The sequence below is a fragment of the Virgibacillus oceani genome, from assembly GCF_014638995.1.
In the GTDB taxonomy this organism is placed as follows: Bacteria; Bacillota; Bacilli; order Bacillales; family Amphibacillaceae; genus Virgibacillus_E; species Virgibacillus_E oceani.
Genome location: NZ_BMFR01000004.1, coordinates 1 through 230,686 on the forward strand (window position 1 = coordinate 1; position 230,686 = coordinate 230,686).

Annotated in this window: 214 protein-coding genes, 1 pseudogene and 4 riboswitches (1 of these 219 cut by a window edge); of the genes and pseudogenes, 82 read left to right on the forward strand and 133 right to left on the reverse strand. The window is 39.1% G+C overall.

What is annotated here, in order from left to right; translation table 11 throughout:
• Positions 1-96: 96 nt before the first annotated feature.
• Both speB and speE read right to left on the reverse strand, forming a co-directional pair.
• The gene (gene speB / locus IEV74_RS06900; RefSeq protein ID WP_188454638.1) at positions 97-969 is read right to left on the reverse strand and encodes an agmatinase; all 873 of its coding nucleotides are present in this window, start codon (positions 967-969) and stop codon (positions 97-99) included.
• Between the two features lie 23 nt (positions 970-992).
• On the reverse strand, positions 993-1,820 hold the full coding sequence (speE, locus tag IEV74_RS06905; RefSeq protein WP_188454639.1) for a polyamine aminopropyltransferase: 828 nt from the start codon (positions 1,818-1,820) through the stop codon (positions 993-995).
• 534 nt (positions 1,821-2,354) lie between these two features.
• Here speE and IEV74_RS06910 point away from each other — a divergent pair.
• The gene (locus tag IEV74_RS06910) at positions 2,355-4,394 is read left to right on the forward strand and encodes a transglycosylase domain-containing protein (RefSeq protein ID WP_229683082.1); all 2,040 of its coding nucleotides are present in this window, start codon (positions 2,355-2,357) and stop codon (positions 4,392-4,394) included.
• 254 nt (positions 4,395-4,648) lie between these two features.
• On the opposite strand, the gene IEV74_RS06915 is transcribed toward IEV74_RS06910, so the two are convergent.
• From IEV74_RS06915 to IEV74_RS06925, 3 genes are all read right to left on the reverse strand, one after another.
• Complete coding sequence (locus IEV74_RS06915) at positions 4,649-5,173, reverse strand: YwhD family protein (RefSeq protein WP_188454641.1); 525 nt, start codon at positions 5,171-5,173, stop codon at positions 4,649-4,651.
• Between the two features lie 182 nt (positions 5,174-5,355).
• Positions 5,356-5,862, reverse strand: a complete 507-nt coding sequence (locus tag IEV74_RS06920) for a YwgA family protein (protein ID WP_188454642.1) — start codon at positions 5,860-5,862, stop codon at positions 5,356-5,358.
• Entirely contained in the window at positions 5,852-7,174 is a 1,323-nt protein-coding gene (locus IEV74_RS06925) for an HD domain-containing protein (protein ID WP_188454643.1), read from the reverse strand. Before IEV74_RS06925 ends, IEV74_RS06920 begins: the two co-directional genes overlap by 11 nt.
• Before the next feature lie 99 nt (positions 7,175-7,273).
• Between IEV74_RS06925 and IEV74_RS06930 the strand changes: the two genes are divergently transcribed.
• Positions 7,274-8,140, forward strand: coding sequence for a lipoate--protein ligase family protein (locus IEV74_RS06930; protein WP_188454644.1), 867 nt, complete (start codon positions 7,274-7,276; stop codon positions 8,138-8,140).
• A gap of 277 nt (positions 8,141-8,417) precedes the next feature.
• On the opposite strand, the gene pta is transcribed toward IEV74_RS06930, so the two are convergent.
• A complete protein-coding gene (gene pta, locus IEV74_RS06935) occupies positions 8,418-9,389 on the reverse strand; it encodes a phosphate acetyltransferase (RefSeq protein ID WP_188454645.1) in 972 nt (323 codons plus the stop codon).
• Between the two features lie 214 nt (positions 9,390-9,603).
• Between pta and hemQ the strand changes: the two genes are divergently transcribed.
• The 4 genes from hemQ to IEV74_RS06955 all read left to right on the forward strand — a co-directional run bounded on the left by hemQ (position 9,604) and on the right by IEV74_RS06955 (position 12,081).
• Positions 9,604-10,353: a hydrogen peroxide-dependent heme synthase gene (hemQ, locus tag IEV74_RS06940; RefSeq protein ID WP_188454646.1), complete on the forward strand. Its 750-nt coding sequence runs from the start codon at positions 9,604-9,606 to the stop codon at positions 10,351-10,353.
• A 142-nt stretch (positions 10,354-10,495) separates the two neighbouring features.
• Positions 10,496-10,918: a cell wall hydrolase gene (locus IEV74_RS06945; RefSeq protein ID WP_229683083.1), complete on the forward strand. Its 423-nt coding sequence runs from the start codon at positions 10,496-10,498 to the stop codon at positions 10,916-10,918.
• A gap of 26 nt (positions 10,919-10,944) precedes the next feature.
• A complete protein-coding gene (gene gerQ / locus IEV74_RS06950) occupies positions 10,945-11,445 on the forward strand; it encodes a spore coat protein GerQ (protein ID WP_188454647.1) in 501 nt (166 codons plus the stop codon).
• A gap of 324 nt (positions 11,446-11,769) precedes the next feature.
• Positions 11,770-12,081 carry a hypothetical protein gene (locus IEV74_RS06955; RefSeq protein WP_229683084.1) on the forward strand — a complete coding sequence of 104 codons (312 nt, stop codon included), beginning with the start codon at positions 11,770-11,772 and terminating at the stop codon, positions 12,079-12,081.
• Here the strand turns inward: IEV74_RS06955 and IEV74_RS06960 are convergent.
• From IEV74_RS06960 to IEV74_RS07005, 10 genes are all read right to left on the reverse strand, one after another.
• Positions 12,076-12,444 carry a DUF423 domain-containing protein gene (locus tag IEV74_RS06960; protein WP_188454648.1) on the reverse strand — a complete coding sequence of 123 codons (369 nt, stop codon included), beginning with the start codon at positions 12,442-12,444 and terminating at the stop codon, positions 12,076-12,078. The genes IEV74_RS06955 and IEV74_RS06960 overlap by 6 nt on opposite strands.
• A gap of 20 nt (positions 12,445-12,464) precedes the next feature.
• The gene (locus tag IEV74_RS06965; protein WP_188454649.1) at positions 12,465-12,755 is read right to left on the reverse strand and encodes a DUF5327 family protein; all 291 of its coding nucleotides are present in this window, start codon (positions 12,753-12,755) and stop codon (positions 12,465-12,467) included.
• Positions 12,756-12,922: 167 nt separating this feature from the next.
• Positions 12,923-13,177: a GlsB/YeaQ/YmgE family stress response membrane protein gene (locus IEV74_RS06970; RefSeq protein WP_188454650.1), complete on the reverse strand. Its 255-nt coding sequence runs from the start codon at positions 13,175-13,177 to the stop codon at positions 12,923-12,925.
• A 27-nt stretch (positions 13,178-13,204) separates the two neighbouring features.
• The gene (locus IEV74_RS06975; RefSeq protein ID WP_188454651.1) at positions 13,205-13,369 is read right to left on the reverse strand and encodes a hypothetical protein; all 165 of its coding nucleotides are present in this window, start codon (positions 13,367-13,369) and stop codon (positions 13,205-13,207) included.
• Between the two features lie 142 nt (positions 13,370-13,511).
• Positions 13,512-15,086 carry an FMN-binding glutamate synthase family protein gene (locus IEV74_RS06980; protein ID WP_188454652.1) on the reverse strand — a complete coding sequence of 525 codons (1,575 nt, stop codon included), beginning with the start codon at positions 15,084-15,086 and terminating at the stop codon, positions 13,512-13,514.
• A 40-nt stretch (positions 15,087-15,126) separates the two neighbouring features.
• A complete protein-coding gene (locus IEV74_RS06985; protein ID WP_188454653.1) occupies positions 15,127-15,699 on the reverse strand; it encodes a cytochrome c oxidase subunit 3 in 573 nt (190 codons plus the stop codon).
• Complete coding sequence (locus IEV74_RS06990) at positions 15,692-17,647, reverse strand: cytochrome c oxidase subunit I (RefSeq protein ID WP_308418982.1); 1,956 nt, start codon at positions 17,645-17,647, stop codon at positions 15,692-15,694. Before IEV74_RS06990 ends, IEV74_RS06985 begins: the two co-directional genes overlap by 8 nt.
• Positions 17,648-17,668: 21 nt before the next feature.
• Positions 17,669-18,367, reverse strand: a complete 699-nt coding sequence (coxB, locus tag IEV74_RS06995; protein ID WP_188454654.1) for a cytochrome c oxidase subunit II — start codon at positions 18,365-18,367, stop codon at positions 17,669-17,671.
• A 283-nt stretch (positions 18,368-18,650) separates the two neighbouring features.
• Positions 18,651-18,956, reverse strand: a complete 306-nt coding sequence (locus tag IEV74_RS07000; RefSeq protein WP_188454655.1) for a phasin family protein — start codon at positions 18,954-18,956, stop codon at positions 18,651-18,653.
• A 12-nt stretch (positions 18,957-18,968) separates the two neighbouring features.
• Complete coding sequence (locus IEV74_RS07005) at positions 18,969-20,612, reverse strand: ABC1 kinase family protein (protein ID WP_188454656.1); 1,644 nt, start codon at positions 20,610-20,612, stop codon at positions 18,969-18,971.
• A gap of 198 nt (positions 20,613-20,810) precedes the next feature.
• Here IEV74_RS07005 and IEV74_RS07010 point away from each other — a divergent pair, with 198 nt between their 5' ends.
• Complete coding sequence (locus tag IEV74_RS07010) at positions 20,811-22,157, forward strand: YjiH family protein (RefSeq protein WP_188454657.1); 1,347 nt, start codon at positions 20,811-20,813, stop codon at positions 22,155-22,157.
• A 101-nt stretch (positions 22,158-22,258) separates the two neighbouring features.
• Here IEV74_RS07010 and IEV74_RS07015 read toward each other — a convergent pair whose 3' ends face one another.
• From IEV74_RS07015 to ku, 3 genes are all read right to left on the reverse strand, one after another.
• Positions 22,259-23,086: a sugar nucleotide-binding protein gene (locus tag IEV74_RS07015; RefSeq protein WP_188454658.1), complete on the reverse strand. Its 828-nt coding sequence runs from the start codon at positions 23,084-23,086 to the stop codon at positions 22,259-22,261.
• 26 nt (positions 23,087-23,112) lie between these two features.
• Positions 23,113-24,141 (reverse strand): acyltransferase family protein, encoded by a 1,029-nt coding sequence (locus IEV74_RS07020; protein WP_188454851.1) that lies wholly within the window; start codon positions 24,139-24,141, stop codon positions 23,113-23,115.
• Positions 24,142-24,508: 367 nt separating this feature from the next.
• Positions 24,509-25,357: a non-homologous end joining protein Ku gene (ku, locus tag IEV74_RS07025; protein WP_188454659.1), complete on the reverse strand. Its 849-nt coding sequence runs from the start codon at positions 25,355-25,357 to the stop codon at positions 24,509-24,511.
• Between the two features lie 122 nt (positions 25,358-25,479).
• On the opposite strand from ku, the gene IEV74_RS07030 reads away from it, so the two are divergent.
• Entirely contained in the window at positions 25,480-27,297 is a 1,818-nt protein-coding gene (locus IEV74_RS07030) for a DNA ligase D (protein ID WP_188454660.1), read from the forward strand.
• 180 nt (positions 27,298-27,477) lie between these two features.
• On the opposite strand, the gene IEV74_RS07035 is transcribed toward IEV74_RS07030, so the two are convergent.
• Both IEV74_RS07035 and IEV74_RS07040 read right to left on the reverse strand, forming a co-directional pair.
• Positions 27,478-28,872 carry an L-cystine transporter gene (locus tag IEV74_RS07035; protein ID WP_188454661.1) on the reverse strand — a complete coding sequence of 465 codons (1,395 nt, stop codon included), beginning with the start codon at positions 28,870-28,872 and terminating at the stop codon, positions 27,478-27,480.
• A 343-nt stretch (positions 28,873-29,215) separates the two neighbouring features.
• Positions 29,216-29,656, reverse strand: coding sequence for an OsmC family protein (locus tag IEV74_RS07040; RefSeq protein ID WP_188454662.1), 441 nt, complete (start codon positions 29,654-29,656; stop codon positions 29,216-29,218).
• A gap of 147 nt (positions 29,657-29,803) precedes the next feature.
• On the opposite strand from IEV74_RS07040, the gene IEV74_RS07045 reads away from it, so the two are divergent.
• Positions 29,804-30,781 carry a DUF4003 family protein gene (locus tag IEV74_RS07045; protein WP_188454663.1) on the forward strand — a complete coding sequence of 326 codons (978 nt, stop codon included), beginning with the start codon at positions 29,804-29,806 and terminating at the stop codon, positions 30,779-30,781.
• A 103-nt stretch (positions 30,782-30,884) separates the two neighbouring features.
• On the opposite strand, the gene IEV74_RS07050 is transcribed toward IEV74_RS07045, so the two are convergent.
• Complete coding sequence (locus IEV74_RS07050; protein ID WP_188454664.1) at positions 30,885-31,244, reverse strand: DUF488 domain-containing protein; 360 nt, start codon at positions 31,242-31,244, stop codon at positions 30,885-30,887.
• A gap of 103 nt (positions 31,245-31,347) precedes the next feature.
• Positions 31,348-33,072 carry a phospho-sugar mutase gene (locus IEV74_RS07055; RefSeq protein WP_188454665.1) on the reverse strand — a complete coding sequence of 575 codons (1,725 nt, stop codon included), beginning with the start codon at positions 33,070-33,072 and terminating at the stop codon, positions 31,348-31,350.
• Positions 33,073-33,251: 179 nt separating this feature from the next.
• Here IEV74_RS07055 and IEV74_RS07060 point away from each other — a divergent pair, with 179 nt between their 5' ends.
• Complete coding sequence (locus IEV74_RS07060; RefSeq protein ID WP_373284314.1) at positions 33,252-34,343, forward strand: AI-2E family transporter; 1,092 nt, start codon at positions 33,252-33,254, stop codon at positions 34,341-34,343.
• Positions 34,344-34,491: 148 nt separating this feature from the next.
• On the opposite strand, the gene IEV74_RS07065 is transcribed toward IEV74_RS07060, so the two are convergent.
• Positions 34,492-35,337 carry a GNAT family N-acetyltransferase gene (locus IEV74_RS07065; RefSeq protein WP_188454666.1) on the reverse strand — a complete coding sequence of 282 codons (846 nt, stop codon included), beginning with the start codon at positions 35,335-35,337 and terminating at the stop codon, positions 34,492-34,494.
• Between the two features lie 90 nt (positions 35,338-35,427).
• On the opposite strand from IEV74_RS07065, the gene IEV74_RS07070 reads away from it, so the two are divergent.
• A complete protein-coding gene (locus IEV74_RS07070; RefSeq protein ID WP_188454667.1) occupies positions 35,428-35,613 on the forward strand; it encodes an SE1832 family protein in 186 nt (61 codons plus the stop codon).
• A gap of 103 nt (positions 35,614-35,716) precedes the next feature.
• On the opposite strand, the gene IEV74_RS07075 is transcribed toward IEV74_RS07070, so the two are convergent.
• Positions 35,717-37,564, reverse strand: coding sequence for a cation:proton antiporter (locus IEV74_RS07075; RefSeq protein ID WP_188454668.1), 1,848 nt, complete (start codon positions 37,562-37,564; stop codon positions 35,717-35,719).
• Between the two features lie 289 nt (positions 37,565-37,853).
• Here IEV74_RS07075 and brnQ point away from each other — a divergent pair, with 289 nt between their 5' ends.
• Positions 37,854-39,149, forward strand: a complete 1,296-nt coding sequence (gene brnQ, locus IEV74_RS07080) for a branched-chain amino acid transport system II carrier protein (RefSeq protein ID WP_188454669.1) — start codon at positions 37,854-37,856, stop codon at positions 39,147-39,149.
• 138 nt (positions 39,150-39,287) lie between these two features.
• Here the strand turns inward: brnQ and IEV74_RS07085 are convergent, their stop codons facing one another.
• Both IEV74_RS07085 and IEV74_RS07090 read right to left on the reverse strand, forming a co-directional pair.
• Entirely contained in the window at positions 39,288-40,046 is a 759-nt protein-coding gene (locus IEV74_RS07085; RefSeq protein WP_188454670.1) for a hypothetical protein, read from the reverse strand.
• Positions 40,030-40,569, reverse strand: coding sequence for an RNA polymerase sigma factor (locus IEV74_RS07090; RefSeq protein WP_229683085.1), 540 nt, complete (start codon positions 40,567-40,569; stop codon positions 40,030-40,032). Before IEV74_RS07090 ends, IEV74_RS07085 begins: the two co-directional genes overlap by 17 nt.
• Positions 40,570-40,799: 230 nt before the next feature.
• On the opposite strand from IEV74_RS07090, the gene recQ reads away from it, so the two are divergent.
• Complete coding sequence (gene recQ, locus IEV74_RS07095) at positions 40,800-42,947, forward strand: DNA helicase RecQ (protein WP_188454671.1); 2,148 nt, start codon at positions 40,800-40,802, stop codon at positions 42,945-42,947.
• Positions 42,948-43,042: 95 nt separating this feature from the next.
• Here recQ and IEV74_RS07100 read toward each other — a convergent pair whose 3' ends face one another.
• Positions 43,043-44,281 (reverse strand): aminopeptidase, encoded by a 1,239-nt coding sequence (locus IEV74_RS07100; RefSeq protein ID WP_188454672.1) that lies wholly within the window; start codon positions 44,279-44,281, stop codon positions 43,043-43,045.
• A gap of 216 nt (positions 44,282-44,497) precedes the next feature.
• Here IEV74_RS07100 and IEV74_RS07105 point away from each other — a divergent pair, with 216 nt between their 5' ends.
• Positions 44,498-44,827 (forward strand): winged helix-turn-helix transcriptional regulator, encoded by a 330-nt coding sequence (locus IEV74_RS07105; RefSeq protein WP_188454673.1) that lies wholly within the window; start codon positions 44,498-44,500, stop codon positions 44,825-44,827.
• Between the two features lie 161 nt (positions 44,828-44,988).
• Here IEV74_RS07105 and hutI read toward each other — a convergent pair whose 3' ends face one another.
• From hutI to hutH, 3 genes are read right to left on the reverse strand one after another with little or no spacing between them, the layout of a single operon-like run.
• Entirely contained in the window at positions 44,989-46,263 is a 1,275-nt protein-coding gene (hutI, locus tag IEV74_RS07110) for an imidazolonepropionase (protein ID WP_188454674.1), read from the reverse strand.
• Positions 46,264-46,275: 12 nt separating this feature from the next.
• Positions 46,276-47,928 (reverse strand): urocanate hydratase, encoded by a 1,653-nt coding sequence (hutU, locus tag IEV74_RS07115; RefSeq protein WP_188454675.1) that lies wholly within the window; start codon positions 47,926-47,928, stop codon positions 46,276-46,278.
• Complete coding sequence (gene hutH / locus IEV74_RS07120; protein WP_188454676.1) at positions 47,921-49,450, reverse strand: histidine ammonia-lyase; 1,530 nt, start codon at positions 49,448-49,450, stop codon at positions 47,921-47,923. Before hutH ends, hutU begins: the two co-directional genes overlap by 8 nt.
• A gap of 279 nt (positions 49,451-49,729) precedes the next feature.
• Here hutH and IEV74_RS07125 point away from each other — a divergent pair, with 279 nt between their 5' ends.
• Positions 49,730-50,563 (forward strand): pentapeptide repeat-containing protein, encoded by an 834-nt coding sequence (locus IEV74_RS07125; RefSeq protein WP_188454677.1) that lies wholly within the window; start codon positions 49,730-49,732, stop codon positions 50,561-50,563.
• 206 nt (positions 50,564-50,769) lie between these two features.
• Here IEV74_RS07125 and IEV74_RS07130 read toward each other — a convergent pair whose 3' ends face one another.
• The 6 genes from IEV74_RS07130 to cls all read right to left on the reverse strand — a co-directional run bounded on the left by IEV74_RS07130 (position 50,770) and on the right by cls (position 59,117).
• A complete protein-coding gene (locus IEV74_RS07130; protein ID WP_188454678.1) occupies positions 50,770-51,228 on the reverse strand; it encodes a flavodoxin domain-containing protein in 459 nt (152 codons plus the stop codon).
• Positions 51,229-51,237: 9 nt separating this feature from the next.
• Positions 51,238-52,284, reverse strand: a complete 1,047-nt coding sequence (locus tag IEV74_RS07135) for a ribonucleotide-diphosphate reductase subunit beta (protein ID WP_188454679.1) — start codon at positions 52,282-52,284, stop codon at positions 51,238-51,240.
• Between the two features lie 63 nt (positions 52,285-52,347).
• Entirely contained in the window at positions 52,348-54,636 is a 2,289-nt protein-coding gene (locus tag IEV74_RS07140; protein ID WP_188454680.1) for a ribonucleoside-diphosphate reductase subunit alpha, read from the reverse strand.
• A gap of 208 nt (positions 54,637-54,844) precedes the next feature.
• Positions 54,845-55,024, reverse strand: a riboswitch (cobalamin riboswitch).
• A gap of 234 nt (positions 55,025-55,258) precedes the next feature.
• Entirely contained in the window at positions 55,259-56,683 is a 1,425-nt protein-coding gene (locus tag IEV74_RS07145) for an alanine/glycine:cation symporter family protein (protein ID WP_188454681.1), read from the reverse strand.
• 429 nt (positions 56,684-57,112) lie between these two features.
• Complete coding sequence (locus IEV74_RS07150) at positions 57,113-57,640, reverse strand: acyl-CoA thioesterase (protein WP_188454682.1); 528 nt, start codon at positions 57,638-57,640, stop codon at positions 57,113-57,115.
• Between the two features lie 34 nt (positions 57,641-57,674).
• A complete protein-coding gene (cls, locus tag IEV74_RS07155) occupies positions 57,675-59,117 on the reverse strand; it encodes a cardiolipin synthase (protein ID WP_188454683.1) in 1,443 nt (480 codons plus the stop codon).
• Between the two features lie 131 nt (positions 59,118-59,248).
• On the opposite strand from cls, the gene IEV74_RS07160 reads away from it, so the two are divergent.
• Entirely contained in the window at positions 59,249-59,806 is a 558-nt protein-coding gene (locus IEV74_RS07160) for a short-chain dehydrogenase (RefSeq protein ID WP_188454684.1), read from the forward strand.
• Between the two features lie 25 nt (positions 59,807-59,831).
• On the opposite strand, the gene megL is transcribed toward IEV74_RS07160, so the two are convergent.
• Positions 59,832-61,037, reverse strand: coding sequence for a methionine gamma-lyase (gene megL / locus IEV74_RS07165; RefSeq protein ID WP_188454685.1), 1,206 nt, complete (start codon positions 61,035-61,037; stop codon positions 59,832-59,834).
• A 180-nt stretch (positions 61,038-61,217) separates the two neighbouring features.
• On the opposite strand from megL, the gene rarD reads away from it, so the two are divergent.
• The 6 genes from rarD to IEV74_RS07195 all read left to right on the forward strand — a co-directional run bounded on the left by rarD (position 61,218) and on the right by IEV74_RS07195 (position 68,308).
• Positions 61,218-62,120, forward strand: a complete 903-nt coding sequence (gene rarD / locus IEV74_RS07170; RefSeq protein ID WP_188454686.1) for an EamA family transporter RarD — start codon at positions 61,218-61,220, stop codon at positions 62,118-62,120.
• A gap of 233 nt (positions 62,121-62,353) precedes the next feature.
• A riboswitch (SAM riboswitch) is annotated at positions 62,354-62,471 on the forward strand.
• A 100-nt stretch (positions 62,472-62,571) separates the two neighbouring features.
• Positions 62,572-64,320 (forward strand): PLP-dependent aspartate aminotransferase family protein, encoded by a 1,749-nt coding sequence (locus IEV74_RS07175; RefSeq protein ID WP_188454687.1) that lies wholly within the window; start codon positions 62,572-62,574, stop codon positions 64,318-64,320.
• Positions 64,321-64,423: 103 nt separating this feature from the next.
• On the forward strand, positions 64,424-65,467 hold the full coding sequence (metX, locus tag IEV74_RS07180) for a homoserine O-acetyltransferase MetX (RefSeq protein WP_188454688.1): 1,044 nt from the start codon (positions 64,424-64,426) through the stop codon (positions 65,465-65,467).
• 23 nt (positions 65,468-65,490) lie between these two features.
• Positions 65,491-66,492: a homoserine dehydrogenase gene (locus tag IEV74_RS07185; protein ID WP_188454689.1), complete on the forward strand. Its 1,002-nt coding sequence runs from the start codon at positions 65,491-65,493 to the stop codon at positions 66,490-66,492.
• A gap of 271 nt (positions 66,493-66,763) precedes the next feature.
• Positions 66,764-67,660: an SGNH/GDSL hydrolase family protein gene (locus IEV74_RS07190; protein ID WP_188454690.1), complete on the forward strand. Its 897-nt coding sequence runs from the start codon at positions 66,764-66,766 to the stop codon at positions 67,658-67,660.
• Positions 67,661-67,675: 15 nt separating this feature from the next.
• Entirely contained in the window at positions 67,676-68,308 is a 633-nt protein-coding gene (locus IEV74_RS07195) for a YpmS family protein (RefSeq protein ID WP_188454691.1), read from the forward strand.
• Positions 68,309-68,332: 24 nt separating this feature from the next.
• Here IEV74_RS07195 and IEV74_RS07200 read toward each other — a convergent pair whose 3' ends face one another.
• Positions 68,333-69,328: a helix-turn-helix transcriptional regulator gene (locus tag IEV74_RS07200; protein ID WP_188454692.1), complete on the reverse strand. Its 996-nt coding sequence runs from the start codon at positions 69,326-69,328 to the stop codon at positions 68,333-68,335.
• Positions 69,329-69,427: 99 nt separating this feature from the next.
• Entirely contained in the window at positions 69,428-70,060 is a 633-nt protein-coding gene (locus IEV74_RS07205; RefSeq protein WP_188454693.1) for a hypothetical protein, read from the reverse strand.
• Positions 70,061-70,356: 296 nt separating this feature from the next.
• Between IEV74_RS07205 and IEV74_RS07210 the strand changes: the two genes are divergently transcribed.
• Positions 70,357-71,991: an ABC-F family ATP-binding cassette domain-containing protein gene (locus tag IEV74_RS07210; RefSeq protein ID WP_188454694.1), complete on the forward strand. Its 1,635-nt coding sequence runs from the start codon at positions 70,357-70,359 to the stop codon at positions 71,989-71,991.
• Between the two features lie 89 nt (positions 71,992-72,080).
• Here the strand turns inward: IEV74_RS07210 and IEV74_RS07215 are convergent, their stop codons facing one another.
• The 3 genes from IEV74_RS07215 to IEV74_RS07225 all read right to left on the reverse strand — a co-directional run bounded on the left by IEV74_RS07215 (position 72,081) and on the right by IEV74_RS07225 (position 74,890).
• Positions 72,081-73,022 carry an L-threonine 3-dehydrogenase gene (locus IEV74_RS07215; protein WP_188454695.1) on the reverse strand — a complete coding sequence of 314 codons (942 nt, stop codon included), beginning with the start codon at positions 73,020-73,022 and terminating at the stop codon, positions 72,081-72,083.
• A 67-nt stretch (positions 73,023-73,089) separates the two neighbouring features.
• The gene (locus IEV74_RS07220; protein ID WP_188454696.1) at positions 73,090-74,280 is read right to left on the reverse strand and encodes a glycine C-acetyltransferase; all 1,191 of its coding nucleotides are present in this window, start codon (positions 74,278-74,280) and stop codon (positions 73,090-73,092) included.
• Between the two features lie 235 nt (positions 74,281-74,515).
• Entirely contained in the window at positions 74,516-74,890 is a 375-nt protein-coding gene (locus IEV74_RS07225; protein ID WP_229683086.1) for a hypothetical protein, read from the reverse strand.
• A gap of 195 nt (positions 74,891-75,085) precedes the next feature.
• On the opposite strand from IEV74_RS07225, the gene IEV74_RS07230 reads away from it, so the two are divergent.
• Complete coding sequence (locus tag IEV74_RS07230; RefSeq protein ID WP_188454698.1) at positions 75,086-75,223, forward strand: hypothetical protein; 138 nt, start codon at positions 75,086-75,088, stop codon at positions 75,221-75,223.
• Positions 75,224-75,310: 87 nt separating this feature from the next.
• Here the strand turns inward: IEV74_RS07230 and IEV74_RS07235 are convergent, their stop codons facing one another.
• From IEV74_RS07235 to IEV74_RS07300, 14 genes are all read right to left on the reverse strand, one after another.
• The gene (locus IEV74_RS07235; RefSeq protein ID WP_188454699.1) at positions 75,311-76,057 is read right to left on the reverse strand and encodes a 3D domain-containing protein; all 747 of its coding nucleotides are present in this window, start codon (positions 76,055-76,057) and stop codon (positions 75,311-75,313) included.
• A 357-nt stretch (positions 76,058-76,414) separates the two neighbouring features.
• The gene (gene opp4A, locus IEV74_RS07240) at positions 76,415-78,262 is read right to left on the reverse strand and encodes an oligopeptide ABC transporter substrate-binding protein (protein WP_188454700.1); all 1,848 of its coding nucleotides are present in this window, start codon (positions 78,260-78,262) and stop codon (positions 76,415-76,417) included.
• A 20-nt stretch (positions 78,263-78,282) separates the two neighbouring features.
• On the reverse strand, positions 78,283-79,191 hold the full coding sequence (locus IEV74_RS07245) for an ABC transporter permease (RefSeq protein ID WP_188454854.1): 909 nt from the start codon (positions 79,189-79,191) through the stop codon (positions 78,283-78,285).
• Between the two features lie 34 nt (positions 79,192-79,225).
• Positions 79,226-80,188: an oligopeptide ABC transporter permease gene (opp4B, locus tag IEV74_RS07250; RefSeq protein WP_188454701.1), complete on the reverse strand. Its 963-nt coding sequence runs from the start codon at positions 80,186-80,188 to the stop codon at positions 79,226-79,228.
• A 1-nt stretch (position 80,189) separates the two neighbouring features.
• Positions 80,190-81,122 carry an ABC transporter ATP-binding protein gene (locus IEV74_RS07255; protein ID WP_188454702.1) on the reverse strand — a complete coding sequence of 311 codons (933 nt, stop codon included), beginning with the start codon at positions 81,120-81,122 and terminating at the stop codon, positions 80,190-80,192.
• Entirely contained in the window at positions 81,109-82,125 is a 1,017-nt protein-coding gene (locus IEV74_RS07260; protein WP_188454703.1) for an ABC transporter ATP-binding protein, read from the reverse strand. Before IEV74_RS07260 ends, IEV74_RS07255 begins: the two co-directional genes overlap by 14 nt.
• A 437-nt stretch (positions 82,126-82,562) precedes the next feature.
• Positions 82,563-83,582, reverse strand: coding sequence for an ABC transporter ATP-binding protein (locus IEV74_RS07265; protein ID WP_188454704.1), 1,020 nt, complete (start codon positions 83,580-83,582; stop codon positions 82,563-82,565).
• Positions 83,575-84,606: an ABC transporter ATP-binding protein gene (locus tag IEV74_RS07270; RefSeq protein ID WP_188454705.1), complete on the reverse strand. Its 1,032-nt coding sequence runs from the start codon at positions 84,604-84,606 to the stop codon at positions 83,575-83,577. The genes IEV74_RS07265 and IEV74_RS07270 overlap by 8 nt, the downstream gene beginning before the upstream one ends.
• Before the next feature lie 15 nt (positions 84,607-84,621).
• Positions 84,622-85,545, reverse strand: coding sequence for an ABC transporter permease (locus IEV74_RS07275; RefSeq protein WP_188454706.1), 924 nt, complete (start codon positions 85,543-85,545; stop codon positions 84,622-84,624).
• Positions 85,546-85,548: 3 nt separating this feature from the next.
• Entirely contained in the window at positions 85,549-86,481 is a 933-nt protein-coding gene (locus IEV74_RS07280) for an ABC transporter permease (protein ID WP_188454707.1), read from the reverse strand.
• Between the two features lie 272 nt (positions 86,482-86,753).
• The gene (locus IEV74_RS07285) at positions 86,754-88,442 is read right to left on the reverse strand and encodes a peptide ABC transporter substrate-binding protein (RefSeq protein WP_188454708.1); all 1,689 of its coding nucleotides are present in this window, start codon (positions 88,440-88,442) and stop codon (positions 86,754-86,756) included.
• Between the two features lie 430 nt (positions 88,443-88,872).
• Positions 88,873-90,525 carry a peptide ABC transporter substrate-binding protein gene (locus tag IEV74_RS07290; protein ID WP_188454709.1) on the reverse strand — a complete coding sequence of 551 codons (1,653 nt, stop codon included), beginning with the start codon at positions 90,523-90,525 and terminating at the stop codon, positions 88,873-88,875.
• A 299-nt stretch (positions 90,526-90,824) separates the two neighbouring features.
• Complete coding sequence (locus tag IEV74_RS07295; protein ID WP_188454710.1) at positions 90,825-92,372, reverse strand: MFS transporter; 1,548 nt, start codon at positions 92,370-92,372, stop codon at positions 90,825-90,827.
• A 75-nt stretch (positions 92,373-92,447) separates the two neighbouring features.
• Complete coding sequence (locus IEV74_RS07300) at positions 92,448-93,371, reverse strand: DUF1002 domain-containing protein (protein WP_188454711.1); 924 nt, start codon at positions 93,369-93,371, stop codon at positions 92,448-92,450.
• A 313-nt stretch (positions 93,372-93,684) separates the two neighbouring features.
• Here IEV74_RS07300 and IEV74_RS07305 point away from each other — a divergent pair, with 313 nt between their 5' ends.
• Complete coding sequence (locus tag IEV74_RS07305; RefSeq protein ID WP_188454712.1) at positions 93,685-94,890, forward strand: MFS transporter; 1,206 nt, start codon at positions 93,685-93,687, stop codon at positions 94,888-94,890.
• A gap of 103 nt (positions 94,891-94,993) precedes the next feature.
• Here the strand turns inward: IEV74_RS07305 and IEV74_RS07310 are convergent, their stop codons facing one another.
• A complete protein-coding gene (locus IEV74_RS07310) occupies positions 94,994-95,518 on the reverse strand; it encodes a nitroreductase family protein (protein WP_188454713.1) in 525 nt (174 codons plus the stop codon).
• A 155-nt stretch (positions 95,519-95,673) separates the two neighbouring features.
• Between IEV74_RS07310 and IEV74_RS07315 the strand changes: the two genes are divergently transcribed.
• Both IEV74_RS07315 and IEV74_RS07320 read left to right on the forward strand, forming a co-directional pair.
• The gene (locus IEV74_RS07315; RefSeq protein ID WP_188454714.1) at positions 95,674-97,029 is read left to right on the forward strand and encodes an MATE family efflux transporter; all 1,356 of its coding nucleotides are present in this window, start codon (positions 95,674-95,676) and stop codon (positions 97,027-97,029) included.
• Positions 97,030-97,108: 79 nt separating this feature from the next.
• The gene (locus tag IEV74_RS07320; RefSeq protein WP_188454715.1) at positions 97,109-97,354 is read left to right on the forward strand and encodes a YuzB family protein; all 246 of its coding nucleotides are present in this window, start codon (positions 97,109-97,111) and stop codon (positions 97,352-97,354) included.
• On the opposite strand, the gene IEV74_RS07325 is transcribed toward IEV74_RS07320, so the two are convergent.
• The 5 genes from IEV74_RS07325 to IEV74_RS07345 form a co-directional block, all read right to left on the reverse strand.
• On the reverse strand, positions 97,326-97,493 hold the full coding sequence (locus IEV74_RS07325; protein ID WP_188454716.1) for a hypothetical protein: 168 nt from the start codon (positions 97,491-97,493) through the stop codon (positions 97,326-97,328). The genes IEV74_RS07320 and IEV74_RS07325 overlap by 29 nt on opposite strands.
• A gap of 37 nt (positions 97,494-97,530) precedes the next feature.
• On the reverse strand, positions 97,531-98,697 hold the full coding sequence (locus tag IEV74_RS07330; protein WP_188454717.1) for an iron-containing alcohol dehydrogenase: 1,167 nt from the start codon (positions 98,695-98,697) through the stop codon (positions 97,531-97,533).
• 33 nt (positions 98,698-98,730) lie between these two features.
• The gene (locus tag IEV74_RS07335) at positions 98,731-99,108 is read right to left on the reverse strand and encodes a RidA family protein (protein ID WP_188454718.1); all 378 of its coding nucleotides are present in this window, start codon (positions 99,106-99,108) and stop codon (positions 98,731-98,733) included.
• 69 nt (positions 99,109-99,177) lie between these two features.
• Complete coding sequence (locus tag IEV74_RS07340; protein WP_188454719.1) at positions 99,178-99,801, reverse strand: lysozyme family protein; 624 nt, start codon at positions 99,799-99,801, stop codon at positions 99,178-99,180.
• A gap of 46 nt (positions 99,802-99,847) precedes the next feature.
• Positions 99,848-101,200, reverse strand: coding sequence for an MATE family efflux transporter (locus IEV74_RS07345; protein WP_188454720.1), 1,353 nt, complete (start codon positions 101,198-101,200; stop codon positions 99,848-99,850).
• 346 nt (positions 101,201-101,546) lie between these two features.
• On the opposite strand from IEV74_RS07345, the gene IEV74_RS07350 reads away from it, so the two are divergent.
• On the forward strand, positions 101,547-103,166 hold the full coding sequence (locus tag IEV74_RS07350; RefSeq protein WP_188454721.1) for a long-chain fatty acid--CoA ligase: 1,620 nt from the start codon (positions 101,547-101,549) through the stop codon (positions 103,164-103,166).
• A gap of 136 nt (positions 103,167-103,302) precedes the next feature.
• Here the strand turns inward: IEV74_RS07350 and IEV74_RS07355 are convergent, their stop codons facing one another.
• Positions 103,303-104,358 (reverse strand): NAD(P)H-dependent flavin oxidoreductase, encoded by a 1,056-nt coding sequence (locus IEV74_RS07355; RefSeq protein WP_188454722.1) that lies wholly within the window; start codon positions 104,356-104,358, stop codon positions 103,303-103,305.
• Between the two features lie 302 nt (positions 104,359-104,660).
• Between IEV74_RS07355 and IEV74_RS07360 the strand changes: the two genes are divergently transcribed.
• Positions 104,661-105,449 (forward strand): serine hydrolase, encoded by a 789-nt coding sequence (locus IEV74_RS07360; RefSeq protein WP_188454723.1) that lies wholly within the window; start codon positions 104,661-104,663, stop codon positions 105,447-105,449.
• Between the two features lie 22 nt (positions 105,450-105,471).
• Complete coding sequence (locus IEV74_RS07365) at positions 105,472-106,767, forward strand: hypothetical protein (RefSeq protein ID WP_229683087.1); 1,296 nt, start codon at positions 105,472-105,474, stop codon at positions 106,765-106,767.
• 105 nt (positions 106,768-106,872) lie between these two features.
• Here the strand turns inward: IEV74_RS07365 and IEV74_RS07370 are convergent, their stop codons facing one another.
• Together IEV74_RS07370 and IEV74_RS07375 are read right to left on the reverse strand one after the other, a co-directional pair.
• The gene (locus IEV74_RS07370; protein WP_188454868.1) at positions 106,873-107,022 is read right to left on the reverse strand and encodes a hypothetical protein; all 150 of its coding nucleotides are present in this window, start codon (positions 107,020-107,022) and stop codon (positions 106,873-106,875) included.
• 96 nt (positions 107,023-107,118) lie between these two features.
• A complete protein-coding gene (locus tag IEV74_RS07375; protein ID WP_188454725.1) occupies positions 107,119-110,286 on the reverse strand; it encodes a DEAD/DEAH box helicase in 3,168 nt (1,055 codons plus the stop codon).
• Positions 110,287-110,532: 246 nt separating this feature from the next.
• Here IEV74_RS07375 and IEV74_RS07380 point away from each other — a divergent pair, with 246 nt between their 5' ends.
• Both IEV74_RS07380 and IEV74_RS07385 read left to right on the forward strand, forming a co-directional pair.
• Entirely contained in the window at positions 110,533-111,285 is a 753-nt protein-coding gene (locus tag IEV74_RS07380; RefSeq protein WP_188454726.1) for an ABC transporter ATP-binding protein, read from the forward strand.
• Between the two features lie 15 nt (positions 111,286-111,300).
• Positions 111,301-113,160 (forward strand): ABC transporter permease, encoded by a 1,860-nt coding sequence (locus IEV74_RS07385; protein WP_188454727.1) that lies wholly within the window; start codon positions 111,301-111,303, stop codon positions 113,158-113,160.
• Between the two features lie 423 nt (positions 113,161-113,583).
• On the opposite strand, the gene IEV74_RS07390 is transcribed toward IEV74_RS07385, so the two are convergent.
• Together IEV74_RS07390 and IEV74_RS07395 are read right to left on the reverse strand one after the other, a co-directional pair.
• The gene (locus IEV74_RS07390; protein WP_188454728.1) at positions 113,584-114,780 is read right to left on the reverse strand and encodes an MFS transporter; all 1,197 of its coding nucleotides are present in this window, start codon (positions 114,778-114,780) and stop codon (positions 113,584-113,586) included.
• Between the two features lie 246 nt (positions 114,781-115,026).
• Positions 115,027-115,881, reverse strand: a complete 855-nt coding sequence (locus IEV74_RS07395) for a MurR/RpiR family transcriptional regulator (protein ID WP_188454729.1) — start codon at positions 115,879-115,881, stop codon at positions 115,027-115,029.
• 138 nt (positions 115,882-116,019) lie between these two features.
• Between IEV74_RS07395 and gnd the strand changes: the two genes are divergently transcribed.
• The 6 genes from gnd (at position 116,020) to gntK (ending at position 122,866) form a co-directional block, all read left to right on the forward strand.
• Positions 116,020-116,916 carry a phosphogluconate dehydrogenase (NAD(+)-dependent, decarboxylating) gene (gene gnd / locus IEV74_RS07400; protein WP_188454730.1) on the forward strand — a complete coding sequence of 299 codons (897 nt, stop codon included), beginning with the start codon at positions 116,020-116,022 and terminating at the stop codon, positions 116,914-116,916.
• An 83-nt stretch (positions 116,917-116,999) separates the two neighbouring features.
• Entirely contained in the window at positions 117,000-117,953 is a 954-nt protein-coding gene (locus IEV74_RS07405; RefSeq protein ID WP_188454731.1) for a sugar kinase, read from the forward strand.
• 13 nt (positions 117,954-117,966) lie between these two features.
• Positions 117,967-118,602 (forward strand): bifunctional 4-hydroxy-2-oxoglutarate aldolase/2-dehydro-3-deoxy-phosphogluconate aldolase, encoded by a 636-nt coding sequence (locus IEV74_RS07410; RefSeq protein WP_188454732.1) that lies wholly within the window; start codon positions 117,967-117,969, stop codon positions 118,600-118,602.
• Positions 118,603-118,604: 2 nt separating this feature from the next.
• Entirely contained in the window at positions 118,605-119,753 is a 1,149-nt protein-coding gene (gene dgoD / locus IEV74_RS07415; protein ID WP_188454733.1) for a galactonate dehydratase, read from the forward strand.
• Between the two features lie 59 nt (positions 119,754-119,812).
• Complete coding sequence (locus tag IEV74_RS07420; protein WP_188454734.1) at positions 119,813-121,171, forward strand: GntP family permease; 1,359 nt, start codon at positions 119,813-119,815, stop codon at positions 121,169-121,171.
• Between the two features lie 147 nt (positions 121,172-121,318).
• Positions 121,319-122,866, forward strand: coding sequence for a gluconokinase (gene gntK / locus IEV74_RS07425; protein ID WP_188454735.1), 1,548 nt, complete (start codon positions 121,319-121,321; stop codon positions 122,864-122,866).
• 180 nt (positions 122,867-123,046) lie between these two features.
• Here the strand turns inward: gntK and IEV74_RS07430 are convergent, their stop codons facing one another.
• Complete coding sequence (locus tag IEV74_RS07430; RefSeq protein ID WP_188454736.1) at positions 123,047-123,136, reverse strand: putative holin-like toxin; 90 nt, start codon at positions 123,134-123,136, stop codon at positions 123,047-123,049.
• A gap of 129 nt (positions 123,137-123,265) precedes the next feature.
• Entirely contained in the window at positions 123,266-123,982 is a 717-nt protein-coding gene (locus IEV74_RS07435) for a sulfite exporter TauE/SafE family protein (protein WP_188454737.1), read from the reverse strand.
• Positions 123,983-124,208: 226 nt separating this feature from the next.
• Between IEV74_RS07435 and IEV74_RS07440 the strand changes: the two genes are divergently transcribed.
• The 3 genes from IEV74_RS07440 to IEV74_RS07450 all read left to right on the forward strand — a co-directional run bounded on the left by IEV74_RS07440 (position 124,209) and on the right by IEV74_RS07450 (position 126,387).
• Entirely contained in the window at positions 124,209-124,583 is a 375-nt protein-coding gene (locus IEV74_RS07440) for a PH domain-containing protein (RefSeq protein ID WP_188454738.1), read from the forward strand.
• Positions 124,584-124,791: 208 nt separating this feature from the next.
• Positions 124,792-126,174, forward strand: coding sequence for an NADP-specific glutamate dehydrogenase (gene gdhA, locus IEV74_RS07445; protein WP_188454739.1), 1,383 nt, complete (start codon positions 124,792-124,794; stop codon positions 126,172-126,174).
• A 36-nt stretch (positions 126,175-126,210) separates the two neighbouring features.
• A complete protein-coding gene (locus IEV74_RS07450; RefSeq protein ID WP_229683088.1) occupies positions 126,211-126,387 on the forward strand; it encodes a hypothetical protein in 177 nt (58 codons plus the stop codon).
• 31 nt (positions 126,388-126,418) lie between these two features.
• Here the strand turns inward: IEV74_RS07450 and IEV74_RS07455 are convergent, their stop codons facing one another.
• The 4 genes from IEV74_RS07455 to IEV74_RS07470 all read right to left on the reverse strand — a co-directional run bounded on the left by IEV74_RS07455 (position 126,419) and on the right by IEV74_RS07470 (position 130,512).
• On the reverse strand, positions 126,419-127,942 hold the full coding sequence (locus tag IEV74_RS07455; protein WP_188454741.1) for an amidase: 1,524 nt from the start codon (positions 127,940-127,942) through the stop codon (positions 126,419-126,421).
• Positions 127,943-128,045: 103 nt separating this feature from the next.
• Positions 128,046-128,732 (reverse strand): thiaminase II, encoded by a 687-nt coding sequence (gene tenA / locus IEV74_RS07460; protein ID WP_188454742.1) that lies wholly within the window; start codon positions 128,730-128,732, stop codon positions 128,046-128,048.
• 16 nt (positions 128,733-128,748) lie between these two features.
• A complete protein-coding gene (gene thiW / locus IEV74_RS07465) occupies positions 128,749-129,240 on the reverse strand; it encodes an energy coupling factor transporter S component ThiW (protein ID WP_188454743.1) in 492 nt (163 codons plus the stop codon).
• Between the two features lie 90 nt (positions 129,241-129,330).
• A riboswitch (TPP riboswitch) is annotated at positions 129,331-129,445 on the reverse strand.
• A gap of 83 nt (positions 129,446-129,528) precedes the next feature.
• Positions 129,529-130,512: a Gfo/Idh/MocA family protein gene (locus tag IEV74_RS07470; protein ID WP_188454744.1), complete on the reverse strand. Its 984-nt coding sequence runs from the start codon at positions 130,510-130,512 to the stop codon at positions 129,529-129,531.
• Between the two features lie 148 nt (positions 130,513-130,660).
• Between IEV74_RS07470 and IEV74_RS07475 the strand changes: the two genes are divergently transcribed.
• Genes IEV74_RS07475 through IEV74_RS07495 form a run of 5 tightly spaced genes read left to right on the forward strand, consistent with a single transcriptional unit; the run spans position 130,661 to position 134,827 of the window.
• Positions 130,661-131,383 carry a hypothetical protein gene (locus IEV74_RS07475; protein ID WP_188454745.1) on the forward strand — a complete coding sequence of 241 codons (723 nt, stop codon included), beginning with the start codon at positions 130,661-130,663 and terminating at the stop codon, positions 131,381-131,383.
• Between the two features lie 12 nt (positions 131,384-131,395).
• The gene (locus tag IEV74_RS07480) at positions 131,396-131,803 is read left to right on the forward strand and encodes a GntR family transcriptional regulator (RefSeq protein WP_188454746.1); all 408 of its coding nucleotides are present in this window, start codon (positions 131,396-131,398) and stop codon (positions 131,801-131,803) included.
• Positions 131,804-131,805: 2 nt separating this feature from the next.
• Positions 131,806-132,672, forward strand: coding sequence for an ATP-binding cassette domain-containing protein (locus IEV74_RS07485; RefSeq protein ID WP_188454747.1), 867 nt, complete (start codon positions 131,806-131,808; stop codon positions 132,670-132,672).
• Between the two features lie 3 nt (positions 132,673-132,675).
• Complete coding sequence (locus IEV74_RS07490) at positions 132,676-133,602, forward strand: ABC transporter ATP-binding protein (protein WP_188454748.1); 927 nt, start codon at positions 132,676-132,678, stop codon at positions 133,600-133,602.
• Positions 133,595-134,827: an ABC transporter permease gene (locus IEV74_RS07495; RefSeq protein ID WP_188454749.1), complete on the forward strand. Its 1,233-nt coding sequence runs from the start codon at positions 133,595-133,597 to the stop codon at positions 134,825-134,827. The genes IEV74_RS07490 and IEV74_RS07495 overlap by 8 nt, the downstream gene beginning before the upstream one ends.
• 79 nt (positions 134,828-134,906) lie before the next feature.
• Here IEV74_RS07495 and IEV74_RS07500 read toward each other — a convergent pair whose 3' ends face one another.
• Positions 134,907-135,494, reverse strand: a complete 588-nt coding sequence (locus IEV74_RS07500) for a hypothetical protein (protein WP_188454750.1) — start codon at positions 135,492-135,494, stop codon at positions 134,907-134,909.
• 151 nt (positions 135,495-135,645) lie between these two features.
• On the opposite strand from IEV74_RS07500, the gene IEV74_RS07505 reads away from it, so the two are divergent.
• The 3 genes from IEV74_RS07505 to IEV74_RS07515 all read left to right on the forward strand — a co-directional run bounded on the left by IEV74_RS07505 (position 135,646) and on the right by IEV74_RS07515 (position 138,858).
• Entirely contained in the window at positions 135,646-137,127 is a 1,482-nt protein-coding gene (locus tag IEV74_RS07505) for a glycine betaine uptake BCCT transporter (RefSeq protein WP_188454751.1), read from the forward strand.
• Between the two features lie 81 nt (positions 137,128-137,208).
• Positions 137,209-137,706, forward strand: coding sequence for a GNAT family N-acetyltransferase (locus IEV74_RS07510; RefSeq protein WP_188454752.1), 498 nt, complete (start codon positions 137,209-137,211; stop codon positions 137,704-137,706).
• 45 nt (positions 137,707-137,751) lie between these two features.
• Entirely contained in the window at positions 137,752-138,858 is a 1,107-nt protein-coding gene (locus tag IEV74_RS07515) for a M24 family metallopeptidase (RefSeq protein WP_188454753.1), read from the forward strand.
• 45 nt (positions 138,859-138,903) lie between these two features.
• Here the strand turns inward: IEV74_RS07515 and eutH are convergent, their stop codons facing one another.
• On the reverse strand, positions 138,904-139,980 hold the full coding sequence (gene eutH, locus IEV74_RS07520) for an ethanolamine utilization protein EutH (RefSeq protein ID WP_188454754.1): 1,077 nt from the start codon (positions 139,978-139,980) through the stop codon (positions 138,904-138,906).
• A gap of 260 nt (positions 139,981-140,240) precedes the next feature.
• On the opposite strand from eutH, the gene IEV74_RS07525 reads away from it, so the two are divergent.
• Complete coding sequence (locus tag IEV74_RS07525) at positions 140,241-141,314, forward strand: N-acetylmuramoyl-L-alanine amidase family protein (protein ID WP_188454755.1); 1,074 nt, start codon at positions 140,241-140,243, stop codon at positions 141,312-141,314.
• A 16-nt stretch (positions 141,315-141,330) separates the two neighbouring features.
• On the opposite strand, the gene IEV74_RS07530 is transcribed toward IEV74_RS07525, so the two are convergent.
• Together IEV74_RS07530 and IEV74_RS07535 are read right to left on the reverse strand one after the other, a co-directional pair.
• Entirely contained in the window at positions 141,331-141,873 is a 543-nt protein-coding gene (locus IEV74_RS07530; protein WP_188454855.1) for a GNAT family N-acetyltransferase, read from the reverse strand.
• A gap of 4 nt (positions 141,874-141,877) precedes the next feature.
• On the reverse strand, positions 141,878-142,990 hold the full coding sequence (locus IEV74_RS07535; RefSeq protein ID WP_188454756.1) for a MerR family transcriptional regulator: 1,113 nt from the start codon (positions 142,988-142,990) through the stop codon (positions 141,878-141,880).
• Between the two features lie 50 nt (positions 142,991-143,040).
• On the opposite strand from IEV74_RS07535, the gene IEV74_RS07540 reads away from it, so the two are divergent.
• Positions 143,041-144,768 (forward strand): BCCT family transporter, encoded by a 1,728-nt coding sequence (locus tag IEV74_RS07540; RefSeq protein ID WP_188454757.1) that lies wholly within the window; start codon positions 143,041-143,043, stop codon positions 144,766-144,768.
• Here the strand turns inward: IEV74_RS07540 and IEV74_RS07545 are convergent.
• The 4 genes from IEV74_RS07545 to IEV74_RS07560 are packed head-to-tail and all read right to left on the reverse strand — an operon-like array spanning position 144,701 to position 147,620.
• On the reverse strand, positions 144,701-145,177 hold the full coding sequence (locus IEV74_RS07545) for a thioesterase family protein (protein ID WP_188454758.1): 477 nt from the start codon (positions 145,175-145,177) through the stop codon (positions 144,701-144,703). The two genes, IEV74_RS07540 and IEV74_RS07545, sit on opposite strands and share 68 nt — an antisense overlap.
• A 17-nt stretch (positions 145,178-145,194) precedes the next feature.
• Entirely contained in the window at positions 145,195-146,160 is a 966-nt protein-coding gene (locus tag IEV74_RS07550) for a 3-hydroxyacyl-CoA dehydrogenase NAD-binding domain-containing protein (protein ID WP_229683089.1), read from the reverse strand.
• 17 nt (positions 146,161-146,177) lie between these two features.
• Entirely contained in the window at positions 146,178-147,056 is an 879-nt protein-coding gene (locus tag IEV74_RS07555; RefSeq protein ID WP_188454856.1) for a beta-keto acid cleavage family enzyme, read from the reverse strand.
• Between the two features lie 24 nt (positions 147,057-147,080).
• Positions 147,081-147,620: a GbsR/MarR family transcriptional regulator gene (locus tag IEV74_RS07560; protein ID WP_188454760.1), complete on the reverse strand. Its 540-nt coding sequence runs from the start codon at positions 147,618-147,620 to the stop codon at positions 147,081-147,083.
• 287 nt (positions 147,621-147,907) lie between these two features.
• Between IEV74_RS07560 and IEV74_RS07565 the strand changes: the two genes are divergently transcribed.
• The 5 genes from IEV74_RS07565 to fdhD all read left to right on the forward strand — a co-directional run bounded on the left by IEV74_RS07565 (position 147,908) and on the right by fdhD (position 156,519).
• A complete protein-coding gene (locus IEV74_RS07565) occupies positions 147,908-149,551 on the forward strand; it encodes a BCCT family transporter (RefSeq protein WP_188454761.1) in 1,644 nt (547 codons plus the stop codon).
• Positions 149,552-149,657: 106 nt separating this feature from the next.
• Entirely contained in the window at positions 149,658-151,079 is a 1,422-nt protein-coding gene (locus tag IEV74_RS07570) for a Na+/H+ antiporter NhaC family protein (RefSeq protein WP_188454762.1), read from the forward strand.
• 822 nt (positions 151,080-151,901) lie between these two features.
• Positions 151,902-153,185 (forward strand): L-lactate MFS transporter, encoded by a 1,284-nt coding sequence (locus tag IEV74_RS07575; RefSeq protein ID WP_188454763.1) that lies wholly within the window; start codon positions 151,902-151,904, stop codon positions 153,183-153,185.
• A gap of 175 nt (positions 153,186-153,360) precedes the next feature.
• Positions 153,361-155,712: an FdhF/YdeP family oxidoreductase gene (locus tag IEV74_RS07580; RefSeq protein ID WP_188454764.1), complete on the forward strand. Its 2,352-nt coding sequence runs from the start codon at positions 153,361-153,363 to the stop codon at positions 155,710-155,712.
• 12 nt (positions 155,713-155,724) lie between these two features.
• Positions 155,725-156,519, forward strand: coding sequence for a formate dehydrogenase accessory sulfurtransferase FdhD (gene fdhD, locus IEV74_RS07585; RefSeq protein WP_188454765.1), 795 nt, complete (start codon positions 155,725-155,727; stop codon positions 156,517-156,519).
• A gap of 112 nt (positions 156,520-156,631) precedes the next feature.
• On the opposite strand, the gene IEV74_RS07590 is transcribed toward fdhD, so the two are convergent.
• A complete protein-coding gene (locus IEV74_RS07590; RefSeq protein ID WP_188454766.1) occupies positions 156,632-157,207 on the reverse strand; it encodes a hypothetical protein in 576 nt (191 codons plus the stop codon).
• Positions 157,208-157,216: 9 nt separating this feature from the next.
• On the reverse strand, positions 157,217-158,389 hold the full coding sequence (locus IEV74_RS07595) for a ParM/StbA family protein (protein ID WP_188454767.1): 1,173 nt from the start codon (positions 158,387-158,389) through the stop codon (positions 157,217-157,219).
• Positions 158,390-158,826: 437 nt separating this feature from the next.
• Between IEV74_RS07595 and IEV74_RS07600 the strand changes: the two genes are divergently transcribed.
• A complete protein-coding gene (locus IEV74_RS07600; protein ID WP_188454768.1) occupies positions 158,827-160,062 on the forward strand; it encodes a diguanylate cyclase in 1,236 nt (411 codons plus the stop codon).
• A 204-nt stretch (positions 160,063-160,266) separates the two neighbouring features.
• Here IEV74_RS07600 and rlmN read toward each other — a convergent pair whose 3' ends face one another.
• A complete protein-coding gene (rlmN, locus tag IEV74_RS07605) occupies positions 160,267-161,337 on the reverse strand; it encodes a dual-specificity RNA methyltransferase RlmN (RefSeq protein ID WP_188454769.1) in 1,071 nt (356 codons plus the stop codon).
• 178 nt (positions 161,338-161,515) lie between these two features.
• Between rlmN and IEV74_RS07610 the strand changes: the two genes are divergently transcribed.
• The 6 genes from IEV74_RS07610 to IEV74_RS07635 all read left to right on the forward strand — a co-directional run bounded on the left by IEV74_RS07610 (position 161,516) and on the right by IEV74_RS07635 (position 166,238).
• Positions 161,516-163,015, forward strand: a complete 1,500-nt coding sequence (locus IEV74_RS07610; protein WP_188454770.1) for a sensor histidine kinase — start codon at positions 161,516-161,518, stop codon at positions 163,013-163,015.
• Complete coding sequence (locus tag IEV74_RS07615) at positions 163,008-163,697, forward strand: response regulator transcription factor (RefSeq protein WP_188454771.1); 690 nt, start codon at positions 163,008-163,010, stop codon at positions 163,695-163,697. Before IEV74_RS07610 ends, IEV74_RS07615 begins: the two co-directional genes overlap by 8 nt.
• A 270-nt stretch (positions 163,698-163,967) precedes the next feature.
• Positions 163,968-164,462, forward strand: coding sequence for a hypothetical protein (locus IEV74_RS07620; protein ID WP_188454772.1), 495 nt, complete (start codon positions 163,968-163,970; stop codon positions 164,460-164,462).
• A 30-nt stretch (positions 164,463-164,492) separates the two neighbouring features.
• Positions 164,493-164,876: a DUF6220 domain-containing protein gene (locus tag IEV74_RS07625; protein WP_188454773.1), complete on the forward strand. Its 384-nt coding sequence runs from the start codon at positions 164,493-164,495 to the stop codon at positions 164,874-164,876.
• A 26-nt stretch (positions 164,877-164,902) separates the two neighbouring features.
• Positions 164,903-165,115, forward strand: a complete 213-nt coding sequence (locus IEV74_RS07630; protein ID WP_188454774.1) for an SHOCT domain-containing protein — start codon at positions 164,903-164,905, stop codon at positions 165,113-165,115.
• Positions 165,116-165,227: 112 nt separating this feature from the next.
• Positions 165,228-166,238 carry an LLM class flavin-dependent oxidoreductase gene (locus IEV74_RS07635; protein WP_373284317.1) on the forward strand — a complete coding sequence of 337 codons (1,011 nt, stop codon included), beginning with the start codon at positions 165,228-165,230 and terminating at the stop codon, positions 166,236-166,238.
• Positions 166,239-166,446: 208 nt separating this feature from the next.
• On the opposite strand, the gene IEV74_RS07640 is transcribed toward IEV74_RS07635, so the two are convergent.
• The 3 genes from IEV74_RS07640 to IEV74_RS07650 form a co-directional block, all read right to left on the reverse strand.
• Positions 166,447-166,761, reverse strand: a complete 315-nt coding sequence (locus IEV74_RS07640; protein ID WP_188454776.1) for a DMT family transporter — start codon at positions 166,759-166,761, stop codon at positions 166,447-166,449.
• Complete coding sequence (locus IEV74_RS07645) at positions 166,761-167,150, reverse strand: DMT family transporter (protein ID WP_188454777.1); 390 nt, start codon at positions 167,148-167,150, stop codon at positions 166,761-166,763. The genes IEV74_RS07640 and IEV74_RS07645 overlap by 1 nt, the downstream gene beginning before the upstream one ends.
• Before the next feature lie 96 nt (positions 167,151-167,246).
• Positions 167,247-167,828: a TetR/AcrR family transcriptional regulator gene (locus tag IEV74_RS07650; protein ID WP_188454778.1), complete on the reverse strand. Its 582-nt coding sequence runs from the start codon at positions 167,826-167,828 to the stop codon at positions 167,247-167,249.
• 147 nt (positions 167,829-167,975) lie between these two features.
• Between IEV74_RS07650 and IEV74_RS07655 the strand changes: the two genes are divergently transcribed.
• Positions 167,976-168,422, forward strand: a complete 447-nt coding sequence (locus IEV74_RS07655; protein WP_188454779.1) for a YndM family protein — start codon at positions 167,976-167,978, stop codon at positions 168,420-168,422.
• 228 nt (positions 168,423-168,650) lie between these two features.
• Here IEV74_RS07655 and wrbA read toward each other — a convergent pair whose 3' ends face one another.
• The 7 genes from wrbA to cypC form a co-directional block, all read right to left on the reverse strand.
• On the reverse strand, positions 168,651-169,259 hold the full coding sequence (gene wrbA, locus IEV74_RS07660; RefSeq protein ID WP_188454780.1) for an NAD(P)H:quinone oxidoreductase: 609 nt from the start codon (positions 169,257-169,259) through the stop codon (positions 168,651-168,653).
• 252 nt (positions 169,260-169,511) lie between these two features.
• On the reverse strand, positions 169,512-170,111 hold the full coding sequence (locus IEV74_RS07665) for a response regulator transcription factor (RefSeq protein ID WP_188454781.1): 600 nt from the start codon (positions 170,109-170,111) through the stop codon (positions 169,512-169,514).
• Positions 170,108-171,244: a sensor histidine kinase gene (locus IEV74_RS07670; protein ID WP_188454857.1), complete on the reverse strand. Its 1,137-nt coding sequence runs from the start codon at positions 171,242-171,244 to the stop codon at positions 170,108-170,110. Before IEV74_RS07670 ends, IEV74_RS07665 begins: the two co-directional genes overlap by 4 nt.
• Before the next feature lie 131 nt (positions 171,245-171,375).
• Positions 171,376-172,428, reverse strand: a complete 1,053-nt coding sequence (desA, locus tag IEV74_RS07675; RefSeq protein ID WP_188454782.1) for a Delta(5) desaturase DesA — start codon at positions 172,426-172,428, stop codon at positions 171,376-171,378.
• A gap of 71 nt (positions 172,429-172,499) precedes the next feature.
• Positions 172,500-172,640, reverse strand: a complete 141-nt coding sequence (locus IEV74_RS07680; protein ID WP_188454783.1) for a hypothetical protein — start codon at positions 172,638-172,640, stop codon at positions 172,500-172,502.
• Positions 172,641-172,730: 90 nt separating this feature from the next.
• A complete protein-coding gene (locus tag IEV74_RS07685) occupies positions 172,731-174,974 on the reverse strand; it encodes a bifunctional 2',3'-cyclic-nucleotide 2'-phosphodiesterase/3'-nucleotidase (RefSeq protein WP_188454784.1) in 2,244 nt (747 codons plus the stop codon).
• Positions 174,975-175,131: 157 nt separating this feature from the next.
• Positions 175,132-176,391: a CYP152 family fatty-acid peroxygenase CypC gene (gene cypC / locus IEV74_RS07690; protein ID WP_188454858.1), complete on the reverse strand. Its 1,260-nt coding sequence runs from the start codon at positions 176,389-176,391 to the stop codon at positions 175,132-175,134.
• Between the two features lie 169 nt (positions 176,392-176,560).
• On the opposite strand from cypC, the gene IEV74_RS07695 reads away from it, so the two are divergent.
• Positions 176,561-177,118 (forward strand): sigma-70 family RNA polymerase sigma factor, encoded by a 558-nt coding sequence (locus IEV74_RS07695; RefSeq protein ID WP_188454785.1) that lies wholly within the window; start codon positions 176,561-176,563, stop codon positions 177,116-177,118.
• Positions 177,119-177,296: 178 nt separating this feature from the next.
• Positions 177,297-178,364 carry an NAD(P)/FAD-dependent oxidoreductase gene (locus IEV74_RS07700; RefSeq protein WP_188454786.1) on the forward strand — a complete coding sequence of 356 codons (1,068 nt, stop codon included), beginning with the start codon at positions 177,297-177,299 and terminating at the stop codon, positions 178,362-178,364.
• Between the two features lie 366 nt (positions 178,365-178,730).
• On the opposite strand, the gene IEV74_RS07705 is transcribed toward IEV74_RS07700, so the two are convergent.
• Positions 178,731-179,033, reverse strand: a complete 303-nt coding sequence (locus IEV74_RS07705; protein WP_188454787.1) for an MGMT family protein — start codon at positions 179,031-179,033, stop codon at positions 178,731-178,733.
• A 138-nt stretch (positions 179,034-179,171) separates the two neighbouring features.
• Here IEV74_RS07705 and IEV74_RS07710 point away from each other — a divergent pair, with 138 nt between their 5' ends.
• A complete protein-coding gene (locus IEV74_RS07710; protein ID WP_188454788.1) occupies positions 179,172-179,594 on the forward strand; it encodes an SRPBCC family protein in 423 nt (140 codons plus the stop codon).
• Between the two features lie 14 nt (positions 179,595-179,608).
• Positions 179,609-179,956: an ArsR/SmtB family transcription factor gene (locus IEV74_RS07715; protein ID WP_229683099.1), complete on the forward strand. Its 348-nt coding sequence runs from the start codon at positions 179,609-179,611 to the stop codon at positions 179,954-179,956.
• Positions 179,957-180,103: 147 nt separating this feature from the next.
• Here the strand turns inward: IEV74_RS07715 and IEV74_RS07720 are convergent, their stop codons facing one another.
• Entirely contained in the window at positions 180,104-181,759 is a 1,656-nt protein-coding gene (locus IEV74_RS07720; protein WP_188454790.1) for an FAD-binding dehydrogenase, read from the reverse strand.
• Between the two features lie 324 nt (positions 181,760-182,083).
• Between IEV74_RS07720 and IEV74_RS07725 the strand changes: the two genes are divergently transcribed.
• Both IEV74_RS07725 and IEV74_RS07730 read left to right on the forward strand, forming a co-directional pair.
• A complete protein-coding gene (locus IEV74_RS07725) occupies positions 182,084-184,261 on the forward strand; it encodes an FUSC family protein (RefSeq protein ID WP_188454791.1) in 2,178 nt (725 codons plus the stop codon).
• A 244-nt stretch (positions 184,262-184,505) separates the two neighbouring features.
• Positions 184,506-184,880: a hypothetical protein gene (locus tag IEV74_RS07730; protein WP_229683100.1), complete on the forward strand. Its 375-nt coding sequence runs from the start codon at positions 184,506-184,508 to the stop codon at positions 184,878-184,880.
• A 52-nt stretch (positions 184,881-184,932) separates the two neighbouring features.
• Here IEV74_RS07730 and IEV74_RS07735 read toward each other — a convergent pair whose 3' ends face one another.
• The 9 genes from IEV74_RS07735 to IEV74_RS07775 form a co-directional block, all read right to left on the reverse strand.
• Complete coding sequence (locus IEV74_RS07735) at positions 184,933-185,454, reverse strand: GNAT family N-acetyltransferase (RefSeq protein ID WP_229683090.1); 522 nt, start codon at positions 185,452-185,454, stop codon at positions 184,933-184,935.
• A gap of 118 nt (positions 185,455-185,572) precedes the next feature.
• On the reverse strand, positions 185,573-186,997 hold the full coding sequence (gene argH / locus IEV74_RS07740) for an argininosuccinate lyase (protein WP_188454793.1): 1,425 nt from the start codon (positions 186,995-186,997) through the stop codon (positions 185,573-185,575).
• Complete coding sequence (locus IEV74_RS07745) at positions 186,994-188,253, reverse strand: argininosuccinate synthase (RefSeq protein ID WP_188454794.1); 1,260 nt, start codon at positions 188,251-188,253, stop codon at positions 186,994-186,996. The genes argH and IEV74_RS07745 overlap by 4 nt, the downstream gene beginning before the upstream one ends.
• A 161-nt stretch (positions 188,254-188,414) precedes the next feature.
• The gene (locus IEV74_RS07750; RefSeq protein WP_188454795.1) at positions 188,415-189,632 is read right to left on the reverse strand and encodes a PLL family lectin; all 1,218 of its coding nucleotides are present in this window, start codon (positions 189,630-189,632) and stop codon (positions 188,415-188,417) included.
• A 172-nt stretch (positions 189,633-189,804) separates the two neighbouring features.
• Entirely contained in the window at positions 189,805-190,008 is a 204-nt protein-coding gene (locus tag IEV74_RS07755) for a CDGSH iron-sulfur domain-containing protein (protein ID WP_188454796.1), read from the reverse strand.
• A 288-nt stretch (positions 190,009-190,296) separates the two neighbouring features.
• Entirely contained in the window at positions 190,297-191,043 is a 747-nt protein-coding gene (locus IEV74_RS07760; protein ID WP_188454797.1) for a hypothetical protein, read from the reverse strand.
• 192 nt (positions 191,044-191,235) lie between these two features.
• Positions 191,236-192,198 (reverse strand): ornithine carbamoyltransferase, encoded by a 963-nt coding sequence (gene argF / locus IEV74_RS07765; RefSeq protein ID WP_188454798.1) that lies wholly within the window; start codon positions 192,196-192,198, stop codon positions 191,236-191,238.
• Positions 192,199-195,432, reverse strand: a complete 3,234-nt coding sequence (carB, locus tag IEV74_RS07770; protein WP_188454799.1) for a carbamoyl-phosphate synthase (glutamine-hydrolyzing) large subunit — start codon at positions 195,430-195,432, stop codon at positions 192,199-192,201.
• Entirely contained in the window at positions 195,425-196,510 is a 1,086-nt protein-coding gene (locus tag IEV74_RS07775) for a carbamoyl phosphate synthase small subunit (protein ID WP_188454800.1), read from the reverse strand. The genes carB and IEV74_RS07775 overlap by 8 nt, the downstream gene beginning before the upstream one ends.
• Positions 196,511-196,904: 394 nt before the next feature.
• Between IEV74_RS07775 and IEV74_RS07780 the strand changes: the two genes are divergently transcribed.
• Together IEV74_RS07780 and IEV74_RS07785 are read left to right on the forward strand one after the other, a co-directional pair.
• Positions 196,905-197,759: an endonuclease/exonuclease/phosphatase family protein gene (locus IEV74_RS07780; RefSeq protein ID WP_229683091.1), complete on the forward strand. Its 855-nt coding sequence runs from the start codon at positions 196,905-196,907 to the stop codon at positions 197,757-197,759.
• Positions 197,760-197,779: 20 nt separating this feature from the next.
• Positions 197,780-199,561 (forward strand): glycoside hydrolase family 3 protein, encoded by a 1,782-nt coding sequence (locus IEV74_RS07785; protein ID WP_229683092.1) that lies wholly within the window; start codon positions 197,780-197,782, stop codon positions 199,559-199,561.
• A 304-nt stretch (positions 199,562-199,865) separates the two neighbouring features.
• Here IEV74_RS07785 and IEV74_RS07790 read toward each other — a convergent pair whose 3' ends face one another.
• The 3 genes from IEV74_RS07790 to IEV74_RS07800 all read right to left on the reverse strand — a co-directional run bounded on the left by IEV74_RS07790 (position 199,866) and on the right by IEV74_RS07800 (position 202,250).
• Positions 199,866-200,681 (reverse strand): alpha/beta fold hydrolase, encoded by an 816-nt coding sequence (locus tag IEV74_RS07790; protein ID WP_188454801.1) that lies wholly within the window; start codon positions 200,679-200,681, stop codon positions 199,866-199,868.
• Between the two features lie 144 nt (positions 200,682-200,825).
• A complete protein-coding gene (locus tag IEV74_RS07795) occupies positions 200,826-200,969 on the reverse strand; it encodes a hypothetical protein (protein WP_188454802.1) in 144 nt (47 codons plus the stop codon).
• Positions 200,970-201,026: 57 nt separating this feature from the next.
• The gene (locus tag IEV74_RS07800) at positions 201,027-202,250 is read right to left on the reverse strand and encodes an MFS transporter (RefSeq protein WP_188454803.1); all 1,224 of its coding nucleotides are present in this window, start codon (positions 202,248-202,250) and stop codon (positions 201,027-201,029) included.
• Positions 202,251-202,404: 154 nt separating this feature from the next.
• Between IEV74_RS07800 and IEV74_RS07805 the strand changes: the two genes are divergently transcribed.
• On the forward strand, positions 202,405-202,857 hold the full coding sequence (locus IEV74_RS07805) for a DUF2512 family protein (RefSeq protein WP_188454804.1): 453 nt from the start codon (positions 202,405-202,407) through the stop codon (positions 202,855-202,857).
• A gap of 54 nt (positions 202,858-202,911) precedes the next feature.
• Here IEV74_RS07805 and IEV74_RS07810 read toward each other — a convergent pair.
• The 4 genes and pseudogenes from IEV74_RS07810 to IEV74_RS07825 all read right to left on the reverse strand — a co-directional run.
• Positions 202,912-203,475 (reverse strand): annotated as a pseudogene (locus tag IEV74_RS07810) (DUF819 family protein); the annotation flags it as partial.
• A gap of 116 nt (positions 203,476-203,591) precedes the next feature.
• Positions 203,592-204,944, reverse strand: coding sequence for a TrkH family potassium uptake protein (locus tag IEV74_RS07815; protein ID WP_188454805.1), 1,353 nt, complete (start codon positions 204,942-204,944; stop codon positions 203,592-203,594).
• Positions 204,945-205,038: 94 nt separating this feature from the next.
• A riboswitch (cyclic di-AMP (ydaO/yuaA leader) is annotated at positions 205,039-205,186 on the reverse strand.
• Positions 205,187-205,321: 135 nt separating this feature from the next.
• A complete protein-coding gene (hpaB, locus tag IEV74_RS07820) occupies positions 205,322-206,770 on the reverse strand; it encodes a 4-hydroxyphenylacetate 3-monooxygenase, oxygenase component (RefSeq protein WP_188454806.1) in 1,449 nt (482 codons plus the stop codon).
• A gap of 128 nt (positions 206,771-206,898) precedes the next feature.
• Entirely contained in the window at positions 206,899-207,453 is a 555-nt protein-coding gene (locus IEV74_RS07825; RefSeq protein ID WP_188454807.1) for a nucleotidyltransferase family protein, read from the reverse strand.
• A gap of 247 nt (positions 207,454-207,700) precedes the next feature.
• Between IEV74_RS07825 and IEV74_RS07830 the strand changes: the two genes are divergently transcribed.
• Positions 207,701-207,955, forward strand: coding sequence for a hypothetical protein (locus tag IEV74_RS07830; protein WP_188454808.1), 255 nt, complete (start codon positions 207,701-207,703; stop codon positions 207,953-207,955).
• Positions 207,956-208,042: 87 nt separating this feature from the next.
• Here the strand turns inward: IEV74_RS07830 and IEV74_RS07835 are convergent, their stop codons facing one another.
• Positions 208,043-208,918, reverse strand: a complete 876-nt coding sequence (locus tag IEV74_RS07835) for a hypothetical protein (protein WP_188454809.1) — start codon at positions 208,916-208,918, stop codon at positions 208,043-208,045.
• A gap of 261 nt (positions 208,919-209,179) precedes the next feature.
• Here IEV74_RS07835 and IEV74_RS07840 point away from each other — a divergent pair, with 261 nt between their 5' ends.
• Genes IEV74_RS07840 through IEV74_RS07850 form a run of 3 tightly spaced genes read left to right on the forward strand, consistent with a single transcriptional unit; the run spans position 209,180 to position 210,435 of the window.
• On the forward strand, positions 209,180-209,542 hold the full coding sequence (locus IEV74_RS07840) for a PadR family transcriptional regulator (protein ID WP_188454863.1): 363 nt from the start codon (positions 209,180-209,182) through the stop codon (positions 209,540-209,542).
• Positions 209,535-210,299, forward strand: a complete 765-nt coding sequence (locus tag IEV74_RS07845; protein ID WP_188454810.1) for an HAAS domain-containing protein — start codon at positions 209,535-209,537, stop codon at positions 210,297-210,299. The genes IEV74_RS07840 and IEV74_RS07845 overlap by 8 nt, the downstream gene beginning before the upstream one ends.
• The gene (locus tag IEV74_RS07850; protein ID WP_188454811.1) at positions 210,286-210,435 is read left to right on the forward strand and encodes a hypothetical protein; all 150 of its coding nucleotides are present in this window, start codon (positions 210,286-210,288) and stop codon (positions 210,433-210,435) included. Before IEV74_RS07845 ends, IEV74_RS07850 begins: the two co-directional genes overlap by 14 nt.
• 168 nt (positions 210,436-210,603) lie before the next feature.
• Here IEV74_RS07850 and IEV74_RS07855 read toward each other — a convergent pair whose 3' ends face one another.
• The 5 genes from IEV74_RS07855 to IEV74_RS07875 form a co-directional block, all read right to left on the reverse strand.
• Complete coding sequence (locus IEV74_RS07855) at positions 210,604-211,095, reverse strand: DinB family protein (protein ID WP_188454812.1); 492 nt, start codon at positions 211,093-211,095, stop codon at positions 210,604-210,606.
• A gap of 107 nt (positions 211,096-211,202) precedes the next feature.
• Entirely contained in the window at positions 211,203-212,480 is a 1,278-nt protein-coding gene (locus IEV74_RS07860; RefSeq protein ID WP_188454813.1) for an MFS transporter, read from the reverse strand.
• Between the two features lie 104 nt (positions 212,481-212,584).
• Positions 212,585-213,730, reverse strand: a complete 1,146-nt coding sequence (locus tag IEV74_RS07865) for a winged helix-turn-helix domain-containing protein (protein WP_188454814.1) — start codon at positions 213,728-213,730, stop codon at positions 212,585-212,587.
• 207 nt (positions 213,731-213,937) lie between these two features.
• Positions 213,938-214,498, reverse strand: a complete 561-nt coding sequence (locus tag IEV74_RS07870; RefSeq protein ID WP_188454815.1) for a sigma-70 family RNA polymerase sigma factor — start codon at positions 214,496-214,498, stop codon at positions 213,938-213,940.
• Positions 214,499-214,801: 303 nt separating this feature from the next.
• Positions 214,802-215,422: an NADPH-dependent FMN reductase gene (locus tag IEV74_RS07875; protein ID WP_229683093.1), complete on the reverse strand. Its 621-nt coding sequence runs from the start codon at positions 215,420-215,422 to the stop codon at positions 214,802-214,804.
• A 329-nt stretch (positions 215,423-215,751) separates the two neighbouring features.
• Between IEV74_RS07875 and IEV74_RS07880 the strand changes: the two genes are divergently transcribed.
• Positions 215,752-217,203, forward strand: a complete 1,452-nt coding sequence (locus IEV74_RS07880; protein WP_188454864.1) for a potassium/proton antiporter — start codon at positions 215,752-215,754, stop codon at positions 217,201-217,203.
• A 103-nt stretch (positions 217,204-217,306) separates the two neighbouring features.
• On the opposite strand, the gene IEV74_RS07885 is transcribed toward IEV74_RS07880, so the two are convergent.
• Positions 217,307-218,266, reverse strand: a complete 960-nt coding sequence (locus tag IEV74_RS07885; protein WP_188454817.1) for a helix-turn-helix transcriptional regulator — start codon at positions 218,264-218,266, stop codon at positions 217,307-217,309.
• Positions 218,267-218,377: 111 nt separating this feature from the next.
• Here IEV74_RS07885 and IEV74_RS07890 point away from each other — a divergent pair, with 111 nt between their 5' ends.
• The gene (locus IEV74_RS07890; RefSeq protein WP_188454818.1) at positions 218,378-219,211 is read left to right on the forward strand and encodes an SDR family NAD(P)-dependent oxidoreductase; all 834 of its coding nucleotides are present in this window, start codon (positions 218,378-218,380) and stop codon (positions 219,209-219,211) included.
• A gap of 86 nt (positions 219,212-219,297) precedes the next feature.
• Here IEV74_RS07890 and IEV74_RS07895 read toward each other — a convergent pair whose 3' ends face one another.
• The 9 genes from IEV74_RS07895 to IEV74_RS07935 form a co-directional block, all read right to left on the reverse strand.
• Positions 219,298-219,762 (reverse strand): helix-hairpin-helix domain-containing protein, encoded by a 465-nt coding sequence (locus IEV74_RS07895; RefSeq protein WP_188454819.1) that lies wholly within the window; start codon positions 219,760-219,762, stop codon positions 219,298-219,300.
• A 6-nt stretch (positions 219,763-219,768) separates the two neighbouring features.
• Complete coding sequence (locus IEV74_RS07900; protein WP_188454820.1) at positions 219,769-220,110, reverse strand: MmcQ/YjbR family DNA-binding protein; 342 nt, start codon at positions 220,108-220,110, stop codon at positions 219,769-219,771.
• Positions 220,111-220,112: 2 nt separating this feature from the next.
• The gene (locus IEV74_RS07905; protein ID WP_188454821.1) at positions 220,113-220,901 is read right to left on the reverse strand and encodes an alpha/beta fold hydrolase; all 789 of its coding nucleotides are present in this window, start codon (positions 220,899-220,901) and stop codon (positions 220,113-220,115) included.
• A 65-nt stretch (positions 220,902-220,966) separates the two neighbouring features.
• Positions 220,967-221,425, reverse strand: a complete 459-nt coding sequence (locus IEV74_RS07910; protein WP_188454822.1) for an SRPBCC family protein — start codon at positions 221,423-221,425, stop codon at positions 220,967-220,969.
• Positions 221,418-221,753: an ArsR/SmtB family transcription factor gene (locus IEV74_RS07915; protein ID WP_229683094.1), complete on the reverse strand. Its 336-nt coding sequence runs from the start codon at positions 221,751-221,753 to the stop codon at positions 221,418-221,420. Before IEV74_RS07915 ends, IEV74_RS07910 begins: the two co-directional genes overlap by 8 nt.
• A gap of 190 nt (positions 221,754-221,943) precedes the next feature.
• Complete coding sequence (locus tag IEV74_RS07920; RefSeq protein ID WP_188454823.1) at positions 221,944-222,876, reverse strand: polysaccharide deacetylase family protein; 933 nt, start codon at positions 222,874-222,876, stop codon at positions 221,944-221,946.
• 10 nt (positions 222,877-222,886) lie between these two features.
• Complete coding sequence (locus tag IEV74_RS07925) at positions 222,887-224,263, reverse strand: glycosyltransferase family 2 protein (RefSeq protein ID WP_188454824.1); 1,377 nt, start codon at positions 224,261-224,263, stop codon at positions 222,887-222,889.
• Positions 224,263-225,156 carry a glycoside hydrolase family 16 protein gene (locus tag IEV74_RS07930; RefSeq protein ID WP_506016882.1) on the reverse strand — a complete coding sequence of 298 codons (894 nt, stop codon included), beginning with the start codon at positions 225,154-225,156 and terminating at the stop codon, positions 224,263-224,265. The genes IEV74_RS07925 and IEV74_RS07930 overlap by 1 nt, the downstream gene beginning before the upstream one ends.
• A gap of 303 nt (positions 225,157-225,459) precedes the next feature.
• A complete protein-coding gene (locus tag IEV74_RS07935) occupies positions 225,460-225,813 on the reverse strand; it encodes a VOC family protein (protein WP_188454826.1) in 354 nt (117 codons plus the stop codon).
• Between the two features lie 156 nt (positions 225,814-225,969).
• On the opposite strand from IEV74_RS07935, the gene IEV74_RS07940 reads away from it, so the two are divergent.
• On the forward strand, positions 225,970-226,362 hold the full coding sequence (locus IEV74_RS07940; protein ID WP_188454827.1) for a hypothetical protein: 393 nt from the start codon (positions 225,970-225,972) through the stop codon (positions 226,360-226,362).
• Positions 226,363-226,408: 46 nt separating this feature from the next.
• Here the strand turns inward: IEV74_RS07940 and IEV74_RS07945 are convergent, their stop codons facing one another.
• Genes IEV74_RS07945 through IEV74_RS07960 form a run of 4 tightly spaced genes read right to left on the reverse strand, consistent with a single transcriptional unit; the run spans position 226,409 to position 229,025 of the window.
• Entirely contained in the window at positions 226,409-227,050 is a 642-nt protein-coding gene (locus tag IEV74_RS07945; RefSeq protein ID WP_188454828.1) for an SDR family oxidoreductase, read from the reverse strand.
• Between the two features lie 38 nt (positions 227,051-227,088).
• Positions 227,089-227,295, reverse strand: coding sequence for a hypothetical protein (locus IEV74_RS07950; RefSeq protein WP_188454829.1), 207 nt, complete (start codon positions 227,293-227,295; stop codon positions 227,089-227,091).
• A 9-nt stretch (positions 227,296-227,304) separates the two neighbouring features.
• The gene (locus IEV74_RS07955) at positions 227,305-228,534 is read right to left on the reverse strand and encodes an MFS transporter (protein ID WP_188454830.1); all 1,230 of its coding nucleotides are present in this window, start codon (positions 228,532-228,534) and stop codon (positions 227,305-227,307) included.
• A gap of 35 nt (positions 228,535-228,569) precedes the next feature.
• Positions 228,570-229,025, reverse strand: a complete 456-nt coding sequence (locus tag IEV74_RS07960; RefSeq protein WP_188454831.1) for a CBS domain-containing protein — start codon at positions 229,023-229,025, stop codon at positions 228,570-228,572.
• 160 nt (positions 229,026-229,185) lie between these two features.
• Here IEV74_RS07960 and IEV74_RS07965 point away from each other — a divergent pair, with 160 nt between their 5' ends.
• Entirely contained in the window at positions 229,186-229,614 is a 429-nt protein-coding gene (locus tag IEV74_RS07965; RefSeq protein WP_188454832.1) for a MarR family winged helix-turn-helix transcriptional regulator, read from the forward strand.
• Positions 229,615-229,991: 377 nt separating this feature from the next.
• Positions 229,992-230,686 carry the start of an immune inhibitor A domain-containing protein gene (locus IEV74_RS07970; protein ID WP_188454833.1) on the forward strand. 1,690 nt of this gene lie beyond the right edge of the window, so 695 of the gene's 2,385 nt are visible here — the first part of the coding sequence; the start codon lies at positions 229,992-229,994; the stop codon falls past the right edge of the window.

Consider the following 230,686-nt stretch of genomic DNA (forward strand, 5'->3'; position numbering starts at 1 on the left):
GGTTGATGTTTCTTCCTTGGGGTTGATGTTTCTTCCTTGGGGTTGATGTTTCTTCCTTGGGGTTGATGAAAACGCCCTTTAAACGGGCGTTTTCATCTATTTTACCCAGCCAAGCAATATTTCTCTTACAAATTTGCTTGCTGCTATTGCTGTTTGTTCGGAATGATCGTATGCCGGTGCAACTTCAACTAGATCCGCTCCAACAATTTCCGCATCAGAACCCGCAATTAATTGAATTGCTTCAAGCAGTTCACCTGATGTAATTCCACCCGCTTCCGCTGTTCCGGTGCCTGGTGCGAATGCTGGATCCAATACATCAATGTCGATCGTAACATATACCTTTCTTCCACTTAACGTTGGCAAAATTTTGCGCAATGGTTCAGCAACGTGAAACTTACTCATATGCATGCCACTATCTTTCGCGTATTGAAATTCCTCGCGCATACCTGAACGAATGCCAAAGGAGTATACATTTTCCGGACCAATTAATTCACAGATTTTCCTTACTGGTGTGGAATGGGAAAGAACCTCTCCTTCATATTCCTTGCGTAAATCAGCATGTGCATCAATATGAATAAGTGCTATATCCGAATATTTTTCATGCATTGCCCGGATGACTGGCCATGTAACGAGATGCTCCCCGCCAAGCCCAAGCGGAAACTTTCCAGCCGAAACCAGTTTCTTAATATATTCCTCAATCATTGCAATACTGCGCTCGGCATTCCCAAATGGCAATGGAATATCACCTGCATCAAAATATGTTACTTCCTCTAAATGCTTATCCATATATGGGCTGTATTCTTCCAAGCCAATCGATGCTTCGCGAATACGCCCGGGACCAAACCGTGATCCTGGGCGAAAGCTGACCGTCCAATCCATTGGCATGCCATAAATAACTGCACTTGCATTTTCAAAATCGTTCCGCGACATGATAAAAACTTTGCCTGAATAGGCTTCGTCAAACCGCATGAATGTACTCCCCCTTTAGCTTTTTACTCTGTTAGTTCTTTAACAAACTTTGGCAATGCAAAAGATGCGTAATGTAGTTCTGGTGTATAATATTTCGTCCCGATTTCCGTAAAGCGCTCATCTTTGACTTTTAACGGGTTATGAATTTTACTTCCCATTGTAAACGTCCACATGCCACTTGGATATGTTGGAATGTTTGCTGTATATAATTTTGTAACTGGGAAAATTTCTTTAACATCTTTAAACACCTGATGGATTAGATCTGCCTTAAACCACGGATTATCTGTCTGTGCGACAAAAATTCCATCATCCTTCAGTGCCTTTGCAATCCCAGCGTAAAAACCTTGTGTAAACAAATTGACTGCTGGTCCAACAGGTTCTGTGGAGTCGACTAAAATCACATCAAATTCCCGTTCACTTTCGGCAATGTACATAAAGCCATCGTCTACTTTTACCTCAACACGTTCGTCATCAAGTGCACCTGCAATTGTAGGTAAGTATTTTTTCGAATATGCAATAACATCCCCATCAATATCAACTAATGTAGCCTTCTGTACGGATTGATGCTTTAGGACTTCGCGAATGACACCACCGTCGCCGCCACCAACAACTAAAACATTTTTAGGATTCGGATGCGTGTACAATGGAACGTGTGCGACCATTTCATGATATACAAATTCGTCTTTTTCAGTTGTCATGACCATATCATCCAAAACAAGCATGTTGCCCCATTCTTCCGTTTCAATCACCTGTAATTCCTGATACTCCGTTTTTACAGCTGCTAATGTTTGTTTAATTTTTGCAGTAATACCGAAATTTGCAGTTTGATGTTCAGTAAACCAAATACCCAAGAAAAGCATCTCCTTCAATGTAAAAAAATAGGCTAATTTAAGATTGTTGTTTTAATACATATGACATATGATCCAAGGTAAATTTTCCACTTTACGTTACTCTTACCCCGCAGCCCGAATAGGGCACGCAATTGTCATCGATTAGACCCTGGAATACATCAGCTCAATGAGTCACATCAGCCGTCCACAGATGGCGTAGTATTTTTGGCTATCAACAATGGACTCTCATAGGTCTTATGAGTTCCTATTCTATTAATTTTCAGCTGCAAATGGACCCTAGTGTATACGGGCTGCGGGACTAAAGAGCATCCAAAATGGGGTGAAATTACCACAAATACTTTACGTCACATTTAACGGAAACTACGTAAAAAAACAACAAAATTTATAAAAATCGCCTTCAATTAAAAACATATTAAACAAGAAAATTATAGTTAAAAACGGCAAAAATGCAAGCACTTTTCGGTAATTTAAGTTTATTTCTATTTATCTTTTCCCATAATGTGAGTAATGCACACGAAAATTGGAGATAAAATTATGAAATGGAAATTTTTCAAACATAAAAAAAGCCGGCTTGCATTAACAGCAGCTATTGGAGCACTGATACTTGCACTTAGCTTTATTGCAGGTGTTTATTTAGTTAGCTTTCTACTCGGACCGCCGGAACTGTCCACCGAACAAAACACTATATATTATAGTAATAGTGGTGATGTTATTGGTGAAGAACGTGGTAATCAAAGCCGTTATTGGATTGACTTAGAAGATATATCACCACACCTTGTTCAAGCAACCTTATTAATTGAGGATCAGCATTTTCGCGATCATAACGGCTTTGATTTACCGAGAATCGCTAGTGCTGTATTGACGAATATCAAAAGTATGTCCTTAAAAGAAGGTGCAAGCACACTTACACAGCAATATGCGCGAAATTTATATTTATCGTTTGAAAAAACCTGGACCAGAAAACTGCGAGAGGCCTTTTATACAGTGCGATTAGAGATGTACTACTCCAAGGATGAGATTTTAGAAGGCTATTTAAATACTATTTATTATGGGCATGGTGCTTATGGGATCGAAGCGGCAAGCAGATATTTTTTTAACAAATCTGCGAGTGAACTGACAATTGCTGAATCGGCCATGCTAGCAGCAATACCAAAAGGTCCGACATATTATTCGCCATATAATGATATGGAAAATGCAAAAAAACGCCAAAATCGAATACTAGGAATCATGCTGGAGAAAAATGCAATTGATGAAGAGGAGTATTTTTTAGCGAAAAGAGAGAATTTAGCTTTTGCCGAGCCAAAGGAACAACGTGTGGAAACTGTTGCACCTTACTTTCAGGATACTGTTTTGAAGGAGGCAGCGGAAATTCTAGACATTGATAAAGAGCTTGTTCGATCCGGGGGCTTTCAAATTTATACAACATTAGATCTTGAACTTCAGCAAAAATTAGAAGCAAAGATAACCAATGTCTTTCAACCAGAAAGCAAGATTGAGGTTGGTGCAATTGCTCTTGAACCGACATCTGGTGCTATTCAAGCATTAGTAGGTGGACGTGATTATGAATCAAGCCAATTTAATCGTGCAATTCAGGCCAAACGAATGCCTGGTTCTGCATTCAAACCTTTTCTTTACTATGCTGCATTGGAAAATGGCTATACCCCGACAACAATGCTGATGAGTAAGCCGACTGCTTTCGAATTAGAGGATGGCAAGGTTTATCAGCCTAGCAATTATAATGGGTATTATGCCTATGAGCCGATTACACTAGCACAAGCATTGGCTCTGTCTGACAATGTTTATGCTGTGAAAACGAACCTTTTTCTAGGCGCGGAGAAATTAGTTGAAACAGCTAAAGACTTTGGAATTGACAGTAAGCTGCCTGCAGTACCATCCCTTGCTTTGGGAACTGCCGCAGTAACAGTTGAAGATATGGTAACCGGATATGGCATGATTGCAAATGGCGGCCATCAAATTGAAGGTCACACAATAAATAAAATTGTTGATCGTAAAGGCAAAGTTGTATTTGAATCAGAAGATGAAGAAGGCAAGCAGCTGTTAGACCCTAAATCGCTATACATTCTCTCGCAATTAATGACAGGAATGTTCGATCATGCATTAGATGGTTATATGTCTGTCACAGGTTCACCGATTACTGATGAGCTGACACGTAAGTATGCAGGTAAATCTGGAACAACCAACTCCGATAGCTGGATGATCGGTTTTAGCCCAGAACTTGTAACAGGTGTTTGGGCCGGCTATGATGACAATCGATCAATCGACAAGGTTGCAGAGGAAACATATTCAAAGAAAGTTTGGGCAGCGTTCATGGAGGCCGCCCATAAAGGATTGCCTAAGACTAATTTCGATGCCCCACCTGATATTGTAAGCATGGAAATAGACCCTGAATCAGGTAAACGGGCAACACCATATTGCGAGACTAGTCGCGTTATGTATTTTGAAAAAGGAACAGAACCAGATGAATACTGTGATGTGCACTTCCCTGGTGAAGAAAAACCTGATTCTAAAGAAAAAGATGGGATAGTCAAGAAATTTTTTGATATCTTTTTCTAGCATTGGTCTGGAGAGGGCAGTTTGTGCGGATTAATCAGCTCTCCTGACGATGTTTCTGCTCTCCTGACGATACCCCTCTTTCACGATGCTGAAAACCTCCAAAAAAAGAAGCTGACTCAGGCTCTGCCTTTAAGTCAGCTTCTTTTTTGTCCTAGTAATACATGAGAAAAGCCCATGTATAAACATTTTACAAATTTCTGTAACAAAGTACAAGAATTTACGTAATTGTTCAAGATTCGTTCACAAATTGTTCACTATTTCGGAAGTGCCTGTTTTAATTCGTCCGTTGAATTATTCCACATTTCTCCACCTTTAAAATCGGCAAGAAAATCTTTCAGCAATTTTTTCGAATGCTCATCCATATGTTCAACGATTATTTTTCCCTTTAATGACTTATCCATATGTGTCACATGCTCTGGCATAGATTTATATGCACGCTTAATTTCACGATCAACCCGGATTTCACTGCCGCAAACCCCGGCAAAATATGGACCGTTTTCACCTTTTTCTACGGTAACCCAAACGATCCAATACAATTTTCCATTTGGAACCGCATCTTTATCTGGCAAAAATTTAACACGACGTTCTACATCACTGCGCGCATGCATCGCACCCATATCAACGTATGCTTTATTTTCATTTGGATCAATAATAACCGGTGACATATTTTCAAGACTGATAGCACCCATTCCATAGCCGCCATGGCCGTCAGTGGAATCATCTTTAATTATCGTAAATGGATTGCTCTTCTTTTGATTAGAAGACTGATCTGAACTCATTCAATAGACCCTCCTGGTTCGCTATTATTTTTCATTGTAGCATATTAATACTGGAATCGGAATGAGCTTGCTCAGCTTCACAAGCTTAGACAATGAACGATCGAATACGATATTTACTGGAAGTTGTCATTTGCTTACTTCTATGGCGATTAGACCACAGTTTTGTGTAAAAAACCCACACCCTAATGTGATGGATTTTTCTGTAATGAATCGATAAATGTCCATGCTTCATTTATTTCATCTGCCGTGTAGTTTTGTTTCGGCTTAACGATATGTATTTTTTCAGCTGCTTCCGTCTTTGATAGGTCATCAAAATACAACATTGTCGAAACCAGTTCAAGGAAACGGGAGCTTTTTGCCTGCAAAAGTTCTACCTGCTTCTCCATGTCAGGCATATCCAGTGCGAATTGATTTAAAAATGCCAGCCCATCACCTGTTATTTTATAATTGTATTGATAATAGTTGCTTTTATCTTCTTTTTCCTCGGCAACAAATCCCAGATTGCACAGTTCTTCCATGCGCAGTGTAAGCTCTTCTGAATATGGTCCATAAAAATGAAATTGATATTTTTCCTCAAACGGAACATGGCATTTTTGTAAAATATAAATCATCTTTTGCAGCTTTTTTCGTCCAGTAACTTCTTTTGCCACCGCAAAAAATTGCATTAGTTTTGCGTGATTAGTCAACATTTTTTATACGCTCCCCCTGCCCATATAAAAGTTCAAAAATTCGTTTCTTCACAGGATTCTCATCGCTCATCCTATGAAGTATATCTGCTGGAAAATACAGCTTGTGATCCGTTCGTTTTTTCCCCGAAATGGACTCCACAATTTCCGAGTGGCGCGACAATTCTTTCAGTTCATTGTTTGGCATTAACAAATGAATCGGCAATCGTTCCTCTTCTTCACCAGGCCGGTAAAAATCATATGGCAAATCCGACGAGGAATCAACAACCAGATAATACTCTGGATCTATCCCTGCATCTTGAAACAGCCGGTACAGTTCCATCCATTCATTCATCTGCTGATTCGGATTAAACTCAATATATTTAAATAGCCGGCGATTCATAAACCGTTCACATAAATCCTGCAGTACTGGATCATCCTCTTCCTGCCATGCTTGAAAATAATACGAAACTATTGCTTCATCAAGCTTTAAATAATCGGCCAAATCTACATCCTCTTTAAAAAAGGAAATGAAATGTGCCGGCTCCAGTTTGAATGTATAGTTATTTTCAAATAAATGTTTAGCACGGTGAAGGATTTTGGATAATATAACTTCCGCACTCCGTGTTACCGGGTGAAAATAAACCTGCCAATACATTTGGTAACGGCTCATAATATAGTCTTCCACCGCGTGCATACCACTTGATTTAATTACAACCTGATCGTCAATTGGGCGCATAACACGCAAAATTCGTTCCATGTCAAAATGCCCGTAACTAACACCGGTAAAATATGCATCACGCTGCAAATAGTCCATCCGATCAGCATCAATTTGGCTTGAGATTAAACTGACAACCAATTTATCTTCATACGTTTTTGCGATTACATCGGAAACTTTTTGAGCGAAACCTGGTGAAACCCGCTCCAGTATCTTGTTGACAAACGTCTCTCCAAGTATGATCTGCTGTGTAAAATGTTCATGATCAAGTTTAAACACTTTCTCGAATGAATGGGAAAATGGCCCATGACCTAAATCATGCAGCAAGGCAGCACATAGACATAACAGACGTTCTTCGTTATTCCAATGCGGACGATCCTGGAAATTGTAAATAATTCTCTGGACAATTTCATAAACCCCTAGCGAATGATTAAACCGGCTGTGCTCTGCCCCGTGAAACGTTAAGTTAGTTGTTCCCAGCTGTTTAATACGGCGCAATCGCTGAAATTCAGGGGTTGCAATTAAATCCCAGATTACGCGATCTTTAACGTGAACATATCTATGTACCGGGTCTTTAAAAACCTTTTCCTCGTTTAGTTGTTCGTCTTTATAAGCCATTTAAGTCCAACCCGTTCCTTTTCGACAATTTTGTTTTATTATATAATAGATAGTCAAAGTTAAAAAGAGTTAATTCGGTTTTACTGAGGGAGATAATGCATGCAAACTTGGAAAGAAATTATTCACCATGCGACATTTCGCTATATTGATCAGTCAAATAAAAAAGTTTTTAACAATGAACCATTAACTGCATTATCATCATTCGCAATTGATGATGCATTAGCGTTGTCTGTAAGTGACGGCGGTTCCCCACCTGCTATTCGACTTTGGGTTCATTCGGATACTGTTGTACTTGGTATTCCGGATGCACGCCTTCCATATATAGACGAAGGTATTCAACTGCTTCAAAGCCACGGGTATCGTGCTGTTGTACGCAATTCTGGAGGACTTGCTGTTGCTTTGGATAAAGGCGTGTTAAATATTTCGCTCATTTTGCCGGGAGTCAAGCATTTATCTATTCATGCTTGCTATGAAGCGATGGTCAGCTTTATCCAATATATGTTACGCGATTTAACGAATGAAATTGAAGCGTATGAAATTGTTGGCTCTTATTGTCCTGGTGATTATGACTTAAGTATCGGCGGTCGCAAATTTGCTGGGATTTCCCAGAGACGTGTTAAGGATGGTGCTGCAATTCAGATATACTTAGACGTAGAAGGCAATGGCAGAGAACGTGCAGAAATGATTCGTCATTTTTATGAAATTAGTCACCGCGGGGAGAAGACAAAATTCGACTATCCGACTGTCGTCCCCAATACGATGGCTTCATTGTCGGAATTGCTGGACACAGCGATTACAATGGAAGACATGAAGCGCCGTGTGCGTTCTGCAATCGAGGATTTGTCCGAGAAGGTAGTGGTGAAGGACTTTTCCAAACGTGAGATGGAATCTTATTGGACACGTTTGGAGCAGATGAAAAAACGGAATCAGCGAATTGCTGAGATTGAACAAGCAGGCAGACAATAGTAAAAAGGCATTGGTGAGACCCCGGAGTGCGTCAGCGCTTCGGAGGCTCATCAGCCGCCCACGGAAAGCGTAGTGTATACGGGCTGCGGTACCAAAGAGCATCCAAAATGATGCGAAATCACCACAAGTATTTACGTCACAGTTTACGGATAATTAGCAACAGGGATTATGAAAATGCATAAAGAAGTATCCGAACTAATTCATATAATTGTAACGCATAGTTCGGATTTCTTTTTGACTAAACTATTTTTGTCCTAGCCACTTTATTATTATACCATCACTCCGCCTGTGCCGCGGTTATTAATGCCAGCTTATATACGTCCTTTGAACTGCAGCCACGTGATAAATCGTTAACTGGCTGGTTTAGCCCTTGCAAAATAGGACCTACCGCTTCAAATCCGCCGAGACGCTGAGCGATTTTATAACCAATATTTCCAGCCTCTAAACTTGGAAAAATAAACACATTTGCGTCACCTGCCAGCACTGAACCTGGTGCTTTTTTCGCCGCAACACTTGGAACAAATGCTGCATCAAACTGGAATTCACCGTCGATTAGCAGTTCGGCATTTTTCTCCTTAGCGAGCGACACCGCTTCGACAACCTTTTCTGTTTCAGCAGATTTTGCCGAACCCATAGTAGAAAAGCTCAACATAGCAATTCGAGGGGCGACTTCAAATAATTTAGCAGTTTCTGCACTTTCGACAGCTATTTCTGCTAGATCCTGACTGTCTGGTGCTATGTTAATTGCACAATCCGCAAACACATATTTTTCTTCACCTCGAACCATGATGAATACTCCAGATGTTTTCTTGATACCAGCTTTCGTTTTAATTATTTGTAATGCTGGGCGAACAGTATCTGCAGTTGAATGGGCAGCACCACTAACTAGACCATCTGCTTGATTCATATAGACAAGCATCGTTCCAAAGTAATTTTCGTCACGTAAAATCTCCCTTGCCTCCCTGGCAGTTACTTTACCTTTTCGGCGTTCCACAAATGTGTCCACCATCAAATCGAATTCCGGAAATTCTGCTGGATTGATTAATTTACAGGATGACACGTCAACACCAACTTCTTCCGCGCGGTGTTTGATAGCTGACTTATCACCGATTAATACTGGTGTTAAAATTCCTGAGGCACCCAATTTACTAGCAGCAGTTACTATTCGTTCATCCATACTTTCGGGAAAAACAATGTGCTTCGTTGACTTCTCTAATTTCTTTTCAAGTGTTTCAAATAATTTACTCATCAGCGCACCCTCTCTTTTTATGGTATCTATTTAAATAATAGTTGATCCAATAACGGAATTAAAGAAATTACGTTTGATCGTATTGGGAAATATGACGAAATGTTGACAATGTACAATTTTCGTTTAGTTAATCGAAACCTCTAACAATGATTATCATTCCCCAATTGTGATATAGTAAAAACATATCAAGCAAATGATGAAGGAGAGATAGATAATGGCAGAAGCAGTTGAAACGATGGATGGCTGGTATTGCCTGCATGATTTAAGAAGTATTGATTGGACTTCCTGGAAAATGGCGTCAAGCGATGAACGCGAAGCAGCTATCCACGAATTTGAACAATTATTGTCAAAATGGGAGGCAATTGAAGAGGCGAAGGATGGCAGTCATGCCGTTTATACTGTTGTAGGACAAAAAGCCGACATTATGATGATGTTCCTGCGACCGACAATGGTTGAATTGAATGAGCTGGAAACGGAATTTAACAAAACAAAATTCGCTGAGTACTTAAAACCTGCCTATTCCTACGTATCTGTTGTCGAGCTTTCAAAATACGCTCCGCAAAAAGAAGGGGTAGATCCGGAATCACTTCCGGAAACCCAAGCACGTTTAAAACCCATTTTGCCAAAATGGGAGCATATGTGTTTCTATCCAATGGACAAGCGTCGTCAAGGAGAAAATAACTGGTACACACTTGAATTTAGTGAACGCGGTAAAATGCTGTACGAACATAGTAAAACTGGCCGTAAATATGCTGGCCGTGTTAAACAAATTATCACTGGATCATTCGGGTTTGACGACTGGGAATGGGGCGTAACACTATTTGCTCATGACGTACTTCAGCTAAAACGAATTGTATATGAAATGCGTTTCGACGAAGTAAGTGCAAAATATGGTGAATTCGGTGAGTTCTTTGTCGGGAATCATCTTCCAAAAGAAAACGTTGCTGCATATCTCCACGTTTAATCATTAGAATACAAAGCTGTCTTATCGAATGGATAAGGCAGCTTTTTTTGTGCTCTAATTTTTTCATCATAATCCATTTACAAGCTTCATATATATCATTCATAAGCCTTGCATCATGATGTGCAGAAATGAGGTGTATTTTGTGGCGGTTATTAAATCAACTACTAAAGGGGTAGACCTATTAGCGCGGTTAATGCGTGCTGAAGCTGAAGGTGATGGTAAGCTAGGAATGCTGATGGTCGGTAATACCGGCGTTAACAGGGTTAGGGTTGAATGTTTGGATTTTACTGATATAAACACTATTCGGGAGATGGTTTTCCAAAGTCCTGGAGGTTTTGAGGCTACTCAAAAGGGATATTTTTATCAACGAGCGAGAGAACAAGATAAAAACCTAGCCCGAAAAGTAATAAATGGAAAACGATATCATCCCGCTACAAATTCATTATGGTTCTTCAGGCCAGAAGGTTCATGTCCAGCACAATGGTTTGACCAAGCCAATGTTGGAAGATATAAGTCGCATTGTTTCTACGCGCCAACACGTGCTGATTGTCCTAGAGCTTATTAATACAAATTTATTAGGAGGTTATTTGTATGAGTGAAAAAAATGAAAGCAGAGATCAGTCATTTGAAAATCCCTATCAGGCCTATCCGTATTACTACTATCCGCCAGTATCACCGGCATACTACCCGGCTTATGACTACAGACAAGATCCGCAAATGCAAATGCAGCAGCAGGGTGGAGGACAAATGCAGCCAAGCGGATTCCCGCAACAGCAAGCTGGCGGCAATGCTCCTCAAGGAATGCTGCCAGAAGAGGAATCGTATATCGAGAATATTTTACGATTAAACAGAGGCAAGAAAGCAACCGTTTATATGACATTTGAAAACAATAGCCAATGGAATGCGAAAGTTTTCAAAGGAATTATTGAAGCTGCTGGCCGGGATCACTTAATTTTAAGCGATCCGCAATCAGGCAAGCGTTATTTATTACTTATGATCTATCTTGATTACGTAACATTCGATGAAGAACTTAACTATGCATACCCGTACGGTGGCACCAGTCAGGAAATGAGCAATTATCCACCTAGGTAAATAACAATCTTTTAGGAACAAAAGCGGAAGCGCCCGTTTAGCGACGTGTGGACTGCGCCTCGCCATGCGAGGTGGTTCGGCGTTGCCGCGCAAAGCGGCGGTTTTAGCCGAACATTCCTTCGCAGGAGATAAAGGAAACTCGGGTGAGCGTAAGCGAATTGATGTTGACCTTATCGTACGGAGGTGAGAGAAGTCCATCACAGCTTTAGCGCTGGAGCTGGACGTGGCCGATGCGATAGTTTGGTTATCCACAGCATTCAAATTTTATAGTTTCCTAGACGTGAACAAAGGATGCCCATTTAGAGATGATCCGCTTCTTTATAGGTGGGTTCAAATCCATTTGGGCATTCTTATTTTAGTAAGCTGCTGGAAAGGGAGATTTTGATGAGGCATCCATATGAAAAATTTATTCGTCTAGAGTTAATCGCCATTTTAGTAGCTGTTGTCATTGGTCTTTTTGCGCTCATCAAAGGGTTCCTGTTAATTGTTATCCTTGCTTTATACATGCTTGCTTTCAGCCTTGCTAGCGGAGCAATTGTTGAATGGAATATGAACCAGACAAATCAGGCGGGAAAGCATTTTTTACAGGCTATTCTTTTATTTATTTTCACTACCTATATGATTTTTCAGCTATAGGTATTTAACAACCGCGTAGCCTAATAAAATCCAGCCCGCTAAAAAGGCAACTCCCCCGAGCGGTGTAATCATTGCAAATGTTTTTATTCCTGTCGTTGAATAAACATAAAGACTCCCTGAAAACAATAAGATTCCAATAAAGAACATCCAGCCTGCCCACATCATGCCACCAGATTGAATCTTGGCAAGTATCAGACCTGTCACCAGCAGTGCCATGGTATGGAACATTTGATAATTTACAGCTTTATCCCATGTATTTAGCATTTTCTCGGATAGTTTACCTTCCAGACCATGTGCCCCAAAAGCACCTAATGCTACTGCTAAAAATCCATTTATTGCACCTAAAATTAAAAACAGCTTCATCACAATTCACCTTTCTTATTTTAAAAGTCAAAAATTGATTTTCCATTTGCATCGTCGTGATCAATGGCTGATGCATTTGTATGTTTTTTACTTACCGATGAAGCATTTTCTGCTCCGATCATCGTTTTTATTTCAGCTTCCGTCATGTCTTGACCACTAACAACTGGAGATGAATCTTCTTCTAGCAACAACTCGCATAGAAGCTTGACGCTCGCTATATGCTTTGTCATTTCATTTTGGTTTGTTTGCTTTCTGATTGCTTCTTCTATTTCCTTCTTCATCTTTAGAAGGACTGTTTTATTTGTCACCACAAAAACCGCTCCTTTATAAAAGCTAAGGTCACGTTTCAGTATAACATGTCATTTGACTATATTGTAAAAGACAGTTTTATGACATTTAAAAAAAGCCTTGTAAGAATATAAAATGTCCTTTACTAAGGTACAATTTACATTATTCCAAGGCTTTTTTTTATTCTTTTTTATGCTATTTTTGCCCTTTTTCCCAAAAGTCCAATTAACACGATGACAATTACTGCACCTAATACAGCAGGGAACACGTTGTAGCCAGCTATTTGGGGACCAAGGTGACCAATCAGGATATCACCGATCCATGCCCCCAATAAACCGGCAACCATGGAGCCGGTCAATCCCCCTGGTATTTTAAAGCCAAATATTGCTGCCACAAGTATACCTGTCACAACAGCAACTATGATATACAGCAATAATTGAATCATGCGGCTTTACCTCCTTTCCCCCTTTATTTAACTGCAGGACATATATTTGTCTTTCTGTTCATATTCACCCTTTTGCTTCTGTTCTTCCTTATGGCGGTCATAAACCCATTGCAAAAATTCAATTTCTTTCTTCTGCAATTGTCTTCCAAGCTTCTCTGTCGTATCTTCTAATACATGTAAAAAGCTCTCCACGATTATGGTCCCCCCTGAATAACAGCCGATTTTTTGTCTACTTTATATTTTACCTTTAATTACGCAGGTAATCAACAAAGAATTGACAATTTGGCAAATTTACTGATAACGTGTTTTTCTATGAACATATAAAGTTAATAAACTAACTGGAATGAGAATAATTCAACACTTTCGTTGCACGATTAAACCGATCTTTATATATAATATGTTCACGGCTCAGTTTTGCTGGGCTATCTACTCCAGCAACCGCAGCCATTTCAAATACGCCCTCCCTTAGTGCAATCAAATAATTGCATACCCGGTATTTTTTCTCTTCAATACTCAGAGCGTTTTGTAATTTAGAGTCCGTTGTAGCAACACCAACAGGGCAGTTATTCGTGTGGCAAACTTGTGCCATAATACATCCAACACTAAGCATAAATCCTCTGGCGATATTAATCATATCAGCACCCAAAGCTAGCGCCATAGCAATTTTGTCTGGTGTCATTAGTTTTCCAGATGCAATAATATGCGTTCTTTCCCGTAAGTTATATTTCTTAAGCATATCGTCAACAAGCGGCAATGCAGCAAATGCCGGCAATCCAACAGATTCTGCTAATTCATAATATGTTGCACCAGTACCGCCATTGCCACCATCTACTGTAATAAAATCAGGAACAATCCCCGTATCCTCCATTGCCTGAACATAACTTTCCACCTGCTGCTCATCCCCAACGACTATTTTGGTTCCAACTGGTTTGCCGCCAATGTCCCGCATTTTATCTAGGAATTCCAGTAAACCTTTTGCATCATTGAATTCTCTGAATCTATTCGGACTGTTAATTGTAACACCGGGTTCTACTTTACGAATTTCTGCAATTTCTTCTGTCACTTTACTGCCCTCAACATGACCGCCACGTGTTTTCGCACCTTGAGCTAATTTTAATTCAAATGCCTTAACCTGATCGATCTCACTCCTTTTCTTAAACTCTTCAAAGGAGAATTCACCATCCTTTGTCCTTACACCGAACAATCCTGGACTAATTTGCATAATAATATCCACATCACCCTTTTGATGATAAGGCGAAATGCTCCCCTCTCCTGTATTCATCCATGTACCGCCAGCCATGCCCAATCCCTTAGAAAGTGCTGTAATTGCATGGTCGCCAAGCGAACCGAAGCTCATTGCCGACTGCCCAATAAAGCCTTTAACCTTAAACGGCTTCTTTACCGTGTCCTTTCCCAAAATTATCGCTTCATCGTCCGTTAAATAGAATGGGTTTATTACTGCCTCCTCGTGATGTTCTTTTCGGCTGAACAGCTTCTCATTGTCAATAGAATATAGCCTCGTTTTAATTTTTGGCTGCTGGTCAATTTTCATTTCCTCGCGCTGTTTGGGAAACATGTTGTTAACAATATATAATCCTTCTTCATCGAAATCCCGTTCTGATCCGTAGCCAATCATCCGGCTATTGTATTTCGCTGCTTTATATACAAATGTAAATTCCCGGCGATTAAATGGCTTTCCTTCGTTATTATTATTAAAAAGGTATTGCCGAAATTCCGGTCCCGCCTTTTCCAAAATATAACGTACTTTCCCCAGTACAGGATAGTTCCGCAATATAGAATGTTCCCGCTGCTTCTGATCATGTACATAGATACGAGAAAATATAATCAATGGTATTACAATGACAACACTTATGATAACGATTAATGTAATTAACAAACCTGCAGTCATATAAAATTCCCCCTTGTATACTTGTTTTCTATATTTCATGCTATAGTAAATATGGTAAATATACGAGTATAATAATAAATACCCAAATCACATCAACAAAATGCCAATAATATTGAAAAATCCGCTGCTTTTCCGTATAAAGCTGATAGGGCAAATTCATCATTTTATATTGAACGCTAAGCAGAATCATCCAGCAGCAGCCAAATGTTACATGTGCTGCATGCAGGCCCACCAATACGTAGAACGCAGACATAAAGACATTTACAGTTAACCCATTGCCTTCCTGTACATATTTATAAAACTCGTGAATCTCTAAGCCTAGGAATACAAGTCCCAATAAGAATGTGGTGCCTAAACCAATAAGAATTTTTAAGCTTTGATGGCTTTTTAATCCCTTTTCAGCCAAAATCAAGGTACCACTGCTCGATAATAAGAATACCGATGATAGAATAACACTCTTCGCTTCAAATATGTCGGTTGGTTTTGGACCTGATGGGGCTGGCGTGAAAATAAGGTATGTGGCAAACAGTGTTGCAAACATAATACTTTCAACAAACAAATAAAGTAAAAACCCTGCCCGTTTATCAGCGAACAACGTCATCTGCTCATTCATTGGAATGCTCCTCCTTCCGGTAATATTCTTTTCGTTCATCGGTTAACGATCGAACGATAAACAATAGGAAAGCTGAAGCACCGCCAAGTACTGCAAGAAGGTACCATGTGTATATCATTCCGATACTCATAATGGATAAAGAAACGGCAATACAGAGAGGTACTATCGTTTTGGTTGATATTGGCGCCGGTCGTGCATTGTTCGTCGTACGCAGTTTTTCACCTGCAATTTTTGCGTACCAGAATGGATCCATTTCCTTTACAATTGGCATAGGTTCAAATGAATGCTCTGGTGACGGAGATGGTACAGTCCATTCGAGTGTGCGTCCATCCCACGGATCATTTCCCGCTTTTTCACCGTATTTATGTGTCTTGTAAAGATTCCAGACAACAAATAACATACTGCTTCCCATTAGAAAGGCGCCGATTGTACTGGTTAAATTGAGTGCAAAAAGTTCATCTCCCCACTCATAGGTGTAAACCCGGCGAGGCATTCCTTGCAAACCGGTTATATGCATTGGCAGAAATGTTAAATGAAATCCTATGATAAATAACCAGAAATGCCATTTTCCTAGTTTCTCATCCAATACCTTTCCAGTAATTTTCGGATACCAGAAGTAAAGTCCTGCAAATATCCCTAAGATCGTTGAACCGATAATGGTGTAATGGAAATGGGCAACTACAAAATGGGTATCATGGTATTGAAAATTTGCCGCAGCGACAGATAGCATAACACCGGTAACGCCCCCCATGACAAACGTTGGTATGAACCCAAGTGCAAATAGCATTGGTGTTGTTATTTTCACAACACCGCCTCTCATGGTAAAGAGCCAGTTAAACACCTTAATTCCTGTAGGCACTGCAATTAACATTGTAGTGACAGCAAAAAATGTATTCGCCATTGGTCCTAGTCCCACTGTAAACATATGATGTGCCCATACCATGAATCCAAGAAATCCAATCAACGCAATAGAAAGTACCATAGCTGGATACCCAAAAATTCGCTTCTTGGAAAATGCTGCAATAACATCTGAGAAAATGCCAAACGCCGGCAGCGCTAAAATGTATACCTCAGGATGACCAAAGATCCAGAATAGATGCTGCCAATATACAGGACTGCCAGTATCATCTGAAAAGAACCCCGTACCAAACATTCGATCAAACATTAGTAAATAAAGACCCATGGATAATACGGAAAAGGCAATTAAAATAAGGAATGACGTAATTAACGTTGCCCAGGGAAACAATGGCATCCTTGTAAGCTTCATCCCTGGTGCACGGTGACGGATAATTGTAACGATCATGTTAATTGCTGTAAAAATGGTTCCAAGGCCGGATAGCTGCAAACTAAAGATGTAATAATCATTTCCAACATCAGGTGTAAACGTATCTGTCGACAATGGGGCATAGCCTGTCCACCCTGCATTTGGAGCACTATTAAAGAAAAACGACATATTAAACAATACCGCTCCACCAAGAAACAGCCAAAAGCTTACAGCGTTTAAGAATGGAAAAGCTAAATCCCGTGCACCAATTTGCAATGGAACCGCTGCATTCATCAGCCCAATCAGCAATGGCATGGCAACAAAGAATATCATCATTGTTCCATGGGTTGTAAATAATTCATTATATTTATCCTGCTGGAATACCCAGAACTCTGCATGTGGCTGTGCCAATTGGAGTCTGATTAACAATGCATCTGTACCCGCACGTATGAAAAAAATGACACCAAACAGGATATACATCGTACCAATTTTACGGTGGTTGGTCGTTCGCATATATTCCCAGATTATTGGCCATTTCCGCTTCTTCATAACATATATAAACAGAATTGCACCTAATAGAATGGAAAGAATCCATGCTGCTATAACATCTGATGGAACAAAAATAGATTCACCGAAAAATGGAATTGTCATGGTAACACCTACTAACTGAATTTCGTTTTGCAATAGATTACTAGATTGCGACTGTCACTTTTTTAGCCATTTATGATAGGCTTCAACACTTACTACCTTCGTCTTAAAACGCATTTTCGTATGATTGACACCGCAGAATTCCGCACATTTGCCATCGTACGTGCCTATTTTCGGGTTATCAATTTCATAAACAAGCTCTTTTCCCGGAAGAACATCCGTTTTACCTCCAAGTGAAGGTATCCAGAATGAATGGATAACATCCTTTGATTTCAAATGAAATATAATCGGTTTACCTTTAGGGAGAACGAGCTCTTTGGACGATTCTTTGCCATTTTCATAAGTGAACGTCCAGAAAAACTGCTGTGCTTTTACATCAATATGGATTTCACCGGCCTGCTTTTCTGTTGCTGCAGGTGACGATGCCGATTGATCATATGTAATAGCAATTGTTGGAATTGCTAGAACAACGAGCAGCAGAACAGGCAGGATTGTCCAGGCTATCTCTAATTTCCTGTTTCCCTTTACATCCTTTGGAATGACATGCTTGTTTTTATCTGTTTCCCGGTATTTCCAGACAAATCGCGCCATTAAGAGAAAGACAATAATGAGCACGATCATCATCAAGGAAAAGCTGAAGTTGATCAGAAAAGTCTGCTCCTTTGCAGTTTCACTCATTGGGTCAAGTACGGCAACATTACAGCCCTGCAGCAGACCCAGTACTAGTAATAATGTGAGTGTGAAATGTTTTTTCATTTAAATAACAGCCCTTATTGTAAAAGTTATTTTATAGACTATTTACCTTTACGTTATGATGTTAAACATATAGGAAAATGCAATGCTTTGTTTATCGCATGTGTAATAAGTTTCCGTATTTTATGATTTCGGCACGTATTTGGACACTTTCTGCTCGTATTTGAATAATTTTGGCACGTATTTTATACAATTCCGCTCGTATTCTATTATTGTTGGATCGTATTTCCATAATTTGGGGCGAAATCCGACAAAAAAAGATCTCAGCATTAAGCTGAGATCTTTTTTATACCCCATTAACTTTGGTCTCCAACTCTTTAATCCGGTTTTCCAATGCTTCTAATTCATTTTTTGTTGCTAATCCTAAATCCTTTGCCATTTTCTGAGTTTGGTCGTACTGTTTAGCACTCCATTCCTCTTTTTTCATTTCGCCTTTTTCAATGAATTTCCGCATGACCTCTCGTGCCTGTTCAGGCGTTAATTCATTTTTCTCAACTTGTTCATTCAGCATTTTACTTAACTTTTCCTTACCACTGACAGCTGCACCCAGTCCTAATAAAAATCCCTTTTTCAATAAAGAATCACCACTCATAATCAACACCTCCTATTTTTTCATTCGAATCATTCGATAATGCTTGAGAAATATAATAATCATGGTTAACGCAAAAATACATGCAGCCGCCTCACCGATAATGGTTAGCATAGCCATTCCCATGGTAGTTGCATAAACAAATAGGCCAATCCCCCCCATAATCAGGATGAAACTTATTGCCTCAAGCACTAGATAGAAATGGTGAAGCAATTGTTTTTGTTGTTTTTCTTTTTCCCATTTCCTATCTTCTTCCCCGCTTTCCAGCCAATTTAACATTGCTTTTGGATAGGAAAGGACTGGCTGCAGTGTTTCTTTCGTAAATTGCTTGTAAATGGACCCAACTATACTGCCCCCGAACCATTCGGTAATTTTGGGTTTTGCCCACTTACTAATATCAATATCAGGGTAAATTGCAATTAATACACCAAAAACAATCGACACAGCTCGCCCGTAATAAGCATAATCGGCTGACAGCTGGATTGGCTGTTCTTGAATAAACGTGCGAATATCCTCTTTCACCTGATCAATTGTGTGGGAATCCATTTGTTTAAATGAGCCATTTTCGTACATTTCAACTGTCTGTTTAATCATTTTCTTTAATTTATCCCGATTGGCATTTGGCAGGACGAAATTCATTTCATCTAGTGTATTTATTATTTTTTCATAATCATCCATAATTAATCCCTGAATTAACCGTTTAAAATATTGCGTATCCTGTTTGCGGACCTCACCCATCATCCCAAAGTCGATGACAGCAATTCTGCCATCCTTTTGAATCAGAATATTTCCTGCGTGCGGATCAGCGTGGAAATAACCGGGATTCAAGAATTGATCCAGATAAAGGTCAAATAACTGTTTAGCTGTTTGTTTAATATTTATGTTATGTCGATTCATATAGTTTATGTTCGTTATTTTCGCACCTTCTATCCATTCCATTACTAGTACTTTCCTTGTGCACAATTCCTCATAATAATGCGGGATATGGATTGATTCGTATTCCTTATACCGCTCCTTAAAATATGTTCCGAATCCAAGTTCCTTCTCAAAATCAAGCTCTCTTTCCATAACATAAATCAGTTCTCGGTATAGTTCATCTAAATTGGCTTTTTTGCCAAAACCTGTGAAAACGGAAATCAGCCAAAAAACGATTTTAAGCGCTTTAAAATCTATATGAAAAATATCATCGATACGATAGCGCTGCACCTTGATCGCAACAACTGTACCATCTTTTAATTTCGCTTGGTAAACCTGGCCAATCGAAGCTGCGGCGATTGGGGCTTCATCAATATCCATTAAATGTTCCTCGATGCTTGTGCCCCATTCTGCTTCAATCGATTGCTTTGCATAGGAATAAGGAATCGCTGGAACACGGTCGACAAGCCCTGCAAGCTCCCTAATAAATACGTCTGGCATAAAATCGGTTCGTGTACTTAAAAATTGTCCGACTTTTATTAGTACACCCCCTAATTTTATTGCATTCTCTCTATACTCCTTTGCTTGTTTCGTCAAAAGAGCATTCCATTTTTGATAGGTTTGTTCATCCCAAATGCGATGCCACATATGGAAAAAGTATTGCTGAATAATAAACTTGACTACCATCCAAACGATGACAGTACAACGATAAAACACATTATATTTTAATGAACTTTGCACCATCAACACCTCAACCTACTTTACCCAATATTTCCACTTACTTAAACGTATGCTGCACGTGTGGTTAGTTTGTTACATTTAGCACATTTATAACCGGATTATTTCGGGAAGATGCAGATATTGCTATAGCTATTGTCATTGCGAACAAACATTATTTTCGATTATAATAGCAGGAAAGCGTTTATACTTTAGGGGGAACTTATGAAGAAGCATAATTACAAATTAAGTGAACATCTTTTGTTTATTATTCCATCGTTAATTGGTATATTCCTATTCATGACACCAGTTCCTACCGACGATGGCATGACAATCCCAATTGCTGTTTTAGCGGAATGGGTTCAGGATAAGCTCGCAGGACAATTGTCGTTTATTATGATGCTCATTATTGTGATCACAGCTATTTTATCTGTATGGGGAAAGCTAATGGGAGATAAATTAAATCGTACTCCTTTTTTTAAGCAATTATTAAATGTTAGTCCGTTTTGGACAATTACGCGTGTTGCGGCGGCAGTTTTTGCTGTAATGGTTTATTACCGTCTAGGACCTGAAGCAATCCATGGTCCAGATACGGGACAGTTGCTGTTAGACGATTTGCTGCATGTTCTGTTTGCTGTATTTTTGTTTGCAGGATTATTTTTACCTTTATTAATGAATTATGGATTACTGGATCTATTTGGTACATTGATGAAAAAAGTAATGAGACCATTATTTAGACTTCCTGGCCGTTCGTCAGTCGACTCGTTAGCATCTTGGGTTGGGGATGGAACGATAGGTGTTCTTTTAACGAGTAAGCAATATGAAGATGGTTACTATACAAAACGGGAGGCAGCAATTATTGGGACAACCTTTTCCGTTGTTTCGATTACGTTTACGCTGGTTGTTATTAATCAGGTGGAGCTTGGATATATGTTTGTCCCGTTTTATTTAACGGTTCTTGCTGCTGGTCTTGTTGCGGCGTTGATTATGCCGCGGATTCCGCCACTTTCTTCAAAGCCGAATACGTACATTAATGAAGCTTGGGGCGATATTGAAGAAGACGTTCCTGAAGGGTATAACAGCTTAACGTACGGTTACAAAAAAGCAATAGATCAGGCTAAAAAGGAATCTGATGTGTTTAAGTTTTTCAAAGAGGGTGGACAAAACATCCTCGATATGTGGATGGGGGTAGCGCCAGTTGTAATGGCGATAGGACTTGTCGCGCTCATCATTGCAACCTATACACCGATATTTACTTGGCTTGGTATTCCATTTATTCCTTTATTGGAGCTGATGCAGGTACCATTTGCTGAGGCAGCGTCAGAGACTATCTTAGTTGGATTCGCTGACATGTTTCTGCCTTCGATCTTAGCAACACCAATTGAAGCGGATATTACAAGGTTTATTATTGCCGCTTTGTCAGTTACACAGCTTATTTATATGTCAGAGGTTGGCGGGCTTTTACTTGGGTCTAAAATTCCCGTATCGATTAAAGATTTATTTATTATCTTTATTCTAAGAACAATTATTACGTTACCGGTTATTGTTCTGATTGCCCATATGCTGTTTTAATAATCCTGGTATTCTGCTTCATGATATTACCAAATGATTGAGATTAATTTCTGTAAAAGTACAAATGGCCACTGCTCTTCACTAGAGCAGTGGCCATTTGTTTACCTGAATTTCACCTTGCTGACTTCGCTGATTTTTTTCGTGATTAACGATGTGTCCTTTGGAATTTCTGTGTCAACCTTCTCTTCCTCAGAACCTTTTATAACCAATTCATCATTATAGCCTAATTGTTTGGCCATTGATTTCATAAACACATAGAAGCTTTGTTTTTCCTCTGGTCCTACATGGTAGATACCTGTTACATCGTTATAAACCATTTCTTCAATGACAGTGGCTAAATCCTCCACATGAACAAATGAACGTGTTAAGTCATCACGAAAATCAACTTTTCTATCCGATCGTAAATGATACGATAAACGGTCCGTTCGTTCGTCCAATTTGCCAATCCTGTTTTCCCCATAAATTGGACCTGCCCGCAATATAACAAAATTCGAAAGCTCATTTTCAATGAAGTGTTCTGCTTTTACCTTTGCATTGGCATAGTTACTGAATGTGTGATCATCCGGTAAAGTTGATGTTGGGTCATCCTCATGATACGGACCCTTTCCATCTGAAAAAACGAAATCAGACGAAATATAAATTAATTTTGTTTCAGGGGTAAGATGTGTAATTAAATGCATCAATCCTTGATCGGTTAGCTTGTGCTCATTCGGCCCACTCATAACAGTCCAAATGACAACATCAGGGTTTTCCTCTTTGTAGAAATTTGAAAAAGATTCAGGCTCATTCACATCTAATTTGTATAGACCTTCAGACATTGCCGGATCATCTAAATACGTTCCGACTATTTCATCTGCAGAACCGCTTCTTAGTCTGACATATACCGAAGAACCTACATAACCACTAGCACCAAATATACATATTTTCATGTTTACACCTTCCCTAATTGCCAGATTTAAGTGTTAAGGTTTTCGTTGTGCTGTTTCTTAATGTTCTTCTTTTGACCAAATACACTTCTTAGTATTGATACTTTCCCTTCAATAAACGGCTGCCAAACCCCAAGGATTGGTTTACTTGATAATACAAGTACAATAATCGCTGCAATAACTGCCAGACCAAAGAGATCAAACGCATTATTTATTTCAAATAAGTTTGTCTTCCTGAAAAATTGAACGAAAAATCCATGCAGCAAATACACATACAATGTTCTAGTGCCTAGTTTCGTAAGCTTTGTGTTTTTCTTTGGAATCCAAGCTAAAATACTTGCTGCCATTAATGCTGATGTTACATATACAAGGAAGCGCGCGATGCCTCCAAATTCTGACATCCCTAAATCACCGTATGATTTAGATGCGAGCAGCCACCCCGTATTAAACTCTGGTGCGACATACACCGCTGATGCAACGGCTATCATCACAATCAGGGATACAATCTTGACACTTTTTCTAGTTAGGAACAGGACATGATCCTTCTTAAGCCAATAACCAATTAGAAAGAACGGGAAAAAGACAAAGGTTCTTGAAAGACTAAACGTATGTCCTATTTCGTTAAAATAACCAACGATCAAGCCAAATAGTACAGCGATTGAAACACTCATTACTGCTGGAACTTTTTTAAACCAATATAACAGCATGTGCCAGCAAAATAAGCTGAACAAGAACCATAATGACCAATGCGGATAAAAAATTCCCGTTTGCCAATCATCTTTTCCAATAAAGAAATAGTATCCTGTATATAATAGTTGAAATATAAGATATGGTAATAAAAGTTTTTTTGCTAGTTTGGCAATATATTTTTTATCGCCAGAACCCTTTGCAAAAAATCCTGCCAGAAATATAAATGCTGGCATATGAAACGTGTAAATCCATGTGTACAACGTATTGATTCCATGCGAACCATCAGTAAATGGCTGAATCATATGACCAAACACGACTAAAAATATTAAAGCTAGCTTCGCGTTATCAAAATATGCATTTCTTTCCATATAACTCATTCCTTTTTTGCTTATAATCATCCTGTCACTATCAAGTTTACCCTCTTTTAAACGGTTATAGTGGCAAGAAACAATGATTTAAGGAGCTTGTAAGCTTTTTGTAAATGGAATGAAAGAAAGATAAATTTGTGTAATCTTTGAAATAGAAATAGCCGCAGAAAGCGTATTGTTTACTGGCTGTCATGGAAGTCCTATTATGAAAACAGAAAAGGGAAATACCACTTATAAAGCTGATGTGTTACCTTTTATCGCCAAAATGCTTGAAAATGGGTTCTCATAATGCCGATGAGTTACTCTTCTTTACTGAAACAGCATAAAAATAGAGACCTCACTTTTTGTGGTGTCTCCATTGAACTTCTTATTTTGCAATCTTTTTCTTTTGCTTGGTTGCTGTTTTTGTTTTACGTTTTGGCTGTTTCGGCTTTGGTTTGTCCGTTTTTGCCTTGTCAAGAGAGGCTTGCAGTGCGTCCATTAAATTTGTAACATTGTCTGGTTTAGGCTTTTCTTCACCTGTAACCACTTGTTCGTTATTTTTCTTCTCCTCAATTAACTCTAATAATGCTGTACGGTAATCATCCTTGTATTTTTCAGGTTCAAATTCAGTTGTTAACTGGTCAATCAGCATTTTAGCAGTATCAAGCTCTTTCTTCGGCGTATCAACCTCTTGGGGCACATTGGGAACATCTTGGACTTGACGGACCTCATCAGGGTAATGAATGGTCTCGACTACTAATGTATTTTGATAAACACGGATAACGGCAAGCTGTTCTTTCGATCGGATAATCATTTTTGCTATCCCGATTTTTTCCGTATCTTTTAGTGCTGCACGAAGCAATCCATATGCCTTGCTTCCGCCTTCATTTGGTGACAAATAATAGCTTCGTTCAAAATATATCGGGTCAATTTCTTCCAATTTAACAAAATCCACTATTTCAACAGATTTATCCTCTTGTTCCTTTTTCAACGCTTCTAATTCCTCGTTATCAAGCACTACAAATTTATTTTTGGCATATTCATATGCTTTTACAATTTCGTCATTTTCAACTTCACGATCACACACCGGACACACACGCTGATACTTTATTGGGGACTGGCATTCTTTATGCAGATTCCTCAGTTTCACATCCTTATTTTCTGTGGCGGCATGCATTTTCACTGGGATGTTTACTAACCCAAAACTGATTGTCCCTTTCCACATCGTATGCATGAACAAAACCTCCCTTTTTTCATTAGTGTACCGACAATAACTATTTTTATCCTTGCCTTAACGATAGACCGATTATTTTATCTAAAATAAGCCACCCTAAATGTGGAAGGGAGTTATTGCCGATGAAAGTAATGAAACCAATTGCGAGTACCCAAATACCAGAGGAAAATGAATGGATGTATGAGGTCAAGTACGATGGCTTTCGTTGTATTTTGCGTTGGGAAAAAGGCAAGGTTCGTTTAACTAGTAAAAATAATAAAGATTTAACTCCTAATTTTCCTGAAATAATTGAATTCTGCCAGAAACATCAATCGGATATCAGCTCATTACTGCCACTCGAGCTTGATGGAGAATTAGTTGTGCTAAACAGTTCCTATCAGGCTAATTTCTCCTGGATTCAAAAACGGGGCCGACTGAAGGATCACATCGCGATTAAGGAAGCTGCACAGGAACGGCCAGCAACATTTATGGCGTTTGATATGCTTATGCATAGTGATAAAGTTATTTATAACAAACCTTTCGATACACGTAAAAAAACGCTTTTCGATTTTTTCCAAACGTTGAATATCGGATTTAACCTATCATCGTTGAAGCGTATTTGTTATGTCCCATATTATGAAGACCCGAATGAATTATGGAAAATTATTTTTATATACAAGGCTGAGGGCATGATTGCGAAACGGAAAAATAGTGTCTACCGGCCAGGCAAGAATCATAATGACTGGTTCAAAATAAAAAATTGGCGCCCAATACATGGCATTCTTACCTTTTATGACACGCAAAATGATTATTTCACGGTAAAGGTTTATGATGAAAATAACATAATGGAAATAGGCAAATGCAAACATGGACTAGATTCTGAAGCATTCCAAACATTAAAGCAGGTATTTTATGATAACGGGACAAAACAAGTGGATGGATATACCCTTCCACCGGCAATTTGCGCTAAAATCCATACACTTGACCTGCATAAACACGAGCTTCGCGAACCTGAATTTGCTGGACTGAAACCAAACCTTGCTGCACCTGAATGCACAAGTAGTAAATTGCGACTTGATATGGCAATGCTTCCTAAAGACATAGAATTAACGAATACGGATAAGGTTTTTTGGCCAAAAACAGGGTTTACCAAAGGGGATTTACTTGTCCATTTACGGGAAATAGCACCTTATATGCTGCCGTTTTTAAAGGATCGCGCCCTTACGTTAATCCGCAGTCCCGACGGTGTAAACGAAGAATCCTTTTTTCAAAAGCATCTTCCGGAGTATGCCCCTGATTATATAGACAGTATACAAGCTGGTGAGGAAAAATTAATCATCTGCAACAAATTGGAAACACTTGTGTGGTTTGGCAATCATGGAGCTGTTGAGTACCATGTTCCATTCCAGAAAATCGAAAGTGAAAACCCCTCAGAAATTGTATTTGACCTAGACCCGCCAGACAGGGAGCGGTTTCCACTATCCATACATGCCGCCAAATTGTTAAAGCAGCTGCTTGATGAACTCGGTCTTGTTTCCTTTGTAAAAACATCTGGAAATAAAGGGCTGCAGGTGTATATTCCCATTCCAGAGAATAGCATGTCCTATGATGAGACAGCCATTTTCACCCAGGCGATTGCTTGGACGATAGAGAAGGAATTTCCAAAACATTTCACAACAGAGCGCCTAAAAAAGAACCGGCATGAAAGGCTCTATATCGATTATGTGCAGCATGGTCGGGACAAGACATTGATTGCCCCATATTCACCACGAAAAACCGCTGAGGCAACTGTAGCAACACCATTGTATTGGGACGAGGTAAAGGAAGGACTCTCTCCAGAACCTTTTACAATTAACAACGTAGCAGAGCGGGTGAAGCTGCTTGGGTGCCCGTTTACAGGATATTTTGAAGAGGGAAAGAAACAGGACCTTGAGAAGGTGCTGGCACTAGTAAAGAAATAGGTTGATGTTGGGGATAAGCGGTTACGTTACCTGCGCCTCTTTGGTGCGAAGTTGCGCTTCCATGCGGCTAAATTGCGCGAGAGCGATGCACAGGATGCACGTCCATGCGGCTGAAATGGCTCCTGCCATATCTAACACATATTAAAATGGCCGTTCACATAAGTGTGAACGGCCATTTGATTATACTGACAATTCTTTTTCAATTGCAGTTTTATCGTTGTACGTTTTCAAATTTAGTTTTCCTAGAATACGTGATGTTAATGTTCCCGATAACATGGCATCGTTAACATTAAGTGCTGTACGTCCCATGTCAATTAGTGCTTCAATTGAGATTAGAAGACCTGCGAGTGCTACAGGCAAGCCCATGGATGACAGCACGATTAATGCTGCAAATGTTGCTCCACCACCGACGCCCGCTACACCAAATGAACTAATTCCAACAATCAATACTAATTTAACAAGAAACTCTGGTGAAAATGGATCAATACCGACTGTTGGAGCAATCATTACTGCCAGCATTGCCGGGTATAATCCTGCACAGCCATTTTGCCCGATTGTAGCTCCAAATGATGCTGACATGTTCGCAATCCCTGAGTCAACACCAAGTGAATTTCGCTGTGCCTGAATATTTAATGGGATAGTACCGGCACTTGACCTTGACGTAAATGCAAAGCTTAATACTGGCAATACTTTTTTCAAATAAGTCATTGGATTTAATCCAAATACTCCAACCAAGACTAAATGGATAATAAACATGACGATGATTGCCACATAGGATGCAATAACGAATTTGCCCAGTTCAATAATACCCGCCACGTCCGTATTTGCTACTGTATTTGCCATTAGTGCCAGGATACCAAATGGTGTTAATCTCAGTACTAATGTAACGATTCTCATTACTACTGCGTAAAGCGAATTTACTATTTTTGTAAACACCTCTGCCTGTTCTGGATTTTTCCTGCGCAATCCTAAAACTGCAATACCGACAATAATGGAAAAGATTACAACCGCAATTACAGATGTTGACCTTTGCTGTGTCATATCTAAAAAGATATTTGAAGGAATAAAGCTTAGAATTTTCTCAGGCGTTGACATATTTTCAACTTCACCTAACGTCGATTCAAGCATCGCCCCTCGATCGTTTTCCGCTTGCCCCGCTTCAATTTGATCAGCATTAAGGTCAAACAATGCAGCACTTCCAATTCCTACAATTGCTGCTATCATTGCCGTTCCTACTAGAAGACCAATAATCCAGGCTGACATTTTTCCTAAATCTGAACCTTTTTTCAGATTAATAATGGATTGGATAATTGAAACCATTACAAGCGGTACAACGATCATCATAAGTAAACTGATGTACCCGCGGCCAACGATATTATACCAATCTGTCGTCTGTGTTAAAATTTCTGAACCTGTGCCATAAACTGCCTGTAATATGGCACCAAGCACGATACCTAGACCTAAACCCGTGAACACACGCTTACTAAATGATAGGTGTTTCTTTTGCATCCAGATAAGAAGACCAATAATTGCTACTAATATTGCGATGTTCACGATGATAGATACTAATTCCATTTGTATTACCCCCTTATTAATGTCTTATTGTTAATTATGCTTACTTTTTGTCAATGGTGATAGTTACCCAAAAAAAATAAGCAAATTCTTTCTCCTATAAACCCGAAACCAAAGTGCATAATTCCGATATATATAGTATGCTTTAAATACTATACTTGGGCAGCGTGTAATATGTCAAGAAATTAATTCGAGGTAAAAATGAAACCAAAAATCTTGATACCTCAATACGTTTGAAAAGGTACTAATCACGAGACTTTGGTGTATAGTTCATTTCAGGCGAGAGCTAACAGAAACTACAATGTAAAAGAGCAAATACACATAAAAAATATGTATTTGCCCATTATTAATTAATTGTTTCCTCCAATTCAATCTCAACATTTCCCTTAATTGCCCGTGAGATCATGCAGCTTGTCTCCGCTTTTTTTACTAGCTTTTCTAACTTGCTGTAATCTTCCTCCGTTGCTTCAGCGGTTAGTACAACTGTTGGCTTATGAATAATTTTCTTATACGTAATAACCCCATTCGTCACATCAACAATACCCTCTGATTCATGTGACATTTCCTGAAGGGGTAAATTCGACCGTTCAATCATTGCAGCTAGTGTTATAACATAACAAGTAGCAGCCGCCCCGAGTAACATTTCATCTGGGTTGGTCCCAACACCTGGTCCGTCCATTTCAGGGGGAATTGAAATCTTAGTTTGTAAATTCCCAGCTTCAATGTATCCCGTACTGTTTCGTCCACCTGGCCATTCCGCTTTCAAATGAAAATGATGTTCAGGCATATGATCACCTCTAAACAAGTAATTTGACACCACTATACCATCGATCATTTTAATTAACCATTTAAGTGCTTATCCGAATGCGTGAATGAAACCTTTTGCGTATTCATTCCGTAATTTACAATAGCCAGTGGAAAAGGACGTGACTACATGCAGTATAAACTATCTGAATATATCCGAATTTATGAGGAACTGAAAAATAAAATGAAATGGAAGGTTTCAGATAAAGGCATATTAATGATGATTGCAAGTCAATATATGATTAATCGTAAAGAACTGCGGATCGAACGACTTTTAGATATTGCCGATAAGCTAAAAGGTAATGCCGGTATGTTTTCCAGTATGCGATCCTATCCAAGATTTACTACCGCCGCAATGCTAGATGTCCATTTTGATAACCCTGAAGAGCAGGTTGAAGCGTTATTTGATTTATATGGTCAAATGAAGCATGCAGGGTTTAAAAGCGGAACCTTTACGTACCTTGCCGCAACCGTAATCATCACAAATGGGGCTAATACAACGAACCAAGCATCAATAATCAGCAGATCAAAGAAAATCTATGATCTGATGAAGAAAGAGCATATGTTTTTAACGTCTCAAGATGATTATCCCTTAGCAACATTGCTTGCATATGAGGATGGAACGGCGGAAGAATTAATTGAACGAATGGAAATGTATTATAACAGTTTACATGAGCATCAATTCAGTAAGGGAAATGAACTCCAGTTTTTAAGTCATATTCTATCTTTGGGTCGTTCAGAAAATAAAAGTTCACTTGTAAACCATTCTGTCCGAGTGTATGATGCATTCGCTGAAGTGTCGATTAAACCTAAAAAAATGTACTATCCTGTAATAGGCATGCTTGCTCTTCTCCCATATGAGGAATTAGACATGGCGATGATCTCACATATTTATCAAGAGCTTAATCGTGAAATAAAGTGGCAAAAGGATATAAACCTTATAATGGCGGTAAACCTTTTTACGAGTGAAATACTAACACATTCCAGTTTGGCTGAAACGAGTATGTATACAACGATGGAAACAATCATGCAAGCACAACAGGCAGCGATGATGGCAGCTGTTACTGCAACAACAGCCGCTGCAGCTGCTTCCAATAGTGGAAATTAATAGTTGGAAAGTGTGTTTTACTGCATAAATTGTACCTTCATTGCATGCTGCTTAGTATAACACGAAGGCTGCCAGTAAATTCGGACTGCCTTCGTATTTACTTTTACTGATGGTCCAATATCTCCTTCAATACCTGTGCTTGATTATGCTCCTTATCCTTTGCCGCATATAGCAATGTAACATCCTTATGATGGTCCTTCGTAATTTCCTTTAATTTTTCAAGTTCGGCCTGTTGATCACCACTTTCAAGCTCTTTTTTGTATTTTTGCTTAAACGCTTCATATTTGTCTGGATCATGACTAAACCATTTTCTGAGCTCCGTTGTTGGTCCAATTTCTTTCATCCAATTATCAAGCTTAGCACTATCTTTGGAAATCCCCCTTGGCCAGACACGATCAACTAGAACACGTACACCATCATCCTCACTGTAATTATCATAAATTCGTTTAAGTTTTATTGGCATTCTATCCATTCCTCCCCAGTCCTAATTACCTTTACCCAAAAACAGAAAAAAATAAGCAGCCGGCAACGTCTGCTTATTTTTTCAATTAATTATGAGAGCATTTTTATTTAATAATTCCGCTCATCGATTCTTTTAATGCAGCTAATTGGATAGCACTTTCTTCCTTTGTTTTCCCGCATACACCATAATAGCATTTTATTTTTGGCTCTGTACCGGACGGACGAAGACAAACCCAGCTATTTTCTTCTAGTTTTAATTTGATTACATTTTCTTTAGGCAGATCAATCGCTTCAATTTTACTATTAAACGCTTGGAAGGTTCGTTGACCTGATAAATAATCTTCCGTCACTTCAACTTTTAAACCCGCTATTTCCGACAGAGGATTTTCACGGAAATTTGCCATGATTTCAGCTATTTTCGCTGATCCTTCTTTCCCTTTTAACGTTAAAGAAGACATTCCCTCTAAATAATACCCGTGTCTTTCATATAAAACATCAAGTGCATCCAGTAGTGTTTTTCCATGCTTTTTCCAGTAATATGCCATCTCACAAGCCATCATTGCAGCTTGAACTGCATCTTTATCACGGGCAAAGCTGCTGATTAAATAGCCATAGCTTTCTTCAAAGCCAAACACAAATGTCTCGCCCGATGCATCGAACTGACGAATCTTTTCCCCAATGTATTTAAAACCTGTTAATGTATCGATTGTTTCTGCACCATAGTGGTCTGCAATTGCGCGACCGAGCTCAGTCGTTACAATAGTTTTCAGCATCCGCGGGTTTGTCAGCAATGCTTTATCACTGTGTGAAAGAATATAATCGAGCAATAATGTCCCTAGCTGATTTCCTGTTAAAACAGTATATCCTCCTGCATTATCCTGAACAGCTACTCCCAGACGATCCGCATCAGGGTCAGTACCGATTAGAATGTCAGCACCAATTTCTCTCCCTTGCTTCATTGCCATTGTAAACGCCTGATGTTCTTCCGGATTTGGTGATTCAACTGTTGAAAACTCCGGATCGGGAATTGCTTGTTCTTTTACAACATTGACCTGTGAAAAATTCAGCTGTTCCAAACCCAATTTCACCAAATCGTGTGACGTACCGTGAAGTGGTGTAAAAACAATTTTTAGATCCTTTTCAGCCATTAATTCCCCTGGTTCCAGCCTTGAAATTTGCTTTAATTGTTCCAAATAGGCATTGTCAATCTCACTGCCCACCCAATTTAAGAGCTCCTTTTCTTCCAATTCAGCTTTTTCCATATGTGGAACGGTTAATTCATTTTCGGTTTGTTGAATGGAAGCAATAATTTCATTTGCCTCGTCAGGTGTAATTTGACCACCGTCTTCGTTATATACTTTAAATCCATTGTATTCTGGCGGATTATGACTTGCGGTAATCATCACACCAGCTACTGTTCCTAAATAACGTACTGCAAATGACAATAATGGCGTCGGATGCAAGGAATCGAATACATATGTTTTAATTCCGTACGCACCAAGTACCTTTGCCGTCTCCAATGCAAATTCCTGTGACATATATCTTGAATCATAGGAAACAACAACACCGCGATCGTAAATATTTACACAATTTCCCTTCAAATAACTCACAAGACCGTTGACAGCCTTTCTAATAGTGTAGATATTCATCCGATTGATTCCTGGTCCCAAGATTCCGCGCATTCCACCGGTTCCAAAGGTTAACTCTTTATAAAATGCATCCTCTAATGCTTCCTGATTATTTTTTATATTTTCTAAGTCCCTCTTTAAGGAAGGATCAAGATTTTCATATGAGGTCCATTTTTCGTATGCTTTCTCCCACGCAACCATAAACCATATCCCCTTCTTACGTAACCAATATGTTCAAATTCTAGCATACTTTGATTATTTATTCTATCTGTTATAGGAAAAATGGTTTACACTGACTTTTTTCAGGTAAAACTAGTAAAGTTACTTCCTATAAATACTTTTTATGGTTAAAATAGAAATAATATATATGAAAAGAAAGTGTGATTCGTTTGTACGGTAAACGCTGGTTTCAAACATTAGTAGTGTTTATTCTGGTATTTCTATTAATCTTGTTACTTTCTGCAACTGATTTTATTTTTGATCCTGTCTTTAAATATTTGGCTGCCGTTGCTTTTCCTGTTGTTGGGGCAGGTGTACTCTTTTATTTAACAAGGCCTATCATGAAGTTTCTTGAAAAATATAAGGTTCACCGTGTGCTGGCCATTTTTATCGTGTTTTTATTGTTAATCTTAGTCGGTTATTTGATTATAAATTACATTGCACCAATCGCACAGAAACAATTTACCAACTTAATTGACAATATACCTAAATGGGTGAAAAGTGCACAGGATCTGATAACATATTGGCAATCAAACCAGGATATGATACCAGCTAATATCGAGAAGACAATAAACGATATTACCTCTAATTTACAGTCCTATGTTGAAGGAGCCATGACATTTATCTTCGGTTTCGTAAGTCAATTAATCGGCTTTGTTTTTTCCCTGGTACTGGTTCCATTCTTCCTATTTTTCATGCTCAAGGATGGAGATAAATTTGTTCCATTTGTAACGCAAATTTTTAGTAAAAAGAAGGCAGCAAACATCCGGAGTCTGCTGCATAAAATTGATGAAGCATTAACATCCTACATTCAAGGTCAGCTGCTAGTCAGTGTTTGTATTGGGATACTATTATTTATTGGATACTTAATAATTGATTTAGAATACGCATTAACATTAGCGCTGTTTGGAATGTTTATGTGTGTCATTCCATTTATCGGGCCATTTATATCGGTAATCCCGGCAATGATCGTTGGTGTATTCCAGGATCCGATGATGGCCGTTTGGGTAGCAATCGTTATGATCGTGGCACAGCAAATTGAAGGTAACCTAATTTCGCCTAATATAATGGGGCGCGCATTATCATTGCATCCGTTGACGATTATTACCTTGATTTTAGCAGCGGGGAGTATTGCTGGATTCCTAGGAATTATTTTCGCTGTTCCATTCTATGCAGTTGTAAAAACAATCATTGTCCATTTTTATACAACTTATCAAGACTCGAAGAAATCTAAAGAGGATGCATTAATATAAAGTGGCTTGAAAAGGTATTTTGGTCAAAAAATCCGAACTATAATTTCTTTAATTAGTTCGGATTTTTTTGGTTTTTGTAATCCTTACAGCTAATTTTAGATATTTTAAGATGCTCTCCTGCCGATGTTCCTGCTCTCCTGCACCCTTTTTAGTTAAACTTATATACAATCGAGTCCCCAACAACATAATAGCCAATTTTTTTATAGATGCTATTCGATGTTGGGTTTGCTTTATCCGTGTATAGGCTGCAAAATTGGAAGCCGTCTTCAAGTATCCTCCTTGATAATGCTGCAACAGCACTGGTTGCATACCCTTTACGTTTAAATTCATCTGGAGTAAATACAGCATTTATCGTAGCTCCATGCTTTGTCTTTCTTGATTGATTTACCATTGAAACAGGTACGCCTTCAACCTCCCAAAGATAAACAGTGCGATTGTTAATGAAATTTATTGCAGTTCGTGCTGCCTTTGACGCGGTGATTGTTTCGTTCGCTTGTAAACCAAACTGTTCCAGCCATTGTGTAAGTAATGCGTGATGTGCGCGATTCGCCTCAACTAGGATTCCATCAGTCATCGGAACATGGTTTACCTTGTCCAATTGGTAAATGAGCTGCTCCATATGTACACTTGCATTCCCGTCCGTCAGTTCAGTCCATTTGTTCACGAATAAATTTGTAGATCTGACAGGCCCAAGTATTCCGGGTACTTCCAGATTATTTTCAAACATAAAATTCGCAACAGATGCAATAACAGAATCTGCTACATGGTCTACATCAGCCATTATCCAATTATTTGGCGCTGTCCGCATAAATGCAAATATTACCTGATTATTAATTTCAACGTACCCTAAGTAATATTCTGCATTTGTTTTACCATTTTCTAATAGTCTATTTAACAAGCCAAGCATTAAGTTATTACATGCTTCTTTTTTTAATAGTAATGATTCGGCCTTTTCTGCAAAAACTTCCGGCGAAGAAACAACTGTTATATTCATTTGGATTCCCCTTTTTAATAGTTAATCATAACCTATTATCCTTTCATGTAAAGGGTAAATCCGATAAAATAATATATAGGAGTGATAACAATGACTAAAAAAGAGATTGAGGCAAAGCTTGCGGAGCTTAAGTCTGATTATGTTCGAATCCAGGCGGACATGGAGAAATTGGTGCTGGTCGGCGGGAGAACGTCAACAGCCGAAGAAAAACTTATCGAACTAGAGGAAGAAATAAAATTAATGAATCGCAGGCTAGATGAGCTTGATGAACAGTAACAGCAAGTGACTGGCTTTTAATGTGCAGATTTACTCGTCCTTATTCTTGCACATGCTATATTTAAAAACAATGGAGACCGCATATGCGGATCTCCATTGTTTTTCATTGATTGCCATTATTGTTTCGTCTATTTTCTAATTTTGCTTGAATTTTCTTATCCTGTGGTGACAAACTCACAACTGTATCACCTGATTCTGGTGTCGATTTCATTTCTTCAGTGTAAAAAACAATTTTACCAGATGGCTTAATAAAGTATAGAAGTACAGCTTCTTCATCTCGTTCGTCAAGATAGCGATTGTAATTATACTGTTCCGTAATTGCCGTTTGCTTGAATCCAAAGCCAGATGTGATTTTCGTTGTTAAATCATCAGCTGATAATTCTTCTCCAAATAAAATTCGGCCGCCAATCTTATTCACGATATCATTTGTATCCTTGCTGTCGATCTGTTTGTACGGACTTATTTTAAATACATTTGTCCTGCCATACTCCGGCATAAATGTTGTACATACAAGTGCATTGTAGGAATGGAAATCTGTTGCCGCGATTAAGTATTCATAAGGTGTTGTATCTAAATGGTATTCGGTTTGTTCAGACAGCATTTCACCGTGATAAAATGGAATTCCCGCTTCACGTGCTTTACGCAATCTTTCCCATGATTCATCAACGATAATAACCGGGACTTTCGATTTTGCAAGCGATTTTGCCAGTTCAACAGTAAATCCATTGCTCCCGACAATAATTGTTCCAGGTCTTCCTTCCATTGACAGGTGAAGCTTCTTTGCCAGCCAGCTAATGGAAAACCCGTGTGCAACAACGGTGAAAAATACAAGGCCAAATGTTAACGTTGTAATAATAGAAGCATCTTCATAACCAGCCTCTCCTAATATGGCCGCAAAATAGCTGGATACGGTTAATGCAACAATACCTCTTGGTGCTATCCAGCCCACTAAGATTTTCTCATTCAGCGATATATCTGTGCCGATAGTTGATAGAAATATCGACAATGGGCGTACAAGAAACATCATCAACAATACATATCCGATAATATTTGGACTGAATATATGCAATAACGTATCTAAATCCAATGAAGCAGCAAGCATAATGAAAATTGCTGAAATTAGCAGAATCGATAGGTTTTCTTTGAAATGGCGCATATCTTCAACAGAGCTTATTCCCATATTCGCAAGCGTCATACCCATTGCAGTAACAGCCAATAGTCCTGTTTCATGCATAACCTCGTCTGCAATCGTGAAGCATGTAATGACGACAACAAATACTGCTGGTGATTTCAGATATTCTGGAATATTGCCCGTTTCAAACATCCAGCCAATTCCTTTACCAGATGCCCATCCAAGAATTGCTGCAAAAATGGATGCAGCAAAAAACATGAGCAATGCTGAACCATCAGGGTTATGTGCAGTTAAATATGCAATGATTTCGAATGCAAATACCGCGAGTAATGCTCCAATAGGATCAACGATAATCCCTTCCCATTTTAAAATCTTCGCTGGTCTTGGTTTCAGTTTTGATTGGCGTAGTAAAGGCAAAATTACTGTCGGACCGGTTACGATAAATAAGCCGCCGATGACAAATGCAACTGCCCAAGAGAGCCCTGCAATATAATGTGCTGTCAACGAGCCCGCAATCCAAGCAATAAACGCTCCAATGGTTGCAATACGCATTAATGGGCGACCAAGGCCTCGCAGTTCTTTAAAATTTAAATTCAAGCTTCCTTCAAATAGAATGATGGCAACTGCCACTGTGATTATTGGTTTATATAATTCCCCAAAGTCTTCCTCGGGGTTCATAATTCCAAATATAGGTCCCACTAACAAGCCCGCCACAGACATGACAACAATAGCTGGCATACGATAACGCCATGACAGCCATTGGGAACCGATTCCCAGAAAGCCTATTAGCATTATTTCAAACAAAAGTGATGGAAACATATCATACCCCCATATCCCTTCATAATATAAAAACATTTTATATTCATATAGAATCAATGTAAACAATTTTACCCATTAAATTGATAAACAAAATCAATTACCCCTGTCATACAAATGTCAAAACTCTTTCATTCGCTGCATTGACAAGCATTTGTTAATCTTGTACGATTAATTTTGCTTCTAAGCATGCATAAAATAATTGCCAGCAAAATTGTCTGATAATATAGAAAATATAGCACGCTGGAATCGCTCTCCAACAAGGATGAATCATAGCAGGAGGACTTTCAACATGAATAAAGACACCTTTATTATAGGATTTATGTTATTTGCATTATTTTTTGGTGCAGGTAATTTAATATACCCGCCCACCTTAGGAATTGACTCAGGTACATCCTATTGGTCTGCAATCATCGGATTTGTTATTACTGGAGTGGGATTACCGATTCTAGCAGTAACTGCAATCTCATTTGTAAAGAATGATGCCCGTGAGTTGGCAGACAAGGTTCATCCATTATTTGGACTTATTTTTACTTCTATAGTATATCTTGCTATTGGCCCATTTTTTGGAATACCGCGCGCTGCAACGGTTGCATTCGAAATGAGTGTTGAACCATTTACATCGAACGGAGCTGCAAGTCTGTTCATTTTTACAACGATATTTTTCATTTTAGTCTTTGTCGTAAGTTTAAATCCCTCCAAAATGGTTGACCGGATTGGGCAATACCTTACACCGATTCTTTTAATCGCAATCGTGGCACTGAGTGTCGGCGGATTTCTGTTATTGGATAGCCCGCTATCTCAACCATCAGATAAATATTCAGATTCCCCGCTTTTCACGGGTTTTGTAGAAGGCTATCTAACAATGGATGCGATTGCAGCACTTGCTTTTGGAATTATAGTAGTTAATGCATTCAAGGAACGCGGTGTTACTACACAACCAGAACTAGTAAGATCAACATTAAAAGCCGGCTTAATTACAGGTATAGGCTTAATTACTGTTTATGGCTCCATCGGCTGGATTGGTGCAAAAATGGCTGCAACCGGCTCCTACAGTAACGGCGGCGATATTTTATCCAATGCAGCAGGTCTAATGTTCGGTAACTTTGGTGCATTATTACTTGGCATAATCGTTACGCTTGCATGTTTCACTACATCTGTAGGTTTAGTCGTTGCATGCGGCCAGTTTTTTATGAAAATTACTAAGATAGCCTATAAGTGGATCATTCTTATTGTTACGATCGCAAGTTATCTTATCGCAAATCAAGGGTTAAATACAATTATCAGCTACTCAGTACCGGTACTTGTATTTATATATCCAATAGCAATTGTACTTATATTGTTAACATTTACGCAAAAGTTATTTAATGGATCTGCAGCCGTTTATCGCGGGGCAATTTTATTAACAGCTATTACAAGCTTGTACGACGGATTAGTCGCATTTGGTTTCGAGCTGAACAGCATAACGCCAATCATGGAAAAGCTGCCATTCTTCTCGCTTGGATTAGGCTGGGTTGTTCCGGCGATTATTGGTGGATTGATTGGGTATTTGTTTCGTGGAATGTTGAATCCTAAGCATTTAATTTAAGAGTTAGATATCAAAATAGGTATAATTATTAAGAGGCCGGGACATAGGTTGAAAACAAATTTAATTGATAGGTTTTGGAATTGATATTATTTGGTTTCCTAAAGTTTTTATGCCAGCCTCTTAATTATTATAGATTTATTACAATCCCGATAAATCAATGGAGTTAGCTATTTGGATTATTTCTTTTCGATCAAGCCCATGAGTGGTTAATGTAAAGAAATACCTATTTGTAACAATATGGATTGAGCTGTAATAAGAAGAAGATTCCCCTTCAAGATGTAGAAATGAAGGATATCCTTTAATTTCAAGCTTCATTAAGTCTTCTTTCTTATACATTTCTTCTTCTACTTTTTGAATAACCTTTTTCTTGCTTTCAATGAGTTCACTTTGATCAAACCTTATAAATAGATCCGGTTGGTCAATATAATGAACTTCTGCTGAAATTAAATCGTCACGAGATTTTCTCATTATATATTTTGGGATCAATTCTTTTGGGATATTTGGTAAACGCAAGTCTATTTCTTTTGCTAATTCTTCTTTAGTCATATTAGTTTCGACTTTTGGAAATTCCTTAATATCATTAGATTTATTTTCGTTTTCATTATTCATAACGAACTGGTTCTCCGATTGATCATCCCTTATAGGTACATTAGCATTATTTGAAGTAATACTATGTGAAAAATAGTTATACCCAATAAATAATAAAACTATAAGAACTCCAATGCTTGAAGCATACTTAAGACCATTAACTATTCTATTTTGATGACCATATGTATCTATATTCGACAGAATTTTGTTTTGAAGCTTATTCTTCCGTTTTTGATTCCAAATTATATCTTCATCTAGTTTTTTAAATAAATCATCAAAATAAGATTCATCTTTAAATTGTTTTTTCATTTAAAAACCCCTCCTTAATGAGTTGTTTTTCCAATGCTTGTATAGCCCTATACAGGGTAGTTTTCACTTTACCTTCAGACCAATTTAGTATTTCGGTTGTCTCTTTTATTGAAAAACCTTTTATTTTCCTTATAATAATCACTTCTCGATAGGATTCTTTGAGATTACTTATTGCATTATATAATTCCTTTGAATTTTCCTTTATTTCTACAATATCTGCAGGTAATGGATTTGAATCTTCCCTTGTTAAAAGAATATCTGCAATAATCCTTAGCGGTTTCTTTTTCCTTAAAAAATCAATAGTAATGTTATGAGCAATACTGAATAACCATGTTCTAGGATTTGATTTGTGTTCAAACGAATTGTAATACTTATAAGCTTTAATAAATGTTTCATGGGTTAAATCTTCAGCTTGTTGATAATCATGAATCATCAAACAGATATATTTAAATATCGAATCACTGAATTGATGATACCACTCTGTAATTTCACTTTTTTTATTGCCCGACAAAATACCGTTCACCCCCCTATCTCATAAATTCTATATTTAGACGTATTCTGGTTATAAAAGTCACAGTAAGAGTTAGAAAAATATGATATAAATTCAATTTAACATAGACTTCAAAATTGGACATTTGAATAAAGATAAAATTAAAAAACCAAGCAACAAAATAACCCAAAATTCGATTTCTCAAAATCCGCTTCTTGACATAAAAAAATATGTTACGATTAGAGAAGTAGAGGAGGATCGTCATGATCACGAAAGAAGAGAAAATACTGCAAACATATTTTGGCTATGAAACATTTCGTCCAGGCCAACAGGAAACAATCGACAACATCTTACAAACAAAAAACACACTTGCTGTAATGCCCACTGGCGGCGGTAAATCATTGTGCTATCAAATCCCTGGTCTGTCACTCGACGGAACAGCAATCATTATTTCTCCATTAATATCATTAATGAAAGATCAGGTCGATGCCTTAAATTCACTAGGCATACCTTCCACATTTATAAATAGCTCCCTTTCCACTGCCGAACAGCATGAGCGCCTCCGCAATCTGGAAAATAGACGTTATAAATTTGTTTATGTTGCACCTGAGCGATTTGACTCGGCATCATTTGTAAACGCGGTAAAACGTATCCCGCTATCCTTGGTTGCGTTTGATGAGGCACATTGTATTTCCCAATGGGGACATGATTTCAGGCCAAGCTACAGGTCAATAGTTCCGAATTTAAAACAGTTATCAAATATTCCTGTATTCATGGCACTAACTGCAACCGCTACAGAGGAAGTTATATCAGATATTCAATCATTGTTACATATTGAAAAAGACTGTGTGATTAATACTGGTTTTGAACGGGAAAACCTATCATTTCATATTGTCAAAGGAAAGGACAAAGCAATTTATATCCGTTCATTTTTACAAGAGCATAAAGAAGAATCGGGGATCATTTACACGGCTACTCGAAAACAGGCTGATGCATTGTACGAACAGCTGACAAGGAGAGAGATTGCTGCTGCAAAATACCATGCTGGACTTACTGAAGATGAACGAAAGCATTCTCAAGCAGCATTTATCCAGGATGAAAAAACCGTTATGATTGCAACAAACGCATTTGGGATGGGAATCGATAAATCGAATGTTAGGTACGTAATCCATTATGCAATGCCAATGACAATTGAATCGTATTACCAGGAAGCCGGACGTGCCGGACGAGATGGGGAACCGAGTGATTGTATTTTGCTATTTTCACCACAGGATGTTCAGCTGCAGAAATTTTTGATTGAGCAATCGCAAATGGATGATGAAGCAAAACGAGCTGAATATCGAAAATTGCAAGCGATGATCAATTATTGTCATACACATAGTTGCTTAACCACATTTATTTTAGATTATTTTAATGATACCGCCCATACGGAAACCTGTAAAAGATGCAGCAATTGTATGAACCGCCAAGAACGATCTGATATCACGGAAGAAGCACAAATGATATTATCTTGTGTTAAACGGATGGGTGAACGATTTGGTGTCGGGATGACTGCAAAGGTATTGAAAGGATCAAACGATAAAAAAATTAACCAGTTTGGTTTGAACAAAATTACCACTTACGGTATTTTGTCCGCTTATACAGAAAAAGAGTTAACAGAATGGATTCATTTTTTAGTTGCCGAGAAATTTCTTGATACGGAAGAAGGCAAATTTCCAACGTTAAAATTAAATCAGGAATCCATTGACATACTTAAAGGAAGAAAAAAGGTATGGATTTACACAGCGCCGATTCCAACAAATGGGGAAACAGATTATCACGCAGAATTGTTCCAAATTCTGCGCGCATTACGAAAAAAAATGGCCGACGAGAAAAAAGTCCCGCCATATGTGTTGTTCTCTGATGCAACGTTAAAGGAACTCAGCCGATATTTCCCCGATTCAAAAGAAGACATGCTTACCATTAAAGGTGTTGGTGAGAAGAAATATGAGCAATATGGCGAGGCATTTTTGCGTACGATTGTTGAATGGCGTGCGGGTAATCCGGACGTTAAGCCTAAGATACGAATTGGTGGTGCTTCAGTAAAACCGAATCCCGCGAAAAAGAAAGATGATGAGGGTCCAAGTCATATTGTCAGCTATCAAATGTTCCAATCCGGAAAATCAATAAAAGATATCGCGGTTATTCGAGGTTTATCACAGGTTACGATAGAGGGTCATATTTTTAAGGCATTCAAGGATGGGTATCCACTTGCATGGAATATCTTTTTTAATGAGGAGGAGGAGAAAATGGTTCTTGCTGCACGCGAGGAGATTGAGGAACCTAAATTAAAACCATTGCGAGAGGCTTTACCTGAAGAGTACAGTTATACGAAAATAAAAGCTGTTTTGGTAAAGAATGGGTTGATGTAGGTTTACTCAATGAAGCCTTTGCTGATGTTCCCATTCCCGTGAAGGTGTAACATAAAAAAAAACGAGCGCTGTCCATGCGCTCGTTTTTTATAAAATTATTTAATATCAAATGCCCAGGTCCCATTTCGGAACACAGCTTCCGTACTGCCATCTTCCTTAACACCATCAATGTCTAATTCTTCAGAGCCAATCATGAAGTCAACATGTGTTAGGCTGTCATTTACCCCATGCTTATCAAGCTCGTCTTCATCCATTTTTGCACCACCCTTTAAATTAGTAGGGTATGCCTTCCCTAGCGCAATGTGACATGATGCATTTTCATCAAATAGTGTGTTGTAAAAAATTAATCCTGATTGTGATACTGGTGATTCGTGTGGGACAAGTGCTACTTCACCCAATCTGCTGGCACCCTCATCTGTTTCCAGCAAATGTTTTAGTGTGTCTTCCCCTTGCTCCGCTTTATAATCAACAACTTTTCCTTCTTTAAATGTAAGGCTGAAATTATCGATTAGGCTACCGCCATAGTTTAGCGGTTTTGTACTTGATACAGTGCCGTTAACACCATACTTGTGCGGCATAGAGAATACTTCTTCTGTCGGCATATTAGGATTAAATGTAATACCTTTTTCAGAAACAGCGGATCCGCCCTTCCAAATATGGCCCTCCGGCAGCTCCATTTCTAAATTTGTTCCAGGTGCTTTGAATAGTAATTTTTTGTAGTTTTTCTTATTTAATAACTCACGAGCGGTTTTTAATGCAGCATTATGTTCTTCCCATGCAGCAATTGGATCGTCTTTATCAACACGAACAATTTTTACAATTGCATCCCAAAGACTAGCAACTGCATCTTCTTTCGATTTTTCAGGGAAAATTTTTTGTGCCCAATCTCCAGTTGGAATGGAAATAATGGACCATGTAATACGATCATTCATGGTATATTGACGAAAATTTTTCATTGCTTCTGCTGCAGCTTTAGTCGATTTTGCAACACGGGATGGATCAATTTCCTTCAGCAAATCCGGGTTTGTTGAACGGATATTCAGCACTGCGGCACCATCCTCGGCAAATGTATCATGCAATTTTACCTTCCATTCCGGATAGTCTGCAATCACTTCGTCTGGGGCATTTTCATATTTTAACAGTGTTAATTCATCATCAACCCAATTAATATGTACATCTTTTGCACCTAATTCATAGGCTTTACGAGCGACAATTTTTGTAAAGTCTGCTCCCTCAATCGGTGCATTTATCATTAGTGCCTGATTTTTTTGCAGGTTGACACCTGTTTTCAATGCTAATTCTGCATATTTCTCCTGTGTACGTTGGTCTGCCATACTTTTACCTCCATTTTTTATTCAAAAATATTTCGTGTACCGTTATTATTTCATAAAATCAACAAATAACCAAATAATTTTTACAATTATGTAACAAAAAAGACCGTAAAAACCTTTACAAATAAAATGGATAACCGATTTACGCAATTGACATGTTGTGTTATGATTATATTAGGTTACTTTTCGTAATTACTATATCTAAGAGAGGTGGTCTTCATGGAAGAATTGTGTCCGCGTTTTGAAAGTGCTATGCAGCTAATGAGCAAACGTTGGGTCGGGCTTATATTATTTGAGCTTCTAAAAGGTACAAAACGTTTCTCGGAAATGGAAGCAGACTTGCCAATCAGCGGAAGATTACTCTCTGATAGACTGAAAATGCTAGAAAAAGAAGGAATTGTTGAGCGAAATATTTACTCCGAATTCCCAGTTCGAATCGAGTATTCGTTATCAGAAAAAGGTAAAGCTCTTGAACCAGTCATTAAAGAAATCCAAAATTGGGCAGAAGACTGGATCTCGTTAGATGATATTGAAGAACAGAATGCATGATAGGAGACTGTTGATTTAACAGCCTCCTTTTTTTGATTTATTTGCCTTGAAGAAATCTTAAACTAACATACTAACGGTTATCCCGGGTTTCCTGCTTGTAATTGCTCCTTTACTATAAATCACATGACTACCTTTATAAATTGCCCTGCCTGGAAGGTTTATTAAAATGACGCAATGCTGTCATATTGGATCTCCTGCCTTTCATGCAGCACTGTTCCATTTTTAATGACCGTGTTTACATGATTGACCCCATAGTGGTATGGAATGTACATATAATTCGGTGCATCCCAGATGACGACATCTGCATTTCGTCCTAAAGCAATCGCCCCCGCTCGATCACCTCTTCCAATTGCATGTGCTGCATTAACTGTTACGGCATGCCATATTTCTGCTGGTGACAGCTTTAATTTCAATGCTGCAATGGACATGATTAATTGCAGGTTTTCGGTCACCGAGCTTCCTGGGTTAAAATCGGTCGAAATTGCAACGGCTGCACCATTATCAATCATCTTCCGGGCTGGAGCATACGTATCCTTTCCTAAATAAAAACTTGTTCCCGGCAAAATTACGCCAATTGTATCTGACGCCGCCAACCGCTTGATTCCTTCGTCAGACGCAACCGCTAAATGATCCCCGCTGATTGCACCCATTTCAACAGCAAGCTCCGTCCCGCCTAATGGATCAATTTCATCTGCGTGAATTTTTACACCAAAGCCGTAATCTTTTGCCTTTTGCAGGTAGTGTCTTGATTGTTCAACGGAAAACACGCCTGTTTCTGTAAAAATATCCACGAACTCTGCTAAGTTATTTTCTTTAATTTCAGCAAACAATTCACTCATGGACTCCAGAAATGCTTCCGGTTTTTCCTTGTATTGTGGCGGTATTGCATGGGCACCTAAAAAGGTAGATACGATATCCAATGGATGCCTGACATTTGCTTCTTTTGCAACGTTCAATTGCTTTAACTCGGTTTCTTTGTCTAGCCCATAACCGCTTTTCGCCTCGACCGTAGTGATTCCGTGTATTGCCATTCGATCTAAATGGAATAACGCCTTCTGCAAAAGTTCATCATAGGATGCTTGTTTTGTCGCATTAACCGTTGATAAAATCCCGCCACCTTGCTTTAAAATTTCTAAATAGGGTACACCTTGCTGCTTCAACGCCATTTCCGCTTCACGTGATCCACCAAAAACTAAATGTGTATGCGGCTCGACAAGTCCTGGTGTGACAAGTTTCCCTTTAGCATCGATTGTTTTCACGGCTTGAATACTGGATGCTTCGTCAGTTAAACCAATCCAATCAATTTTCCCATCCTTTATTGCAACTGCAGCATCTTCCATAACATGCAAATCATTCATATTTTTCCCTTTTACGGGTCCTTCTTTATCCATTGTCAGTAATTGACCAATATTTGTTATAAGTAAATCAGCTTGCATCTATAAAACCTCCTATTTCTTCATCGGTACCGTAATGTCATGTTCGTCCGCAAAATCAATTGCCTTTTCATACCCTGCATCAGCATGACGGATAACGCCCATTCCTGGATCCGTAGTCAGGACTCGTTCTAATCGTTCCTTTGCCAAATCGGTACCGTCTGCAACAGCGACCATCCCCGCGTGAAGTGAGTACCCCAAACCAACACCACCACCATGATGGAACGAAATCCAGGAACCACCCGCTGCGGTATTAATCAATGCATTTAGAATTGCCCAGTCGGCTACAGCATCACTTCCGTCCTTCATTCCTTCTGTTTCCCGATTTGGTGATGCAACAGAACCACAGTCCAGATGATCACGGCCAATTACGATAGGTGCCTTCAATTCACCTTTTTTAACTAGCTCATTGATAGCAAGACCCATTTTTACCCGTTCACCGTAACCTAACCAGCAAATGCGGGAGGGTAACCCCTGGAATGCGACCCGCTCATGGGCCATATCAATCCATCGCAGCAGTGCTTCATTTTCTGGAAAAAGCTCTTTGATTAATTGATCTGTGCGATAAATATCTTCCGGGTCGCCAGAAAGTGCTGCCCAGCGGAAAGGACCTTTACCTTCACAAAATAGTGGACGAATATAGGCTGGAACGAAACCTGGAAAATCAAATGCATTTTCTACCCCCTCATTTTTCGCAGCCTGACGAATGTTATTTCCATAGTCAAACACAATTGACCCTCTATTTTGATAGGAAAGCATTGCTTCCACGTGTTTTGCCATGCTAGCTTTAGAAAGCTTTGTATATTCACTTGGATTTTCTTTACGCAATTTAGCGGCAGCTTCTACACTATACCCAACAGGAACATATCCATTTAAAGGGTCATGGGCAGAGGTTTGGTCTGTGACAATGTCAATTTCAATGTTGCAGCTTAATAGTTCATGATGAATTTCCGCCGCATTTCCTAACAATGCTATCGAAAGTGCTTTCCCCTGTTTCTTCGCATCATTCGCCAGTTCAATGGCTTCATCAATACTTTCTGTCATTACATCGCAATACTTTGTTTTCAGCCTTTTTTCAATACGGCTTTTATCCACTTCAACAGCAATAACGACCCCTTCATTCATCGTAACCGCAAGCGGCTGTGCACCACCCATGCCGCCGAGTCCTGCAGTCAATGTAATTGTATGCCGTAATGTTCCATTGAAATGCTTTTTCGCAAGTGCTGAGAACGTTTCATAGGTTCCTTGTAAAATCCCTTGTGTACCAATATATATCCAGCTCCCCGCTGTCATTTGGCCGTACATCATTAATCCCTTTTGATCGAGTTCATGAAAATGCTCCCAATTTGCCCATTCGGGAACGAGATTTGAATTAGCTAACAGTACTCTTGGTGCGTGCTTGTGCGTTTTAAAAACACCAACAGGCTTTCCTGACTGTACGAGCATGGTTTCGTCATTTTCCAAGTTTCGTAATGTGTTTACAATTGCGTCGAACGCCTCCCAGTTACGGGCTGCCTTTCCAATGCCGCCATACACAACAAGCTCTTCTGGATTTTCAGCTACCTCCGGATCCAAGTTGTTGTACAGCATCCGCAGTGCCGCTTCCTGTTCCCATCCTTTACATTCAAGCTGTAATCCTTTTTTAGCTTGGACCTTAACCTTATTCATGAAAAACTCCCCCTCTTACTAGATTTTGTGTGACGCCGCTTTCCCCTGAATCCTTCAGCCAATCTGCCAATCTTTCAATATCTGTCGAAAATACACGATCCTTTGTAATCGAAGGAACGACATTTCGGACTTTCTCGTAATACTCTTTTGTCTGTTGTGCCATTTTGCCGATTCCGCGAAATTCGACAGCCTCCATTGCACAAATAAGCTCAATTGCAACAACACGGCGCGTATTTTGCAGCATTTGCAGTGCGTGTCTGGCAGCGATTGTTCCCATACTTACATGGTCCTCTTGATTTGCCGATGACGGTATCGAGTCAACACTTGCCGGATGTGCTAATGTCTTATTTTCAGAAACAAGTGATGCCGCACTATATTGCATGATCATCGCACCTGACTCAAGACCTGGATTAGGGCTGAGGAATGCTGGCAGGTCGTTTAGCTGCGGATTAACGAGCCGTTCAATACGACGTTCCGCTATATTGCCAGTTTCAGCGATTCCCAGTTTAATAAAATCCATCGCAAACGCTATTGGCTGTCCGTGAAAATTCCCACCCGAAATGACTTTGTTTTCAGCAGAAAATATTAATGGATTATCTGTCACGGCATTGATTTCCGTGACTAGCTTATCTTTTGCGTAACGAACTGTTTGCCACGATGCTCCAAGTACTTGCGGAATGCATCTTAACGAATAGGCATCCTGAACACGCAATTCTCCCTGTTTCGTTGTAAGTCCGCTATCCGATAAAATTGCTAGAATTCGTTCAGCAACGTCCATTTGCTCCTGGTGGCCGCGAACTTTGTGCAGATCAGCATCAAATGCATCCATGATTCCCTGCAGTCCCTCTAACGTCATAGCTGCAATAAGTTCACTTTGGTATAGTAATTTTTCAACCTCTAAATAGGTAACAATCCCAACGGCAGTCATTGCTTGTGTACCATTAATTAATGCAAGCCCTTCTTTAGCTTTTAGTTTTAATGGGGCAATCCCTTCTTCAGCCAAAGCGACTGATGCATGAATCCGTTCTCCCTTGTAAAAAACCTCCCCTTCCCCTAATAAGGCCAAAGCCAGATGGGAAAGTGGTGCCAAATCCCCGCTTGCACCTAATGACCCTTGTTCAGGAATCACTGGATGTATCGATGCATTAACCAAATCCACAAGCTGCTGAACTAATTCTGTCCTTACCCCTGAAAATCCCTGTGATAATGCATTTGCCCGCAACAATAACATCGTGCGGCTAATTTCCTCTGAAAAGGGATTCCCCACACCGCATGCATGGGAATGAATCAGATTCAGCTGCAAATTCTCCAAATCTTCTTCAGCAATAACCACATCACTAAATTTCCCAAAACCCGTGTTAATGCCGTACATTGTTTTTTTTCCATTGATCATGGTTTCTACCGTCTGTCTGTTGTGCTTAATTTTCTGGATTGCATCATTTTCTATGGCTACCTTTTCATTTTCAAAAACAACACGTTTTATCTCTTCTAATGTCAATGTTTTACCAGTTAACGTAATCATCTTTTTACACCTCCATAGCACCGCTTTATCATAATAAAGCGCACAAAGTAAAAGAGGCTTTGGTTACGTAACCAAAGCCTCTGCCCTAAATCTATTTTTTATTAAATGAGAACTGCATAGCATAAGAACACCTCAAGAGTTTGAATATTCTTAGTTATTATTGTAAGCGTTTTCCATAAATGTTTCAAGAAAAATATAAAAAGAAAAAATCTTGACAAGTTAATTATAATTTTTCATGATAATAGTATCGTTAATTTATCATTAAAGGAAGTGTACATATTGTCTCATCCATCAACAGACAAAGACAATATTCAAACTCAATTAAGTGCTGACTGTGAAAGTTGTTTTGGTTTGTGCTGTGTCGCTTTGCCTTATGTGAAGTCTGCAGATTTCGCGTTTAACAAAAATGGGGGCACTCCTTGTCGAAACTTGCAATCAGACTTTCGTTGCGGCATTCATAAGGAGCTTAGAAAAAAAGGCTTTAAAGGCTGTGCTGTATATGAATGCTTTGGCGCCGGTCAGAAGGTATCCCAAGTTACTTATGGTGGAAACGATTGGCGAAATGACTCTGCATTAGCTGGGGAAATGTTTGATGTTTTTCCAATTATGCAGCAGCTTCATGAGATGCTTTATTACTTGTATGAAGCACTTCATATAGACGATACCAATCCGATTCAAGAAGATTTACAGACTGCCATCGATAAAACGGAGGATCTTACTGGTTTGAAACCGAAAGACATTTTAGACATTGATGTTTCAGAACATAGGGCAGGTGTCAATACCTTGCTTCTGCGGGCAAGTAAACTTGTGCGGGCGAATATACCAAATAAGGAAATTAAAATTAATAGAAAACGTGACTTGATTGGCGCAAAATTACACGGTGCCGATCTTAGGGGTGCTAATTTAAGGGGGGCGATGCTAATTGCGGCCGACCTCAGAAAAACGGATATGAGAGAAACAGATCTTATTGGTGCTGATTTTAGAGATGCTGATTTAAGAGGGGCGAATCTTGAAGGAAGTATTTTTCTAACTCAAGCACAGGTTAATGCAGCCATTGGTGACGTTCACACAAAGTTACCACCTTCGTTAAGTATTCCGGATCATTGGAATTAAGTACTCTACAGGAAAAGTGAACAATCCCAGGTTAACAACAACTACGATAAATTTATAAAAGCCGTTCCATGCTTGTAACATGGAACGGTCACACATAAGCCTAACCTCAGGGAGAGGGGAAGGGACTGATAGAAGTAATCCCTTACTCGGGCACCAAAGGGGATATTTCTATCATATTTATCGTGAATTTACAGGAAATAAAGCCTTTATCTGCTCACAACTTCCAATTCTTTTCTAATCTGATCCAGCAAGCATTCTACAAATCTTGAACACTTGGCCACATCCTTAAACTGCGGTCTCTGTTCCACTTTCATCGTAACTGCTAAATTCGTTCGAACATACAGCATGTCACGAAATGCATCCACCGCCCCGCAAAAATACGGGAAAAAGCTGTCACCGGTACCGAACACAGCAGTCGATAGTCTTTTGGTGCCAAATTCCTCTATTTTTGAAAAGAGATTCTTCATCTCCCTTGGAATACTGCCATTGCCCCATGTATACGTTCCAATAGCAATCCCATCATATTCCGAAATACTATTTAATGGAAACTGTTTAATTGGAAAAATCTCCACATCCACCGAACGCAGTGTAAAACGTTCATGGACCAATGCTGCCAATTCCTTCGTGTTACCTGTCACCGATGTATACACAATCGCTATTCGCATCTGACTCACCTACAATTCTTCAAATCCATTTGACTGGGTTACCTTTGAATAGGTTCTCGCCTTTTGTTCAAAGAAATCGGACTTAGTTTCATTGATCATTTCATCACTGAACACATGAATCCATGGCATTGGGTTGTTTCTCTCCTCGTACAAATTTTTCAATCCTAACTGGCGCAGCCGCTTGTTAGCAAGATATTCTACATACTGCTCAAATTCATCTAAATCAATTCCGTCAATAGCTGCTAAAATATAATGCGCCCATTCTTTTTCCAGTTCTGTCGCCTTACTTATGGTTTGGTATATATAATCAATGTTCTCATCAGTATTGAGCTCCTTATTTTCCGCTAATAAAATACGGATAAATTGCTTCACAAAATACGTATGCTGCATCTCATCCCGTTGTATATAGCTAATCATTGTACTTGTTTTCAGCATCTTTTGCTGGCGGGCTAAGTTATAGAAAAAAGCAAATCCTGCATAAAAGTAAATTCCCTCTAAATTAATGGAGTTAACACCAAGCTTAAAAAGTTTTTGAGGCGTTGGATCATGTCTAAACTCATCATAGGCACTTAAAATTAAATTGTTTCTTTTCAAAACTACGGGGTCGCTTTTCGCTTGGTTAAATCGTTCATTTTGCTCTCGTAATGGTATTAATGAACTTAAAATATACGAATACGATTCATTATGCACTGCCTCCTGCTGAGATATCACTGCAAAAATGGCTTTAAAACTGGAATCCGAAACATAATCCATAACCTGATTCATGGTCGGTGTCTGCAAGCTGTCCAGGAGAGCAAGCTGTGTATTAATTCGTAAAAATACGTCCTTTTCTGTTTGGCTCAATAAGTCCCATTGCTTGATATCGTCTTGCATATTAATTTCCTGTGCCTTCCAAAAATTTGAAAGCAATGCCTGATACAAATCGTACATTTGCGGATATGCGATATCGTTCCAATTCAGCAGTCCAGAAGATTTCCCGTTAATAATACCTGTCGATTTGTTAGGAAATTCCGGATTTAATAAATTTATTCGTTTAATCGGTGCATTAATCGTCACTATTTCATCCTCCTCAATATTGGAAATCGGCTGATCCGACTCCTGACCTCTTTCCCATGAGCCTTAACTATGGCATGCCTCACATTCATCAATTTCCGCCTGTGACGTACTCCTTACATAATAGGTTGTTTTTAAACCATGCTTCCACGCCTCAACATGCAGATTTAACAAGTCTCTTGCTTTAATATCATGGCGTACATATAAATTAAAGCTGATCGATTGATCTACATGCTTCTGTCTGGCAGCATTTTGCTTGATGCTCCATAGTTGATTAAGCTCATGCCGTGATCGGCGGTAGTAGTTGTACGTATTATGATCCAAATCAGGTGCGGTTACCTTAAATTTAAAATTCTTTTTCTCCTCCGCATATTCAACTGCATAGATTGGATCAATTCCGTCTGTTGATCCTCCAATTTTCGCTGTTGAAGAATTAGGTGCAACAGCCATTAACCAGCCATTTCGGATGCCATATTCGGCTACACTTCTTTGCAGCTCCTTCCAGCGTTCTGTCTTATACCCCTTCCGTTCGAAATAAGCACCTGTCTGCCACTCCGAACCTAGAAATTCACTGTACAGTCCTTTTTCTTTCGCAAGCTCCATGGAAGATTCAATCACGTAATAAGCTATATCTTCATATAGATTATCAGCAAATTCTACTGCTTGATCAGATTCCCAATAGATTCCTTCCTGTGCTAAAAGATGATGCCAGCCAAACGTTCCTAACCCAACTGCCCGGTACTTTTTATTCGTTAGTTCAGCCTGTCCAACCTTTATTGTGTTCAAATCAATTACGTTATCAAGCATACGCATTTGAATGGAAACAAGCCGCTGTAATACGCCCGCTTCTACTGTTCTCGGAAGATTAATCGACGATAAATTACATACAACAAAGTCTCCTGGTTTCCGAACGATAACAATATTCCCATGTTCATCTTGAAATTCTTCTGTAATGGATGTTGCGGACATGTTTTGCATTATTTCCGTACACAGGTTACTGCAATAAATTGATGTACGGCCCCTGCCCCTTACATGCTTGTTTGGGTTTTGCCGATTAGCTTCATCCCGGTAAAACATATATGGTGTTCCCGTCTCCAATTGTGCAACCATGATCCTTGCCATGATGTCCATCGCTCGATATGTTTTTCTTGGTAATAGAGGATGGTTCACAGCTTCCTCGTATTTTTCAGTGAAATAGTTAGTATCCGCTTCATCGTAAAAATCCTCTAGTCCAAGTGGTTTACCATTTTCATCCTTCCAGCCCATTATTTGTTTAACCTGATGCGGGCAAAACGTGTGCCATTCACCAATGCTTCGGCCACTTTCATCCATTTCCTCCAGCCTTTTCATAAATAAATCAGGGATGGCAACACCGGTAAAAATATCATGTGCCTTACGCCGTTCATCCCCATTATTTGTTTTCAAATCTAAAAATCCGTTCATAATATCTTTGTGAAAAACATCCAAATAAATAGCAACTGCACCTTGCCGCTGTCCCAGCTGATCAACACTGACTGCAGTATCATTTAATAGGCGAATCCAAGGAACAACCCCAGACGAATTTCCTTTGAATTTTTTTATATCCGAACCGAGTGCACGTACCTTGCCATAGTACACACCAATTCCGCCGCCATCCTTGCTAAGTCTGGCAATATCCCAGTTATTCAAATAAATGCCATCAAGGGAATCATCGACTGTATCAATAAAGCATGACGAAAGCTGTCCAAAGCTTTTTCCAGCATTGGCAAGAGTCGGTGTCGCTACTGTCATGTATAGATTACTCATTGCCCAGTATGCTTCTTTCACTAATTCAATTTGTTTTTCTTTAGGTTCGTTCTTCATTAATGTCATCGCAATAATCATGAATCGTTCCTGCGGCAGCTCATAAATGTTGCGCTCGTGGTCTCTGGTTATGTACCTGTCCGCAAGCAGGAATAGACCGATATAGTTAAAAAGATGATCTCGCTCCGGGTTAATTTCCTTTTCCAGTTCATATATTTCATCCTTTGAATAGTTAAAAAGTAAATCAGACGAATAGATGCCTTTCTCCGTTAACATGTTGATTAATTGATAAAAGCCTCCGTATTTTGCTTCAGAGCTATACCCACGATTCTCACCAGCTTTTTGATACAACTCATTTAAATACATACGCGCTGCAGCAAACGTCCAGTTTGGTTCATCCATCGCGATATTATTAAGTGCATAAAATAGTGCTTGTTGATTTGCCTCCTCTTTTGTTTTGCTTAATTGTTTGATTTGTTCAATGATGTTAGCTGCATTTAGTTGATATTTCTTTGCTGCATCATCGATAGTTTCCAGTACATCGCAGAGCTCTGAATATGTTTGTGTATTCATTTTATTTTCCTCCCTTTATTTTCAGGGGAATTAAAAAATCCACCCAATTAGCTGAGTGGATGAAACGATAGCAAGACAAATGAAAGAGGCGGGTGTCAGGTTTCAGATTATAAAAAGGCGGCAATTTAGTCCAGCTTTCAACCCTATATATCCCTATATTACTATTCCTCAATGCTACCATTCCATCTTCTCAATCCCCGAAGAAGCTGAAATCTTTAAAGAATAGACAGGTCTCCTGACTTATGCCCTACTTTGAGCCCTTCCCATATAACACGTTATATAGTGGCTATTTGCTCATTTCGTTAGCATTTACAGTTGCGGGGGCAGTTCCGGAGTTTCACCAGATTCCCAATTAAGCCCAAATGGCATCTAACTTTAAAAATACTATATGTAGTTTTATCGACAATTTATTACACAATATATTGTATATATTGTGTATACTCAATACTAAATCAATTTTTGTAATTTGGCAAGGGGAGAAATTTAATAATCTAATTTAATTGTGATTCTGCATTCCTCCTGCCGATATTCCTGACTTCCTGCCGATGTTTCCGCAATCCCACATAAAATTTTATCCACATAAATAAAAACTGCCTACTCATCAAGTAGACAGCTTTCCATTTTATTTTTCCGCATGTTTATTCTTTTTCCGGTCCCAGAATTCAACGCCTGTGTCATCCTCAAGCACATCACGATAAAATACAGGATCTTTCCCTTCTTTCCGCTGCCGCTGATAATCCTTCAATACGCGTTCTGCAATTTTGTACAGTCTGGTAATGGCATAAAGGTTGATTAACGCCATGATTGCCATCGTTAAGTCAGCTAATGCCCACACGAGATCAAATGTGGCAATTGCACCGAAAATAACCATTGCCAGCACAGCTATACGATAAATAAACAGACCGAACTTACTATTTTTAATATATTCAATGTTATTTTCACCGTAGTAATAATTTCCTAAAATTGAGCTATAGGCAAATAAAAATATTGCAACGGCGACAAAGATTGATGCCCAGCTTCCTACGTGAAACTCAAATGCTTTTTGCGTCAATTGAATACCATCGAGCTTGCTGCCTTCATAGCCCCCCGCAGTTACAATAATAAATGCTGTTGCACTGCAGATCAGGATCGTATCAAAAAATACACCTAATGCCTGAATTAAACCCTGTTTGGCTGGGTGTGTAACCTCAGCTGTTGCTGCAGCATTTGGCGCACTACCCATACCAGCCTCATTCGAAAACAAACCACGCTTAATACCCATCATAATCGCAGCACCAAATCCACCACCTGCGACCTCGCGAATTCCAAATGCATTTGAAAAAATAAGTGTAAGCAAGTCCGGAATAGATGTAATGTTAGCGATCAACACATAGATTGCAATTAAAATATATAGAATTGCCATTATCGGAACAATTATTTGAGTAACATTTGCAATGCTTTTTAACCCGCCAAAAATAACGATTGCTGTTAAAAGAACTAAAATAATTGCCATGTAGTTTTTATTAAAATCAAATTCCCCTGCAAAAGCCAAACTGATCGTGTTTGACTGTACAGAGTTAAAGACAAGTCCATACGTAAATGTGATCGTAATTGCAAAAACAATACCGAGCCAGCGTTTCCCAAGACCTTTCTCCATATAATATGCGGGTCCACCTCGGTATTGATTTTTTTCGGGCACTTTATAAACCTGTGCAAGTGTACTTTCTATAAATGCTGTTGCAGAGCCTAATAATGCAATAAGCCACATCCAAAAGACTGCACCTGGACCACCAACCGCAACGGCTGATGCAACACCGGCGAGATTTCCCGTACCCACACGTGAAGCTGCGCTTATGGCAAATGCCTGGAATGAAGATGTCCCCTTCTTCCCTTCTGCATTTATCGTACGTTTATCAAATAAAACACGAAACATTTCAGGCAAATATCGAAACTGCACAAATTTTGTTTTGAATGTGAACCACAAACCTAAACCGATTAAGACAATAATGAGAACGTAGGACCACAATGCCTCATTAACTTTGTCAACTATCATTTCAATGAAATCCATGCTTTTTCTCCCTTCATACTATATAAAACTTGCTAAGAAAGTAGCATCATTACTTTTCCCTTAATAAAAAAAAGAAAACTAAAAACAAAAGCGGAAGCGCCCGGTTAGCGACGTGTGGACTGCGCCTCGCCATGCGAGGTGGTTCGGCGTTGCCGCGCAAAGCGGCGGTTTTAGCCGAACATTCCTTCGCAGGAGATAAAGGAAACTCGGGTGAGCTTAAACGTCGATGTTGACCTTATCGTACGGAGGTGAGGGAAGTCCATCACAGCTTTAGCGCTGGAGCTGGACGTGGCCGATGCGATAGTTTAGTTATACACAGCATTCAAATTTTATAGTACGCTAGACGAAAACAAAAGAAGCCCGCAATGTGGCTCCCTATAATCGTTTCATTATTTCATTTTATCCTATCCTGCAATTACGGACAAATAATTAATAATTCTTACTTTTATTCCACGGATAATCTGTGCCGAAGCTTTTAGCGAGTTCCTTGGAATGCTGACGGCGCTCTTTCCGCCTCTGTGCACGTTCTGGTGCAAGCTTATGCAATTGTTTTTCTTGTTCAGTTTCTGGATAAACATCAGGAACAGGGACTGGCTTACCGTATTGGTCAATTGCTACGAATGTGAGAAATGCCGTTGTACAAACCTTCCGTTCACCAGTTAATAAATTTTCTGTTACAGCCTTGACGAAAACTTCCATGGATGTATTATGCGTCCATGTTACAAATGCTTCCACACAGATCGAGTCACCCTCTTTTACCGGTGACAGGAAATCGACCGAATCAGTTGAAGCTGTCACAACAGGCAGTCTTGAATGACGGACCGCTGCAATCGCTGCAACATCATCAATATGCGCCATTAACTTTCCCCCAAAGAGTGTACCGTGATTATTCGTATCTGGTGGTAATACATGTGATGTTTTAACTGCAAGTGAATTTGAACATGGCTTTTTTTCCATAATTTTTTCCTCCTAAATCCGGCATTATGAACTATCACAAAATCGGTGACAGCAATCGTGAGATCGATTCTTTAAAACGTATCCCGACCGAACGTTTTTCATATAATTTTTTCGTCATTTGCGTGGATAAACTTATATCCTTCATAAATGCCTTAACCAGCTTTTCAGCAACTAAACTATCATATAAAAATGCATTCACTTCAAAATTCAAGCGAAAACTTCGAACATCAATATTTGCAGTTCCGACTGAAGCAATCTTGCCATCGACAATGATTGTTTTCGAATGCAGGAAGCCATTTTGATAAATGTATACCTCCGCACCTGCTTGTAACAAGTCACCAATATAGGACAATGTTGCCCAATAAACAAATGGATGATCCGGTTTGTTCGGAATCATAATCTTAATATTCACCCCGGACAATGCCGCAATCCTTAATGCATCCCGGAGACTTTCATCTGGTATGAAATATGGCGTCTGAATATAGACATAGTGCTTCGCAGACATAATCATTTTAATATAGCCATTTTTTATTTGTTCCCAGTCAGAATCAGGACCACTTGAAACAATTTGAATACCAACATCTCCCGTTGGTACCGCAGCATAATACCTGTCCTCGTACAAAATATCGTTGCGGGATGCCTGATTCCAATCTAAAATAAAACGCGTTTGCATATTTTTTACCGCGTCACCATTCACACGAATATGCGTATCACGCCAATAGCCCATTTTCTTGTTTTTCCCTAAGTATTCATCACCAATGTTAAAGCCGCCAATATAACCAATTCGTCCATCAATGATTGCTAATTTACGGTGATTTCGATGGTTTATTTTAAAATTGATTTTCGGAATCTTTGGAGGAAAAAATGCCTCCACCTGTGCCCCAGCGTGACGCAGACGTTTAATGAATTTTCTTTTCAGTGTTCGTGACCCCATGTCATCATAGAGAACACGTACCTCAATACCTTCATTCGCTTTCTTAACCAACACATCACAAATCTGCTGTCCCAGCTGGTCATAACGAATAATGTAATACAGCAAATGGATATGATCTGTTGCCTTTTCCAAATCATGGATGAGTGCTGTAAACTTTTCTTTTCCATCGGTATAGATCTCTACCTTATTATCTTGTGTAAAAATGGCGTCATTATTTCGTAAATGCAAAAAATATAAGTCCTTGTATGCGGCTATTTCACTATGCTTAAATTCAAAGCGATTTTCTTCTAATGCCCGCATCTGTGCTTGAACTGATTTCTTCACCCCAAGCCTGCTTTTAGTGTCCCAGGTAAAAATCCTGCGATTACTCAGTTTTCTCCCAAAAACCAAGTATAGAAAGAAACCTGCTATTGGTACAAAGAGCAGAACCATCAGCCATGCCCATGTAGACGTTGCATCCTTGCGTTCCAGAAAGATAATAGCAAGTGCCAGTGCAATATTAAATATAATGATAAATCCTAGAAAATAGGGCACTAAAATCATCAGAAACACTCCTTCCCAGAAGCATCAAAATTAATCCATTACTCATTAATATAGCATATATTTTTCCAATTCGCGTTGTCCCAAAGTTATATTGTATACTAGTACCACGAAAAAACAAGAGGTGAATAGTGATGGGAAACAAAAAACATGCAATCGTAATCGGTGGAACAGGAATGCTTGCAAAGGTCTCGCACTATCTTGCCGCATCAAACTTCGATGTATCTGTTATCGCAAGAAGCATCCTAAAGCATCAAGGCTTGAAAGAAAACTGTAAAAACCCAGAAAATATTCATGCTATTTTAGCGGATTACCATAATGGTGAAAGTTTAAACATCGGAATAGAAAATGCGCTGCATACGTACGGTTGTCCAAGTATCGTCGTGAGCTGGATTCATTCAACAGCTCCAAATGCCCTACCTTTAATTATAAGGCAAATCAGTGTGCAATATTCTAGCTTTCCATGGAGATTATTTCATATACAGGGCAGTTCCGGCTTTTTCCAAAAAGAATACACGCCTGTATCAGAAAATTGCCTGTACAGACGTGTATATTTAGGATTTATGATAGAAAAAAGCGCTTCACGATGGCTTACCCATGAAGAAATTTCTGAAGGTGTTATTCATGCTATTGAAACTGATAGTGAGAAGACCATTGTTGGCACAGTGGAACCGTGGGAAAGCAGGCCATAGAAAATACTTGGCCTGCCCTGTGAAATTAGTTACCAACAGCATGAACATTAATTTTATTTAACGCTTGCTCCAGGTCATTCCAAATATCTTCCCATGCCTCAAGACCAGCAGATAATCGGATAAGCTGATCGGTAATCCCCATTTCCAAGCGGGATTCTTCTGGAACGACGGAATGTGTCATGGTGGCTGGATGCTGTATCAATGTCTCAGCATCGCCAAGGCTGACTGCAATTTTTACGAATGACAATGCATTTAACATTGCTTGGGCATCTTCCTTTGATCCTTTAATTTCAAAAGACATAAGTCCGCCACCGCGCTTCATTTGCTTTTTGCGAATAAAGTAATCTGGATGGTCCGTATCATTGGGATAATAAACCTTCGCTACATTAGGATGGTTCCGTAATTTTTCAAAAATCTTTTCTGCATTATCACAATGGCGATCGAGACGGACTGGTAATGTTTTCAAGCCCCTGATCAATAACCATGCGTCAAACGGAGATATAATCCCGCCAATATCTTTTTGCGTTGTCATCTGAACGGAGTCTAAGAAGTCTTTCTTTCCAACAACAAGCCCTGCAACGACGTCCCCATGGCCACCGATGTATTTCGTCGCACTATGAATAACCACATCACAGCCTAATTCAAGCGGTCGCTGTAAATATGGTGAGGAAAACGTATTATCAACAACAACCGGAATATTAAATTCTTTCGCAACCTCAGATACCATTTGCAGGTCAATTAGCTTCATTGTTGGATTTATTGGTGTTTCCACGTATATACAAGCGGTTTCCGGTTTTATTAAAGCACGAACCGCTTCCTTTGATTCCATCGATGAAAAATCATGGGTAATATTGTATTTGTCCTGCATCATCGTTAATAGTCCAAACGTACAGCCGTATAAACCCGATGAGCATAAAATATGATCATTTGCCTTTGTCAATGCAACCAGAACAGCTGAAACTGCCGCCATTCCGGAACCAAAAGCAAGACCTCGCTCACCATTTTCCAGTACAGCTATTCGTTCCTCCAAAACGTTTACAGTAGGATTACCCAGACGGGAGTATATATAGCCATCTTCCTCCCCAGCAAACCTTCGTTCCCCTTGTTCAGCAGTGTCAAATGTATATGTTGATGTTTGAAATAAAGGCGTGGCTAAACTACCTAACATATCCTTCGCATCGTAGCCTTCATGAATAACAGCTGTTTCAAAGTGTTTGTGTTTTTTTGACATCCGATTCTCCCCTTTTCAAACCTATTATAAATATCTTAATCTACTTCTATCATAGAGCATATTCGATTATTTTGAAAGCGTTTTCGCCAATTTAGGCATAGGCAGGTTTATTGCTTTTTCCAGTACAAACTTCTAAACTTATTTTACTTTGAATGTTAACTAGATTGAGAGGGAAGCCGAATGAATCGGACAGATGAAAAATCAGGAATTATTTATACTGCTTTAGCCTACTTGCTTTGGGGGTTCTTGCCGATTTACTGGAAATTGGTGCAGCAGGTACCCGCAGGCGAAATACTGGCACACCGTATTGTATGGTCTTTTCTCTTTATGGCAGGCGTCATTTTGTGCGTCAGGAAATGGTCCGGTTTTATCCAGGAATGCAAAGTAATTATTCGTGATAAAAAGAAATTGATTGGCATTACACTAGCTTCAGTTGTGATTAGTATAAATTGGCTGACATATATTTGGGCGGTCAATAGTGATCAAGTCATCCAAGCTAGTCTCGGGTATTACATTAATCCGCTGATCAGTATTCTGCTTGGGATTATTGTGTTAAAAGAACGATTAACGCGCAACCAGCTAGTATCCTTTTTGCTTGCAGCAGTCGGTGTTATTAATCTTGCTGTCAGCTACGGGGTATTTCCTTGGGTATCGTTGCTTCTGGCACTTAGCTTTGGGATATATGGTTTATTAAAAAAGATGGTTGATATTGGTGCCATGTTCGGACTGGCAATTGAAACGATGATTGTGACACCAATTGCTTTTATCTATTTGCTGGCAATACCTGATAATGTGGGATTTGCTTCTTCAAGCTTCTTGACCGGTACAAATTTGTTGTTAATTGGTGCGGGTGTTGCTACTGCTGTTCCGCTTTTACTATTTGCAAGTGGCGCAAAACAAATTCCATTATCAATGGTAGGATTTTTACAATATATTGCACCAACAATCATGCTCATTTTGGGTGTATTTCTTTACCATGAAACATTCTCACGGGCACATTTGGTATCATTTTCATTGATATGGGTTGCCTTGATTATTTACATGGGCTCGGCACAGCGCCGTCCGTTGCGAGCAACCAGATAGATTAGCTGGATGGTAATTTTGGTTGAATCGGCTCGTATTTAACCCATTTTGGATCGTAAATTGTGACTTTGGATCGTATTTCACCTGAACTGGATCGTATTTTGCTAAAATCGGACCGTATTTCCTTAAACTTCCAATCAATTATTAAAATAAATATTTTTCAAAAAAGTGTTGACTAAAATTATCTGTTAGGTATATAATTCTTTTTAAATTAATTTTTCTAAAATTTGTATCTCTTATCAAGAGCGGTGGAGGGAATAGGCCCTTTGAAGCCCGGCAACCATCAACGTGAGACTGCTCACTTGAAAGGTGCTAAATCCTACAGGTCAATCATGATCTGGAAGATAAGAGGAGGAACGTTAAATGATACGCCCTCTTCTTAAGGAAGAGGGCTTTTTATTTTCCCCTCTTTTCCTATCTTTTTGACCCAAATAAAAAGGAGGAATTATTCATGTCAAAATTTAATCTGCAAAATCAGGAAACGGTATTACTGCACGGTGGACAGGAGCCGGATCCTGCAACGGGGTCTCGCGCAGTCCCAATTTATCAGACAACATCCTATGTATTCCGTGACACAGAGCATGCACAAAATTTATTTGGTCTGCAAGAGACTGGTAATATCTACACTAGAATTGGCAATCCAACCGTTGATGTCTTTGAACAGCGAATTGCTGCACTTGAAGATGGAGTTGCAGCAGTTGCCACATCGTCCGGTATGTCTGCGATTACGTTAACCATTTTAAATTTAGCGGGTGCTGGTGATGAAATTATAGCTGATAGCAATTTATATGGCGGAACATACAACCTTTTCGCAACAACATTGCCACGTTACGGTATCGATGTAAAATTCGTTGATGGCACCGATCTTGAAGCTATTCGCGGGGCAATTACGGATAAAACAAAAGCAATTTTTGGTGAGATTATTACGAATCCAAGTCTAAATGTTTTTGACGTTGAAGGGATTGCAGCGATTGCGCACGAAAACAATATCCCATTGATCATTGACAATACATTTGCAACACCATACATTACGAAGCCATTAACGTGGGGAGCGGATATTGTTGTTCATTCCGCAACGAAATGGATTGGCGGACATGGTACAGCAATTGGCGGCGTGGTTGTAGATGGGGGACGTTTCAACTGGGGCAATGGCAATTTCCCGGGATTCACTGAACCTGATGCAAGCTATAACGGGCTCCGTTTTGTAGATGTCGGACCAGCCGCATTTGTGACAAAGCTACGCGTCCAGCTCCTACGTGATATCGGCGCATGCTTAAGCCCGCAAAATGCATTCTTGCTTTTGCAAGGGCTTGAAACACTGCATTTGCGTGTTGAACGCCATAACAAAAATGCCGAGGAAGCAGCAGCATATTTACAAGCTCATCCCGCTGTTGAATGGGTTAATTACCCAGGTTTAAAAGAGCATTCATCACACGAACTTGCCACGAAATACCTTAAAAACGGCTATGGTTCCGTCATTACATTTGGAATCAAAGGCGGACGCGATGCTGGCAGAAAATTAATCGACAATATATCCCTTTGGTCACATGTTGCCAACGTTGGAGATGCTAAATCGTTAATTATTCACCCGGCATCAACTACCCACCAGCAGCTAGGTGCAGAGGATTTACAAAAGAGTGGTGTAACAGAAGAGTTAGTTCGTTTATCAATCGGCATCGAACGTGTCAGTGATATTTTAGTAGATTTGGATCAAGCAATTGCAAAGGCTACAGGCTATGAAGAAACATTTAAATCAACAGCAGAAGATGCTGTCAAATGGTTATTAACTTCCCCATTTGAACGTGAGGGAGGCAACGTACGTCAGAAAGTAATTGCAGTATCCGGTTCAGGTGCCATTTATAATAGTGCCACCCAACTACAACAATTAGGATATAAGATTGTGCCAATTAGTGAAACAGAGCAATCCGCACTTAACGAAACAAACTATCAAAAATTGGCCGATGTTCCATTTAATATTGATGCGGTCTGGTTAGACGAGGGCACTCTACCAGCCAACACAATTGAAGAGCTTATCAACAAGCAAGGAAAAATATTATGGATTGAAAAACCGCAAGCCACTGATCAAACATTGGATAATGCAGAGGCGGCAGGCATATCGGTCGTCACGGAATTGAATCCTTATAAAGCGTACAAACACCTTAGAGGAAACGCTACGGAACGCACGACTGTCGAGGTATAAATTATCACCAACATGATGATTTTAAATCGCGCGTCATTTTTTGAAACAGCGAAATTAAATGCAACTTAAGAAATATAATTTTTTATTAAAGGACGGGTACGATATGAGCAAAACACTAATCAAACGATTTATAACTGGATGTGTATCATTCGGCCCGTTCCATTTAACATCTGGGGAAACGTTAGAAAGGGTAACATTACACTATGAAAGTGTCGGTCCTGCAAGCGCACCTGTCATTCTTGTTTGTCATGCTTTAACAGGCAATCATTATACAGTTGGAACGGAAGATAACCCCGGCTGGTGGGACGGACTGATTGGCACCAATAAATATATTGATACCGATAAATTCCAGGTCATAACATTTAACGTACTGGGTGGTTGTGATGGATCTACAGGACCGACCTCGCTAAACCCTAATACTAGTGAAAATTACCGAGCTGATTTCCCCGCCATAACTATCCGTGATATGGTACATGCGACGCATCAGGCATTACAAGAGCTGCAAATCAGGAAACTTGCTGCAGTAATTGGGGGGTCACTTGGCGGAATGCAAGTACTTGAATGGGGATTGCTTTATCCGGCTGTTACGGATAAACTAATTATTTTAGCCGCGACACCCGTCTTTTCTGATTATGGAATTGCCTTTAACCATATCGCCTCATCCGCCATAAAAGCAGACCGAAATTGGAACGATGGTTTTTATGAAGCTGAATTTGATTTAAAGGGCTTAGAGATTGCACGGATGATTGGAATGGTCACCTATCGCAGTTCTGATTTATTTTCCAGTCGATTTAATCGGGAAAAGGCAAACGACGATTACCGTGTATCCACCTACTTGGACTATCAAGGTGAAAAGCTGATGCGGCGATTCGATCCAAATAGTTACCTAACCCTTTTAAATGCTATGAACAGCCATGATGTTGGATTGAATCGCGGTGGCTGGAGGCAGGCTGTTAAAAACTATCAATGCCCTTTACTCACAATCAGTTTTGACAATGATCTAATTTATGAACCAAAACAAATCAAGGAGCTATCTGAGCACGTTCCAGATAGTTTCTATTATCATGTTCAGACCGATTTTGGCCATGACGGATTTTTAACCCAATTTGAAAGATGGGGGCATGTGGTTAAGGAATTTTTAGAATGAGATGTAAAGGGGGGATTCCCAAAATGAAAAAGCTTTCCGTTGCAATCCTGGGATTTGGTACAGTTGGGCAGGGTGTTCGTGATGTGCTCTGTAATCACCAGGATCGTCTAAAGGAGATAGCGGGTATACCGGTAGAAATTTCTACTATATTAATAAAACATCCCGAAAAGCATCATACTAAAGCCCCTCATGTTCGTTTCACAACAGACTTTCAATCAGTTCTGGATGACCCAGCAATTGATGTTGTCTTCGAGGCTATTGTTGGAAAAGAACCTGCATACAGTTATTTACGCCAATGCATTATAGCTGGAAAACATGTCATAACAGCAAACAAGGAAATGTTCCAGGCACATGGACAGGAGCTGAAACAACTTGCTGCCGAATACGATGTTGGGATAGGATTTGACGCCACAACTGCTGGAGGCATCCCTATCATCCAAACGATTCAGCACCTCCTGCAGGTGAATAAAATTAATCGTGTGCAGGCTATCCTTAATGGAACGTCAAACTATATTCTGACTGATATGAGGGAAAATGGATCAACATTTGATGATGCTTTACTGAAAGCACAATCATTAGGGTATGCGGAGTCGGATCCAACTAATGACATTGAGGGATATGATGCATTATATAAGCTAAAAATTTTATGTGAGCTTATTTTTGACGAACAGCCCGTATGGGAACATGTGAAGTGTGTCGGGATTTCACAAATTTCAGCAAAAGCGATAAAACAAGAAGCTGCATCCGGCAATCGTATTAAACATATAGCGGAAATTGCTTTAACAGAAGGAGCGATAACAGCAAATATAGCGCCAAAATCTGTGTCTGCAGAACACCCGCTTTATGCGATTGAGGGTGTTAACAACGCAATTCACATGAAGACTGATATAATTGGCGATCTGACACTCTCCGGGCCAGGTGCAGGAGCTTTCCCAACTGCCAGTGCAATGGTCGAGGACTTTTGCCACATTGTAAATAAACATATGAAGGCAGAAGGTAAAGTTACTACAATCGCCTATTCCTAATCATAAATCCCCATAAAATGGCCAGACAGTAAAACAGCTGTTGGCCATTTTTAATTGTAAAAGTAACAATATTTTTAATTACCCCTATCTAAACACACCCCCATGTACGAACCCATATTATATAATATAAATTGTAAAACAATCGAAATATTATTCCGTGATACTTGCCCGTAAAAATGGGTAAATATATACTATTGACCTGAATTAAACATGATACACCATTATTGTGCTACTATAGATTAGAAAATTATCTGCTTTAGGTGTGATTTACATGAAGAAAAAAATTGCTCTTATTTTAATCGTTATTTTTTTTGCAGGAATTGGTATTTTTCTTGTTACTGCTCAACCCACTGAGCAGGTAAGTGATATAAAAGAAAATAAACCGCCTCAAACACACGAGAAAGAATCAGAACCCGATGAAAATGATAAGAAGGAACAGGAAGAAACCAACCAGGATGAACTGGAAAAAGATGATATAAAAACGCATTTTAAAGACATCGTTTCAGAGGCAGTTCAGACTACAATCGATTATTTTACAAATAAAGAAACGAATATCACAGCAATTGGCGATTCCTTGACACAAGGGGTTGGAGACATTACCGGTGACGGTGGGTATGTCGGAATATTGGATAAGGCACTAAATAGAGATAATCAAATTGTTGAGTTCGATAATTATGGAAAGCGCGGAAATCGTTCAGATCAGCTTTTAAAACGCTTGAATAACCCTGAAATTGCTGCGTCCATTTCAAATTCTGACATCGTGCTTATTACAATTGGTGCGAATGATATTATGAAAGTAGTAAAAGAGAATTTTACAGATTTAACATTCAAGGATTTTGCACAAGAACGTATCGCTTACGAAGAGCGTTTAAAAACCATTTTTGACAAAATAAACCATTTAAACCCTAATACAAAAATATATTTGCTAGGTTTCTATAATCCATTTGAAAAATACTTTCCCGAGATAAAAGAACTGGGTATTATTGTTGAAAATTGGAATAGTACAGGAAAAAAAGTGGCCGGGATGTATGAAAACATAACATTTATACCGACAATAGATTTATTCGCTGATACAGATGTTGATTTATTCGCTGAGGATAACTTTCATCCAAACACACGCGGATATCAGCGAATAGCTAAACGCGTATTAGAGTACTTAACTGATTAAGAGAGGAGAGCTGTTGTGACAGAATTAAGATCTGCTAAGCCGTCTAAGAAAAAAAATAAATGGAAGCGATTTTTTTATAGCTTACTCCTGTTAAATGTATTTTTCCTGTTAGCACTTATCACTTTTATCTTTTGGCCAGTTTCTGAAACACCATTGCCGAATACGGATAATCAACAAGCACATGAAAGCTCTGAATTCATTGTACGAACAACGAAAAAGAACCTGAATGATTTAGTGAATGCTTATCTTGATAAGCTGTTAAATGATACGAAGCATAATTACAGTGTATCGCTTGAGGATGATGTCCATTTACTTGGGGAACTGCCTGTATTTTCGACTACAGTTCCATTGTCTGTGCACCTGGAACCTCTAGTACAAAAGGATGGGAACGTCATTTTAAAACAAAAATCCATCTCAATTGGGTTACTAGAGCTTCCGAATCAGAAAATAATGGAATACATGAAAAAATATTTGCCGATGCCGGAATGGGTTACCATTAACCCTAAGAAGGAAGAAATTTATGTGGCCGTTTCCGAAATGAAAATTAAAAGTAATTTCGAGGTTAGTGTTGAGCACATTGACTTGGAAGCTAACAATCTAGCATTTAAAATCAGGGTGCCTTATGAAACGTTAGGGATTGAAAGGTAAAGGCGGCAGACCGAATCTCCCGCTTTACCTTTCACTTTCATATACAGCATTCATTTGCTGGATTTTTTCTTTTACTTGATCAACCAAATAATCAGGTGACAGCACTTTTGCCTGATTTCCCCATGTCAGGATCCAGTTGATTAACCCATCCGATAATTTCGCCTTAGTCGTTAACACAAAATGTTCAGCGTCCATTTGTTTAATATCTACTTCTTGTCCAAAACGATCCAATACAACATTGACAAGATCAATATGAAAGCGAATTTTAATCCGAATTTCCTCCCCTGCAAACATATGAAAGCTTTGATTAACATATTCCTGCAGGCGGAAATCGTCCTCTTTTACAAACTCTTTATCACTTACCGCTATATTGCGAATTCGATCCAGCCGGTAATGTCTGATTTCATTTGTTTCCTGAAATCTTCCGATGAGATAATAATAATCATTTTGCCAAATCAATGCATACGGCTCAACATAGTATGTATCACCATTGCGGTTAAATTCAAATTCCTTGTCAACATTAAACTTCCCATAGCGAAAATGAAGAACCTTTTTCTCGGAAATTGCACGATGAACACAATCAATATTTAATTTGACCAATTCATAATCTATATTTGCGGACTGACTGAACAATATTGGTTCCGGGAGTGTCTTTGCAATATGTTTGCTTGTAAGGTGCTTTACCTTTTTTATTAGTTTTTTCTTTTCATTCGTTGTAATAAAACGCGCTGATAGAATGGCATCAATAATTAATCTAAGCTGATATGTTTCAAATAACCGCGATTGGTGACTGTATAATATCTTCCCAAATCTTCCTTTATTTTGAACAATTTCAAAGTCCATATCGTCTAAAGTTTCCAGGTCGCGCTTTAGTGTACGGTTATCAAACACCACCTCTTCCCCAAATAACAGACGAAGCTTCCCACTTATTTCTTCGATGCCAAGCTCATGAAAATCATCCGTTTCATTAAATAAAACATCCTTTATTTTTAGCAGTCGGTAATTGCTTCCACGTTCCATTACTTTGTCACTCCTTAGAAAAATACCACAGAAAACTTCTCTGTGGCAGGATTGGATTTAACCTTTATTATTAGTCACGTTATTTATGGTGCTGTTCACTCATCTGATAACAAATCGCTTTACCTTTTTAGATAATATAAATATAAATGATTGCTTCGTTAAGGCAGTAGTTTCCCCTGTTATTAACCTGCGCTCTGTATTCATTCTGTTATGCTGGTATTCACCAAGCTTTCCCTCATAAATTAACTTTAATCCAGCTTGATTACGAATATCCGCAGGCGTCGTAAAGCAGAGTGGCTTTGAAAGATTGAATGCGTTTGTTTCCTGAAATACGGTTGCGACAAACTGTGAACAGAACAACGCATTTTCCCGATTAATTTCAATTTGCAGCAGCACACCAATCAATCCAATAAAATTATATTTATAATTATCCTGCTGCATTTCAAACTCTTTAATTTTCAGCAGTACTCTTTCGCAATCGGCTTCAGGTATGTGATATTTGTAAACTGCACAATTCGAATCCTTTAAAAAGTCACTGCGTATATCCTCTTTAACAAATCCACCGATAAACGGATTTCTAGGACGCTTTCTCCCAAAACTGTATACTTCCTGCAAATCATCGTCAAAGGCTATGGAAACATGATTTAACGATTGCTTCGTACAATAATTAATCGCACGTGATAAATAAGTTCCCGTATCTGTAAAGAGAAAATAAACCGTTCTCTCCCCCATATAATTCCCCTCCGTTAATAGCTGTTGCTTAACGAATAATAGTGTTGATTTATTGTTGCATATTTCCCATTAAAAATATAGTCTTATTTTATCTATTTTATTAATAATTGGGCACTTATATCAAAACTTTACCGAAAAATCAATAAATATACAAGCCATTTTTTGCAATTTTTTATTTTTTTGTAAGAATTATACTTTCTTTCTATACTATATGTTGTATTTACATTGACGAAACCCCTTATTTACCGTAAGCTAAACGTTGATGATTACTATATTTTTTGGAGGATTATACACAAATGATAACTGTTACTGATGTCAGTTTGCGATATGGAGATAAAAAGTTATTTGAAGATGTAAATTTAAAATTCACTGCCGGCAACTGTTATGGGGTTATTGGTGCCAATGGTGCTGGTAAATCCACTTTCCTGAAGGTTTTATCAGGTGAAATTGAACCCCAATCAGGAAACGTTTCTCTATCACCCGGTGAACGAATGACGGTGCTTAAGCAGGATCACTTTGCATATGAAGAGAATCAGGTCTTAGATACCGTATTAATGGGGCATGAACGTTTATATAAAGTAAAACAGGAAAAGGATGCTATTTATATGAAATCCGATTTTTCCGAAGAGGATGGCATGCGTGCTGCGGAACTCGAAGGTGAATTCGCTGAGATGAATGGCTGGGAAGCTGAATCAGATGCGGCTGTTTTACTGAAAGGATTAGGCATTGGTGAAGAGTTTCACTATTTGAACATGGCAGATCTAACGGGGGATCAAAAGGTAAAAGTTCTTTTAGCACAAGCACTTTTTGGCAATCCTGATATTTTGCTGTTAGATGAGCCGACAAACGGATTGGACATTCAAGCAATTCAATGGCTTGAAGAATTCCTGATTAACTTTGAAAACACGGTAATCGTTGTGTCCCATGACAGACACTTCTTAAATAAGGTATGTACGCACATTGCCGATGTTGATTATGGTAAAATCCAGATTTATATTGGCAACTATGATTTCTGGTATGAATCCAGCCAGCTTGCTACTAAAATGGCTCAGGAAGCAAACAAAAAGAAAGAAGAGAAAATCAAAGAATTACAGGCATTTATCGCGAGATTTAGTGCTAATGCGTCTAAATCAAAGCAAGCAACTTCACGTAAAAAGCTTTTAGACAATATTACACTGGACGATATAAAACCTTCATCACGTAAATATCCTTATATTGCTTTTACACCGGAAAGGGAAATTGGCAATGACCTATTGCGCGTAGAAGGGTTAAGCAAAACAATTGGCGATAAAAAGGTTTTAGATAATGTAAGCTTCACAATCAACAAGGATGACAAAGTCGCTTTTGTTGGTAAAGATGAAATTGCAAAAACAACGTTGTTTAAAATTTTAATGGGTGAATTGGAGCCAGATGCCGGAACATACAAATGGGGTGTCACTACGTCTCAATCCTATTTCCCAAAAGACAATGCAGCTTATTTTGAAAATAACGAACTGCCGTTAGTCGACTGGTTACGTCAATTCTCACCTGAGGATGAAACAGAAACATTTTTGCGAGGGTTCTTAGGAAGAATGCTGTTCTCAGGAGAAGAAGCATTGAAGAAAGCTAGTGTATTGTCCGGTGGGGAAAAGGTTCGCTGTATGCTTTCCAAAATGATGCTTAGCAATGCTAATGTGCTGCTATTGGATGAGCCAACGAATCACTTAGACTTGGAATCCATTACTGCATTAAATAACGGACTGATCAAATTTAAAGGATCGATTCTTTTCACGTCACATGACCATCAGTTCGTCAACAGTATTGCAAATCGCCTGATCGAGATTACGCCTAAAGGAATGATCGATAAAGAGATGAGCTATGACGAATATGTGCAGGATAAGAAATTGCAAAAACAAATAGCCGAAATGTATGATACAGAAATTAAAGGTTAACGAAATATGGGACAAGGGGTTGCTGAACCCTTGTCCCTTTTTAGTAATTGGGACGAGGAGCTTGTGAACTGTACCCTCTGTCCCGTTATTTATTTAACTGGTGCTGCTGCGATTTTTTCAAGCATATCTTTTGTCATTGCATCAATATCATACTTAGCTTTAAAACCCCATTCTTCCGTTGCTGCTGATGAATCAATGCTATTCGGCCAGCTTTCTGCGATTTTTTGTCGTGCTGGGTCAACATCATAATTCAATTTGAAATCGGGTATTTGCTTTTGAATAGCTTTTGCGAAATCCTCAGGTGCTGCAGATATAGCCGAAATGTTAAATGCATTACGATGTTTTAATTTCGATGGATCCGCCTCCATTAATTGCACAATAGCATTCAAAGCATCTGGCATATACATCATATCCATATACGTATTTTCGCCGATATAGGACGTATAGGCTTTATTCTTTACTGCTTCATAATAAATTTCCACAGCATAGTCGGTCGTCCCACCACCTGGGGGCGTCACATATGAGATCAACCCCGGATAACGTACACCACGGGTATCCACGCCAAAACGGTGGTAATAATAGTCACAAAGAAGCTCTCCGGCTACTTTGTTAACGCCATACATTGTTGTTGGACGCTGAATCGTGTCCTGTGGTGTGTTGTTCTTAGGCGTATTAGGCCCAAACGCACCAATTGAACTCGGTGTGAAAAATTGTAAATTAAGTTCACGGGCCACCTCTAATGCATTTACAAGACCACCCATATTTAAATCCCATGCCTTTTTAGGAATTTCTTCTGCCTTTGCCGATAAAAGTGCTGCCAAATGCATTATTGTGTCAACTTTGTGCTCTTTAGCAACAGTAAATAGACGATCTGCATCCGTTACATCAATAATTTCAAATGGACCGTCACTTTCCTCTTTCTGCTTAATATCCGTTCCAATTACATTTGCTGTACCATAAGCTTCTCGTAGTTTTGTCACGAGCTCTGAACCAATCTGTCCGAGCGCACCGGTGACTAGAATTTTTTTCATTCGTTATACCCCTATCTTTTCAAAGTGAAACAGTGGGACAAGGGGTCTGACCCCCTGTCCCGCTTCCTTATATTAATCCCATTTCTTTTCCGACTTTTTCATATATGGCGATTGCATCGTCAAGCATTTCTTTTGTATGTGCGGCTGATGGCATATTGCGCACACGTCCCGTTCCTCTTGGTACTGTCGGGAATACAATTGATTTCGCATAAACTCCTGCTTCATTTAGCTTCTTGCTGAATTTTTGTGTATCTTTTTCATCACCAATAACACACGGCGTAATCGGTGTTTCACTATCACCTATATCAAAGCCTAAATTCTTTAAGCCTTCTTTTAAATAATCCGCGTTTTCCCATAGCTTTTCATTTAATTCTGTACTTTCCATTAATAGCTCCACTGCCTTTGTCGCCGCTGCAGCATCTGCCGGTGTAACTGCTGTTGAGAATAAAAATGGACGTGAGCGTACCTTTAGCCAATCAATTAGATCTCCTTTTCCAGCAACATATCCGCCAACAACACCGATCGCTTTTGAAAGTGTCCCCATTTGGAAATCAATCTTATCCTGCAACCCAAAATGTTTAACAGTACCCGCGCCTTTTCCTAGGACACCTGAACCATGCGCATCATCGACATATGTGATCAAATCGAATTCTTCAGCAATCTCAACAATTTCCGGAAGTTTCGCAACATCACCATCCATAGAGAAAACTCCATCCGTAATGACCATAATTTTGTTATAATCCCCTGAATCAACTGCTTCCTTCGCTTTTTTACGAAGGTCATCCATATCAGAGTGATTGAATGGAATAATTTTTGCTTTTGATAAGCGGCATCCATCGATTATTGATGCATGGTTTAATTGGTCTGAAAGGATTGCATCGTTTTTGTCCATGACAGCGGAAATAGCTGCCATGTTACAGTTAAATCCAGACTGGAAGGAAATAACTGCTTCTGTACCTTTAAATTCAGCTAATTTTTTCTCCAGCGCTAAATGAAGATCCAATGTACCGTTGATTGTTCTTACTGCTCCTGCACCAACACCATGTGAATCTACAGCTTCTTTTGCAACCTTTTTCAAGCGTTCATCTGTTGCAAGCCCCAAATAATTATTAGAGGAAAGATTAATTAGCTTTTTCCCATTGATTGTAATAATTGGTCCATTTGGTCCTTGAACAGGATCAATTTCGTTGTAAAGCCCTCGTTCCTTCAAATCAGCAATGTTTTCATCTAAAAAAGATTGTAGTGATTTACTTGTCATGGTACAAATTCCTCCTTTAATGTAAGCGTTTAACATACAATTGTCCATATAGAGTGGACAATTATTATTGTTGAATGTATATTTTATCTATAGTTTATCACATAATATAATAAATGTTTACTTAGAGAAAACAATTTGTGTATTATCATAGTCACCTTGTATTATTTAACCGATTAATCATAATCATACACTTTAGCATACAAAAACCCTCTGTATCCATACAGAAGGTTTTTAGCTACCTCGATTCTTTAATTTTTATAACTGTACCAGCCAGAAGTACAATGGCCGATATTATAGCAACGTATAAGCCAAAACCAGCAGTACTGACTGACGTTCCTAAATAGTCCTCAGACATTCTGATCATATAATAAACCAAAAAGATAACAGCGATGACGGAACATCCTATGCCAAAAAATCTGTACATCGGCTTTCCCGACAAAACTGTATAAAGCGGGTATGCGAAAACAACTAATACGATATAGCCATCATGCTGAAACCCATTCATGCTCATAAATGATAAAACATGTGACCATGGAAATAATAAACTAATGATAAAAAGTGCAGTTGCAATAACAATTAACAGTCCCCCAACACCCCATTTTTGCAGCAAATCTTTCACCATCCTTCTGCTATGTATTTATATATTACACTTATCTTAATGTTTTAAAGCATGTTCGTCTACTAAATTCTACCTGGAATCTTTCAAATTTGTAAGAATTACCTTTTATTTGTCATCAAAATCAATGGTTTAGACGTGATTTTTTTTATATACTATGAAATAGAAAGAATAAAGTGAGGGGTAATCATGAAAAAGCTGTTAATCGTACTATTTTTAGTGATGATCATTGGGTTTGGAATTGTTGGTTATTCGCAGACTGTATCCAAATCTGATGACACAATTGAGCAGAGCACAGATAATACTGCATCTATACAAATACAATAAATGTTTAATTCATATATAGAAAAGGAAAGCATCTATATAAAGACGCTTTCCCTATATTGCTGACACTAAATCTAGCAAACTAGTAAGTTATTTATTTATAATGGTGACATCTACTGTTCGAACGCCCCAATTATAGGCATCGTCCTTCGTTGGAACGTGGATGTCAATTTCATTACCGTTAATGCCGCCGCCGATATCTGCAGCTGTTGCATATCCATATCCTTCCACATATACTTCTGAACCTAGTGGAATGACATTTGGATCCACAGCAATTACTTTTGCATTTGGATTTTCAGTTAAGTTTACTCCAGTTGATGTAACACCAGAACAGCCATCACAACCAGCTGTGTACGCTGTAGCTTTTACACTGATTGTCTTACCATCTGGAGAATTATCCTGTTCACTCTTTGATTCTTTATTTGAGGTCTTCTGTGTATTTGCATTTTTTGCTATCTTATTGCTTGGCTTATCTTCTTGAACTATATTTTTTCCTTTAATTTCGATTTCTTGGCCAATTACAATTACATCAGACTCTAAATTGTTCCATTCTTTAATGTCATCCACCGTAACATCAAACTTTTTACCAATTCCAATTAATGTATCACCTTTTTCAACCATATATGTTTCATTGATAAAAAGCTTTTGTTTAGGGTGAATAACTGTTGTTTTTAATTCATTTATATCTACTAAATCATCTACGGTAGTATCGTATTCGTTAGCAATGTCCCAGAGGGTATCATCTTTTTTGACCTCATATTCTTCCGCTGAAACACTTGTTGCAGCTGCGCCAGCAATAATAACACTTGTAGCAAGTGCTGCTACTAATTTCTTCATAGGGTTGTTCCTCCTTAAATTCTGACATTGCCTATACTATCATAGGAAAATAGACAATGCAGTTACAAGATTTTTAAGAGTCTATTACAAGCATTACCAAGATTGCTAGAGTTTATTACAAATATAATAGATTCGTGACAATAGTCTTGTAATGTTACAGGGTCTGGGAGTAAACACCTATTTCTCAGTACTTATATGCTGGGCGCTGTAGCTGGACGTGGCTAATGCCGCAGAAAAGCAGCTATAAGTATCTTTTATAAATATCTATAAAATCATCCAATTTTTATTACCACAATTAAAATAAAACCCATCAAAAAGAAGACCCGCCTGGCGGGTCTTCTTCATAAATTGTTATTATTACTCAGCAACCATTGGTTCTTCTTGTGTTACAGCAATTTTATAACGTCCATTGTAATCAACCGATAATGAGTAGTTTTGAACGCGATTATTTACTGGAACTAGTAACGAACGGTACAATGTTGGGAATACAGGCACTTCCTCAACCATAAACTCTTGCCATTCATTATAAATCTCTTGGCGTTTTTCAACATCAAACGCTGCTTCAGATACACCTGCTTCTAATAATTCTGTGTTCTTTTCACTTTCATAACGTGCGAAGTTAAACATGGCATCATGACCATAGAGGCCAGCAGGGTTTACATCGTATCCTACACCCCATGCACCAGCATAAACGTCGACTGCAGGATCATCATTACCCCCATTACCAACACGCTCATAAAATGTGTTGAATTCTTGCAGACGGCCATCTAAAAGCTGTACCTTTAGACCAACTTGTTCCCAAGCTTGAATGTAATATTTAGCTAAAGGTTCGGCTGTGTCTCCACCTGACATTGAAGCGAAGTTAATGACTAATTCTTCACCATCAGGATCTTCACGTAAGCCATCGCCATTTGTATCTTTATATCCCGCTTCATCTAGAAGCTGTTTTGCTTTTTCCGGATCGTACTCTCTGCCAGGATTAGTTTCATCGTGATACACAGGGTGTGAAGGTGGAATTAATGTTGTCGCATTCCAACGCAATCCATGGTAGAATTTCTTACCGACTTGTTCATTGTCAACTGCGTGCCACATTGCTTGACGTAATTTTTTATTGCCCATTTTAGCATCTGGATTTGGTTTAACTACATTATTTTCCTTATCCCATGTGCCAAGTTTAAAGCCAATATATGAATACGAAAGGTCAATCATTCCAAGATATTCAACATTTGATAAATCGGCATTTTCAGGGTACTGATCTGTTGGGAAGCTATCTACTAAATCAACTTTTCCAGTTTCAATTGCTTGAACAACAGTATTTGGATTAATTACCTGAACTACAACTTTATCTAAAGCTGGTTCACCTTGCCAATAATCTTCATTTTTAGTCATCACTACTGACTCGCCAGGTACGATGCTTTCAACTTTGAATGGTCCAAAGCCAATTGGATGCTCGCGTACTTCTGGTGAAGCTGACATTTCCGCCACAGGAATATCTTTAAAGATATGCTTTGCTAATGGATATGTCCAAACACTCCCTGTTAATAATGACGGTGTTGCTTCTTTGTAAGTTATTTTTAACGTTTTATCATCAACCACTTCAATACCAGAAATAGTATCTGCCTTTCCGGCGTGGTATTCTTCCATACCTTCAATATTTGTAAAATCTGATCCATAACGAGGTCCATCATAATCTGGATCACCAATTACTTCATGAGCAAATAACCAATCCTCTGCAGTTACAGGCTCACCATCATGCCAATTAACATTATCTTTAATTGTAAACGTAAATGTACGCCCATCTTCACTTACTTCATATGTTGCTGCACCTTCGTTTGACATAACATAATCCTTGTCAAATTGGATTAATGATTCATCAAACCAATTTAAAATTTGCGCATCGGGATCTCCACCATAGAAATTCCAGTTCAATGTTCCTTCAAATGCAGTGTCCGATACCAAACCAAAGTTTAGGGTTCCGCCTTCTATTGCTTCGCCTTCATTTGTTGTATCTGGACTAAAATCTTCAATAGAATAAAGACCATCATCAGCTTCTTCTTCTTCACCACTGTCATCGGTGGCTTCTGTATCTGTACTACCGGAATCCTTAGGCTTTTCGCCTTCAGTTTCCTTACTACACGCTGCCAATGCGAGTAGTAAAACTAACATTAGCGCAAATAACGCCTTTGTAAAACTTAACTTTCTCATTAATTGTACCCTCCCTTTTTTTATCCTCTTCGTTGCCTTGCATCAGTCGCACGCTTTAGCGCTTGACCGACATTATTTATACTCAACATCAGTACTAAAATTAGTATTGATGCAGGTAACCAGATCCACCATCTGCTCTCCAATGTTTGCGGGTTTGTAGCATAGCTGACAAGTGTTCCAAGACTTGGCGTGCTTTCAGGAAAACCAAAGCCTAAAAACGAGAGACCAGATTCTAAACCAATATTTGCCGCCAAATTCAATGTCATTGTTACAATAATGAGTGAACTAAGATTCGGCAACACCTGTGTAAACATAATTTTCAGATTGGAAGAACCAAGTGTTTTGGAAGCCTGAGCATAGTCAAGTTCCTTTTCCTGCAATGCTTTCGAGCGTATCAGCCGGGCAATCCCCATCCATAAAAATGCTGTCATAATTAATGAAAATGAAATGATGCTATACTTAGGAACTATCGCTACAAATACGATAACTACCATTAGAAATGGCAAAATCAAAAAGAAATCAAGAATTCGCATCATTATATTATCAACCGTTCCGCCAAAGTATCCTGCAACCAATCCATAAATGATACCGATTAACCCTGTCATTAGTGTCACTAATATTCCAATAGAAAGGGAATTCCGTGTTCCAATGATTAACTGGCCAAAAATATCGCGCCCGCCATAATCAGTTCCCAGCAAAAATTCTTCTGATGGCGGTTCATGTATTGCAAATAAATCCACTGTGACAATTTCTTCCTGATTTAAAATAAGTGAAATACCATATACAAACAATACAACCAGTACTAAAAATATTAACGATATTAGTGCTACTTTATCCCGTAAAATTTCCCTCCATATAATACTCCATCCAGTGGGACTTTTACTTGCTTCCAGTTTCTCGTCCGATATATCAACATTGCTATTGTTCATATCCATTTTAATCACCTCTGAGTCTATCGAATTATTATTTTATTCGGATGCGCGGGTCTACCAGACTCAAAATAACATCTGAAATTAAAGCCCCTAAAATGGAAGCAATTCCAAACAACAGAACAACTGAAGTTACTACACTATAATCACGTAAAAGAATCGATTCATAAAATAATTGTCCCATCCCCGGATAACCAAATATTTGTTCAACAAAAATCGTACCACCGATTAAACCAGTTATTTCGAAACCAAAAAACGCTGCAATCGGCAATAATGAGTTTCGTAAAATATGTCGATTATAAACCCTTGATTCGGGTGCACCTTTCGCTCTTGCTGTAATGATAAAGTCTCGCTGTTTTGTATCGATAATCTCACTGCGCAGGTACTGTACAGTGTTAACCGTCGTAATAAGTGCTAATGAAATTGCAGGAAGCAGCATATGATATATTTTGCTCACAATGTAATCAAACGTTCCTGGCTCTAACCCCGGTTTTACACTGCCTGTTGTGGGGAACCATCCATAGTGAAAACCGAAAATCCATAGCATGACTAAGGCGAAAATGAATACAGGTGTTGCAAATCCAATATAAGTATATCCTGTAATGATTCTATCTGCCCAAGTGTCGTTAAAACGTCCACTTGTTATTCCTAGCGGTATTGCAATTAAATATGTAATAATTAATGTAACTACTGAAAGCCAGAAAGTATTAATTAAGCGTTGTTCAATTAATTCTGAAACTGGCATCTTGAAGCGAAATGACTCCCCAAGGTCTCCTTGAATTGCTCCTTTTATCCAGTCTATATATTGGGCATACCACTCATCATTAAGACCCAGCTTTTCACGCATTTTTGCAATTTCTTTAGGGTCCAGATTGGGATCAATTAACCCTGATAATGCATCACCAGGCATTGCTTGTGCCATGAGAAAGATTAAAATACTTAATAAAAAGATTTGGGGTATCATTATTAGAATTCTTCGTACTGTGAATTTCCACATATCATTCAACCTCCGGCAATGCTACTAGGTGTGTTTTTGATACGGGCTTAAGCTTAAATGCCAAACCATCACTATCAAAGTATTCATTATATGATTGCTCGTATTCCGTTTGAACTTCTTGACGGAATTGAATTTGTTTTTTACGTTGCGAAGGGTCGATATCTGGAATGGCAGCGACAAGACGCTTCGTATAAATGTGCTGTGGACTGTTAAAAATTTCTTCCGTAGTCCCCTGCTCAACATAACGCCCCTTATACATTATTCCAATATGATCACACATATGTCTGATTACCCCAAGGTCATGACCAATGAAGAGGTAAGTTAGATCTAATTCCTCTTGGATGTCCCGCATAAAATTCAATACCTGTGCTTGCACTGAAACATCAAGTGCTGAAACAGGCTCATCGGCGATAATAACTTTTGGTTTTAAAGCGATTGCCCTAGCAACTCCAATGCGTTGACGTTGTCCACCTGAGAATTCATGCGGGTATTTCACGATACTTTCCGGGCTCAATCCAACCAATTCCAGTAATTCTTGCACCCTTTTTTTCTCTTCTATTTTTGACAGTTTTTCGTAATTGCGTAATGGTTCAGCGATTATGTCCAATACCCGCTTTTTAGGATTCAACGAAGAGTATGGGTCTTGAAAAATCATTTGTATTTGTTTACGTACATCCAGCTCTGCCTGTTTTAAATCCGTTATGTCATAACCGTCAAAAGTGATCTTGCCTGCTGTAATATTATTAAGTCCCATAATTGCTCGACCTGTAGTAGTCTTTCCAGAACCTGATTCACCAACAAGTCCATATGTTTTTCCCTTTTCAATGGAAAGTGAGACACCATCAACAGCCTTCACATAATCAACAGTTCGTCCAAAAATTCCACCCTTTATTGGAAAGTGCACCTTTAAATCTTCTACTTCAAGAAACCCCATGACTCTGATCCTCCTTACTCTCTTCAGGGAAGCTAAACTGGCTGTAACAAGTACATCGTACAAAGTGACCAGGGCTTATTTCATGCAGAACAGGATTATCCTCATGTGCTGAACTATCTATCCAAGGGATTCTTGGTCCAAACCGGCAGCCTTCTCTTGGCAATTTTTGCAGTGACGGAACAATTCCTTGAATCACATGTAATTTTGTTTGGTCTTTAGCTGCATTCGGAACAGAATTTAATAATGATCTTGTATACGGATGCTGGGGATCCCCAAACAATGTATGAACATCTGCAATTTCTACAATTTGGCCCGCATACATAACTGCAACTCGGTCAGCTGTTTCAGCTACAACACCTAAATCATGTGTAATCAAAATAATTCCAGCATTCATGTCCTCTTTTAATTCATTAAGTAAGTCTAGGATTTGCGATTGAATTGTTGCATCAAGAGCGGTGGTAGGTTCATCGGCAATCAGCAATTCCGGCTCATTTGCAATTGCAATGGCGATTACTACCCTTTGCCTCATTCCTCCAGAAAGCTCATGAGGAAACTGTTTATATGTTCGTTCCGGATGAGGAATCCCGACCTTGTTCAATAGTTTAATAACTTTAGCTTTTCGCTCGCTTTTCGATAGATTTTTATTATGTAAGGAAACTATTTCTCCTATTTGATCTCCAATTTCCATTAGCGGATTTAATGCCGTTAGCGGATCCTGAAAGATCATTGCCATATCATTTCCGCGAAGCTTATTTAGCTTAGCAGGTGAAATATTGGCTATGTCATGACCTTTATATAAAATATTTCCTTCTATTTTTGCTCGATTATGTAGTCCCATTATTGAAAATGCCAGTGCGCTTTTGCCGCATCCGGACTCCCCAACTATTGCCAATACTTCATTTTTGTTAACTGTTATAGATACATCGTCTACTGCTGCGTAATAGTTATCTTTGATGCGAAATGATGTTTTCAGATTTTTTATTTCCAGCAAACCTTCAGCCAATTTAATCCCCCTAATAAATAATTTTAAGAAGTAAATAACGTGCGATTGTGTGCTATGGCCCTAGCCTCAATTATAAATAAAGGAAAATAAATACCGTTTATCTGCATTTGTTAAAAGGTAATAACAGCCATGTGTTGATTCAGCTAACTTCCGTTAATTTCTCAAAATTCATGACGTCAGATAATACAGCCTATTCATCAAATATAGAGTATATTCATCGCGTTGTTACACAATTGTAATATAACAGTGACTTTTTAAATTATATATTATTTTCTGATTTTTAACAAGCCTTTTTAAAGTTTTTTATTTCACCCTTTTGCGAATTTTGTGTTTTAATACCTACAAATTATTGTAATATATAGTAATTACGTGCTATTTTTAGTCAAAAAAATAGACCCATTATATTACTAATGGATCTATTTTTATACGGACAAAACTTATGCTTTTGCCAAATTTTGTCTTGCTTTATTTTCTTCGTTATATTTATCGTTATATAAATGACATGCTACCCAGTGGTCTTTAGAATGTTCTTGCCATTCCGGTACCACTTTGGAGCAGATTTCCATAGCCATAGGACATCTTGTTCTGAAACGGCATCCACTTGGCGGATTGATTGGACTTGGAACATCACCTTCAACAATGATACGCTCTCTTGTGCGTTCTACTTCAGGATCTGAAATAGGAATTGCACTTAATAACGCCTGCGTATACGGATGAAGTGGCTCAGCATATAAATCATCACTTGTAGCAACCTCTGCCATATTTCCTAAATACATAACACCTACACGGTCGCTAATGTGCTTAACCATTGATAAATCATGGGCGATGAATAGGTACGTTAACCCGCGTTCACGCTGTAACTTTTTCAAGAGGTTAACAACCTGTGCCTGGATAGACACGTCCAAAGCGGAGATAGGCTCATCGGCTACAATAAAATCTGGATTTACCGCAAGTGCCCGGGCAATACCAATACGCTGGCGCTGTCCACCACTAAATTCGTGTGGGTAACGGTTTCCGTGATCTGCATTTAATCCTACTGTTTCCAATAGTTCATTTACACGTGCTGTCCGTTCTTTCTTGTTGTTTACAAGACCATGAATATCCATACCCTCGGCAATGATATCCTTAACTGTCATCCTTGGATTCAACGATGCATATGGGTCCTGGAAGATCATTTGCATGCTGCGATTAAATTTCTTTAAATCTTTTTTAGATTTTTTAGCATGCACATTTTCTCCCTGAAAGTTAACTGCACCTTCTGTAGCTTCGTATAAACGCAAAATTGTACGTCCAGCAGTAGATTTTCCGCAGCCAGATTCTCCTACCAAACCAAATGTCTCACCTTTATAAATATCAAAGCTAATATCGTCGACTGCTTTTAAATAATTATTGCGGTCCATTTTAAAATGCTTTTTCAGGTTTTTTATTTCAAGTAATTTTTCTTTATTATTATTCATTAACTTTCGAACCTCCTACTAATGCAGATTCAGGGGGTTCAACTTTTGGAGAGCGTTCATCCAATAACCAGCATGCAGTTTTTTGTGTTTTGGAAAGCTCCGTATATTCGGGCATATGATCCTCACACACTTTCATTGCATACGGGCAACGCGCTGCAAAAGGACACCCTTTTGGCGGATCAGCTAAATCAGGAGGTGATCCAGGTATCGCTTGTAATTCCTCATCACTATCGCTGTCAAGCTTAGGCATAGAACCAAGTAATCCCCATGTATAAGGATGTTTTGGATTGTAGAAAATCTCATCTACATTTCCCGTTTCGACAATTTTCCCGCCATACATAACAGCAACACGATGCGCTGCGTTGGCCACAACTCCCAAATCATGTGTGATCAAAATGATTGAAGTACCAGTTTGATCTTGAAGATCACGCATCAAATCAAGGATCTGTGCTTGAATTGTTACGTCCAGTGCTGTTGTTGGTTCGTCAGCTATAAGAACTTTAGGATTACATGCTAGTGCAATTGCAATCATTGCACGCTGACGCATACCACCTGAAAATTCGTGCGGGTATTGTTTAATACGTGCCTCTGGGTTGGGAATTCCAACAAGTTTCAACAATTCTACCCCACGATGATGGGCTTCTTTTTTCGACATATTTTGATGTTTTATTAAGCCTTCTGCAATTTGCTTTCCAACTGTCATCGTTGGATTTAACGATGTCATTGGATCCTGGAAGATCATGCTTATTTCTTTACCGCGAATTCCTTCCATTTGCTTTTCGGATTTTTCTATTACATTTTCACCATTAAATTCAATTGATCCACTAGCAAATTTACCAGGAGGCATCGGAATCAACCGCATGATTGACTGGGCAGTTACACTTTTACCTGATCCGGATTCGCCAACAATCGCCAAAGTTTCTTTCTCATCAAGATCAAATGTGACACCGCGAACAGCTTTTACTTCACCGCCATATGTGTCAAACGATACGGATAAATCATTTACTTTAAGAATTTTATCCATTTATCTTCTCTCTCCTTACTTGCGTTCTTTTGGATCTAATGCATCTCTCATTGCGTCACCAATTATGTTAAATGCTAACATGGTTAAACAAATAAAGAATGCAGGGAAGAACAACTGGTACGGATAGTATTGCAGTGCTGGTAATGCATCTGATGACATCGTACCCCAACTAGCGAGTGGTGCCGGAACACCAAGTCCTAGATAGCTTAGGAATGCTTCCGTAAAAATAGCATTTGGAATTGTAAGTGTTAATGTAACAAGTACAGGTCCTAACGTATTTGGTACAAGGTGTCTAAATAGAATCCTGGAATTACTTGCTCCAAGCGACTGTGAAGCCATGACATATTCCTCGGATCTCAATTGCATTACCTGCCCCCGAACAATCCTCGCCATGTTTATCCAGCCTGTTATGGTCATTGCGATAATCAGCGTCCAAAGCCCCTGAGGCATAATAACCATAAGCAAAATAACAACCAGCAAATATGGTACACCGTATAAAATATCAGCAATACGCATCATGTATTCGTCAATTTTTCCGCCAAAGAAGCCTGATACTGCGCCCCAAATAACACCAATGATCAAGTCAATAAAGGCAGCCATCAAACCGATGAATAAGGAAATTTTTGCCCCGTACCATGTTCTGGCAAACATATCCCTTCCTAATGAATCAGTCCCAAACCAATGCTCTGCTGATGGAGGCTGATTCGAGCCAATAAGGTCATTTTCGTAGTAATTCTGTCCAGAAATAGGTCCGCCAATAAACGACAATATTCCAAGGATAACAATTACAACGATTCCTGCTAAAGCCAATTTATTTTTCTTAAAGCGGCGCCAAGCATCTTTCCAAAAGGAGGTACTTTCGCCAGCTATTTTTTCAGCATCTTCATGTTTCTTTTCTAATGGTTCGAAATCACTATTTTTTAAGTTTAATTGTTCCATAGTTTACTTGTCCCCCTTCCCGGCTACTTTTATCCGAGGATCGACTAATCCGTAAATCAAGTCGACTATTAATATTGAAACTAATAGAAGGACACTAAAGAATACAGTAGTTCCCATAATTACGGTATAATCACGGTTTGTAACACTAACAACAAATTCATTTCCTAAACCTGGAATTGCAAATATTTTTTCAATAACAAAACTTCCTGTAAGAATTGCTACTACTAATGGTCCTAAATAAGACACTACTGGTAAAATCGCATTACGTATGGCATGACGATACGTAACAATTCGTTCGTTCAAACCTTTTGCTTTTGCTGTTTTAATATAATCGGAATTCAGCACATCCAGCATACTTGACCGCATCAGTCGGGCAATAAACGCGAGTGGTGTTGTTGCTAATGCGATAGCAGGTAAAATGGTATGTGCAAACGACTCAAATCTGGCCACCGGCAGCATCTCTAATTTCACCGCAAAAACATATTGCAGTACGGATGCCAGGATAAAGCTTGGCACGGATATACCGAGAACGGCGATTACCATTGCAAAGTAATCTCCAAACTTATTATGTTTCAGTGCCGCTATGACACCCAATAATATACCGATGGATAATGCAAGGAATATAGCCTCTGCTCCCAGAATTAAAGAGTATGGGAAACTTCTGCTAATAATATCATTTACACTTTGTCCAACATATTTAAATGATGGACCGAAATCCCATTGTACGATATTAACAAGATAATCAAAATATTGTTGATATAATGGATCATTTAATCCATACTGTTCATTCATTTGCTGTTCAATAACAGGTGGTAATTTCCTCTCCGATGCAAACGGACCACCTGGTGCTGCCTGCATTAAGAAAAACGTGATTGTTACGATGAAAAACAATGAAACTAATATAAACCCTAAACGTTTTAGCAGGTACCTAGCCAAAAGTTACACCTCCAAAATTCCTTCCTCCAAAAAAATAGGAGTGATCCACATCACCCCTTACCAGTTAATTTCATTATTTTACTGTTTTATATAGTAAACAATAAAATACTGATAGCGTCCCAAACGGTCGCTGTTACATTAAATGCATCAAAGGGGTTCAATCATGTTGTTTTTAACTTTCTGATAATAAAGTCCCAAGCATTAATACAAGGTATATAGATTGTGCATCTATATACCTCATATTTAGTTGCTCTTTCAGGTAAAATTATATTCTAGTGTTCAGCAATGTAACCCCATTTAAGGTTGAAGCTACCCATAGGAGATACTTCGATGCCTTTTACATAATCTTTATTCAGCCACAAGTTAGTGTAGAAATAGATTGGTGCAAGCGGCAATTCTTCCATGAATAATGCTTCAGCTTCACGCAAGATTTCTCTGCGTGCATCTGGGTCTGTTTCAGTTCTAGATTTTTCTAGCAATGCTGAATACTCTTCGTTTTCCCAGTTAGTGTAGTTGTTTCCACCTACAGATTGGAAGATTTCCAAGAAGTTGATAGCGTCGTTAAAGTCTGCAATCCAGCCCATACGACCAACTTGATAGTTACCTTCACCCATTGTATCTAGGAATACGTTCCATTCTTCATTATTTAGTTCTACTTCAACACCAAGATTTTCTCTCCACATATCTTGGATCGCCTGAGCAATTGCGGCATGACCTTCATCCGTGTTATAGGTAACTTTGACTACTGGCAATTTATCAATGCCAAGCTCTTCCATACCTTTTTCTAGCAATTCTTTAGCTTTCTCAACATTATTATCTTCAAAGTAACCTTCTTTGTTTTCTTCAAAGATTGATGGCGGCACTAAAGCCATCGCAGGTTGCTGTTCACCTTTAGTGATACTGTCAACAATACCTTGACGGTTAATTGCATATGCAAATGCTTTACGGATATTTACATTGTTAAATGGTTCAACTTCCGTATTGAAAGAGTAGTAGTAAATACCTGCTTTTGGCGAGATATTTAATGAACCATCTTCTTTAAGTGATGGAATAGCAGCAAGCGGAATAGATCCAGTTGGTGAACCTGCCCAATCCAACTCACCATTTTTGTACATTTGCAATTCTGTATTTTCATCTTCAACCATATACATATTGATTGTTTCAAGTTTTACGTTTTCAGCATCCCAATAATCAGCATTCTTCTTAAGCACGATTTGGTCTTTGTGTGCCCAGGATTCCATTGTGAATGGACCATTTGTTACATAGTTTTCAGAAACATCTGTAGCCCATTCTGTTTTCCCGTCAACAACATTTTTGTTTACTGGATAGTAAGTGTGGAATGCTGTTAATTGTAAGAAATATGGTGTTGGCTGCGCAAGCTCTACAACTAACGTTTTATCATCTTTAGCTGTAATACCAACTTCGTCTAACGGAACGTCACCAGCTTTTGCTTCTGCGGCGTTCTTAATCGGATATAACTGATAAGCATAATCTGTATCAGGGCTATCTGGGTTTAATACCCATTTCCACGCATATTCGAAATCCTGTGCTGTAACAGGGTCTCCATTTGACCATGTAGCACCATCGCGAATAGTAAATGTATAAGTTGTTAAGTCTTCTGAAGTTTGAATATCAGAAGCCATTGCATTCTCAGGCTCACCGTCCTGGTTAATGCGTGTTAAACCTTCGAAAATTTGGTCAAGCACGGCACTTGAAGTAGTGTCAGATGCTTTCCCTGGATGTAGTGAAGGTGGTTCAGTTTTGATGTTAACGTTAAACGTTTGATCATCAGCAAGTGCTGTTTCGCCACTATCTCCTTCTTCTCCACTGCTACCTTCTTCTGCAGTATCTGTATCATCTCCGCCTTCGTTGCTGCTGGAATCATCTCCGCCACAAGCAGCTAAGAAGATACTCATAGCAAATACGAGTGCTAAAAGTAAAGACCATTTCTTCCAATTCATTAATTTGACCCTCCCTAGTAATCTCTGTTTTATTTGACAGACAATTCAAATTATCTGCAATCAACATTATACTATTATTTCAAAAATATTTCATTAGATTTTTTAAAAAAATTATTTACAATTGTCTCTCAATTTATTTCGAAAGTAGAACCTTTCGCAAATTGAAACTTTGAAAACCCTTTCAGCATATAGGTCTTTGGCAAATTTGCCGAAATGTAATTTTGTCTAAAAATACTCGAAACTTTTTTGTAAAAAAACTTTATTTTTCGCTTTTTTCTAATGAAAATTTTCCAAATTCAGGGAAATTTAAGGGTACATTCGTTCTGCCTTTACTTTCAACAGCATAGATTATTCCCTATAAAAATTACAATAATTGTAAATCATACAAGGTAAATAGAGCACTAAATACCTTGTATGAAAATGTTACTTTTTAATGTTCTGCAATATAGCCCCATTTTAATTGAATTGTACCAAGCGGAGAAACGGTAACGTCCTTCACATAATCTTTGTTCAGCCATACGTTAGTATAGAAATAGATTGGTGCAATAGGCATTTCATCCATAAAGATTTGTTCAGCTTGACGCAAAATATCTCTGCGTGCTGCTGGATCTGTTTCTGTTTTTGATTTCTCTAGCAAACTAGCATACTCTTCATTCTCCCAATTCGTATAGTTGTTTCCTCCAACAGATTGGAAGATTTCCAAGAAGTTAATTGCGTCATTGAAATCTGCATTCCATCCCATACGGCCAACTTGGAAGTTACCTTCACCCATTGTATCCAGGAATACGTTCCACTCCTCATTATTCAGCTCAACATCTACACCAAGGTTTTCTCTCCACATATCCTGAATAGCTTGAGCAATTGCTGCATGTGATTCACTTGTATTATAGGTAACGCTGATTTTAGGCAGCTTATCCAGGCCTAGCTCATCCAGACCTTTTTGCAGATATTCCTTCGCTTTTTCTACATCGTTATCTTTAAAGTAGCCTTCATTATTTTCTTCAAATATTGAAGGTGGAACTAAAGCCATTGCCGGTTGCTGTTCACCTTTTGTAATGCTCTTCACGATACCCTCACGGTTAATCGACAATGCAAATGCTTTACGAATATTGGCATTGTTAAAAGGTTCTTTTTCTGTATTAAACGCGTAGTAATACACACCAGCTAATGGTGAAACGTTTAATGTACCTTCCTGTTTCAATGCCGGAATTGCTGCTAGCGGAATCGATCCTGTTGGAGAACCTGCCCAGTCTAATTCACTGCTTTCGTACATTTGTAATTCCGTATTTTCGTCATCAATCATATACATATTAACTGTTTCTAGTTTTACATTTTCTGCATCCCAATAATCAGGATTTTTCTTAAGGACGATTTGATTCTTATGTTCCCATGATTCCATTAGGAAAGGACCATTTGTTACATAATTTTCTCCTACATCCTGCGCCCAATCGTCTACACCATCAACAACCTTATGATTTACTGGGAAATAAGTATAGAATGCTGTTAAATCTAAGAAGTATGGTGTTGGTTGATCAAGTTCAACAACCAATGTCTTGTCATCTTTTGCTGTAATGCCGACGTCATCTAAAGAACCCTCACTAGTTTTAGCTGCTTCGGCTCCTTTAATTACGTACAATTGGTAGGCATAATCTGTATCCGGGCTCTCAGGATTAAGCACCCATTTCCAGGCATATTCAAAATCCTGTGCAGTTACAGGATCACCATTTGACCATTTTGCATCTTCGCGAATTTTGAACGTATATTTTGTTTGGTCATCCGAAACCTCATAGGATTCAGCCATTGCTGGTTCTGCTTCACCATCCTGGTTGATGCGCATTAATCCTTCAAAGGTTTGATTAAGTACGGCACCTGATGTCGAATCAGTTGCCTTTCCTGGATGTAATGAAGGCGGCTCTGATTTAATGTTAATGTTGAACGTTTGGTCAGCTGCTTGTCCAGTGCTGCCATCTGAACTATCAGAAGCTCCCTTTGACTCTCCATCAGAATCTCCGCCACAAGCAGCTAAGAAGATACTCATAGCGAATACTAATGTTAGAAGTAAAGAACCTTTCTTCCAATTCATGTGTAAACCCTCCTGTTGTATTGTTTATATTATTCAGACAATTTAGGTTTATTAAATTTATCTGTGTAGAGGATTATACTACTTTTTCATAAACTTTGCACCCTATTTTTTAAAAAATTATTTAAATTGGTATCATTTTTCCTATTGTAATTTCCATAAAATTGCCTTATTATTAAAGGCTTTGCTAATTCATCTATTTCATTAAACATTTTTATACGCAATTAATTGGTACTTTTTTCCAATAAACGACACAAAATTAAAAAAACTCCAACTTATTGCTAAAGTCAGAGTAATTTTAATCATTTGTTCTGGTATGCAGATTTATTTCTATAGTGCAAATAACATCCTGTCAGCAATACGAGTGCGGCGAGAATGCTTGCCGTAATAAACATTTGAGAAAAGGCGGTTTTAAGTGTATCCGTTACAATCTTTAAAATATCGACCTGTAATTCTGTATTGCTTATCATTTCGATTTGCTCTATTAAATTACCATAGTTCGCTTCACTTGATTTAGAAAAATCCAATAGATTGTTTCCAAATTCCTGTTCAACAGCATTCTGAAGCTTGGAAAAGCCCCCTGTCATAAATCCAGCATAAATCGTCGGAAAGAGCGTCATGCCAATTTGTCTAATTAAGGATAATGTCCCCAGTGCTGAACCTTGTTCCCCGCTTCTGGCACTTTCGCCAACTAGCACATTCAAAGGTGCACCAAGTAAGATACCTAGTCCTATTCCGGCTAATATACTAGCTAGTGTAAATGTCCATACCCCATCAACTGTAAACGGAAATAACAAAAAGCCTATAACACCAACAACACCAGATAATATAATTGTCTTAGCTGGTCCTTTTCTATCAGTTAAAACCCCGCCTAATCCTGCACCTATCCCAGAGGAAACCGCAAGCGGAGTTAACCAATACCCGGCATTTTCAACGGGAACCTGTAATACTTGCTGGACGTAAGCAGGAATAAAAATTATCCCTGCAAGAAACCCGCCGGATAATAAACCGAGGATCAATGTAATTTGAAATAAACGCTTTTTCAACAAAGAAAAAGCAAGAATTGGATCACCGCCACGATTTTCAACTTGACGTTCATGGTAAACCAAGGCAAGCAATAAAATAATACCAATGAGCAAAAATGGAGCTACATTTACTTGTGTGATACTTTCTAAAACTGCTTGGCTATTTAGATTTGTAATGCCAAACATTAATGCAAGGATTGCACATGCCAGCAATGCAGTCCCAACAAGATCCAGCGGTTTAGAAGTACCCGGTTTCGTTTCATCGATTTTTAAGAAGCCAAATACAATGAGAAAAATTGCTATTGGTATATTAATTAGAAATAACCAATGCCATGACCCTGTTATATCAAGAATTACTGCACCGAGATTAGGACCAATAACCGCAGCAAAACCATTCATTCCGCCAAGCATCCCCAGTGCCTTCCCCTGTTTATCCTTAGGTAATGCAGCAAGAATATGGGAACTCCCAATAATAAAAATACCTCCGCCGCCAATCGACTGAATCAACCTGGCAATAAGCAGAAAAATGAAATTTGGGCTAAATGCAACGAGTAACGAACCAATTCCAAATAGAATTATTTCTATAATAAATAAACGTTTTCGGCCAAATTTGTCGGAAAGCTTGCCAATGATCGGAACACTAACTGCAATCCCAAGTGTGTATAAGGTGATACTCCATGCTCCCCACGATGGGGAAATACTAAATGAATCATTAATTGTAGTTAGTGCAGTACTTATAATTCCATTGTCCAAACCTGCCATAAATACACCGATCGTGAACAATGTTATTGCCCATTTTTGTGATGTTTTATTTTTCTCTTTCATAACAGCATCTCCAATTATGTATGTCCTTTAAAAATAAGAGGGCTCTAAGCAAAAGAGCCCTCCCTGTAATAAAAGTTAATTAAACAATCCTTGTAAAAAGTTTCCTATCAGCTGGAAAAACTCCTTGAAAAAGTTTCCTGCCTTTTCCCAAAACCCTGCATCCAAACCTAATTCATCTGCTTTATTCTTGATCGCTGATGTAAGGTCCTCCAGTTGGTTCTTAACTTTATCAAAGTCTATATTTAAGTCCCGCATTTTTTCGAAAAGATCTGTCAGCATTTGGCGATCGGCTTCACTTAATGAGATGTCAAGCTTGCTTAACTGATCTTGAACAATTTGCTCAACTTCTTCTTTTGTTGCCGGATCTTGTTCAGCGATGGCTTTCTTAATTTCCGTAATTAGCCCACTCACTTTTTCCTGGTTTAACCCCTCTTTTTTGGCAAGGTCTGTTACGACACCCAATTCTTCATCGGCTAATTCCATGCGTTCTTTGTCGAGTGGGACGCCCTGTGCATCGTAAGCTTTGTAAATTCCAGTCAATGCCGAGTGCCCGCTAACCTTTACAGGTGAAGCAACTTCGACCGTCGCATCTTCAACTCCTGCGGTTAGCAATGCATTTGCATACATTTCTGTTGTCACTTCCGTAATATTATCTGCTGTCACAATATTAATGACTAATCCTGAGCCTTTTTCTTCTCGTGTGATTTTTGCCGATGAAAATAACCGTGCAGTAGAGTCACCATTTATATATTTAGCAACATCTTGTCCAGTAACAGTATACTCTTCAACAGCTTCCGAATCCGTTACACCAAGTGATTCACGCACTTCCTTTTTCTGTGCATCTGATAATGTACCGCCATAAACAACAATTGGAACTCCTAATTTTTCATTTATACTATCTGAATTATTTCCGTCAGCAGCAAATACTGGTGTAGAAATTCCGGCAGCTAACCCAATGATTAGAACAAAAACCGCTGTCAGTTTTATGAATCGTTTCATTTCATTATTCCCCTTTACATACAGATTTATAATCTCGTATTTTTGAATCTATCAACTATTCTATTATATTCATTCTTAATTTAGTACCCAGTTTTTACAGTTGAAACACATATTTAATATACTTATTAGCTTAGCACAAAGTTTCATTTTACCGTTAATTTAATAGGTGAAAAAGGACAACTATTTGTGAGCAGATAACTTTCAATCTAATTTTATATTGGCTATTATTTAGGGTGTCGAAATAATTGCACGAAAGAAGGGTATTCTCATCGTTGATCAACAAAATCCTATTGTAAAGCGTAATTTAGCAATCATGTGGTTTGCTAACTTTTTTGTTGCTGGAAGTATGACAATGGTGCTTCCATTTATCTCTCTGTACATTGAGACATATGGAAACTTTTCAGATTCATATGTACAGAATTGGTCCGGCTGGATTTTTGGTATTACATTTGTTTCCGCCTTACTTTTTTCTCCTGTTTGGGGGAGGGTAGGTGATCGCTATGGAAGAAAAAGAATCCTGATATTATCTGCAACAGGACTTGGATTATCCGTCTTATTAATGGGGTTCGCAACTTCGGTATGGCAGCTCTTTTTATTAAGGTTATTCATGGGTATATTTACTGGATTTATTCCTATTTCCCAAGCATTTATATCTACGCAAACACCGAAAAACATTGCTGGCAGAGTACTCGGAACCTTGCAGACAGGAAGTATTACAGGTTCATTAATGGGGCCGCTGTTAGGCGGGGCCCTAGCAGATGTATTTGGTTATGCTACAACATTTAAGTGGACCTCCATTTCAATATTCTTATCAGGACTAATTGTTATCTTCGGGGTAAAGGAAATCAAAGTTAGATTCTCGGATGAAAAAGCAAGTAAAAATTCATATTCCAGTAAAGAAGTGCTGCAGCATATTTTACGGCATCCAGTATTGCTTGTGGTCATGTTAATCTCTATGCTTGTTCAGGTTGCACATTTCAGTGTCCAGCCAATTTTATCATTATATGTCAGCGACCTGCATGGTACAGCAAATATCGCACTGTTTTCTGGTATGGCATTCTCAGCCGCAGGTCTCGGTAATTTAATGATGGCAAGAAAATGGGGCCGATTAGGTGATAAAATCGGTTATATTAAAATAGTTATCTTTCTACTGTTTATGGCGGGTATTGTATACTTTCCGGCAGCATTTGTCACAAACATATGGCAGTTAATTATTTTACGTTTCCTGCTGGGTATATCGATTGGCGGAATTATACCGGTTCGTATCGCATATATTCGCCAGGAAGCACCATTATCTGTTCAAGGTGAAGTGCTCGGCTATAATACATCACTTCGTTTTGCCGGAAATATAATCGGTCCAGCACTCGGAGGCATGCTTGCAGGGTTTTTCGGTTTCTCGGCAGTATTTTTCGTAACAAGCGGATTGCTCGTATTGAGCGGAGTCATCATGCTGGTCGCCTGGTATAAATATGAATATGAAGGAAGGCATACGCATAGACTTCCATCATACCGTAGCTGAATTTAAACGGACAGCTGTCTTTCGGGCAGCTGTCCGTTTTAGTATAGTAATGTTGCCTGAAACAGGAAGGTTAATGTTCAGTTTCTCAAGCTGCTGCAACACTCTATACAAACCTCTCATAATGCACCATTTCGTCTCTCGGAATATGCTTTTTCGGTTTTGGATTTTCTTTCGGATAACCCAGCCCTAGAACGGCTACTATACGACGGTCATCTGGTATTCCCAATAAACTTTTCACATGATTCTCCCGCTGAAGTGATTCCTGTTCGTCCTGTGAGTGATACACAGCGCCAAACGCAGATCCAAGACCAGCTTCTACCGCCTCAAGCCAGATAAATGCACATGCAATAGAAGCATCCTGCAGCCAATATTTACTCACATCTGGTCTGCCGGTCACGACGATTGCTGCCGGAGCTTCATACTGCCACTTCATATAAGGGGTAGTCTCAGCCAGCTTGTCAAGTACTTTGCGATTTTTTACAATGATCAGATCTTTGGAAGGCAGATTATTTCCAGTTGGGGCAAAAATCCCTGCATCTTCAACCTTCCTGAGTGCTTCATCGGGAATCGATTTGTCTAAATATTTGGTTATTTCACGTCGTTCCTGTATTGCCTCAAAAACATTCATGACGATCACCTCCTAGATTTATCAATTTAATAGTAGCATAATCCTCTAATACCAATAAAGTTACTTGGTTATTGCTGCGTATAAAATACTTTTTAAATCCTGTAAAAAACGATAAACTATAAATCTATTGTATGGAGTGAAAGAAGGATAAATTCGTGAAGGAAAATAAAACGAAGAACTTAACATTATTTGCATTAACTTGGCCAATATTCATTGAAATCATGCTTCATATGCTAATGGGGAATGCCGATACTTTAATGCTTAGCCAATACTCCGATAAAGCAGTTGCGGCAGTCGGGGTATCCAATCAAATATTATCGGTAGTAATTGTAATGTTTGGTTTCGTTGCGCAGGGCGCTGCTATTTTAGTTGCCCAAAACCTAGGGGCAGAGCAACAGAAAAAGGCAGGCGAGATTTCCGTCCTGTCAATCAGCCTGAATTTGTGGTTTTCGTTGCTATTAAGTATACTTCTTTTCAGCTGTGCAAGATGGATATTGCAGCTAATGGACTTGCCGGCTAATATTATGGATGAAGCAATAATTTATATGCAAATAGTTGGTGGCCTTATTTTTGTTCAGGCATTGATTATGACTGCTGGTGCGATTTTACGCAGCTATGGACATACAAAGGATACGATGGCTGTGACGATCGGGATGAATATTCTTAATGTAATCGGTAATTATTTTGTGATATTCGGACCATTTGGGTTTCCTGTTTTTGGTGTTGCCGGGGTGGCATTTTCCACTGCCATTAGCCGTTTTATAGGATTTCTCGTGCTTATCTTTTTACTAATAAAAAGAAGTCAAGGAGAATTGGATTTTAAAAATTTTTTCCGGTACCAAAAAAGCCATGTTAAAGGACTGCTGCAAATTGGCATTCCCTCTGCGGGAGAACAGCTATCTTATAATGCAAGTCAAATGGTGATTACTTATTTTGTTGCACAATTAGGAACAATCGCCATAACTACAAAAGTTTATGCCCAGAATATCATGATGTTTATCTTTTTATTTGCAGTCGCGATTGGTCAAGGCACACAAATATTGATTGGCCACATGATTGGTTCCGGCAAAATAAACGACGCTTATGAACGTGGCATTAAAAGCCTGCAGATATCCATTTTCATTTCCCTTTTCATGGCAAGTATTGTCTATGTGTGTGCAAAACCGTTATTTGGTATATTTACAGATGATAGCACGATTATTGAAACAGGATCGTTTTTACTTTTGCTAACCGTTATTTTAGAACCTGGCCGTGCATTTAATTTAGTAGTGATTAATTCCCTTCGTGCAGCTGGTGATGTAAGGTTTCCGGTTTATATCGGCATTGCTTCTATGTGGGGAATTAGTGTGGTGTTTGCCTGGTTTTTTGGCATTTATTTGAATCTTGGACTTACCGGCATCTGGATTGCATTTATTGCAGATGAATGGCTGCGCGGAATTCTAATGCTCCGACGCTGGAAAGGCAGACAGTGGGTATCCATGAGCTTTGTGCGGAATAAGTCATCATCCTAAATAAACAAAAATATTGATTTGCATTCCTGGATATGCTACAACTAACACAGTCAGTTTAAATAGAAAGAAAGTGATAGCAATGGGTATTGTCATTGTGGATGTTTGTGACGGTAATGCAATCACTACATTAGATATAGAAGGTATTATCGAAAAAGAATTCCCAGAAGTTGCAGTGATGATGAATGAATGCCTATCTTTTTGCGGACTTTGCGCAATTAAACCATACGCCTTAGTTAATGGCAGACGCATTCATGGTAAAACTCCTGAGGAATGTTTAAATAAAATAAGAGCTGCAATCAAAGAAGAACTAGCTGTGTACAACTAACAGCCAGTTCTTTTTTGTTTGGACCGTATTTTCTTGGATTTGGATCGTATTTTTCAAGTTCTGGATCGTATTTCCGAATTCTGGATCGTATTTCAGCTAATTCGGATCGTATTTCACCGAAACTGGATCGTATTGCCATTATTTAGGTGACCAACCACCTTCATGCCCGTACTCAACTACAAACTCGCTTTAAAAATTTCCACAGAATCTTCTCTCGTCAATTTTTTAAAGTTTCCATATTCGGGACGGGCGACAACCGTTTTGTCAGCCATTACATCGACAGAACTTTCATCAATAGAATAGTCGGCAAGTCTTGATGGTGCGCCAATCTCAGACCAGAAATTACGCAATGCTTTTATTCCTTCAATTGCCACGTCGCGATCATTCCTGCCTGTAGGATCAACATCAAATACGCGTACAGCGAATTGTTTAAAACGATCAACATTCTCATCGAGTACATGCATCATCCAATGCGGGAACAAAATAGCAAGTCCTCCCCCATGCGGAATATCATGCACGGCAGATACCGCATGCTCCAAATTATGTGTCGCCCAATCACCTTGGTAGCCCATGTTTAGCATACCGTTTAGTGCTAACGTTCCGCTCAGCATAACGGTTTCACGATACTCATAATTTTCCGGATCATCCAATAGCTTTGGTGCAGTTTCCATTACGGTTCGCAAAATCGCTTCACAAAAACGATCTTGGACAGGGGTATTGGTTGTTTGGTGAAAATAATGCTCCAAAACATGAGACATCATATCAACCATGCCATAAATTGTCTGATCACGAGGCACTGAAAATGTATGTTCTGGATCTAAAATTGAGAATTTCGGAAATGTAAACGGTGAGCCCCATCCATGCTTTTCATTCAGTTCCCAATTCGTAATAACGGACCCGGCATTCATTTCTGATCCAGTCGCAGCAAGTGTCAGTACTGTCCCAAACGGAAGGGCATCTTTCGCATGTTCTTTTTTCGTTACAATATCCCAAATATCTGTATCTGTTTTCGCCCCAACTGAAATAGCTTTTGTACAATCGATTGTACTGCCACCGCCAACAGCAAGGATAAAATCGACACCTTCACGGTTGCATATTTCTACACCCTTCCTGACTGTTGAGACACGCGGGTTTGGTTCTACTCCGGATAATTCAAATACCGTTGCATCCATTTCACGTAATTTTCCCATTACATTATCATAGATTCCGTTTCGTTTAATGCTTCCTCCACCAAAAACAATCAAAACTGTTTTACCATATTTGTTTACTTCATTTGGAAGCGCATCTAATTGACCTTTTCCGAAAATCAATTTAGTTGGATTGTAATATGTGAAATTATTCATTACTTGTCCCTCCTGATGATTCGTTTTGCATTATTATTTCGTGTATACAACAACATCCATTTCGACTAGTACATCTTTCGGCAGACGGCTTACTTCAACAGTTGCACGAGCCGGATACGGTTCTTGCAGGTAACTGCCATAAATTTCATTAATGGTTGCAAAGTCATCCATTGATTGCAAATAAATCGTGAATTTTACTACTTGTGAAAAATCTGTTCCCGCTTCTGTTAAAATGGATTTAAGGTTATTTAATACCTGGTTAGTTTGCTTCTCAATCCCTTGCTCGACTTCACCTGTGCTAGGATTTATGCCGATTTGTCCAGAAACATAAACAAAGTCTCCAGCCTTTATCGCTTGCGAATAAGGACCGATAGCTGCCGGTGCACTCTCCGTATGTATTGCCTTTACCATATTATTTCCTCCCTATATTAACATGTTCTTTTTTCCATCATATCATTCGCCTGGACATGGGTACATTGATTAGCGTTCGTGTTCCGTTAATTCCTCTTTATATTTCATTACATCGCGAACATAATATATGTCACCATAGCACGCATTATATTTCTTTGCTTCTTCACGCAAGCACGAATAAATCGACTTATCTGGTGCTGATTCATACATTTTTTGCGAAAAGTCAATTGCAGCCTCTTGTGTATAATTACCCGATTTAGCTTTGACATAATCAATAAAACCTCTGCCAAAATTATACGATTGGATTGCTAATTCAATGTCACCGCCAGCAGCTTCAATCGTTTTTGAAAAGTAATAGACACCTTGCTTTATCGAAAGCTCCGGTTCATCAATACAACCAATCTTGCCGCAATAGCTCTCCGATGACTGCATTGGGTCATTACCGCGCCCGCCCGATTCCTGCATCATCATCGCAAGCAGCACATCTTTATATTCTAAAACATTATATTGATCTGCATATTTAGCAACAAGCGGTTCATATGCCAGCACTTCATCACTTATGAGGGTACGCTGAATTTGGAATGGTGTGCTATTTTGTTCAAATGATAAAATAGATACTATGACAAATGCACCGCAAAGCATCGCTGTGATAATCATCGTTTGTTTGATTGCTTTTTTCGTTCTTTTCTTCATCTGACTCGACCTTTCAAAACCATATCAGTAGATTCATAGAATCCGCTTAACGCTTTTTTTGCTTAGCAAACAATTCCTTTTCACGCCATCTGCCGAATCGATAATAACCATAAGCAAATAAGCTGCTTACTAGAAAACTAGTACCCATACCAATCGCAATTCCAGTATCACCTAACCAATCAGAAAATAAAGCAGTTAACGGATAGCGAAGTACCCAGAGTGAAATGACATTCAGGGCGAGCACTTGATACATAGCCCCTGAAGCTCGAACAATTCCGTTTAAAATAAAATTGATACCTAAAAACGGGTAACATAAACCGATAATTTGCAGATATTTGGTTCCAAACGCAACTGCCTCTTCGTCCTGAATAAATAACCGCACACCATATTCAGCAAAAAAGACAACTAGAATACCGACGATAAGCATAACAGCAAAATTGTAGAGAACCCCATACCTTGCAATGTTTTTTACACGTGACCAATTTGCAACACCAATATTTTGCCCAGCCATACTGCTGACAGCTGTACCAAGAGCGTGTGCAGGCAGCATCAGCAGGCTATCAAGTCGCTGTGCAGCACTAAAACCCGCCACAACATTGTCACCGAATGAGGTTACAACACTCATAATCGCCGCAACTCCAGCAGAAATAACTGCCATTTGTAATCCAGAAGGAATACCGAGATTTAATATCAGACCCACTTCTTGCTTTGTTGGCAGCTTAGGGATGCTAAACGGGGCAAGTTTTCTGTACAACACAAATGAAATACCGTATAGAAAAGCCAGCCCTTGAGCCGTAATCGTCGCATAAGCCGCACCATCCACACCTAAATGAAACCCGCTTATAAACAACGGATCAAGTACAATATTAAGGATAACCGCAATCATAACAAACCGTAATGGTGTTTTGCTGTCACCCAATGAGCGAAGCACCGTGCTGATAAAATTGTAGCCAAATAAAAATAATATCCCTATAAAATTGATCTGAAGGTACGACCTTGCATCAGCCATCATCGTTGACGGTGTACCTAACAGGCTTAACAATGGTTCTGCGAAAATAAATCCTATGGTTCCTAACACTACTGCTATCGTCGTTAGAATGACAACAAATGCATTCAAATAGCTTTTTAACCCTTCCCCATCATCCCTGCCTTTTTGCTGAGATAAAATAGTCAACGCAGCATTATTCAATCCTATTACAAAGGAGAGTATGGTGAATATAATCGTACTCGAGACAGCAACAGATCCAAGTGCATTTGCACCAAGCAAATTACCAACCCACAAGCTGTCAGCAAATTGATACGATGTTTGCAATAAATTTGTGAGCATGATCGGTCCTGAAAACACGATTAAATGCTTGAGTATATTTCCCTGAGTAAAATCATGTTGCAGTTTCTTCATTCCAAGACAATCCTTCCGTCTTTTGCATATTCTTTTATTTTATCACGTCTTCTTGCAGAATGCCTTTCATATAATTTAAGTGATTAAACAGCGCCTTCCATTCATGACAGGGGAAATTGAATTAAAAAAATTACCTTTCAAAGTGAGCATCTGCTGATGAATATGGTGGAATTACTGATTAAAAAAAATACCGTAATAAAGCTCTAGGAAGCCGCAAGTTGAAAGCGAAGAAAAAGCATGTATCTTACAGAGTATATAAATCCGACTAAAGTTCTAATAATTTTTAAAATAATCCCAATTATATGGTATTATTAATACAAGTTCAATTAAAAAGGAGATGTTTACTATGATGCAAGTTCCGTTAACAGTAGGTTCAATGTTACAGCATGCAGAAAAATTCTTTGCTAAAAAAGAAGTCATCTCACAAACGCATGACAGGCTCCACAGACTTACATACGCCGATATTGGTCAGCGCACTCGAAGATTAATGAGCGTATTAGATGAGCTGGGAGCGAACAGTGGAGACCGCATCGGCACTCTAGCTTGGAATCACCACCGTCATCTCGAAATTTACTTTGCCGCACCAGGGATTGGAGCAGTCCTGCACACCATTAACATTCGTCTATCTCCTGAACACATCATTTATATTATTAATCACGCGGAAGACAAAATCCTTTTCATCGATGAAGATATTTTACCTCTTGTAGAAGCAGTGCAGGATAAGTTAACAACGGTCGAAACCTTTGTTGTAATGACTGACAAGCCTGAGCTCCCAGAGTCCAACCTTAAGCCGCTCTATTCATACGAAGAATTACTGCAAACCGGCGATCCAACCTATTCATTTTCAACAGATATTGATGAGAACGATCCAGCTGGTATGTGCTATACATCTGCTACTACAGGAAAGCCAAAAGGTGTAGTCTATTCACATCGGGGTATCGTTTTACACAGCCTTGCACTCGGGCTGGCCGATTCAGCGGCAATTTCCGAATCCGATGTATCAATGGCTGTTGTTCCTCAATTTCATGTAAATGCCTGGGGTACACCATTTGCATGTACATGGTTCGGTTCAACGCAGGTAATGCCTGGACCTCGTTTTACACCTAAACGACTTGCTGAATTTATTGAAAGATTTAACGTCACCATTACAGCTGGAGTACCAACCATTTGGCTGGGACTTCTTCGCGAATTGGAACAGGGAAATTACAATACATCCAGTTTGCGTGCCGTTCTATGCGGTGGTTCTGCTGCTCCAAGGGGCCTGATTAAAGCATTTGAAGAAAAATATAACATTCCTTTTTATCATGCATACGGTGCAACAGAAACAACACCATTAGTCACCATTTCCAGATTAAAAAGCTACCAGCAGGATTTAAGCATGGAGGAAAAGCTTGATGAACGTGCGAGACAAGGCATTCTTGTTCCGGGATTGGAAATGAAGGTTCTGGGCGGTGATGGTGAGGTCGAATGGAATGGAGAGGAAATGGGTGAATTATTGCTGCGCGGACCTTGGATTGCAAATGAGTATTACAAAGATGAACGAACCGATAGCGCATTTGTTGATGGTTGGTTCCACACGGGCGATGTAGTCACGGTAGATGCGGAAGGTACAATTAAAATTGTCGACCGAACGAAGGATTTAATTAAGAGCGGCGGCGAGTGGATTTCTTCGGTTGACCTTGAAAACGCCCTCATGGCTCACGAATCTGTTTTTGAGGCAAGTGTTGTTGCAATTCCAGATCCAGAGTGGCAAGAACGCCCCGTTGCATGTGTTGTATTACATGAGGGTTTTGCAGGTCGAATTGAAAAAGATGATCTGCTTGAATTTTTGCAACCTCAATTCGCTAAATGGTGGCTTCCAGATGATATTTTATTCTTCGACGAAATTCCAAAAACCTCCGTCGGGAAGTTTTTAAAGCGCGAATTACGTGAGCAAGTGAAGGCACATTATAATATGCAGAATTAATTGGAAGTAAATTAGGATCAGCCGGAATTATGGCTGGTCCTTTATAATGTACATACTAAGGGAGGTTAGGCGGGGTGTCTGCTCTCCTGACGATATTCCTGCTCTCCTGCTGATATCCCAGCTGTCCCGCTGATGATTACCGGTCCCCTCCAACATTTCCCGCCAAATCCCGCACTATTTCCGCTGCGGTTTCTTCCTTACTGATCTGTCCAACACCTTGCCCTGCCCACAACGATTGAAAATCCGCAATTGCAAATTCTTTTCCAGCAGTGCGAATGTCTTTTGTCATCTGATTTTGAACGGGGAATGGCAACGGTTCAACTCCACTGATTTCCGTTTCTTTTATAAATCTATTAATAATAGCCCGCGCTGGTCTGCCTGAAAACACCTTTGTTATTACTGTATCTTCCGCCCCTGCTTTAATTAATGCACGTCGGTAGGCATTATTAGTTCCTGCTTCTTTTGCTGCTAAAAACCTGGTTCCTAATTGAACAGCTGAAGCTCCCATGGATTGAAGCGCGGAAACCTGTTTATTGGAGGTAATACCGCCCGCAGCGACCACCGGAACATCAAATTCATTTAGGAAGTCTTGAACAAGTGCTATCAATCCAATGCTGCAACCATCTTTATACTTCCTTACATCAAACGTCCCTCTATGCCCACCAGCCTCAGATCCTTGTGCAACGATAATGTCATATCCAGCATCAACAAGCTGACTTGCTTCATCTAAATTAGTCGCCATTCCAATCAATGTAACATTATTGTCCTTCAGTCGCTTGATTAATACTGATGACAGCACGCCAAATGCTGTACTTACAATTGGAATATTCTCTTCTAATATGACATAAATTTTTTCCTGTAAATAGTCAGTCACTTTAATCGAGTCCTGACCGGAATCAATAACTAATTCATCTCTAAATCTATTTAATACCTGTTGCATATCAGCTATATCACTAGAGAATGTCTCCAGATTTGCTGCAAATATATTTACTGCGAATGGTTTGTCTGTTAATTTCTTTATTTGCTGGATTTCTTTCTTTAATGCGGCTGCACTCATATAGCCAGCACCAATTGTACCTAATGCACCTGTATTGGCAACAGCTGCAACCAATTCCGGTGTCGTAATTCCCCCTGCCATACCCGCTTGAATAATGGGAATTTCCACCTTTAGCTTGTCCAGTAAATTTTCCATAAAAAACCCTCCATTCCGCCTTATTTTCTACTAAAGCATATCACAAAATCTGCTTCTCCCTAAAAACTATCTTACCTAAACTATAGTTTTTAAAACTTTCCTTACTTTCCTTCTTGACAATATTAAGAAAATTCCGTATTATGGTAGAGATTAACGAACACCGTCGTTAAATGTATCGTTAATGGGTGAAGTTTCTGAAAATACTATTAAATCTTTTTAATAAAACATATAGATAGAAAATAAAGGGGGATTTTTTCCATAATATATCAGATAACTAACCTTCTTTAAAGGCGGAAAAAATCATGAATTTTAATCAATTAAAATCGTCAATCCAAAATCTTGTACATGATGCTATTGATAACTTTTCTATTTTCATTCAAACAAAAGACGGCACTATCACTATCAATGCCTATGAACCAAGAAAAGCAGCTAGCGTTATAAAAGTACCTATGCTTATCGAAGCATTTCGCCAAATTGAAAACAACATTTTTAATCCCAATGCCTTGGTCTATATTGAAGATGACATGAAGGTTGGCGGTGCAGGCATCATTAACTATTTAACAAATTCAAATGTATACAGTTATAAAAATTTACTTGAGCTGATGATCATCGTTTCAGATAACACAGCAGCGAACCTTATCCTCGATAAGATAGGGATTCACAATGTTAATGGATTATCTTCCATGCTTGAATGCAGACATACCCATATCGGCCGAAAATTTATGGATCAAGAAGCACAACAGAAAGGGCTAGAAAATTACACAAGTGCATTTGATATGTTCCAATATCTAAGACTAGCTCGGGAACCAAACAATATAATCAATGAAGACACAAGAAAACAAATACTAACAATCCTATCCCATCAGCAATTAAAGGAAAAGCTGCCATACTACATGATTGATGAGGATAACCTAAACATTTTTCATAAAACAGGGGAATTGCCTGGGGTTGAACATGATGCAGCAATTGTAAATTATCGTGAAAAAACTGTATACGCTGTCATACTAACAGAAGGCTTTGAAAATAATAGCCATGGCAAAACAAGTATTGCAACGATTGGGAAATATGTAATCGACTACATGAAACACTGATATTTATAATAAGGAGGTTTTTATGGTGAAAATTAAGATTGCTGTATTCGGAAGAAAAGAATTAATCAGCCGGCTGAACCATTATGTGGAAGACCAGGATGATATAGAAATTGTTCCATTTATTTATACGAAGACAAAGGATACAATTGAATTAATGGAAACAGCTTTTATGTGCGATATTTATTTATTCGCTGGGGCACTTCCCTATTTATATGCGAAGGAAAAGATCAATAAAAAACGTCTTCCTGCAGTTCAAGTAGCTTTTGATGAATATATGATTCTTACTTCTTTTTATCGATTAAAAAACTATCACAACCAGGCTTTAGACCGAATTTCTATTGATGTCCTGGATAGGGCTCATGTAGACAAGGTTGTCAACGAACTGGATATGCAGGAGCATACCATCTATACATATAGTTACGGTGATGATAAGGTTTTAGATATTGATCTGATTGTTGCCTACCATCAAAACCTATGGAGTGATGGAAAAATTGACTATTGTCTAACTTCCATTGAAGAGGTTGAGCAACGTCTAAAGGAAAAAGGCATTCCAACAAGCTGTATGCAAATTCCGCAAATTAATGTGGAACGCGCAATTGAACAGGCAAAATCAATCGCGAAACTGAATCATAGCAAAAGTGCGCAGATCGTATCCGGATTTGTCCGTATTAAAAACTTTGATTCTCTTATTTCACATAAAGGCGAGCTCACTTCACAAGAACTGTTGCTAAAGTTACACCAAATTTTGCTGAAATTCGGTCATAAAACCTATTCATCTGTCCTTACTAACGGTGATAATCAATTCGTTTTGTTTGGTACTCACGGTATTTTAAATCATATTACAAATCATTATCGGGACTTTCCGCTTTTGCAGGAAATCGAGCGTTCTTTAACCATCTCCGTTGATATTGGTTTCGGATTAGGCTTAACAGCAAAACAAGCTGAGGATAATGCAAAACTCGCTCTTGAGGCGTGTAATCGAACCGAAAGCAGCAATTGTTACATTGTTAACGAACGCCAGGAAACAATTGGACCTCTTGGAGTAGAAAAGCACTTTGATACATCACAGCTATACCATGCACTTATTCATAAAGCTAACTTAAACAATGAATTATCATATAACTTTATTGACTTTATTAAACTGCGTAACAATGAGCCATTTTCAGCGAATGATATTGCGAAATATTATCGTGTGACCAAACGCAGTGCTGAACGTACAGTTTATAAGCTTCTATCAGGAGATGTCATTAAGGTTGTCGGGGAAGAAAAGCCTTATCAAAAAGGACGGCCAAGGAAGCTGTTCCAAATATCGGTATGACAGAGAGTTCACAGACAAGAGGTCAGAGGTCAGAAATTCAAATTTCACCCCTCTGGCTTTTTTTTATGGACAAAAAAATACCCCTAAATCAGGGATATTCTCATGCTAACTTCTATTATCAAACAAAAAATTCATGATACTTTCAAAAATAGAAACATCATCTGTTACTAAAAATACCGGTAGAAGTAAAATTGCTAGTACTACTGCTGCGTTTGCAACGATAAATTTGCTGAAGCCCCTTATGACTTTCCTCAATTCAATCTACCCCTTTCTGAAAGTACAGAATATACTTTATATTATATACTAAATTTATTCCCGTTACACTAAAATCGTAAACAAATTCAGATTTCCTTACAAACTTAACAATTCCCTTACATCATCCTCCGTTAAACTAGACAACATTGTCTCTCCTGGCTGGATGACCTGATCAATCAGCTCCCGTTTCCGCTGCTGAAGCTCATAAATTTTTTCTTCAATTGTTCCTTCTGTAATAAGACGGATAACCTGAACTACATTTTTCTGTCCAAAACGGTGTGCCCTGCCTGTTGCCTGATCTTCAACTGCGGGATTCCACCACAAATCGTACAAGATAACAGTATCGGCCCCTGTTAAATTGAGTCCCGTTCCACCGGCTTTAAGTGAAATGAGAAATACACTTTTTTCACCATTGTTAAAACGATCACTCATTTGCACGCGTTCCTGTGAAGGTGTTGAACCATTTAAATAAAAATATCCTATGCCCTCCTCCTCAAGTTTGCCAATAATAATCTCATGCATACTTGTAAACTGAGAGAAAATCAACATCCGCTTACCACTATCAACGGCATTGCGAACTGTTTCTAATAGCTGTTCTAATTTACCTGACTTGCCCACGTAATTTTCAATGAATAACGCTGGATGGCAGCAAATTTGCCGTAATCTTGTCAGGCCAGCCAATATCTTCATCCGGTTTTTATTAAAATTACTATCTTTCATCGATTGTGCTGCTTCTTGCTGTAATTCACGCAAATAGCCCAGGTACAGTTCCTTTTGCGATTTTGTTAACTCAGATACATGAACGGATTCAATTTTATCTGGAAGCTCTTTTAGCACATCTTGTTTTACCCGCCGTAAAATAAATGGCTTAGTTATTGCCGCTATTTTCTCATTGGTCAATTGCCTGAAGTTACGTTGATTGGGCATAAGACCGGGCAAAATCACCTGAAAAATTGCCCACAATTCATCAATAGCATTCTCAATTGGCGTTCCACTTAATGCGAACCGCTTTTTAGCATTAATTTTACGGATCGCCTGGGAAGTTTTCGTTGCATAGTTTTTAATATACTGTGCTTCATCTAAAATCAATGTATGAAACACCAACCCATCGTATAATTCAATATCCTGTCTCAATGTCGCATACGATGTTATCCAAACGTCCAGATCAGTTAATTCGCGGATCTTCTGCTGCCGTTCCAATGGGGTTCCCGTAAGAATGGCGACCTTTAGCCCTGGGGCAAATTTTTCACATTCATTTTTCCAATTATATAAAACAGATGATGGCGCAACAATTAAGTGCGGTGTATCGTTTGCTTCAGAAAGCATGTATGCAATTGACTGTAACGTTTTCCCTAGGCCCATGTCGTCAGCCAAAATCCCGCCTAAATGATAAGCACTTAATGACTTAAACCATTGGTAACCAGTTTTTTGATAATTTCTTAAGGTTGCGTTCAAGCCTTTTGGCAATGGATAGACCTGGTCCTCCGGTGATTTCAATTGATGCAGCAGCTTTCGAAACGACGGATCATAATTCTTTTTCGTGTCAATTAATTCATCAATTTGTGCCCCGCGGTAAACTGGCATTTGCACATTTCCATCGTTCATGTCAGATTTCTTTATGTCCAGGTCATTGAAAAACTGTTTAATGGAAGTAAACTCTTCCCCTTCTAGTGAAAGCAATGCACCACTTTGCAATCGGTAATACCGCTTTTTTTCCATTACTGCGTTTAGCACCGAGTTAATCTCCGAATCAGCAATACCATCAATATTAAAGCCTATTTCCAGCAAATTAGACGATGATTCAAGCCGTACACTTGTTGATGGAATTGGTTCATTTTCCACAATATAGCTGCGAATTTCGGACGTTAAAAATAACTCAACATACGAATCCAACAGTGGTAATGTATCATATAAAAACTCATATAATTCGTCTTCATCCGCGTCTATATACAGATCCTTCCCATTATAATGGAAATTAGCATGCTCAATTAAACGCATAATCTGCTGTTCTTTTGCCGTATCCCTAATTATGATAACTTCATCTTTTTCCCGGCCGTTAAATGGATCGATTTGATATTCCCCATAATGGTACTCTAATTTACCAACAATCCAATCAGCTTTTACATCAAGGTAAAGCTTTGCCCTTAATGGAACCTGAATAATCTCTTCTGCTACTTTATCTGATATTTGCACATCGCCAACCTTTTTCAAAGAAGGCAGTACCTCAGAAATGAACACATCTGCTTGTTTACCAGAAATGGGCAATTGCTTATTTTCCATACCTAATTTACTGATTTGCTCGATAATCGGCAGTTGTTCCTTCGTTGGAAAATAAAATATTCCTGATGAAAACAACATGCGATAGGTCTTGAAATATATCATCTGAGCCATTTCATTTGTTAATACAAGTTCATTGTTCTCATTTTTCGTTAAGGAAAATTGGTATGGCAGACTGTCACTGACAATATCTGCTTCATCAAAGGTTTTCCCTTCCGATTCCACAGTAAAATCACGCTGAACAAGCTTCTCCAGCAATGTTTTCACAAGAAGTGCCGGAATAACAATAGACCGATCCTGAGAGAATTGCCCACGAAACTCCACAAATGTCCGATCAAAGTACAGCTGCTCATTTTGAAGAATGGAATACAGCAATTCAAAAATATCCATATCCTGTTTTAGAAAATAATGACTTTCCGGATTATAGGTAAATGTTTTCGTAAAATAATGCTCCTGCCCGTTCAGTACATCCTCTAAAAAGGTGTAAGCATCCTTTACAACAAAACATCTTTTTTCTCCTGTTTTCAATTCAATTAATAGTTTACGATCATATGACCATTTACAATAGTATTCCACATGCAATGGTACCTTTTGCGGCAGAATTTCAGCTGTGTCCGGCTGCTGCTGTAAGGAGGTCATGGAATCAATCAATCGTTTCGTAGTTTGATAGTCAAAGGCTGTGTCAATCGGATAATCTATCTGTTCCTTTCTGGCAATTCCAATTAGGGTAGCAACGATATGCTTACATGAACGGTATGTATCAAAGGCGGGACAATCACAATATGCATCAACCGATCCTTTTGACAGGTCGTTCATATTAATTTCCACAAAGTAACGCTCCGTCCCATGAACTGCAGCCGTCCATACATTGTAATTTATATCATATAGGAGATCACTTACACGACCATCCTTGTAATAGTCTAACCCGCGTTTATATACGATAGATGGAAACAATTTTTTTAGATTTGCATCACGAATGCTTTTCAAAACACTTTAAACCTACCTTCTATCTTCTCTATTTCTTTTATTTTATACGAGTCTAGCACGTTTTTAAACTAAAAATCCTTCTATTAGGTTTGGGAAATACGTAAAAAAATATACATGCCCCTAAGCGAAGTCCTGCCATCCATTCTAATCTTACAAAACTGTAAGGATACTGAAAGATAAACAAATACTAGATTAATGCTGAAAGGGATACACTAGCAATAGATTAGAAATTTGGAGGTATGCATGATGAATCAGACTGTCGTAAACGTTAAGGACATTCATAAAGTATTTGGCAAACGAAATGAAAACCAATACCACGCACTAAGCGGGGTTACATTTGATATTAAAGCAGGTGAATTTGTTGGAATTATGGGACCGTCCGGCGCCGGTAAAACAACGCTGCTAAATGTAATATCCACATTAGATAAACCAACAGATGGAACAATAGAAATCGCTGGTACCAACATTACATCCATGAAACAGGGGCAGCTGGCAGACTTTCGTTCAGAGCAGCTAGGCTTTATATTCCAGGATTTTAATTTGCTTGAGAACTTAACAATCTATGAAAATATCGCATTACCGCTTTCATTACAAGGTGTTCCATCACGAAAGATAAAGCCAAGTGTTGTTGAAGTAGCGAAGAAGCTTGGTATCGAAACTATTTTAGAAAAATATCCTGTTACCGTTTCAGGCGGACAAAAGCAACGTGCTGCTGCAGCCAGAGCATTGGTTCATGAACCAGCAATTATTTTAGCGGATGAACCGACCGGTGCGCTTGATTCCAAAAGTGCAAAGAGTTTAATGGACGCAATGGTGCATTTAAACGAAAATCACGATGTGTCCATTATGATGGTGACACACGACCCACTAAGTGCAAGCTATTGTGAACGAATTTTGTTTATTCATGATGGTTCTCTATACAAAGAAATTCATCGCGATGGTTCAAGAAGCGAATTCCACCATCAAATTCTCGATGTGCTGGCAGATTTTGCAGAGTAGAAAGGAGGAATTCAGATGTTACTAAAATTATCATTTTCCAGCATGCGCAAACGATTCAAAGATTATCTCGTATTATTATTCGGTCTAACGATTTCAATCGCGATATTCTATATGTTTGAAACACTGGCACAAAACAAAACATTTATTGAAGCAAACAGTATGATCAGCTCGATTGTATTTGTTTTTCACGTTGGAACATTTATTTTAGGCGCCATTACAGTCTTTTATATATTCTATGCAACATCGTTTATGCTTACATTACGTCAAAAGGAAATGGGAATGTACATGACTCTGGGAGCTAAAAAGCATAAAATTACCCAGCTCATGTTTTTTGAAACCTTTTTTATTGGACTTATTTCGTTAGTAGTCGGTCTTGTTATAGGATTCGGATTAGCTAAAGGCATTGCCGAGCTATTCATGTGGCAGTTAGATTTTAATGGAGAAGGATTCCAGTCATTCTACCTTTCTTCCATTATTACAACAGTCATATTTTATATCATTTTATTTTTATTGACTTCCATCGTAAACGCTTGGAAAATTAGCAGGAAGAGTGTTCTATCCCTGCTTCACGCTGAACAAAAACAGGATTTTGTTAAAACAAAAGGAAGTAGAACGTTTTTTGGAGTTCTTTTAGCCGTCATACTAATTGGCGTCGGGTATTATGCGATGGTTAATATAGCACGTTTCATGCAGCTTGGTTTGATTTTAGCTGCTGTAACGATTATTATCGGAACGTATTTAGTTTTTATCGCGTTTCTCCCTTATTTTGTAAAAAGGTTAAAACAAAACCGTACACTTAATGAAAAAGGAATTAATTCATTTACGCTTGGTCAATTACGATTTCGCATGCTGAACTTAACAAAGGTACTCGGAACTGTCGCTATGCTAGTTGCTCTAGGGCTAGGTGCAATGACAGCAGGTATCTCTTTTTATCATAACATCGAAAAACAAGCATCAACGTTTCATGCAAATGATGTGGTCATTCACCAGCCTAGCAAGGAAGATACGGAAGCGTTGGCGGAAATGAATGTCACAGAGAAAAATGTTTACCACTACAAAGTAGACGGAGACGGTGTTTATTTTCTTAAAAAAGATTTGCTTGTGAATCCACCATTAATTAAACATTCCGATGAGACATTTGAATTACCGGAAACTACCCGGGTTGAAGAATCTTTGCCTGAAGATAACTATATGCTATATGGAGAAAATGATGCCAATCGCTTGCCTGAATTATGGTCCACAGCCATTCGTACAGAAATGAATGCAAGCTATCAACTATTTGGCGCAAAAGATATTTATGTCTATGGCACTTCCGAATATCAGAATATAGTGAGTGATGAACAGCAAGTCATTTTAGCAACTGTTGACGACTTTAAGAACTATCTTCCGCAGCTGGAAATAATCAACCAAAATCAGCTTGAGCTAGCTGAAACGTATCGAGATGACGATGTTGAAAATGCAGGTAATACTAAGTACAGCAATTATATAGCTTTCAAAGCGATAGCAAGCGGAACAATTTTTATGGGATTCTTCCTGGGTGTTGCATTTTTAATGATGATGGCAAGTGTGTTAATGTTTAAGCTATTATCCAGCGCTGCTTCGGATATTCACCGATACAGTATGCTGCGAAAAATTGGTGTAAGGAAGTCGTTGCTGGTTAAATCTATTTACAGGGAATTGTTCTTGCTTTTCCTTTTCCCGGCATTGGTCGGACTTGTCCATGTTATCGTGGGAATGCAGATGTTTTCGTTCATTATTATCGAACCATATTTGAAAATTTGGATTCCAATCAGCATTTTCATTGTGATCTATGGTATTTATTATTGGATTACTGTACAGATGTATAAGCGGATTGTATTGCCGAAAGAAGTATAATCGACAGAATATCAATACCGATTAACGTTTACTAAACGGTACAATACGACATTCTGCATAAAGAGCAGCTTGCCTGTAATGTCTAAAAGAGGCTGGGACATAACTAAATTGTTTAATCCGAAACCGAACATTTCACCATACTAGCGAAGGAAATACACGGGGACTTCTGCGGGATGAAAAGCCTAAGTGAGTCTACGTAGAGCGATACTCGGAGTAGGCTCAGAGCGCCCGCGGGAAGCGTAGTGTATTTCCGTAGCGGTATGTATCACCAACTATGTTCGGATTTTATTTTGGTTAAACACTTTTGTCCCAGGCTCTTGTTTTTTTGATAGAGTAAATCCAAAAGTATAGGTAAACTTAGGCAGGTACAGATGATCTACAGCCAAAACCCGTGAACAGTCCATACCTTTCGCCTGCATTTTACTACTGAGAAGCAGCATTTTTTCGTGCCTTTAGTAATAAAAATACATACAATATAATCGAAACCATTACTGATCCTGCCGCCGTTGCATAGATCACACTGTAATCAAACATGAATGCTAGCTGACCAAAGGTAATCGCGCCAATCCCAACACCTAAATCAAAAAAGGAAAAAAACGTTGCATTGGCCATCCCTTTTCGATTGTCCGGGGCTTTGTCAACCGACCATGCCTGCAGTGCCGGCTGTACACTTCCGAATCCAAGCCCATACAAAGCTGCTGCAACAAGCATGACAGACATATTAGGTAACCAGGATAACAAAATCATCGCGATAAAAATTGCCAGTGTACCTGGTATAAACACATACTCATGACCTTTCATATCGTAAATCTTCCCGGCAAACGTTCTGGAGATCATCAAAAATAATGCATATACAAGGAAATAAAGTTCGATTCCCTCAATTCCCTTTTCCGCAGCATATAAAGGAAGAAAAGAAGCAATCCCGCCAAATGTTACCGTTATGAAAAACAATAGAACTGCTGGTTGTATGGCTGTTTTTTCAAATATATCGAACTTAACGGTAACCGTTTTATCCGGTGATTGTTCTACCTTTTTATAACGAATTTTTGTTGACAGCAAAAATGCTACCAACCCCAATGCTCCACAAATTAAAAATAGTTCTTTAAATGACAGAACACCAACTAGCGTTAAACCAAGAGACGGACCAAAAGCAAGTGCTAGATTACCAGAAAGGCCGAAATATCCCATCCCCTCACCACGCCGTTTAGGGGGAATGATGTCTGTTGCAATTGTCCCGGTTGCCGTTGTCGAAAACCCCCATCCAACACCTTGTACCACACGCATAATAAATAAAAATGCAATACTTGTAATGAATGCAAAGGAACCGACAGATATAACAAAAATCAAAAGCCCCAGCATATAGACAAATTGCCGTCCTCTTGATTCCAGTGAATGCCCTGCATACGGTCTAAGAAGTAATGCAGAAAATGTAAAAATACCTACAATAATACCGATTAATTGATCACTGCCACCCAACTCCTCTACAAAAAGCGGAAGTGTCGGCAATGTCATTTGGAAACCAAGAAATATAAAAAAATTAGCCAGACAAACAAGGACAAAATCGCGTGTCCAAATTTTATCTGGAATAGCTGCTGATTGTGTATTCGATTGTGTACTCATACATATGCCGCCCTTTCTTTCGATACTCGAAATGTATTATACATGAGTGGATGGTGAATTGGAATGGTTATGCTTGAAAATGTCAGCGGATCGTATTTCATTCAATTCGGATCGTATTTCATGCAGAATGGATCGTATTGCCGGTTTTTCCCAGAAAGTGACAGCAATTCAGAATTAGTTTGAAACATTAAACTGAAATATATAATAAAAAACCTCCCAAAAGGAAGGTTCATTCAATAATATTGGCTACAGCCGCTTCAACGAGATCGCTTTCCGCATATTTTGCAATGCTTCTTTTCCATTCTCGTTCCTTGCAATCATCACATTTGTATACAAGGCATCAATAATACTTAGTTGCCCGATTCTTGATGACAGTGCCTCTGAGCGAAAATCTGTTTCTTCCGCTACCGTATATAGTGAAATGTCTGCTTCCTTTGTCAAAGGTGATTTTGCGAAATTTGTGATGGCAATTGTCTTTACGCCTTTCTCTTTTAACACCTGAAGGACATCCAGCATGTCTTTTGTAGACCCCGAGTGTGAAATCAGTACCGCAGCATCTTTGTCCGTTAATTGTGATGCTGACATGAGCTGCATATGGGAATCCAGATTGGAACTCACCTGAATTCCGCTGCGAATAAATTTATGGTAAGCATCCAATGCAACCAGTGCAGATCCACCACTTCCAAAGAATTCAACCCTTTCTGCCTCTAATATCGTTTGGACAGCTTGTTCAATCGCGTTTCCATCTAGAATGTGCAATGTATCCTCAATCGTTTTCATATTTGACCGGAATACTTTTTCGGAAACGGTCCCAATGCTATCTCCTTCATTTATTTTTTCATGAATATCCTTCATTGGTGTAACAATTTCTGCAGCCAAAGCAATCTTAAGTGCTTGATATCCTTTGAAGCCAATACGCTGGCAAAAACGAAACACTGTTGACTCTGCAACCCCCAGGTCGTCTGACACCTGATTGATAGTATGATGAATGATATTTTGGGGATTATGTAAAATATAATCTGCAATTTTCTTTTCTTTCAAACTGAATTTCCCGTAATTACTTCGTATGCTGGCTAAACCGTGTTGTTTCTGAGTATCCATTGGCAGTTTCCCCTTATATTTTTGTTGATAGCTTTATTATATATGAAAAAAATTCGTTTAAAAACATTGTAAATGGAAAAATATTTGATATAATGATTTTCAAATGAAAAAATATTCTTCTATTGCGAGGAGGACATCATGAAAATAGGAATGGTTGGCCTAGGGAAAATGGGTCTTAACTTAGCATTAAACTTAATGGACCACGACCATGAAGTTGTTGGTTACGATAATAATTCGGCAGCTGCTGAAAGCGTTAGCAACAAAAGCTTTACACTGGCAAATTCCTTGAAAGACCTTGTAAAAAGTCTTTCAAAGCCAAGGAAAATATGGCTGATGGTTCCAGCTGGCGACATCACGGAGGCTGTTATCAATGAATTAGCGCCATTACTTGGGGCAGAAGATATGCTAATCGATGGAGGCAATTCTAATTATAAGGATACACTTCGCCGCGGTGATGCTTTAAAGGAAAAAGGAATCTATTTCTTTGATTGCGGTACAAGCGGTGGTACAGATGGTGCGAGACAGGGTGCTTGTACGATGATCGGCGGTGACAAGGAAAAATTTGCCGAGATCGAACAGCTTTTTAAAGATGTAACCGTAGAAAATGGCTATCTTTATACTGGAAAAACCGGCAGTGGCCACTTTCTAAAAATGGTTCATAACGGTATCGAATACGGTATGATGCAATCCATTGCTGAGGGCTTTGATATCTTGAATAAAAGCGAATTCGATTATGACTATAAAAACGTCGCCAAAGTTTGGAATAACGGGTCTGTTATTCGATCGTGGCTTATGGAACTAATTGAAAACGCCTTCTCAAAGGACGCAAAGCTTACCGAAATACGCGGTGTAATGAATTCCTCCGGTGAGGGTAAATGGACAGTAGAAACTGCACTTGATTTGCAAGCTGCCGCACCGGTTATCGCACTTTCATTGATGATGCGTTACCGTTCACTTGAGGATGATACGTTTTCAGGTAAGGTTGTTGCAGCATTACGGAATGAATTTGGCGGACACGATGTGCTGAAAAAATAAAACAAAAGCTGAAACTTTAGCAGGACAGACTGCTTAAGATCCTTCTGTCCTAAAACATTGTAAATTTAGAAGGTGATATCGTAATGGATGTTATTACGTTAGGGGAAACAATGGTACTGCTTACACCGCATAGTACCGGACTCATGCGCTATGCGGACAGTTTTTCCACAAAGGTTGCAGGTGCAGAATCGAATGTTGCGATTGGTCTTGCAAGGCTCGGACATCAAACTGGATGGATCAGTCGTCTCGGCAATGATGAATTCGGCAAAAAAATCTATGCATTTATCCGTGGTGAGGGTGTTGATGTCAGCAGGGTAACATTTGACGATTCAGCGAATACTGGTCTTTTTTTCAAGGAAAAGCTTGCTTGTGACGAGTGGAGGGTCAAATATTATCGCGCTGACTCAGCTGCAAGTCGTATGAATACAGCAGATGTGGATGAATTATATATTGCTGATGCCAAATACCTCCATGTGACAGGAATTACACCAGCACTTAGTTCAAGCTGCTATGAAACCGCTTTAACCGCAATTGATTATGCAAAAAAAAACGGGGTAAAAATAGTGTTCGACCCTAACTTAAGGAGAAAGTTATGGTCTGATGAGGAAGCAAAAAAGGTACTCCTTGAACTTGCATCAAAGGCTGATATCGTTCTTCCAGGTGTTGACGAGGCACAATTTTTATTCGGCAAATTAGAAGTAGAAGACTTAGCTCAACGCTTTTTAGATAATGGTGCTTCCGTTGTTGTCATGAAATTAGGCAAGGATGGCGCATATTTCTCCTCAAAGGAAACTCAGCAATATGTAAAGGGGTTTCCAGTTTCCCAAGTAGTCGATCCAATTGGAGCTGGAGATGCATTCTCAGCAGGACTTCTTTCCGGACTGCTTGATGGAAAGGACCTAGAACAATCCGTTAGCAGGGGTAATGCTGTTGGCGCAATGGTGACGATGGCAGATGGCGATGTCGAAGGGTTACCGGAAAGAGACAGACTTCTCCATTTTATGAATAACAGGATGAAGGATGATGTCGAACGATAAGGAGGTTAATTATATGAACGAAACATTGCAAAACATCATCGACAATAAGCTGGTTGCTGTTATACGTGGAGCGCAGCCTGAGACTATCGCACCTATTGCAGAGGCACTCCATAATGGCGGGATCCGCATCATGGAAATAACGATGGACACACCAAAAGTTGATATGGTTATCAGAAATCTCCATGAATCATTTAACGGTCAAATGATCGTCGGGGCAGGTACCGTTTTAGATCCGGAATCAGCCAGGGCAGCAATAATGGCGGGTGCACAGTTCATCTTTTCACCTACCGTTAATGTGGAAACAATTAAAATGACGAAGCGGTATGGCGCGGTTAGTATCCCAGGGGCGATGACACCGACTGAAATCTTAACAGCATATGAGCATGGTGCGGACATTATTAAAGTGTTCCCAGCTAGTGTTATGGGGCCATCCTATATAAAAGATATTCATGGTCCGCTGCCTCATATTCCATTAATGCCAACTGGCGGCGTAGACCTGACGAATGTAAAACAGTATTTCAGTAATGGTGCGGTTGCTGCAGGATTAGGCAGTTCATTGGTTAATGCGAGACAGCCTGCAGATGAGGCTATGCTGCATAAGATAACTGAAAAATCGAAGCAATTTGTTGATGAAATAAAGGATGTGTAACGATGAAGATTACTGATTTTAAGCTCTATCAGATACAACCGCGCTGGTTATTTCTAAAAATCGAAACGGATGAGGGCATTAGCGGTTGGGGAGAGCCAATCGTCGAAGGCCGCGCCCATACGGTTTTGGCATGTGTTACGGAACTGATGGATTATTTAATTGGTAAAGATCCACGTAACATTGAAGATCATTTCCAGGTTTTATATCGCGGTGGATTTTATCGTGGCGGTCCAATCCTGATGAGTGCCATATCCGGCATTGAGCAGGCGCTCTGGGATATCAAAGGAAAATTTTATAATATGCCGGTATATGAAATGCTTGGCGGGGCAGTTCGAGACGAAATACAGGTTTATTCTTGGATTGGCGGGGACCGTCCGCAAGATGTTGGAGCGGCTGCAAAAGAAAAGCAAGAAGCCGGATTCACCGCTATTAAAATGAATGGAACCGAAGAAATGAATTATATCGATAGTTATTCGAAAATCGATGCAGCTGTCAGCAGGGTTGCTGCTATACGTGAGGCAACAGGTAATGATTTTGGAATTGGAATCGATTTTCATGGCCGCGTGCATAAGGCAATGGCCAAGATATTAGTTAAAGAGCTTGAACCATACCGACCAATGTTTATCGAAGAACCGGTTCTTGCTGAAAATCTTGAAGCATTCCGGGATATTGCCAGTCATACAGCAACACCTATTGCAGCAGGCGAACGCAACTATACTCGCTGGGGCTTTAAGCAAATGCTGACAGATGGGGTTGTAGATATTATCCAGCCTGACTTGTCGCATACAGGCGGAATCCTTGAAGCGAAAAAGATTGCAGCAATGGCAGAAACTTTTGATGTAGCGGTCGCACCACATGCACCACTTGGTCCAATCAATCTTGCCGCATCACTCCAGCTGGATGCATGTACGCCAAACTGTATTATTCAGGAGCAAAGTCTTGGCATCCATTACAATCAGGGCAGCGATCTTTTAGACTATCTGATAAATCCTAAGGTATTTGAATACAAGGATGGGGCCATAAAAATACCTAATGGAGCTGGCCTTGGTATCGAAATTAATGAAGAAAAGGTTAAGACGGCTGCTGAAACTGGGCACCAGTGGAAGAACCCTGTTTGGCGGCATAAAGATGGAACTGTTGCAGAATGGTAATCTTGTGCTTTCATCTGAATAAATAAGCGATTTAAACAAACGGAGGGAGAGAAATTTTTATGTCTACATTTGGATTAGTTTTACTTGCGGTATTTGGGGTAGCATTATTGTTATTCCTTGTCATACGAACAAAATTGCAGGCATTCATCGCATTGCTTGTAGTCAGTTACATTATCGGTCTATTATCTGGAATGAGCCCGGAGAAAGTATTGCAGGCTGTCAATGATGGTATGGGTGGTACGGTAGCTGAGATTGCCGTCATTATTGGTGTCGGTGCCATGTTTGGCGAAATTTTGAAAGTGTCCGGCGGTGCAGAGCGGCTTGCGATGACGCTGATGGATAAATTTGGCGAAAAGCGTGTCAATTGGGCACTGATGCTAACTGGTTTCATCATATCGATTCCAGTATTTCTTGATGTTGCATTTGTAATTTTAGTACCTATTTTATACAGTTTAGCACAGAAAACTAAAAAGTCATTACTGTACTTTGCTATTCCATTGCTTGCCGGATTAGCCGTAACACACAGTTTTGTTCCGCCTACTCCAGGACCAATAGCGGTTGCTTCATTACTAGATGCTAATATAGGATGGGTTATCCTGTTTGGTCTAATTGCAGGTATTCCAGCTGCCATTATTGCCGGTCCGATTTTTGGTACGTATATTTCCAAGAAGATTCATGTAGAGGTGCCAAAAGAAATGCTAATGAATATGGCGGAAGAAGCAAGGGGCAAACAATATGATAAAGAATTGCCAAGCTTCAAAATGATTGCCTCTTTAATATTGTTACCATTATTCCTGATCCTGCTTAATACATTTGCCAGTGCATTATTTGGTGAAGGCAGTGGAATAAGGACTGCATTAACATTTATTGGTAACCCTGGGGTGGCACTTACAATTACGGCCATACTGACATTTTATCTATTGGGAACACGACGGGGCTACTCAAAATCAGAAATTCAGGAAATTGCCACTAAATCATTAGAGCCTGCAGGTATTATTATTTTGATTACGGGTGCTGGTGGCGTTTTCGGTCAAGTATTAGTCGAAACTGGTATCGGTGATGTAATCGCTGATACCATGACAAATCTAAACATTCCAATACTTGTATTTGCATTCCTTGTTGCTTCAGCAGTAAGAATAGCCCAAGGCTCAGCTACGGTTGCAATGGTTACAGCGGCAAGTTTGATCACACCGGTAATCAGTACACTTGGTCTTGAAGGTCCAATTCTTGCATTATTGGTTATTACAATTGCTTCAGGAGCTACAATCGCTTCTCATGTGAATGATTCTGGCTTCTGGCTAGTTAACCGCTTTCTAGGGATGTCTGAGAAAGATACACTGAAGTCCTGGACAGTAATGGAAACAATCATAGCATTCGTTGGATTCGGAATGTCGTTGATTGTCAGTATATTTATCTAACTTTAATTTCAAATGGCGGGACAGGGTATATGTGCCTTGTCCCTATTTGGATAACCACACACTAGTATGGATAAATTAATGAAAATACTTCATTTTAGCTCAATCTAATTCCATAAAAAAACAGCTAAGATCACAGGAGGGGAAATAATGACACAGAAATCATACTACTTAGGTGTGGATATTGGAACAACAAGCACAAAAGCTGTTTTATATACAAAAAACGGCAAAGTAACAGCAAATCATACGATTAATTACCCATTACATACCCCAAATCCACTTGTAGCCGAACAAGACCCAATTGAAATTTTCGATGCTGTTCTTGGAACTATTCGGGAAACAATACGCAAAAGCGGTATTGACGCAGCCCAATTAAACTTTATTTCATTCAGTTCCGCTATGCACAGTTTAATTGCAGTTGACAGGAATGGGGATTTATTAACAAACAGCATTACGTGGGCAGATACAAGAAGTGCTGCATACGCTAAAAAAATCAAGGAGGAACATGATGGTCATGAGATTTATTTACGGACAGGAACGCCTATTCATGCCATGTCCCCACTTTCCAAATTAGTATGGATGCAAGCGGAAAAACCTGAAATTTTTAAGGACACAGCGAAGTTCATTTCAATTAAGGAATATGTTTTTCATAAATTGTTTGGAAGATACGTTGTAGATTATTCCATTGCATCTGCCACAGGTTTATTTAACTTAAAATCACTGGATTGGGATAAAGGTGCCTTACAGCTTGCAGGAATTTCCCCTAACAAGCTTTCCAAAATTGTTCCAACAACATACCAATTAATTGGGGTTAAAAAAGTACATAGTGATTTCATGGGTATCGAGAGTGATACGCCATTTATTATCGGTGCCAGTGATGGTGTACTTTCCAACTTAGGCGTAAATGCAATTGAACCAGGGGTAATTGCCGTTACAATTGGAACTAGCGGGGCGATTCGCACGGTATACAATGAGCCAAAAACAGATCCAAAGGGAAGAATTTTCTGCTATGCACTTACTGAGAATCATTGGGTTATTGGCGGACCCGTTAACAATGGCGGAATTATTCTGCGCTGGCTTCGGGATGAATTTGCAGCAGCAGAGGTAGAAACTGCTAAACGGTTGGACATTGACCCATACGATGTATTAACGAAAATTGCTTCTGGTGTAAATCCCGGATCAGATGGGTTAATTTTCCACCCTTATATGACTGGGGAACGAGCACCGTTATGGGACGCCAATGCACGTGGATCGTTTTTCGGATTAAGTATTCATCATAAGAAACAGCACATGATCAGGGCAGTGCTGGAGGGAACCATTTACAATTTATACACTGTACTCCTCGCACTTGAGGAATTAACTGGAGAACCAAAACGAATTCAAGCAACGGGAGGCTTTGCCCGTTCAAAAATGTGGCGTCAATTAATGACTGACATCTTTGATAAACCGGTAATTGTCCCGGAAAGCTATGAAAGTTCATGTCTTGGTGCAGTTGTACTAGGTATGTACGCAGTGGGAGAAATTGATGACCTTACGATTGTTTCTGAAATGGTCGGAAATACGAATACACATTATCCCAATGAAGAAACTGCAACTATATATCGCGAGCTTTTACCGATCTATATTCGGCTATCACGCATGCTTCAGGATGAATATGAAAATATTGCAGGTTTTCAGCGGAAGCATTTGGGCGAGTAAAATAAGAAGGTACTGTTTTCAGCGGGGCAGGAATGTGGTATACTTTACGTGAATAAAAATAATAATAAAAGACCGCAGCAGCAACTGCGGTCCTTTGATAAGCGGTTCCCCAAAGTCGGGATCGGCCATTCTAAGCGAATAGACCTCACCCTAATAACTTATCAGGGCTAATAGGGGGGTCTATTTTTTATTGATCATCGTTATGATCAATGCGAGCAATGCAATCAAAAAGGTACCGAACCCAATCAGAACCGTCATCACTTCATACATGCTCAGGAAGCATCACCCCCTTTAGTCAAAAGGGTTAGCCGACCCGTCCCTAAAAGAACATTATCTCTTACAGTATAACACTTATTCCTCCCATTAAGAATGAACATTCGTACAAATCCTACAATATTCCTAAATCTGCTGAAGCAACAAATATATCCCTGTAAACAACAATAATAGATATGTTATGTAACGAAAAATCTGTTGGTTAATATGTTTAAACAGCAATTGTCCTAGAAATAATCCAATTATAACAAGCGGTAATGCCATAGCACTTGATTTCCAAATCTCTACCGTAGTTCCTGCGAATATAATTTGAACAAGCAGGCTTACAAAATAAATAAACAAGTAAAATGCTAATGTAGTACCTCGCAGCTTTTCCTTTGATGCACCTGTGCCTGAAAAGTAAAGCAGAATCGGTGGACCGGGCATGCCTATACTAGTCGTAAAGGCACCAGATAATGCTCCTATCGAAAAATCCCTTTTCCCAGTTTGATTTATCCGGAAGTTTAGGATTAATAAAATCGTTAAAGCTAAGATTAATATACTAATGCCAAGCTTGAGTATTGTCATATCCATCATTAAAAAAATTGTGATCCCTATAGGTAATCCCGGTAAACTCCCTAAAATAAACCGCTTCAAGATATCTGCGTCAATGTCTTTTCTTATTTTCGCAATTAGTGCACACGAAATAACCAGCGATGCGATTAAATTAATCTGAATCGCTTCCCTCGGTTCAAAGATTAACAGCAAAAACGGCGTAGCCATAATTGAAAACCCAAAGCCCGTGCTCGTTTGCAGTATCGTGGCAAACAAAATAATAATTGAAAACACAATGATTGAATCCATTTGTTACACCTACTTGAAATTTAATGCCTCTTAAGTTTAACAGATTACAAGGCAAAAGCCTCTTTTATTTATGACGACTGTACTCCGTATTGGATTTTTATAGTATGCAGCCATGAGTATCGGCAGTAATGTTGTTTTATTATCCGGTTTAATAATCGGGTTTTTGATCAAGGCACCATGTCTTCCAATTTGTTATAATGTAAGCATAATAAAGGAGGTAATTTTCATGGGTATGTTTGACGGTATGATGGGAAATGCATCCGAAATTGACACAGATAAGGCTGAAAGCGAACTTGCCGAATTGCTTGCCCCAACTGAGCATGCAGAACATGCATATAAGCTAATTCGTGACCTAATGGTATTCACGAACAAGCGGCTCATTCTTGTAGACAAACAAGGGATGACGGGAAAAAAAGTCGATTATCATTCTATTCCATACAAAAATATTACACACTTTTCGATCGAAACAGCCGGGACATTTGATTTAGAAGCAGAACTGAAAATATGGATTTCCGGGATGGATGTTCCTCTTGAAAAGACATTTAATAAACAATTGAATATATATAAGGTACAGCGTGTTTTGGCGGAGTATGTTTGCTGATCACTTTCCTATTAAAAAATTCAGCCTTGCAGTGCATTCGGCTGTTTTTTTATTGTATCTGGAACGTCCAGACTGAATCATCTAATTATTTTATATATTCCATTGATTTTTTTGCGATAATTCTGTAAAATGTTTACTTATAATAAAAATTCACTTATAACGATAGTAAGAAACACCTTTTATACATCTAATTAGAAAGGGGTAAACTATGATTACAACGCAACAAACAAAAGATGATTCCTCACAATTGGCTATAGATTATGTTAATGCCGTATATAAAACGGTGGAAAGCAGAAATCCTGGCGAGCCCGAATTTTTGCAGGCCGTCAAACGAATATTCACCTCTTTATTACCCGCAATCGCAAAACATCCAAAATATATTAAAAATGGCATACTGGAACGAATATCCGAGCCTGAACGACTGATTACATTCCGCGTTCCATGGGTTGATGACAGTGGCAAGGTACAGGTTAACAGGGGGTTTCGCGTTCAATTCAACAGCAGCATCGGACCATATAAAGGTGGTACCCGATTTCACCCTACAGTTAATACAAGTATTATAAAATTCCTTGGATTTGAACAGATTTTCAAAAATGCATTAACTGGACAGCCGATTGGCGGTGGTAAAGGCGGTGCAGACTTTAACCCAAAAGGAAAATCGACCAATGAAATCATGCGCTTCACGCAGAGTTATATGACTGAGCTTTCTAATTATATCGGACCAAATATTGATATACCGGCTGGTGATATTGGAGTCGGGGCTAGAGAAATAGGCTTTATGTTCGGGCAATATAAGCGCATGCAAGGCGGCTATGAGGCTGGCGTACTTACCGGAAAAGGGGATCGTTTTGGCGGAAGCTTAGCCAGAACCGAAGCAACTGGATATGGATTAGTATATTTTGTCAATGAAATGCTGCAGGATCATGGATTTAGTTTTAACGGAAGCAGGGTAATCGTTTCTGGTGCCGGAAATGTAGCTATTTATGCAATGGAGAAAGCTATGCAATTTGGCGCTAAAGTAGTGGCATGCAGCGACTCGACTGGTTACATTTATGATGAAAAAGGAATTGACCTGGACACGATTAAGCGTCTGAAACTGGACGAGGAATCTGTAATATCTGCATATGCCGCGGAACACCCAGGGGCACTGTTCAATGAAAACTGTGGAGATATTTGGACAATTCCATGTGATATTGCTTTACCATGTGCTACCCAGAATGAAATCGATGAAAACGCTGCTAAACTTTTAATCAATAATGGTGTGAAGGCTATTGCTGAAGGTGCCAATATGCCGTCAAATCAAAATGCAATGGATTTGTTTAATGAAAGCCATATATTATTTGGACCATCCAAGGCAGCAAATGCAGGTGGTGTAGCAGTATCAGCGTTAGAAATGGCACAAAATAGTATGAGGTTAGCCTGGTCATTTGAAAAAGTTGATGCAAAGCTGCACGAAATCATGCATAACATCTATCGAGAAAGTATTAACGCTGCTGAAGCATACGGGCATCCCGGGAATTTAGTTTATGGTGCCAATATTGCCGGCTTTATAAAAGTTGGCGATGCAATGATTCGTGAGGGGGTTATTTAGAATTGGCATTTTCTAAGATGAATTGGAGTGAATCTGTTGGGAAGATGGCGTGAAAAACGAAAGAAGCATAAGCAAGAGCCATCATCTTTCTGGGACCTATTAGCAGATATATTGCTATGGATTCCAGAATTGCTGCTCCTGCCTTTTCGTTTAATTATATGGATTGGAAGAGGTTTTTTTAGATTGATTGGAAATTTGTTTGACTTTTACTAAGGAGCCGGGGGATTATCTCGGCTCCATTATTTTACAGGTATTTCTGGGAAGTTATATTTTCATTCGTCCTAACAGTTTCCAAATCCACCATAGCAAACCCGCCGATTAATTTCTCAAACTCTTGACTTGCGTTTAGTACAAGGCTGTCCATAAAGCGATTGCCGGCTAGCTGCATACCAATTGGCAGCCCATCTTTTGTGAAACCAGCGGGAATAGATGCTGCCGGAAGACCAGTCATATTATAAATATGTGTCATCATCCAGTCAGAATCTGCCTCTATTTTCTTGCCTTTGATGGTCTCTGGTCCTAATAAGTGATAATCAAATGGTGGCACAGCAAGCGCTGGGGACATAATGAGATCATATTTTTTATAAACGTCCTGAAGAACATTCCACACTTTCGAACGCTTCTCTTGATAATTAATATATTCACTTGTCGTTACAGCAAATCCGCGCTCAATCATTGTTCTATATGATGGGGTCAGCCATTCGGGATGATTCTTAAGCATTGATGCCCCACCCGCTGCGGCGGCCGCATACCACATGTTTTTGAAAAAGCCAAGAAATTCGTGCAGTGTCATGCCGAAATCCATTGAAACTTCTTCCACATCACAGCCCAGCGCTCGCCATTTTGCCACTTGTTCATCCAAAACGTGTTCAACCTCCGGGTCCACTGTATACATGCCAAAATCCTTTGTATAGGCGATCTTTACGCCTTGCAGACTACCATCAATATGATCGATTAATTTTTCATTCATGGTTGGCAAGGAATACGGATCTGTAGGACTGTAACCTTGTGTCACGTCTACAAATAATGCAGCATCTCTGACGGAACGAGTTAGCGGTCCATGATTTACAAACGGATTATTAGAACCGAATACGTTTGCTAAGTTATTGTCCATTGGAATTCGTCCATACGTAGGCTTAAACCCATACACACCGCAAAAGCTTGCTGGAATGCGAATGGAACCACCGCCATCACTTCCCTCAGCAAACGGTACCAAATCAGCTGCAACCGCTGCGGCAGATCCCCCACTTGAACCACCTGATGTTTTCTTATCATTCCATGGGTTTTTAGTAGCGCCAAATACTAAGTTATCCGTTGTTCCTTTATGCCCAAAATCCGGTGTATTTGTTTTACCTAATACAATCGCACCAGCTTCCTTTAAACGCTGAACGACTGTTGCATCACGATCTGGCACATTATTTTCAAATGCTTTCGAACCAAAAGTTGTCTTGATTCCGTTCGTAGGGGTCAAATCCTTGATTGCAACAGGTATGCCGTGAAGTGTACCTAGCTTTTCCCCACTTAGCAATGCCTCTTCAGCTTTCTTTGCTTCGTCCAGTGCATGTTCATTTAATGTGACAATTGCATTTAAACCTGGGTTATATTTATCCACACGCTCAAGATAGTAATCTAAAATTTCTACAGGCGAAAGTTCTTTTGCTTTTACGGATTGAGCAAGATCAAATACATTCGTATTTTTCAACATGGTTACACCTCTAGTTCTTTTAATTTTTATATATAGCTTAGCATGTTTCGACATAATTGGCATTCCTGCTCTCCTGTCGATGTTCTTGCTCTCCTGCCGATATCCCGCCTTCCTAATCCCGATTAAAAAAGAGGATGTCTCCAATAATAGAAGACACCCTTATTTATCACACCTTCACATAATCCCTAACCGGCCATTCCTCACACGTATATGCCATTTCCCAAAACGCAAGCTCCAATTGACAGCTTTTTCTAAAGGCAATCTTCATTTGTTCTAGTTCCTTTTCACTTGCTTTAGATGCAAGATCATCCAGCCTTTTACGCATTTGCAAGGTTGTCTCTTCTACTTGCTCATTGGCATAAAATGTAATCCAATGATAAAAAGGATGATTGACAGTTGGCTTGTATAGTTTCACAAGTTCCTTTCCGATTTCTAAATATGTCCATGGGCATGGCAATAGTGCACCTGTAATTTCACCTAGTCCTCCCATGTGGGCATGGTACATCATGTGCTTCACATAATGATCGGCTGTTGGAGGCAGCGGATAGCCTTGTAATTCTTCATAGCTTGCACCAATATGTTTACAAAAATTATTATGTGGATGTATTTCACTATTTAAAACAAAATCAATTTGATTATTGAAATACTGAATATCCTCACGACTACCTGACTTTGAAATAGCAGCGCCATAAATGTGCATAAATGCATTTAAATATTCATAATCTGCCTTAATATAATGGGCCAATGCCTCTTTTGGTACGTCCCCCTTACCAATTCCTTGTACAAAAGGATGGCTAAAGATTTTCTGGAACACATCATCATTTTCCTCACGTAGAATGTCTGTAAATGTCATAATTTTTGCCTCCTTATTATACATTTGGTAACACATTTGTGCGCTTAATACGAACAGCAACAAACCAGCCAATACATGCGCCTGAAATACTGCTTACTAAAAATGATGGTAAAAACACAAACGCGCCAAGTGAGCTTCCCATCAATAGGTTTGCGTATGGTACCGCTAAAAGTGAACCGATTACCCCAGTGCCGACCACTTCTCCAATTACGGCTAGCATTTTATGACCAAACCTTTTGTACAATATTCCAGCTAAACAGGCCCCAATCATCCCACCTGGAAATGCAATCAATGTTCCAAGTCCAAGCAGGTTCCGAATCAGTCCAGTCATAAATGCGATAACCACAGCTGGAACAGGTCCAAGTGTTATAGCAGCCATTACATTTACTGCATGTTGAACTGGATACGCTTTTGCAATGCCTGCGGGAAACCATAACAATTGCGCACCCATTACGCCGATAGCTATAAAAACCGCCATGATTGTAAGTACCCTTGTACGATGATGCATCACACCCCTCCTTTTTTAAAAAATGGCAAGCAAAAAAAAAGCCAGCACCGTTATTGGGGCTGACTTGATTTAGGTAAAGGAAAATAGACGAATGTATCATGACTACTTCCCTCCGCTGGTATTAACCAGATCAGGTCGATAAGAGTCAGAAAGCTTTATACGCTTCCCTCTCAGCCCACATTTAAGGGCACCCCTAGTAGTTGAAATAAATTTTATTAAATTTGCTTGCTTCCATTAGATTAACAGACAAACCACATATAGTCACCAGTCCATTATACCTGATTCTTCTTATCTCTCACATGCATACACAATGCCATTTTGTCTTCGTGCTTCCTCCGTAATGGAAAGGACTATTTGGCTAAGCTTTTTCAGATTCTCGTATTCCTCAACACTATTCGTTTCGATAATTCTCGCAAAACTACCAATCTCATACACCATATCTTCCTCTATATCAGGGGATTCAATTGACATTGCCTTACTGGTTTGATTATCAATGAATGTAAGATTATTCATTTTCGAAGCATCATCAAATACAAATGTTCCATTCTCACCATGGATTTCACATGGAATGTATGAAGTGACTATTTTTGAACAAATTACTGTACAAGTAAATGTCCCATAATTCAAAACAAGTGTCCCACTGCCGTCTACCCCAGATTCCAATTTATAAGCAACATATGAAACACTAGCGGGTTTCCCGAAGAGAGCCACTGCTAAATAGAGCGGATATATCCCCATATCAACTAACGCTCCGCCGGAAAATTCTGCAGAGAAAATATTCGGATTGTCACCGTCTAAATAACTATTATATTTCGATGAATAGCGAATTTGATGCAGAATTGCGCTTCTTACCTTACTAACCTTTGAAATATTCGATTTTAATTGTTTGAAATTAGGTGAATGTATGCTGCGGATTGCCTCAAACAAAAAGACTCCATTTTCCTCCGCTGTTTTATATGCTTCATTAAGCTCATTCGTGTTTGAAAAAATCGGCTTTTCACAAATGACATGTTTTTTATGCTTTAAAAAAAAAATTGCTTGTTCATAATGCAGTGAATTCGGTGATGCAATGTAAATACAATCTATCACATTACTTTTTGCCATCTGTTCTAAGTCGGTAAAAACGTAATCGACTGCATATGTATCCGCAAATTGCCTTGCTTTCTTTTCAGATCGTGAGTATACCGCTGTTAGTGTTAAGTCATTTGTTTTTTGAGATGCCTTAATAAATGAATCTGTAATCCAGCTCGTACCAATAGTGCCATACTTCATTCCCAATCACTCCCTTATCTACAATTACTTTATCAGTTTTCTAACTTTCCATCTATTCTTATAGATTAACCCTTGCAATTTCCTAAAAGGTAAAATAAACTGTATATATACACATACACAGTATAACAGTTTGAAAGGAGTTACTTTTATGCAGGACTGGAAGCATGCTTTTTGGTTGGCAAGGTTTGAGTTACGTGCATCGAAAAAAGGGTTTTTGGGATTGTTTGTGTTTTTTATCTTTATGATGCTATTTTTTGTATCCTCAGCAGGTTCTTATCTGGAGAATAATTTCGCGGGATTTGATGTCTTTTTTATCTTATTTTTCACGGTATCCATGATATGGACGAAGCCAAAGGACTTTCAAAATAAGAAAATTAATGGGGAGATTTTTGCATCGCCATCGCTTGTTATGTTAAACCAGCTGCCTATAAGAAAAGGGATTATTGTTAAAAGCAGATTTATTGTGCATTTCGTCTATGCGTTTCCATTTCAGCTTGCTTTATTAGTTTCCCTATACCTTCTGACACCGGAATTACAAGAATTGATGTCACTAGGGTCTTATGGTGTATTTTCAATTATTTGGTTAGCTTTTGGAATATATGCAGGATCCATCTTTCCTGCTAGTGACGCAGGCGAAAAATTGAGAGCAACCACGGCGATCGTTTATGGATTTATTTTCATTTTAATAGCGCTGTTTGTTTTCGCTATATTCCAGTTAATTTCCGATTACGGTGTTGTACAATGGACAATAATTTTTGCTCAAAAGTGGCCATTCCTATCCAGTATACTTTCCATCCTACTGGCTTTCTTTGGCTTTAACTACTGGCAGCGATATATGAAAAAAACGATGGAAAAACTAGACTATTTATAAGAGGTGATTGCCGTGGAACTGCCGATACGGCTTTCTAAGGATTCAAGAGAGCCAATCTATCATCAGATAGAAAACCAATTAAAAGCACTTATTGCTGGCGGGCAATTAGTCGCGGGAACACCTTTGCCATCTATTCGTGCACTCTCAAAGGATTTGGAAATTAGCATAATCACAACTAGAAGAGCTTATCAGGACTTAGAACACCAGGGGTTTATTCGTACTTCCCAAGGTAAAGGAACGTTTGTCGCTGAAATAGAAGATGCAACGAAGCAGCAGGTAAAGATTTCATCTGTTTATCAGACGATTGAAAAGGCTGTAGATACGGCAATTCAATACGATTATTCACTTGATCAAATAGAAGAAATTTTCCAAGAAGTAATACGATCACAACGATTAAGTCAGAACGAGAAGGGAGATTAATCATGAAAGCATGGCTGGAAATAAGTGATTTACAGAAAAAAATAGATGACGATTTTCAATTAGGACCTATTGATTTGCGTATCGTGCCTGGTACGATAACTGCATTGGTCGGAAATAATGGATCTGGAAAAAGTACGTTACTCAAACTTATTATGAATTTAGCAAATCCTGACGTCGGAAATATTAAAGTTTTTGGCAAGTTTGTCTATGGTCAGGATGAAAGCTGGAAGAATCAGATTTCATACCTTCCCCAAACTAGAATTGGATGGGATGCTTATTCAGGAAATACACTTAAAAGGTTGATTGCGCCTATCTATCCAAATTGGGATGATGCACTGTTCATTCAAATAGTTGAGCTATTTAATATACCCTTAAACAAACCGTACCGAAAACTTTCACAGGGAATACAGCAGAAACTCAGTCTTGCACTGACCATTCCCAGAAATACACCACTATTGCTGCTTGACGAGCCAACATCATTTATGGATATGCCGTCAAAAAAGCAATTCGTTGATTTGGTGGTAGATTGGATGGATCAGGATGAACGTGCAATAATTATCGCAAGCCATCAAGCTGAGGATATCAGGAAACTTTCCGACTACTTATGCGTAATACAAAATGGGAAGCATGTTGGTACATTTGAAAAAGAAACACTAACAGAGCATTACATGCGGTATTGGATACATGGTGCCTTTCCGGAACAGAGAATACCAGGAGAGGTCACAAGGGAGAAACACCAGCTCATTTCAAATGACCCAGCTGCTACAGAGAACTTTTTACTAAAGAACAATGTCACGTGGACGGATCGAAGCAAACTCGATTTGGAAGACATTGTCTCCCATTTATTAAACGCAGGAAAGGAAGGGTAGCTTATGGAAACCGTTTTATCCGTTCAGAATCTAGGGAAGTCGTTTAAAGACAAGGAAATTATCAAGCATATTTCCTTTGAAGTCAGGAAAGGCGAAATCATGGCAATATTAGGTCCAAATGGTGCAGGAAAATCAACAACAATCCGCAACATTATGGGAATTATGTACCCAGACGCGGGGACGATTGCCTTTCAAAATCATAAGGAAATCCCCCGTCATAAAATCGGCTACTTGCCTGAAGAGCGCGGGCTGTATAAAAACGTTAAAGTTATGGACATTCTGCTTTATCTGGCAGAGCTAAAAGACTATCCGTTAAAAAAGGCCAAGGAACGCGCACTTACGTATTTAAAAAAGTTTGACCTGGAAGGAAAAGAAAACGTTTCAGTGGAAGAACTGTCAAAGGGTATGGGACAAAAAGTACAGTTCATTGCCTCCATTATTCACGAACCTGAGCTTCTTATTTTAGATGAGCCATTTTCCGGACTTGACCCCGTCAGTCAGGAACTATTTAAACAGGAAATTCGTAACCTTGCACAAAAAGGCACGGCAATCCTATTATCCTCTCATCAAATGAACTTAGTAGAGGAAATGGCCGACAGGTTGTTTTTGATCCATCGCGGACAGAAAATCATATACGGCAACATGGACGATGTGAAAACACAATACGCAAATTTCAAGTGTACTATCCGCGGGAAAAATGATCGTGCTGTGCTTGAACACTTACCAGATGTTCAACGGGTTGAACAGGAAAATGACACTTCGATACTATATCTGTCAAAAGATGTTCAGGCTGCGAGCTGGCTAAAGAGCCTGCCTGATAGTTTAACAGTTCAAGAGCTGTCAATTGACCGTATCTCATTACATGAAATATTTATCGATATAGCAACAGATAAAAACCTGCTGCAGGAAGAAGGTGTTGTACATGCGTAACACATTAAAGGTTGCCAAATGGGAAATTAAACGGAATATGAAAAACAAATCGTTTATTATTTCTCTCTTTTTAACGCCGGCACTGATGTTATTTTTCTTTTTTATACCGAGTATTTTTGGTGATTCGGATAATGAAGGCGCGGAAGCTGTAAACGTTTTTGTTAATGACACGCTAAATGTTTTTGCAAGCTTGCAGGAAACTGTTAATCAAAGCGAGCTAAATTGGGAATTGCAGCAAACTGATTTAACGGAATCTGAGGTTAAGGATGAACTGCAATCGAGCGAAGACGCTGCATATATTTTTATAAACGAGGAGGCGTTGACAAACGGGGTCATTCCCGTTTACACGAGTGAAGATATAGATTCCATGTTTGCTAGTGAGGTAAACGTATTGGCGGCACCAATTCGTACCATGCAGATGGAACAGCTTCAATTATCAGACGAACAACTAGCCGTCATTTCTAAGGGACTCGTATTTCATGAAACAACCGCTGAAGATGCGGCCGCAGACGTGGTGCAAACAGATTCTGCAGAGGATCCGATGAAACGTGTTGTACCTGGGGCTTTTGCTGGTATCATTCTAATAATGATCGTTCTAACTGGAATGAATATTTTTCAAAGTGCTTCACAGGAGAAAAAAGATAAAATTGCCGAAATCATCTTATCATCTTTAACACCAGCTGAATTGATGCAAGGGAAAATTCTAGGATACTTCGTTTTGGGACTTACGCAAGGTGTCGTAATTCTTTTAGTTGCATTGCCAGTTGCTATATGGAAAACGGATATCCCTATCTTCGAGTATTTATTTGTCCCGCAAACAGCATTATTAGTTGTTATAGCTATTTTAGGATATCTGTTGTTTGCCTCTATATTTGTCGGGATTGGTGCGACACTATCAGATATTACAACTGCCGGCAATTTTCAAGGCATGCTTCTGATGCTGCCATTTTTGCCAGTTATCTTCATTGGGCCAGTTGTGAATGATCCAAGCGGGTTTTTCGCACAGCTCGGAAGTTATATTCCTTTCACATCTCCGGGAGTATTGCTCCTTCGATTATCAATGCTGGATGAATGGCCATGGATTGAAATTGTAATTGCATTTGCTATTTTAATTGTCAGTGTCTGGTTATGTATGAAACTAGCAGGGAAAATCTTCAAAACTGGAATTCTTATGTACGGTAAGAATGCCACACCAAAAGAAATTTGGAAGTGGATTCGAGCCTAAGATGCTGAAAGTGGGGTGCTCTACCAGGCACTTCACTGTTCAGTTCATTCATCATTGAAATCAATCTCATTTTTTTCCTCTATTTTAATCTTAAGCAAAAGAACGGTGTCACCTCCTTTATCATTTGCTCAACAGCATCGGGATCCTCAAAATCGTATGAGGATATATACGATTTTTCTACTTGCCTGTATGCCCCTATAATCTTTGTTTGTCCAAATTCAAGTTCTATTTTTTCTTTCCCAGTAGCATAATTCCATTTATAATCGGTCGACAAGATGTTTTTCAGGTTATCTGAATTGGCTTTTGAACCAAGAGCGTATATGAATAATGAGGCATCTTCACTAGTTGAATTTATTATCCCAAGTCCTAGATGACCTTTTTCGACCTTATTAGGGCTTAAACCAATAGAGAATTCCGCCAGATGAAATGGCTCCGTCTTTTCTCCGTTTCTGTAACCCTCTACCCAAATGGTGACCCAGCTCTTATCTGCTTGCGTTAACTTTAAATGGAAGTCATGCAACATACCTATATCAAGTTCATTAAAAGTACGTGTATATTCAGAATCCTCGTTTGTAGTAATGTATGCTGCCCCTTCTTCCTTTTCACCGCTGCAACCGACGATAAAGCAAGATAATAGTATAACCAGAAACAAATATCTCTTTTTCACAAAAATCCCCCATATACTTTCGTTTCCTAGTTAATATATTCTATGTACACTTATAAATTCCTTTTTTCTATTTAGCCCATAAATTGCATTGCATTATGGAGTTTGGTATTGTTAATAATCGTATAATGTCGAAATTTTAATAGGAGGATTCATGAAGAAAGTCTCGAAAGTTTTTTACATCACTGTTGTTTTAGTCATATTAGCTGTTGCCTTTGGTGCTGCTTTTCCCGATCAGTTTGAGGAAATCACCGGAAATATTAAAACATTCGTAGCAACAAATTTTGGCTGGTATTACATGCTTCTTATGTCTGCTATGGTTATTTTTTCAATTATTATAGCTCTAAGTCCATATGGGAAAATTCGGCTTGGGAAGGACCATGAACGACCGGATTTTTCTACTGCTACATGGATTGCCATGTTATTCTCGGCTGGTATGGGAATCGGTCTGGTGTTCTATGGTGCCGCTGAGCCGTTATTCCATTATGCTGTTGATGCGCCAACATCAGAGGAAGGAACTGGCGCAGCATTCAAGGAAGGTCTCTCCTATGCGTATTTTCACTGGGGGCTGCATGTTTGGGCAATGTACGCCATTACCGCGCTGGCTCTGGCGTTTTTCCAATTCCGCAAAGAGGAACCTGGTTTAATTTCCGCAACATTGAAGCCGCTTTTCGGTAATAAAATGAACGGACCGCTTGGTGTGTTAATAGATGTACTTGCCGTATTTGCTACCGTATTCGGTGTAGCAACATCACTCGGCTTTGGTGCCGTGCAAATTAATGGCGGGCTAAATCACCTATTTGGCATTGAAATTGGCTTTACAGCACAATTTATGATTATTCTTGTCGTCACCATTTTGTTCCTTGCCTCAGCATGGTCAGGCTTAAGTAAAGGAATTAAATATTTATCTAATACAAATATGGTACTAGCTGTTATACTGTTGATTGTCGTATTAATCGTCGGTCCAACTTTGTTAATTTTAAATATGTTTACAGAAACATTTGGTTTGTATTTACAGCATATTTTAGAGATGAGTTTCCGTACTGCCCCGCTTGAAGGCGATAATCGATCATGGCTTGATGGCTGGACAATTTTCTACTGGGCATGGTGGATTTCATGGGCACCGTTTGTTGGCATGTTTATCGCCCGTGTTTCACGTGGACGCACAATTCGTGAATTTATTACCGGTGTACTGATTATCCCAACACTTTTTGTATCTGTTTGGTTTGCTGCATTCGGTACAACAGCAGGTGATGTTCAAAATAGTGGTATTGATTTAACACAGTATAAGACGGAACTTGTGTTATTCAACATGTTTGACAACTTGCCGCTATCTCTCATTTTATCTATAATTGCTATATTACTTATTGCATCATTTTTTATCACATCAGCTGACTCAGCGACATTCGTTCTAGGTATGCAGTCAACTAATGGTTCCTTAACACCGCCAAACAATGTAAAAGTAGCTTGGGGTGTCGCACAATCTGCTGTAGCACTTATTTTGCTTTACGTTGGAGGGTTAACAGCGATTCAAAATACCATTATTATCGCCGCACTGCCGTTTTCCTTTGTCATGATACTAATGGTCATTGCGCTTTTTAAAGCACTAAGTAAAGAAGTAAAATCTGGAAAATAGATTTATACAACCTCGTCCCTGCATAAAAACATATCATGGACGAGGTTTATTCATATACTGAGTAAAGCGAGGGGAATCGGGATGGAGATCAGAAAATTAAATTCCAGCAATGCTGATGCCTACATTGAAATAAGATTGGAAGCACTGCAAACTAATCCAGAAGCATTTGCATCCAGTTATGAAGAGGAGAAACATTACTCCTTAGAAAAGGTTCAGAACAGATTGGAAGATGATTACTCCTGCACAATTGGAGCTTTTGAAAATGAAACACTAGCAGGGGTCGTTAGTATTGTAAGGGAACAAAGGCCTAAAATTAAGCATAGAGCGAACATTTATGCTATGTATGTTACCCCGGAAAAACGCGGCAGTGGAATAGCCAGGAAGTTGATGATTGATGCTTTAGAAATGGTGAAGCAAATGAATAGGATTGAACAGGTATATTTATCTGTTGTTGCAACCAATGAACCGGCAAAAAAGCTTTATAAAGCATTTGGATTTAAAACATACGGAGTAGATCGGCGTGCATTGAAAGTTAATGATATATATTATGATGAGGAGCTTATGGTGCTAGCTTTGTAAAGAAATGTTAAATTATATTAAGGAAAGAAATTGGAGGTTTGTATGATGAATATTGATTATCAAGCTAGATTAACTACACTGCAAAATAACCTAATTGAAAATAACATCGATATTGCGATGATCACTTCTCAAGCAAATGTTTTCTATTATACCGGGTTCAATTCTGACCCGCATGAGAGATTTATGGCACTAATTGTTGACAACCGCAACCAAGAACATACACTTTTCGTTCCTGCATTAGACAAGGAAATTGCTGATAATGCGTCCTTCGTTAAAAACATTATCCCGATTTCCGATGAGGAGAATCCATATGTCAAACTTAAAGACAAGCTTGGGGAGACAATTAGCCATTTTGGACTTGAAATGAAATCCGTGAGCATGTTCCAGCATAATCAGTTACAAGCAGTTTTTCCCAAAGCCACCTATAAAGACATTCAACCGTTTATTAACAAGCAAAAATTAAAAAAATCCAGACACGAAATAGTACATTTACAAAAGGCCGTTGACATTATTGAAAACGTGCTTGCCGACGGGATTAAAAAAGTTCAAGTGGGGATGACTGAAACGGAACTTGCAGCAGAATTAGAATACTTAATGAAAAAATTCGGTGCAGCTGGCCCATCCTTTTCAACCATTGTCCTAGCCGGTGAAAAGGCAGCATTACCACATGGAACACCTGGGGATCGCCCAATTCAAAAAGGTGACTTCCTGCTAATTGACTTTGGTGTTTTTACAAATGAAGGATACTGCTCTGACACTACGAGAACATTTATTATTGGTGAAGCAACAGAAAAGCAAAAAGAAATATATAACATTGTCCTGCAATCAAATCAGGCAGGCATTAAAGCTGTAAAAGCAGGTGTACCATTAAAAACTTTTGATATTAAGGCAAGGAATGTCATCAAGGAAAATGGTTATGGGAATTATTTCAACAATCGTGTTGGTCATGGATTGGGTATTGAAGTTCATGAGGAGCCTTCCATTCATGAAAATAATGATCAAATAGCTGAGAATGGACTGCTTTTTACAATTGAACCGGGGATTTACATTCCTAATTATGGCGGGGTTCGAATCGAGGATGAGGTTTATATTAATGAAAACGGTGAAGCTGAAGTTTTGACTTCATTTCCCAAAGAGCTGCAGATTTTATAACCCCTATTTTTTGAAGCTTAAAATGACTCCAGTATTCCGCTGGAGTCATTTTTCAGTTTTTAACGTAAAACCAGCTAACAGCACAGCACTGATTCCTCCCGCTAGTTTACCTACAATCATAGCAAACACAATCTCTTTGTTAACCCCCGCAACAAAACCTAGATGACTTCCAAAAACAAAAGCCCCGCTAACAGCAAATGCTACATTGATAACTTTACCTTTTGGATCCATGTCCTTTAAGATAGACAGCATAGGAATATTGTGTGCAAGAGACGCTATTAACCCCGCTGTGGAGGTATCACTTATGCCTAACATAGTTCCTGCCTTCTCCAACGGTTTTTTCAGTACCTTTGAAATAAACAATACCATAGGAAAAGCCCCAGCAAGAAATACCGCTATCGAACCTACTATTTTGATGCCTTCGTTTAGCGGAGTCATATTGGGGATAACAATGATCCCAGTTAGTGTTTCAACAATGATTGCGGTTAGACCCAGGATTGCAATAATTTCAATGCATTTCCCAAAGATGGAAAATCCAAAAATCATTTTACCAGGCCATTTCCATAGACCAATTGCAATCAGGATTGAGAAAACTATTGATGGCAGCAGATTTTTTATAATCATTACAACATCAAATCCTGCAGCTAAGCCACCCATTAAACACCCGATAGGTACGGTGATCAAACCTATGAGAATTCCCTTGGCAAAATAACTATGATCCTCTTTCTGAATAATCCCTAGTGCCACTGGTATCGTAAATACGATAGTTGGCCCCATCATTGTTCCTAAAAACACCCACGAAAATAATGCCGCATCAGGCGTTACGGACATTTCCTGTGCCAATGCGTATCCACCCATATCTATCGCCAATATTGTATTGGCAAATGAAGAAGGATCCGCTCCAATCACTCCATAAATGGGGGCAATTAGCGGCGTCATAATACCAGCAATAACAGGTGCAAGGGAAATAATTCCGACCATTGCCAATGTAAGAGAACCCATTGCCATGAAACCCTCTGTAAAACGCTCGCCAAAGCCCAGTCTGTTTCCGAAGCATTTGTCGATAGCCCCTATAAACAGGAAAGCAACTACTATAAAAATAATGACATCATTGATACCCATTTCCTATCTCCATTCCAGCAATCTCTAAAGAAGTAAATTGACTTACACTATTATTTCAAATAATTCTATCATAGTTTAATAGTTTTTATGGATGAAAATCTTTTGCTTTTTAATAAGTATCTGCTCTCAATTTCCAATTTCCGCATAATTGCTGCAAAAAAAGATAGTTCTTTTGGATTATTTTGGTATAATTAAGTTTACCCAATTATTACATTGGAAATTATTACACTATTACAATCATTTCATCAAGGGAGGTTAACATGAGATTAAAACACTTATTATCAGTTGGGATTGGCATTCTGCTATTTTTATTTATTTTTATTCCCGCAATTCAGGCTGAAAATGGACAAATTTATGAAGTCGGAACATCTTCACTAAACGTCCGCTCTGCGCCATCTTATAGTGCAGAAGTTATTGGCCAGCTAACAGAAGGGGATCACGTTGTAGCTTTCCAAGAGTCATTTGGCTGGGTTCAGACATATTATGGTGGACATGAAGCATGGGTTGCATCACAATATTTGTTCCCTGCAGGCGATCAGAAGAATACAACAACAAAACAAACGGAACTTACCGTTACTAAAAATGAGGTGCAAATCAGAACAGGTCCAGGAACAGCATATAAGGTTATTGGATCCACCTCAAAAGGCAGCACATTTAAATTACTTGAAACGACAAACGACTGGCATAAAGTCAGATTAAGTAATGGTGCGACAGGCTGGATTGCCGCTTGGTTAACAAGTGCAGACACTAAATCAAAAAATGCAATAACGAAAAACAAAAATCAAGTTTCAGGTCTTGAAGGATATAACATAGTACTAGACCCGGGACATGGCGGAAAAGACCCTGGTGCAATTGGAATTGATGGTATTTATGAAAAAGACTTGATTATGATGACTGCAGATAACATTGCACAACAACTTCGTGCAGCAGGTGCTGCTGTAATATTAACAAGGTCTAGCGACTATTTTGTTCCGCTTGAAGAACGTGTGAGTATCAGCAATGCCTATAATACCGATGCATTCATCAGTATTCATTTCAATGCTTTTCCGTTAATTCCGATCCAAGGCATTAGCACACACTATTATTCATATGGGACAAGCCGCGATCTTGCACGGAATATTCAGGCATCCATAACACAAGATATAAACATGGAGAACAGAGGAATTATGAAATCAAATTATCATGTATTACGGGAAAACAATACTTCTTCAGTTCTTGTGGAATTAGGTTTTATCACAAATCCGCATGACCTATCCTTGATTCAAACAACAGACTATCAGAAAAATGTAGCCGAGGGAATTGTTTCAGGATTGACAAATTATTTTCATAAATAAGGTAAAAAGCTGTTCATTACAATGAGCAGCTTTTTACAATAGGTATCCTCGGGTCTAAAAGCTCATTAGTTATCACCTTGGACATGACAATTAATTCCCCTTTTCTTCCCATTAGTCTGGTACCATTTTCAGTGAACCCACTTTTCCGATAAAGGTTTTGCGCCACTGTATTCTTGTGATATACAGCAAGAATAATTTCATTTTTATTCGGAAAGTGTTTTTTTACAAAAGCTGTGAGCAATTTCAATGATTGCTTGGCATACCCTTTACCTTGATAACGACTATCAATCGAATAAGCACGTACTAAAATTGCGCGTCGGTTATTGGTATACTGTTTAGCGCCATTCCAGTCATGTAAAACAAGAAAGCCGATTGGAATATTACGGCAAAGAATAACAACAGGATACCGTTCACCATCCATTTTACTTTGTGTAATCGCCTCCTTTGGCGTTGCTGTAAATTTTAATTGATCAGCTGGCAGGCTGTAATCTTCTAGTTCCATTTCATATGTTGAACTGCAGAAATCTAAGACAATTAAGTCCTTTGCAGCTTGTTCCATCACTTTATCTCTCTCCTTTAACTGCATAGATCATGTGTAAAATGTCATTAAACTGATGTGTCTCAACACGAAATTTGTGTTGATTAAACCAATCGACCAGCATGGATCTGTCGGCATAATATTCATCGTCAATTGCATCTGCAGCTTCCAAATTGCCTTCCACAAGAAAGTTCTTCAATACCTGCTTTTTGTGATTGGCATCCAAAAACATCAAATCAGCTATACATATTTGTCCGTTATCCTTTACAACACGCGACATTTCCTGCAGTGCCAATAATTTCTCGTTATCAGGTATGTGATGCAATGCATAGCTTGATACAACACCTTCTGCTTGATTGTCCATTAATGGAAGCGCAAGAAAATGTCCTTTCCGCGTTTCAATGGAAGGATGCTTTTCCTGACACCTTTTCAGCATTTCCTCCGATTGATCAACACCGATAACGTTTATGCCTTTGTCCAGAAACCTCGAACCAAGATTCCCAGTACCAATGCCAATATCCAGACATGTATCACCTGTCTGCATCGATACAGTACCAGCAACCATATCCAGGGCATTATCGTAATCTTGATGTACGTTAAACCGATATCCATGCATTTTGATATTCTGATCGTAACCTGCAGCCTGCTTATCAAAATTCCACCTATCCTTCCAGCTTTTTCGAATGCTTTTCATTGCTTTTAGATGCTGGGACAGCTTTTGAATATCTTCTGCAAAATGTTCATTATCGTCCGGCTGTTCAAGCATTTTATCAATCGTCTCAATCATATCTTTCATCTCAATCCATTTTTCAAACAAGGCAGTTCGCTGAATATTCAAGTACTGCTTGATGTCGATTTCAGGATTCTCTAAAATTTTTCTTATGTTCTCAATGGAAATACCAATTTCCCTTAATGCCAAAATGGTACTTAATCGCATTAAATCATTTTCTGTAAATGCCCGGTAATCATTCTCAGAATCTTTTGTTGGTGATATTAGTCCCTTTTCTTCATAAAACCGAATTGATCTTGCCGTTGTATTTAATCGTTTTGCTGCTTCCTTTATATGCACATTCATCAGCTCCTTCCATTTAACTATAAACGTTAACGTAACGGAAAGGTAAAGAAGTTTGTTTAACATTTTTTAAATAAAACATACTAAAGGTAGCATCAAGAAAGGAATGGTTTTCCGTGCAGACTAAATTAATTGACTGGCCAACTTTTATAGGTTCACTAATTCTGGTTTTGGGGGTCACTATCCCATTAATGCTGTTTCCGGAGGCAGGAAAGAAAGCTGTTGATCTTGCAAATACATTTATGACCGAAAATTTTGGTGTTCTATATTTATTAATGGGGCTTTTAACATTTGCATTCTTGCTATTTGTTGCCTTTAGCAAAAATGGTCAAATTAAATTGGGAAACAAAGGGGAACAAACAGAATTTGGCACTTTTTCCTGGGCAGCAATGCTATTTGCAGCGGGAATTGGATCAAGTATTTTGTATTGGGGAATGATTGAATGGGCCTATTATTATCAGGGTCCCCCTTTTGGAATCACACCTAAATCGAACGAGGCAATTCAATGGGCATCATCCTATGGTATTTTCCATTGGGGGCCAATTGCCTGGGCAATATATACATTACCGGCTTTGCCAATTGCTTACTTTTACTACGTTCGGAAAAAGCCGGTTTTAAAAATCAGCGAGTCCGTACGCCCAGTTCTCGGCAAGCTTGTTGATGGTCCATTAGGGATATTGATAGATGTATTATTTATTTTTGGATTAATGGGCGGTGCAGGTACAACATTGGCACTTGGTACACCAATGATTGCAGAAGGTGTGCATGATTTAACTGGAATACCAATTACACTGGGCCTGAAAACCGTTATCATGCTGGTATGTACACTAATTTTTGCTATCAGTGCTTATTCGGGGTTAAGCAGAGGTATCAAACTATTGAGTGATGTAAATTTATGGCTAGCTATTTTTGTTCTTTTATTTATTTTTCTATTCGGACCAACACTATTTATTAGTCAAACTAGTTTTAGCAGTATTGGATTAATTACGGATAACTTTTTCCGAATGGCAACATGGTTGGAACCCTTTGGCAATTTAGCAGGTTTTAATGAGACAGGCTTCCCGGAATCATGGACAATCTTTTATTGGGCATGGTGGCTTGTGTATGCACCGTTTGTAGGATTGTTTGTTGCACGGATTTCACGTGGACGGACCATTAAGCAAATGATTCTTGGTACGATGATTTATGGCACAATTGGATGTATTTTGTTTTTTGGAATCATGGGCAACTTTGGCTTATATCTTCAGCTTACTGGATCATTCGATGTCATTGGGTTTATGAATGAAAATGGTGCTCCGGCGGCGATTATCGCAATTCTGCATCAACTTCCGCTTTCAAATATGATCGTGGCTGTCTTTACCATTTTGGCAATTATTTTTCTTGCTACAACATTTGATTCATCATCCTATATCCTGGCATCTGTTACACAAACAGAGGTAAGAGGAGAGCCCCTTCGATGGAACCGTTTATTTTGGGCATTTACACTTTGTGTACTGCCATTAGCTTTAATGTACCTAGGCGACCTGGAAACATTGCAAACAGCTAGTATTGTAGCGGGATTTCCAATCATATTTATCATGCTGCTTTTGGCATGGTCGTTTATGAAAGCTTCGAACCAGGATATTCGTGCTTCTGATACGTATCAGGCACCAACTATTCATATTGGGGAAAAAGGTAAAGGAAGACGGTCTGCACTGGAGGCATTAGAGGATAAAGGAAAAAGAATAAAGTTGAAAAAGGAGCTCTTCGGTTCATTCCCTAATAGCTCCTTTTCATTTATTTATTCCGTCTTATCCCAATTACCCGCCCGGCTTCATGGGGCTTCTTCTCAGGTGTATGCTTAGCAGCAAGCTCTTTTACATTTGCTGCTATCGTATCCGGAAATGGCGCTGGACGCCCAGTTATTTGATCCATTCCCATTAGCATTTGTTCACTCGTTGCAGCACGCTTTCCGTCAGCACCATAGAGTTCATAAAAGACATGCGCTCGTTTTGCATCGTAATCAAGCATAGACAAGTGGACCTCAAGTGGTTCGTCAAGCTTCATTTCAGCTAAATAGCAAACATGGCTTTCCATTGTGAAAATCGTATAGCCATTTTCTTCACGAAATGTATCGTCAATACCGATTAATTTCATAAAGCGGTCAACACCCCAGCTGAATACCCGTACATATTCAGCGTCATTCATGTGACCATTATAATCAATCCATTCTTTACGAACCTTATCTTTGATAATTACTTTTCCAACCGCCATACGTGTCCTCCTCCCTCTTAAAGTTTACCTGTCAAATTGGCTGCTGGCCAATACTTTTCCAATAATTCCTGTAATTCAATCAAAAACTCATCACGGCGCTTTTCCAAATCCTCCATATTTACACCTGCTGTTTGCTGTTCACAACCCGAAACTACTTTCTCTGCAAGCTCATCAGTTAATTCTGGTGCTTCAAGCTTTGTCCATGGCAGTTTTAATGCTGGTCCAAACTGTTCCAGTAAATGACGCATTCCTTGTTTGCCTCCACCCATGTGCAGCGTTAGAAACGGTCCCATCAGCGCCCAGCGCAAGCCTGGTCCATATACAATCGATGCATCTACTTCCTCCGTTGTTGCAGCACCATCATTCACAATATGAAGTGCCTCACGCCAAATTGCTTCCATCAGACGATCGGCAATATGACCCTCAATTTCCTGTCTTATGACAAGTGGTTTCATTTTACATGCACGATAAAACTCTTCCGCTATGCCGATAAAGGCCAGATTAGTAGATTTACCGCCAACTAATTCCACAAGCGGCATTAAATAAACCGGATTAAATGGGTGTGCTACAATGACCCGTTCTGGATGTTTCGTACAATCAGCTTGCAGTGTACTCGGTAAAATCCCAGATGTACTTGATGCAATGATTGTTTCCTTTTTAGCAAATTGATCAATCTCAGCAATTACGTTACGTTTCAATGCTTCACGCTCCGGAACATTCTCCTGAATAAAGTCGGCATTACGCACTGCTCGTTCAAGATTCTGTTCAAAGTATAGGTTATCAGTGGATGCATTTTCTGCTAACCCAGCTCTCTCCATCGCCGGCCAGGCATTTTCCACAGCTTCTCGCATGCGTAACTCGGCAGCAGAATCAACATCAAAAGCTGTAACATGATAACCATTTGCCAAGAACCGGGTAATCCATCCATTTCCAATTACCCCGGTGCCTACTACTGTAATGTGTTTAATCTGTGTTGACGTCATATTATTCATCCTTTCCATTAATTGGGATTTCGCAGGTTTAAATATTCCCGGGCATCCGCCGGTGACATAACATCTTTACCTAAGCTTTGAACTATCCCAGCTGCTTTATCAACAAGCTGCTCGTTCGTTGCCAATACACCTTTTTTCAAGTAAAGATTATCCTCCAGCCCCACACGAACATTTCCGCCTTGGAGGACCGATTGAGCAACCATTTCCATTTGCATGCGGCCAATACCAAATGCCGCCCAGTTAGCATTTTCAGGTATCCTGCTTCTCATATACGAAAGTGTTTCCGCGTCTGCGTCTGCACCCCAAGGAATTCCTAGACAAAACTGGAACAATGGATCGCCCTCAATTAACCCTTCCTTCACTAATTGGTTTGCGAAGCGCACGTGGCCAGTATCAAAGCATTCAAGCTCTGGTTTTACACCGCTTGCTTTAATTAATGCTGCCTGTTTACGCAGCCAATCAGCAGGACTGACATATAATTGATCTCCAAAATTCACACTTCCACAGTCTAATGTACATATTTCCGGAAGCAGCAATCCAACTGGTTCATGACGTTCCTCAGGGGTTTGCATATCAGTCCCTTCCCCGCCTGCAGTTGGATCCGCATCACCTGGTATCCAATCACCGCCACCGCCAGCAGTAATATTGATAATGACATCTGTATCGGATTCACGAATACGTTCGACCACTTCTTTGAATAGATTTACATCATGACTTAATTTCCCTGTTTGTGGGTCACGTACATGAATATGTGCAATCGTCGCGCCTGCCTTGGCAGCTTTAATAGCAGAATCAGCTATTTCTTTAGGTGTAACCGGTACATGAGGACTTTTCTCGGTTGTATCTCCCGCACCTGTAATTGCACATGATAAAATAACGTTATTCATTGCCATTTATAATTCCTCCTATGATTACATTTTCTTCTTAGGTACATGTTTAAATACCTCGCCGCTTTCGAAAAAATCGACCAGACGAATAATCCAGTCATAATAATCCATCCATTCACGTATTTCTATTAGAATTTCATTAACTGTTTTTTCCTCTTCCTTCGTCAATTCACGTTCCTTATGCAGCATTTCTAATTGTGTTTGCAGCCTTTTCTCAAAATGTTTACTTTTGTTAATTGCTTTTTGCCATGTGGATGTAAATAAAGATACGAAGGTTTGATAGTAATCTTGCTCAACTTGGTATAGGTCTTTTCGTACACCTTTTTTAAACACACGCTCAGCGATATTATAATCAATCATTTCGCGGACAACCTGACTCATACGTGTCTTACTCATACCAGTTTCAGTGGATAATTCATCTAGTGTCATGGGTTCACGTTGCATGTAAATTATCCCCAAAACGCGGCCAACACTAGTCGACACACCAAAATAATTCATATTATCAGCAATTTTCTCGATAAACTGTGTTTTCACATCAGAAACTTCACCTGGATTGATTCGCATAATAATCCCCTTTTCTACTCCGCCTTGTGGAACTGTATCACAAAAAACACTTTCAATAAAATTTCAAATTACATAGGATATTTAAGAATTTCAAAGGAAACAAAAGCATTTATTATATAAACTCTGTAAATAAAAAAGTTTACAAAGTTTATAAAGTTTACAAATAAAATAGCAGCCCTTACCATAATTAAGGTACTTAGTTAACTTATCTCCATTTATTTTAGTAATTATTCAAAAGGACGTCCGGCAGCATTGAAATGAGATCTTAGAAAGGATTGAGTTTTTTTATGAGAGCTAAACTAATTGATTGGCCAACCTTTATAGGGGCTTTAATACTTATTTTAGGTGTATCCATACCACTTATTCTTTTTCCAGAACAAGGTGCAGAGGTAGTTAATATTGCCAATGAATTTATGACTGGAAACTTCGGTGTTCTCTATTTATTGGTTGGACTGGCTGCTTTCGCATTTCTTTTATTTGTAGCCTTTAGCAAAAATGGGCAGATTAAACTGGGTAATAAAGATGCCAAAAAAGAATTTGGTACATTTTCGTGGGCAGCAATGTTATTTGCCGCTGGTATCGGCTCAAGCATCCTTTATTGGGGAATGATTGAGTGGGCCTATTATTATCAAGGTCCTCCATTTGGTATCACCCCGGAATCAAAAGACGCAATTGAATGGGCATCAGCGTATGGTATCTTTCATTGGGGACCTATCGCATGGGCCATTTACACGCTGCCAGCATTACCAATTGCATATTTTTACTACGTTCGAAAAAAACCCGTCCTTAAGATTAGTGAGGCTGCCCGACCTGTTCTTGGGAGTTGGGTCGATGGTCCCTTAGGTGTAATTATCGATGTACTATTTATGTTTGGTTTGATGGGTGGCGCGGGTACTACTCTTGCATTAGGAACACCTATGATCGCTGAAGGGGTAAATGAATTGACAGGAATCCCCATCACCCTTGGAATGAAGACAGTTATTATGCTGATTTGCACCTTAATATTTGCTGTCAGTGCCTACTCGGGGTTAAAAAGAGGAATTAAAGTATTAAGTGATATTAATTTATGGCTTGCCATCTTCGTACTTGGGTTCATCTTCCTATTTGGTCCCACATTGTTTATTAGTGAAACAACATTCTCAAGTCTTGGAATTATCATGGACAACTTTTTCCGCATGGCTACATGGCTAGAACCGTTTGGTAACCTAGCTGAATTCACTGAAACCGGCTTTCCGGAATCATGGACGATTTTCTATTGGGCATGGTGGGTCGTATATGCACCGTTTGTCGGCTTGTTTGTAGCACGTATATCCCGGGGAAGAACGATCCGTGAAATGATTTTAGGGACTATAATATATGGTACATTAGGCTGCGTGCTATTCTTTGGTATTATGGGAAACTTTGGACTTTATCTGCAGCTATCAGGAAGCTTTGATGTAATAGGCTTCATGAATGAATACGGTGCACCAGCTGCAATTATTGAAATCCTGCATCAGCTTCCTATGGGGAATATCATGATTGCATTATTTACCATTCTTGCCGTTATATTTTTAGCAACGACATTTGATTCATCTTCCTATATTCTAGCAGCTGTTGTACAAAAGGAAGTACAATCAGAACCTCTGCGCTGGAATCGTCTATTCTGGGCATTTTCACTATGTTTGTTGCCGCTAGTGCTAATGTATGTGGGTGATTTGGAGACATTGCAGACCGCTAGTATAGTTGCTGGATTTCCAGTTATTTTTATTATGTTTTTACTTGCTTGGTCGTTTATGAAAGCATCCAATTCAGATATACAGGAATCAAAGGACTATGAACCACCTACCATTCATATTAATCGCCGTGAAATAGTAGAACGTCTGCGAAAACGGAAGAATAAAGATGCAAAGCATTCAGCATTAGAAGCGATGCAGGACAAAGAAATAGAATAGAGTTACGAAAGGGTGTAAAGGGAAATCAAGCTTTACATCCTTTTTTATATTTCTCGCATGAAGCATTTCCATTTGGGCACCGTAACAATAGAAGGAGTGGGCAACATTGGAATATGCGTGGTTATCTATAATACCTTTTCTCATCGTAATCGGTCTATCCATTTGGCTGAAAAAGATTCTGCCTGGACTTGTACTGGGAATTGTTGTTGGGGCATTTTTAGTTGAATCGGAAATATTAGGCGGGTCACAGCAATCCGTTAATTACGTTGTTACTACATTATCAGATGAAGAAAATATTAAAATTATCGGCTTCCTGTATTTGTTCGGCGGACTTGTTGGCATGATGAAAATATCTGGCGGCATTAAAGGTTTCTCCGAATGGATCGGTGAAAAAATCAAATCCCAGCGCGGCTTAATCGGCTTAATCTGGCTAACTCTTCCCTTCACATTTATGATGCCGATGTTTCGGATTATGATGATTGGTCCTGTTATTAAATCAATTATGGAAAAAATGAAACTGTCCAAATCAAAAATCGGATTTGCCATGGATGCATCAACCGAATCAGTTATTGTTTTGTTACCTGTAGCAACAGCATTTGTCGGCTTCATGATTTCTTTAGTGGAAGGCGGTATTCAAAAGCATCAATTGGATATGACTGCCTATCACGTTTTCTTACTCAGTATCCCCTTCAATTTTTTTGCAATTGTGCTTTTAATAATCGGGATTGTGGGTATTTTTTGGTCGCCGTCCGGGAATAAAGAAAAGTCGAATAAAACAGAAACTGCCAGTGAAACAAAGCATGACTTTCACGGTATGGGCATAAAAAAAGAATTATCTTTAGTAAAGGCACAGCCATGGAATTTGATTGTTCCTTTATTTTTACTGCTTGGCTTGTCACTATTTTTGCTGTGGCAAGATGGTAATGCAAAAGGGGCAGATTCCATATTTCAGGCATTTTCAATTGCTGATGCTACGTTTGTCATGCTGCTTGCGATTTTCATTACGCTTATTTTAACGTTTATTTTTTACATGATACGCAGGCAATCCTTACATGAAACGCTCTTCCACTTCTTTGAAGGTGGAAATCAATTAATGCAGGCAATTGTTTTGTTAGTACTCGTATGGTCATTATCATTAGTAGCGGAGGACCTTGGATTTTCTGACTTTATCAGTTCAACTCTTGGTTCCTTTTTGCCATCATTTACAATTCCCGCCATTATATTTGTAATAGGGGCAATTGTGGCATATTTCATTGGATCATCGTGGGGAACGTGGGGATTGTTTATGCCTCTTGGGTTCACATTGGCAACAGCCACAGATGCCTCCATTCCATTGACTGTCGGTGCTGTCTTCGCAAGTGGGGCCTTCGGTGCTTTCACGTCCCCCCTTGGCGATACAACTATCACAACAGCATCTATATTAGACATGCCGCTTGTTGATTATGCACGTTATAAATTAAAAATAGCAGCCATTGGAGCTGGAGCAGCAACATTGTTATATCTAGGTGCTGGGTTTTTCCTGGTTTGAAAGACGAAAGATTATACCTTTTTACTTACAGCCCGTAGTGAGAACATCATTCCGGGAGCGGGAATTTCAACCTGAGTGCGGGAACTTCAACCCGAAAATGAAAACTTCAACCCGTGTGCGAGAACTTCAACCCGAAAATGAAAACTTCAACCCGTTTGCGAGAACTTCAACCCGAAGTGCGAGAACTTCAACCCGTGTGCGGGAACTTCAACCCGAAGTGCGAGAACTTCAACCCGTGTGCGGAGACTTCAACCCGAAGTGCGAGAACTTCAACCCGAAAATGAAAACTTCAACCCGTGTGCGAGAACTTCAACCCGAAAATGAAAACTTCAACCCGAGTACGAGATCTTCAACCCGAAAATGAAAACTTCAACCCGAGTACGAGATCTTCAACCCGAAAATGAAAACTTCAACCCGAGTACGAGATCTTCAACCCGAAAATGAGAACTTCAACCCGTGTGCGGAGACTTCAACCCGAAAATGATCCTAGGGAGATGATATTTGGCTGGAGAGCATGCATATTGACAGGAGAACATAAATATCCGCTGAAGAGTAGAATATCCGAACGAATACAAATTCATCGTTCGGATTTTTTATAACTAAAACACTTTTGCCCCTTGCCATTCCCTTATCTAATAATAGTAAATAATTATAAATAACTATTGATTCATTCTGTCCGGCATGGTACGATCTATTTATTCACAGAAAGTTCACAATTTACATAACATGCTTGTTGCACCTTTGTTTCGAGCACATTTATATTCTTGAAAAGAACAAGCCCTAGTGGGTTATTTCTATAACAATATTTCAAGGAGGTAAAGGATGGAAAAGGTAAAAAATCGTTGGTTGATTGCGGCATCTGCAGTTGGTGTTCACATCTCAATCGGATCTGCCTATGCTTGGAGCGTGTTTACAAACCCTATGGTTGATCAATATGGCTGGGAGACAACAGAAGTATCGCTAGCATTTAGTATTGCCATCTTTATGCTAGGTTTTGCTGCAGCGTTTATGGGGAGGTTTGTTGAGAAACACGGCCCAAGAAAATCAAGTATGCTAGCAGCACTCTTTTTCAGCGTTGGTGTCGCAGGATCAGGGTTAGCTACAGCAATGGAGTCTTTATTCTTGTTGTACGTATTTTATGGGGTAATTGGTGGAATTGGTTTAGGAATTGGATATATTTCACCTGTCTCAACACTTGTTAAATGGTTTCCTGACCGTCGGGGGCTTGCAACTGGTTTAGCTATTATGGGATTTGGCTTTGCTGCACTAATTAGCGGACCAGCTGCGGCGGCATTGATTGAGGCAGTTGGAATTTCCAATACATTTTTCATTCTTGGTGCAGCTTATTTTACTGTTATGACGCTAGCCGCTCAATACTTGTCTCCTCCTCCAGAGGGATGGGCTCCAAAAGGATTCAAGGAAAGTGAGCAAAAAGGTACAAGCAGGGTTAAAGCAGATCTCTCCCAGCTTACCGCTAATGAAGCAATTAAAACACGTCGTTTCTGGATGCTGTGGACAATGTTATTCCTTAATGTAACCTGTGGAATCGCAGTCATTTCAGTAGCATCGCCAATGGCACAGGAAATTGCCGGCATGACACCGATTGCTGCAGCAGCGATGGTTGGAATTATGGGATTATTCAACGGCGGAGGCAGGCTTGGCTGGGCAACATTATCTGATTACATTGGCCGGCCGAATGTGTATACTGCATTCTTTATTATACAAATTGCAGCATTCTTCCTGTTACCTTTCGCAGCAAATGCTATCCTGTTCCAAATCTTAGTTTTTGCAATTTTAACTTGCTATGGAGGCGGTTTTTCTTCCGTTCCAGCCTATATCGGTGATTTATTCGGAACTAAACAGCTTGGTGCCATTCACGGCTACATTCTAACAGCATGGGCCATGGCTGGTGTTGTTGGACCAATTCTATTATCACTGATTTATGACTCGACAAATAGCTATAATGTTACCATGTTTATCTTTGGTATCCTCTTTATCATTTCCTTGCTGATTTCGCTTTGGATTAGAGTGGATATCAATAAACTGCGAAATAAGCAAGCAGCATCACAGCAAAAACTAGCTGGTGTTGCGAGTGAACTACGATAATCAGAAAAATGACCTGAATAGATGAAATAGTCTACCAAAGAAAATAAATAATTGATAAAATAAACATAAATACAAGCCGCCGTAACAGCTTTTTCATACAAAAAACTGTGTTACGGCTTCTTTATCATTTATATAATCAATGCATGTCGAACACTATTAACAGGGGGGATAAAAATTGGGGAAAACGAAACACACTGGACCAATTAAGATTTCAAAAAAGCCTAACCCCGATCTCTGGGTGAGTAAAGTTCCTTTTGGTTTAGGCAAAATTAAACCGCATCATATTCGTGATACTATGAAGGTTGTTTGGGAAAACCGCGACAATCTTCCATATGCAACCAGGATTCTTACAAAAGGCGTCTGTGACGGGTGCGCACTTGGTGTACAAGGTCTGCAGGATCAAACATTGCGGGGACCTCATCTTTGCACGACAAGATTAAATGTACTTCGCTTAAATACAATGTCCCAAATGAAGGAAGATGTGGTACATGCCGATATTAATGACCTTCGAAAAATGAGCAGTACAGAGCTTCGAAAGTTAGGGCGCATCCCTTATCCACTTATTCGCAAGCCGGGAGAAAATAAATTCAGACGACTCACTTGGGACGAAGCACTGGATATGGTTGCCCAAAAAATGAAAGCGCTTGATCCGAAGCAATTTGCGTTTTACTTAACCTCCCGCGGAATAACAAATGAATCTTATTATACTGCTGGCAAGGTGGCACGATTTCTTGGTACAAACAATATCGACAATGCCTCACGTATTTGTCACTCACCATCCAAAACGGCACTAAGCCGCTCGCTTGGCATTGGGGCATCAAGCTGTAACTATAAAGACTGGATGGGAACCGATGTCCTTGTGTTCTGGGGATCAGTCGCAGCAAATAATCAGCCCGTATCAACTAAATACATGTACGCGGCAAAACGCAATGGAACAAAAATTATTATTATCAATCCTTATTATGAGCCATCAATGGATAATTACTGGATACCATCTATTGCAGAGTCTGCACTGTTTGGGACTAAAATTGCGGATGATGTTTATCAAGTAAATATTGGCGGGGACATTGCATTCATGCACGGAATCATGAAGCATTGGTTTGAGATGGAAGAAATGGTTCCTGGCTCAGCCATTAATCATGAATTTGTTAACGAACATGTTAATGGATTCGATGAATTAAAAGAAAAGGCTGCTTCCTATGAATGGGATCAGCTTGTTCACTCATCGGGTATTCCAAAAGAACGAATGATTGAACTTGCAGAACTGCTTGCAAAATCTAACTCCGCAGTTTTTGTTTGGTCCATGGGTCTGACCCAGCATCGCTTTGGAACAGACAATATTTCACAGGTGGCTAACCTTGCAATGCTTCGTGGATTTATCGGACGTGAAAATTGTGGTGTCATGCCAATACGCGGACATTCCGGTGTTCAAGGTTCTGGTGAAATGGGTGCAGATCCGTTTGTTTTGCCTGGCGGTGGAATGAACGAACTAAACAGAGAACGGGTAGGAAAAGTATGGGGCTTTAATATCCCGGACTGGCAAGGTGATATTGTCGGTGTATCACTTGAAAATGCTTTGCTGCCAGAAGATCATGAACGAAAGCTGAAACTCTATTATATGTCTGGCGGTAACTTCCTGGAGACAATGCCAAATCCGGATTTTGTTAAAGAATGCCTGGAAAACATGGATATTCGAGTCCATCAGGATATTATTTTTAATACATCTACTTTTGTTGATGCAAAAGAAGCTGTGATTGTATTACCAGCAATGACAAGATATGAACAGCCAGGCGGCGGAACATCTACTTCTACAGAACGAATGGTATATTTTTCACCTGAAATTAAGGGACCGCGGATTGAGGAAGCTCGGTCGGAGTGGGAAATATATGTCGACCTTGCTAAACGGGTAAGGCCGGAAGATGCACATTTAGTTAATTTCAGTGATGCCTATGCAATTCGGGATGAAATTGCTAAAGCTGCACCGAACTATGACGGAATTCAGCATCTCAAAAACAGTGGCGATGTTTTTCAATGGGGCGGTGCCTGGTTATGTGAGAACGGCATTTGTCCGACTCCTGATGGAAAAGGCAACTTAATTGCGGTCGAATTGCCTGAACTTCGTAAACCAGAGGGACATTTTTATGTAACAACACGGAGAGGAAAGCAATTCAATTCGATGATTTATAGTGACACGGACCCGTTTAATGACGCAGACCGGTATGATGTATTGATGAATAAGGAAGACGGTGAAAAGCATCAAATCAACGAGGGGGACGCAATTGTTGTTTTCAACCACCATGGAACTTTTAATGGTCGAGCGAAATTTGTGTCATTAAAATCTGGAAACATAGAAGTGCACTGGCCCGAGGGGAATGCATTGATTCCAAAAGGGATATATGAGGAACATGCAGGCATTCCGGAGTATAACACTGCTGTTATCGTGGAAAAGGCCGAAACCTATTTTGCACATAAGGATACGAAATATGTCGAGAAACGGGTGGAAGAATTAGAAACAGAGATGAGCTAGAAGGTGAATATAATGAATAATTCGACACAGTTTGGTTGGGAGATAATCCGATTTGATGGCGGCGAGCGTATGAATGCCGAAGAAGAAATCGCAGCCGAATTCCCACTCACCATTATGGTAAATGGTGAAGAATTTGCTACAGTTGTTTGTTCACCAACAGATCTTGAGGAGCTATTAATCGGGATTCTTGCATCTGAAGGGATCATTCGCAATTGGCAGGAAATCAACTCTTTACATGTAGATAAGGAGCTTGGATTCGCATACGTTGAAATCGACAGGCCATTTAATGAAATCCAGTACGAGCATTCAAAACGATTCATTGGTTCCTGCTGTGGAAAAAGCCGCCAGTTTTATTTCAAAAGCGATGTTAAAACAGCGAAAACCATTGCAAGCCGTTTGTCCATAACAGTTGGCCAGTGCTTTGAATTAATGAAACAGCTGCAGGAGCAATCTGAACAATTCCAAAGAACTGGCGGTGTGCATAATGCAGCACTGTGCACACCAACCGAAATGATCAGCATTCGAACAGATATAGGCAGACATAATGCGTTGGATAAAATATACGGCCATATTCTGCAGGACAGAATCCCTTTGCATGATAAGCTAATTGTTTTCAGCGGCCGTATATCTTCAGAGGTTTTATTGAAAATATCAAAGATCGGTGCGGGGATACTTATTTCCAAATCTGCCCCAACAGATTTAGCTTTAAAATTAGCAAACGATCTCGGCATTACAACAGTTGGCTTTGTTCGCGACAATAAAATGAATGTTTATACACATCCGCATCGTATTGTTGAAGCGAATTAATCAAGAAACCCTCCCGATTTTATATGGGAGGGTTTTTCGTTGGTTTAGGGATTATCAGCGATTCCTTTTTTACAGCACTAATAAAGGCGCCCAACTTTTGAGCGCCCTGTCACTACTGATTCATTCTCGAGAAAAAGTCACCTAAAGGATCTTCCTCTTCATCATCACTGTCTTCATCCTCAGATCCCTCATCCAGCATATCCTGCAGGCTGTCCATTGATAAATGCCCAAGATCATCTACTTGTTCATCTATACGCTGCTTCACGGCCTTTTCCTCTGCCATATCTTCGGAAGTGGCAGATACATCTTCATTCTCCTGCAAATATAATGCCTCATCAATATTGGATGAATTGCTATTTAATGCAGCGAGCAAGGTTGTTGCCCGCAGCGGATCGTTTAATAGCTGATATAAAATACTCCCGATCAGCGCTTCTGAATGCTCATGCTTCAACCAGCTCTTTTGTTCCTTCGTTAATTGTTTCGGCAGGGGGATTGTAATGGTTTCACGTTCCTTTGCAAAGGACTCATTAACCCCTTTTAGAACAAACTTCGCAATTTGACTTGAAAAATTCCTTCGTTCTGTTTCCTTAAGCTTCTGCAATTGCTTTATTAAATAATCAGGTGTATCAGAAGGAACACGAAAGGTTATGGATTGTCCCCGCTCTATACTTTTTTTCGTATCACCCATTATATCACCCTATTTTTCTTTCAGCTCTACTTTTTCCTCTTCCTTTTTTTCTTTCCCAGCTTTCGCCAAAAAGTCAGTAACCAGCTTATAATATGCATTTGCCATCATCCAAATACTCTCATTTTCATCTTCAAAAAACTCAATATTAAATCCATCCAGCTTATTGTTCAGTGCTTTTAAATAATCCTTTAAAACAGCGGAGCCCCCGCCAACAAAATAACAAATTTCTGACTGTGAGTTTTTTGCCCATACGTTTCTTAAAAAGCGGTATTCCTTTTTAGCAAGCTCTAAAAGAATGTGGTCCGTAATATCGTGGACGTTCGTGCGACTGCCCTTTACCATGATATGGTGCCGGTCATTTTTACGGGTAATTATATCAACTACATCACGGCGGCTATCTAATTCTATTCCATGACGTGATCGGATTTCTTCACGTATTTCCTCTAAAGATTCCGCTACACCAAGATTAAATCCCTGTGCCTTATCATCGTCAACATTACGATTTCGAATAACGGCAATATCCGTTGAAAGACCGCCAATATCCTGAATTAAAATTTGTTTGTCAATTAACTCCTTATTAATAACCTTTAAATCATTATCCATAATTAAATTAACATACGCCGCAAAGCCCTCTGGGTAAATTTTCACTTCATCAAATTTTATATTAACCTTTTTCCCCTGGAAGCGCGGGGTTACTAAGAACTCCACTTGATGGACTGATCCAAGTAATTGGGAACGGTATCCAACATCTTTCCCTTCTTTAACCTCTCTTAATGGCAAACCTGTACCTAGTGTATAATTTGCATCGATAACATTATTCTTCTCCTTAAATGATCCACTGCTGACTGCATCAAGTGCAATTGAAGCAAATAGCATCACCAAAGTCTGATCCTCCTCTGATTTACTGCTTCCTGGATCAAGTTCTGTTGAGTTATTCGTTTTCGTTGCAAGATTGCCTACACGATAGACAACATTGTTTTCTTCTAATGCTGGTGAATGCAATCGAATATGTAAATTATTCACCGGGTCTTTTTCATCCAAGTCCTCAATTCCGATAACAGGACGATCTTCCATATCCTGCGCAACAACATTCGGAATGTACAATTCGTTCTCAAGCTTTCCAAAGTTTGCTTTTACTGCATCATTTCCTACGTCAACTGCTGCAATTCTCGTTTTTGTCATGATAGTATTTCCCTCCAGTATGAAAATGACTTACATGTTTACTTTAGTAGAATAATAGAAAAGAATCAATCCGACTTTTATCGTGTTTTCTTTTTCGTTTGCATGTATACATTATCGTGTTCGTTGTTAAATCAGTATGTACACGAGTTTGTTTACATGCGTACACAATTGTAATCATCAGGTTTTGTTTTGTACACATGTATTCATTTTTGTAAACATGTAAAAATGTATCCCAATTCTATCTTTTATTGAAAAATGCAATAATAGAAAGAATACTGAATACACCGAAGTGGCTGTCCATTATATCTGGCAGGTTGTCTAGATTGTCAATTTTATAATACGAAAGAACTATAAACTTAAATCTTCTAAATACATATACAATATTTTGGAAAATAGTATAATATAGGTAGTAAGTGATTGAGGAGGGGTAATCTGCTGTGCGTAAAGCAAATATATTTATTATCGCTATATTTATTTCTGCAGTTATTATTGCTGTTACCTCCGGAGGGATCAAAGCAGACAGTAATACTTTTTTCAAAACGATTTCACTATACCTTGTATTCTCCCTTCTGTATTACCATTTAAGAATACAGAGCAAAAATGGCAGCATGAGTATTGATTATGGTATTTCCTACAGTCTATCAATCGGATTATTTACTGGCCCATTAGGGTTATTACTATATGAAACAATTTATTCATTTATCATATACTTTACAAGGAAATACACAAAAACGGCAGATCCCGATGAATTCATCCATACATTTTATAACATTGGCGCATTTGTTCTGAGTAATTCACTTGCATATTATTTATTTTACAATTACCAGCCGTATTTTCAGGGTACACCATTTGGATTCTGGGTCTTTTTGCTTGTACTGGTTATAGCTACTACACTGCTTTCAGATATATTTCTCCTTGTCATATTCCGCCTTTGGGGTGAAATTAGATCGGTAAAAGAAGCCATTAAATTCCTTAAAGACAGGAGTTTCCTTGATACTATCAAAGCTGCACTAACAAATGGTCTGTTACTGCTATTTCTTGCAGAGGAAAAATGGGAAATTCTAATTGTCTTATTCATGCTAAATTATATTGTCAGCCGCTCATTTCTTGAAAAATCGCGAAGTGTCCAAAACAAAGCTGAGCGCGATCACTTCGAGCAAATGGCTTATACCGACTTTCTGACAGGTATTCCGAATCGTGCCTATATGGATAAGAAAATGTCCGAATTAGATCAATCTGGGGAGGATATTGGAGTAGTCGTTGCAGATATAGATAAATTTAAAGCAATCAATGATACATATAATCATGCAGTAGGCGATAAGGTCATCCAGCATTATGCTAACACTTTAAAAAGCTATTTAAGCGTTGATGATCTGTTATTTAGAAGTGGCGGTGAAGAATTTACTCTCCTCCTGAGAAAAAGAAACTTTAACGAGACCGTTGCATTATTGGAAATGATCAGAAATGGCAATAACGATAGTCAGGTAGTCACGGAGTTCAAGAATACAACCGTTTTAATTAATTATAGCGCATCATACGGATTATATTATTATAAAACGGGTGAGAAAATTTCAATAGAAAAGGCTTATATCTATGCGGACCACCTTTTACTTGAATCAAAACAGCTGGGAAAAAATCATTTAAGAGCGAATAAAGAGTTGATCATTTCCTGAACGGCTTTCAAAAGAACAATACACAAAAAGAGGGTACCGTCGTATTGAACAGTACCCCTCTTAGTACATACATTTCTAATATCGTTTCGGAACTGCAATGTGCATTGGGAATCAAGTTTAGAAAAAATATGATGCCTTATTGCAATTTCAACCAGAAAACGTATCTATTAATAATAGATACGTTTTTCACCAAGTCTCCGGTTTTTATCCTACAATTTTCTTCTTCTTTATTTGCTTGCTTCTTAGCTGTCCACATGCTGCATCAATATCAGCGCCATTTTCCCAGCGAACACCACAATTAATACCATTGCCTTTCAATGTTTCAAAAAACGCCTGAATCGCTTCTGGTTCACTTCTTTGGTACTGATTATGCTCATCAACAGAATTATAAGGAATCAAATTAACATATGCCAAATGACGTTTCTTATGAAGCAACTTAGCAAGCTGCTCCGCCTCTTCCCTATGGTCATTTACATCACGGAGCATAATATACTCGTACGTAATTCGGCGATTAACTTTTTCCAAATAGTAATCAACAGACTTCATAAGTTTTTCTATTGGGAATGCTTTGTTAATTTTCATAATCCTTGTACGCAATTCATTGTTTGGTGCATGCAGCGAAATTGCTAAATTTACTTGCAAACCAGTATCCGCAAATTCGTATATTTTATGTGCTAAGCCACTAGTTGAAACAGTGATGTGTCTGGCACCGATACAAAGACCTTTATCGTCATTGACAACACGCAAAAAGTCAATTAAATTGTTAAAGTTGTCAAATGGCTCCCCTATTCCCATAACAACAATGTGACTAACGCGCTCATCGTTACCTAATTCATCAAGATGCTTTTGCACGTTCATAATTTGCTCAACGATTTCACCACTCGATAAGTCCCGGCTCTTTTTCAAAAGTCCACTTGCACAGAACGTACAGCCGATATTACAGCCAACCTGCGTCGTAACACAAACCGACAATCCATAATTAAAACGCATTAAAACTGTTTCAATCAGGTTGCCATCCTGCAATCGAAACAAGAACTTTTTTGTTCCGTCAGAAGATTCTTGTCTGATTTCCTCCTCAAGCGTATGGAGTACAAAATTCTCCTCTAATAATGCAATACAATCCTTATTGACATTATTCATCTGGTCAAATTGCGTCACACGCTTTTTATATAGCCAATTCCATACCTGCTGTGCACGGAATTTCCTTTGTCCATGATCAATCAGCCAGTCTGTAAGCTGGTCGAACGTTAATCCATAAATGGAAGTTTTACTCATTGTGTACCCTCATTTCAATACGTGCATTTCCTATCTATTCTACTGAAAATTTGGTTATGTGGCAAATCGTTTATTAATTGCCCAGTGGTCCGCCTCAGGGGCTTCCGTGCTTTACTTGTTACATCACCTTCACGTAAAGCGATACATGTTTATAAAATCTTTATAAATTATTTATGCGATGTTTCGATTTTACCGCTATGATGTAGAATATAAACAACTAATTTATAAGGAGATTAAAATGTCCATTCGCAAACGTCTCTTTTTATCCAATGCGGCAATGATCCTAATGCCGATTATTATTATTATACTGATCTTTTTCTTAATTAACGTCATTGTAAACGGTGGTTTTAAGTTTGATGGAAACCGCTGGCATGGTCCTGAGCCTGCCAATACAGCGTTAATGAACGACTTAACATTAACTGCCTCCATGAAGCAAGATAAGCTGCTCAATCGGCATTATCTTTTAAAACTATTGAAAGAATCCGGAGATGAAAATACGGATATTATCGTGCGAAAAGGCACAGGGCTGACTCAAGCAACAAATCATTTTCAGAATATGACTGTCGATGATCTCCCCAAATTTGGAAACGAAGGATATAATCCGGCGGGAATACGGTTGGATAATGACCATTATTCGGTACAACAGCACGATTTTTACTTTAACGATGGCATAGAGGGCTCTATCTTTGTTTTAAATAGTTCGGAGTCGTTTGTAAAATTTGCCCGGACGTTTTTTCCTATTCTTTTTATTAGTCTGCTGCTTATATTGGTTTTAACGAATGTATTGCTGTCCTATTTTATGTCACGGAATATTTTGCGGCCAGTTAATCAACTATCTGCAGCTGCTGCAAAAATCAAAACAGGAAATCTTGATTTTTCCATTAAACCAAAACGGAAGGATGAACTTGGTAAGCTCGTACAATCTTTTGATGATATGCGCTCACAGCTAAGGGAATCCTTGGAGTTGAGAGATAAGTATGAGAATAACAGAAAAGAATTAATCGCAAACATCTCACATGATTTAAAAACACCGATCACCTCCATTCTTGGCTATGTTGAAGGAATTCAGGATGGTGTAGCAAATACACCAGCAAAACAAGAACGATACCTTAATACCATTCATGGGAAAGCAACGTACATGAACAGATTAATTGAAGAACTTGCTTTATACTCCAAGTTAGATGTAAAAAAACTGCCCTTCCACTTTGATACAGTTAACATCAATGCCTTTGTTAAGGATTACATTGAGGAAATTGAAGGTGAATTAGCTGAAAAAGGGGTCCGGCTAACGTATGATCCGTCTAACATTCAAGCAAACGTACTGCTGGATCGAGACAAAGTCATCCGAGTAATGGAAAATATAATTTACAATAGTGTGAAATACATGGATAAAGACACATGCATAATCAACGTATCACTACTGGAAAAAGGCAACTTTATCGAAATGGTCTTAACTGACAATGGCCCGGGGGTATCTAAAGAAAGTCTTTCCACTATATTCACGCGCTTTTACCAAACAGACCCAGCCCGCAACAAGGGTGGCAGCGGACTCGGTCTAGCAATCGCAGGGCAAATTATCGAAGCACACGGTGGGGAGATATGGGCAGAAAATCAGCTAAATGAAGGGTTGAGCATTCACTTTACATTTAGAAAAGCGGAGGACAGTCATTATGAGTAAAACTATTTTAATTATCGAGGATGATCAAAGCATTGCAGAACTAGAAAGAGATTACCTTGAAATTGAAGGGTTTGAAACGGAATTAGCATCTGATGGAAAGAAGGGGCTAGAAGCAGTTATACAGCACCACTATGATTTAATATTACTTGATTTAATGCTCCCGAGTATAAACGGATTTGACCTTTGCAGACAAATCCGCGAACGTACCAATATCCCTATTTTGATGGTCACCGCCAAATATGAAGACATTGATAAAGTGCGCGGGCTTGGATTAGGTGCTGATGATTATATTGTCAAACCCTTCAGTCCAAGTGAACTAGTTGCACGGGTAAAGGCACACCTGGCAAGATATGAACGGTTGATTCAACATAATGCACCTAAAGCAGAAATTAATATCCGCGGGCTGCAACTAAATACAACATCGAGACAAGTTTTTATCAACGGAAAAGAAGTACCTTTTACGACAAAAGAATTTGATTTGTTAACGTTTTTTGCCACACATCCTAATCAAGTCTTTTCAAAAGAACACTTATTTGAACGAATCTGGGGTTTTGATTCTATGGGCGACAATGCAACCGTTACAGTTCATGTTAAGAAAATCCGTAAAAAAATTGAAAAGGATACAGAAAACCCGCCATACATTCAGACAGTTTGGGGGGCGGGGTACCGCTTTAACGACTAACGGATCTGACTAAAGTGCGGCAAGAATGGGACCGAAGAACAGACAATGCTGATACTCCCCAAGTGCATCCATAGCATATGACCCTGAGCAGCATTTGTTTAATTAATTCCTCCAAAATTATAGTATAAATTGCCTAAACCACTCACCTTCACATAAGGCTGGGTGGTTTTTATTAAACCTTCCCCCTCTGTTTATAAAAAGTTTATAAATGCTTCAGATGGTTTTTAGACTTCATTGATACATTTGAATAGAAGACAGGAGGTGAAATGAATGAAGCTGTCCATTACACCAAAACGATGGCTTGTAACGGTTCATATTTTGTTTGCTGCAATAATGTTTGGAAATATGATTACTTTTTTAATCTTGAGCATAACCGCAGCAACTGCAAATGATTCACAGCTTATGGAGAGTTGTTATCAAATTATGCATGTACTGTCAAAGACATCTGTAAAGGCAGCCACATTCGGGACAATCGTTACAGGTATTTTACTTTCCGTTTTAACAAAGTGGGGGTTGTTTAAATTTTATTGGATTATCGCGAAAGAAGCACTAACCATCATACCATTTGTGTTGAATATGTGGGCTATGTACTACTGGTCATTGGATGCTATAAACATGATCCAGGTCACGAGTAAACAAGCGGATTCAAGTATGCTGCAGACGGAATTATGGACAGGTATCATCATGCAGCTCATTTCACTAATCCTGATGTTTATCCTATCTGTTTTTAAACCATGGGGAAAGCGGCAGACCGCAGCTGCATGATTATTTTATATCCGATGGAGGTGATTGGGTATGAGGCAACGGAAAAGTCGTTTGGTGCTTGGAACTTTTGCATTGCTGGCAGTGTTATTTTTCCTAAGCATCCTCGTTCAGGTATTTCTTGCAGGGATTGCAATTTTTGTTAATCTTGGCCAGTGGTATTACCATACAGCATTTGTTCATTACGTTGAGTTTATACCGATTGTCATGCTTATTCTATCGTTTTTCGGGGCAATTCCGAAAAGCTTGCGTTGGCAATGTGCGGGACTTTATTTGATGATTGTCCTGCAATATATCACGATTCAATTATCGGGGAGTGTGCCCTATTTAACTGCACTGCACCCTGTGATTGCATTGCTTTTATTCTGGAGGTCGCTTGTTACAGCACGTACCGCAATTGGCCTCGTTAAAACCTAAATATTATCTTATAGGAGCTGATCACTATGTATTGGGAGCATTTTCATCCATTTGGATTCTTTTTCTTTGTGTTAATTGCTGGATTGTTAATTGCAAATATTGTTATATGGAGGCGAAGAGGCGGCAGATACTATTACAATGGACATAATGCGCTGTCTGTCTTGGATACCCGTCTTGCTAAGGGTGAAATTACGATAGAGGAATATGAGGAAATTAAAGACACATTGAAAGAATACTAGTGAAAATGGGCTAATCAACGTTGTTTGGTTACGCCCTTTTTAATTGTTTCACAAGCTAATCATTAGACGCACACCCCCTGAAAGTCGTATTATTTCCTACTAAGAAGGAGTGATAAAATTGACCTCAGTAAAAACATTCAAATCTATCCCGTTATCTGTTCTGGACCTTGCTCCAGTGACGGAAGGCGGCACCCCAGAACAGTCATTTAAAAATAGTGTGTCATTGGCAAAACATGTTGAAAATCTAGGGTATAACCGCTATTGGCTGGCAGAACATCACAATATGCCTGGCATCGCAAGTTCAGCAACATCAGTAATCATCGGACATATTGCTGGCGCTACTAATTATATTCGCGTCGGTTCAGGTGGAATCATGTTACCTAACCACGCTACCCTTGTGATTGCAGAACAATTCGGCACACTTGAAACTTTGTATCCGGGGCGTATTGACCTTGGACTTGGACGTGCACCAGGCAGCGACCAGGCAACAGCATATGCGTTGCGGCGGACACTTAATATGCGCGTGGAAGACTTTCCGTTACAGGTTGAAGAATTGCAAAGCTACTTTGAAGGAACTGCGCGTGTTCATGCGGTACCTGGTGAAGGTCTTAACATTCCAATTTGGCTACTTGGTTCAAGCGGCTTTAGTGCCCGGCTTTCAGCAGAAAAAGGACTTCCTTTTTCATTTGCCAGCCATTTTTCACCAGACTATACGATTCCGGCATTAAATAGTTATCGTAGCAATTTTAAACCATCTGACACTTTAGAAAAACCATATGCAATGCTCGGTGTCAACATAATCGCTGCTGATACAGATGAAGAAGCACGTTATATTGCCACCTCACAGCAGCAGCAATTTCTTAGTATCCGGAGAGGGCAGCCAACTAAATTGCAGCCCCCAATTGAACGTATTGATGATGTTTGGTCAGAAATGGAAAAGGCAGCTGTAGAACAGTCGCTTAACTCACGCTCTACAATTGTAGGTGGACCAGAAACTGTCAAACGAGGACTAGAACAATTCTTAGAAGAAACACAAGCCGATGAATTTATCATTAACTCCCAAATCTATAACCACAACGATCGACTGCGGTCATATGAAATAGTAGCAGAACTGATGGATTAGACGAAGAAGAGGGGATGGCGGGACACGGGGTCAGGCGGGACACGGGGTCAGACCCCTTGTCCCAACTTTTTGGAAAAATGTTACAATACGATCCGAAATGCGCATAATACGTGCCGATTTGCAATAAATACGAGCGAAGTTCTGAAAATACGTGCCAAAACAAGCAAAATACGATCCGATTTCCTCAACATGCAAGCCCGCGGACATATTATGATAAATACTTCAAGCCGACTACACCTACAATTATGGCAAGCAAGCTTAAAATCCGTAAACTGTTTTTAGATTCACCAAAGAAAACCATGTTTAATAGAACTGCACCAGCTGTTCCAATCCCAATAAAAACCGCATAGGCTGTACTTATTTGCAAATACATAAAGGAAACATACAAAAATAAAAACGAGCCACCCAATCCCCCAATGTAAATTACACCATGGAGCAGCGTTTTACTTTGGCTAAATAACTTCAAGCCTAACACTCCAATGATTTCAAAAACCGCAGCAAAAGACACACATACCCAACCCATTATAATACAGCCCCTTTCTCTTTGTGGGACAGAGGGTCTGACCCCTTGTCCCACCATGACCCCTTGTCCCAGTCCCTGCCGTCTGAGAGTTTTAGGCCTATTACTCCTGCAACTAGAATGGCCATGAAAATAATCTTGCTTGTGGTCAGGTTTTCGTTAAATACATATACTCCCATTAATGCTGTTCCAACTGTTCCAGCGGCGGCAAATATTGCATAAACTGTCCCTGTCGGAAGGCTTTCACAAGCTTTGGCAAGAAAATGCAAATCAAGCGGAACTGCACAAATTATCAATAACCAATGCCACCACTCATGGGCAGTATTGAATCCATAAACCCACAATAATTCAAAAAGACTCGTTAAAATCACATAAATCCATGACTTGTTCATTACAACCACTCCTCAATGACTGATTATCAGTCATTTCAAAATTAAGAAATTGGACGCTTGCCCATTTTATATATTTACAGGTCGCTAAATCTAACCCTATGTCCCCTTTAATCCTAGTGCATAACGTGCAAATTCCAATACTTCTTTTTTCTTCAATTCAATCGTATTAGTGTCAACCTGGGAATACAGGTAGGATTGGTCTGCCGCTGATTCAATCAAACCAATTAACACTTCTGCAGTTCGCATCACATGAAGTGACTTGCGAATTACTCCAGCATCTTTTGCCTGAGTTAATAATTCGCTCATCCATGCATAATATGGTGCATAGATTGTTTCCCACTCCTTTAAATACTCTGTTGCTGCGAGCCCGGAATAAATAAGTGCGAAAATTTCCCGATACTCACTAGTTATTTGAAATACAGCTTCAATTACTTTTTCCAGCTTTTCAGCAAAAGTAGAATCATCCTTTAAATTATCCCTGATCTCATCAAGCATCCTTTCAACCATTACCTCTGCAATAGACGGCATTACCGCAAACTTTGAAGAAAAATATAAATAAAAAGTACCCTGAGCAATGCCAGCGCCTTTAACGATGTCCGATATCTTCGTTTTTTCAATTCCCTTTTCCCGAAAAACATTAATTGCTGATTGAATAATAAGCTCCTTTTTATTATCCATACCTAGCCTCCACATGTAATATATTGACTGACTATCATTCATTTTAGGCTAGTAAACCCACTCTGTCAAACAAAGTAAACAAATTATGATATTTTTCTTATGCCTGTCAAATACTAATGAAAAAGTAAGAAGGGACCTGATCATTACATGGATCATATTAAATCATTAATTATAAAATTGTTAGCAATTGCATTTACCGTCTTTGCTTTTTTCGGTTTATTTTATAATGTTTCCTGGGCCAGCCTGTTATGGATAAGTGTTCTTGTTACGGGAATATCCTATGCCATAGGTGACTTGTTCATACTCCGGAGATATGGAAACATTACAGCAACGATCTCTGATTTCATTTTAGCCTTTTTAATGCTTTGGTTGTTTGGTAATGTTTTTCTTGACGGGAATATACCAATTGTAACTATTTCCATCTTGGCTGCTTTCTTTATTGCTTGCTGTGAACCATTTATTCATAGTTACATTGTCGACCACATACCAGTTGAATCCCGGGAAGATTTACGAACAATGAATCAAATACAAACTGAATTCGCTGAGGAAATGGATCCGGAGACAATTACGAGAGAAAAAAATACGGATAAGTAACATAACATGCCACGATTCAAAGATTTGATCGTGGCTTTAACTTTTGGATAAAAACTTTATAACAGAAATTTTATATCGTTTTTTTATCCAGCCTTCATTCATACATCAGCACATTCCGCCTTTTAAATCTAAATTATAATGCTCAAAATGGCACATACTTTTACACAAAAAACCGGTATTAAGAGCATAATCCTAATACCGATTCTTTGCCTATTTTTTTATGTTAATTTACTGGCCCGCTACAACACGGCTTGCAATATCAACCGTACGTTTCGCTTGATGTTTTACAGCTCCTTCAACATCTTCGACCATTTTTCCATCCTGTCCTTGTGTTACGCTTGTACCATATGGATTACCGCCAGCACCATATAGTACTGGATCAGTGTAGCCTGGTGCAGCAATAATTGCTCCCCAGTGCAACATGGAAGTGTATAGGGATAAAATAGTAGCTTCTTGACCGCCATGCGGATTTTGTGCAGATGACATTGCACTTACCACTTTGTTTACAGTCTTGCCACTAGCCCATAGTCCACCTTGCGTATCAAGAAATTGCTTCATTTGTGATGCCACATTACCGAATCGTGTTGGAACACTAAATATAATTGCATCTGCCCATTCGATATCGTCTGAAGTTGCCACTGGTACATCTGCCGTTGCTTCTGAGTGAGCCTTCCATGCAGGATTCGATTCAATTGCTGCTTGTGGTGCAAGCTCCGGTACCTTTACTACTTTTACTTCTGCACCTGCTTCTTTAGCGCCTGCTTCTGCCCATTTTGCAAGTTCATAGTTTGTGCCTGTTGAGCTGTAATAAATAACTGCTAATTTTACATTTGCCATTACTTTAGTCTCCTTCTTTGATAAATTCTAAAGTATATCCCTTGTTACTTAAATCACTTTTATATTCTTTACAAGTTCTTCATTTTTATAAAAAGAAATCATAAAATAAATGTCTTTTAACAATTTAGTTACTTTATGTAAGTAATGTAGCTGATTTAGTTTTTATGTCAAGTAACTTTGTTATAAAAAGTGAGTAAAGTGAAGATCCCAATCCCATGTTTGATTTTCCTTTTTCGATATAGTCAGGTACATTCACTTAAACCATCCCTTCTCCTTCACACGGGAAATGGCTTCAATTCGATTGCTGACATCCAGCTTATCCAGAATGACGGAAACATAATTGCGGACAGTACCGTTAGTAAGATAAAGCTGTTTGGCAATTTCCTTTGTCGTTTTACCCTCAGCAATTAGTCTAATAACCTGTTCCTCACGATCAGTAAGCGGATTTTCTTTATCAAATGCCATATCAACCAATTCAGGGGCATATATACGCCTGCCATCCATAATGGTACGGATGGAATTTGCCAATTCTTCACTTGGACTGTCTTTCAACAAATAACCACTCACCTCGGCTTTTCGGGCACGTTCAAAATACCCCGTTCTTGCAAATGTAGTCAACACAATCACTTTACAGGGATCCTGCTTTAATTCTTCTGCGACGTCAAGTCCGCTTTTAATTGGCATTTCAATATCCATGATACATATGTCAGGCTGGTGTCTTTTCACCAACGTTAATGCTTCCTGACCGTTTCTGGCTTTACCGACTACTTCCATGTCCTCTTCCAAATCAAGTAATGAACCAAGAGCTCCTAACAGCATGCGCTGGTCTTCAGCAATAACGATTCGAATCATGACAAATCCCCCTGTTCCGTTTGTTGGATCACATTTGGTACCTGTATGGTTAGTATAGTTCCGCCAGATGATTCAAGACTTAAGCTTCCGTTAATAAAATCCAGCCGCTCCCGCATCCCCTGAATTCCATGTTCTGAGAAGGACTCTGCTTTATCCGACATACCGATCCCATTATCCTCAACTTTGATAAGCACTTCATTCGTTGATTGTATGATAGCTACCCTGCAAGAAGTCGCTTGACTATGCTTAACGATATTTGTAACTGCTTCCTTAAGACACATACTGAGAACATTTTCGACAAGTAAAGGTGTATTGGTCAGTTCGGGATTCCCCTCTGCATGAAATTCAATTTGTGCAGCCTTCAATATTTGCTGAATACGAACAATTTCATCCTTTAGTTTTGCACCTTTCATATTCGAAACCATTTCACGCACTTCTTTTAAAGCCGTTCTTGCAGTCTGGTGAATATCATCGATTTCGGATTTAGCCGAATCAGGATTGACATTGATTAATTTACTAGCCAAATCACTTTTCAAACCAATCAGCGAAAGCTTTTGTCCCAATGTATCATGCAGGTCACGTGCAATTCGCTGCCGTTCTTCCAAAACTACTAATTGCGATATTTTTTCATTGGCATCCTTTAATTGGTCCTCTAATTTTTCTCGTTTAATTCTATTATAGATCGTGAGGGGCAACAGAATTACCCCCAGTACACTGATGATTATAAACGGTAATTGTGACAGGAATATCTCCGTTTGCGTAAAAAAACCAATGCTTACTGCGCCAATTGTTGTAATAAGATGAACAATATATAGGGTTATAAATCCTGCCTTATGTTGAATATTCCCAATATAAAATGCCAAAAAGAGCGAGAAATATACGTAGCCTAAAAACATTGTCATTACGATGCTTATAGCCATTTCCATTCCTACAGACAGATAAACTGTCCATCCATCGGAAATAAATGATACCCTGTAAGCAGTAAAAAACAGTAAGATCATAACAATGCCAAAGATTATTCCTAGAGTCGATGATGATCGAAAAACGAAATAAAACGGCAAAATACAAAAAATAATCCATGCATAGGCGCTAAGCCCAGTGTTTTTGGGAATAATATGAAACCAATGCTGCATTGTAGCGCTGCCTTTACCTGCCATTAAATGCCAAACCCTTCTTAGTTATTGATCTACATCCATTATCTTTAAAGTATACCAAAAAAGAAAGCCCTCAATAACTCATTGAAAGGCCATTTTTTCACTACTATTTATTTTTCCTGTATGCTTGTCCCTCTTGTGTTTAACCGTACACTTGCCGTTGGTTTATTCATAAGGTCTTTAACCTCTTTAAAGCTGACAAATGATTTATTTGTCTCATCATACAGACGGAAACGAATTGACTTTAGACTAGAAGCAAATGTTATCGTCGTGGCTTTTTGCAATGGTGGTGTTGAATCATGTGCTCTTTCCAGATTATAGTTAGGCACTCTTGGACTTAAATGATGGACATGATGAAACCCAATACTGCCTGTAATCCATTGCATAACCTTTGGTAATTTGTAATAAGAACTTCCATCTACTGCAGCCTTTACATAATCCCACTCATCTTCATTTTCAAAATAGGAATCCTCAAACTGGTGCTGAACATAAAACAGCCAAATTCCAAGTGATCCTGAAATAAAAAGAATTGGTGCTTGAATAATTAAAAATGCCTGCCAGCCAATTGACCATATCAAAAGTATATAAATAGCCGCAATTGCGCCGTTAATCAAGTAGGTATTCCAGCGTTCCTTCTGCTTTGGTCCTTTTCGGTTAAAACGGTTCGATATAAGGAAAAGATAGAGCGGTCCCAAACCAAACATGATAAACGGATTTCGATAAAGCCTATAGGCAAGTCTGCCCCAAAATGATGCAGAAACATATTCATCAACCGTCATCACCCATACATCGCCAGTTCCACGTTTATCCAAGTTACTGCTTGTAGCATGATGTATGGCATGACTGCGTTTCCATTTTTCATAAGCAAAATGTGTAATAATCCCAGTAATTGTACCAAGAATCCGGTTAGCCTTTTTGTTTTTGAAAAAAGACATATGCGTACAATCGTGGAAAATAATAAATATCCGAACAACAAAGCCTGCAGCTAGAACATCAAGTGCGAGGGTCAGCAAAATAGAAACAGACAGACTTTGGTATGCAAGAAACCATAAAAGAAAAAAGGGAATAAGTGTATTTAATAACTGTACGACGCTTGATTTAGCATCCGATTTTTCGTAAGGTGCGACATTTTTTCTTAACTGAACCTGTTTTTGTTTACTCATGTCTTCCTCCCAAACTAAATATATTAACCTCAATGATAGAGTAATTAAGGAAGTCATATAAGTCATAAACGTCAAGTAACAGGTATGACAAATGTCATATTATTCATCCACTTTTGTAAAATCCCCAATACAAAACTTATCATACCAAGTAACAGCGTTTGTTTCCCAAATAGTGTTAGGCCATTTATCATCGCAAATCCTTCTCTATTCATATTATTACGGCTATGGCATCAGTTATGTTTCATAAACCATCCAAAAATCCCCTATACCTTTTCACGGTACAGGGGATCTTAATAAACTGCCTACTTCCACGCATTCAAAAGCTCGTTGGCATTATTATTTAATTCAGCTTTTGCATCGTCCGTAATAAATTTATCCATCGCTTTATTATTCAAGTGCTTGAGAAAGCCTTCTACCTTTTTTATAGCCTGCTTGTCATGTCCCTTATCCAATTGGTGTGCCGCTTGTTTCAGCTTATTTGTCAATTGAACTGCCAGTGGATGTTCAATTTTATTTGCTTGGATAAAGTCAGCTACCTTTTGCTGAACGGATGAAAGCGTTACAGGTTCAGACTCAGGTTCTGATAAATCAAGCGCATAGTTGGCAAAGCCGTTTGTACCTTCCCCGATATAAGCGATATTCCCATCCGGCTGGATTAATTGCTGTGCATCCGGAGAAGACTGGAATGTCAGCTCGGGATTGCCATCTATCGGTGCAAATGACCAGTTGCCATCTGCTGAGGGATCAATTGTTTCGTTTTCCTGAATATACTGGATTACAACCTGTCTATTTTGCGCTTGCGGTGAGAGGACAATTTGGCTTCCATCTAAATTAGGGAAGTTTCCTCCTCCACTAGCCCGGTAGTTATTTGTAGCAACTAGAAACGCTTGATCATCGTTTACTGGTTCTCCGTTGTACTGTAAGTTAATAATCCGCTCAGCATCTGGATTAATCAGTTCCCCATCATTGCTGTAACGGGACGGTTTTGTCACATCGACCTCATACGTTACACCGTCTATTACATCAAAATTATACGTAGCAAAATCAATATCTACTAGTTCCTGCTGTTCGCCGGAGTTTGGATCAATTTGGTTAAATTGCCCTGCTGACATTTCCAGCCATTCACGAATCTCTTTACCTGTTAATTTAACGACCTTCAATGTGTTCGGATAGACATAAAGGTCAGCTACATTTTTAATAGCAATAGGGCCTTCTGGAATATACGTGTAATAGTTAGCCCCTCCTCTGCCACCAGCCTTAAATGGTGCCGCTGCAGACAAAATCGGTAAATCCTCGTATTCAGTTCCTTCTACAGCTTTTTCTGTGTACCATTTTTGTGCATTGGAAACAATTTGTACAGATGGATCGTCTTTTACAAGTGCAAAATAACTGTATATCGGTGCTGTCGTTTGACCGACCTCTGAACGAATATACTCCAGTGTTGCCTGGTGGTCTTCCGCTACCGCATCGAGAATTTCCTGATCCGGTTCAACAAGTGCTTCTCCGTTTTCATCATGAATCGCCCGTACATCAGCACTAGAATCAATCACATTCCAATCTTCACCATCTTTTTCAAGCTTCAGATCAATAATTCCCAGGTGGTCACCCCAGAAACCTGCTTCAACAGATGGAATTCCGTTGATCGTTCCTTTTTCCAAATCAACACCTTCAATTCCTGCAAATGTTTCACTTGGGAATACTTCATGCGCATGACCAAACATAATAGCATCAATGCCTTCTACCTGTGTTAGATTATAGGTGGCATTTTCTTCTCGCTCCTGTAATTCAACTGATCCCAGACCAGAGTGCGGAATCGCTACAATAATGTCAGCACCTTGCTCCTTCATAATTGGTACATACTTTTGAGCAGTTTCATAGATTCCCTTTGTAATTACTTTTCCATCTAGATTGGCTTTATCCCATTGCATGATTTGCGGCGGGACAAAACCAATCACCCCAACATCAACTGTTTGCTTATTGCCATTTGTATCCACTACTTGCTTTTGCATAATTTTATATGGTTCAAAAAAGTGCTTATCGTTAGCTGGGTCATTATCTCCATCATCGTAATATACATTGGCATTAATATAAGGGAAATTGGCATCATCTGTTGCTTCTTTCAAATAATCAATGCCATAATTAAATTCATGGTTCCCTATATTGCCTGTATCATAATTTAATAGATTCATTGCTTTATAAACGGGATGTATTTCCCCCTCTTCAAGACCATTTTGGGCAACATAATCTCCAAGCGGATTCCCCTGGAGCAGGTCACCATTATCAAACAGCATACTATTTGCAGCTTCACTGCGGGCCTGCTTAATGAGTGTGGCTGTCATTGCCAAACCAAAGTCGTTGGTAGGCTCGTCCTGATAATAGTTGTAGTTTACAAGATGTACGTGTATATCTGTTGTTTCCATAAGTCTCATGTTGACAATGCTGCTGTCGGTTGTATCTGCTGCTTCGGCTGTATTGTCAAAGCTAGGTACAACCGTGAACAATGCAAACAGGAGCATAAAGGAGACTATTCCTATTCTTCTTTTCATATTTGCAACCCCTTTCAAAATTCTGTCACATACTAGATTAAAGGAAAAATAGTTATTTTGAAATAGTCTGATTGGCAGGGGGAAAATGGACTAATTATCAAGCACACGAAAAACACATGCACGATCTAAAGATCGTAACATGTGTTTTTTTCGATACCTACTTAACTTTTATCCCGCGCATCACAAACCTGCTTTTCGGAATCGCAGGCATCCTGACCATACTAATACTCAAATCCTGTTTTGGTACATCATACGCAAGCTTTTGGGTCAAAAATGCCAAGCTTGTTTTCATGACCTCAATGGTAATCCACTCCCCCGCACACCGGTGACCCTTAATATAATCACCGCCGCCCTGTGGTACAAAGTCAAATGGGCTTCCTTTCCAATCGTTAAATCGTTCAGGCAGGAAATTGTCAGGGTCTTCCCAAAGGTCTGGACTGTGATTAATCCCATAGATATCAAGCAAAACCATTGTCCCTTTTGTAAAATGACAGTCCTCCCAGATGAAATCTTGCCGTACCCGGGCACCCAGGAATGGTCCAAATGGATAGAAGCGGCGAACTTCCTGAACAAAGAGCTGACCATAATGTTGCGAGTGGTCTTGCAGTTTCTTTCTTGTTTCTGGATAGTCGTGCAGCGCTAACGCCCCGAATGTGATATATCTGGCAATAGCAACGATAGGTCTCACAATATTAAGCAGCTCGACTGTGGCTATTTGCAGGTTTAACAGTTTCCCATCTAAATCACGATACCACGCCATTGTATATAAAGCTGTATCCACCGGTGCATCCATTTTATCTGATCGAACCTGGCGAATAATGTCCCCAATCCATTTATCGGAACGATTTCGTGCCTGTCTGCCTTTCCAATAACGTGGACCAACTGCGCCAAATGCATCGATCATGTCACTTAAATCAGTTGCCCGCTGCGTAACTTCCTTTTCTTTTAACGGGACTCCTGCCCACAGACATGCGACTCGGCACATTATTTCACGAGCCTCATCAAATAGCACAATCTCTTTTGTATTTTCCCATTTTCTTGCTGCAAGCTCCCATTGTTCTACAGTTAGCTTGATAAGTATTTTCAATCGCTCGGGTGTCATGAGCGACATAAACATTCGTTTCCGATGCTGATGCTCTTTCCCATCCAAGGTTTGTACACCGTTTTTCCCGAACAAGCTTTCCTGAATTCGTTTTGGTGCTGCCCCTTTTCGTTTGAACTTCTCCCTATCATAGAAAATTCTAGCTGCCTCTTCACCGCTAATGCAAATAACTTTCTGACCACCCAACAAACGGGTTTGGAAAATGTTAGACTGAAACTTCTTGCACCTGTTTGGAATAAACAAATACCCTTCAGACAAAAGCGCAAGGCTGCTGTCCAAGGTTCTTTCCTTAGGGATCTTATCGTTACGTGCCATATCCATTCAGCGCCTCCCTATTCAGTAACTGCTTTTCATATTCTTTTATCTTCCCCGAAAAAACGTAAATAATTTACTTTTAGATGACACCTGATCGACACTTCTTTTCGATTATAGTAGTGACTATAGTACAACAATAAAGAGCCGGCTTTTTGGAAAGAGAAGCACTATGAATCAGAAAATAACATTTGAGGAGATTTTCGAACAAAACAAAGGGAGAATTCATTATCAAATAAACAAATTAAATATTAAAGATCCACAGGGCGAGTATTTTCAGGAAGGACTATGTGCTATGTGGAACGCTTACGAGAGCTATCAGCCGGACAAGGGGGCAATGTCTACATACTTTAATTACATAATACGCAATCGGCTGATTGATTTGCTGCGGAAACAGACAAGAGAATACAATCACAGCAAAGAAATCGTTCTGGAAAATAGAACGCAAATTGATGACGGCAACCACAAACGGCTAGGGGAAGCTTATTCTCCTATTTCATATGTATCTGATCTTTCGTTAAATGATCCGTATTTATTGCCGTATATTAAATCACAGCTTACAGACAATCAATGGAAGTGGGTTTATTATTTTATTGTTCAGGATATGTCCATAAAAGATATTGCTGCACAAGAAGGAAAAACCGCTGATGCCGTGAAAAGCTGGGGAAAGCAGGTTAAGAAAAAATTCAGGGAAAATGATTTGCAGGAGCGTCTTTTAGGGACGAATTGATACGTGAATCAGCACCTTTATTGAGGTTACGGCCATTAGTCACTGGCTGTATTTTTGCTGCTGAATTCAAGGCAAATTCGCAGTCACCTCTGTTCCCTCTAGTTTTCCTTCATTATTTTTGGTAATCTTTATGGTAGAAGAAAATACATAGATCTATCCAACGATGGAGGTTTACCATATGAAAAGATTGGTTATTTTAGGTGGCGGTTATGGTGGCATTAATATCGTTTCAACTTTATTAAGTTACCAGCTGCCTGAAGATGCACATATTACAATAGTTGACAGAAATCCATACCACTCCTTAAAAACAGAATTTTATGCTGTAGCAGCTGGTACCTCTGCATATAAAGATGTGCGAATTGACTTTCCGGACGATGATCGAGTTCATTACCTTTTTGCTGAGGTTGAAGAAATAGATACGGAAAATCAACAGGTCTACTTTAATAAAGCAAACAATACGAAGACCATTTCTTACGATTATTTAGTTGTCGCACTTGGTTGTGAGGACAATTATCATGGGATTGATGGTGCAGCTGAATTTACTGAAAGTGTCCAGACATTTGCGAAAGCAAGGCATGCCGGTCTATCTGTCGGTAATTTAAAGGCCTATGGTAAGGTAACAATTGTCGGTGCTGGATTAAGCGGTATCGAGGTTGCTTCAGAAATAAGGGAAAGCAGAGCTGACTTAAATATACGGCTGCTTGATCGCGGAGCTACGGTCTTAAAAGCATTTGATTCAAAAATTCAGGAATACGTTGAAGAATGGTTTGTAGCCAACGACGTCGATGTTTTGCACCATGCTAATGTGGAGTATGTTGAAAAGGATGGCGTATGCAATAACGGGGTATGCTTTGTAAATGATGTCACCATTTGGACAGCCGGTGTTCAGCCGCACTACCTTGCTAGGGCTCTCCCATTTGAAAAAGATTCACAGGGAAAAATTATACTCAATGAATTTTACCAGGTACCGGCTCAACCAAGTGTATATGTGGTTGGAGATTGTGCATCATCCATCCATTCTCCCAGCGCCCAATTAGCGGGACAGCAAGGTGAACAGATTGCTGAAATATTATTAGCTGTACTGCAAAACAAAGAACCAAAGAAACCAAAAGAAATAAAGCTAAAAGGCACACTTGGTTCACTGGGTAAATCGGATGGATTCGGAAATATGATGCAAAAGCCAATGACCGGCTTCTTACCTCGATTGGCAAAGTCCGGTGTATTATGGTTGAGCAGACGGCATTAGACTGTACCGATCAAATTTTTCCAAAACTAAAAAAATGAGCCTGGGACAAAAGTGTTTTAATCAAATAAAATCCGGACATAGTTGGTGCATACATACCGCTACGGAAGAAATACACTACGCTTTCCGCGGGCTGCCCTGAGCCTACTCTGAGCTATCGCTCTACGTAGTCTCAGCTAGGCTTTTCATCCCGCAGGAGTCTCCGTGTATTTCCTTCTGTAGTATGGTGAAATGTTCGGCTTTAGATTAAACAATTTAGTTTTGTCCCAGCCCCATTTATCAATCAAATTTCTCTTCTTTAATTTTAATAATTGTACCGTCCTTAGCGGCTGCTTCTACATAATGAAAACTTTATACTTTTGCAGCCCATTATCTAAATCCATAAACATCTAAATCCACACGGCCTGTTTCACTAACCTTAACACCCTCATCCTCAAGCAGCCACTTCTGGTTCATTGCACCTTCATCATCTTTCAATACAATTTGTCCATTTCTATTTACAACCCTATGCCAGGGCAGTCGATGTTTTCTGCTCATCGTATGAAGAACCCGAACGACTTGCCTCGCCCCGCGTGGACTCCCTGCCATCTTTGCAACCTGTCCATATGTCATAACTGTCCCTTTTGGTATTTGTTTTAAAATATCAATTACATTTGCTGTAAATGGTTTCATAACGCACCTCTTTCCACCATTGTTTAAATTATAAACTTATCTGCTGCATATTTAAATCACTATTGACATGCAACCAAATGGTTCTATATAATAAAAAGCGAAACCAAATGGTTCTATATTTAGAAAGTAGGTCTATTAATGGAAAATACAGTACCAGAAATAAAACAAACAGCAACCTTCAATGCTCCTATTCAGAAGGTATGGGAAACAGTATCAACTGCAGAAGGAATTGCATCATGGTTCATGCCGAATGACTTTCAACCGGTAGTCGGACATCAGTTCCATATCCAATCACAATTTGGACCCTCACCATGTATAGTAACGGAACTAGATCCACCGCATCGGCTTTCTTTTCAATGGGACACGGATGGCTGGTTTGTCACGTTCATTTTAAAAGAGGCAGGAGATAAAACAGAATTTACACTTATTCATGGCGGATGGAAAGAACCTGATTCTATCATTAGCAAACCGAATGAAAAAAGCTCTATTATTCGGGAACGTATGAATCAAGGGTGGATCGGGCTTGTTAATGAAAAACTAAGAAAGGTTGTTGAGGATTAGTGACGGCAAATGCCATAGAAACGCATGATGTATTTCAGGCAATTGCCGATCCAACTAGAAGAAAGGTACTACAGCTGCTTGTCGAGAAAGAATTGCCTATTTCAGAAATCTCCTCTCATTTCCCCATGAGTCGTACAGCTGTAGCCAAGCACCTTCGCATATTATCAGAGGCAAATTTAGTCAGCAGCCGGAAAATGGGCAGAGAAAAACGGTATCGCCTGCAGCCGGAATCATTTAACGAATTGAAGCAATGGCTTACCTATTTCGAACGCTTCTGGGAAAATAAATTGTCTAAGCTCCGGTATGTGGTGGAAAATGATGATGAGGTTACGTTAGATATTCATCCCAAACATGATGAATAGTCTTGGCAAAAATCCGTAAGTCAGGGTAAACTTGCGGATTTTTGTTTAATCAGTCTTCAGTTCGGCATCACCTTCGTCCATGTTGTTGCAGTACCCGGGAAAAATTTTGTTCTCTAATAATTAATGCTGCCTCCATTTAACTGCACTCTATCTCAGTACATCAGCAATTGCTCGTCCAGATACACGCCCCGTGAAAAGGCATCCTCCAACAAATGTACCTTCAAGCGACCGATATCCATGGATTCCACCACCGCCAAAACCGGAAACTTCTCCTGCAGCATATAGCCCAGGAATCGCCTCTCCAGCAGCATTAAGCACCCTGCCAGATAAGTCCGTTTGCAGCCCGCCAAGCGTTTTGCGACTAAGAATATTTAATCGGACAGCAATAAGCGGTCCATTTTTAGGGTCTAACATTTTGTGCGGTGATGCTACGCGAATTAATTTGTCACCCCTGTATTGACGCGCTCCACGAAGTGCTGTTATTTGCAAATCCTTCGTAAATGGGTTATCCATTTCTCGGTCACGTGCCTGAATCTGCCTCTCAACCTTCTCGATATTCAATAGCTTCTCACCCGTCAGTTTGTTCATACCGATGACTAGATTATCAATGTTCCCGGCAACTATGAAATCCTCCCCTTTGTCCATAAATGCCTTTACCGGTCCTGGAGCTCCAGGCAAAACCCTGGCCAATAGTTTTTTAATACTTTTTCCAGTTAAATCGGGATTTTGCTCTGAACCGGAGAGGGCAAACTCCCGCTCGATGATTTTTTGCGTTAAAATAAACCAGGAATAATCGTAGCCTGTTTTTTGGATTGCCTCTAGGGTACCAAGTGTATCGAAGCCAGGGAAGTTTGGTGCTGGGAAACGATTACCCTCTGCGTCCAGCCAGACCGATGATGGTCCAGGTAAAATACGAATGCCGTGCTTCCTCCAAACTGGATTCCAATTTTTAATCCCTTCCGTATAATGCCACATGCGATCACGGTTAACGACTCGTCCACCAGCGTCTTCCGTTATAGTAAGCATTCGCCCATCAACATGTGCAGGTACACCAGAGATCATCCGTTTTGGAGGCTGCCCAAGTCGACTTGGCCAATTTTTACGAATCAAATCAAAATTAGCACCAATACCGCCACTAGTTATATTTACCGCTTCCGCATAAAATTCAAATTCCCCTACAACCTCTCTTGAACTTTCCTCCCCACGTGCAGCAAAACTAGGGACTAGAACTGAACCGCTGACACCAACGATCGCACCATTACTACTAATCAACTTATCAACCCGGTGACGAGGCAAATACTCCACTAATCCATTTTTAATATGTTCTCTTACTCGACGTTCAAATGGTGCAACAATCCCTGGACCTGTCCCCCATACAATATGAAACCTGGGCACAGAATTACCGTGTCCCTCGGCAAGATAGCCGCCACGTTCAGCCCATCCGACAACCGGGAAAAATCTAATACCCATTTCATGCAACCACTGGCGCTTTTCTCCTGCAGCGAAGTCCACATAGGCTGCTGCCCATTTCTGTGCCCAGTAATCTTCATCGTCCTTGCGGTCAAACCCAGCTGTACCCTGCCAGTCCTGCCATGCTAAATCCTTTGAATCTTTTATGCCCATACGGCGCTGTTCTGGTGAATCTACTAAAAATAATCCGCCGAACGACCACCATGCCTGTCCACCAAATGAAGCTTCCGGCTCTTGATCTAACAACAATACTTTATTACCGGCATCAGCAATCTCTGCTGTTGCAACTAGACCGGCAAGCCCTGCACCCACGACTATTACGTCATATTCCATATTACTTCCCCCTTAGGACCACACTTCAAAAACAAACGGCAGCCTATCCGAATCAGAATCTTGCATTGTCCAATAAAGCAAAATTGAACATTATTACCGTAAATTAAAAATTTCATATCGTAAGCTAAAATACTCACTAGCTATATTTTTATATCTATTTACCTTATTTATAAATAACTCCCCAATTATTTATTCGACATCCACTGGTTATTTCCTTCCTAAACAAATTTGATAACTTGGTAGTTGTATGCAACAAATGATAGTATAAACAACATACATGTAATTAAGATTCGGGGATAAATTTATGAAAAGAATGATATACAAATGAAATATTTACATATTAAGCACCACTGGTTTGGCAGACTGCTTGCTTCTGATCCTGGGAGAGTACGATTCCAAAAGGCTGGAAAGGCTACCATTAGTCTAATATCGTCTGTATTTACTACGCTATTCATCTTAAATGCAGCTGGAATTTCCCTTCTAACAGCTGCAATCGTATCCGGAATGGTAGGAATGATGGGCATTGTGATTGTACTGGATGATACGAAGACAAAAAAACAGGTTACAACATTATTATTAGCGGTTTCAGCCGCAACAGGTGTTACATTTGGATCAATTTTATCTGGAAACGCCTTTTATATTGATGTCCTAATGGTCCTGATTATCTTTAGCAGCTTCTATTTTTCACGATTTGGTGTCCGGTATTTTTCCATTTGCATGATCGGTTTTATTACCGTTTATTTTTCTTCCGTGTTAAAACTTCCATTAAACCAATTGCCATGGTTTTACATCGGCATTTCAATCGGCGCTGTTTATGCGTTTCTTTATAATTTCATTCTTTTTCAGGATTCCGCACAGGTATTAAAAAGAAGTATTCGTTCCTTCCATATTCAAAGTAATTTAACCTTTAACATATTAATTAGAGCTATCCAGGATACAAAGCTTGATCCTGAGCGAATGAAATCACTTGAGAAAAATATCCTTAAGCTTCGTGAATATGCAAGAATTGTATCAAGTGACCTAAAAGAGCAGGATGTAAAAGAGGTTTGGCCCGGACTTAAAACGTCACAGCTGCAGCTTTATGTTTTTGACACCGGTATGTTCCTGGAAACGTTGACTGATTCCATTTACAGTCTAAAAAAAGCAAATGCACTTGAAATTGAGAAATTAAGGCGTTTGCTTGTATGGGTAATTACCGCTCTTCGTGATGCAGAGGTACTTGCTCCAAGCTATGATAATCGAAATTTGCAGGAAGCAGAGAAAGCAGTCCAGGCACTTCGATTCGTATTAATCGATCTGCTGAGACGTGAAGAACAGCCCAGTGGATGGCTATTTCTAATTCGTCGGATTGAATCGATTGGCAACCATGTAATTGAAGGAGCAATGAACATTCAACAATCCCTTCAAGACGGGAAAGTGGTTGAGGAAGATATAGAAGAAAGTGAGGAGGACGAATCAAAAGACGAAGATTCTAGCAGGGAATTAAAGTCCTCTACAAAGAAAGCTTTTCAGGCATTAGCAGCTGGCATTTTATCCATAATCGCCGGTCAAATAATTTCCCCAACCCAGCCATACTGGGTGCTTCTTACAGCATTCATTGTCTTACTTGGAACTGAATCGATTGGGCGAACATACAAAAAAGGATTCGAACGGTCATTTGGAACAATCATTGGGGCGATTCTAGGCTTTGTACTTGCCAAGCTGTTATCTGGACATTCGACAATTGAAATTATCCTATTATTTACAGTTATTTTTGCCGCATTCTATCTAGTTACAGTCTCTTATACCTTAATGAGTGCCTTCATAACCATGCTAATTGCTTTCATGTATGATATTCTGCTTGGCGGAATCAGTTTTACATTAATTGGCGCCCGTGTTATTGATACGATTGCAGGAGCTGCCATTGCGCTAGGCGTTTCTTCCGTTATTTTTCCAAAGCGAACAAGAGATAAGGTTGCCGACGCTATTGATGACTTTTTAACTGAGCTTAAACCATATGTAACCCTTTATGTAAAAAGCTTTAGGGAGAAAATAAATGTTAAGGAACTCAGAGATAGTGCCTTTGAGATGGACAAGAATTTGCAATCCATAAAGGACGAGGCAGAACCGCTTCTGCAGCGATCCGAAGCGGTAAGTCAGACCGACATTAATCGGTGGATTACGATTTTCACGGCAATTAATTATTATGCTAGACATTTAGTAGCATCTGCTTATACAAAAAACTTTGAATATCCGGTAGAGATAGAAGAAGTTTTTAAACAGATGGAAGAAAAATTAGATCATAACTTCAATGTACTAAGCAAACTGGTCAAGGGACCTAAACAATCAGCTGTTGTTTATAATCTTAAAGTTGAGCGTGAACAAATTGAACGCCTGGCACCTGGCAGAAACCAATCACACCATGACCTTATTCATCATCTTTATTACGTATGGCGGATTAATCAATCGATTGTAGCATTGGGAATTGAATTTGGGGCAGAAGAGAAAAATAATAAGATTTGAAACATTTCTTAGAATCACTGCGTCTTACTTATGAATTTTTACATTCGGTTATACATCTGGGAATTCAAAATGATCCAGGGAAATAAAGGCTAAGATTGACTCGATAGTACACCAAATAACCATAGTTTTTGGTGTACTTTATTTGTATACTTAAAATAAGCAGTAATTAAGTTATATCCACAAGCTTTCTCAAATAGTATAATGACAAACGAATCATGAATAGGTGGTGTACAAATTGTCAAAAGTGCTTTCATACATCTCAAGGTATCTATTAGGGTTCATTTTCCTCTGTGCTGGAATAAACGGTTATTTTGTTATAGTTGAACTCGACCCATTTATTGCGACCAGCCCAGAAGCCATGGCATTGTTTGAGTTTGATTATCTGCTGATAGTTGAAAAGTCATTAGAGGTTATATGTGGCGTTCTATTATTAATTAATCGATTTGTCCCATTAGCACTTGCTATATTATCCCCCATTGTAGCCAACATTTTTTTACTTCATATATTTCTTGATCATTCGTTACTTCTTCTAGCAGTGGCACTTGTCATCATGCAAATTTATTTATTGTTTTATTATAGAAAAAACTTCATATATTTATTGGAGAAACGGCCTTTTTAATTCTGATCTGCTGTATAATTCCTTGTTCAGGAAACAGGGGATAATAGATTTATCAAAGGTCCCTCCATCCATAAACCAATAATTTCAACTTATCATTACCGATTTGAACAAATTTGCTGCTATCTATTAATTCAGCCCCCATCGCCTCATAAAAACGGCATGACCCATTCTCCTCTAGCACTTTGACAATAGACGAGCCTAATTTTAAAGTCTTGAATTTATCAAAAAGCCTTGTCAGCAATTTTTTACCAATCCCATGTCCCTGATATTCCTCTAAAATATATATGGAAGTCACATCACCGTCGTAATCTGGATATTTGCCCGACTTTTCACTTCCTCCGTCTGCAAAACCAATAATCTTCCCCTCAATTTCAACAATGAAAATATAATTATCATCCCTGCTTATATTGCTAATCCACAGCTTAGTTCGCTGTTCATAGGAAAGGTTATCTAAAAAATCATCGGAAATGATATCTTTATATGTCGTTCTCCAGCAATCCACATGTACTTTTGCTACACCTTCTGCATCTGATAGTGTTGCTTCTCGGATTATCATGGAAATAACAACCTCCATTCAATTTTTTCTCTTGCATTGACATAACCTTTCATTTCGACGATCACAATTTAATTTCCTTCTAATTTTTTCAATAAAAAAAACTATCCCTAAGTAAAAAGCTTAGGAACAGTCTTGTTCATGTTCTATTTAAACTGGGTGTGCCAGCATGTATATAAAGCCACTCCTTATTTTTCTCAAACAATCCCGCAGCAGCTTCAAACTGCTCTTCAACCCTTACCTTCGCAGTGCCGCCCGCGACATCACGTGCATTCACAACCGCTTCTGGGCTAAGCACCTCATAAATATCCGTTTCAACTAAATCCGAAAACTGCTGATATTCTTCAATTGTCAGGTCCAGCAAATATTTATCCTGTTCAATACAATGCAATACTACCTGCCCAACCACCGCATGTGATTCTCTAAATGGCATCCCTTTTCTGACAAGATAATCAGCGAAGTCTGTTGCATTGGAAAAGTCTTTACTTACTGCTTCATACATATTTTCACTTTTGACATCCATCGTTTCGATCATTGGAGCAAATAATGCCAGTGCACCCTGCAATGTTTCAACTGTATCAAACATACCTTCCTTATCCTCTTGCATATCTTTGTTATAAGCAAGTGGCAGTCCCTTCAATGTTGTCAGCATACCAATTAAATGGCCATAGATACGTCCAGTCTTCCCTCGTACAAGCTCCGCTATATCAGGGTTTTTCTTCTGCGGCATCATACTGCTTCCAGTGCTGAACGCATCATCTAATTCAATAAAATTAAACTCAGCACTGGACCATTGCACAAGCTCCTCACACAACCTTGATAAATGCATCCCAATCAACGATGCATTTGATAAAAATTCAACAACAAAATCGCGGTCACTTACCGCATCCAGACTGTTTTCACAAATACTGTCAAAGTGAAGTTTTTCTGCAACAAATTTCCGATCAATCGGAAAAGTCGTTCCTGCTAGTGCACCAGCCCCAAGCGGGGATTTGTTCACACGTTTGCAGCTATCGAAAAGTCTATCCACATCACGCTGGAACATGAACACGTAAGCCATCATATGATGGGCGAATAATACAGGCTGTGCACGCTGTAAATGGGTGTAACCCGGGAGCACCGTGTCTAAATTAGCCTGGGCCTGCTTATACAATGATTCCTGAACAGCAATCAGTAAATTACCAATCTCCATCAATGCATCCCGTAAATACAGCCGCATATCGAGTGCCACCTGATCATTTCTGCTTCTGCCTGTGTGAAGCTTTCCGCCAACAGGGCCAACTTCCTCAATCAATAGCTTCTCGACATTCATATGAATATCCTCATGCTCATCAAGCAATTCCGCTTCACCATGTTTAATTTTTAGGGCAACCGTTTTTAGCCCTTCAGTAATTGCATTCGCATCTTCTTCCGAAATAATACCGCACACCTTCAGCATTTCTGCATGTGCAAGACTTCCCTCGATATCATACTGGGCCAGTTTTTTATCAAAATGAATTGATGCTGTATATTCATCTACTAATTGATTCGTTGGTTTTGTAAATCGTCCGCCCCATAGTTTCATTGTTTCGCAGCTTCTTTCACTTGAAAATCTGCTTTTTCAATAGACGCATCCGTTTTTACATGGGTTTGATTAACGGAAGAGTGAACCTTCGTTGGCAGCCCCCAAAGCTTAATGAACCCTAATGCCGCTTCATGGTCAAATGCATCATCCGCTTTATAGGTTGCTAGATCAAAATCATATAGGGATTGTGCTGATTCACGCCCAACTACCTGTGCATGACCTTTGTATAGCTTTACTTTTACCGTCCCCGATACATGTTCTTGTGTTTTCCCGATAAATGCCTTCAATGCTTCCGTCAAAGGGGAATACCAAAGCCCATCATATACAGTCTGAGCAAGCTTTTGTTCAACAATTGGCTTGAATGCCGCAACCTCTCTCGTAAGTGTAAGTGCCTCTAATTCCTGATGAGCAGCAATTAGCGTCAATGCAGCAGGTGCTTCATAGATCTCGCGCGACTTAATCCCAACTAAACGATTTTCAACATGGTCAATCCTTCCGACACCGTGTTTACCGGCAATTTGATTTAATGTTACAATAAGCTCTTCAAGCGGCAGTTCCTTTCCATCTAACGAAACAGGTTTACCCTGATCAAACGTAATTTGAACTACTTGGGGCACATGAGGCGCATCAATTGGATCTGCCGTAAGATCGTATGCATCTTTTGGTGCTTCCTCCCAAGGATCTTCTAAAACCCCACACTCATTACTGCGCCCCCATAGATTTTGGTCAATGCTATACGGACTGTCCACATTAATCGGAATAGGTATGCCATTTTCTTCGGCATAAGCAATCTCTTCTTCCCTTGACATCGCCCATTCTCGTACCGGCGCAACAATTTTTAATTTTGGATTTAATGCAGTAAACGCAACATCAAATCTCACTTGGTCGTTACCTTTCCCTGTGCATCCATGCGCTACGGCTGTTGCACCTTCTTTTTCTGCAATATCTACAAGAACTTTGGCAATCAATGGACGAGACAATGCTGAAATTAATGGATATTTCCCTTCATACAATAGGTTTGACTGTAATGCGGGAAGAACATACTCATTAGCAAATAGTGATTTCGCATCAATTACATACGACTTAACTGCACCAACATCCAGCGCTTTGTTCTTTACAAACCCTAAATCCTTTCCCTCTCCTACATCGAGGGCTACCGCAATCACTTCATAATTATACTTATCCTGTAGCCATTTCACCGCAACGGATGTATCTAGACCGCCTGAATAAGCTAATACGATTTTTTCCTTCCCCAAAGAAATCGCTCCTTTTCTGTTTAATTCTAAATGTTATGTTATGAATTATTATGCATCATTGTGTATATTAATTCAATAACTTTTATAAAAATAATCAAATTTCTTTGGAAAATAGTAAAGATAGCTGCTACACCGCACGCAGCTATCTTATTTTACAAATTCTATTGACCTCGATACGTATGAATCAGCCCTTGATTTTGCCCTCTTGCAAATACATCTGTTCGATTTGGCCCCCATGACACTGCTGCAGGGGCAGAAGTCAAGCTTCCACCAAGATTTCCCCAATCCGACCAACGCGAACCATTCCATGTTTTTCTGTAAAGCCTATTGTTTGTTCCCCTCACAAAGACCTCAAGCTGATTCGAACGTCTTGATGATACAGCTGGTGCTGAAGTTAGTGTTCCGCCAAGGCTTTCCCAATTACTCCATGAACGTCCATTCCACCATTTATGAATTAAATCTTGATTTTGCCCTCTTGCAAATACATCAATGCGATTTGGCCCCCAAGATACTGCGGCTGGTTCTGATGTCAGGTTGCCCCCAAGATCTTCCCAATCCTCCCAGCGCGAACCGTTCCATGTTCTCTTATAGAGCCTATTGTTTGTTCCTCTTACAAAGACATCAAGCTGATTCGAACGTCTGGATGAGGCAGCTGGACCAGTGGTTAATGTACCACCTAGGTTCTCCCAATCACTCCACTGGCTTCCATTCCACCATTTATGGTACAAGCTTTGATCTGTCCCACGTACAAACACATCAATGCGATGTGGTCCCCATGACACTGCCGCGGGAGGAGAAGTTAATTGTCCGCCAAGGTTCTCCCAATTACTCCACGTACGTCCATTCCACCATATATGATAAAGACTTTGGTCTGTTCCCCTAGCAAAAACATCAAGTCTATTCGGCTGCCAGGAAGCAACGGCAGGAGCAGAGGTTAACGTTCCACCAAGGTTTTCAAAGGACGACCAGCCTTGCCCCGGCTGACCGCCTCCACCGCCAATTGCATCGAGAGTTATCTGGATGACCCTAACAAGAATTCGTTCTGCAGTATTCGGCGAAATGTTAAATTGTCTGAAAAACAGATTGAGCCAAGGAATCTGCCGCACGATTTGATTGTATATTTGGTTCGCTGATTGATTTTGATTTGCCTGATTCAGTGTAAACCTGACCATTAACGTAAAAATATAATCACTTACTCCACGTGGCATTCCAGCCTGCTCTAATTCAGCGTATAAATTATTATGCTGCGAACGAATCGTCTGCATAATTTCCTGTTCACTCGGCTGCTGACGATCATTATAATCAGGGTATGGGTAACCATATCCATAGTACATCACTGGTACAAATTGCGGTATTTGATATGGATATCGATAATACATGTATATACCTCCTCACTATTTTACAGAGTCAGTATATGCAAAATTGGGCTAATTGGGGAATAGAGACAGGAGGAAATTCACGAGACTACTGCAGAAACGATGAGACCCCGAAGAAAGCGATTTTCTTCCAAGGGGGCTCACCCGTGTGCCTTTGGTGTTGCTCGTTTCATCATTACTTTGCTCTTGGACTGCTACTGAATCCTATTTTTCTATGTGTACCATCACAAAAAGGCTTGTTCGATGAATGCCCACAACGGCATAGGGAAAAGCTTTTTTTCGTTTCAAAGACATTTCCTTCAGCGTCAATCAGCTCTACTTCACCTGTAATTCTTAATGAACCATTATCGTTTACTTTTATTTGTGTTTTTTCATTCATTTGAATTCCCCCTTATATAATTAGTTTATAATATTCAGAGGAGAACAAAAGCGCAAGTGCCCCGTTTAGCGACGTGTGGACTGGACTGAACCGCAGGAGATAAAGGAAACACGATGAGCGTAGCGAATCGATGTTGACCTTATCGTACGGAGGTGAGGGAAGTCCATCAGTCGCTGGGCACTGGAGCTGGACTTGGCTTACCATACCGCTAGCTAAATAGCGCTAAATTTTATACTTTCTATACTCACAAAAGAAAAATCCCCGATAGATTAATCGAGGATCCTCCAACTATTCCATATAATCAAAAACACCGTGAAAGGTATGCTTCATTTTCATCCCTTCAAAAGGGAATAATCCTTTTTCTTTGGCTTCATCCGCATGATCGGTAATGATCTCATTCAATAACTGCTGTGCGTTTTTACCCTTTGTATCAATCCCTAGCTTTTCTGCAGATTGCATAATCTTTTTTTCCTGTATTTCCTTAGCTAGAGAATAATAATCCTTGCCTTCCGTTTTAATGTTTAACTTTTTTGCTTCTTTATTAATGTAATGTTCAAATATCGCTTTTTTAAGAGATTCTACATCTTTTCCTTCTGTAGAAATACCTAATTCATTTGCTTTCCGCTTAAGCTGTGCCTCATAAACTTCCTTAGCAAGTGCTTCCGGGTCTTTGCCTTCCGTTTCGATGCCTAGCTCTTTTGCCTTTTGTTTTACCTTTTCATGGTGCACTTCCTTAGCAAGCTCATCGATGCCTTTTCCCTCAGTCTTAATTCCAAGTTCCTGTGCAGCCTGTTTTACTTTTGCCTCATAAACTTCTTTTGCTAAGGTTTCAAGATTCTTGCCTTCCGTTTCAATACCTAATTCTTTTGCCTGCATTTTTATAAATGCTTCACTTTTGTGAAAAGCACCTTTATCTCTATGGTGATCCTGGTGTACGCCTTGCACATGGCCATGGTAAAATTCAGCAAATACGGCTGGCGCCTGGATAGCAAATGCCATTGAAAGTGCCAAAATAACAACTAATCCTTTTTTCATTTAGTTATCTTCCTTCCTATTTTGGGTTATACTTTTGCATTTATTATCATTTCCCAAAACAGTAAATAAATGAAAAAAATTTTGTGGGTAATTCGTGAAATTTCAATCGATGAAAAGCAAGCTAATCGTAAAGCACTTCTGCTGGTGATGACAATATGAAGCTGAATTCCTGCTCGGTCACACATACTAAACCTATCCCATCAATGCCAGCATCAGCGCTTTCTGTGCATGCAATCGATTCTCCGCTTGCTGAAATACAACCGACTGCTTGCCATCAATAATTTCCGCTGTAACTTCTTTTTCTCTGTGGGCTGGTAGGCAGTGCATAAAGATGGCGTCCTTTTTCGCATGGGAACATAGATCCTTATTCACTTGATAACCGGAAAACATTTGCTCACGAGTCGTTTGTTCATCCTCCTGCCCCATGCTCGCCCATACATCCGTATAAATAATATCCGCCTGATCAACGGCATTTTGCGGATTGGATGTTACTTCTACTTTGCTTCCATGGGCGCTTGCAATAGATATGGCTTTTAACGTGATACCTGGATCCGGCTGATATCCTGTTGGAGCCGCAACAGTTATATCCATGCCCATTGTTGCTGCTCCAATCATAAGTGAGTTTGCCATATTATTGCCATCACCAATATAGGCAATCTCCAGCCCTTTAAGTCCACCTTTTATCTCTTGAATTGTTAGTAAATCCGCCAGCACCTGGCAAGGGTGATACGTATCCGTTAATCCATTAATAACGGGAACACTTGCATTTTCGGCTAGTTCCTCTGCCGTCGCTTGTGAAAAAGTCCGAATCATGATGCCATCCAAATATCCCGACAATACTTTTGCTGTATCCGCTATCGGTTCACCCCTACCCATCTGCATATCTTGTTTGCTTAAAAACAGGCCCGTTCCACCCAGTTGAAAAATGCCTGCTTCAAATGAGACACGTGTTCTAGTAGAGGATTTTTCAAAAATCATACCAAGTGTTTTTCCTTTTAATGGCTGCTTGTTCTCCCCCGCTTTTCGCGCATTTTTTAAATATGTCGCAAGCTCCAGCAAATATAAGAGCTCTTCCTCACTGTAGTCAGATAGTGTCAAAAAACTCCTGCCTGATAACGGATGCTTCAAACCCGCTTCCTTCGTCTTTAATTCCATTTAAAACACACGCTCCTTCATTTGATGGATGTTTTTCTTTTTTTGCAGATATTCATCAATGGCACATGGCGCTTCAACCGTTTGTGCTTCAGCCTGCAGAAGAGCAATCAATGTTTCCATGGATGTGAAACAAGCAGTGCTCGATTTAAGTGCATCCTCCCGTAATACCGCATGCTCATCGCGTGTATAGCTTTTATGTGTATCACATATTAATTGAAAACCATTATTCAAACACGTTTCCTGTGCCTCCGTGATACTCATTTCTACATTAATATTTACACCGCCAAGCATCTTTGCCGTTGCGTGATCTGCAGCGATCTTAACGGGAACGTTCTCAAGTAAATGCACCAATTCCTTAGGTGCTGCTGAACAGAGCGACAGAAAAATTGGCTTCCCATCCTGTAAATCTACTAATCCATGTTCCTTCCAGCCAAACGCTTTTGCCATGGCCGCCCCAACAGTTTTACCGATTCCAATGGCTTCCCCTGTCGATTGCATTTCCGGACCTAAATACGGATCGGCACCTGCTATTTTATTCGTTGAAAACACAGGCATTTTAACAGCATAATAAGGAATATCCTCATGTAACCCTAGCTGCAATCCCAGTTCTTTCAATGGCTGACCCATTTGCACACGAGTTGCTAAGTCAACCAGGGGAACGCCCGTAACTTTACTTGCAATTGGGACCGTTCTGGATGCCCTTGGATTAACCTCCAATACATAGATGTCTCTTTTATCTTCACTTAAAACAAATTGGATATTAACAATTCCTTTTAACGCCAATTCTTCAGAGATTAATTGTGTATACCTTTCAATTAACTTCTTTTGGTCAAAGTTCAAATCAGGGGAAGGAAATATCGCAATACTGTCACCGGAATGTATGCCCGCTCTTTCAACATGCTGGAAAATTCCAGGTATTACTATATCTTTTCCATCACAAACCACATCAATTTCTACTTCAAAACCAGGTATAAACTTATCAATTAATAAGGGGAAAGTTCGCACAATCGGATCACTATTTTTTAACCCCTCCAGATAGTTTAAAAGCTGTGATTGATCATATAAAACTACCATCCCTTGCCCGCCTATTACATAGGAAGGGCGAAGCAGCACTGGATAACCAATATCACCTGCAGCCTTAACTGCATCCTTTGTGTTTGTCACCGTTTCACCAGGGATATGCGGAATATCAAGCTTCCCTAATAGCTGGTAAAACTTATCCCGATCTTCTGCCGCTTCAATTGCCTGCAGAGTTGTTCCATAGACAGACACTCCTGCTTCACTTAACCCTTCAGCAAGATTAATCGCTGTTTGCCCGCCAAACTGCACGAATACCCCGTCTGCATTCTCTTTTTCTATGACGTGCAACACATCTTCTTCCGTTAAAGCTTCAAAATACAGGTGGTCAGCGGTATTAAAATCGGTACTGACAGTTTCCGGATTATTGTTAATGACAATCGCTTTTACCCCCTGTTCCTGTAAAGCCATTGCAGCATGAACAGAACAATAATCAAATTCTACACCCTGACCTATTCGGATAGGACCCGATCCCAGTACGACAACTTTTCGTTCACTGGTCAAAGACTCGACCTCATCGAACTCATTCCATGTACTATAAAAATACGGGGTTTGTGCAGTAAATTCTGCTGCACACGTATCAACCATTTTGTAGGAAGGTGCCAAGTCAAGATTTTTCCATAGTTCTCGGACTTCTTTTTTGTTCTTTTTAAACATCTCTGTCAGCAGGCTATCCGGGAATCCCATCATTTTTACTTTTACCCATTCATCCTTGCTAATCGTATCCCAATTCTTATCCAGCAGTGCCTTTTCCATGCTGATCATAGAAGCAATTTCGTTTAGAAAAAATTTATTGATTTCTGTTAGTTCATGGATACGCTCAAGCTTATAGCCACGTCTAAATGCCTCAGCTACCACAAATAGCCGCTCATCTGTTGCCTCTCTTAATGCCTTGTCAATCCTTTCGTTCGTCCATTCCGTTAATTTAACCAAATTTACGTATTCCAGACCTATCTCAAGTGACCGTACTGCTTTGTTTAATGCAGCTGGGAAATTACGTGCAAGTGCCATGACCTCACCTGTTGCCATCATCTGCGTTCCTAATAACCTGTCCGCATGGGCAAACTTGTCAAATGGCCAGCGTGGAATTTTTACTGCAATGTAATCAATTGCAGGCTCAAAGCTTGCGTATGTGCTGCCAGTGATTGGATTGAGCAATTCATCTAAGTGATAGCCGAGAGCAAGCTTTGCGGCAATTCGCGCGATTGGATAACCAGTTGCTTTCGATGCAAGAGCACTTGAACGACTCACCCGTGGATTAACTTCAATAATCACATATTCATCACTTTCTGGATTCAAGGCAAACTGAATATTGCATCCCCCAACAACCCCAAGCTCACGGATTACCTTGCAGGAGGTGCTTCTAAGCATTTGATACTGCCTGTCATTCAATGTTTGTGAAGGGGCGACAACGATACTGTCACCCGTATGTATACCCACCGGATCAATGTTTTCCATATTGCAGACAATAATGCATGTATCGTTAGCATCACGCATTACCTCGTACTCAATCTCCTTCCAGCCTTTAACACTTTGTTCAACCAACACCTGGCCAATCGGACTGGCATGGATTCCATTTTTCACGATGGCTTTCAATTCCTGTTCATTGTTCGCGATTCCGCCGCCAGCCCCGCCTAACGTATAAGCAGGTCTGACGATAATGGGGTAGCCTGTAGTCACAGAAAATTGAACAGCCTCATCTGCCGAGACAGTCGATAAACTCTTCGCGACTGGTTCACCAATATCACCCATCAGCGATTTAAAAAGCTCCCGGTCTTCTCCTTTTTGAATTGTATCCAAAGGCGTGCCCAGCAATTCCACATTAAATTGGTCCAAAATTCCTGATTTAGACAGGGAAACAGCAAGATTCAGCCCCGTCTGTCCGCCAAGCGTAGGCAAAATACCATCCGGGTTTTCTTTTTTAACAATTTCCGTTAATGATTCCAATGTCAAAGGCTCCAGATAAACCTGATCCGCTATTGCCTGATCTGTCATGATAGTGGCTGGATTATTATTGACCAGGATAACCTCAACGCCTTCTTCTTTTAAAGCAAGACAGGCCTGAGTACCAGCATAATCAAATTCAGCCGCCTGCCCGATTACAATAGGACCTGATCCTATAACAAGCACTTTGCTGATATGAGACAATTTAGGCATATTGCTTCACCCCTTTGACAGGTATTTGGCTAACAAAATCTTGAAAAATTGATTGTGTATCACTAGGTCCCGGGTGTGCTTCCGGATGAAATTGTACCGTCATAATTGGCTTATGGCTGTGAACAAGCCCCTCAACGGTTTGGTCATTCACATTCATGTACGATACCTGAAAGTCATCCATAATGTTTGAATCCAAATCGACTGCATAGCCATGATTTTGCGATGTAATCACGACTTTTCCTGTACGTAAATCTTTTACCGGATGATTACTGCCGCGGTGCCCATACGGTAATCGTTTTGTTTTGCCTCCATATGCCAGCGCAACAAGCTGGTGTCCAAGACAAATTCCTAAAGTCGGATAGCTTTCGGAGATTTCTCTAATATTGCTCGTCATATACCGTAAATCTTCGGGATCTCCAGGACCATTAGACAAAACAATTGCATCTGGATGCAGTGCTTTCACTGCTTCTGGATTTGCATCAAACGGAACGACTGTAACATTGCAATCAAGTTCCGCTAATGTGCGAACAATGGAATGTTTACATCCGAAATCGTAAATAACTACATGGGGATGCGTTTCAGAATTAATTTTATACTGAGTAGTCGTTTGGATAGACACCCTTTTCACAATTTCAGAATCCACCTTCAATTGCTGCGGAGCATCTTGCATTACAGAAGTTATTCTGCCATAAACCTCCCCATGGTCCCGAATTATGCGGGTAAGTTTGCGGGTATCTATTTCGAATAGACAAGGAATCTCATACTTATTGATCATATCTTCAAGTGACAGCGTTGATTGATAATGTTCTGGTGTACGGCAGGGATGCGATATAATTAAACCGGCTAGTGCAGGATTAAGACTTTCATAATCAATTTCACTGAACCCGTAGTTACCGATTAACGGGTACGTCATACCCACGATTTGACCTGCATAAGAAGGGTCTGTCATTACTTCTTGATAGCCTGTCATCGACGTATTAAAAACTAGCTCTCCTTCAGAAGCATGTATTTTCCCAAGCCATTTCCCTTCCAAAATATCTCCGGTACTCAGCACAAGATACCCTGTTTTTTCTCCCATTTCACTTCCTCCTCCACAATTAATATTAATGCATCAAAGTGAATTTTTATTCATAATAACTCCAACTAAACACTTCGCCATTATAATTACATAGCAATGCAAACACCGTAATACCAGCAAACATACTATTTAACTGTTTTGAATTATTATGCACCATTATGTATATTATTTCAATAGCTATTATATAATTTTTATAACTTTTTAAATTTTGTTTTTCTCTAAACTTGTGCATCAGCTTCGATCATTGTCATCATTTTATAGCCCTAGCCAAAAGTCTCTCATTTATTCCGAATTATCAAAAAATAAATCCATTGCACTATATACAGGCCTATACTTAAAAGCTACTATAAACTTGAAAGTATTACTAGATTCTGAAGGGAGGAGGCATTGAAAAATGAAGAACCAGCTTTTTATCGTGTTCTCTATGCTGCTTATGATTCTACTTACACCAAGCATAGCAACAGCGGATAGTTTCCCTGATAGGCACCAGGACATCAAACTTAATGTAATGACCTTTAATATCCATGCAGGTATCGGAAGTGACGGAGTATATGACATCAATCGTACCGCTGAAACAATCCGCAGCTCTGGAGCAGACATCGTTGGCCTGCAGGAAGTGGATGTTAATTGGGGATACAGGAGTAATTTTGATGACCAGGTGCAATATCTTGCTGAGAAACTGGATATGCATGCATTCTTTGCACCTATTTACAATCAGGAACCACTCAATGAAGGCGAACCACGCAGAAAATATGGATTAGCTGTTTTGAGCAACTATCCTATTATCAAAGCAAAAAACTATGAAATAACAAGACTATCAACGCAAGATGCCAATCCTGTGCCAGGTCCAGCACCTGGATTTCCCGGCGTTTTAATTAATGTAAAAGGTATCCACGTCCCTTTCTATGTAACGCACCTGGACTACCGTGGGGATCCCTACATCCGGGAAATGCAAGTAGACGATATGCTGAACATTATTTCTGAACAAAAAAACGCTATTCTAGTAGGTGATATGAATGCAGCACCTGACGCACCTGAACTCAAGCCATTATTTGAAAGATTCCAAGACGTTTGGACTATGGCAGGAAAAGGTGATGGATACACTTACCCAGAAACCTCACCCGAAAAACGTATTGATTATATTCTTACATCACCGAATTCAACTATTTCCAACACCAACGTCATTGACAGTATAGCTTCTGATCATTTAGCCGTAACAACTGAAGTGACCCTTACGCGAGGTAAATAATTTTATAGGAGTGAAATTGTATGAAAAAACGATTGTTCGCGATTCTTTCAAGTTTTTTCCTAATCCTAATGAGTTTTCCAGTGATGAGCTCGGCAAATGGCTGGGACGATCCAACGAAGCCTGGATGGGGTAACGGCAGCAAAGCAAAGCATGGCTGGATTATTAGTAAAATGAGGCACATGACATTAGAAGAAAAAATCGGTCAGTTATTTGTTATTCATATGTATGGCAAAACACCTACTGATCCTGATTATGAAGACACAAACATCAGCATGAACCGTGGAGCCAAGAATTTCAAGGAGGCCATCGAAAACTATCATGTTGGCGGAATTATCTATTTTAATTGGACAGACAATATTGGTACACCCATTGACACGGCACAAGTAAATGCCCTATCAAATGGATTACAGGAGATCGCAATGAATCAGCGAATGCCAATCCCATTATTCATTTCAACGGACCAGGAAGGAGGAATTGTGCAGCGGATTACAAGTCCTGGCACGGTTTTCCCTGGTAATATGGCACTTGGAGCAACAAGGTCCACAGAATATGCAGCACAATCTGCGGCAATTTTGGGTAAGGAACTAAGCAGTCTTGGCATCAACATGAACTTTGCACCAGTTGCAGATGTGAATGTTAATCCAGAAAATCCCGTTATCGGTGTCCGCTCATTTAGTGAAGATCCTGAGCTTGTTTCTGACTTAACTGTTGCCCAGGTTCAGGCATATGAAGATCAAAACGTAATTCCAACTGCAAAGCATTTTCCGGGACATGGAGATACAAATGTCGATTCGCATTATGGTTTACCAATAATAAACCATGATCTAGAAACACTGCACAACATTGATTTAAAACCATTCAAGGCAGCAATTGATAATGGTATAGACGCAATTATGACGGCACATATTGTCGTTCCTGCACTAGATGATTCCGGTCTGCCAGCAACTTTATCGAAGCCAATTTTACAAGGTCTTTTACGCGAAGAAATGGGCTTTGAAGGATTAATTGTGACAGACAGTCTTGGCATGTCAGGAGCCAATGTCGTTGAACCCGATCGTGTTGCTATTGAAGCATTTAAGGCAGGGAACGATATTTTACTAAACCCGCCTGATGTTGCACTTGCCTATAACTCCATGCTAGATGCCGTTCAGAGTGGCGAAATTAGTGAAGAGCGTGTGGATGAATCTGTTTATCGTATTTTAAAAGCAAAAATGGAAAAAGGCTTATTCGGAAATAGCTACACCGATCCAAGTGAAATTGAAAATATCGGTACGGAGGATAATCTAGCAAAAGCCGCTGAAATTGCGGATAAGAGTATTACACTTGTTAAAAACGAAAACAGCTTGCTGCCATTGAAAAATAATAAAAGTGTGTTTGTAACAGGACCATCAGCCGGTGATCCCGACTATTTATCAGATCTATTAGAGGATAAAGGCTACGATTCCAGTGTTTACGCTACGAACACCAGCCCGACTGCCAGCCAAATTGCTGAGGCTACTGAACGTGCAGCGAATGCGGATACAATCATTGTAACCTCGTATACCGCAAACACAAATTCGGCCCAACAACGTTTGGTAGATTCCATAAAACAAACAGGAAAACCTGTTATTGTAACGGCAATGCGCAACCCATATGACATCATGGTATTCCCTGATGTAAATGCATATCTTGCCACTTACGGAAACCGCGATGTATCAGTTGAAGCATTAGCACGTGTGCTCAGTGGTGAAGTCAATCCTGAAGGTAAATTGCCGGTAACAATCCCGGGTCTGTATGATTTTGGACATTATTTGAGCTATTAAAGTAAAGGAGCTTGGACATAACAAACGATTTTCAGAACGTTACTTTTTCATATATTAGCAACTTAGTAAATAAAATGGGACGGAGTATACTAGTTATGCTGCTATTATCACGTCGTCCGGGGTCGCAATGGGAGAGGAGCTCGAGCGAGATCGCACTGCACTCGAGTTCTGCATCGCATTTTACTGATAATTAGCCGTAGAGATACGATACTCATAAAGAGGAATCCGAGCTAATACAAATTCTAATTGAAGAATTATAGTTCGGATTTCTCTTTGACTATTATCCTTTTGCCCCTACTACTTTTTAGTAATTTGCTATAAAATCTGCTAGTTCTGCATTAAACTTATCCCGTTCCTCCCAAAATAATCCATGACCGCTATGCTCAAACCATATGAGCTTAGAATTTCTAATTCCTTGATTAAGAGCTAAAGCTAACGGTGGTAAACAGATTTGATCGTGTACCCCTTGAAATAGTAAAGTCGGAACCTGAATTGTTTCCAAGTCAGAAAACAAGGTTTCCTCCCTTAAGGAGACTAATACATTAGCAGTTGCATGTCCTGATGCTTCAAGTCCCATTTGGAAAAACCAATCAGAAAAACGCTTTGTAATAGGCAGATAAAAAAACATGTTTGTCAAATCTGCCAGCATATTCGGACGGTCATTATAAACCTGTTGAATAAGCCCATTTACATCTTCTTTTTCTAATCCATATGGGAACCCGGGCCGTTGAATAAAGCTTGGAGCAGCGGCACCAAAAAGTGCTAATTTTGACACCCCATAACCACGATGGCGCCCCATATATCGAATAACAATCGCACCTCCAACAGAATGCCCAGCAAGTGTGAAATTATGTAATCCAAGGGCTTCCACAACACAACGAATGTCATCAGCCAGACGATCATAGGAGTAACCTTCCCAAGGTTTGTCAGATTTCCCAAATCCCCTTATATCGATACCAACACACCGATACCCCATCGCAGGAAGAACATTATACTGATATTCAAATAAATTATGATTCGCAGGCCAGCCGTGAACAAAAAAAATAACATGCTGACTTTTCCGGTTGATATCTTCTACATATATGTTGACATCTGGCTCAACCTTAACATAATATCCCATCCTTAAACCCCTCTTCATCAGCGCACTTACAATTATGCTATTCAAATGGAGCTTGGCATATAACATATATCGACGACACATAAAGTTAAGGAAATATAAAAAAATCGGTGTGAAATGAAATCTCATTCCACACCGATTGATTACTTATTTACCAAGATTTTTGTTATTTAGATACTCGTTCGGCTCATCACCGCCATGGGAATTATTGTTCTTAAATTGACTTTTTCGGCCATTCCGATGCTCGCCATGGTTTGTGTTTTCTTTAAATTGATTGTTCTTCTTATCCATTTCCTGACCCCTTTCCTAAACATTATCCTTTGAACTGCGGGAAAAATTTATGCACCCTTAAACCCGGTTTCCAACAAGAGGAATGTCATTTTTGGGTTTAACATAAAAAAACGTAACCAAGACAGCCAGCAAGCTGAATCCAGCTAAACCTATGTTCAACATTCCAGGGAGGTTTTTCACCAATATGGAAACAAGCGGGGGACCGACAGCCACCCCCAAAAACCTCATGCTGCTATATAGGGACGTAACAGTTCCCCGCACTTCCTTTTTTACACCTTCCGTAATCAATGCATCTAAACACGGCAGTGATAATCCAATCCCGATACCCGCAATTGTAAGGACGATCAATAAAAACACTAAATTCAAATTGCTGCCAAAAAACAAAAGTGATAAGGCTGCTAGTCCATTGCCAACTATAATTGCCCATCTCATCATTACTTTATTTTCTCCAACCTTTTTACCCGTAAGATATGATGTTATACAAAGAAACAACAGCGGAATTGCAAGGTAAACCCCCTTCATTATCACACCGTCCACATGATATCTGTCCCCTAAAAGAAAGGAAAAATGGAAAAGCAATGCAAATAGTACTAGCATGTTGATGCAGCCAATAGCAAATACCGACGTAAGCCAGCGACCATTATGGTGAAATACATCCTTAATAGACATTTTAAACGATGAGAAGTTGTATTCCTTCTTATCTTCTTTTGCTGGAGGAGCTTTCACCAATACCATAACCAGGATAATTGCAATAATACATAGGACAGGGATTGCCGCAAAAGGAATGAACCAAACATAATAAGCAAGAAAAGCACCAATAATTGGACTTAAGACCTTTCCAAAGGTATTCGACGTTTCAATAAACCCTAATCCGGCACTTACTTCTTTTTCATCCTTGTACATATCCCCGACAGTTGGAATGACGATTGGAAATGCACCAGCTGCTCCAATGCCTTGTAAAAACCTTCCGATTAAGATCATCACATATGGACTGTCCAATTTCCAAGCTGCATAGGCTGATACTACTCCACCAACCCCAGCAATTATCAAGCTTGGAATAATCACCTTTTTTCTGCCTATCCGATCAGATAAATATCCAGCAAAAGGAATAAGCAAAATTGCAATAAAGGAATAAACCGAAATAATCAAACCAGATTGAAATGGTGTTATATCGATTTCTTTTTCAATAACAGGCAGAACAGGAATCAACATAGAATTCCCTAAAGTCATGACCAGTGGTATGGATGCCAATCCAACCAGATCCCATTTTTTCCTTTCCATCAAGTCCACTCCAATTTAATCGTAATAATAAGAGCCATTCCATGTGTATTGTTAGTCAATATTATTTTTTTATACTGCTGCAGTAAAAAGACTAAGGTTATATTTATCCGGAAATGACAGATACTATGAAAAATTTGAAAGGACGGGTCTGTAAATGGATCATTTAAAAACGTTAGGGATAAAATTTATTGTTACTGGTATTGCTGTTTACTCCTTATTTGGCATACTTTTTAATACAACATTGATTAATCTATTCTTTATCAGTTTGCTTGTTACAGGAATTTCTTATCTTATAGGAGATTTATATATCCTGAGGAGATTTAATACATTCATAGCAATAATAGCGGACTATGTGCTGGCATTTCTTTCACTCTGGATACTTGGAAGTTTATTTCTCACGCAAGCAGGGCTTCCAATTCTTGCACTATCGGCCATGGCAGCATTTTTTATTACGTTATGTGAACCGTTTATTCACACGTATATTAAAGAAAACTTTTCCAGCGATGAAGGCAGAAATATACAGGTAAGAAAAGATCTGCAAACAGAGTTTTCCGAGGAATTAGATGGCAATTCAGCAGGTAAAAAACAAAAACGTAACGATGAGTAATCAGTGGATGTAAAAAGATCTCACAAAATTGGAGATCTTTTTACGCTATTCCTATTACTGCAGAAAATAGTAAACCATGCTTCCTAAATAATTCCCGATTATATACCCTAAGGTTCCAACCAGCATAATCGGCGCAATCAGCTTCGTCCAGCCTTTTGCAATTGCAAATGCAGCGGCGGTAGTTGGTCCGCCGATGTTCGCATTACTGGCTACAATCATTTCTTCTAGGCTGAATTTGAAGACTTTTCCCGCTGTAAAGGTTACGATCATATTAAACAAAACGATAATCCCCATAAACACTAGTAATAACGGCGCATTGCTAATCAGCAGAGGAAGCGATGCCGGAACGCCAATTACGACAAAGAAAATGTAAATAAGGTATGTACCAATTTCCTGTGCACCATTAATATTTTCAAAGAAACGACTGAAAAAGGTTACCGCTAAGGCCGTTATCGTCGTAAGCATAAGATACCCATCGCCAAATAATCCATTCAATAGGTTAAATAAAAACCCAACATCATCTCCAGACGGAATCCAGTCATCGATTATTTCAGCCAGCTTAAACGAAACGGCAACTAATACAAATGCAGTACCCGCTGCGAATACTATATCCTTTAAAAATGATTATCCTATTATCATAGCGTATTTTTTGGAATTTTTAATGTGGTAAAAGTATGTTTTTTGATTTTTTCTGGGATTTTTAATTTCACCCTTTAAGAAAAGTTCAACTAAAATCATCCAACAATCACACGCTCTTTCGGGTAATGATAATTTGTTTGTTTTGTTCCACGATTGAAAAGGAAAATAAATGATAGGATCCCAATTCTTCCGATAAACATCAGTAAAGTAATAACGATTTTTCCTGCATCACTTAATTCAGGAGTTATTCCCATTGACAGTCCAGTTGTACCGAAAGCAGAACTAACCTCAAATATAATCTCCATTGTGGAGACAGGTTCTGTTTCGGAAAGAATAACTATTGCTGCAAAACAAAGCAGTATAGCAAGGAAACTTACTACAACTGACTTCCTGATATCTTCATCATGGATTTCCCGTCCAAAGACCTTAATATTCTTCTGGCCCTTTGCAAAGGAAAACATCAATAACAAAACGATAGCGAATGTAGTTGTCCGTATCCCGCCACCAACAGAGCTTGGGGAAGCACCAATAAACATCATAAAACTAAGTGCAAGTAAAGTTGGCTTTGAGAAATAACTGACATTCATTGTAGCTAATCCCCCGTTTCTCGTTGTAGAGGATTGAAACAATGCATAAAAGAATGATTCGTGCCAGCTTTTCCCTTGAAAGAAATGAGTAGCTTCAAATAACAAAATGATGATGGTTCCAAAGATCATTAAAGCAAAGAACGTCACCGTTGTTAATTTCGTATATAAAGAAAAATGATGACCAAAATGTTTTTTTCTATGCATCAAAAAATCCTTCAATTCTATCAGCACGGGAAATCCTATTGCTCCCAATGTTAGTAAAATGATGTTTATAAATTGAACAAAATAATCATGAGCAAACGGGATAAGCGAGTTACCTGTAATATCAAATCCAGCATTTGTTGTTGCACTTACAGAAGCAAATAACCCTTGCAAATACGACTCCTGCCACGTTGGAAAATAGCTTAAAAAATAAGTCCCTAGAATAATTGTACCTATTGACTCAATTATAAGAATGATTAGGAGTATCTGTATCATCAATTTCACTAACCCTGACATATGGGAATGATTCTGATCTGTTTTAATTAATTCTCTTTGCTTTAAACCAATTTTCTTTCCTAAAAGTAACCAAAAAAAAGTCCCTAGTGTCATAATTCCAATTCCGCCAAATTGCATGATAAACAGCAAAATAAATATTCCCGGAATGCTAAACGTATCTACTATTGGTACAACTGACAGGCCAGTCACGCTTATTGTACTGACTGCTGTAAATACAACATCCAAAAGTGACCAATTTACACCCGGTTTTAATGCTATTGGCAGGCTAAGCAAACAAACTGAAATGATTACTGCAATTACATAAAAGGAAACAATAATTTGAGCAGGTTGCAAGCTTTTAATAGTTCGTATTATTGTTGACAAGATTAATTTCCCCTTTATTACCCTCCACGATAATACAAAAAAGACCACTTCAAATAGAATGGTCTAAGGTATGAACCTATGACCTTTCTCTCTAAAAATGTTACGGCAACGCTTACGAGGTTAGCTGACGGATTAGGAATTCGAGAGTATCCCTTCTTACGATTGTAAGATTCACCCCAAGATAGATGGCAATCTATCAATATTGGTTCCCCCGCTCATAATTGATTAAGCGATTAAAAGGTGCAGGATATTTAATTTTTGAATAAGAAAAATTTACTCCTCATTTACTTATTTGTCAACAGGATTTTGACACTAAAAATATCCCTTTTTGCAATCCATGCAAAAAAGGGATAACGTACACTTTTACTGGGAGTATATTACAAAGATTCTATCCCCAGAAACCGATGAACATTCTCCACATATTGATCTTTTTCATAATTCGAATACAGACTTTGTGATAGACGAATTGGATCTCCAAAGAAATACCGTTCGTACAATGTCTGTCTTGTTCCGAATGCACTCATAGACAGGTCCCATGCCAAACGGAATAACTTAACCCGATCCACTGCCTTTTTAGTAGCTGCACGCAGATAAAGGTCCAGTTCTCCGTTAATTTCCGATTTAAAGTCTTCTTCAGTTGGTATGGAAACAAGTCCACTTGCCCCGAGGGATTGGATGATTTCTGAGAACCTAGGATAAACCTTTGGAAAGGTATTTATAGCGGTATACAGTGTATTTAAATCTGGAACCATTGTGCCATTAGCATCTTCTTTAGCCTGCGATTCAGATGCAACTAAAAATGCTTTCATCGTTTCACGTGCAATAATTATCTCTGATACCTTGTCTTGCACATGCTGATATTCGCCAATATTAATGGTATTGACAAGGGATTGCACTACTCCAAGTACAAATTCCGTCTTTATCACCTGTCTTGAAACGATCTGATGCAGTGCTAGGGGAAAGAATAAACTCTCCGAAAAGAACTTGCCTGTAATTTTTGGATTATCATAATAAAAGACTCTGTCCCACGGAACCAGCACATCATTAAACACGATTATTGTGTCCATTTCTTCAAAACGAGAGCTTAACGGATGGTCAAATTCCGATTCCTTATAGACAAACGATTCCCGACAGATAAACCGGAGCCCTTTCGTATTACTCGGTATAGAGAAGGCATAGCTATGCGCTTCATCTGCTCCCGCTGTTGAGAAAACTAATATTTCATCCGTAATTCCTCCCTGTGTCGCGAGAAGCCGGGCACCTTTAATTACAATTCCATCCTTGTTCCGATCTACAACCTGTGCAGTTATAATTTCATCCTCTTCGTCATCTTCAAAATAAAACTTTCCCCGATTAACTTGCGGATTGATAAATGTATGTGTGAATGAAAGATCGTTTTCTCTTGCATATTCATAGAATGATAGCAAATTTTCCGGGAAACAATTTTTCTCACCTTTTAGCAGATCAACAGATGCAGCAAAGGATGCCAAAATAGTGTTCATGTAATCTGGGCTTCTACCCATCAAACCACCGTTTACCTTTGCCCATTCCTGGATCATCGATCGCCTTTTTAGTAGGTCCTCTTTAGACTTTGGTATTAAATAAGAAGTACCTACTTTTTCACTCGTTGTTGGTGAATCATACGTCATAATGTCCTCAATCGACTTCGAGTGCTGCAAATCATATAAAGCTGCCTGGCTTTTCATAACACCTTTAAAAGCTTTATGCTCAGAGATTTCTCCTTCAACCCGCTTCCCCTCTATCCAAATATCAGATTTTAATTTGTTAATCCTATTCATGTAGTCTTCACCTGAAATAATTGGCACCTGAAACCCCTCCAAAAATAGCTTTTAGTCCACTAAGCAGTATTAATGTTTAACATTAATCATTATGAAAAACCAGAGCCATTTATGCATGATAGCATGTGGGACAAGGGGTCAGACCCCTTGTCCCATCACTTTGGCTGATTTAACAAACGCAATACCTTCGCCTTTATTTTAGCCGGCAATGGCTGCATCAGCGCATTTTCAAGTATTCTTGCATGTTGAATTCCGTTAGTTTTGAAATATTTTTCGAGAAGTTCTAGTTTATCTTGTCTATTAGGAATCAAACAGTATAAAATATACCAGTCTTCTAGTGAACATAAAGGAATGTCCACTCCGTTTATTTTTTGATAGGCTACAATTGAATCCCTGTGAAAAGATAATTTATAGATACCTTCAGCATGTTCAATTGCAAATCCCCCCATAATATCTATACCAATATTATTAATACAGTATTTAGTGAAATACGATGTTCGAAAAGGTGCAGAATATGTTACTTCTTTACGCTTCCCCAAAGGTAATAGGATTTTATTTAAATGAGTGGCATTATATTTACTTACCAAAATATCTATATCATTAGGATTATCAATTAAATTATGAATTTTAAGCAGAAGTGAACCGCCAACTCCCCAGGTAATATTATTGTTATTTATGATTTCCCCGATATAAGATAATGTTTCTAACATATTAATTCCCCTCTCGTAATGGAATCATCACACCGATACTTACCAATGTTAAAGTCTACCAGCCTTTACTTTGTTTCACCAAACTAACCTCCCGCACACTATTTAGCTTCACTATGGCTCAATAAAAAAATATAAAAAATTCCCCATAACCATGACACCAACCGACTTCTTCTCGATTATAGATATGAACAGTGGGACAAGAGAACTATCCCCTATTAAAAAAGTTAATCTTTCGGAGGAGATTCAAATGTATAAATCTAACCCCGTATGTAATTTTTTGGATTTGATATTGGAAAATCCTTATCTATGGAAGAACATCAGATTAGAACTAACCGAAAATCAATGGAAATGGGTGTATTTTTTCATCATCGGTGGTATGACGGTGAACGACATCGCTGCACAAGAAAACACAACAATTGAGATGGTAACACACTGGGAACATCAGGTCAGGAATAAATTGAAAGATGCACATCTGCATAAACGAATTTCCAGGGACATTTAAGGAACAGGTGTGGGACAAAGGGTCTGACCCCTTGTCCCATGACCCCTTGTCCCACTGTTTAAATAAGCCCTCCTTAAATGCAGTCCTTTATAAATAGCACAAAATAGACTTTTCTATCCAATAAGTAAATTTAGTACTGGGACTAAGGTTTTCATATCTTTTCATTTTTATATACATGTCCATCCCGTCAGAAACATCGTGCCACAAATCCGTAAACACAAAATCGCAGTTACCCTCATGAATATGTTTTTCCGCATATTCAAAAGCATCTGCTTTAACAATCGTAATTTTTCCGGCATTTTCAAATTGCGGCAAAACATATTTGAGGAACAAATTTATAACATCTTCATTATTATCAACAACTGTGATGCTTTCAACACTGTCCTTTTCGGAAATCATATAGGCATAATAGCCAAGCCCTAGTCCAAAAGTAAGTACGTGACCAAACGCTTGTTCAATAGGTTCTTTCATTGTTTCGATTTCATTTGGTGTAATGGTCATCCAGATTCTATCATTTTCTAAAATAGCCGGATATCTAAATTCAGTTTCAAAAAATCCAATTTGAGGAACCTGTCTGCCCTCTTTTGTTCTGACAATATCATTACATACAAAGCCCTCAAAAGGTTTATATATTTCATATTTTAATTCACTGTTGCCGACTTTTATAGTTGGGATCCTGATATTCTTATAATATGGGTTATTATAATACGCTTTTACATCAAGATGATGAATCATTTTATCAAAATAGTTATTGAACAGGTTCTTATCACGCGTATTATCTACAATATCAAGTCCAAAAGCCGCAGCTAAAATGACAGCAAATGCATACTCATTCGAAATACTGCTATTCGCAATTTCATCAATCTCTTCTTTGTCAATAAAATCCGGCGCATGATTCAAGTAATTGCTTAACAAAGCAAAAATCTTATTATTTTCTTCTCTTATTACACTAATGTTTTCCATGTACTCACCTTTTTTAATTTACTCTTGCTTATTATTTAACCAGAACTAAACAAAACCCTCCACTATTTGGAACAAAAGATATCCAAAATTTTTATCGGAAAAATTCTTGCATGAAGCGGCATTACATTAATTTTTAGTACCTTTTACACGATTACCTTGCATTACAAGACAAATAATTATATACTTTTCATATATCTTGTAATGCAAGGTAATATCCTGTCTATAACCCTTGTATTGCAAGTTACTTGAGAGAGGTGAAACATTTTGTCGACAACACAGATGCTAAAAGGAATTCTGGATGGCTGTTTGCTTGCGATTATTAAGAGCAAAGAAGTATATGGTTACGAACTTGCCCAAAAACTGGAGGGATATGGTTTTCATTCCTTTAGCGAGGGTACAATTTATCCATTATTAATGCGGATGCAAAAGGAAGAGCTGGTCACTTCAACATTGAAAAAGTCAACAGCGGGGCCAAGAAGAAAATATTACTCTCTTACATCAAAGGGAGAAACTGAATTGGAAAAGTTTATGAGGAACTGGAATCATTTGCAAAACAGCGTAAATAGGGTATTACAGCATGAATCAGATATAAAAAGTATAAAAGGAGATGGAATGGTTGAATAATGAAGTAAAGCTTTCTAATAAAGGCAAGGCGTTTCTTGAGAATTTACGCGTATACTTATTTTCCAGTGGAAGAAATTCAGATGAAATTGAAGAAATTGTGGAGGAATTGGAAGCTCATTTATATGATGCAGAAAAAAACGGAAAGCCAATTGAAAAGATTATCGGAAAATCACCCAAGGAATATATGGAGATGGTTTCCAATGAAATGGCTGTTGACTATAGATCATGGATCACATACGTTTGCCTAATTGTTTTTGGGTCATTTTCTATTACTATCTTCCCGGATCTATTGAAAGGTCAGCTTTCTTATTCTGTATTGGAAATTGTCGGTCATATTGTAATTTGTGCCATTTTTATTGCTTCTGTTTTGATAGGGTTCAAATACATTTCAACATCATACCATTCTATCAAAAAACAAGGATTAATCGTAATTATGATCACAATCCTGCCAATTGCCTTATTCATTGGGTTGATCTTCTTAAATGAAGCTGTGGTCACTCCTGCCATCGATTTTAGCGGTACAGCAAGCATGATTATCGGTATTATTACAGCGCTAGTTATCATTGGTATTTCCATCTGGGCAAAAACATGGATCCTTATCGTTATCATAGCATTGTTAACATTGCCAGAATACTTGTTGAGCTTGACATCATTAACATATGAAATCCAACTCATATTAAGTCCATGGATTACCTTTGCTGGAATTGCTATTTATCTCTGGATATCGTATAAACGGGAAAAGAATGAAGCAATGTAAAAGTGCCGAGAAAAAAATAAGATGGAATTTAAATACAAAGCAGCAATTGTTACTGGTACCGGTTCAGGAAATAGGGAAAATTACCGAGCGGTGCACAAAAGTAATTGCTGCTATATTCACTGCTGATGGCGGATAGACTTTAGAATTCTATATAAAATTCCTAAAAAGAGGCATTCAAGGTCGTACCGGCACCATCTTTTGTTACTTGTCATAAAACCAATCTATCCGTATCAACTACAGGAAATGGACTTACTTTCACAATGTCCCTCCTTACAAAGCGTTTTTTCAGCAAGACCGCCTTCCTTTACTTACTATTACTTTTTCGATTCCAGCTTTTTTGCAGTTTCCTTATATATACGATTTGACCAATATGATATGCATTATGCGTAATGGCATTACCGAGTAACTGATACCATTTAGCCGGTTCAGGAAATCCCTTTACATCACTTGCAAGTTGCTTCTCCGTTAGTAATCCCTGCCATTGCAGCAGTATCTCCAAAAGACGCTCCCTTAATTGCGTAAACGTTGTATTCGCTGGAATAATAAAGCTTTCATCATTATTTCCAATAGACGGAACCCCATTAATATCAGAATTTTTATACCTGATCTGCCACGTTTCATTCCAGTATATTAAATGCTGTACGATTTCTGCGATACTATGACAGTCTTCCGTTGGTCTCCAAAATGCTTCCTCTTCTTCTAAACCTTCTACAGTATCTGAAAATGGCAGATACCAGCTAGGATCATTGGCATTTGCTAAAAACTGATCCAACAGAACTTCTTGAACATATTTCATAAGTTTAATCTCCCTTATAAGTTACAGTAACTTTTTTATTAAAATTCTTCCATCATGTCAAAATCCAGCACCACATAAGCTTAAAATTCCACAATATAAACGCTACTTCAAAAAACTATCTCACAATCCCTTTTACCTTCCTCTTGGGCAACAGCCTGTTTATTCTGTTTCCAGATAAGCTTTTGAAAGAGAATTCCGGCAGTACCGACCAAAGAGAGCCCAATACCGATTATCCTAAAAGCAGCCAATACACCAAGCTGATTGATAAGTAGTCCCCCAAGTAAAGGACCAGCTATAAACAGAATGCTCAAGGTCGAATCCACAATTCCAGAAACCCTGCCTATTGCTTCTATTGGCGGTTCCTTTTGAATCAGATAATTCACTGCGGTAAACGTAATCCCATTACCGATACCACCTATTAAAGCAAGACCAATTGCAAGAATAATAAAGCTGTAATCACCCAGGAACCCAAACCCTCCAGTCATTACCCCGATTAGCAGACTGCCTGTACCGAAGAACCATCCGTATTTACGGATTTGATTCAATCTATTCAGAAACAAGACAACGATAAGAGAGCCAATTCCAACCGCTGATATTGCCCATCCCGTCAGCTCTGCCCTTTTAGGGAACACTTCACTGAACAATGTAACTATCTGAGCATCAATCATTTGGATCGTCAATGTACTGACAACCCCGAAAATAATGCTTGCCAATAGTATTCTGCTCCTTAAAACGATGCTCCAGCCTTCTTTCCATGAGGCAAAGAAACCTGATTGTTCCGTTTTATTGGATTCCTCCTTTTTTTCCGAAACTTGGTTTTTCAAATGAATTCTAGTGAGGATAACTCCAGAAATGACAAATGAAAAAGCATTTACTACAATTGAAATATCCGGAGAAAAAACACCCGCGACCGAACCACCGATAAGCGGTCCAATTACTTTTACCAACTGAAACAGACTTCCATTAATCGTTACTGCTTTCAAAATATCCTCTTCATCAACAATGCTCCTCATCAAACCTTGCTGGGCAGGCAGACTTATTACTCCAACCGTATTCCGAAGCAAAAGGACGGGCAAGGCAAGCAGCGGTGCGGGGGTAAATACAAGCAGAAATGTCAAACCCGCCCGAAGCCAATCAGAATGGATAAGTATTTTAAGCTTATTCCTTCTGTCTGCAAACACACCTGCAAATTGTCCTAACAGAATACTTGGAATGGCATACATGACAGGGATAAGGGCGATCAGCATTGGACTCGCCTCCCATGTATACCGAAATAAAATAAGCACTGCAACAAAGTCAAACCAATTTCCTAAATTGGAAAGTGCATTGGCCGAAAAGAATTTAATAAAATTTAGATCTCTCCAAATCGATGCATTGTTCTTCATTTGTGATACCTCCTATGATCTTCTCTCTATATACAGCTTAAAGAGCGAATATCAGAAGAATATCAGAGGAGATGATTTTAACAAAAATGGGCTTGCAAACAATGCTATTTTAAGTAAAAATCCAGTTGGCTCCGGATTTCTTGCTGCATTTCAGCAAAATTATATTCCTTGGAATACTTTTCATAATCCTTCTGGTAACGGACATATAAGTTATTTTTCATTTGAAACGCTTTTAAAAAGTATAGGATGATCATTAAACTATTTAAGCTTCCCGGAACGAATTTTGCTTCCTGGAACAGTTCAAAGGCCAGCTCGAAATAATGTTCCGCTTTAGCTTGTTTTTTTAAGATAAGGCAGTATATCCCTTTAAGAACAAAGAAGCTCGCTTTTTCCCTTGAGAATGGGTATTTTACAAGCATTTCCTCCATTTTGATCATCTGTTTGTCAATCTTATAGGTATCACCTCTAAGAAACGAAAGATAAAGCTTAGTAAGATAAAGCAACGGAATAAAACCTTCCAGATTTTTATTAAGAATCTCTGTTTCAGATTGCCGGAGAAGGCTTTCCGCTTCATCCGTTTGCCTTGTAAATAACAAAAACGTCAAACGGTTCAGCAATCTTATTTCAAGCCGATGGAATTCGGGAAGCTCCTTTGCATTTAAAGCTTTCGTAAAATAATCAAGGCATTTTTTCTTGTCTGCTTCGGTATAAGAATATATATGCAGAAGATAGTAGCATTTGTCCCAAAAGGAGATTTCCTTCGCCTCCAGAACCCACCTGAAATCCCCCTTCATGAAATGGAGATAAAGGCGGCTTTGCAGGTCGAGCTCAAATCCGAACACAGATTGGTTCTCCTCCAGCAGCTTCAACGCATCACCCTGTCCATAGAGATGATATTTGTGAAACAAGACCTTCACATTGGAGGACACCTCTTCGTCGTTTAACAAGGGACTTTCGTGTACAGCATTTTTTACCATCAGCTGGTAGCCCTGTCCTCTGACCGTTCCAATGCCAACCACAGAAGACAGTGGTGCAAGCTTTTTTCTAATCCGGTAAATATGGTCATCAACAGTTCTGTCAGTCGGAGCTTCCATTGGCCAAACTGCATCAAGAAGCTCCTCCCTCGTAAAAACACGTGATGGATTATGATATAGAAACTGAAGCAGCTCAAATTCTTTTGGCAACAAAACAATCTCTTCGGAGCGATATTTCACTGTAAAATCTCCATTGAAAAACCTGAGTTTCTCCATTTGCTCGACCTCATAAACAAGAAATTTTTTTTGGAACAGGGATGAATGTCCCATCATCCATATATATTTTAACACAAATATTATGAATTTAGGGTCAATTATTCTGCCCATAAAAAATACCAATCAAACTAAGTTGTAATTTGATTGGCGTGTTTATTTCAATTTAATTATATGTGTTAGACAAAAGGTTTAAAAACTGCGGGATTCTTACTTTAGCTCCAATTTATCCCTTACTTGTTGGTTATTTAATTTCTTCCTAACCTGTCGCCCCCAGCCTTTTACCGCATCAACAGTCGTATTTTCTTGTGCCGCAATGTCTTTAATAGCCATATCCAAAATGATATGAAAGTGCACCCATTTCCATTGATTTTCTGTTAGTAATGCCCTAATGCGCTGCAGCAGCTCAGGGTTATCCATAATGTTATATAACACCGGTACAACAGGATAAGCATTCGGACCATTATGTCTTTTATTACCTTCATGAAGCAGCTGCATCTTCTCCCTGACAACAATTGATTCGGCTTGTTTATCTCTCTTTTTCTTGCGATTAAGATCAATTAAACGGTTGCGGATTACATAATTAAAATATGTAGACATCATCCCTTTATCCGGCTGATAATTCTCGTACGCATTCCACATAGCACATAATCCTTCTTGATAATATTCCTCATGTGGATCATCAAGATTAAGCTTATGGATTTGGTAATAGATTCTCCGCTTGTTTTGCAGAAAAATTTCCCCAAATAAGTCATTTTTCTCATTCCGCATTAACTAGTATCCCCCGTATGCCGGCACCTTTCTTTAGTTGTACAGCGCTGTCTTTATTATTATCTCACAAGTGTCAAATATGATAATGTTCGGAAATCAATATAAATTTTACCGAATTAGGTATAAATTACTAGTTGTTTATACCTATTAATCATTTATTCAAAAAATAATTATGTTGAATCAAGGCTATTTAATTTAAAATACAAATATTGCTTTGGGCTTCTAAAATTGTGAAATTTGTGTGACTATATAATTAAAAACAGGACTGCCAGGAATCCTGACAGCCCAATACTAGCATTCTAGTTATCTAATTGTTTTTAACGCACTGCTCCATGCAATAACCTGATCAAGCATACCATTTGCATTTGCTGCATGGTAATCAGCTGGTTTAAATACACTCATGTTTTCAAAGTCTGCCATTAGTGAGAATGTAACTGCTGTCTGTACATCGGCAACTTGAAGTTCACCAAAAATAAGACGAAGATTTTCGTGTGCACGTACTCCCCCTAGGCTACCATACCCCACAAGTCCTGCTGCTTTGTTAGCTACTTCTGGTTTCAAGTGGTCAAGTGCATTTTTAAGCGCTCCACCTACCGCATGATTGTATTCCGGAGCAACAAAGATGTAACCGTCGAATGAAGCCATTTTTTCAGACCAAGCTTTGATTGCCGCATCCGCTGCTTGCTGTTCACTTTCATTTAACGCTGCACCTAGCAATGGCAGTTTATAATCAGCAAGATCCACTATTTCATAATTCACATTATCATTACGTTTCGTTGCAAAATCATATATCCAGTTTGTAACAGCCTCCGCGTTACGACCTTGACGTACACTTCCTAAAATAATTCCTAGCTTTAAGTTTTCGTTTGACATGGTTGCTTCCTCCTTCGTTGATTTACCAAATAAATTGTCTAAAAAGCCCACTTGATGCACCACCTTTTATTTAAACTGAATTCAGTTATTCTTAATTCAAAATAATTAAGCTAACATTGATATAATATCAGCTTTTAATTCCTTATGCAACAATTATTTTTATTCTTTATAATAAAGTTACATAAAGTAATCTATTTACAATAACTAATTACTTTTATACCATAAAGAATTGAAAAATGCACATAATAAAACTGCAAAAACATTCATCTTGAAATGTTTTTGCAGTTGGTTATTCTGTTATTTATCGGAATTGTAGGGTATCACTATACATATAGGAAATCATTGAGGAGGACTGTATAGACTTGAACATAACTGTTGAAATGCTAATTTTCTTATTCTCTGCAATGCTCATTATCGGCGTGGTAGCTACAAAGTTCTCTTCGCGTTTAGGATTGCCTTCACTTGTCTTATTCTTGCTTGTAGGCATGGCCTTAAATAAATTAGTTTACTTTGAAAATGTAGAACTCACCCAGCTGATTGGAATCCTGGCATTGATTGTTATTTTATTCGATGGCGGTGCACATACCAAGTGGAATCATATTCGTCCAATTATCGGGGCTGCAAGTACATTAGCGACGCTCGGTGTATTACTTACCACCGTGGTTACTGGTCTCGCAGCTATGTATATCCTTAATTTTTCCTTATTGGAAGGAATGCTCTTCGGGGCAATTGTAGGATCAACAGATGCTGCTGCTGTCTTTTCCGTTTTGGGAAATAAAAACATTAAAAAAAGACTTACCTCTACATTAGAAGCAGAATCTGGCTCCAACGACCCGATGGCAGTATTTTTAACTGTAGCATTTATTGAAATGATTCAAATCCCTGACAGTTCTATTTGGACAGCCATTGGAAGCTTCTTTATTCAAATGGCACTGGGACTATTATTTGGGTTAATACTAGGAAAAATTATCGTCTTGATCATCAATCATATTAAATTGGATGCAGCGGGGCTTTATCCGGTACTTGCTATGGGGATGGCCATTTTCACCTATGTGATTACCGACCTGGCAGGCGGCAGTGGATTGCTTGCGGTGTATGTAATGGCAGTGCTAGTCGGCAATAGTGACTTAATGTACCGCTTCACCATATCCCGTTTTAATGAGGGATTTTCCTGGATGATGCAAATTGTAATGTTTATTTTATTAGGACTGCTAGTATTTCCAAACCAGCTGCTTGATGTATCCTGGCAAGGAATCATACTATCTGTCATTTTAATGTTTATCGCCCGTCCTATTGCTGTATTTATCTGTATGATTTTTATGAAATACAATGCAAAGGAACAGCTATTTATTTCCTGGGCAGGATTAAAAGGTGCTGTTCCTATTGTTCTTGCTACATATCCTATTGTCGCTGGAATAGAGAATAGCCATATAATTTTTAACGCGGTATTTTTCGTTGTGCTTATTTCGGCGTTGGTACAGGGGAGTACATTATCGTGGCTTGCTTCCAAGCTTGGGCTAACCGGGGATAAAGATCATCATGATGCTCCTAGCATGCAGTTAATTAACCTGGGAAATACGGACTCTGAGATTATGGAAGTGGCTATCACTTCCGAATCTCCAGCGGTTAATGTCTCTTTAATTGACCTGGAATTGCCAAGCAACACGCTCATAATAGGTATCGTCCGGGACGGCGAGCTGATAACCCCGACCGGAAACTCTGTCATCGAAAACCATGATACATTATATGTGCTGATTAATAAGAGGATTAGGGATAAAGTAAAGAAAGTACTGCATGGGCAGAGGAATGGGAAAAAAGTGCGAAAAAGTTAACCTCAGGGTAAAGCAGAAAATCTCAGTCCAGATGCTGGGATTTTTGTGTGTTTGATTATCCTATCTGTCTCCTCTATCGTCAATAATTATTGAAAACGTGAATTCATTTATTCTTATAAAACTCAACGGTGGATACTGCCATTTCAAGAATCACATCATATAGTTCCTTAGGCTCAATCACTTTTATTCGATCAGCAAATCCTATTATATATCCTTTAGCCTCATCCTCTGTATGGAATGAAAGCTTAACAGGGACCCATTCTCCATGGTCACCTATATCCATTATTTGAACAAAACGATCTGTAAATTTCATCCGTGGTAATATATCTGGCTTGACCTCCACCAGTACATCATAACTAGGTAATTTCTCCATAAAGTCTTTTGTCGAGGATCTCCAGTAATCTCCAAGATCAAAGTTTTCCGGTCTTTTAAATGATTTATGAACAGGAAGTGCACGTTGAATTCGCGATGCCCTATAGTTTCTAATTTCACCATTCTCTTTCGAAGCAATAAAGTACCAACGATTCCCCTTCGATACCAGTCCAAGTGGTCCAACGACACGTTCATTCATTATTCCATCTGCACGCTGATAAAAAATTTTCAATTTGCTTTCTGTAAAAATCGCTTCCTTAAGGACTTCAAAGGTTGCTATTTTTTCTTTGCGTCCCCGCCATGAGCTAGTATCTACATGGATTCGTTCCCATACATTCATGGCATTTTCACGATATATGGAAGGTAAAGAGGCAATCAATTTGTTTCTGGCTTTTTCTGAAGTAAGAATCATTCCAAGATCATCCAGCAATTGTTCAGATGGTGATACAAATAATGCACCTATCTCCGTTTCACTTAATCCAGTTAATTTTGTCTGGTACCCTTCCAATAAGGACCAGCCACCGTTTTTACCCCGCTCCGCAATTACAGGAATACCAATTCTGCTAAGTGCGTCCATATCCCGGTAAATGGTTCGCTCTGATACTTCCAATCTCCAAGCCAAATCCTTTGCTGTCGCTTGCCCTTGTGACTGCAGCAGCAAAAGTATAGATAACAGCCTATCTCCTCTCATTTTATCCCGCCTTAAATTATCAATTTAATATATTTATTTAATGAAATATGACAATTGATGTCAAGTATTACCCTTTATGATGAGTATATCTAAATGAAAGGAATGAGGTAGATGAAACCACTAAATGGAAAGATTGCACTTGTAACCGGGGGCAGCAGAGGCGCTGGCCGAGGTATTGCATTGGAATTAGGAAAAGCTGGAGCAACAGTTTATATTACTGGACGCAGCACAGGGGGAAATTCAACAAACAATTGGCCGGGAACAATTGATGATACAGTTTCTCAAATTGAGGCTTCCGGTGGAAAAGGAATAGCAATTCGCTGTGATCACACGAACGATTTGGAGACTGAATTGGCTATTGGACAAATTCGCGAGGAACAAGGAAAATTAGATATTCTTATTAACAATGTTTGGGGTGCGCATGACCTCGGTGTTGACGCAAAACCCTTTTGGGAGTTGCCATTGAGAAATTGGGACACAATGTTTACTGCTGGTGTGCGAGCCCAACTTGCTACAAACCACTTTGCAATTCCTTTACTTCGTGAAACTAAACAGGCACTCATTGTTCATACGACTTTTTGGGATAAAGGAAAGTACACGGGACAGTTCTATTATGATTTGGCCAAAAATGCATTAACCCGCATGGCTTATGGCTTATCAATCGAAGTAAAACAAGACAATATTGCCGTTGTCGCTGTTTCACCTGGATTCATGAGAACAGAGCTTGTTCTAAAATACCATCATGCGGATGAGAATAACTGGCAGCAATCTGAAGAATTAAAGCGTACGGAAACCCCTTTTTATGTTGGGCGTGGCATAAAAGAATTGGCATGTGACCCAGACGTGATGAAGAAAAGCGGACAAGTATTTAGGGTTGGTGATTTGGCAAAGGAATACCAGTTTACTGATATAGACGGTCAATATATTCCGCCGTTTACAATATGATGGTGTTTTGAGCAGCACCTAAACTGCCATTTTTTTATACCTGGAAAAATGGCAGTTTGGATTTGTAAAAGAAGTTGCATGTCTCCCTACTCATACCATGCTTTTTTAGGCCTGTCCTTGGGATAACCCACTTTTTCGCGGTATTCTTTTCTTTCTTTTGTAAAATCAAACCATTGTCTAGCAGAACCCGGCGCATTAGCATAATGAACTATACAGCGAATCTGATCTTCTACACAGCTATCTGTCCAAACACCTAAACTCTGCTCCAGTTTATCAAATAATTCGGCACCATTCTTATCTTTAAGCTCATCCAGTTCATAAAAATTTAAACGATATACAAGCTTTTCAGCCAACTTACTACCAATAGATGGAACTAATTGGAATTCAGCTAGACCTTTTAAAACTTTTGCTCTTTCATCTGAAATATTTAATAGTCGGATTAATTGCTCAGTATCTAAAGTATGTACTTCACCTATTTTTATTTTAGCTTTTCTCAGTTTTGCTTTTTCGTCTGCCGTTAACGGTAATGTTGGATTGGGAATAGTAAGCACACTCCTTTAACGATTCTCAAAAGACTTAATTAGCTTTTTCGGTGCTTTCGTCTTCCATGACTGTTCAACTATCTGTCCCAGCTGTTTTGCCGGGACTTTTGCAAGCTCGAATCGGATGCCAATAAGGTACTTCTTATTCCGCCAGACCTCCTTGAAAATTTCGGGATCATCATGAACCACCCTATTGATAGTTTCACGATCGAGTCGTAACATTACATGACTTTGGTCTTTATCAATGCTTACGAACCCTTTTCCAGAAACATCGTAGGACCGCATATGAAAATGTGTTCCTTCTGATGTATCAGGATATGAAAGTACGATTGAATGAAGCTGTTCAAGGGTTGCCATTCTTAGTCCTCCTTAAAAAATTCCTGTAGAATTGGTGCAAGAACTTCCGGATCGACATCATGTGTTTGTTCTTTCACGGTATAGCGCCTGGCGGAAGGCATAGACTCGTTAAGTGAATCCGCTGCTTCATGCATAAACAATGGGCTGCTGCCGCCATCAAGCACGAGAGCAGGAATCGCAACAGCTTTTGCATCATCAATAGGGACTGTTCCATCACCCATAATTGCATCATCATATGCTAAGGTTGGTGCTAATGCCTCCGATTGTGACCACATTGGAGACTGACGCATGCCAACAATCACTTTTTCAGGTATGCCAACATTCTTCATGAATAGTTCCACAGCATCACCATTTCGACCCGCAGAAAGTAATTCGTTGAGCGAGTTTGTGTAAGACTCAGAAGCCACGCGAGCGTCTTCACCAAACGTAAATGGAGGTTCATACAATGCAAGTTTTTGAATTTTGCTTCCAAGAGCGCCGGCTGCTTTAAGTGCCAAAACCGCTCCTGATGAAATGCCATACACAAATGCAGTATCACCTGCTTCTCCTATAAGTGCTTCCAAATCCTCTATCTCACGCTTGATTTTATATGGTTGTGTGTCACTGCTCTCCCCGCGTCCACGGCGGTCATACGTATATACGGTAAACCACTTGGACAGCAGTGACGCAAGTGGTCGCATTGGGCCTGAAGCGCGATAGCACATTGCCCCGTCTACAAGTATAACGGGCAGTCCAGTACCGATTTTTTCATAAACAATTCGTGTTCCATCTTTAGAGATTACCTTATTCATATTTGTCTCCTTTTTTACTTATTTTCAAAAATCTACAATGTGTTTAATTATTCTTACCACTGATGCTACAGGACAATTTCAGGTAGAATCTTATCCGTTTCAAGCAAGCTTTTCAAATTGCTTAGTATAGCTGGCCATCCATTGTTAATTCCATAAAATCCTTCGCTTTCTCCCTGAAAAGCATTCGTTGAAAGATATTCGTGTTTGAGTGTCAGTTTCACAGTTGATCCCATCGGCTTTAGTTCGAAAGTGACCCTTGGCGTTTGTTCATAATCTGTTTGGTCATCCACGCATTGCATCGTATAAGAAAGCACACTGTACGGTTTACTTTTCAATACCTTTCCATGATCCGTTGTTTTCCCGTTCTTATCCAAAAAAATAACACTTGAGTCTTCTTTCCAATCGGATTTAACTTCTCTTCCAAACCAATATTTTTCCGTGAACTCTCCGCTTGTCAATGCCACCCAAAGTTTTTCCTGCGTTGTTGCAATGTAGGTTTCATAGGCAAATGTTGAATTATTCATGGTTACCCTCCTCTAAATTATTTTTTAATTCTTGTAATGCTTCAATACGCTGATGTTCATACTTTCTGATCCAGCGGTTATAAATCTCACCAAGTGGTGCAGCGTTCAGATAGTGCAGTTTGTTTCTCCCTTGCCACTCAATCACAACAAGATTTGCCTTCTCCAAAATCAAAAGGTGTTTCGTTACCGATTGACGGGTCATATCTAAAAACTCACACAGATCATTTAGTGTTTGTCCGTTTTTATTAAAAAGATGATCCAATAATTTTCTGCGACTGGAATCAGCTAGAGCTTTAAAAACTTTATCCATATTATCTTTATTTTCCATAGTCACATTATATGCAACCATTTAGGTGCATGTCAAGAGTGAATGTTAATCCTTAAATTCTATGGATGGGATAAAGGATTGCGAAATTTCTCTGTATGAAAAATCATTTAAAATAAGGCCCTACCTGTCGGTGATTACTGACAGGTAGGGCCTGAGCATCCATTTTACATCGTTACCTTTTACCTTTAAGTTAACCTTCATCACTATTAATTTTCCATTTGAAGTCCTCTAATGTATCTTCAGGGTAAACACCTTTTCTCGGAATTTTATACATATTCATACCCGGCTTAGCATCCTTATACTCAATAGTAAACGCCATTTCAATACCTAATTGCTTAATTGCATCAATCGTTTCTTCATCATATTCTCCATAAGGATATGCAAAAGAGAGATTTAAATTATCCAAATGAACCAAACTTTTATGAACATCGTCAATTATTTCCTTCTTTTGCTTGGCTATTAAAAATGCTGTTCCTTTTTCATTCTTTTTATGGAAATTGTTTGAGTGACTTTGAAACTCAAACACATCACAGCTTTCTCTTATTTCTGATGCACTTAGGTATTGAAAAGCTGCTGGATCATATATTTGTGTTTTTGGAGCCAATAAGCCAGTTATTATAAAGTTTAAAGCACGAAAATTATATTTCTTTAAGATAGGATAAACTTCAGTAAAATTATCTTGGAACCCGTCATCAAAGGTTAAAAGGACACTTTTCTCAGGTACAGCTATTTTCCCCTGCATAAACAGTTGGAATTCCCTTCCTGTGAGAGTTTCGTAGTTTTTTTCTTTTAACCAATTCATTTGCTTTTCAAATTGAGATTTGCGGATAATGGTTGACTTCAACAAATCTTTATCATTCAAAAGCTCATCCCCGATATCTGCGTCATCTATAACCCGGTGATACATCAAGACAGTAACCTTCTTGGCCCCATCACCTTTACTTACATTAAAATCTCTAACTTTTTTTGTCCACTCTTGGCAGGACTTAATTTGTAAACTTTTATCTCTTGGAGTTGATTCAGATGATAGTGCATCCACAAAATTATCGGAGAAAACAGAAACAATAATTGTACAAAGAATTATTAAAGAACTGGTAAAAAGAATATTAATAAATAATCTCATCGTTTGCCCCCTACATAGCTTGATCCTTTTGTACAGTCAATTGTTCATTGTACAGTTGAGAACTTGCACCAATTCTTTTTGAAACAGTCCATTTTTCCTTATTCTTCAAATACAAAATCATTCCCGAAATAATAAATACAACCCCCAAAAACCGGTAAGAAACCATTTCTATCGGAATAAACAGTGCAATTTTTAAATAATTTGAAATAGAATACTTTAAACCAAACCGGCTGCTAACAATAAAGGTTGCAATACTCTGGTAGATGGATAATAGGATTATTACTGTATACAAAGAGACTGCAATAATAAAATGATTGCTATTGATTAAAAGCATCACTGGAATGAATAGTACTGTAACTGCATTTAAAGTGCTTAGCATAAGGTATTCAACCAAAAAGAAAAATGAAAGCCTTAATCCAAGCGTTTTGAAAAAAGTAGACTTATAGTACATTGCACAATCAAAAAAACCTTTATTCCACCTGGTTCGCTGATTGTACAAATCCTTATATGTTTCTGGGCATTCCGTATAACACTGTGCCTGGGGTATAAATACTAACTTGCTCTTTTTGTAAGCTCTATTTGTTTTAATTAATTGATGAATTTTAAGTGTAATATCCATATCCTCTCCAACAGTATTTCTATATCCACCCACTTGAAATAAGACCTCTTTTCTGAAAGCTCCAAAGGCTCCAGATATGACGATAACTGATTTAAATTTCGTTTGGATTAACTTATGTAAATAGAAATCAGTCAGATATTGTAAAATTTGATAGCGAATTATTCCCGGCTTTTTAAATGTTGTTTTCGGTTCCACACGGTTCCCTTGAAAACCCTGTATTATTTGAACCATACCACCAGCTGCAACCACTTTATAGTCTTGAAAAGAAGCATTAATTGCCTGTAGAGATTTATGCTCAAGAATACTATCTGCATCTAATGTAACTACAATTTCCTTTGCACTATATTCGATACCTGCGTTCAGTGCATCCGCCTTACCGCCATTGATTTTATTTATAAGAAAAAATTTTGGAAAAAGTTTAGATCGATAGACTTCAATAACCCGTTGATGTGGTATTTTAATAGCTGGCAGTTTTCTATGGGTTGGCTCAAATTGCAGATGATCAATGAGTAGATTTAATGTCTTATCGGTTGAGCCATCATTTACAATGATAGCTTCGAAGTTACTGTAATTTAAATTCTTAATTCCTATTAAACAATTTAAGATAATTTTTTCTTCATTGTAGGCGGGAATTATAATGGAAATTCCCTTTTCTTTTTCAGCACTTTTAATATTATTTTCATTTTTAACTGTAAATAAGGGGAAGAAAATATATAACAGTTGCAATGTAACATAAACGGCAAATATTACTAGAGTTATAATTAACATTATCCAACACCTCCATTCTGTTTATAAACTCTGATATAATCAACCAGATAATATTGCGGAAATGATGTTGTTTTATCTGGATTACCTGGCCAAACACCGCCAATTGCTGTATTTACGTATAAATACATTTCTTCGTGCGGGATATATTGTTCGGTATGAAATCTTTCGATGCCATCAACAAACCATGTAATGCTGTCTTCTGTCCATTCGATACCAAAAGTATGGAAATCATCAGAATAATCGTCTCCAATATAGGATTTAGATACACTGTTTAACTGATGATTTTCATCTAGCCAATGTAATACCATCCATGTTTCCTCTGGCCTATGCCCCAGCATTTCCATAATGTCTATTTCCGGAAGATATGTAGTTTCTTTATCCGTTAACATCCAAAATGCAGGAAAGATACCTTGACCCCTAGGTAACTTTGCACGCATTTCCACCTTTCCATACAGCAAACTAAATTTGTCTTTTGAATGAATTGCCCCCGAGGTGTATTCTCTGTCTCCATGCTTTTCTTTTAAACTAACCAATTTAAGCTTCCCATCCTTGAGCATCACATTTTTGGGTGTATAATATTCAAGCTCTTTATTTTTCTCTGCTGCCCAATCTTCTATGTTCCACTTGCTTCGATGAAGTTGAGTACCATCAAATTCATCTTGCCAGACTAATTTCCATTGCTTTTTTTTGGGATTATAATAGGACTCATTTGGAAGATTTAATGTTTGTTTGAATGTAGATGCTTCTCTTTTCTCGCTCATCGTAACCTTGGAACTCAGTTTCTTAGAATCAGCAGAAGAAATAAATCCCATATCAGATCTTTGTAACAAATAAAAGGAAGAAATTGATACTGTAATTAAAAGAATCACTCCATACCATTTCATTATTCTCACTTCCTTGATACAAGTGTCTAAATACTTGTTGTTCTTAAAATAGAACGTTAATGTATTATATAGCGAATTTAGCAAGAATGAAAAGGCTCATATTCGTGCGCAATAACTCAAAAAAGAGCAAAATCGTTCGTTATTGAGGTATTATGTTGATTTGCTTACATTTTCTTGTCATATCTCTGTTTTTTATAAAGAACGAAAAAACACGTAAGAGACATTTGGAATGCCTTCTTACGTGTTTTTAAACTGTAAATTACAATTGGAGTCTCCTTCTCTTATTCAACCCAATTCCAGCAGTACGTGCCATTACTTTCTTTGAACCAGTCCAAACCCAACACCTGTAGGATCTACTAAGTATGCCAAGAAAAATTCTTCAAACTCCATTTTTTCCCGTACCACCATTGCGCCATTGTCCTTTGCTTTAGAAATGGAATTGTCAATGGAATCAACCTCAATTTGTATCCGTGTCCCGTGTGGATAATCGTTAGGACCTTTACTTATTCCACCATTGATTCCGGTTCTCTCCTTACTATTTTCTGTAGAAACCGGCCAATAATCCCAATTTGCTTCAGATATTTCCCACCCGAATACCTCGGAGTAAAATTTTGCTGCTTTTTCCGGCTCCTGGCTGCTTAATTCAAATCCAACAACTTTCCCCATTAAATATCCCGCCTTTACAAAATATCTTCCATACTGTAATTCTATGTTTTCTTGAAAACCCCTTTTTTGAAAAAAGATTGCTGGCAATTCCTTGTCATAAATACCATGTTAAAACATACAAATGAACTAAACCTATTTTGTCTGGGGGAGTGTGTAATGGAGGCTTCACTTGCGATAACGGAGGAAGAATTACAGAGATATTTTGAATTGAACAAGCTCAAGAAAGAAATTGAAGAGGAAATCAAGAAGTTTAAAACAAAATTTCATAACCATTTTGATGATTTGATTGGGAAAGAACAAAAGGGTGAAATACAGCGAGGAAACTATAAACTTCAGCGGCAAATACGTACTTCAGTTAATTATGAGGATAATAGTACGGTGGAAAAGTTGGAGGAATTAAACCTAGGTGATTTTATAATCGTGGCAAAACGTCCTGATGCCGATAAGCTAAAAGCTGCGTTTAAATTAGGGTTAGTTGAAGAAAGTATTTTTGAGGAATGTAAAAAGGAAAAGCTGACACAAGCAATCGTGGTGAAAGAAACAATTTAATAGGGTGCCTGTTCCCTTGGGACAGGCACCCTATTATGCTGATACCTCATACCTGCTTCAAAGCTTCCGCAACAGGAGTTTCACCTGAAATAAGATCAAATGCACGATTATACGTATTTTCCTCATCCAATGCCGCTACAACCGTGCGAGCTACATCTTCTCTCGGAATAGACCCTCTATCAAGCTTTTCAGCGGCAGATACCTTCCCATTACCTGCTTCGTTCAGTAATCCGCCTGGTCGAACAATTGTATAATTTAAGCTGCTTGCCTGGAGCATTTTATCTGCATAGTGCTTTGCAACATAATATGGTCTTATTTTATCATTCCAATTCTCTCTATTGTTGGACTGTAGTGCACTGACCAGGACATAGCGCTTCACTCCGGATTTTTCCGCAGCTTCCATTGACTTCACTGCACCATCAAGATCAACCAGCAATGTTTTATCCGGACCGGTACTGCCACCTGATCCAGCAGTGAAAATGACAGCATCGCATCCATTAACGGCTTCCGCGATTTCATTAACGCTTCCTTCAAGGTTAGCTAGTACCGCTTCAACACCCTTCGTTTCTAATGCGTCTGCTTGCTCCTGTTTCCGCACCATTGCTCTTACCGTATGCTCACTATCTTTTAATAAATCAACAACGTGTTTTCCGATTTGCCCATTGGCTCCTATTAAAAGAACATTCACAAAGCATTTCTCCTTTTTATTGAAATTTATGTGATTCTTTACATTATTTCAAAGCCAGAAGACATTATCAAATGAACTGCTTTATATTGATTTGACCGCTTATAATGCCAACGGATCGTATTTGGGTGATATCCGCTCGTATTTTCCCCAAATTGGATCGTATTTGACTTTTTCGGATCGTATTTTCGCCAAATTGGATCGTATTTCCCGTAAATCGGATCGTATTGTAATTTACTTCCAAACAAACCAGCGTATTAATGACCCGCTTCAACGTCATCAACATGATTTACGTGCTTATGGTTCGACCAAATGAACACTACAGAAAGGAATACAAACACAGCACCGACTATAAATGGAATGCTTGGATTGTAGATCTCTGCCAGTTTACCCGCTGTGAATGGTGCAATGGCTCCGCCGATAAACCTAAGGAAGCTATATGCCGCCGATGCTGTTGATCGTTCCACATTCGTTGCATTCATTACTGCAGTAGTAATTAATGTATTGTTGTTACCTAGTAGTGCACCAGCGACAATAACACCTGAAATGACTAACCATTGTGTTGATGTCCAGATACCCATCGCTAGTAATACAAGTGCAAACAGGGTCAGCATCATAGCCATTGATGCGATGGTTCCAAATCGTTGTTGAAGCTTTGGTGCCATGAATACAGAAGTCACTGCAAGCAGGATTCCCCATCCAAGGAATACAAAGCCTAATCCATGCTCATCCAGCCCCAATACGAAGGGTGCATATGCTAATAGAGTAAAGAACCCAAAATTATACAATGCCGCCGCGATCCCAAATACTAATAGGGAACGGTGCTTCAATGCACGGAATGGGTCTAGCAATGATGTTTTTGAATTAGCATTTTTCTCCTTCTTAGCTTGTTTTGGCATTAATATTGAAAGTCCAATAAATGCGATTACCATTAATGTGGAAACACCGAGAAATGGCCCCCTCCAGGACATAGCGCCTAACCATCCGCCGAGCAGTGGTCCGACAGAAATTCCGAGACCGATTGCTGCCTCGTACAATATAATTGCCTTTGCGTTACCACTTGTTGAAAGTGTTACGATAGCGGTTAAAGCAGTCGCTACAAATAGTGCATTACCTAAACCCCAGCCTCCACGTAACCCAACAAGGGTCCAGATGTCGTTGGAAAATCCGCCTAGTCCTGCAAATAAGGCAATAACTACAATTCCACTAAGCAATGTGCCTTTAAGACCGATTCTGGATGAAATCGTACCAGTGATCAGCATTGCAATAGCCATGACCGCATTATAGCTAGTAAAAAGAAGCGTTACTTCACTCGGAGATGCGTCGAGCTGGCTTGCGATTGCTGGCAGGATCGGATCCACTAGGCCTAACCCCATGAAAGCGATGATACTTGCAAAGAACACCGCCCATACAGACTTAGGCTGCTTAAGAATGCTTACCTCTTCCTGAATCGCGTTGCCTGTTATTGTTTTCGCTGTTTGTGACATTAAAATTACTCCATTTCTAATAAAAAATAATTGCACTAAAGAATTGTTTTAAACGTATGCCGGATAACGTCACCACGGCTAATGATTCCAATTAATTTCCCATCGCGTTCAATAGGGAGTTTTTTAATTTGTTTCTTCCCTAAAGTAGCCGCGACATTTTCAATCTCCTCATCCCATGGGGCCGTAATTACTTTTTTCTTGGCAATTTGCAATACACTTAAATCAAGTATTTTTTTAACCCTGTTTTCAAATTCCTCATCGTCACCTTTAATTACATTCACCGTATATAAAGAGTCAACAATTATATCTTTATGCCTGCCAATGTATCGCATAATATCGCCGTCACTCACATAGGCAACGACTTCATTTCTGTCATTAATCACCGGAACGCCGCTAATGCGGTAATCGATAAATTTCTCAATGACAGAACGGACTGAATCTTTTTCACTAACTTTATAGACATTTTTGATCATCATATCCACTGCTTGCACTTTGTTTTGCCTCCTTTTAACAGATCTAATTTTTCATCACTAATAAATGATTGTATCATACAACTATTGATTGTATAGTGCAAGTAAATTTCAACAATTGAACAGGAAAACACTTGCGGCATGCTATCGTTAAGATATAGGATAAGAGTGAGGTGTAACCATGAATAAAGAATCGCTTGAAACAATTGAAAAGGAAGTCAGTGTCTTTGTAAGGCGTATTGTAATATCCGAAAAAAGGAATTCACGATTGGAACGCTCCGCCTATATTTTGTTACGTCAATTATCAACACATGGTCCTGCTGGGGTGAAAACGTTGGCAGAACAGCTTCACTTGGACATTTCTACAATTAGCAGACAAGCCGCTGCACTCGAAAATAAACAATACGTAGACAAGGTTCCAAATCCACATGACGGCAGAGCCTATTTCTACCGGATCACAGAATTAGGAAACAGAGAATTATATGAAGCCAAACAACGGCGCTATGATAGACTTGCAAACCTATTAAAGGACTGGTCTGAAGAAGAACGAGAAAGCTTCGGCCGTTTGCTTGAGAAATATAATCGGACGGTGAGCGAGGAAAAACTCTAGTTATACAATCTCAATAGCATCAAGACAGGAACTTTCGCCCGCTGCCCGCTTTTAATAAAGCAACCGACCCTTTGATTACATTTCATTTACCCACTTACAACTATATGAAGCAGTAATAGGCATCCTCAAAAAGGAAGATGCCTATTTTTCATTGTCCTTATACAATATTTGTAAACTAACCAAGACTTTTTACTTATAACCACTTAGGTATATTATCGCTATTTTTCACATATTTCGTTTTAAATATTTACAATATTCTAGTATGGATTTATTATCTAATTGTTCCGTATTCTTCTCAGAAGGGGGTAAATTGGCTTAATAGAATAATAGATTTATAGCTATTTCGGAACAAAAATACTTACCATAGGAGGAGTTAGATGAAAAAGGGCAAAGGCATCATTCTTTCAACAACACTGGCACTATCGCTTGGCTTAGGAGCGGTCAACGTAACCGCAGCACCACAGATAAAACCAACTGATTTATCGGCCGCCGTTGCTGCAAATGGTTCATCATTCGATGCAGGGGTTGCTAATGATGAGAAATTAATAGAAATGCTGAAGGAACAAGGCAAAATAGCAAAAGACGCTTCTCCTGCTGAAGCAAAAAAGGTTTTGAAAAAATATTTAAAGGCAAAAGCGAAAAGCGCGGATAAAAGTAACGCGAACGAGGTTGGCAGGTCTCTAGGTAAAGACCTAAAGTCGGATAAAAACTTCAAAAACAATGGACTGAAAAATGGAAACGGCAACAAACTGGGACATGCTAAGAAAAACAGGCCGGATTCTGTTGAGGAAGAAACATATAACGGTGAAGTACGTGAAGACAAAGTATTAGTACTTGCTATCGACTTCCCAGACTATAAGAAAAGCTCGATTACAAAAGAAGAGACTGACATGTGGTATGAGAATTATTCACATGAACATTTTCAAAATATGATTTTTGGTGAAAATGGCTATGAAGGTCCAAATGGTGAGAACCTGATTTCAATGAAACAGTATTATGAAAAACAATCAGGTGGAAGCTACACAGTAGATGGAACTGTCGCAGGCTGGTATACAGCGGATCATCCTGCCGC

Bases quoted from the DNA above. Each gene is read 5' to 3' on its own strand.
- IEV74_RS07785 (WP_229683092.1), top strand. From the start codon at position 197,780: ATGAAAAAACGATTGTTCGCGATTCTTTCAAGTTTTTTCCTAATCCTA.
- IEV74_RS07885 (WP_188454817.1), bottom strand. From the start codon at position 218,266: ATGAGAGGAGATAGGCTGTTATCTATACTTTTGCTGCTGCAGTCACAA.
- fdhD (WP_188454765.1), top strand. From the start codon at position 155,725: ATGAATAATTCGACACAGTTTGGTTGGGAGATAATCCGATTTGATGGC.
- IEV74_RS07710 (WP_188454788.1), top strand. From the start codon at position 179,172: ATGGAAAATACAGTACCAGAAATAAAACAAACAGCAACCTTCAATGCT.
- IEV74_RS06980 (WP_188454652.1), bottom strand. From the start codon at position 15,086: ATGACTGCAGGTTTGTTAATTACATTAATCGTTATCATAAGTGTTGTC.
- IEV74_RS07200 (WP_188454692.1), bottom strand. From the start codon at position 69,328: ATGGAACGTGGAAGCAATTACCGACTGCTAAAAATAAAGGATGTTTTA.
- IEV74_RS06985 (WP_188454653.1), bottom strand. From the start codon at position 15,699: ATGAATGAGCAGATGACGTTGTTCGCTGATAAACGGGCAGGGTTTTTA.
- speB (WP_188454638.1), bottom strand. From the start codon at position 969: ATGCGGTTTGACGAAGCCTATTCAGGCAAAGTTTTTATCATGTCGCGG.
- IEV74_RS07130 (WP_188454678.1), bottom strand. From the start codon at position 51,228: ATGCGAATAGCGATTGTGTATACATCGGTGACAGGTAACACGAAGGAA.
- cypC (WP_188454858.1), bottom strand. From the start codon at position 176,391: ATGGCACGTAACGATAAGATCCCTAAGGAAAGAACCTTGGACAGCAGC.
- IEV74_RS07205 (WP_188454693.1), bottom strand. From the start codon at position 70,060: ATGGGGGAGAGAACGGTTTATTTTCTCTTTACAGATACGGGAACTTAT.
- IEV74_RS07185 (WP_188454689.1), top strand. From the start codon at position 65,491: ATGAAAAAGCTTTCCGTTGCAATCCTGGGATTTGGTACAGTTGGGCAG.
- IEV74_RS07830 (WP_188454808.1), top strand. From the start codon at position 207,701: ATGTATAAATCTAACCCCGTATGTAATTTTTTGGATTTGATATTGGAA.
- IEV74_RS07055 (WP_188454665.1), bottom strand. From the start codon at position 33,072: ATGGTTGCGTGGGAGAAAGCATACGAAAAATGGACCTCATATGAAAAT.
- IEV74_RS07565 (WP_188454761.1), top strand. From the start codon at position 147,908: ATGAGAGCTAAACTAATTGATTGGCCAACCTTTATAGGGGCTTTAATA.
- argF (WP_188454798.1), bottom strand. From the start codon at position 192,198: ATGGAATTAAAGACGAAGGAAGCGGGTTTGAAGCATCCGTTATCAGGC.
- IEV74_RS07455 (WP_188454741.1), bottom strand. From the start codon at position 127,942: ATGCCAATTATGTCGAAACATGCTAAGCTATATATAAAAATTAAAAGA.
- IEV74_RS07705 (WP_188454787.1), bottom strand. From the start codon at position 179,033: ATGAAACCATTTACAGCAAATGTAATTGATATTTTAAAACAAATACCA.
- IEV74_RS07905 (WP_188454821.1), bottom strand. From the start codon at position 220,901: ATGAATAAGGTAATCTCTAAAGATGGAACACGAATTGTTTATGAAAAA.
- IEV74_RS07920 (WP_188454823.1), bottom strand. From the start codon at position 222,876: ATGAGATTATTTATTAATATTCTTTTTACCAGTTCTTTAATAATTCTT.
- IEV74_RS07405 (WP_188454731.1), top strand. From the start codon at position 117,000: ATGGATGTTATTACGTTAGGGGAAACAATGGTACTGCTTACACCGCAT.
- IEV74_RS07050 (WP_188454664.1), bottom strand. From the start codon at position 31,244: ATGCCAATAAAACTTAAACGAATTTATGATAATTACAGTGAGGATGAT.
- IEV74_RS07380 (WP_188454726.1), top strand. From the start codon at position 110,533: ATGAATCAGACTGTCGTAAACGTTAAGGACATTCATAAAGTATTTGGC.
- megL (WP_188454685.1), bottom strand. From the start codon at position 61,037: ATGTCAAAAAAACACAAACACTTTGAAACAGCTGTTATTCATGAAGGC.
- IEV74_RS07525 (WP_188454755.1), top strand. From the start codon at position 140,241: ATGAGATTAAAACACTTATTATCAGTTGGGATTGGCATTCTGCTATTT.
- IEV74_RS07285 (WP_188454708.1), bottom strand. From the start codon at position 88,442: ATGAATTGGAAGAAATGGTCTTTACTTTTAGCACTCGTATTTGCTATG.
- IEV74_RS07395 (WP_188454729.1), bottom strand. From the start codon at position 115,881: ATGGATACTCAGAAACAACACGGTTTAGCCAGCATACGAAGTAATTAC.
- IEV74_RS06915 (WP_188454641.1), bottom strand. From the start codon at position 5,173: ATGAGTTCAGATCAGTCTTCTAATCAAAAGAAGAGCAATCCATTTACG.
- IEV74_RS07665 (WP_188454781.1), bottom strand. From the start codon at position 170,111: ATGATTCGAATCGTTATTGCTGAAGACCAGCGCATGCTGTTAGGAGCT.
- IEV74_RS07485 (WP_188454747.1), top strand. From the start codon at position 131,806: ATGAAAGCATGGCTGGAAATAAGTGATTTACAGAAAAAAATAGATGAC.
- IEV74_RS07150 (WP_188454682.1), bottom strand. From the start codon at position 57,640: ATGGAAAAAAAGCCATGTTCAAATTCACTTGCAGTTAAAACATCACAT.
- IEV74_RS07935 (WP_188454826.1), bottom strand. From the start codon at position 225,813: ATGGGGAAAGTTGTTGGATTTGAATTAAGCAGCCAGGAGCCGGAAAAA.
- IEV74_RS07955 (WP_188454830.1), bottom strand. From the start codon at position 228,534: ATGTCACAAACAGCGAAAACAATAACAGGCAACGCGATTCAGGAAGAG.
- IEV74_RS07695 (WP_188454785.1), top strand. From the start codon at position 176,561: ATGAATCAGAAAATAACATTTGAGGAGATTTTCGAACAAAACAAAGGG.
- IEV74_RS07065 (WP_188454666.1), bottom strand. From the start codon at position 35,337: ATGAATATAACAGTTGTTTCTTCGCCGGAAGTTTTTGCAGAAAAGGCC.
- IEV74_RS07320 (WP_188454715.1), top strand. From the start codon at position 97,109: ATGGGTATTGTCATTGTGGATGTTTGTGACGGTAATGCAATCACTACA.
- IEV74_RS07850 (WP_188454811.1), top strand. From the start codon at position 210,286: ATGAAGCAATGTAAAAGTGCCGAGAAAAAAATAAGATGGAATTTAAAT.
- eutH (WP_188454754.1), bottom strand. From the start codon at position 139,980: ATGGGTATCAATGATGTCATTATTTTTATAGTAGTTGCTTTCCTGTTT.
- IEV74_RS07515 (WP_188454753.1), top strand. From the start codon at position 137,752: ATGAATATTGATTATCAAGCTAGATTAACTACACTGCAAAATAACCTA.
- hutI (WP_188454674.1), bottom strand. From the start codon at position 46,263: ATGCAAGCTGATTTACTTATAACAAATATTGGTCAATTACTGACAATG.
- ku (WP_188454659.1), bottom strand. From the start codon at position 25,357: ATGCATACGATGTGGAAAGGGACAATCAGTTTTGGGTTAGTAAACATC.
- IEV74_RS07230 (WP_188454698.1), top strand. From the start codon at position 75,086: ATGAAAAAGCTGTTAATCGTACTATTTTTAGTGATGATCATTGGGTTT.
- IEV74_RS07075 (WP_188454668.1), bottom strand. From the start codon at position 37,564: ATGTTTCCATCACTTTTGTTTGAAATAATGCTAATAGGCTTTCTGGGA.
- IEV74_RS07870 (WP_188454815.1), bottom strand. From the start codon at position 214,498: ATGCGGAATGAGAAAAATGACTTATTTGGGGAAATTTTTCTGCAAAAC.
- IEV74_RS07265 (WP_188454704.1), bottom strand. From the start codon at position 83,582: ATGAATAATAATAAAGAAAAATTACTTGAAATAAAAAACCTGAAAAAG.
- IEV74_RS07100 (WP_188454672.1), bottom strand. From the start codon at position 44,281: ATGGCAGACCAACGTACACAGGAGAAATATGCAGAATTAGCATTGAAA.
- IEV74_RS07880 (WP_188454864.1), top strand. From the start codon at position 215,752: ATGCTAATTTTCTTATTCTCTGCAATGCTCATTATCGGCGTGGTAGCT.
- IEV74_RS07360 (WP_188454723.1), top strand. From the start codon at position 104,661: ATGAATTTTAATCAATTAAAATCGTCAATCCAAAATCTTGTACATGAT.
- IEV74_RS07775 (WP_188454800.1), bottom strand. From the start codon at position 196,510: ATGGGAGAAAAAACAGGGTATCTTGTGCTGAGTACCGGAGATATTTTG.
- wrbA (WP_188454780.1), bottom strand. From the start codon at position 169,259: ATGGCAAATGTAAAATTAGCAGTTATTTATTACAGCTCAACAGGCACA.
- IEV74_RS07835 (WP_188454809.1), bottom strand. From the start codon at position 208,918: ATGGAAAACATTAGTGTAATAAGAGAAGAAAATAATAAGATTTTTGCT.
- recQ (WP_188454671.1), top strand. From the start codon at position 40,800: ATGATCACGAAAGAAGAGAAAATACTGCAAACATATTTTGGCTATGAA.
- IEV74_RS07235 (WP_188454699.1), bottom strand. From the start codon at position 76,057: ATGAAGAAATTAGTAGCAGCACTTGCTACAAGTGTTATTATTGCTGGC.
- IEV74_RS07355 (WP_188454722.1), bottom strand. From the start codon at position 104,358: ATGGAAAATTTACTGGACAAGCTAAAGGTGGAAATTCCCATTATTCAA.
- IEV74_RS07030 (WP_188454660.1), top strand. From the start codon at position 25,480: ATGAAAGTAATGAAACCAATTGCGAGTACCCAAATACCAGAGGAAAAT.
- IEV74_RS07685 (WP_188454784.1), bottom strand. From the start codon at position 174,974: ATGAAAAGAAGAATAGGAATAGTCTCCTTTATGCTCCTGTTTGCATTG.
- IEV74_RS07040 (WP_188454662.1), bottom strand. From the start codon at position 29,656: ATGCCTGAACATCATTTTCATTTGAAAGCGGAATGGCCAGGTGGACGA.
- IEV74_RS07340 (WP_188454719.1), bottom strand. From the start codon at position 99,801: ATGAAGAAAAGAACGAAAAAAGCAATCAAACAAACGATGATTATCACA.
- IEV74_RS07005 (WP_188454656.1), bottom strand. From the start codon at position 20,612: ATGGTGCAAAGTTCATTAAAATATAATGTGTTTTATCGTTGTACTGTC.
- IEV74_RS07045 (WP_188454663.1), top strand. From the start codon at position 29,804: ATGCAGTATAAACTATCTGAATATATCCGAATTTATGAGGAACTGAAA.
- tenA (WP_188454742.1), bottom strand. From the start codon at position 128,732: ATGACATTTACAGACATTCTACGTGAGGAAAATGATGATGTGTTCCAG.
- IEV74_RS07640 (WP_188454776.1), bottom strand. From the start codon at position 166,761: ATGGGTTGGGTATGTGTGTCTTTTGCTGCGGTTTTTGAAATCATTGGA.
- IEV74_RS07255 (WP_188454702.1), bottom strand. From the start codon at position 81,122: ATGGGGTTTCTTGAAGTAGAAGATTTAAAGGTGCACTTTCCAATAAAG.
- IEV74_RS07860 (WP_188454813.1), bottom strand. From the start codon at position 212,480: ATGAAGAACAATGCATCGATTTGGAGAGATCTAAATTTTATTAAATTC.
- IEV74_RS07530 (WP_188454855.1), bottom strand. From the start codon at position 141,873: ATGGAACAAGCTGCAAAGGACTTAATTGTCTTAGATTTCTGCAGTTCA.
- IEV74_RS07720 (WP_188454790.1), bottom strand. From the start codon at position 181,759: ATGGAATATGACGTAATAGTCGTGGGTGCAGGGCTTGCCGGTCTAGTT.
- IEV74_RS06970 (WP_188454650.1), bottom strand. From the start codon at position 13,177: ATGATTCAATTATTGCTGTATATCATAGTTGCTGTTGTGACAGGTATA.
- IEV74_RS07965 (WP_188454832.1), top strand. From the start codon at position 229,186: ATGAATAAAGAATCGCTTGAAACAATTGAAAAGGAAGTCAGTGTCTTT.
- opp4A (WP_188454700.1), bottom strand. From the start codon at position 78,262: ATGAGAAAGTTAAGTTTTACAAAGGCGTTATTTGCGCTAATGTTAGTT.
- IEV74_RS06925 (WP_188454643.1), bottom strand. From the start codon at position 7,174: ATGGCTTATAAAGACGAACAACTAAACGAGGAAAAGGTTTTTAAAGAC.
- IEV74_RS07145 (WP_188454681.1), bottom strand. From the start codon at position 56,683: ATGGATTTCATTGAAATGATAGTTGACAAAGTTAATGAGGCATTGTGG.
- IEV74_RS07410 (WP_188454732.1), top strand. From the start codon at position 117,967: ATGAACGAAACATTGCAAAACATCATCGACAATAAGCTGGTTGCTGTT.
- IEV74_RS07610 (WP_188454770.1), top strand. From the start codon at position 161,516: ATGTTTCGATTTTACCGCTATGATGTAGAATATAAACAACTAATTTAT.
- opp4B (WP_188454701.1), bottom strand. From the start codon at position 80,188: ATGTGGAAATTCACAGTACGAAGAATTCTAATAATGATACCCCAAATC.
- IEV74_RS07295 (WP_188454710.1), bottom strand. From the start codon at position 92,372: ATGAAAGAGAAAAATAAAACATCACAAAAATGGGCAATAACATTGTTC.
- IEV74_RS07650 (WP_188454778.1), bottom strand. From the start codon at position 167,828: ATGGATAATAAAAAGGAGCTTATTATTCAATCAGCAATTAATGTTTTT.
- IEV74_RS07305 (WP_188454712.1), top strand. From the start codon at position 93,685: ATGTGGTTTGCTAACTTTTTTGTTGCTGGAAGTATGACAATGGTGCTT.
- IEV74_RS07630 (WP_188454774.1), top strand. From the start codon at position 164,903: ATGTATTGGGAGCATTTTCATCCATTTGGATTCTTTTTCTTTGTGTTA.
- IEV74_RS07350 (WP_188454721.1), top strand. From the start codon at position 101,547: ATGATGCAAGTTCCGTTAACAGTAGGTTCAATGTTACAGCATGCAGAA.
- IEV74_RS07300 (WP_188454711.1), bottom strand. From the start codon at position 93,371: ATGAAACGATTCATAAAACTGACAGCGGTTTTTGTTCTAATCATTGGG.
- IEV74_RS07805 (WP_188454804.1), top strand. From the start codon at position 202,405: ATGGATCATTTAAAAACGTTAGGGATAAAATTTATTGTTACTGGTATT.
- IEV74_RS06960 (WP_188454648.1), bottom strand. From the start codon at position 12,444: ATGAAGCTGTTTTTAATTTTAGGTGCAATAAATGGATTTTTAGCAGTA.
- IEV74_RS07140 (WP_188454680.1), bottom strand. From the start codon at position 54,636: ATGAATACACAAACATATTCAGAGCTCTGCGATGTACTGGAAACTATC.
- IEV74_RS07760 (WP_188454797.1), bottom strand. From the start codon at position 191,043: ATGAAAAAAGGATTAGTTGTTATTTTGGCACTTTCAATGGCATTTGCT.
- IEV74_RS07725 (WP_188454791.1), top strand. From the start codon at position 182,084: ATGAAATATTTACATATTAAGCACCACTGGTTTGGCAGACTGCTTGCT.
- IEV74_RS07070 (WP_188454667.1), top strand. From the start codon at position 35,428: ATGACTAAAAAAGAGATTGAGGCAAAGCTTGCGGAGCTTAAGTCTGAT.
- gnd (WP_188454730.1), top strand. From the start codon at position 116,020: ATGAAAATAGGAATGGTTGGCCTAGGGAAAATGGGTCTTAACTTAGCA.
- IEV74_RS07595 (WP_188454767.1), bottom strand. From the start codon at position 158,389: ATGACAAAAACGAGAATTGCAGCAGTTGACGTAGGAAATGATGCAGTA.
- IEV74_RS07755 (WP_188454796.1), bottom strand. From the start codon at position 190,008: ATGAATGAAAAAACACAAATAAAAGTAAACGATAATGGTTCATTAAGA.
- IEV74_RS06910 (WP_229683082.1), top strand. From the start codon at position 2,355: ATGAAATGGAAATTTTTCAAACATAAAAAAAGCCGGCTTGCATTAACA.
- IEV74_RS07270 (WP_188454705.1), bottom strand. From the start codon at position 84,606: ATGGATAAAATTCTTAAAGTAAATGATTTATCCGTATCGTTTGACACA.
- IEV74_RS07000 (WP_188454655.1), bottom strand. From the start codon at position 18,956: ATGAGTGGTGATTCTTTATTGAAAAAGGGATTTTTATTAGGACTGGGT.
- IEV74_RS07325 (WP_188454716.1), bottom strand. From the start codon at position 97,493: ATGGCAATACGATCCAGTTTCGGTGAAATACGATCCGAATTAGCTGAA.
- IEV74_RS07655 (WP_188454779.1), top strand. From the start codon at position 167,976: ATGGATCATATTAAATCATTAATTATAAAATTGTTAGCAATTGCATTT.
- pta (WP_188454645.1), bottom strand. From the start codon at position 9,389: ATGAGTAAATTATTTGAAACACTTGAAAAGAAATTAGAGAAGTCAACG.
- gdhA (WP_188454739.1), top strand. From the start codon at position 124,792: ATGATTACAACGCAACAAACAAAAGATGATTCCTCACAATTGGCTATA.
- IEV74_RS07010 (WP_188454657.1), top strand. From the start codon at position 20,811: ATGAAGAAGCATAATTACAAATTAAGTGAACATCTTTTGTTTATTATT.
- IEV74_RS07915 (WP_229683094.1), bottom strand. From the start codon at position 221,753: ATGGAAAATAAAGATAATATGGATAAAGTTTTTAAAGCTCTAGCTGAT.
- IEV74_RS07925 (WP_188454824.1), bottom strand. From the start codon at position 224,263: ATGTTAATTATAACTCTAGTAATATTTGCCGTTTATGTTACATTGCAA.
- IEV74_RS06930 (WP_188454644.1), top strand. From the start codon at position 7,274: ATGCAAACTTGGAAAGAAATTATTCACCATGCGACATTTCGCTATATT.
- IEV74_RS07855 (WP_188454812.1), bottom strand. From the start codon at position 211,095: ATGAAATATGTTCAAGAAGTTCTGTTGGATCAGTTTTTAGCAAATGCC.
- IEV74_RS07035 (WP_188454661.1), bottom strand. From the start codon at position 28,872: ATGGAATTAGTATCTATCATCGTGAACATCGCAATATTAGTAGCAATT.
- IEV74_RS07190 (WP_188454690.1), top strand. From the start codon at position 66,764: ATGAAGAAAAAAATTGCTCTTATTTTAATCGTTATTTTTTTTGCAGGA.
- hutH (WP_188454676.1), bottom strand. From the start codon at position 49,450: ATGATTACGTTAACTGGTAAAACATTGACATTAGAAGAGATAAAACGT.
- IEV74_RS07800 (WP_188454803.1), bottom strand. From the start codon at position 202,250: ATGGAAAGGAAAAAATGGGATCTGGTTGGATTGGCATCCATACCACTG.
- gerQ (WP_188454647.1), top strand. From the start codon at position 10,945: ATGAGTGAAAAAAATGAAAGCAGAGATCAGTCATTTGAAAATCCCTAT.
- IEV74_RS07175 (WP_188454687.1), top strand. From the start codon at position 62,572: ATGTCAAAATTTAATCTGCAAAATCAGGAAACGGTATTACTGCACGGT.
- hemQ (WP_188454646.1), top strand. From the start codon at position 9,604: ATGGCAGAAGCAGTTGAAACGATGGATGGCTGGTATTGCCTGCATGAT.
- IEV74_RS07625 (WP_188454773.1), top strand. From the start codon at position 164,493: ATGAGGCAACGGAAAAGTCGTTTGGTGCTTGGAACTTTTGCATTGCTG.
- IEV74_RS07245 (WP_188454854.1), bottom strand. From the start codon at position 79,191: ATGAACAATAGCAATGTTGATATATCGGACGAGAAACTGGAAGCAAGT.
- IEV74_RS07420 (WP_188454734.1), top strand. From the start codon at position 119,813: ATGTCTACATTTGGATTAGTTTTACTTGCGGTATTTGGGGTAGCATTA.
- IEV74_RS07310 (WP_188454713.1), bottom strand. From the start codon at position 95,518: ATGAATGTTTTTGAGGCAATACAGGAACGACGTGAAATAACCAAATAT.
- IEV74_RS07015 (WP_188454658.1), bottom strand. From the start codon at position 23,086: ATGAAAATATGTATATTTGGTGCTAGTGGTTATGTAGGTTCTTCGGTA.
- rlmN (WP_188454769.1), bottom strand. From the start codon at position 161,337: ATGAGTAAAACTTCCATTTATGGATTAACGTTCGACCAGCTTACAGAC.
- IEV74_RS07475 (WP_188454745.1), top strand. From the start codon at position 130,661: ATGCAGGACTGGAAGCATGCTTTTTGGTTGGCAAGGTTTGAGTTACGT.
- IEV74_RS07670 (WP_188454857.1), bottom strand. From the start codon at position 171,244: ATGCAGCATTGGTTTCATATTATTCCCAAAAACACTGGGCTTAGCGCC.
- IEV74_RS07550 (WP_229683089.1), bottom strand. From the start codon at position 146,160: ATGACGTCAACACAGATTAAACACATTACAGTAGTAGGCACCGGGGTA.
- IEV74_RS07900 (WP_188454820.1), bottom strand. From the start codon at position 220,110: ATGGCAACCCTTGAACAGCTTCATTCAATCGTACTTTCATATCCTGAT.
- IEV74_RS07545 (WP_188454758.1), bottom strand. From the start codon at position 145,177: ATGGCGGTTGGAAAAGTAATTATCAAAGATAAGGTTCGTAAAGAATGG.
- IEV74_RS07560 (WP_188454760.1), bottom strand. From the start codon at position 147,620: ATGCGAATCAATCCAGGTGAAGTTTCTGATGTGAAAACACAGTTTATC.
- carB (WP_188454799.1), bottom strand. From the start codon at position 195,432: ATGCCTAAATTGTCTCATATCAGCAAAGTGCTTGTTATAGGATCAGGT.
- IEV74_RS07020 (WP_188454851.1), bottom strand. From the start codon at position 24,141: ATGGAAAGAAATGCATATTTTGATAACGCGAAGCTAGCTTTAATATTT.
- IEV74_RS07215 (WP_188454695.1), bottom strand. From the start codon at position 73,022: ATGAAAAAAATTCTAGTCACCGGTGCGCTCGGACAGATTGGTTCAGAG.
- IEV74_RS07345 (WP_188454720.1), bottom strand. From the start codon at position 101,200: ATGAAGAAACTGCAACATGATTTTACTCAGGGAAATATACTCAAGCAT.
- IEV74_RS07645 (WP_188454777.1), bottom strand. From the start codon at position 167,150: ATGAACAAGTCATGGATTTATGTGATTTTAACGAGTCTTTTTGAATTA.
- IEV74_RS07505 (WP_188454751.1), top strand. From the start codon at position 135,646: ATGAAGAAAGTCTCGAAAGTTTTTTACATCACTGTTGTTTTAGTCATA.
- IEV74_RS07105 (WP_188454673.1), top strand. From the start codon at position 44,498: ATGGAAGAATTGTGTCCGCGTTTTGAAAGTGCTATGCAGCTAATGAGC.
- IEV74_RS07510 (WP_188454752.1), top strand. From the start codon at position 137,209: ATGGAGATCAGAAAATTAAATTCCAGCAATGCTGATGCCTACATTGAA.
- hutU (WP_188454675.1), bottom strand. From the start codon at position 47,928: ATGAATAAGGTTAAGGTCCAAGCTAAAAAAGGATTACAGCTTGAATGT.
- argH (WP_188454793.1), bottom strand. From the start codon at position 186,997: ATGAAACTATGGGGCGGACGATTTACAAAACCAACGAATCAATTAGTA.
- brnQ (WP_188454669.1), top strand. From the start codon at position 37,854: ATGAATAAAGACACCTTTATTATAGGATTTATGTTATTTGCATTATTT.
- IEV74_RS07430 (WP_188454736.1), bottom strand. From the start codon at position 123,136: ATGTATGAAGTGATGACGGTTCTGATTGGGTTCGGTACCTTTTTGATT.
- IEV74_RS07390 (WP_188454728.1), bottom strand. From the start codon at position 114,780: ATGAGTACACAATCGAATACACAATCAGCAGCTATTCCAGATAAAATT.
- IEV74_RS07440 (WP_188454738.1), top strand. From the start codon at position 124,209: ATGGGTATGTTTGACGGTATGATGGGAAATGCATCCGAAATTGACACA.
- cls (WP_188454683.1), bottom strand. From the start codon at position 59,117: ATGATTTTAGTGCCCTATTTTCTAGGATTTATCATTATATTTAATATT.
- IEV74_RS07790 (WP_188454801.1), bottom strand. From the start codon at position 200,681: ATGGGATATTATGTTAAGGTTGAGCCAGATGTCAACATATATGTAGAA.
- IEV74_RS07575 (WP_188454763.1), top strand. From the start codon at position 151,902: ATGGAAAAGGTAAAAAATCGTTGGTTGATTGCGGCATCTGCAGTTGGT.
- thiW (WP_188454743.1), bottom strand. From the start codon at position 129,240: ATGCATCATCGTACAAGGGTACTTACAATCATGGCGGTTTTTATAGCT.
- IEV74_RS07275 (WP_188454706.1), bottom strand. From the start codon at position 85,545: ATGGAACAATTAAACTTAAAAAATAGTGATTTCGAACCATTAGAAAAG.
- IEV74_RS07290 (WP_188454709.1), bottom strand. From the start codon at position 90,525: ATGAATTGGAAGAAAGGTTCTTTACTTCTAACATTAGTATTCGCTATG.
- IEV74_RS07495 (WP_188454749.1), top strand. From the start codon at position 133,595: ATGCGTAACACATTAAAGGTTGCCAAATGGGAAATTAAACGGAATATG.
- dgoD (WP_188454733.1), top strand. From the start codon at position 118,605: ATGAAGATTACTGATTTTAAGCTCTATCAGATACAACCGCGCTGGTTA.
- IEV74_RS06920 (WP_188454642.1), bottom strand. From the start codon at position 5,862: ATGTTGACTAATCACGCAAAACTAATGCAATTTTTTGCGGTGGCAAAA.
- IEV74_RS07735 (WP_229683090.1), bottom strand. From the start codon at position 185,454: ATGGAGGTTGTTATTTCCATGATAATCCGAGAAGCAACACTATCAGAT.
- metX (WP_188454688.1), top strand. From the start codon at position 64,424: ATGAGCAAAACACTAATCAAACGATTTATAACTGGATGTGTATCATTC.
- coxB (WP_188454654.1), bottom strand. From the start codon at position 18,367: ATGAAAAAACATTTCACACTCACATTATTACTAGTACTGGGTCTGCTG.
- IEV74_RS07435 (WP_188454737.1), bottom strand. From the start codon at position 123,982: ATGGATTCAATCATTGTGTTTTCAATTATTATTTTGTTTGCCACGATA.
- IEV74_RS07160 (WP_188454684.1), top strand. From the start codon at position 59,249: ATGGGAAACAAAAAACATGCAATCGTAATCGGTGGAACAGGAATGCTT.
- IEV74_RS07220 (WP_188454696.1), bottom strand. From the start codon at position 74,280: ATGACAAGTAAATCACTACAATCTTTTTTAGATGAAAACATTGCTGAT.
- IEV74_RS07865 (WP_188454814.1), bottom strand. From the start codon at position 213,730: ATGGAGAAACTCAGGTTTTTCAATGGAGATTTTACAGTGAAATATCGC.
- IEV74_RS07890 (WP_188454818.1), top strand. From the start codon at position 218,378: ATGAAACCACTAAATGGAAAGATTGCACTTGTAACCGGGGGCAGCAGA.
- gntK (WP_188454735.1), top strand. From the start codon at position 121,319: ATGACACAGAAATCATACTACTTAGGTGTGGATATTGGAACAACAAGC.
- IEV74_RS07085 (WP_188454670.1), bottom strand. From the start codon at position 40,046: ATGAAAAAACAATTTAAAGATGAATCTTATTTTGATGATTTATTTAAA.
- IEV74_RS07910 (WP_188454822.1), bottom strand. From the start codon at position 221,425: ATGAATAATTCAACATTTGCCTATGAAACCTACATTGCAACAACGCAG.
- IEV74_RS07940 (WP_188454827.1), top strand. From the start codon at position 225,970: ATGGAGGCTTCACTTGCGATAACGGAGGAAGAATTACAGAGATATTTT.
- IEV74_RS07535 (WP_188454756.1), bottom strand. From the start codon at position 142,990: ATGTTAAACAAACTTCTTTACCTTTCCGTTACGTTAACGTTTATAGTT.
- IEV74_RS07385 (WP_188454727.1), top strand. From the start codon at position 111,301: ATGTTACTAAAATTATCATTTTCCAGCATGCGCAAACGATTCAAAGAT.
- IEV74_RS07700 (WP_188454786.1), top strand. From the start codon at position 177,297: ATGAAAAGATTGGTTATTTTAGGTGGCGGTTATGGTGGCATTAATATC.
- IEV74_RS07365 (WP_229683087.1), top strand. From the start codon at position 105,472: ATGGTGAAAATTAAGATTGCTGTATTCGGAAGAAAAGAATTAATCAGC.
- IEV74_RS07615 (WP_188454771.1), top strand. From the start codon at position 163,008: ATGAGTAAAACTATTTTAATTATCGAGGATGATCAAAGCATTGCAGAA.
- IEV74_RS07210 (WP_188454694.1), top strand. From the start codon at position 70,357: ATGATAACTGTTACTGATGTCAGTTTGCGATATGGAGATAAAAAGTTA.
- IEV74_RS07490 (WP_188454748.1), top strand. From the start codon at position 132,676: ATGGAAACCGTTTTATCCGTTCAGAATCTAGGGAAGTCGTTTAAAGAC.
- IEV74_RS07795 (WP_188454802.1), bottom strand. From the start codon at position 200,969: ATGGATAAGAAGAACAATCAATTTAAAGAAAACACAAACCATGGCGAG.
- IEV74_RS07680 (WP_188454783.1), bottom strand. From the start codon at position 172,640: ATGAATAGAGAAGGATTTGCGATGATAAATGGCCTAACACTATTTGGG.
- IEV74_RS07335 (WP_188454718.1), bottom strand. From the start codon at position 99,108: ATGGTAAAGGCAATACATACGGAGAGTGCACCGGCAGCTATCGGTCCT.
- IEV74_RS07750 (WP_188454795.1), bottom strand. From the start codon at position 189,632: ATGTATTATCGATATCCATATCAAATACCGCAATTTGTACCAGTGATG.
- IEV74_RS07555 (WP_188454856.1), bottom strand. From the start codon at position 147,056: ATGAATAACGTTATTTTATCATGTGCAATTACAGGTGCGGGAGATACA.
- IEV74_RS07780 (WP_229683091.1), top strand. From the start codon at position 196,905: ATGAAGAACCAGCTTTTTATCGTGTTCTCTATGCTGCTTATGATTCTA.
- rarD (WP_188454686.1), top strand. From the start codon at position 61,218: ATGAATCGGACAGATGAAAAATCAGGAATTATTTATACTGCTTTAGCC.
- IEV74_RS07330 (WP_188454717.1), bottom strand. From the start codon at position 98,697: ATGAATAATTTCACATATTACAATCCAACTAAATTGATTTTCGGAAAA.
- IEV74_RS07470 (WP_188454744.1), bottom strand. From the start codon at position 130,512: ATGAAGTATGGCACTATTGGTACGAGCTGGATTACAGATTCATTTATT.
- desA (WP_188454782.1), bottom strand. From the start codon at position 172,428: ATGAGTAAACAAAAACAGGTTCAGTTAAGAAAAAATGTCGCACCTTAC.
- IEV74_RS07590 (WP_188454766.1), bottom strand. From the start codon at position 157,207: ATGGGTGATACGAAAAAAAGTATAGAGCGGGGACAATCCATAACCTTT.
- IEV74_RS07620 (WP_188454772.1), top strand. From the start codon at position 163,968: ATGAAGCTGTCCATTACACCAAAACGATGGCTTGTAACGGTTCATATT.
- IEV74_RS07825 (WP_188454807.1), bottom strand. From the start codon at position 207,453: ATGTTAGAAACATTATCTTATATCGGGGAAATCATAAATAACAATAAT.